The organism is Arthrobacter sp. CAN_A214, assembly GCF_015751955.1.
Classification (GTDB): Bacteria; Actinomycetota; Actinomycetes; order Actinomycetales; family Micrococcaceae; genus Arthrobacter_D.
The window spans coordinates 1-229110 of record NZ_JADOUU010000005.1 but is presented as its reverse complement, the minus strand read 5'-3'; the positions used below and the strand labels follow the sequence as shown (position 1 = coordinate 229110).

General features: G+C 66.1%; 201 protein-coding genes, 10 tRNA genes, 1 other RNA gene and 1 riboswitch (1 of these 213 only partly in view). Of the genes, 99 read left to right on the top strand and 113 right to left on the bottom strand.

Annotation, left to right across the window (positions count from 1 at the left end; genetic code table 11):
• On the bottom strand, window positions 1-273 hold the 5' portion of the coding sequence (locus tag IWX65_RS07275; protein ID WP_196881745.1) for a type 1 glutamine amidotransferase domain-containing protein. 504 nt of this gene lie to the left of the window's left edge; 273 of the gene's 777 nt are visible here — the first part of the coding sequence; the start codon lies at window positions 271-273; the stop codon falls past the left edge of the window.
• Between the two features lie 185 nt (window positions 274-458).
• Here IWX65_RS07275 and IWX65_RS07270 point away from each other — a divergent pair, with 185 nt between their 5' ends.
• Window positions 459-1172 carry a class I SAM-dependent methyltransferase gene (locus IWX65_RS07270; RefSeq protein ID WP_196881744.1) on the top strand — a complete coding sequence of 238 codons (714 nt, stop codon included), beginning with the start codon at window positions 459-461 and terminating at the stop codon, window positions 1170-1172.
• A gap of 226 nt (window positions 1173-1398) precedes the next feature.
• Entirely contained in the window at window positions 1399-2343 is a 945-nt protein-coding gene (locus IWX65_RS07265) for an EamA family transporter (RefSeq protein WP_196881743.1), read from the top strand.
• A 41-nt stretch (window positions 2344-2384) separates the two neighbouring features.
• Here the strand turns inward: IWX65_RS07265 and IWX65_RS07260 are convergent, their stop codons facing one another.
• The 8 genes from IWX65_RS07260 to IWX65_RS07225 all read right to left on the bottom strand — a co-directional run bounded on the left by IWX65_RS07260 (window position 2385) and on the right by IWX65_RS07225 (window position 13639).
• Window positions 2385-4055: a thiamine pyrophosphate-binding protein gene (locus IWX65_RS07260; RefSeq protein WP_334683716.1), complete on the bottom strand. Its 1671-nt coding sequence runs from the start codon at window positions 4053-4055 to the stop codon at window positions 2385-2387.
• Between the two features lie 148 nt (window positions 4056-4203).
• Window positions 4204-5022 carry an HpcH/HpaI aldolase family protein gene (locus IWX65_RS07255; RefSeq protein ID WP_196881741.1) on the bottom strand — a complete coding sequence of 273 codons (819 nt, stop codon included), beginning with the start codon at window positions 5020-5022 and terminating at the stop codon, window positions 4204-4206.
• On the bottom strand, window positions 5007-5792 hold the full coding sequence (hpaH, locus tag IWX65_RS07250) for a 2-oxo-hept-4-ene-1,7-dioate hydratase (RefSeq protein ID WP_196881740.1): 786 nt from the start codon (window positions 5790-5792) through the stop codon (window positions 5007-5009). Before hpaH ends, IWX65_RS07255 begins: the two co-directional genes overlap by 16 nt.
• A gap of 2 nt (window positions 5793-5794) precedes the next feature.
• On the bottom strand, window positions 5795-6880 hold the full coding sequence (gene hpaD, locus IWX65_RS07245; protein ID WP_196881739.1) for a 3,4-dihydroxyphenylacetate 2,3-dioxygenase: 1086 nt from the start codon (window positions 6878-6880) through the stop codon (window positions 5795-5797).
• A gap of 34 nt (window positions 6881-6914) precedes the next feature.
• Window positions 6915-8462, bottom strand: a complete 1548-nt coding sequence (hpaE, locus tag IWX65_RS07240; protein WP_442859172.1) for a 5-carboxymethyl-2-hydroxymuconate semialdehyde dehydrogenase — start codon at window positions 8460-8462, stop codon at window positions 6915-6917.
• 114 nt (window positions 8463-8576) lie between these two features.
• The gene (locus IWX65_RS07235) at window positions 8577-10049 is read right to left on the bottom strand and encodes a fumarylacetoacetate hydrolase family protein (protein WP_196881738.1); all 1473 of its coding nucleotides are present in this window, start codon (window positions 10047-10049) and stop codon (window positions 8577-8579) included.
• A 9-nt stretch (window positions 10050-10058) separates the two neighbouring features.
• A complete protein-coding gene (locus IWX65_RS07230; protein WP_196881737.1) occupies window positions 10059-12065 on the bottom strand; it encodes an FAD-binding monooxygenase in 2007 nt (668 codons plus the stop codon).
• A gap of 446 nt (window positions 12066-12511) precedes the next feature.
• Complete coding sequence (locus IWX65_RS07225; protein ID WP_334683715.1) at window positions 12512-13639, bottom strand: FUSC family protein; 1128 nt, start codon at window positions 13637-13639, stop codon at window positions 12512-12514.
• 206 nt (window positions 13640-13845) lie between these two features.
• On the opposite strand from IWX65_RS07225, the gene pstS reads away from it, so the two are divergent.
• The 4 genes from pstS (at window position 13846) to pstB (ending at window position 17932) form a co-directional block, all read left to right on the top strand.
• Complete coding sequence (pstS, locus tag IWX65_RS07220; protein ID WP_196881736.1) at window positions 13846-14964, top strand: phosphate ABC transporter substrate-binding protein PstS; 1119 nt, start codon at window positions 13846-13848, stop codon at window positions 14962-14964.
• A 120-nt stretch (window positions 14965-15084) separates the two neighbouring features.
• A complete protein-coding gene (gene pstC / locus IWX65_RS07215; RefSeq protein ID WP_196881735.1) occupies window positions 15085-16017 on the top strand; it encodes a phosphate ABC transporter permease subunit PstC in 933 nt (310 codons plus the stop codon).
• Between the two features lies 1 nt (window position 16018).
• Entirely contained in the window at window positions 16019-17122 is a 1104-nt protein-coding gene (gene pstA / locus IWX65_RS07210; RefSeq protein WP_196881734.1) for a phosphate ABC transporter permease PstA, read from the top strand.
• A 30-nt stretch (window positions 17123-17152) separates the two neighbouring features.
• Window positions 17153-17932, top strand: a complete 780-nt coding sequence (pstB, locus tag IWX65_RS07205) for a phosphate ABC transporter ATP-binding protein PstB (RefSeq protein ID WP_196881733.1) — start codon at window positions 17153-17155, stop codon at window positions 17930-17932.
• 4 nt (window positions 17933-17936) lie between these two features.
• On the opposite strand, the gene IWX65_RS07200 is transcribed toward pstB, so the two are convergent.
• From IWX65_RS07200 to IWX65_RS07190, 3 genes are all read right to left on the bottom strand, one after another.
• Complete coding sequence (locus IWX65_RS07200; protein ID WP_196881732.1) at window positions 17937-18947, bottom strand: inorganic phosphate transporter; 1011 nt, start codon at window positions 18945-18947, stop codon at window positions 17937-17939.
• Window positions 18948-19565: a DUF47 domain-containing protein gene (locus IWX65_RS07195; protein ID WP_196881731.1), complete on the bottom strand. Its 618-nt coding sequence runs from the start codon at window positions 19563-19565 to the stop codon at window positions 18948-18950. It lies immediately after the preceding gene.
• Between the two features lie 191 nt (window positions 19566-19756).
• Window positions 19757-20404 (bottom strand): hypothetical protein, encoded by a 648-nt coding sequence (locus IWX65_RS07190; protein WP_196881730.1) that lies wholly within the window; start codon window positions 20402-20404, stop codon window positions 19757-19759.
• 155 nt (window positions 20405-20559) lie between these two features.
• Between IWX65_RS07190 and IWX65_RS07185 the strand changes: the two genes are divergently transcribed.
• The 4 genes from IWX65_RS07185 (at window position 20560) to IWX65_RS07170 (ending at window position 23658) form a co-directional block, all read left to right on the top strand.
• A tRNA-Lys gene (locus IWX65_RS07185) sits at window positions 20560-20632 on the top strand.
• Window positions 20633-20815: 183 nt separating this feature from the next.
• Entirely contained in the window at window positions 20816-22075 is a 1260-nt protein-coding gene (locus IWX65_RS07180; protein ID WP_196881729.1) for an endonuclease/exonuclease/phosphatase family protein, read from the top strand.
• A 123-nt stretch (window positions 22076-22198) separates the two neighbouring features.
• Window positions 22199-22936, top strand: a complete 738-nt coding sequence (locus IWX65_RS07175) for a hypothetical protein (RefSeq protein ID WP_334683714.1) — start codon at window positions 22199-22201, stop codon at window positions 22934-22936.
• Window positions 22937-22941: 5 nt separating this feature from the next.
• Window positions 22942-23658, top strand: a complete 717-nt coding sequence (locus tag IWX65_RS07170) for a hypothetical protein (protein ID WP_196881728.1) — start codon at window positions 22942-22944, stop codon at window positions 23656-23658.
• A gap of 219 nt (window positions 23659-23877) precedes the next feature.
• Here IWX65_RS07170 and IWX65_RS07165 read toward each other — a convergent pair whose 3' ends face one another.
• From IWX65_RS07165 to IWX65_RS07150, 4 genes are read right to left on the bottom strand one after another with little or no spacing between them, the layout of a single operon-like run.
• On the bottom strand, window positions 23878-24156 hold the full coding sequence (locus IWX65_RS07165) for an HPr family phosphocarrier protein (RefSeq protein ID WP_196881727.1): 279 nt from the start codon (window positions 24154-24156) through the stop codon (window positions 23878-23880).
• 42 nt (window positions 24157-24198) lie between these two features.
• Window positions 24199-26277 carry a PTS fructose transporter subunit IIABC gene (locus IWX65_RS07160; protein ID WP_196881726.1) on the bottom strand — a complete coding sequence of 693 codons (2079 nt, stop codon included), beginning with the start codon at window positions 26275-26277 and terminating at the stop codon, window positions 24199-24201.
• Window positions 26277-27299, bottom strand: a complete 1023-nt coding sequence (locus tag IWX65_RS07155; RefSeq protein WP_196881725.1) for a 1-phosphofructokinase family hexose kinase — start codon at window positions 27297-27299, stop codon at window positions 26277-26279. Before IWX65_RS07155 ends, IWX65_RS07160 begins: the two co-directional genes overlap by 1 nt.
• Window positions 27296-28060 (bottom strand): DeoR/GlpR family DNA-binding transcription regulator, encoded by a 765-nt coding sequence (locus IWX65_RS07150; RefSeq protein ID WP_196881724.1) that lies wholly within the window; start codon window positions 28058-28060, stop codon window positions 27296-27298. The genes IWX65_RS07155 and IWX65_RS07150 overlap by 4 nt, the downstream gene beginning before the upstream one ends.
• 627 nt (window positions 28061-28687) lie before the next feature.
• Here IWX65_RS07150 and IWX65_RS07145 point away from each other — a divergent pair.
• Window positions 28688-28957 carry a GlsB/YeaQ/YmgE family stress response membrane protein gene (locus IWX65_RS07145; protein ID WP_442858971.1) on the top strand — a complete coding sequence of 90 codons (270 nt, stop codon included), beginning with the start codon at window positions 28688-28690 and terminating at the stop codon, window positions 28955-28957.
• A 206-nt stretch (window positions 28958-29163) separates the two neighbouring features.
• On the top strand, window positions 29164-29952 hold the full coding sequence (locus tag IWX65_RS07140; RefSeq protein ID WP_196881723.1) for a hypothetical protein: 789 nt from the start codon (window positions 29164-29166) through the stop codon (window positions 29950-29952).
• On the opposite strand, the gene IWX65_RS07135 is transcribed toward IWX65_RS07140, so the two are convergent.
• Window positions 29949-31154 carry a DUF445 domain-containing protein gene (locus IWX65_RS07135; protein WP_196881768.1) on the bottom strand — a complete coding sequence of 402 codons (1206 nt, stop codon included), beginning with the start codon at window positions 31152-31154 and terminating at the stop codon, window positions 29949-29951. The two genes, IWX65_RS07140 and IWX65_RS07135, sit on opposite strands and share 4 nt — an antisense overlap.
• A 170-nt stretch (window positions 31155-31324) precedes the next feature.
• On the opposite strand from IWX65_RS07135, the gene IWX65_RS07130 reads away from it, so the two are divergent.
• Window positions 31325-32191: a glycerophosphodiester phosphodiesterase gene (locus tag IWX65_RS07130; RefSeq protein WP_196881722.1), complete on the top strand. Its 867-nt coding sequence runs from the start codon at window positions 31325-31327 to the stop codon at window positions 32189-32191.
• A 40-nt stretch (window positions 32192-32231) separates the two neighbouring features.
• Window positions 32232-34031: a glycoside hydrolase family 15 protein gene (locus IWX65_RS07125; RefSeq protein WP_196881721.1), complete on the top strand. Its 1800-nt coding sequence runs from the start codon at window positions 32232-32234 to the stop codon at window positions 34029-34031.
• Window positions 34032-34053: 22 nt separating this feature from the next.
• Here IWX65_RS07125 and IWX65_RS07120 read toward each other — a convergent pair whose 3' ends face one another.
• Window positions 34054-35229, bottom strand: coding sequence for a zinc-dependent alcohol dehydrogenase (locus IWX65_RS07120; protein WP_196881720.1), 1176 nt, complete (start codon window positions 35227-35229; stop codon window positions 34054-34056).
• Between the two features lie 100 nt (window positions 35230-35329).
• Between IWX65_RS07120 and IWX65_RS07115 the strand changes: the two genes are divergently transcribed.
• Together IWX65_RS07115 and IWX65_RS07110 are read left to right on the top strand one after the other, a co-directional pair.
• Window positions 35330-36061, top strand: a complete 732-nt coding sequence (locus IWX65_RS07115; RefSeq protein ID WP_196881719.1) for an AzlC family ABC transporter permease — start codon at window positions 35330-35332, stop codon at window positions 36059-36061.
• The gene (locus tag IWX65_RS07110) at window positions 36058-36369 is read left to right on the top strand and encodes an AzlD domain-containing protein (protein WP_196881718.1); all 312 of its coding nucleotides are present in this window, start codon (window positions 36058-36060) and stop codon (window positions 36367-36369) included. The genes IWX65_RS07115 and IWX65_RS07110 overlap by 4 nt, the downstream gene beginning before the upstream one ends.
• A gap of 19 nt (window positions 36370-36388) precedes the next feature.
• On the opposite strand, the gene IWX65_RS07105 is transcribed toward IWX65_RS07110, so the two are convergent.
• From IWX65_RS07105 to IWX65_RS07085, 5 genes are read right to left on the bottom strand one after another with little or no spacing between them, the layout of a single operon-like run.
• Entirely contained in the window at window positions 36389-36730 is a 342-nt protein-coding gene (locus tag IWX65_RS07105; RefSeq protein ID WP_196881717.1) for a YnfA family protein, read from the bottom strand.
• A gap of 27 nt (window positions 36731-36757) precedes the next feature.
• Complete coding sequence (locus IWX65_RS07100) at window positions 36758-37879, bottom strand: acetate/propionate family kinase (RefSeq protein WP_196881716.1); 1122 nt, start codon at window positions 37877-37879, stop codon at window positions 36758-36760.
• A complete protein-coding gene (gene pta / locus IWX65_RS07095) occupies window positions 37876-39957 on the bottom strand; it encodes a phosphate acetyltransferase (protein ID WP_196881715.1) in 2082 nt (693 codons plus the stop codon). Before pta ends, IWX65_RS07100 begins: the two co-directional genes overlap by 4 nt.
• A gap of 50 nt (window positions 39958-40007) precedes the next feature.
• Entirely contained in the window at window positions 40008-41165 is a 1158-nt protein-coding gene (locus IWX65_RS07090) for a fatty acid desaturase family protein (protein ID WP_196822336.1), read from the bottom strand.
• Between the two features lie 54 nt (window positions 41166-41219).
• The gene (locus tag IWX65_RS07085) at window positions 41220-42308 is read right to left on the bottom strand and encodes a ferredoxin reductase (RefSeq protein ID WP_196881714.1); all 1089 of its coding nucleotides are present in this window, start codon (window positions 42306-42308) and stop codon (window positions 41220-41222) included.
• 100 nt (window positions 42309-42408) lie between these two features.
• Between IWX65_RS07085 and IWX65_RS07080 the strand changes: the two genes are divergently transcribed.
• Complete coding sequence (locus IWX65_RS07080) at window positions 42409-43611, top strand: PucR family transcriptional regulator (RefSeq protein ID WP_196881713.1); 1203 nt, start codon at window positions 42409-42411, stop codon at window positions 43609-43611.
• A 133-nt stretch (window positions 43612-43744) separates the two neighbouring features.
• Here IWX65_RS07080 and IWX65_RS07075 read toward each other — a convergent pair whose 3' ends face one another.
• Genes IWX65_RS07075 through IWX65_RS07050 form a run of 6 tightly spaced genes read right to left on the bottom strand, consistent with a single transcriptional unit; the run spans window position 43745 to window position 51469 of the window.
• Entirely contained in the window at window positions 43745-44797 is a 1053-nt protein-coding gene (locus tag IWX65_RS07075) for a phosphotransferase family protein (RefSeq protein WP_196881712.1), read from the bottom strand.
• A complete protein-coding gene (locus tag IWX65_RS07070) occupies window positions 44791-45999 on the bottom strand; it encodes an aminoglycoside phosphotransferase family protein (protein ID WP_196881711.1) in 1209 nt (402 codons plus the stop codon). Before IWX65_RS07070 ends, IWX65_RS07075 begins: the two co-directional genes overlap by 7 nt.
• A complete protein-coding gene (locus IWX65_RS07065; protein WP_196881710.1) occupies window positions 45996-47819 on the bottom strand; it encodes an ABC transporter ATP-binding protein in 1824 nt (607 codons plus the stop codon). Before IWX65_RS07065 ends, IWX65_RS07070 begins: the two co-directional genes overlap by 4 nt.
• Window positions 47816-48961, bottom strand: a complete 1146-nt coding sequence (locus IWX65_RS07060; RefSeq protein ID WP_196881709.1) for a glycosyltransferase family 4 protein — start codon at window positions 48959-48961, stop codon at window positions 47816-47818. The genes IWX65_RS07065 and IWX65_RS07060 overlap by 4 nt, the downstream gene beginning before the upstream one ends.
• Window positions 48958-50280: a glycosyltransferase family 4 protein gene (locus IWX65_RS07055; RefSeq protein WP_196881708.1), complete on the bottom strand. Its 1323-nt coding sequence runs from the start codon at window positions 50278-50280 to the stop codon at window positions 48958-48960. Before IWX65_RS07055 ends, IWX65_RS07060 begins: the two co-directional genes overlap by 4 nt.
• The gene (locus tag IWX65_RS07050; RefSeq protein ID WP_196881707.1) at window positions 50267-51469 is read right to left on the bottom strand and encodes a glycosyltransferase family protein; all 1203 of its coding nucleotides are present in this window, start codon (window positions 51467-51469) and stop codon (window positions 50267-50269) included. The genes IWX65_RS07055 and IWX65_RS07050 overlap by 14 nt, the downstream gene beginning before the upstream one ends.
• Before the next feature lie 193 nt (window positions 51470-51662).
• Between IWX65_RS07050 and IWX65_RS07045 the strand changes: the two genes are divergently transcribed.
• From IWX65_RS07045 to IWX65_RS07030, 4 genes are all read left to right on the top strand, one after another.
• Window positions 51663-52976, top strand: coding sequence for a UDP-glucose dehydrogenase family protein (locus IWX65_RS07045; RefSeq protein WP_196881767.1), 1314 nt, complete (start codon window positions 51663-51665; stop codon window positions 52974-52976).
• Window positions 52977-53020: 44 nt separating this feature from the next.
• On the top strand, window positions 53021-53362 hold the full coding sequence (locus IWX65_RS07040; protein ID WP_196881706.1) for a thiamine-binding protein: 342 nt from the start codon (window positions 53021-53023) through the stop codon (window positions 53360-53362).
• 107 nt (window positions 53363-53469) lie between these two features.
• Complete coding sequence (locus tag IWX65_RS07035) at window positions 53470-53883, top strand: GNAT family N-acetyltransferase (RefSeq protein ID WP_196881705.1); 414 nt, start codon at window positions 53470-53472, stop codon at window positions 53881-53883.
• Window positions 53884-53954: 71 nt separating this feature from the next.
• On the top strand, window positions 53955-54767 hold the full coding sequence (locus IWX65_RS07030; protein WP_196881704.1) for a spermidine synthase: 813 nt from the start codon (window positions 53955-53957) through the stop codon (window positions 54765-54767).
• Window positions 54768-54837: 70 nt separating this feature from the next.
• On the opposite strand, the gene IWX65_RS07025 is transcribed toward IWX65_RS07030, so the two are convergent.
• Complete coding sequence (locus tag IWX65_RS07025; RefSeq protein WP_334683713.1) at window positions 54838-55731, bottom strand: LysR family transcriptional regulator; 894 nt, start codon at window positions 55729-55731, stop codon at window positions 54838-54840.
• 99 nt (window positions 55732-55830) lie between these two features.
• Between IWX65_RS07025 and IWX65_RS07020 the strand changes: the two genes are divergently transcribed.
• A complete protein-coding gene (locus tag IWX65_RS07020) occupies window positions 55831-56607 on the top strand; it encodes a 3-hydroxybutyrate dehydrogenase (RefSeq protein ID WP_334683712.1) in 777 nt (258 codons plus the stop codon).
• A gap of 14 nt (window positions 56608-56621) precedes the next feature.
• Here the strand turns inward: IWX65_RS07020 and IWX65_RS07015 are convergent, their stop codons facing one another.
• Window positions 56622-58073: an NCS2 family permease gene (locus tag IWX65_RS07015; RefSeq protein WP_196881703.1), complete on the bottom strand. Its 1452-nt coding sequence runs from the start codon at window positions 58071-58073 to the stop codon at window positions 56622-56624.
• Between the two features lie 106 nt (window positions 58074-58179).
• Between IWX65_RS07015 and IWX65_RS07010 the strand changes: the two genes are divergently transcribed.
• Window positions 58180-58788, top strand: coding sequence for a copper resistance CopC family protein (locus IWX65_RS07010; protein ID WP_334683711.1), 609 nt, complete (start codon window positions 58180-58182; stop codon window positions 58786-58788).
• 53 nt (window positions 58789-58841) lie between these two features.
• Here IWX65_RS07010 and IWX65_RS07005 read toward each other — a convergent pair whose 3' ends face one another.
• On the bottom strand, window positions 58842-59498 hold the full coding sequence (locus tag IWX65_RS07005) for an FAD-dependent monooxygenase (protein ID WP_334683710.1): 657 nt from the start codon (window positions 59496-59498) through the stop codon (window positions 58842-58844).
• A gap of 316 nt (window positions 59499-59814) precedes the next feature.
• Between IWX65_RS07005 and IWX65_RS07000 the strand changes: the two genes are divergently transcribed.
• Window positions 59815-60783 (top strand): universal stress protein, encoded by a 969-nt coding sequence (locus tag IWX65_RS07000; RefSeq protein ID WP_442859171.1) that lies wholly within the window; start codon window positions 59815-59817, stop codon window positions 60781-60783.
• Between the two features lie 27 nt (window positions 60784-60810).
• Here the strand turns inward: IWX65_RS07000 and IWX65_RS06995 are convergent, their stop codons facing one another.
• Window positions 60811-61182 carry a metallopeptidase family protein gene (locus tag IWX65_RS06995; protein ID WP_196881700.1) on the bottom strand — a complete coding sequence of 124 codons (372 nt, stop codon included), beginning with the start codon at window positions 61180-61182 and terminating at the stop codon, window positions 60811-60813.
• A gap of 156 nt (window positions 61183-61338) precedes the next feature.
• Here IWX65_RS06995 and IWX65_RS06990 point away from each other — a divergent pair.
• The 9 genes from IWX65_RS06990 (at window position 61339) to IWX65_RS06950 (ending at window position 64712) form a co-directional block, all read left to right on the top strand.
• A tRNA-Glu gene (locus IWX65_RS06990) sits at window positions 61339-61411 on the top strand.
• Between the two features lie 88 nt (window positions 61412-61499).
• Window positions 61500-61573: transfer RNA gene (locus IWX65_RS06985), tRNA-Asp, on the top strand.
• 77 nt (window positions 61574-61650) lie between these two features.
• Window positions 61651-61726 (top strand) — tRNA-Phe (locus IWX65_RS06980).
• A 137-nt stretch (window positions 61727-61863) separates the two neighbouring features.
• A complete protein-coding gene (locus tag IWX65_RS06975; protein ID WP_196881699.1) occupies window positions 61864-62373 on the top strand; it encodes a hypothetical protein in 510 nt (169 codons plus the stop codon).
• A 115-nt stretch (window positions 62374-62488) separates the two neighbouring features.
• Complete coding sequence (locus tag IWX65_RS06970; protein ID WP_196881698.1) at window positions 62489-62959, top strand: Asp23/Gls24 family envelope stress response protein; 471 nt, start codon at window positions 62489-62491, stop codon at window positions 62957-62959.
• A 10-nt stretch (window positions 62960-62969) separates the two neighbouring features.
• Window positions 62970-63161, top strand: a complete 192-nt coding sequence (locus IWX65_RS06965; protein ID WP_196881697.1) for a DUF2273 domain-containing protein — start codon at window positions 62970-62972, stop codon at window positions 63159-63161.
• Window positions 63158-63505 carry a hypothetical protein gene (locus IWX65_RS06960; RefSeq protein WP_196881696.1) on the top strand — a complete coding sequence of 116 codons (348 nt, stop codon included), beginning with the start codon at window positions 63158-63160 and terminating at the stop codon, window positions 63503-63505. The genes IWX65_RS06965 and IWX65_RS06960 overlap by 4 nt, the downstream gene beginning before the upstream one ends.
• A 17-nt stretch (window positions 63506-63522) precedes the next feature.
• Window positions 63523-64089 carry a DUF6286 domain-containing protein gene (locus IWX65_RS06955; protein WP_334683709.1) on the top strand — a complete coding sequence of 189 codons (567 nt, stop codon included), beginning with the start codon at window positions 63523-63525 and terminating at the stop codon, window positions 64087-64089.
• Window positions 64086-64712: a hypothetical protein gene (locus IWX65_RS06950; protein ID WP_196881694.1), complete on the top strand. Its 627-nt coding sequence runs from the start codon at window positions 64086-64088 to the stop codon at window positions 64710-64712. Before IWX65_RS06955 ends, IWX65_RS06950 begins: the two co-directional genes overlap by 4 nt.
• Here IWX65_RS06950 and IWX65_RS06945 read toward each other — a convergent pair.
• Window positions 64705-66495 carry a glycoside hydrolase family 13 protein gene (locus IWX65_RS06945; protein WP_196881693.1) on the bottom strand — a complete coding sequence of 597 codons (1791 nt, stop codon included), beginning with the start codon at window positions 66493-66495 and terminating at the stop codon, window positions 64705-64707. The genes IWX65_RS06950 and IWX65_RS06945 overlap by 8 nt on opposite strands.
• A 236-nt stretch (window positions 66496-66731) precedes the next feature.
• Here IWX65_RS06945 and IWX65_RS06940 point away from each other — a divergent pair, with 236 nt between their 5' ends.
• The 4 genes from IWX65_RS06940 to IWX65_RS06925 all read left to right on the top strand — a co-directional run bounded on the left by IWX65_RS06940 (window position 66732) and on the right by IWX65_RS06925 (window position 71136).
• Window positions 66732-68087 carry an ABC transporter substrate-binding protein gene (locus IWX65_RS06940; RefSeq protein ID WP_196881692.1) on the top strand — a complete coding sequence of 452 codons (1356 nt, stop codon included), beginning with the start codon at window positions 66732-66734 and terminating at the stop codon, window positions 68085-68087.
• 105 nt (window positions 68088-68192) lie between these two features.
• The gene (locus tag IWX65_RS06935; RefSeq protein ID WP_196881691.1) at window positions 68193-69158 is read left to right on the top strand and encodes a carbohydrate ABC transporter permease; all 966 of its coding nucleotides are present in this window, start codon (window positions 68193-68195) and stop codon (window positions 69156-69158) included.
• Entirely contained in the window at window positions 69155-70117 is a 963-nt protein-coding gene (locus IWX65_RS06930; RefSeq protein ID WP_196881690.1) for a carbohydrate ABC transporter permease, read from the top strand. The genes IWX65_RS06935 and IWX65_RS06930 overlap by 4 nt, the downstream gene beginning before the upstream one ends.
• 2 nt (window positions 70118-70119) lie before the next feature.
• Complete coding sequence (locus IWX65_RS06925) at window positions 70120-71136, top strand: LacI family DNA-binding transcriptional regulator (protein WP_196881689.1); 1017 nt, start codon at window positions 70120-70122, stop codon at window positions 71134-71136.
• Window positions 71137-71167: 31 nt separating this feature from the next.
• Here IWX65_RS06925 and IWX65_RS06920 read toward each other — a convergent pair whose 3' ends face one another.
• The 14 genes from IWX65_RS06920 to IWX65_RS06855 are packed head-to-tail and all read right to left on the bottom strand — an operon-like array spanning window position 71168 to window position 84771.
• Window positions 71168-72022: a hypothetical protein gene (locus IWX65_RS06920; protein ID WP_196881688.1), complete on the bottom strand. Its 855-nt coding sequence runs from the start codon at window positions 72020-72022 to the stop codon at window positions 71168-71170.
• On the bottom strand, window positions 72019-72828 hold the full coding sequence (locus tag IWX65_RS06915) for an exodeoxyribonuclease III (RefSeq protein ID WP_196881687.1): 810 nt from the start codon (window positions 72826-72828) through the stop codon (window positions 72019-72021). Before IWX65_RS06915 ends, IWX65_RS06920 begins: the two co-directional genes overlap by 4 nt.
• 5 nt (window positions 72829-72833) lie before the next feature.
• A complete protein-coding gene (gene nadE, locus IWX65_RS06910; protein WP_196881686.1) occupies window positions 72834-73679 on the bottom strand; it encodes an ammonia-dependent NAD(+) synthetase in 846 nt (281 codons plus the stop codon).
• Window positions 73680-73689: 10 nt separating this feature from the next.
• Window positions 73690-74385 (bottom strand): hypothetical protein, encoded by a 696-nt coding sequence (locus IWX65_RS06905; protein WP_196881685.1) that lies wholly within the window; start codon window positions 74383-74385, stop codon window positions 73690-73692.
• The gene (locus IWX65_RS06900) at window positions 74303-74686 is read right to left on the bottom strand and encodes a hypothetical protein (RefSeq protein WP_196881684.1); all 384 of its coding nucleotides are present in this window, start codon (window positions 74684-74686) and stop codon (window positions 74303-74305) included. Before IWX65_RS06900 ends, IWX65_RS06905 begins: the two co-directional genes overlap by 83 nt.
• A gap of 57 nt (window positions 74687-74743) precedes the next feature.
• A complete protein-coding gene (locus IWX65_RS06895; RefSeq protein WP_196881683.1) occupies window positions 74744-75757 on the bottom strand; it encodes a sugar phosphate isomerase/epimerase family protein in 1014 nt (337 codons plus the stop codon).
• A 15-nt stretch (window positions 75758-75772) separates the two neighbouring features.
• A complete protein-coding gene (locus IWX65_RS06890) occupies window positions 75773-76909 on the bottom strand; it encodes a Gfo/Idh/MocA family protein (protein ID WP_196881682.1) in 1137 nt (378 codons plus the stop codon).
• Complete coding sequence (locus IWX65_RS06885) at window positions 76906-77649, bottom strand: sugar phosphate isomerase/epimerase family protein (RefSeq protein WP_196881681.1); 744 nt, start codon at window positions 77647-77649, stop codon at window positions 76906-76908. The genes IWX65_RS06890 and IWX65_RS06885 overlap by 4 nt, the downstream gene beginning before the upstream one ends.
• 34 nt (window positions 77650-77683) lie before the next feature.
• Entirely contained in the window at window positions 77684-78892 is a 1209-nt protein-coding gene (locus IWX65_RS06880) for a Gfo/Idh/MocA family protein (protein WP_196881680.1), read from the bottom strand.
• Window positions 78889-79767, bottom strand: coding sequence for a sugar phosphate isomerase/epimerase family protein (locus IWX65_RS06875; RefSeq protein WP_196881679.1), 879 nt, complete (start codon window positions 79765-79767; stop codon window positions 78889-78891). Before IWX65_RS06875 ends, IWX65_RS06880 begins: the two co-directional genes overlap by 4 nt.
• Window positions 79768-79819: 52 nt before the next feature.
• Window positions 79820-81049: a substrate-binding domain-containing protein gene (locus tag IWX65_RS06870; protein WP_196881678.1), complete on the bottom strand. Its 1230-nt coding sequence runs from the start codon at window positions 81047-81049 to the stop codon at window positions 79820-79822.
• Window positions 81050-81101: 52 nt separating this feature from the next.
• Window positions 81102-82196: an ABC transporter permease gene (locus IWX65_RS06865; RefSeq protein WP_196881677.1), complete on the bottom strand. Its 1095-nt coding sequence runs from the start codon at window positions 82194-82196 to the stop codon at window positions 81102-81104.
• Window positions 82193-83242: an ABC transporter permease gene (locus tag IWX65_RS06860; protein ID WP_442859173.1), complete on the bottom strand. Its 1050-nt coding sequence runs from the start codon at window positions 83240-83242 to the stop codon at window positions 82193-82195. Before IWX65_RS06860 ends, IWX65_RS06865 begins: the two co-directional genes overlap by 4 nt.
• A 5-nt stretch (window positions 83243-83247) precedes the next feature.
• Entirely contained in the window at window positions 83248-84771 is a 1524-nt protein-coding gene (locus IWX65_RS06855) for a sugar ABC transporter ATP-binding protein (RefSeq protein WP_196881675.1), read from the bottom strand.
• Window positions 84772-84846: 75 nt separating this feature from the next.
• On the opposite strand from IWX65_RS06855, the gene IWX65_RS06850 reads away from it, so the two are divergent.
• Genes IWX65_RS06850 through IWX65_RS06840 form a run of 3 tightly spaced genes read left to right on the top strand, consistent with a single transcriptional unit; the run spans window position 84847 to window position 87810 of the window.
• A complete protein-coding gene (locus IWX65_RS06850; protein WP_442859170.1) occupies window positions 84847-86130 on the top strand; it encodes an ROK family protein in 1284 nt (427 codons plus the stop codon).
• 51 nt (window positions 86131-86181) lie between these two features.
• Window positions 86182-86760, top strand: coding sequence for an orotate phosphoribosyltransferase (gene pyrE, locus IWX65_RS06845; RefSeq protein ID WP_196881674.1), 579 nt, complete (start codon window positions 86182-86184; stop codon window positions 86758-86760).
• Window positions 86761-86808: 48 nt separating this feature from the next.
• The gene (locus IWX65_RS06840; RefSeq protein ID WP_196881673.1) at window positions 86809-87810 is read left to right on the top strand and encodes an alpha/beta fold hydrolase; all 1002 of its coding nucleotides are present in this window, start codon (window positions 86809-86811) and stop codon (window positions 87808-87810) included.
• Window positions 87811-87917: 107 nt separating this feature from the next.
• Here IWX65_RS06840 and IWX65_RS06835 read toward each other — a convergent pair whose 3' ends face one another.
• Window positions 87918-88697, bottom strand: coding sequence for an HAD-IIA family hydrolase (locus tag IWX65_RS06835; protein WP_196881672.1), 780 nt, complete (start codon window positions 88695-88697; stop codon window positions 87918-87920).
• Between the two features lie 64 nt (window positions 88698-88761).
• Here IWX65_RS06835 and IWX65_RS06830 point away from each other — a divergent pair, with 64 nt between their 5' ends.
• The 4 genes from IWX65_RS06830 (at window position 88762) to IWX65_RS06815 (ending at window position 91410) form a co-directional block, all read left to right on the top strand.
• Window positions 88762-89421, top strand: coding sequence for a TrmH family RNA methyltransferase (locus tag IWX65_RS06830; RefSeq protein WP_196881671.1), 660 nt, complete (start codon window positions 88762-88764; stop codon window positions 89419-89421).
• A gap of 112 nt (window positions 89422-89533) precedes the next feature.
• A complete protein-coding gene (gene fbaA / locus IWX65_RS06825) occupies window positions 89534-90553 on the top strand; it encodes a class II fructose-bisphosphate aldolase (protein WP_196881670.1) in 1020 nt (339 codons plus the stop codon).
• A gap of 3 nt (window positions 90554-90556) precedes the next feature.
• The gene (locus IWX65_RS06820; RefSeq protein WP_196881669.1) at window positions 90557-90976 is read left to right on the top strand and encodes a DUF3151 domain-containing protein; all 420 of its coding nucleotides are present in this window, start codon (window positions 90557-90559) and stop codon (window positions 90974-90976) included.
• A 239-nt stretch (window positions 90977-91215) separates the two neighbouring features.
• Window positions 91216-91410, top strand: a complete 195-nt coding sequence (locus IWX65_RS06815; protein WP_196822379.1) for a helix-turn-helix domain-containing protein — start codon at window positions 91216-91218, stop codon at window positions 91408-91410.
• Window positions 91411-91426: 16 nt separating this feature from the next.
• Here the strand turns inward: IWX65_RS06815 and IWX65_RS06810 are convergent, their stop codons facing one another.
• Window positions 91427-92026 (bottom strand): hypothetical protein, encoded by a 600-nt coding sequence (locus tag IWX65_RS06810; RefSeq protein ID WP_196881668.1) that lies wholly within the window; start codon window positions 92024-92026, stop codon window positions 91427-91429.
• Between the two features lie 186 nt (window positions 92027-92212).
• On the opposite strand from IWX65_RS06810, the gene IWX65_RS06805 reads away from it, so the two are divergent.
• Window positions 92213-93502: an adenylosuccinate synthase gene (locus tag IWX65_RS06805; protein ID WP_196822381.1), complete on the top strand. Its 1290-nt coding sequence runs from the start codon at window positions 92213-92215 to the stop codon at window positions 93500-93502.
• 27 nt (window positions 93503-93529) lie between these two features.
• Here the strand turns inward: IWX65_RS06805 and IWX65_RS06800 are convergent, their stop codons facing one another.
• Entirely contained in the window at window positions 93530-94024 is a 495-nt protein-coding gene (locus IWX65_RS06800) for a DUF427 domain-containing protein (protein WP_196881667.1), read from the bottom strand.
• A gap of 89 nt (window positions 94025-94113) precedes the next feature.
• Here IWX65_RS06800 and IWX65_RS06795 point away from each other — a divergent pair, with 89 nt between their 5' ends.
• The gene (locus IWX65_RS06795) at window positions 94114-94920 is read left to right on the top strand and encodes a carbon-nitrogen hydrolase family protein (RefSeq protein WP_196881666.1); all 807 of its coding nucleotides are present in this window, start codon (window positions 94114-94116) and stop codon (window positions 94918-94920) included.
• Window positions 94921-95045: 125 nt separating this feature from the next.
• Here the strand turns inward: IWX65_RS06795 and IWX65_RS06790 are convergent, their stop codons facing one another.
• Genes IWX65_RS06790 through sfnG form a run of 3 tightly spaced genes read right to left on the bottom strand, consistent with a single transcriptional unit; the run spans window position 95046 to window position 98094 of the window.
• Window positions 95046-95558, bottom strand: a complete 513-nt coding sequence (locus tag IWX65_RS06790; protein ID WP_196881665.1) for a CoA-binding protein — start codon at window positions 95556-95558, stop codon at window positions 95046-95048.
• Complete coding sequence (locus tag IWX65_RS06785; RefSeq protein ID WP_334683708.1) at window positions 95555-96940, bottom strand: O-acetylhomoserine aminocarboxypropyltransferase/cysteine synthase family protein; 1386 nt, start codon at window positions 96938-96940, stop codon at window positions 95555-95557. The genes IWX65_RS06790 and IWX65_RS06785 overlap by 4 nt, the downstream gene beginning before the upstream one ends.
• The gene (gene sfnG, locus IWX65_RS06780; protein WP_334683707.1) at window positions 96940-98094 is read right to left on the bottom strand and encodes a dimethylsulfone monooxygenase SfnG; all 1155 of its coding nucleotides are present in this window, start codon (window positions 98092-98094) and stop codon (window positions 96940-96942) included. The genes IWX65_RS06785 and sfnG overlap by 1 nt, the downstream gene beginning before the upstream one ends.
• 5 nt (window positions 98095-98099) lie before the next feature.
• A riboswitch (SAM riboswitch) is annotated at window positions 98100-98205 on the bottom strand.
• Window positions 98206-98307: 102 nt separating this feature from the next.
• Here sfnG and IWX65_RS06775 point away from each other — a divergent pair.
• Entirely contained in the window at window positions 98308-98565 is a 258-nt protein-coding gene (locus IWX65_RS06775; protein WP_196881663.1) for a hypothetical protein, read from the top strand.
• Window positions 98566-98570: 5 nt separating this feature from the next.
• On the opposite strand, the gene acs is transcribed toward IWX65_RS06775, so the two are convergent.
• The 4 genes from acs to IWX65_RS06755 all read right to left on the bottom strand — a co-directional run bounded on the left by acs (window position 98571) and on the right by IWX65_RS06755 (window position 103296).
• Window positions 98571-100496, bottom strand: a complete 1926-nt coding sequence (gene acs / locus IWX65_RS06770; RefSeq protein WP_196881662.1) for an acetate--CoA ligase — start codon at window positions 100494-100496, stop codon at window positions 98571-98573.
• On the bottom strand, window positions 100487-101359 hold the full coding sequence (locus tag IWX65_RS06765; protein WP_196881661.1) for an ABC transporter permease: 873 nt from the start codon (window positions 101357-101359) through the stop codon (window positions 100487-100489). Before IWX65_RS06765 ends, acs begins: the two co-directional genes overlap by 10 nt.
• Window positions 101356-102399 carry an aliphatic sulfonate ABC transporter substrate-binding protein gene (locus tag IWX65_RS06760; RefSeq protein WP_196881660.1) on the bottom strand — a complete coding sequence of 348 codons (1044 nt, stop codon included), beginning with the start codon at window positions 102397-102399 and terminating at the stop codon, window positions 101356-101358. Before IWX65_RS06760 ends, IWX65_RS06765 begins: the two co-directional genes overlap by 4 nt.
• An 87-nt stretch (window positions 102400-102486) precedes the next feature.
• Window positions 102487-103296: an ABC transporter ATP-binding protein gene (locus IWX65_RS06755; protein WP_196881659.1), complete on the bottom strand. Its 810-nt coding sequence runs from the start codon at window positions 103294-103296 to the stop codon at window positions 102487-102489.
• A gap of 295 nt (window positions 103297-103591) precedes the next feature.
• On the opposite strand from IWX65_RS06755, the gene IWX65_RS06750 reads away from it, so the two are divergent.
• Window positions 103592-104008, top strand: a complete 417-nt coding sequence (locus IWX65_RS06750; RefSeq protein WP_196881658.1) for a CoA-binding protein — start codon at window positions 103592-103594, stop codon at window positions 104006-104008.
• A gap of 9 nt (window positions 104009-104017) precedes the next feature.
• Here IWX65_RS06750 and IWX65_RS06745 read toward each other — a convergent pair whose 3' ends face one another.
• The gene (locus IWX65_RS06745) at window positions 104018-104833 is read right to left on the bottom strand and encodes a DUF1206 domain-containing protein (protein WP_196881657.1); all 816 of its coding nucleotides are present in this window, start codon (window positions 104831-104833) and stop codon (window positions 104018-104020) included.
• A gap of 151 nt (window positions 104834-104984) precedes the next feature.
• Here IWX65_RS06745 and IWX65_RS06740 point away from each other — a divergent pair, with 151 nt between their 5' ends.
• Window positions 104985-105548 (top strand): DUF1990 family protein, encoded by a 564-nt coding sequence (locus IWX65_RS06740; protein WP_196881656.1) that lies wholly within the window; start codon window positions 104985-104987, stop codon window positions 105546-105548.
• Between the two features lie 5 nt (window positions 105549-105553).
• On the opposite strand, the gene purL is transcribed toward IWX65_RS06740, so the two are convergent.
• The 5 genes from purL to IWX65_RS06715 form a co-directional block, all read right to left on the bottom strand.
• Window positions 105554-107845 (bottom strand): phosphoribosylformylglycinamidine synthase subunit PurL, encoded by a 2292-nt coding sequence (gene purL / locus IWX65_RS06735; protein ID WP_196881655.1) that lies wholly within the window; start codon window positions 107843-107845, stop codon window positions 105554-105556.
• Window positions 107838-108635 (bottom strand): phosphoribosylformylglycinamidine synthase subunit PurQ, encoded by a 798-nt coding sequence (gene purQ, locus IWX65_RS06730; RefSeq protein WP_442859169.1) that lies wholly within the window; start codon window positions 108633-108635, stop codon window positions 107838-107840. Before purQ ends, purL begins: the two co-directional genes overlap by 8 nt.
• Window positions 108632-108892 carry a phosphoribosylformylglycinamidine synthase subunit PurS gene (gene purS, locus IWX65_RS06725; protein ID WP_196822394.1) on the bottom strand — a complete coding sequence of 87 codons (261 nt, stop codon included), beginning with the start codon at window positions 108890-108892 and terminating at the stop codon, window positions 108632-108634. Before purS ends, purQ begins: the two co-directional genes overlap by 4 nt.
• Before the next feature lie 159 nt (window positions 108893-109051).
• Complete coding sequence (locus tag IWX65_RS06720; RefSeq protein WP_196881654.1) at window positions 109052-109615, bottom strand: SSI family serine proteinase inhibitor; 564 nt, start codon at window positions 109613-109615, stop codon at window positions 109052-109054.
• Between the two features lie 23 nt (window positions 109616-109638).
• Window positions 109639-110544: a 3-methyladenine DNA glycosylase gene (locus IWX65_RS06715; protein ID WP_196881653.1), complete on the bottom strand. Its 906-nt coding sequence runs from the start codon at window positions 110542-110544 to the stop codon at window positions 109639-109641.
• A 212-nt stretch (window positions 110545-110756) separates the two neighbouring features.
• Between IWX65_RS06715 and IWX65_RS06710 the strand changes: the two genes are divergently transcribed.
• Both IWX65_RS06710 and IWX65_RS06705 read left to right on the top strand, forming a co-directional pair.
• Window positions 110757-113870, top strand: coding sequence for a S8 family serine peptidase (locus tag IWX65_RS06710; protein ID WP_196881652.1), 3114 nt, complete (start codon window positions 110757-110759; stop codon window positions 113868-113870).
• A 111-nt stretch (window positions 113871-113981) separates the two neighbouring features.
• Entirely contained in the window at window positions 113982-114224 is a 243-nt protein-coding gene (locus tag IWX65_RS06705; RefSeq protein WP_334683706.1) for a hypothetical protein, read from the top strand.
• Window positions 114225-114257: 33 nt separating this feature from the next.
• Here IWX65_RS06705 and IWX65_RS06700 read toward each other — a convergent pair whose 3' ends face one another.
• Complete coding sequence (locus tag IWX65_RS06700) at window positions 114258-115544, bottom strand: aspartate kinase (RefSeq protein ID WP_196881760.1); 1287 nt, start codon at window positions 115542-115544, stop codon at window positions 114258-114260.
• 120 nt (window positions 115545-115664) lie between these two features.
• On the opposite strand from IWX65_RS06700, the gene IWX65_RS06695 reads away from it, so the two are divergent.
• Window positions 115665-116117, top strand: coding sequence for a hypothetical protein (locus tag IWX65_RS06695; protein WP_196881651.1), 453 nt, complete (start codon window positions 115665-115667; stop codon window positions 116115-116117).
• A gap of 206 nt (window positions 116118-116323) precedes the next feature.
• Here IWX65_RS06695 and recR read toward each other — a convergent pair whose 3' ends face one another.
• The 4 genes from recR to ffs all read right to left on the bottom strand — a co-directional run bounded on the left by recR (window position 116324) and on the right by ffs (window position 121212).
• Complete coding sequence (recR, locus tag IWX65_RS06690) at window positions 116324-116920, bottom strand: recombination mediator RecR (protein ID WP_196822401.1); 597 nt, start codon at window positions 116918-116920, stop codon at window positions 116324-116326.
• A gap of 81 nt (window positions 116921-117001) precedes the next feature.
• Complete coding sequence (locus IWX65_RS06685; protein ID WP_196881650.1) at window positions 117002-120100, bottom strand: DNA polymerase III subunit gamma and tau; 3099 nt, start codon at window positions 120098-120100, stop codon at window positions 117002-117004.
• A gap of 9 nt (window positions 120101-120109) precedes the next feature.
• A complete protein-coding gene (gene gluQRS / locus IWX65_RS06680; RefSeq protein WP_196881649.1) occupies window positions 120110-121042 on the bottom strand; it encodes a tRNA glutamyl-Q(34) synthetase GluQRS in 933 nt (310 codons plus the stop codon).
• Window positions 121043-121116: 74 nt separating this feature from the next.
• Window positions 121117-121212, bottom strand: an RNA gene (gene ffs, locus IWX65_RS06675) — signal recognition particle sRNA small type.
• 196 nt (window positions 121213-121408) lie between these two features.
• On the opposite strand from ffs, the gene IWX65_RS06670 reads away from it, so the two are divergent.
• Window positions 121409-121493: transfer RNA gene (locus IWX65_RS06670), tRNA-Ser, on the top strand.
• Here IWX65_RS06670 and IWX65_RS06665 read toward each other — a convergent pair.
• A complete protein-coding gene (locus IWX65_RS06665; protein ID WP_196881648.1) occupies window positions 121459-122472 on the bottom strand; it encodes an oxygenase MpaB family protein in 1014 nt (337 codons plus the stop codon). The genes IWX65_RS06670 and IWX65_RS06665 overlap by 35 nt on opposite strands.
• A 23-nt stretch (window positions 122473-122495) precedes the next feature.
• Window positions 122496-123383 carry a hypothetical protein gene (locus tag IWX65_RS06660; RefSeq protein WP_196881647.1) on the bottom strand — a complete coding sequence of 296 codons (888 nt, stop codon included), beginning with the start codon at window positions 123381-123383 and terminating at the stop codon, window positions 122496-122498.
• Window positions 123384-124069: 686 nt separating this feature from the next.
• On the opposite strand from IWX65_RS06660, the gene IWX65_RS06655 reads away from it, so the two are divergent.
• The 5 genes from IWX65_RS06655 to IWX65_RS06635 all read left to right on the top strand — a co-directional run bounded on the left by IWX65_RS06655 (window position 124070) and on the right by IWX65_RS06635 (window position 128188).
• On the top strand, window positions 124070-124213 hold the full coding sequence (locus tag IWX65_RS06655; RefSeq protein ID WP_196881646.1) for a hypothetical protein: 144 nt from the start codon (window positions 124070-124072) through the stop codon (window positions 124211-124213).
• A 22-nt stretch (window positions 124214-124235) separates the two neighbouring features.
• The gene (locus IWX65_RS06650; RefSeq protein ID WP_196881645.1) at window positions 124236-125606 is read left to right on the top strand and encodes a Tat pathway signal protein; all 1371 of its coding nucleotides are present in this window, start codon (window positions 124236-124238) and stop codon (window positions 125604-125606) included.
• Window positions 125607-125631: 25 nt separating this feature from the next.
• The gene (locus IWX65_RS17735; protein WP_334683705.1) at window positions 125632-127092 is read left to right on the top strand and encodes a multicopper oxidase domain-containing protein; all 1461 of its coding nucleotides are present in this window, start codon (window positions 125632-125634) and stop codon (window positions 127090-127092) included.
• Between the two features lie 126 nt (window positions 127093-127218).
• Entirely contained in the window at window positions 127219-127518 is a 300-nt protein-coding gene (locus IWX65_RS06640) for a type II toxin-antitoxin system VapB family antitoxin (RefSeq protein WP_196822408.1), read from the top strand.
• Window positions 127511-128188 (top strand): LytR C-terminal domain-containing protein, encoded by a 678-nt coding sequence (locus IWX65_RS06635; RefSeq protein WP_196881644.1) that lies wholly within the window; start codon window positions 127511-127513, stop codon window positions 128186-128188. The genes IWX65_RS06640 and IWX65_RS06635 overlap by 8 nt, the downstream gene beginning before the upstream one ends.
• 46 nt (window positions 128189-128234) lie before the next feature.
• Here the strand turns inward: IWX65_RS06635 and IWX65_RS06630 are convergent, their stop codons facing one another.
• From IWX65_RS06630 to aceA, 3 genes are all read right to left on the bottom strand, one after another.
• Window positions 128235-128933 carry a DsbA family oxidoreductase gene (locus tag IWX65_RS06630; protein WP_196881643.1) on the bottom strand — a complete coding sequence of 233 codons (699 nt, stop codon included), beginning with the start codon at window positions 128931-128933 and terminating at the stop codon, window positions 128235-128237.
• A 104-nt stretch (window positions 128934-129037) separates the two neighbouring features.
• Window positions 129038-130666, bottom strand: coding sequence for a malate synthase A (gene aceB / locus IWX65_RS06625; RefSeq protein ID WP_196881642.1), 1629 nt, complete (start codon window positions 130664-130666; stop codon window positions 129038-129040).
• Window positions 130667-130704: 38 nt separating this feature from the next.
• The gene (aceA, locus tag IWX65_RS06620) at window positions 130705-132045 is read right to left on the bottom strand and encodes an isocitrate lyase (protein WP_334683704.1); all 1341 of its coding nucleotides are present in this window, start codon (window positions 132043-132045) and stop codon (window positions 130705-130707) included.
• Between the two features lie 99 nt (window positions 132046-132144).
• Between aceA and IWX65_RS06615 the strand changes: the two genes are divergently transcribed.
• A complete protein-coding gene (locus IWX65_RS06615) occupies window positions 132145-133662 on the top strand; it encodes a helix-turn-helix domain-containing protein (RefSeq protein ID WP_196881641.1) in 1518 nt (505 codons plus the stop codon).
• A 10-nt stretch (window positions 133663-133672) separates the two neighbouring features.
• Here the strand turns inward: IWX65_RS06615 and IWX65_RS06610 are convergent, their stop codons facing one another.
• The 7 genes from IWX65_RS06610 to IWX65_RS06580 all read right to left on the bottom strand — a co-directional run bounded on the left by IWX65_RS06610 (window position 133673) and on the right by IWX65_RS06580 (window position 140893).
• On the bottom strand, window positions 133673-134107 hold the full coding sequence (locus tag IWX65_RS06610) for a hypothetical protein (RefSeq protein WP_196881640.1): 435 nt from the start codon (window positions 134105-134107) through the stop codon (window positions 133673-133675).
• Window positions 134108-134278: 171 nt separating this feature from the next.
• Complete coding sequence (locus tag IWX65_RS06605) at window positions 134279-136249, bottom strand: L,D-transpeptidase family protein (RefSeq protein ID WP_196881639.1); 1971 nt, start codon at window positions 136247-136249, stop codon at window positions 134279-134281.
• 251 nt (window positions 136250-136500) lie between these two features.
• Entirely contained in the window at window positions 136501-136875 is a 375-nt protein-coding gene (locus tag IWX65_RS06600) for a hypothetical protein (RefSeq protein WP_196881638.1), read from the bottom strand.
• Between the two features lie 309 nt (window positions 136876-137184).
• The gene (tgt, locus tag IWX65_RS06595; protein WP_196881637.1) at window positions 137185-138468 is read right to left on the bottom strand and encodes a tRNA guanosine(34) transglycosylase Tgt; all 1284 of its coding nucleotides are present in this window, start codon (window positions 138466-138468) and stop codon (window positions 137185-137187) included.
• Between the two features lie 111 nt (window positions 138469-138579).
• Window positions 138580-139434, bottom strand: a complete 855-nt coding sequence (locus IWX65_RS06590; RefSeq protein WP_196881636.1) for a DUF6707 family protein — start codon at window positions 139432-139434, stop codon at window positions 138580-138582.
• 91 nt (window positions 139435-139525) lie between these two features.
• Window positions 139526-140065: an NUDIX hydrolase family protein gene (locus IWX65_RS06585; RefSeq protein WP_196881635.1), complete on the bottom strand. Its 540-nt coding sequence runs from the start codon at window positions 140063-140065 to the stop codon at window positions 139526-139528.
• Window positions 140066-140203: 138 nt separating this feature from the next.
• The gene (locus IWX65_RS06580) at window positions 140204-140893 is read right to left on the bottom strand and encodes a VOC family protein (RefSeq protein ID WP_196881634.1); all 690 of its coding nucleotides are present in this window, start codon (window positions 140891-140893) and stop codon (window positions 140204-140206) included.
• A gap of 69 nt (window positions 140894-140962) precedes the next feature.
• Between IWX65_RS06580 and IWX65_RS06575 the strand changes: the two genes are divergently transcribed.
• Entirely contained in the window at window positions 140963-141565 is a 603-nt protein-coding gene (locus IWX65_RS06575) for a YdeI/OmpD-associated family protein (RefSeq protein WP_196881633.1), read from the top strand.
• Here the strand turns inward: IWX65_RS06575 and IWX65_RS06570 are convergent.
• The 4 genes from IWX65_RS06570 to IWX65_RS06555 all read right to left on the bottom strand — a co-directional run bounded on the left by IWX65_RS06570 (window position 141549) and on the right by IWX65_RS06555 (window position 146614).
• Window positions 141549-142667, bottom strand: a complete 1119-nt coding sequence (locus IWX65_RS06570; RefSeq protein WP_196881632.1) for an ABC transporter ATP-binding protein — start codon at window positions 142665-142667, stop codon at window positions 141549-141551. The genes IWX65_RS06575 and IWX65_RS06570 overlap by 17 nt on opposite strands.
• A 16-nt stretch (window positions 142668-142683) precedes the next feature.
• Window positions 142684-144249, bottom strand: a complete 1566-nt coding sequence (locus IWX65_RS06565; protein WP_442859168.1) for an ABC transporter permease — start codon at window positions 144247-144249, stop codon at window positions 142684-142686.
• Between the two features lie 21 nt (window positions 144250-144270).
• A complete protein-coding gene (locus tag IWX65_RS06560; RefSeq protein ID WP_196881631.1) occupies window positions 144271-145344 on the bottom strand; it encodes an iron ABC transporter substrate-binding protein in 1074 nt (357 codons plus the stop codon).
• Window positions 145345-145486: 142 nt separating this feature from the next.
• A complete protein-coding gene (locus IWX65_RS06555; protein ID WP_196881630.1) occupies window positions 145487-146614 on the bottom strand; it encodes a glycoside hydrolase family 76 protein in 1128 nt (375 codons plus the stop codon).
• A 154-nt stretch (window positions 146615-146768) separates the two neighbouring features.
• Here IWX65_RS06555 and IWX65_RS06550 point away from each other — a divergent pair, with 154 nt between their 5' ends.
• The 3 genes from IWX65_RS06550 (at window position 146769) to IWX65_RS06540 (ending at window position 149900) form a co-directional block, all read left to right on the top strand.
• A complete protein-coding gene (locus tag IWX65_RS06550) occupies window positions 146769-147545 on the top strand; it encodes an SDR family NAD(P)-dependent oxidoreductase (protein ID WP_196881629.1) in 777 nt (258 codons plus the stop codon).
• On the top strand, window positions 147545-148735 hold the full coding sequence (locus IWX65_RS06545) for an acyl-CoA dehydrogenase family protein (RefSeq protein ID WP_196881756.1): 1191 nt from the start codon (window positions 147545-147547) through the stop codon (window positions 148733-148735). Before IWX65_RS06550 ends, IWX65_RS06545 begins: the two co-directional genes overlap by 1 nt.
• A 211-nt stretch (window positions 148736-148946) precedes the next feature.
• A complete protein-coding gene (locus IWX65_RS06540; RefSeq protein ID WP_196881628.1) occupies window positions 148947-149900 on the top strand; it encodes an NADP-dependent oxidoreductase in 954 nt (317 codons plus the stop codon).
• Window positions 149901-149959: 59 nt separating this feature from the next.
• Here the strand turns inward: IWX65_RS06540 and IWX65_RS06535 are convergent, their stop codons facing one another.
• From IWX65_RS06535 to IWX65_RS06505, 7 genes are all read right to left on the bottom strand, one after another.
• The gene (locus IWX65_RS06535) at window positions 149960-151297 is read right to left on the bottom strand and encodes a tryptophan-rich sensory protein (RefSeq protein ID WP_196881627.1); all 1338 of its coding nucleotides are present in this window, start codon (window positions 151295-151297) and stop codon (window positions 149960-149962) included.
• A complete protein-coding gene (locus IWX65_RS06530) occupies window positions 151269-151895 on the bottom strand; it encodes a DedA family protein (RefSeq protein WP_334683702.1) in 627 nt (208 codons plus the stop codon). Before IWX65_RS06530 ends, IWX65_RS06535 begins: the two co-directional genes overlap by 29 nt.
• Window positions 151896-151935: 40 nt before the next feature.
• On the bottom strand, window positions 151936-152856 hold the full coding sequence (locus tag IWX65_RS06525) for an RluA family pseudouridine synthase (RefSeq protein ID WP_196881754.1): 921 nt from the start codon (window positions 152854-152856) through the stop codon (window positions 151936-151938).
• 22 nt (window positions 152857-152878) lie between these two features.
• Window positions 152879-153676, bottom strand: a complete 798-nt coding sequence (locus tag IWX65_RS06520) for an Fpg/Nei family DNA glycosylase (protein WP_196881626.1) — start codon at window positions 153674-153676, stop codon at window positions 152879-152881.
• Window positions 153669-158537 carry an ATP-dependent helicase gene (locus IWX65_RS06515; protein WP_196881625.1) on the bottom strand — a complete coding sequence of 1623 codons (4869 nt, stop codon included), beginning with the start codon at window positions 158535-158537 and terminating at the stop codon, window positions 153669-153671. The genes IWX65_RS06520 and IWX65_RS06515 overlap by 8 nt, the downstream gene beginning before the upstream one ends.
• 94 nt (window positions 158538-158631) lie before the next feature.
• A complete protein-coding gene (locus tag IWX65_RS06510; RefSeq protein WP_196881624.1) occupies window positions 158632-159390 on the bottom strand; it encodes a DUF4232 domain-containing protein in 759 nt (252 codons plus the stop codon).
• 100 nt (window positions 159391-159490) lie between these two features.
• A complete protein-coding gene (locus IWX65_RS06505; RefSeq protein WP_196881623.1) occupies window positions 159491-159949 on the bottom strand; it encodes a 23S rRNA (pseudouridine(1915)-N(3))-methyltransferase RlmH in 459 nt (152 codons plus the stop codon).
• A gap of 217 nt (window positions 159950-160166) precedes the next feature.
• Between IWX65_RS06505 and IWX65_RS06500 the strand changes: the two genes are divergently transcribed.
• Genes IWX65_RS06500 through IWX65_RS06470 form a run of 7 tightly spaced genes read left to right on the top strand, consistent with a single transcriptional unit; the run spans window position 160167 to window position 168271 of the window.
• A complete protein-coding gene (locus tag IWX65_RS06500; protein ID WP_196881622.1) occupies window positions 160167-161624 on the top strand; it encodes an SDR family NAD(P)-dependent oxidoreductase in 1458 nt (485 codons plus the stop codon).
• Window positions 161621-163183, top strand: a complete 1563-nt coding sequence (locus IWX65_RS06495) for a class I SAM-dependent methyltransferase (RefSeq protein WP_196881621.1) — start codon at window positions 161621-161623, stop codon at window positions 163181-163183. The genes IWX65_RS06500 and IWX65_RS06495 overlap by 4 nt, the downstream gene beginning before the upstream one ends.
• Window positions 163180-163386: a DUF6752 domain-containing protein gene (locus IWX65_RS06490; protein ID WP_196881620.1), complete on the top strand. Its 207-nt coding sequence runs from the start codon at window positions 163180-163182 to the stop codon at window positions 163384-163386. Before IWX65_RS06495 ends, IWX65_RS06490 begins: the two co-directional genes overlap by 4 nt.
• A complete protein-coding gene (locus IWX65_RS06485; protein WP_196881619.1) occupies window positions 163373-164710 on the top strand; it encodes a family 1 glycosylhydrolase in 1338 nt (445 codons plus the stop codon). The genes IWX65_RS06490 and IWX65_RS06485 overlap by 14 nt, the downstream gene beginning before the upstream one ends.
• Window positions 164700-165833 (top strand): glycosyltransferase, encoded by a 1134-nt coding sequence (locus IWX65_RS06480; protein WP_196881618.1) that lies wholly within the window; start codon window positions 164700-164702, stop codon window positions 165831-165833. Before IWX65_RS06485 ends, IWX65_RS06480 begins: the two co-directional genes overlap by 11 nt.
• A 5-nt stretch (window positions 165834-165838) precedes the next feature.
• Window positions 165839-166747 carry a phosphodiesterase gene (locus tag IWX65_RS06475; RefSeq protein WP_196881617.1) on the top strand — a complete coding sequence of 303 codons (909 nt, stop codon included), beginning with the start codon at window positions 165839-165841 and terminating at the stop codon, window positions 166745-166747.
• Between the two features lie 45 nt (window positions 166748-166792).
• Window positions 166793-168271 carry a glycosyltransferase family 39 protein gene (locus IWX65_RS06470; protein WP_196881616.1) on the top strand — a complete coding sequence of 493 codons (1479 nt, stop codon included), beginning with the start codon at window positions 166793-166795 and terminating at the stop codon, window positions 168269-168271.
• Between the two features lie 243 nt (window positions 168272-168514).
• Here IWX65_RS06470 and IWX65_RS06465 read toward each other — a convergent pair whose 3' ends face one another.
• The 6 genes from IWX65_RS06465 to tadA all read right to left on the bottom strand — a co-directional run bounded on the left by IWX65_RS06465 (window position 168515) and on the right by tadA (window position 173288).
• Window positions 168515-169285: a hypothetical protein gene (locus IWX65_RS06465; protein WP_196881615.1), complete on the bottom strand. Its 771-nt coding sequence runs from the start codon at window positions 169283-169285 to the stop codon at window positions 168515-168517.
• A gap of 221 nt (window positions 169286-169506) precedes the next feature.
• Entirely contained in the window at window positions 169507-171027 is a 1521-nt protein-coding gene (locus IWX65_RS06460; RefSeq protein ID WP_196881614.1) for an MFS transporter, read from the bottom strand.
• A gap of 29 nt (window positions 171028-171056) precedes the next feature.
• The gene (locus IWX65_RS06455) at window positions 171057-171776 is read right to left on the bottom strand and encodes an LppX_LprAFG lipoprotein (RefSeq protein WP_196881613.1); all 720 of its coding nucleotides are present in this window, start codon (window positions 171774-171776) and stop codon (window positions 171057-171059) included.
• 315 nt (window positions 171777-172091) lie between these two features.
• Window positions 172092-172181 (bottom strand) — tRNA-Ser (locus tag IWX65_RS06450).
• Window positions 172182-172244: 63 nt separating this feature from the next.
• On the bottom strand, window positions 172245-172730 hold the full coding sequence (locus IWX65_RS06445; protein WP_196881612.1) for a pyridoxamine 5'-phosphate oxidase family protein: 486 nt from the start codon (window positions 172728-172730) through the stop codon (window positions 172245-172247).
• A 48-nt stretch (window positions 172731-172778) separates the two neighbouring features.
• Complete coding sequence (tadA, locus tag IWX65_RS06440; RefSeq protein WP_334683701.1) at window positions 172779-173288, bottom strand: tRNA adenosine(34) deaminase TadA; 510 nt, start codon at window positions 173286-173288, stop codon at window positions 172779-172781.
• Window positions 173289-173311: 23 nt separating this feature from the next.
• Here tadA and upp point away from each other — a divergent pair, with 23 nt between their 5' ends.
• The 3 genes from upp to IWX65_RS06425 all read left to right on the top strand — a co-directional run bounded on the left by upp (window position 173312) and on the right by IWX65_RS06425 (window position 175849).
• Complete coding sequence (upp, locus tag IWX65_RS06435; protein ID WP_196822437.1) at window positions 173312-173947, top strand: uracil phosphoribosyltransferase; 636 nt, start codon at window positions 173312-173314, stop codon at window positions 173945-173947.
• Window positions 173948-174414: 467 nt separating this feature from the next.
• Window positions 174415-175242 (top strand): winged helix-turn-helix domain-containing protein, encoded by an 828-nt coding sequence (locus IWX65_RS06430; RefSeq protein ID WP_196881611.1) that lies wholly within the window; start codon window positions 174415-174417, stop codon window positions 175240-175242.
• Window positions 175243-175309: 67 nt separating this feature from the next.
• Complete coding sequence (locus tag IWX65_RS06425) at window positions 175310-175849, top strand: SixA phosphatase family protein (protein ID WP_196881610.1); 540 nt, start codon at window positions 175310-175312, stop codon at window positions 175847-175849.
• Here IWX65_RS06425 and IWX65_RS06420 read toward each other — a convergent pair.
• Window positions 175846-177270: a dihydrolipoyl dehydrogenase family protein gene (locus IWX65_RS06420; RefSeq protein WP_196881609.1), complete on the bottom strand. Its 1425-nt coding sequence runs from the start codon at window positions 177268-177270 to the stop codon at window positions 175846-175848. The genes IWX65_RS06425 and IWX65_RS06420 overlap by 4 nt on opposite strands.
• 108 nt (window positions 177271-177378) lie before the next feature.
• Here IWX65_RS06420 and IWX65_RS06415 point away from each other — a divergent pair, with 108 nt between their 5' ends.
• Complete coding sequence (locus IWX65_RS06415) at window positions 177379-179064, top strand: glycosyl hydrolase family 18 protein (RefSeq protein ID WP_334683700.1); 1686 nt, start codon at window positions 177379-177381, stop codon at window positions 179062-179064.
• A gap of 85 nt (window positions 179065-179149) precedes the next feature.
• Here the strand turns inward: IWX65_RS06415 and IWX65_RS06410 are convergent.
• Window positions 179150-179225: transfer RNA gene (locus tag IWX65_RS06410), tRNA-Arg, on the bottom strand.
• 278 nt (window positions 179226-179503) lie between these two features.
• Here IWX65_RS06410 and IWX65_RS06405 point away from each other — a divergent pair.
• The gene (locus IWX65_RS06405) at window positions 179504-181396 is read left to right on the top strand and encodes a phosphoenolpyruvate carboxykinase (GTP) (RefSeq protein WP_196881608.1); all 1893 of its coding nucleotides are present in this window, start codon (window positions 179504-179506) and stop codon (window positions 181394-181396) included.
• Between the two features lie 110 nt (window positions 181397-181506).
• Here the strand turns inward: IWX65_RS06405 and IWX65_RS06400 are convergent, their stop codons facing one another.
• Window positions 181507-182949 carry a phosphomannomutase/phosphoglucomutase gene (locus IWX65_RS06400; RefSeq protein WP_196881607.1) on the bottom strand — a complete coding sequence of 481 codons (1443 nt, stop codon included), beginning with the start codon at window positions 182947-182949 and terminating at the stop codon, window positions 181507-181509.
• A 94-nt stretch (window positions 182950-183043) separates the two neighbouring features.
• Between IWX65_RS06400 and IWX65_RS06395 the strand changes: the two genes are divergently transcribed.
• On the top strand, window positions 183044-185158 hold the full coding sequence (locus tag IWX65_RS06395; protein WP_196881606.1) for a RecQ family ATP-dependent DNA helicase: 2115 nt from the start codon (window positions 183044-183046) through the stop codon (window positions 185156-185158).
• A gap of 78 nt (window positions 185159-185236) precedes the next feature.
• On the opposite strand, the gene IWX65_RS06390 is transcribed toward IWX65_RS06395, so the two are convergent.
• Together IWX65_RS06390 and IWX65_RS06385 are read right to left on the bottom strand one after the other, a co-directional pair.
• Window positions 185237-185324 (bottom strand) — tRNA-Ser (locus IWX65_RS06390).
• 72 nt (window positions 185325-185396) lie between these two features.
• Complete coding sequence (locus tag IWX65_RS06385) at window positions 185397-187487, bottom strand: prolyl oligopeptidase family serine peptidase (RefSeq protein ID WP_196881605.1); 2091 nt, start codon at window positions 187485-187487, stop codon at window positions 185397-185399.
• An 88-nt stretch (window positions 187488-187575) separates the two neighbouring features.
• Here IWX65_RS06385 and IWX65_RS06380 point away from each other — a divergent pair, with 88 nt between their 5' ends.
• The gene (locus tag IWX65_RS06380) at window positions 187576-189558 is read left to right on the top strand and encodes an FAD/NAD(P)-binding protein (RefSeq protein ID WP_196881604.1); all 1983 of its coding nucleotides are present in this window, start codon (window positions 187576-187578) and stop codon (window positions 189556-189558) included.
• Window positions 189559-189675: 117 nt separating this feature from the next.
• Here the strand turns inward: IWX65_RS06380 and IWX65_RS06375 are convergent, their stop codons facing one another.
• Together IWX65_RS06375 and IWX65_RS06370 are read right to left on the bottom strand one after the other, a co-directional pair.
• Window positions 189676-194196, bottom strand: coding sequence for an ExeM/NucH family extracellular endonuclease (locus tag IWX65_RS06375; protein WP_196881603.1), 4521 nt, complete (start codon window positions 194194-194196; stop codon window positions 189676-189678).
• A 340-nt stretch (window positions 194197-194536) separates the two neighbouring features.
• Window positions 194537-194624 (bottom strand) — tRNA-Ser (locus IWX65_RS06370).
• 63 nt (window positions 194625-194687) lie between these two features.
• Between IWX65_RS06370 and IWX65_RS06365 the strand changes: the two genes are divergently transcribed.
• From IWX65_RS06365 to IWX65_RS06330, 8 genes are all read left to right on the top strand, one after another.
• Complete coding sequence (locus tag IWX65_RS06365; protein WP_196881602.1) at window positions 194688-195668, top strand: NAD(P)H-quinone oxidoreductase; 981 nt, start codon at window positions 194688-194690, stop codon at window positions 195666-195668.
• A gap of 79 nt (window positions 195669-195747) precedes the next feature.
• Entirely contained in the window at window positions 195748-195948 is a 201-nt protein-coding gene (locus IWX65_RS06360; RefSeq protein ID WP_196881601.1) for a hypothetical protein, read from the top strand.
• A gap of 136 nt (window positions 195949-196084) precedes the next feature.
• Window positions 196085-198358, top strand: coding sequence for a carbon starvation CstA family protein (locus tag IWX65_RS06355; RefSeq protein ID WP_196881600.1), 2274 nt, complete (start codon window positions 196085-196087; stop codon window positions 198356-198358).
• Window positions 198358-198567: a YbdD/YjiX family protein gene (locus IWX65_RS06350; protein ID WP_196881599.1), complete on the top strand. Its 210-nt coding sequence runs from the start codon at window positions 198358-198360 to the stop codon at window positions 198565-198567. Before IWX65_RS06355 ends, IWX65_RS06350 begins: the two co-directional genes overlap by 1 nt.
• Before the next feature lie 119 nt (window positions 198568-198686).
• Complete coding sequence (locus tag IWX65_RS06345; protein ID WP_196881598.1) at window positions 198687-199214, top strand: bacterial proteasome activator family protein; 528 nt, start codon at window positions 198687-198689, stop codon at window positions 199212-199214.
• Window positions 199215-199220: 6 nt separating this feature from the next.
• Complete coding sequence (locus IWX65_RS06340; RefSeq protein ID WP_196881597.1) at window positions 199221-199670, top strand: hypothetical protein; 450 nt, start codon at window positions 199221-199223, stop codon at window positions 199668-199670.
• A gap of 86 nt (window positions 199671-199756) precedes the next feature.
• Window positions 199757-200596, top strand: coding sequence for an aldo/keto reductase (locus tag IWX65_RS06335; protein ID WP_334683717.1), 840 nt, complete (start codon window positions 199757-199759; stop codon window positions 200594-200596).
• Window positions 200597-200956: 360 nt separating this feature from the next.
• Window positions 200957-201199 carry a hypothetical protein gene (locus IWX65_RS06330; RefSeq protein WP_026548814.1) on the top strand — a complete coding sequence of 81 codons (243 nt, stop codon included), beginning with the start codon at window positions 200957-200959 and terminating at the stop codon, window positions 201197-201199.
• 170 nt (window positions 201200-201369) lie between these two features.
• On the opposite strand, the gene IWX65_RS06325 is transcribed toward IWX65_RS06330, so the two are convergent.
• The 4 genes from IWX65_RS06325 to tmk form a co-directional block, all read right to left on the bottom strand.
• Window positions 201370-201442: transfer RNA gene (locus tag IWX65_RS06325), tRNA-Thr, on the bottom strand.
• An 85-nt stretch (window positions 201443-201527) separates the two neighbouring features.
• Window positions 201528-203105, bottom strand: a complete 1578-nt coding sequence (locus IWX65_RS06320) for an alpha/beta hydrolase (protein WP_196881595.1) — start codon at window positions 203103-203105, stop codon at window positions 201528-201530.
• Window positions 203102-204265 (bottom strand): DNA polymerase III subunit delta', encoded by a 1164-nt coding sequence (locus IWX65_RS06315; RefSeq protein ID WP_196881594.1) that lies wholly within the window; start codon window positions 204263-204265, stop codon window positions 203102-203104. The genes IWX65_RS06320 and IWX65_RS06315 overlap by 4 nt, the downstream gene beginning before the upstream one ends.
• Window positions 204262-204909 (bottom strand): dTMP kinase, encoded by a 648-nt coding sequence (tmk, locus tag IWX65_RS06310; protein ID WP_334683699.1) that lies wholly within the window; start codon window positions 204907-204909, stop codon window positions 204262-204264. The genes IWX65_RS06315 and tmk overlap by 4 nt, the downstream gene beginning before the upstream one ends.
• Before the next feature lie 116 nt (window positions 204910-205025).
• On the opposite strand from tmk, the gene IWX65_RS06305 reads away from it, so the two are divergent.
• Both IWX65_RS06305 and IWX65_RS06300 read left to right on the top strand, forming a co-directional pair.
• Entirely contained in the window at window positions 205026-206195 is a 1170-nt protein-coding gene (locus IWX65_RS06305) for a trans-sulfuration enzyme family protein (protein WP_196881593.1), read from the top strand.
• 4 nt (window positions 206196-206199) lie between these two features.
• Window positions 206200-206538: a DUF2516 family protein gene (locus IWX65_RS06300; protein WP_196881592.1), complete on the top strand. Its 339-nt coding sequence runs from the start codon at window positions 206200-206202 to the stop codon at window positions 206536-206538.
• Between the two features lie 79 nt (window positions 206539-206617).
• Here IWX65_RS06300 and IWX65_RS06295 read toward each other — a convergent pair whose 3' ends face one another.
• On the bottom strand, window positions 206618-207427 hold the full coding sequence (locus IWX65_RS06295) for a class I SAM-dependent methyltransferase (protein ID WP_334683698.1): 810 nt from the start codon (window positions 207425-207427) through the stop codon (window positions 206618-206620).
• A gap of 69 nt (window positions 207428-207496) precedes the next feature.
• On the opposite strand from IWX65_RS06295, the gene IWX65_RS06290 reads away from it, so the two are divergent.
• Window positions 207497-208246: a phosphoglyceromutase gene (locus IWX65_RS06290; RefSeq protein ID WP_196881591.1), complete on the top strand. Its 750-nt coding sequence runs from the start codon at window positions 207497-207499 to the stop codon at window positions 208244-208246.
• Between the two features lie 89 nt (window positions 208247-208335).
• Here IWX65_RS06290 and phoU read toward each other — a convergent pair whose 3' ends face one another.
• Window positions 208336-208995, bottom strand: coding sequence for a phosphate signaling complex protein PhoU (gene phoU / locus IWX65_RS06285; RefSeq protein WP_196881590.1), 660 nt, complete (start codon window positions 208993-208995; stop codon window positions 208336-208338).
• 171 nt (window positions 208996-209166) lie between these two features.
• Here phoU and IWX65_RS06280 point away from each other — a divergent pair, with 171 nt between their 5' ends.
• Together IWX65_RS06280 and IWX65_RS06275 are read left to right on the top strand one after the other, a co-directional pair.
• Window positions 209167-210390 carry a sensor histidine kinase gene (locus IWX65_RS06280; protein ID WP_196881589.1) on the top strand — a complete coding sequence of 408 codons (1224 nt, stop codon included), beginning with the start codon at window positions 209167-209169 and terminating at the stop codon, window positions 210388-210390.
• Window positions 210387-211067, top strand: a complete 681-nt coding sequence (locus IWX65_RS06275; RefSeq protein WP_196881588.1) for a response regulator — start codon at window positions 210387-210389, stop codon at window positions 211065-211067. The genes IWX65_RS06280 and IWX65_RS06275 overlap by 4 nt, the downstream gene beginning before the upstream one ends.
• A gap of 34 nt (window positions 211068-211101) precedes the next feature.
• Here IWX65_RS06275 and IWX65_RS06270 read toward each other — a convergent pair whose 3' ends face one another.
• Complete coding sequence (locus IWX65_RS06270) at window positions 211102-211644, bottom strand: hypothetical protein (RefSeq protein ID WP_196881587.1); 543 nt, start codon at window positions 211642-211644, stop codon at window positions 211102-211104.
• Window positions 211645-211900: 256 nt separating this feature from the next.
• Between IWX65_RS06270 and IWX65_RS06265 the strand changes: the two genes are divergently transcribed.
• From IWX65_RS06265 to glgX, 6 genes are all read left to right on the top strand, one after another.
• A complete protein-coding gene (locus IWX65_RS06265) occupies window positions 211901-212383 on the top strand; it encodes a CarD family transcriptional regulator (protein WP_026532725.1) in 483 nt (160 codons plus the stop codon).
• A 64-nt stretch (window positions 212384-212447) separates the two neighbouring features.
• Window positions 212448-213242, top strand: coding sequence for a 2-C-methyl-D-erythritol 4-phosphate cytidylyltransferase (gene ispD / locus IWX65_RS06260; RefSeq protein WP_334683697.1), 795 nt, complete (start codon window positions 212448-212450; stop codon window positions 213240-213242).
• A complete protein-coding gene (ispF, locus tag IWX65_RS06255) occupies window positions 213223-213741 on the top strand; it encodes a 2-C-methyl-D-erythritol 2,4-cyclodiphosphate synthase (RefSeq protein WP_196881586.1) in 519 nt (172 codons plus the stop codon). Before ispD ends, ispF begins: the two co-directional genes overlap by 20 nt.
• A gap of 40 nt (window positions 213742-213781) precedes the next feature.
• Complete coding sequence (cysS, locus tag IWX65_RS06250; protein WP_196881585.1) at window positions 213782-215242, top strand: cysteine--tRNA ligase; 1461 nt, start codon at window positions 213782-213784, stop codon at window positions 215240-215242.
• 86 nt (window positions 215243-215328) lie between these two features.
• On the top strand, window positions 215329-216309 hold the full coding sequence (rlmB, locus tag IWX65_RS06245; protein ID WP_196881584.1) for a 23S rRNA (guanosine(2251)-2'-O)-methyltransferase RlmB: 981 nt from the start codon (window positions 215329-215331) through the stop codon (window positions 216307-216309).
• Window positions 216306-218414: a glycogen debranching protein GlgX gene (glgX, locus tag IWX65_RS06240; protein ID WP_334683696.1), complete on the top strand. Its 2109-nt coding sequence runs from the start codon at window positions 216306-216308 to the stop codon at window positions 218412-218414. The genes rlmB and glgX overlap by 4 nt, the downstream gene beginning before the upstream one ends.
• Window positions 218415-218453: 39 nt before the next feature.
• Here the strand turns inward: glgX and glgP are convergent, their stop codons facing one another.
• Window positions 218454-221066: an alpha-glucan family phosphorylase gene (gene glgP, locus IWX65_RS06235; protein WP_196881583.1), complete on the bottom strand. Its 2613-nt coding sequence runs from the start codon at window positions 221064-221066 to the stop codon at window positions 218454-218456.
• A gap of 135 nt (window positions 221067-221201) precedes the next feature.
• Between glgP and IWX65_RS06230 the strand changes: the two genes are divergently transcribed.
• From IWX65_RS06230 to glgB, 3 genes are read left to right on the top strand one after another with little or no spacing between them, the layout of a single operon-like run.
• A complete protein-coding gene (locus IWX65_RS06230; RefSeq protein WP_334683695.1) occupies window positions 221202-223241 on the top strand; it encodes an alpha-1,4-glucan--maltose-1-phosphate maltosyltransferase in 2040 nt (679 codons plus the stop codon).
• Entirely contained in the window at window positions 223241-225007 is a 1767-nt protein-coding gene (gene treS, locus IWX65_RS06225) for a maltose alpha-D-glucosyltransferase (protein WP_196881582.1), read from the top strand. Before IWX65_RS06230 ends, treS begins: the two co-directional genes overlap by 1 nt.
• Entirely contained in the window at window positions 225007-228747 is a 3741-nt protein-coding gene (gene glgB, locus IWX65_RS06220) for a 1,4-alpha-glucan branching protein GlgB (protein WP_196881581.1), read from the top strand. The genes treS and glgB overlap by 1 nt, the downstream gene beginning before the upstream one ends.
• Window positions 228748-229110: the final 363 nt, after the last annotated feature.

Below are 229110 nucleotides of genomic sequence, written 5' to 3'. Positions count from 1 at the left end.
GTACTGGTCGGGGTCAACGACGTCGACGCGGGCAGTGTTGTAGAGACCGGCGCGCGTGGTCTCGTCCTTCGTGAAGGCGACCTGGATGGGATCTTTCGAGTCCACCTCGTCACGCGGGGGCTGGCCGCCTTGAATGGATGCGAAATCGACGAAATGCCCGGAATCCTTGAAGACCTTCCAGGGATGTGCGGCTTCGGCTACGTTATAGCCCGTCTTCTCTCCAGTATCACCGATCTCGGAAACGCTGGTCAGTACCATGAGGATTTTCTTCATGAAGTGTTCCTTTCGTCTAGCTTCCACCCTACGCCCGGCCCCATTCGGGGCTTTCCTCACTGTTGCTGACAAGGCGGAGCGCTGCTTGTTCCGCGCCATCACTGCCTGTCGAGGAGATCGGCCACCGGGCATCGCGGTCTACGTACCTCGAGTGAGATTGTGGATTGCGATACGTAGAGTGAAGCATGACCGAAAAGCACTCATGCCGGCCCTCCTGGTTCCTCGATGAGCGCACGTCCCTTGGCCGAGAGAACACCGATGAGGAGCATGTAGCGCACTACGACGAGAAGGAAGACGCTGACGCAGCGGCCGAGGTCGAATGGTTGCGCGGACTCGTTCCGGGTCCGAACAGCACGGTGATCGACTTGGGGGCAGGGACCGGTCAGTTCTCGCTTCTCGCCGCTCGGCAGTGGGCCAACGTGATCGCTGTAGACCCATCTCCTGTCATGCTCCATGAGCTTCGCCGCAAGGTCGCGGCCGCCAACGCACGCGTAGCCGTAGTCGAGGGCGGGTACCTCACCTTCGACTGGCCAGCGGCGGACGCCGATCTGGTGTACTCCCGCTACGCGCTGCATCATCTTCCGGACTTCTGGAAGGCACTGGCGCTTGACCGAGTACGAACAATGTTGCGTCCGGGCGGCATCCTCCGGTTGTGGGACATTGTCTACAACTTCCCAGCCTCGGAGGCTGTTGATCGCATCGAACACTGGTGCTCGACTGGCTACTCTTCGGAAGAGGGTGGTTGGACCCGTGCAGACCTCGAAGAGCATGTGACGGACGAGCACTCGACATTCACCTGGCTGTTGGAACCCATGATGCTCCAGGCCGGCTTCACAATCGAGGAAGCTGTGCACAGCGACAATGGGATCTTCGCTAAGTACCTGCTTCGTGCGGTCTGAGCGCCGGGCCCTACTTCGCTAGGACCAGAACCGTCCACTGGAACCTGGATGAGGTCAGTCCGACAGGGGAACGCCTGAGACGATGTCTGCGATTCTCGCGTGGACCTGGACCGGGTCGACCTGGGCATCACGTTTGGTTTCGGTGGCGTCACCGCCTTCGAGGCCGGGAGTGCGTTCAGTCAGCAGTGTTGGTCCTTCAGGCTCGCACTAGGCCAGAATGAGGACCGTGAGTCTTCGCCATTCCCTTCTCGCCACCCTCGTCGCCGTCCTGTGGGGACTCAACTTCGTCGCCATTGATCTGGGCCTTCACGCCAACGGCCGCGAAGTTCCGCCATTGCTGTTCGTCGCGATGAGGTTTGCCCTGGTGGTATTCCCCTGGATCTTCTTCGTGCGGAAGCCCGACATCAGCTGGACGGCAATCCTCGGCGTCGGACTTTTCATGAGTGCCGGACAGTTCGGGCTGCTGTATCTGGCCCTGGCTCTGGGCATGCCGGCCGGCCTGGCCTCCCTCGTCCTGCAGGCACAGGTACTACTGACCGTTCTGCTCGCTGCCGCGTTCCTCGGCGAGCGCCCCAGCCGGCGCCAGATTCTCGGCGTCGTCCTGGGCGTTGCCGGTCTGGCCGTCGTGGCCCTGGGCCGCAGCTCCGTGGCGCCGCTGCTTCCGCTGATCATCGTGCTCGGAGCGGCCCTTTCCTGGGCTGCCGGCAACGTGATCGCACGCAGAGCCAAAGCGGCATCAGGGCTGGGGCTGGTGGTCTGGTCCGGCGCCGTCGTGCCACTGCCCCTGGCTGGACTCTCCCTCATCATCGACGGTCCGGAAGCTGTCGCAGCAACGCTCACCGATCTTCAGCCCGCCACTGTCGTCAGCGCCCTGTACACAGCCATTTTCGCGTCCCTGATCGGCTACGGCATCTGGAACCACCTCCTCGCGAGATACCCGTCATCTGCCGTGGTCCCCTTCACCCTGCTCGTTCCGGTTATCGGAATGAGTACGGCCTGGCTGGTTCTGCAGGAGAAGCCGACCGTCACGGAGATCGTCGGCGGGCTGCTTCTCCTGGGAGGAGTGGCCACAGCAGTGCTCACCGGCGGCCGTGACCGCACCCAACAGCCACAGCCCGTTCCGCAGCCTCCTCTGGTCACTCCACCGCCAGCGGGCAGTCGGAGGGCTTGAACGTCAGGCGGCTCGCAGTGCCCTATCGTGACGAACCGGCCTCAGGCGGTGGTCAGCTCCCGTGTTGCGGCCCGCGACTTGGCGCTCGCGGCAACGATCTCGGCCATGTACGGAGCGACGACGGCCGAGCTGACGCGGCAGTCCGCCAGGAACACGCCGTCCGCTCCGGAATGGAGCCAGGTACGGAGCTGGTCGAGGTCGCCCAGGGTGCGGATGGTCGCGCCGTCGGCCCCGAGGGAACGGGCCATCCCCGCGAAGTCGACGTCGGGAATTGCCATCGGCTGCTGGGTCACGCCCTGAATGCCGTACTGGTGGATCTCCGCACCGTAGGCAGCGTCGTTGAACACCACGATCACGCCCCTGCGGACGGTGCGCACTACTGACTCGAGGTCGGCCAGCGCCATCAGGAGCCCGCCATCGCCGGTCACCAGCACCGTTGTGGCGGCGGGCGCAGCTACTGCGGCTCCCACCGCGCTCGCGAGGCCGAGACCGATGCTCTGGTAAGCGGTACCGACCATCTGCAGCGCGTGTGGACCGGCCACGTCCCAATACATGGGGGCCCAGCCGATGAAGTGTCCGCCGTCCTGCACCACGATCCGGTCCCGGGGCAGGATGTCCTCGAGGGCAGCCGCGACGCTGCGCGGGTCCAACCGGCCATCGAGTGCCATTCCGTTGCCCAGTGGCCGTGGGGTGAGCGCAGCTACGCGCCGGGCGGAGGAGGCCCGCCAGTTATCGGCGGGGGGATGGTCGGGAAGCAGCCGGGACAGCGCTTCCATTGTTGCCAGCGCATCGCCCTGCAGGAAGCTGTCCACGCGCGGGTGGGTGGGTACTTCGGCGGTATCGATCTGGAGAACGGAGGCGGATTTCCCGAGGAGCTCTCCGAAGCGCATGGTGAACTGGGTCAGCCGGGCCCCGACCACCAGGACGACGTCGGCCTCCGCCATGAGCTCTGCGGCCTCCTCGATGCCGAATCCCCCGGCGATCCCCAGATCCGAATCCTGGGAGAACAGGCCGCGGGCCAGGGCCGTGCTGCAGGTCAGGGCACCGAGTTTGTCCGCCACCAACTGCAATTCGTCGCCGGCGCCGGAGAGGTGCACTCCGCGCCCGGCCAGGAGAAGGGGCCGTTTCGCTGCGGTCAGCAGTGACGCGGCGGCCGCCAAAGTTCGGGCACTGGGAAGTGCAGGTGCCGCGGGAGAAGGGTAAGGGAGGAGCTGTTCCTCCGGTGCCGGGGTAGTGGCGGCGTCGTAGGGAATGGCGAGGACGACGGCGGTGCGGTGCTGCAGGGCGTGGGCAACGGCCTGCCGGGTGATGGCGGCAGGATTCTCGGGAGTCACGGTGAAGGTGGGAGCGCCGACTGCGGCGGCGATGGCGGTCTGGTCGACATCCCAGGACCGTGCTCCGGCGGCCGGCGCGTCACCGGTGACCAGGACTACGGGAATCTGCGCCTGGACCGCTTCGGCCAGCCCGGTGATGGCGTTGGTGAATCCGGCTCCGTAGGTGGTGGTGGCTGCCGCCAGTCTTCCCGAGACACGGAAGTAGGCGTCGGCGGCCGGGACGGCACCGCCCTCATGACGGACCGCCGTGAACTTCATCCCGACGGCCTCCGCTGCGTCGAGGAAATAGGCATTGCCGTTCCCCATGACGCCGAAGATGTCGGACGTGTGGTCGGCGAGGATCTGGGCGACGCGGAAGGATACGGTGAAAGGGGCCACGGGAACTCCTGGAGATACAAATGGTCTGGTTGCCATATGTGTCTACGGAGTGCGTCCGATATTGCCCTTTTTGAGGGCACTGGTGGAATCCACCTGACGACCGAGGGTACGACAGCCGTGGCTTGGGTGACAAGTCGCCGGGGAGCGGTCAATAGCTGCCGTGGGCGCCGCCGTCGTTGGCGCGATCCTCCGGGGACGGAATGTATTCGGCGGCGAGTGCTTCGGAACCGCGCGCCAGCAGGGCTACATCGGCACCCACCAGCACGAAAGCGGCCCCGGCGGCCAGGTAATGGTGTGCGGTGGCGGGGTTGAAGGCGTTGACGCCTGCCGGTTTCCCGGCGCGCCGGGCTGCTGCGAGGCAGTGCTCGACGGCGGTGCGCACCTGCGGATGTTCCTGCTGGCCGAGCAGCCCCAGCGAAGCGGCGAGGTCCGAGGGCCCCAGGAAGATGGCGTCCACGCCCTCCACCGCGAGGATGTCCTCCACGGCGTCCACCGCCGTGCCTGATTCGATCTGGACGGTGACGCTGATGGTATCGCCGGCCCGGGCGAGGTACTCCGGAATCCGGTTCCACCGCGCAGCCCGCGCCAATGCTGAGCCTACGCCGCGCACACCAGAGGGCGGATACCGGGTGGCAGCGACGGCGGCTTCAGCGTCGGCTACCGAGTTCACCATGGGGACCAGCAGGTTCTGCACACCCAGGTCGAGGTACTGCTTGATGACCACGGGATCGTTCACCGGGGGCCGGACCAGCACCTGGATCGGGTAGCCGTGCACGGCCTGGAGCTGGGCGAGGATGGATTCGAGTCCGTTGGGGCTGTGCTCGGCGTCGATGAGCAGCCAGTCCAGGCCCGATCCGGCGCAGATTTCGGCGATCAGGGGGCTGCCGGAGCACACCCACATGCCCGCCAGCGGACGGTCGGCCGCAGCGAGGCCGGTGGCGAAGGTGGGGCTTAGTCGAACCGGCATGTGATGGCTCCCAATGGTCCGTAGTCGGCGTGAATGGTGTCGCCCCTGGAAACCCAGAGCGGGCGGGTGAAGGACCCGGCGAGGATGATGTCGCCGGCCTTCAGGCCGTCCCTGTGGGCGGCGATCTTGTTGGCGAGCCAGTGCACGCCGGCGGCCGGATGGTCGAGGACCCCGGCGGCCACCCCGGTCTCCTCCACCGTCTGGTTCTTGTAGAGGATGGCCGAGATCCAGCGGAGGTCGACGGCGTCCGGGCGGACGGGATTGCCGCCCACCACCATGGCGCCCATGGCTGCATTGTCCGCGATGGTGTCCACGAACGTCCTGTCCGCCATTTCGATGCGTGAGTCAAGGATCTCCAGGGCCGGAACCACGTAGTCCGTGGCGTTGAGGACGTCGAAGATGGTGCAGCCGGGGCCGGTCAGGTCCTTCTTGAGGACGAAGGCCAGTTCGACTTCGACCCGCGGATGGCTGTACTGGTCCCACGCCACGGAGCAGCCGGTCTCCAGCACCATGTCGTCGAAGATGGCGCCGTAGTCGGGTTCGGTGATGCCGGTGGCCTGTTGCATGGCCCTGGACGTGAGGCCGATCTTCCGGCCCACGAGTTTCCGGCCGGCGTCCTCGTTGCGGTGGCGCCAGAGCCGCTGGACGGCGTAGGAATCCTCCACCGTCATTTCCGGATAGCGGGCCGTCAAGCGTGGAATCGGAACCCGGCTGCGGCCGGCCTCCAGCAGTTCATCGGCGATGGCCTCGATCGTTGCGTCGTCCATCATGGCTACAGCTGCGCCCCGAGCTTGAAGCCGATCCGGTCCCCGTCGGGACTCTCGGCGTCCTTCCGGGTGTAGGAGAAGCCGTCGGCACCCACTGTGACTGCCATTTCGCTGTTCTCGGTGCGTTCGTGCACGGGCTGCGGATTCCCGTCGAGGTCCAGGACGAGCGAGGCCTCGGTGTACCAGGAGGGCACGACGGCGTTGCCCCACCAGTCGCGGCGCTGGTTGTCGTGCACGTCCCAGGTGACGGTGGGGTTGTCCGGGTCGCCGGTGTAGTAATCCTGCGTGTAGATCTCGATCCGGTGGTTGTCGGGGTCCAGGATGTAGAGGTAGAAGGCGTTGGACACACCGTGGCGTCCGGGGCCGCGTTCGATCCGGTCCGAGATGCGCAGGGCGCCCATCTTGTCGCAGATCTGGATGATGTTGTGCTTCTCGTGGGTGGCGAAGGCGACGTGGTGCATCCGGGGACCGTTGCCGCCGGTCAGGGCGGTATCGTGCACCGTCTGCTTGCGGTGCATCCACACGGCGTAGGAAACGCCGTCGGAATCCTGGATGTCCTCCGAGACGCGGAAGCCGAGGTCCTCGAGGTATGCCCGCCCCCGCGGGACGTCGGGGGTCACCTGGTTGAAGTGATCCAGGCGGACCAGTTCCCCGGCGGAGTAGAGGTCATAGCGCTGCGTGAGACGCTCCACATGCTCGACGTCGTAGAAGAACTCGTAGGGGAAGCCCAGGGGGTCCTCGACACGGACCGAATCGCCGATGCCTTTGGTGAAGCCATCCCTACGGCGCTGGGTGCGGCAGCCCAGTTCCCGATAGTAGGCCTCGGCGGCATCGACTTCGGCCGGTGACCTCACGCGGTAAGCGAAGGCTGCCACGGCTGCGATCGGTCCCTTGCGGAGCACCAGGTTGTGGTGGATGAACTCCTCGAAAGAGCGCAGGTAGATGGCGTTTTCATCTTCTTCCGTGACGTGCAGACCCAGGAGGTCGACGTAGAACGCGCGGGAGGCGGCGAGGTCGGTGACCACGATCTCCATGTAGGCGCAGCGAACGATGTCCGGCGCGGGAACGGAAGGTTTGGGGACGTTGCTCATGAGTTCTCTCTTCTTCGAGGCGGGGCGGGGGAAACTACCCCTCGAGCTGGGCTGCAGCTGAACCGTTGACACTTCCAAATCGAGGCGTATGGACGGAGCCGAGGCTGATGTGCACGGCTTGCTGGTCGGTGTAGAAGTCGATGGACCGGTAGCCGCCTTCGTGGCCCAGGCCCGAGGCCTTCACGCCGCCGAACGGGGTGCGGAGGTCGCGGACGTTGTGGCTGTTGAGCCACACCATGCCGGCTTCGACGTTCGAGGAGAACGTGTGCGCGCGGGTCAGGTTCTGCGTCCAGACGTAGGCGGCCAGCCCGTAGCGGGTGTTGTTGGCCAGGGCCAGCGCTTCGTCGTCGTTCTCGAAGGGGGTGATGGTCACGACGGGACCGAAAATCTCCTCCTGGAAGATCCGCGCATCCGGGGCGACGTCGGCGAACACCGTGGGGGCGATGTAGTTGCCTTCGGGCAGGTTCTCCGGACGTCCGCCGCCCGCCAGCAGGCGGCCCTCGGACTTGCCGATCTCCACGTACGAGGCCACCTTGGCGAAGTGCTCGGGGTGCACCAGTGCACCGACCTCGGTCCGAGGGTCGTGCGGATCACCGACGACGATGTTCCTGGCACGGGCGGCGTACTTCTCGCAGAACTCGTCGTAGATGGCGCGTTCCACGAGGATGCGGGAGCCGGCGGTGCAGCGTTCGCCGTTGAGCGAGAACACTCCGAACAGCGCGGAATCGATGGCCGCATCCAGATCGGCGTCGGCGAACACGACGCACGGTGACTTGCCGCCGAGCTCCATGGACAGCCCCTTGAGGTTCTCCGCGGCGTTCCGGAAAATGGTCTGGCCCGTGGTCGTCTCGCCGGTGAAGGAAATCAGCGGCACGTCGGGGTGCTTGACCAGTGCGTCGCCGGCCTCTTCACCCAGGCCGTTCACCATATTGAACACCCCGTCCGGCAACCCGGCTTCCGAAAAGATCTTCGCCCACAGAGATGCGGACAGGGGAGTGAATTCGGCGGGTTTGAGGACCACCGTATTGCCCGTCGCCAGAGCCGGGGCGAGCTTCCAGGACTCGAGCATGAATGGGGTGTTCCACGGGGTGATGAGCCCTGCGACGCCGATCGGCTTGCGGTTGACGTAGTTGATCTGCGAACCGGGGACCTTCATGGCGTCGTCGAACTGGGCCACGATCAGGTCCGCGAAGAACCGGAAGTTCTCCGCCGCGCGTCGGGCCTGGCCTTTCGCCTGGGTAATGGGCAGGCCGGTGTCGAAGCTCTCCAGTTCTGCGAGGCGCTCTTCCTGCGCTTCGACGGCGTCGGCGATCCGATTCAGGACCCGGGAACGCTCGCGGGGCTTCATCTTCGGCCACGGGCCGTTGAGGAACGCGTCGCGCGCAGCGGCCACCGCCAGGTCGACGTCTTCCTTCTGGCCGGCGGCGGCCGTGGCGTAGTTGGTGTTGGACACCGGGTCCAGGACATCGAACGTCTCTCCACCCACCGAATTCACGAATCCACCGTTGATGTAGTGCTGGATGTGCGTGGGCAGGTCTTCGGGCACGTACTGGGTTCCGGTCTTCTCTGCAGTGAACATCATCGGCTTTCCTTCGTGCTGTCGGATCGAACGGTCGATTGCGGCCTGGGCCGGGTAGGGGTCGAGGGTCGCGCGGCGGGGCGGGCCGGAGCTTCGAGCTCGTCCACCCCGGCTGCTTCACTCATCGGCCCTGCGCGCTTCCCATTCCTGGTACTTTCCCCGCCACTCGGTGTTCAACGGGTACAGGCCGTCCACGCTGTTGCCCTGTTCCACCATCTCCGTGATGAACGTTTCCTCGCGTTCCTGGGCGATGGACTCGTCCGCCACTTCCCCGGCCAGCGCGGGCGGGATCACCAGGATGCCGTCGGCGTCGGCCACGATGATGTCCCCGGGCTGCACGGTCGCGCCGCCGCACGCGATGGTGATGTCGGTATCCCAGGGGATGTGCCGGCGCCCCAGAACGGCGGGGTGCGGGTTGGCGTAGTAGGTGGGCAGCTCCATGGCCGCCACGGCGGAGAAGTCCCGGACACCGCCGTCGGTGATGATGGCGGACGCGCCACGGACCTGGGCACGCAGGGCGAGAATGTCGCCGATGGTTCCGGTGCCCTTCTCGCCGCGGGCTTCCATCACCAGGATCTCGCCTTCATTGACCGAATCGATGGCCCGCTTCTGCGCGTTGAAGCCTCCGCCGTGGGTCTTGAAGAGATCCTCCCGGTTGGGGACGAAGCGCAGGGTGCGGGCCAGGCCGACGACCCGCTTTTCCGGCCGGGTGGCGGTGAGGCCGTCGATGCTGACGTTGTTGAGGCCTCGTTTGCGCAGCTGGGAGGAAAGCGTTGCCGTACACACGCTTTCGAGCTTTGCCTTCAGCTCGGCGCTCAGCGCGGGAGGCTGTGCGGGAGGCATTTCTGGCAGGCCGGCGGCCTCGCGTGACCCGTAGGCCTCCTCCCGCTGCGCGTCGTCGGCCCGGGGTCGGGCACCGAAATCCGTGAACGGCGTCGACCCTTCCACCACCCTGGTGATCAGCCGCCCGGTGGTGAATTCGGCCCCGCTGACTTCCACCTCGATAACGTCGCCGGGTTGGGCGACCGACGCCCCGGCCGGCGTGCCGGTGAGGATGATGTCCCCCTTGTCGAGGGTGAGCAGCTGCGAAAGGTCAGCCACCAGGCGCGTGAAGGGGAAGAGCAGGTCTTCAGTGGTGTCGTCCTGGACCACCTCGCTGTTGTGCCGGGTGCGGATGCGCAGTCCGGCGGGGTCGACGGCATGTGCCGGGATGAGCGCCGGACCTACCGGGGTGAAGCCGTCCCCGCCCTTGGAGCGGAGGTTGGAGCCCTTGTCCGCATAACGGAGATCGTAGACTCCGAGGTCATTGCTCGCGGTGACCCATTCCACGCGGCTCCAGGCGTCCTCGATGCTGACGCGGCGGGTGCGCTCGCCGATGATGAGGGCGATCTCGCCCTCATAGCCGAGCAACTCGCAGCCGGCGGGCCGTTCCACGATGGACCCGCTCCGCGACAGTGAGGAGGAAGGTTTCAGGAAGTAGGAGGGCTGGGCCGGGGTGCGTCCACGCTGGGCGGCACGGCTGGGGTAGTTGATGTGGACGGCGATCACCTTGCGGGCTGCCGCCAGGGTGTCATCATTGACCTGCTTCAAAGCTTCTCCTTACGTCCGGTTGCTCACGAGATCCGGGTCTGCGGTGCGTGCATGAGGTAGCGCATCGGGCGGAACTTCCTCGGGCCGTCGGGCCGACAGGAGGGGCGCGAAGAATCCGGCGAGCTCCGCCGTCGCCGTCAGCGGCAGGACGTCGGCCACGTACTGGTCCGGCCTTACGACCACGACGACGCCGTCGCGGTCGATGCCGCGCAGGTCGAAGATGTCTGCTGCCGGGTCGACGGCGTAGACGTTCTCGAGGTAGGTGAGGTGGAATGGACCCACCTGCGGCTTGAACACAGCCGGTACGGCTCCGATGTCGATGTTCGCGTGGTCCTGTTGATAGATCACCTTGACGTCGAACCATGCGTTCCGGTCAGCGCCCGACGGCGTCGCGGCCAGGGGCGAGTCCGGCGAGTTCGCGATCCAGTCGGCGAAGTCCGCCACGGGTGACGGGTCACCTTGCTGTTCCGCTCCCTGCACCCCCGGTTCGGGCTGTGGTCTGCTTGGCAGCGCCGCGTCGGCGAAGACGTAGATGCGCCAGCGGCCGTCTGCCCTGGCCTGGTGGCCGAGGTGCACCGGATTGGTGTCGCAGACCCGCACCACGGGCGCGGACTTGAAGCGCTTGCCGAGGGCGAACCCGGTGGCCAGGTCCTGGTACTCCGGCGTCGCGACAAGGATGGAGGGCGCGTACTGGGTCCGGAAGCCGGCGGGGAACTCGGCAGTACGCACGTAGAAGTCCTCGAGTTCCGAGGGGTTCTCGAACTCCTCGGGCTTCTTCGCCATGAGTGTGGACCACTCCTTGTCGAAGTGGATGAGGTCCTCGGCGATGACCTGGCGCTCGGCCGAGTACGTGGACAGCAGGCTCTCCGGGCTGCGGCCCTCGAGCACGTGCCCGAGCTTCCACCCCAGGTTGAAGCCGTCCTGCATCGAGACGTTCATGCCCTGGCCGGCCTTGGCGCTGTGCGTGTGGCAGGCGTCGCCGGTGATGAACACGCGCGGCGTACGGGAGCCGAGTTCCTCCGGGAGGACGTCGTCGAACCGGTCGGTGAGCCGGTGGCCCACCTCGTACACGCTGTGCCAGGCGACGCTGCGGACGTCGAGTGTATAGGGGTGGAGGATGGCGTTGGCCTTGGCGATGATCTGCTCGATGGTCGTCCCGCGCACGGCCCCTTTGCCGTCCGGATCGACCTCTCCGAGGTCGACGTACATTCGGAAAAGATGACCGCCTTCGCGCGGGATCAGCAGGATACTGCCGCCCGTGCCGGACTGGATGGCACACTTCAGCCGGATGTCGGGGAAGTCCGTACTCGCCAGGACATCCATGACGCCCCAGGCATGGTTGGCCTGGTCGCCGGCGAGCGTGCAGCCGATCGAGTCCCGAACCTTGCTCCGTGCGCCGTCCGCGCCGACCACGTACTTGGCTCGAACAATGCGCTCCTTGGCTTCGCCCGGGTCGGCCGTGGAAAGGAGCCGCACGCTGACCGGGTAGGCGTCGTCGCCGGTGACGTCGAGGCTGACGAATTCGAAGCCGTAGTCGGGGGACATACGCGTGGGCGAGTTCGCCATGAACTCGGCGAAGTAGTCCAGTACGCGGGCCTGGTTGACGATGAGGTGCGGGAACTCGCTGATCCCCGTAGCGTCGTCGACGGCGCGGGCGGCGCGGACGATGCGCGAAGAATCTTTCGGGTCCGGCTTCCAGAACGCCATTTCGGTGATCCGGTAGGCCTCGGCGGTAATCCGCTCGGCGAAGCCGAAGGCCTGGAAGGTCTCCACGCTCCGGGCCTGGATGCCGTCGGCCTGGCCGATGGCCAGGCGCCCACTCCGACGCTCCACAATGCGCGTGGTGATACCGGGGAACTGGGACAGTTGCGCGGCTGCCAGCATGCCGGCGGGTCCGCTGCCGACGATGAGCACGTCGACCTCCTCGGGAAGCACCGCGGGCCGGTTGATGCCGACGCCGGCAGCCGGCTGGACACGCGGGTCCCCGGATACGTAACCGTGGTGATGGAACTGCACGGGCTTTCCTCACTTCGTCGTGTGGCTGGGCGTCGCTATCGATTGGTGTTCGATAAAAGGAAGCCGCGTTCGATAATCGAAACAGGAGGTCAGCTCAAAATTGTACGCCAGACCTTCCATGCGTGACAAGCACTTTTGAGGAGCGGAACCGGGCACAGGTCGGCCGTAGGCGTCGTATCGGTGAAGCTGCATTCTCGGGAGCCGGTCATCCGACATTCTCAGGTTCAGCAACCGGACCGGGCTGCTCGGGACCGGCGGATTCGCACAACGCACCGTTATGCCGCCTGTTCGGCCAGTCTCCGAGGGCAGCTGGCTCAGTACCACCCGGGTTCGAACCGGAAGATTACTCAACGACGCCGGGTCGAACGCACCCCTTGGCTGTCCGAGCGCGCTGGTGCGGAGGGTGCAGCCGCGGAGGATTGCGGAGCACGCCGTGCGTCAGGTCCCTAGAGCCGGGGCAGATAGACCGCCGCTTCCTCGTGCGAAAGCCCCGTCGCTTCGAGGAGGTCGACGATCAGGGGCCGGAAAAGTAGGATGAGTGCTTCCCCTTCGAGCCGCTGGACGTGCAGGGTTCGAGGATGGAGGTCCGTGGCGACGGCGGCGAGGTCATTGCGCGCCGAGCGAAGGTTGGCCCGGCGCTCGGCACCGTCCGCCGTCGATAGGGCACGGGCGAGCCTATCCACCGCATCGGCGGTGTCCTCGAGGATCTGGGTGAGCGAGGCAATCGCCTCGTCGGTCAGTGCGGCGTGGTTGATGACGGAGGTGAGGCGGCGCGAGAACACCCTGCTGTTGCGGATCGCGAGGTCTATCGAATCGATTGAACCGCCAAGGGATCCGAGTTCGCTGCGGTGGCGCCAGAACGCAGGGGAGATCCGAGCAATTTCCTTCGCTGCGCGCATGCTGCTCGTCAACCGGTCGAGTTCCGGCTGGGTGTTCCGGGCACGCACCAGCGCGTGCCACGCTGCGGTGGCGTCACTCGAGGTCAGCGCCGAAGCGTTGTCCCGCAGGACTCCCGCCAACTCATTGAGGAGCCCACGCACGTTGGTCTTGGGCTCACGGCGGGGATCACGCGGCAGGACGATCGTGATCACCAGCGCGAACAATCCGCCGACGATCGCGTCCACACTCCTCGTGAAGGGACCGCCGTCGGGCGCAGGCAGCAGCACCACGAGCAACGACTGCAGACCGAACTGGGTGGTGAAGATGGTGCCGCTGTCGAGGAACCGCGCTAGCAGGATCGACACGAAAAGCACGACGGCGGCCTGCCAGAGTCCCGTTCCGAACAGGGTCAGCAGCAGATCCCCCAGGGCGATCCCGAGCGTGCAGCCCACCCCCACCTCCAGCACCCTCCGCAGCCGGGGGTCGCGTGAGAAGCCGAGCGCAATCATCGAGGACGTGGCGGCGAACAGGGGCCCCTCATGTCCGAGCACCTGCTCGGCGAATGCATAGGCTCCCACCGCGCATATCGTCATCTGCAGGGCCGTCACCACCGAAGAGGAACTGCGCTTGAGCCCCACCCGTGTCCTGGAACGTAGGAAGGAGCGGAAGATCTTCAATCCCTTGCGCGGAGGCATGCCCCCAGTCTAGGAGCCTTCCCCAGCTGCAACCTCGAACTATGGGTGAACGTAATGGCCAAGGGCCGTTCACCTTCCGTTCACTTTTCTCCTGCAGTGTCGTTACCTGCGGCGCATAGCTTCGAGGATGTACAAAAACGCGTACCTCCCGATTCGGGTGCACTTGACGCACGACTAGACATAAACCCTGGAAGGGGCAACATTTCGTGAAGGCTCTTCGCTTTGGCCGCGCAGCGGCAGTAATTTCGGTAGCTGCGCTGGCACTGACGGCCTGTGGTTCTGACAATGCGACAAATCAACCCGAGCCGGAGGGTGGAGCAACATCCTCAGCGGCTGAAGTCACGGGAACGTTGACGGGCGCGGGCGCATCCTCCCAGAACGCGGCCATGACCGCTTGGCAGGCAGGGTTCCAGGCAATGCAGAGCGGCGCCAACATCCAGTATTCGCCTGATGGATCAGGAGCGGGCCGCGACGCCTTCCTCGCGGCCGGCGTTCAGTTCGCCGGGTCGGACGCCTACCTCGACGACGAAGAGTACGAGGCTTCGAAGGAAGTCTGCGGGCCCGACGGTGCGATCAACATCCCCGCCTATGTCTCACCGATCGCCGTCGCGTTCAATCTTCCCGGCATCGATTCGCTGAACCTCGACGCCCCCACGATCGCCTCGATCTTCCGCGGCGAGATTCCGAACTGGAACGATGACGCCATCGCCGCCCAGAACGAGGGCGTGGAACTGCCCGACACTCCGATCACGGTGGTCCACCGTGCCGATGAATCGGGCACCACGGAGAACTTCACCGAGTACCTCGCTGCTGCAGCTCCGGAGGTCTGGGCGGATGAGGCATCGGGCGATTGGCCGGCAGAAATCGTGGCCGAGAACGCCCAGGGCACCAACGGCGTGGTGTCGACCACCACGGCTACCGAGGGTGCCATCACCTACACCGATGCCTCCGCCGTCGGCGATCTCGGGCAGGCGCTCGTGAAGGTTGGCGAGGAATACGTCGAACTGAGCCCCGAAGCCGCCTCGCGGGCGGTCGAGGTTGCGACCCCCGTGGATGAGGGCCGTGCGGAAGGGGACATGTCCCTCGATCTGGAGCGCGACACCACGGAATCCGGGGCCTACCCCATCGTGCTGATCTCCTACCATATCTACTGCACCTCGTATGAGGATCAGGAGACGGTGGACCTCGTCAAGGCCTTCGGTTCCTATGCCATCAGCGAGCAGGGCCAGGAAGACGCCGCCAGCTCCGCGGGCAACGCACCCATCTCCGAGGCGCTGCGCGAACAGGCCCAGCAGGCTATCGATTCGATCGCCGTCGCTTCCTAGCTCCATCCGAGCTGCCCCGCCCGGGGAAACCTACCGGGCGGGGCAGCTCGGCTTGTAATGCCGCCGAAGACCGTGAAAACTTACCGAAGCAGCGCCACCATCCGTTCTGAAGGGTTCTCAGTGTCAACCAACAGTCTGACCAGCACGGGGCGAGCCGGCGATTCAGGAGACAAGATTTTCTCCGGAGCCACGCTCGCCGCCGGCGGCCTGATACTGGCGGTCCTCTTCAGCGTTGCGGTCTTCCTGCTCGTGCAGGCACTTCCGACGTTCAGCGCGGACCCCGCGGAGATCACCGGCGGTGCTGGATTCGGCTCGTATATCCTGCCGATCGTCGTCGGCACCGTGATCGCCGCGGCTATCGCTCTGCTGATTGCGACGCCGCTCGGAATCGGCGTCGCACTTTTCATCTCCCACTACGCGCCCCGGCGCCTCGCGCAGGTTTTCGGATACGTCATCGACCTGCTGGCAGCGATTCCCTCGGTGGTGTACGGCGCATGGGGTTACGCCGTCCTGGCGCCACAGCTCGCCATCGCCTACGCCTGGCTCGCCGAGTACCTGGGCTGGATCCCGATCTTCGAAGGCCCCGCCAGCCAGACCGGCCGGACCATGCTCACTGCGGGCATTGTGCTCTCCGTCATGGTGCTGCCGATCATCACGTCGCTGAGCCGCGAGATCTTCCTCCAGACACCCAACCTGCATGAAGAGGCAGCACTCGCCATGGGGGCAACGCGGTGGGAGATGATCCGCATGGCGGTCCTCCCGTTCGCCCGACCTGGCATTGTCAGCGCGGCGATGTTGGGCCTCGGCAGGGCTCTGGGTGAAACCATGGCCGTTGCCCTGGTGCTGTCCGGAGGCGCACTTCAGGCGAGCCTGATCCAGTCCGGCAACCAGACCATCGCGGCCGAAATCGCGCTCAACTTCCCGGAGGCCTTCGGCCTGCGGCTGAGCGAGCTGATCGCGGCAGGACTGGTCCTGTTCGTCATCACCCTGGCCGTCAACATCATTGCGCGCTGGATCATCAGCCGCCACAAGGAATTCTCGGGGGCCAACTGACATGACCAGCGCAACTTTGAGCCGTCGCCAGTCCCAGCTGACCAAGGGAAGGCTGCCGCGCTATGCGGTGTGGGTGGTCCTTGGCGCGGCCGTCGTCCTCGCCGCGGCCGTCTCGGCCCTCGTGGGCTTCAGCATCGTCTCCTGGGCGGTGTTCGCGGCAATCTTCTTCGTCGTCGGCGCGACCATCGTCACGGCAACGGTGGAGGGCGGGCGCAAGGCAACTGACTCCCTGGCCACCTATCTTGTCTACGGGTGTTTCCTCCTGGCGCTGCTCCCGCTCCTTTCGGTGATCTGGACCGTCCTCGAGCGGGGGGTGCCCGGTATCTCCTATGACTTCCTGTTCACCTCCATGAACGGGGTGACAGGGGCGGTCGACAACAGCGCCGCCGAAAACGGGACGCCAGTGCTAGGCGGCGCCTACCATGCCGTGATCGGCACCCTGCAGATCACCCTGTGGGCCACACTGATTTCGGTTCCGGTCGGGCTGCTGGCAGCCATCTACCTCATCGAGTACGGTACCGGCGGACCGCTGACGCGGGCCATCACCTTTTTCGTCGACGTCATGACCGGCATTCCATCGATCGTTGCCGGCCTGTTCGCCGCGGCGCTCTTCGGACTCCTGTTCGGGCCGGGCACGCGCACGGGTTTCGTTGCCGCCGTCGCACTCTCCGTCCTGATGATTCCCGTGGTGGTCCGTTCCACCGAGGAGATGCTGAAGATCGTTCCCAACGAACTGCGCGAGGCGTCCTACGCACTCGGCGTCCGGAAATGGCGGACCATCATGAAGGTCGTCATTCCCACTGCGATCTCGGGAATCGCTTCCGGCGTAACCCTGGCGATTGCACGGGTGATCGGCGAGACTGCACCTATTCTGGTAACGGCGGGGTTCGCCGACGCCATCAACTGGAACGTCTTCAGCGGATGGATGAGCACCCTTCCGACGTTCATCTACTACCAGATCCTCACGCCGACCTCGCCGACGAACATCGATGCAAGCACGCAGCGCGCGTGGGCGGCGGCCCTCCTGTTGATCCTCATGGTGATGCTCCTGAACCTGGTGGCCCGTATCGTCGCCCGCATGTTCGCACCCAAGACCAGCCGCTGACAACCCGCGGCAACAACCGATAAGGATTACATGTCCAAGCGAATCGACGTCAAGGACCTCAATGTCTACTACAGCAAGTTCCTTGCCGTGGAGGACGTCAACATCAACATCGAAGCACGTTCCGTCACCGCTTTCATCGGCCCGTCGGGCTGCGGCAAGTCCACGTTCCTGCGCACGCTCAACCGGATGCACGAGGTCATTCCCGGGGCGCGCGTAGAGGGCGAGGTATTGCTCGACGGCGACAACCTCTATGACGCAGCGGTGGATCCCGTCACGGTCCGCAGCCAGATCGGCATGGTGTTCCAGCGCCCCAACCCCTTTCCCACCATGTCAATCCGTGACAACGTGTTGGCCGGGGTGAAACTGAACAATCGGCGGATCAGCAAGTCCGACGCCGACGCCCTGGTGGAGAAGTCGCTGCAGGGAGCGAACCTCTGGAACGAGGTGAAGGACCGCCTCGGACGTCCGGGATCGGGGCTTTCGGGTGGCCAGCAGCAGCGCCTCTGCATCGCGCGGGCCATCGCGGTTTCCCCTCAGGTGATCCTCATGGATGAACCGTGCTCGGCGCTCGACCCCATCTCCACCCTCGCCATCGAGGACCTCATCAACGAGCTGAAGAACGAGTACACAGTGGTGATCGTGACCCACAATATGCAGCAGGCAGCGCGCGTCTCGGACAGAACGGCGTTCTTCAACATTGCGGGCACGGGTAAGCCGGGCAAGCTGATCGAATACGGCGAAACCGCTACCATCTTCAGCAAGCCCGCCGAGAAGGCCACCGAGGATTACGTGTCCGGGCGGTTCGGCTAGGACGCTACAGCAGCGGGCTGAGTGCCAGGAAGAAAATTCCTCCGAGGAGTGCCGTCACCGGGGCGGTGCCCAGCCATACGGCAAGAATCCGGGCCAGTTCCGGCCGGTGCACCGTGGAGAATCGCTGATTGGCCCCGGCGCCGACGATCGCGGAGGTCATCGTGTGCGTGCTGGAGAGCGGCATCTGGAGCGAGATCGCCCCGACGAAGAGCATCGCCGAGCTGACACCCTGCGCCGTCATTCCCCGCAGCGGATCGATGTGCACCAGTCGGTGCGCGAGGGTGTGGGTGATGCGCCACCCCCCGAACAGGGACCCGGTGGCGAGGAGGACGGCGGCGAAAACCTGGACCCACAAGGGCATCTGCGACCCGTTCGAGTATCCGGTCCCCACGAGGGCCAGGAGAATGACCGCCATGGTCCGCTGGCCATCCTGCAGACCGTGGCCCAGGGCGAAAGCGCCGGCAAGGACTGACTGCGCCATACGATTGCCCCCGTTCACCTTGCCGGGAGCACTGTGCCGGAGCAGCCAGGTCGCTGGGAAGACCATCGCGTAGGCCAGCACGTACGCCACCACGGGGGAGAGCAGGAGCGGCAGTGCGATCTGCAGGAGCAACGCCTGGGCCGCCCCGCCCATGGCCTGGCCGTCCGTGAGCTGCGACGCGGCCCCGGCGCCGGCCAGCCCGCCAAGCAGGGCGTGGGTGGACGACGACGGTTTGCCTCGGCGCCACGTGAACAACCCCCAGCAACCCGCGGCCAGCAGCCCGGCGATAAGGATGCCCAGTCCGGCCTGGCCGGATGGCAGGCCGATTGCCGCTTCGGTGAAGAACAGGGCGAGGGAAGTGCTGAGCAGCGCACCCGTGAGGTTGAAAACTGCCACCAGGAGGACGGCGATGGTCGGCGTCAGGGCACGGGTACGGACGGCGGTGGCTACCGAGTTCGAGACGTCGTGGAAGCCGTTGAGGAAGGCGAAACCACCCGCGAGGCACACTACTGCTCCGAGGAGGAGGGGTTCCACCTAGGATTCCTTGACCAGGATGCTGCCCACCTGGATGGCTACCCTGCGGATATCCTTCGTCACGTCGACAAGCTGGTTCGCAACATCCCGGTGGCGGGCGTAGACCAGCGGTTTGTGGTCCCGCAGGAGTTCAGCGCACCAGCTGCGGTGTGTCCTCTCAGCACGCCTGGCCAGGCGGAGGATCTCGATCCAGTATTCCTCGAGTTCATCCATCGAATTGAGCCGCTGCATCGCCGCAGCCGTCAACTCGGCCTGGCGATTGATCACTTCCAGCTGGTCGGCGGCGCGCTGGCTCAGTTTGCTCAACCGGTAGAGGGCGATGAGTTCAGCGGCCCCGTCCAGCTTCTCGATGGCCTCATTGAGCAGCCGGGAGAGGGAGTAGAGGTCTTCGCGCGGAAGCGGATTGATGAAGGATGTCCGCATGGAGGTCAGGAGCGCGAAGTGCAGATCAGTTGACGCGGCCTCGTGCTGATGCAGCTCCTCAGCCAGGCGGTCGTACTCCTCCGTTGTCGCTCCGAGGATCGCTGACATCGTCCCTACGCCGAGAACCAGTTGCCGTGCCATCCTGGACAGGAGTTCAAGCCCTGCGTTCTCCTGCGGAAATAGGCGTAGCTTCACGAAATCTTCCTGGCAAGTTGCGCCCGAGGCTGTCCCTGGAGGCAGAGTAATGGCGTCGAACCGGGAGCGCCTCTCGGCGGAAGGCCGCTCGAAGCGGCTGAGTGTTGAAGCCCGGGGGTTCCACGGTCCGACGCCACTTTTAGTGTTCTCCTCTGCGGCGCCCGTGTCAAGATCAGCAGGGCGCCGGCGGATCAGTCGAGTTCCCCGCGGCGCCAGGACGCTGCAGCATGCTCCAGGTCCTCGGCAGTCTTGATGAGCTGGTGGGAGTTCTTCGTCAAACGGGAGGCATGGGCGCCGTTGCCGGTCTCCGCGGCTTCGGCATGGTTCGTCTGACCGAGGGCAACCACCCGGCAGAAGGCGGCAAAGCGCTCAAGCGCGACGTCGAAATCGCCTTCGAATGCACCGGAGAGGATGGTGTCGGCCATGTCGGTCATTTCGGAGGCACCAGGGGGTTCCGCCACGCCGGCCACCACCTTGGACACCTGCGCCACCTCTTTCCCGGAGGCGAAGTAGGCGGCGATCCGGTCAGGATCACGCTGGGTCGCGGCGCGCAGCGCGTACAGGCGCCACAGCGCGCCCGGCAATGAGCGCGCCGGGCTTTCCGCCCACATCTCGGCGATGGCTTCGAGGCCCTGCTGATCCGCGAGCTCCACGAGGCGGCGGGTTATCTCAGGGTCATCACTTCCCCTGCCGTGATGCACGAGTGCGTGCGCCGACATGTGCGCAGCCTCGGAAACACGTGAGGGATCCACCCCGCCCGCGAAAACCTCGAAATCCACGGGCGCAAACTGCTTGGGCTTGTGGGGCCGTGGGCTCTTGTTCGTATATTCGCCATCCATGCAATGAGAATACTCCTGTGCACTGCCGGCCTGTAGGTTCCACCCTGGCGCAGTGCGGTTGGAGAACGGCTTCCAGCGGACGTGCATCGGGCCTGCGGTGTTTGCGATAAAGTTAGGTGGTCGTTCCGGCTGGTGAGCACCAGCGGGTTCGAGTTGGGCCTTTAGCTCAGATGGTAGAGCATCGGACTTTTAATCCGTGGGTCGAGGGTTCGAGCCCCTCAGGGCCCACTTCCTTCCGGGAAGTGGAAACCCCCGCCGGCCTCAAGGCCGGTGGGGGTTCGCCTTTTAAAGCGTTCGGCACTCCACGGCGCCCGAGTTCGAATCGTTATTTCCCTACCCGTTCCACCGACCCGATTATCGGTAGGATTTAAGTTTCGGCAGGAAACTACTTCGGGGGTCGGGTTGGGGGCGATGGGAAGATGGACCGTTGCGGCTGTTGCAGCCGCAGCCTTGGCCGTCGGCACACTCTCACCCGCCCAGGCCGGTCCTGCCCGAGGGTTGTCCTCCCTGGTGATCGCCCCCGAGGATCAGGGCGCGGACCAGAAGGGGATCCGGTTCGCCACCTACAACGCCAGTCTGAACCGCGCGAACCAAGGAGACCTCATCCGAGACCTCGCCGGGCCCTCCAATGCGCAGGCAAAGGCGGTAGCGCAGGTCATCCAGGCCAACCAGCCCGACGTCCTCCTCCTCAATGAATTCGACTACGACGCCGGGCATGAGGCGGCCGAGTTGTTCCGCACCCATTACCTGGGCGTGAGCCAGCAGGGAAAGGCCCCCGCCGATTATCCCTATTTCTATACCGCGCCCTCCAACACCGGTGTGCCGAGCGGTTTCGACCTGAATAACGATGGCTCGGTCGGAGGCCCGGATGACGCCTACGGATACGGAACCTTCGAGGGCCAGTACGGCATGGTGGTCTATTCGAAGTACCCGATCGACGAAGAGGAAGTGCGGACTTTCCAGAACTTCCGATGGAGCGACATGCCGGACGCCCGGCTGCCGGTCGATCCGGTGGTACGGGATTCCGGGTGGTTCTCGGCCGACGAGTTGTCCGGGGTTCGACTCTCCAGCAAGTCGCACTGGGACGTCCCGGTCACGGTGGGAAGAAGCACCGTGCACGTCCTGGTGAGCCATCCGACGCCGCCGGCCTTCGACGGCAGCGAGGACCGCAACGGCAAGCGGAACTCCGACGAGATCCGCCTGTGGGCCGACTACGTCCAGGGAGGAGAAACGGCCCGCTACATCTACGACGACGACGGCGGGTTCGGCGGCCTTGCGCGCGGCGAGCGGTTCGTCATTCTGGGTGACCAGAACAGCGATCCTCGGGACGGGGACTCACTGCGCGGCTCGATCGACCAGTTGCTGGAGAACGAGCTGGTTCAGGATCCCCGGCCGACCGCCGACGGAGCGGCTGAAGCCTCGGCTCTCCAGGGCGCAGCGAACGCCGGGCACCGGGGCGATCCACGTCATGACACAGCGGATTTCGAGGACCAGGGCGTGGGTAACCTCCGCGCCGACTACGTCCTGCCATCGAAAACGCTGAAGGTGCTGGGATCAGGGATCTACTGGCCGAAGGTCGGCACCCCTGGTTCGGAGCTCACCGGCATCTTCCCATTTCCGACGAGCGACCACAGGCTCGTCTCCGTGGACGTGTCGCTCAGGAATCGGTAGGGCGGCCGCGCCAACCTTAAATTGAAACTGGCTCCGCGTTCTGCGTATGGGGGAATCGCAGAATGGGGAGCCAGTGAATTCAGTATACTTCCATAGAGGCACGATAAGTCCAATCGGAAGGGAATGATGGCGGTCACAGCCAAGGCATTCCAGCTGTGGCGCTCCCGGATCGCCCCGAATGACACCGTTTCCGAGGTCTGCCGGACGGCCGGGATCAAGCGGTCCACCCTTGCGCAGCAATTGGTCCGGGGGAAAGTGTCAGTGGGCACGATTATCGCCATCGCCCGGGGATACTCGAGAGATCCTGTGCAGGCACTGGCCGAGTTCGACGGCTACCAGGATCTGGGGTCCGGCCTCCGCCCTCCGACGGACGCCGAGCTGGTGAGTCAGGTGTCCTCCATCGACATCCTGCGGATACTGGTTGCGCGCAGTGAGGACAGGGAGCGCGCCGGTGGAACCGTAGAGCTGGAGCTGGCACCTTTTCCCCACCGGCACTCGGTGCGGGCCTGGGTCGAAGCAGTTGATCCCGGGGATCTGCGGCAGAGCCTCGCTGCCCGGACCGGCGTTGCGCGCCAGAATGTCTCGGCGCAGCTCACTGCCGGCAGGTTGAGCCCGGAGCTCGCTGTCGAGGCTGCTCGTATCGCAGGGGTATCGCTGACGAGCGGCCTCGTGGTGACCGGGCTCCTGACTCCCGCGGAGGGTGGGTGGCCCGGGAACGGACGGGAGCGCGCACTGTGGGCCCTGACCGATCTCGAGCTGGTGCAGCTTGGCCGGGACCGGCTGGAAATTCTTGGAAAGCAGTTGCGGAAGGCTGAGCTCGACGACGGCCAGGATCAAGCGATATGGGAGAACCTGGGATGAGCGTAGTGGCAATTCAATGGGTGGCGCTGGCAGCGTGCCTCCTGGGAGCTGCAATCCGGATTCCCGATGTGGTGCGCGGACGCGGCAGGGTGGTGTTCGCCGCCCTGGTGCTGCTGTCGGTGGCGGTGGGCCTGTCCCTCGAGCCCATCTACCTGGCGGTGGATCAGCTGTTGGGCGGCGTCAACCTGGCCAACCTGATGATCCGCCTGTGCCTCTACGCGGTTTTCGTCCTTCTCGGCGTACGGATGGTGGCTGCCTTCAAGGCGCCGCGGGCACGGAAGTTCGTCGTCGGCCCGCTGGGTATAGCAGTCCTGGCAGTGACGGTAGGAGCCACCGTGTACTTCTTCGTCCAGAGCGACCTTCCCTACAGCGATACGGGCCTGACAGCCTTCGCGGACCAGGAAGCGGTGGAGCGTTACAGCGAGGCGGGACGGCTCTATCCGGGATATGTGGCCGCATGCCTCGTCGGCCCGGCCCTTGCTTCAGCGGTCAACAGGCATACCCGATCCCTTCATCGCCTGGCCGGTGCGTTTCTTGCGCTTGGTTTCGGGATGGTAACGGTGTTCGCGGCGCTGCAGCTCTTCAACGTCGATCTGGGGGCGGGGGCCATCGTCCTGCCCTTCAGCGCCATCCTCTGTGTGGTGCTCGGGCTTTGCTTGATCTGGTTCAGCAAACGGCGCGCGGCCAGGAGCGGTGGGCGCTCGAACCTGCTGGCACAGTAGGACCGCGGGAACAAGCTGCGGACACTTCAACGTGCCGATCCGGTCAATAGTGACCGAATTGTGTCCAAGGACTATTCACGTTTTCATCATCGTATGCAAAAATTATGAATATGTAACTGCCGATGACCGTGGGGGGTCAGCGGATCGTTATTAAACCAGCAGGTGCGTCCATTAGAACGGGTGGACGCACCTGCTTTTTTAGTGGGGACGTGCTGTCGGCTACTCGGCGTCGTGATCCGTCTCGATGATCTTCGCCAGCGTCTCAAGCGCGTCCTCGGCGCCGTCACCCTCCGCGCGGAGTACCACGACGTCCCCGTGCGACGCACCGAGGCTCATGAGCGACAGGATGCTCGACGCGTCCATCGCCTCCTCGGCGGGCTCGCCCTCCATCGCGATGGTGACCTCCAGGGGAAGCTCCCCCGCAGCCTCGGCGAAAATTGAAGCGGGGCGGGCATGCAGGCCTACGCGGCTTGCAACTGCTGCTTTGCGTTCTGCCATGGTGTATTCCTTTGTGGTTGATGGAGCTACTACTGGTGGCGCTTAGGCCGCTACCGCTTCTGCGGGAACCGCGTTCTTCCGGCGTGCCGCATGGCGCTTGAGGGCGACGACGACGAGGGCCGAGATGATCGTGCCGACGAGAATGGACACTATAAACATAACCACGTTCCCGATCGCGAAGAAGACGAAGATCCCGCCGTGCGGTGCCTGGGAAGTTACCCCTGTTCCCATGACCATCGCCCCGGTCACCGCGGCGCCGATCATCGACGATGGAATCACTCGCAGGGGATCCGCGGCCGCGAAGGGAATCGCCCCCTCCGAGATGAATGCCGCTCCCAGCAGCCAGGCTGCTTTTCCGTTCTCCCTTTCCGCTACGGTGAACCGGTTGCGGTCGATTGTCGTCGCGAGGGCCATCGCCAGCGGTGGGACCATTCCCGCTGCCATTACAGCAGCCATGATCTGCCAGGGAGCCTGATTGTCGATTGCGCCTGCACCGAGGCCTGCCACCGCGAAGGAGTAGGCCACCTTGTTCACGGGACCGCCGAGGTCGATGGCCATCATCAGGCCGAGGATGACGCCCAGGCCGAGGGCAGCCGTTCCGGTGAGACCGGACAACCAGTTGTTCAATCCGACGGTCAGGGCGGCGATGGGTCCGCCGAGCACGAGGAACATGAGGCCCGAGGCCACGATGGATGCCACGAGGGGGATGATCACCACGGGCATGAGGCTGCGTAGCCAACGGGGGACCGAGAGCCGGCCGATCATCAGTGCCACGTAGCCTGCGAGCAGGCCACCGACGATCCCGCCGAGGAAGCCTGCACCCATGAAGCCCGCCACAGCACCGGCGACGAAGCCGGGGGCGATGCCGGGGCGGTCGGCGAGGGCGTAGGCGATGTAACCCGCGAGCGCAGGCACCAGGAACCCGAGGGACAATTGGCCGATCTTGAAGGCCACCGCCCCGAGGTACTGGCCGAGACCGCCTTCGGGCAGGTTCAGGAAACTGTTCTCCAGGACGACGGCGTCCGCCGTCTCCGTGATGAGGTAACCGCCGAGCAGGAAACCGAGGGCGATCAGGAGTCCGCCGCCGGCAACGAAAGGAATCATGTAGCTGACACCGGTCAGGAGCGCGCGCTTGAGCGTGCTGCCGATGCTGTCCCTGCCTTCGTCGTCATCGGCCTGCTCGCCGCCTGCCGTCCCTGCCACGCGCCGGGCGTTCGGATTCCTCGCTGCCGCCACGGCTTCCTCGACCATGACGCCGGGCTCGTCGATTCCGCGCTTGACCGGTGACGTGATGACGGGAAGGCCCGCGAAGCGTGCCTTGTCGCGAACGTCGACGTCGACGGCGAAGATCACTGCATCGGCCGCGGCGATGACCGAGGGGTCCAGCGGCGTTGCTCCCGAGGAGCCCTGCGTTTCCACCTGGAGGTCGATGCCGCGCTCTTTTGCCGCGGCCACGAGGGAATCCGCGGCCATGTAGGTGTGGGCGATGCCGGTGGGGCATGCGGTCACCGCAACGAGGCGGCGGACCGCACCCTTGGCCTCCCCCCGGGTATCCGGCGCATCCTGCGCGGTGGGCGTAGCGTGCCCGACGGCGGAGGCGCCGGCGACGGTCGCGCCCGCCGGACCGCCGTTCGAGGTGTTTGCTGGGTCCTGCGGGGCAGCCTCCACCCCTATGCCCAGCGCTCCCTCGACGAGCCGCACGATGTCCTCCTTGGTCTCGGCGGCCCGAAGGGAGGCGGTGAAGTCCTTCCGGATGAGCGACCGCGCGAGCTTCGAGAGCAGCTTCAGGTGTTCCTGGTCCGCGCCATCGGGTGCCGCGATGAAGAACACCAGGTCGGCGGGGCCGTCCTTGGCACCGAAGTCGACTGCCGGGGACAGGCGCGCCATGGCGAGCGTCGGAACGAGCACGGCTTTGGACCGGCAGTGGGGGATCGCAATGCCGCCCGGAACTCCCGTAGCCGTTTTTTCCTCCCTGGCCAGCGCATCGGCATAGAGGCCGTCCACTTCGCTGGAGCGGCCCTGCCCGGCAACCTGTTCAGCGAGGTAGCGGATCACCGAGGACCTCTCGGTTCCCAGGTTCGAATCCAGAGTGACAAGCTCCGGGGTGATGAGATCGGACATTAGACTTCCTCCTGTGCAAGGGGTGTTGCGTGGGGCGCGACTGCGCTGGGATGGATCACCGGAAAGGTGGTCAGAAGTTTCGTGACCGAGACTGCGGCCGGCGTGGTCTGGATCAGGGAAGGCACTGCGGAGCCCGGCAGGGATGCTGCTGCTGAGCCGTGAGCCACTGCCTGGCGCAGGCAGTTCTCAGGCAGCTCACCCGCAACCTGGGCCAGCAGGTACCCCGCAAGTGCTGAATCGCCGGCACCCACCGTCGAGCGTGCGACGACGGGAGGGTGCTGGGCGTGCCAGGCTCCCCGCGGGGTGACGAGCAGGGCGCCGCGCGATCCGAGAGTAGCGAGGACCGCGCCGGTTCCCGCGCTGATGAGGACACCGCAGGCGCGGGCAGCCAGCTCGAAGTCCTCCTCGAGCCCGCTCCCATCGCCGATCCCCGTCAATTCAGCAAGTTCCTCGGCGTTCGGCTTGAGAAGGTCCGGTGGGTTCGGTCCACCGGCAGCCTCCGCGAGGGGCACCCCCGAGGAATCGACGGCCATCAACGGAGCCGCAGCGCCGTACCGCTCCCGTACTTCAGCGATGACCGTGGTGTAGAAGTCGGTCGGAACGCCCGGCGGCAGGGATCCTGCAAGGACAAGCCACTGCGCGCCTTCGGATTCCTTCACGACCAGTGCGAGGAGGGCCTCGACCTGGTCCGCGTTCAGCGGGGGCCCTGGTTCATTGATCTTCGTGGTGGTGCCGTCAGGTTCGGTGAAGGCCGTATTGGTCCGAAGCGGCGCGCCGATGGCCAGGTTGCGGTAGGGCACTCCTGCTTCCCGCAGCCCGGCGAGAACGGGGTCGCGGTCGTCGCCCGGCAACAGGGCCAGGGACGGCACAGCTGACGCGGTGAGCGCCCGGCTGACATTGACGCCCTTTCCTCCGGCCTCCTGCGCGGCACCGAAGGCGCGCTGCACGGCCCCTCGGGCGAGGGGCAGGGTGAGTTCCACCGTGCGGTCGATGCTCGGATTGGCGGTAAGCGTGAGAATCACGCGATCACCACCTCGACGTCGGCATCGGCGAAAGCTGCGGCGAGGGCGCCGGTCGGCGCCGAATCGGTGATGAGTGCATCGATGTCCTCCAGGGAAGCGAAACTGACGAGGGTCTCTTCGTTGAACTTTGAGCTGTCGGCCAGCAGGACCACCCTGCGGGCGGAACGGACGATTGCCGCCTTCACTGCCGCTTCGTCGGCGTCGGGCGTGCTGAGGCCGAATCCGGCTGAGATGCCGTTGGCACCCACGAACGCGACATCGGCGCGCAGCCTGCCGAAGCGGGCCACGGTGCCGCTTCCGACGGCAGCGCTGGTGGGAGCCCGCACGCGCCCGCCCACCAGTTCCACCTGCAGGCCCGAGTTGACTGCGGAGTTCGCGACTGGAACGGCGTGGGTGATGACGGTCAGACCCGGCCGGTCCGCGGGAAGAAGCCAGGCAAGGGCTCCGGTGGTGGTGCCGGCATCAAGCACGATGGCGCCCGTTGCCGGGACCATGTCGAGGGCGGCCTGGGCGATGCGCAGCTTCCGCGACGTATGCGTGGCTTCACGGCTGGTCAGGCTCGGCTCGTTCGTCGTCGCCGAGTTCTCGGCAATCGCACCTCCGTGAACTCGTCGGAGCACGCCGTCCCGCTCGAGCAGGGCCAGATCGCGCCGCACCGTTTCCTTCGTAATGGCGAAGCGTGAGGACAGTCCTGCAACAGTGACCCTACCGTCGGCAGAGACGAGGTTGCTGATCTGTCGGTAACGTTCTTCGGCGAACATCCGGAGCTCCTGTGCTGGCAGCGGGAATCTTTGGTTATGTGAGAGTAGCCCCGATTATCTGGCATGGTCAAGGCTTTTGGGGAAAAACCAAGCACGAACACAGAAAACCGGAGGAGTGGTGCTCCCCGACCGCTGCAAACGGCAGGCTTGCCAGGGGTGGTCCGGTGGCTGGCCCGTGTCGCGGAAGCCGAAGTAGAGAATGGGATTGCACGCAGCGCAATAAGCAAAATCCCCGGTTCGTTTACATTGTTTTTACCTCCCCGCAATCTCGATACAATCCCGGTGGAATTCGGATCGATGGAGATCACAATTGGTTCGTGGACGGTGATATTCAAAAGTTCGTCGGGCGAAGGGAGCGGATGGGAGCCGCACCCCCCCGGGGTGACCTCCGCTTGCTCCTGTCCCCGCTAACCGCGCCATTGCTGGTGATCGTACTTCTTCGAGGACTGCGCCGCGCCGGACTCCCGGGCCGAACCGGGCCTTGATCGCCGGCGTTGTGTGAGTGCTAGGATCGAACCCTAAGCATGCTGATGAAGTAGGGTAGAAAAAAGTTGCACTCCGGTGCATCAGCCTTATCCGCAACCGTCGACCCTCGTGGTTCGGCACATATCACTCAAGGAGCACCTCATGTTGCACTTCCTCGCATTTCTCATTCTCGGCCTTATCGCCGGCGCCATCGCCAAGCTGATCCTGCCCGGCAAGCAGGGAGGCGGCTGGCTGATCACCATGATCCTCGGCGTCGTCGGCGCACTGCTGGGCGGATTCATCGCCAATGCGGTCTTCAACGTCAATACGTCCTCGACGTTCTCCCTTCCGTCGATCCTGTTCGCCGTCCTCGGCGCACTCATCGTCCTCGTCATCTACGGTGCCGTCACCAAGCGCGGTTCACGCGTCTAAGCGACACGGTTGCAGTAAAACCCACCTGGTCCTTGGGGGAACAGCCTGGGAACAGGAAAGGCGCCGCCGGACATCCGGCGGCGCCTTTCCTGTAGGAAAGGTTCCGGTGGCTGCCGCAGATTCCCTGGGGGAGGGACCGTCCGGTCGGCGAACCTAGACTTGAAGCGCGTGCCGTCTGCCGGTCCTGCCGGCAAGGAAAGGAAACAATGCTTAAGAACCCGTTCAGTCGGAATCGGCCCCATCCCGCGGCCAGGGCCGCCAACAATGCGCTGTTCGACAAGGACGGCAACCCCAAGCCCTCCATCGCCCGGGCCATCGAGCGCGCCCTCGACGTCCAGCGCCCACTCGTGCTGGCCAACCTGCGCCGGGTCCGCCGCAGCAACCCCAAGGCTTCACCGGCCGAACTGGCCATCCTGCTGGAGCGGGATTACCTTCGGGCAACCACGATCACCGGGGCCGCTGTCGGCGCAACCGCCGCAGTGCCTGCCGTGGGGACGATCGCTTCGCTGGGACTGTCAGCCGCCGCCACCGTCGGCTTCCTCGAGACGACGGCCCTGTACGCGGAATCGATCGCGGAACTCCACGGAATCCGCACCGACAACCCTGAGCGCTCCCGCGCCATGGTCATGGCGATTCTGATGGGAGAGGAAGGCTCGGCCCTCATCACCTCGACGCTGGGGGCATCGGCCGGTTCCGGGGCAACCCAGCACTGGGGCAACCTGATGGGAAAGGCGGCTCCCGCCTCGATGGTCGGGGGGCTCGCCAGCACCATCCGGCGGCAGTTCCTGCGCCGTATGCTCGCAAGGCAGGGAGGCATGATGCTGGGCAGGGCGCTTCCCTTCGGCGTCGGTGCGGTCGTCGGCGGGACGGGTAACCACGTGATGGGCAAGGCGGTCATCAAGGCCACGCGGCTGGCGTTCGGTCCGCTGCCGCAGACCATCCCCGGCGAACTCGCGAACACCCTCGATCTCCCGGAAGGCCGGGCGCGGAACTAGCCGAAAACCGCGTGGGCCGCTGAGAAGATCGTGAGCCCGGCAAGCGCACCGACCACCGTGCCGTTGATGCGGATGAACTGCAGGTCCTTGCCGATCTGCAGTTCGATCTTGCGCGAGGTCTCCTTCGCATCCCACCGTTCCACGGTCTCGGAAATGACTCCCGCGATCTCGCTGCGGTAGGTGCGGACGGCGTAGGCTGCGCCGTCGGAGATCCAGCGGTTCACCTTGCCGGCGAGCTCGGGATCCTGCGACAACCGGGAACCGAAGTCCCGGACCGCCGCCTTGAAATTCGCGGTGAGTTCGCTGTCCGGGTCATTGACGGCCTCGAGCAGCGCCGTCTTGACGGTCGACCAGGTTCGTGCCGTGAGGTCCCTCACGCGGGGATCGTCAAGAAGCTGGGCCTTGATCTCCTCGGCCTTGGCAATGGTGTCCGGGCGGTGCTGCAGGTCGTCGGCGAGGTCCTTCAGGTACTTGTCGAGCGCGATCCGGACCTCGTGGCGCGGATCGTCCTGGACCGCCCGGATGAACTTGGAAACCTCCGCATACACGCGGTCGCCCACCACGCCGTCCACGAGCCGGGGCACCCAGGTGGGGGAGCGCTGGGCCACGACGCGCGTGACCACGGCGTAGTTCGCATCCACCCAGTCAGCGGTACGGTCCACGAGAAGATCGACAAGGCGGTGGTGATGACCCTCATCGAAGATACGCTCCGCCATACGGCCTACTGGAGGCCCCCACGGAGGCTCCACCACATGCTTACGCACCAGGGATTCGATGACGCCCTGCACGGCGTCGTCGTTGAGTACCGTGAACATGCCGCGGATCAGTGCGGCGCCCTCCGCAGCGACGCGGTCCGCGCTCTCGGGCCGTTCCAGCCAGGCTCCCGCCTTCTCTGCGATACGGGCTGTGTCCAGCTTCGAACGGACCACCGATTCCGAGAGGAAGTTCTCCTCGACGAACTGGCCGAGGGAAAGGCCGATCTGGTCCTTCTTCCGTGGAATGATCGCGGTATGCGGGACCTTCAGGCCCATCGGGTGCTTGAAGAGCGCGGTCACCGCGAACCAGTCAGCGATCGCCCCCACCATCCCGCCTTCAGCCGCTGCCCGGACGTACTGGAGCCAGGGGTACTGCTCCTGAAAGGCAAACGCCCCGAGGAAGATGATCGCCATCACCACGAGCATGCTGGTCGCGAAGGTTTTCATGCGCCGCAGTCCTGCGGCACGCTGGTCGTCGGTGCCGATTGTTTCTCCATCCACAGGTGTCAGTCTAGCCACGGCGGGAACCGGAACCCGTGCCGCAGGGCACCGGGAATGGCTGTCTCGCGTAGCGTGGTAGCGAAACGTCCGGGAAGAGCCAAGGGAAGGTGCAGCGCGTGCGTCAAGTGATTTTTGCCCACCGGGGAGCGAGCGGGGAGTTCGCCGAGCACACTCGCGCCGCGTACCTCCAGGCGCTGGTCGAAGGCGCCGACGGCATGGAGTGCGACGTCCACCTGACGAGGGACGAGCAGCTCGTCTGCATCCATGACTCCACGCTGGACCGGACGTCGAACGGCTCGGGAGACGTAGCCGATGCCACGCTGGACGAGCTCCGGCAGCTCGACTTCTCCTCGTGGAAGGGCGCCCGGATTCCTTCCGAATTCGGTGGACCCGCGAATCAGTTGCTGACCCTCAAGGAACTCCTCGACCTGCTTCGGCTCGCTGGGCGGCCTCTTGCCCTGGCGATCGAACTCAAGCATCCGAGTCCCTTCGGCCTGCGCCTGGAGGAAGAACTGATCGCCTTCCTGATGGATGAGGGCTGGGACCCCGAAAACTCGAAGCTGGGGGCCATCGACATCAGTTTTATGAGCTTCAATCCGGACTCGATGCGGCAGCTGGCCGAATCTGCGCCTCCCCATGCGCTCTGCCAGTTGGTCGCGGACGTCGAGCCGGGCGAAGTGCGGGACGCCCTCAGTATCGGTTCGATCGCGGAGGGTGCAGTGATCAACCTGATGAGCCGGGCGATGAGGGAGGGCGAAAAACTCCTGGACGGGCATGTCGTCGGTACGGCCGGACCAGGCATCGCCTATGTCCGGGACCACCCCGACCGTGTGCGGCGCTGGGTGGAGGAGGGCCTGCGGGTTCGGGTCTGGACCGTCAACACCCCTGAGCAGTTCGAACTGGCCACCTCGCTCGGCGTGCAGGAAGTCACCACCGACTACCCCGCTTTGATGATGGAGCTGCGCGGCGAGCCCGCGCACTGAAACCCGACGGCACTACTTCCGGGTGTGATTGAGTTGAGCCATGCAATCCCCCATCGAGGACTACGCCCTTCTGTCCGACCTGCACACGGGAGCCCTCATCTCCCGGAGCGGAAGTGTCGACTGGCTCTGCTTCCCGCGCTTCGACTCGCCGTCGGTCTTCGCGGCAATGCTCGGCTCGGAGGACCACGGCCGGTGGCTGGTGGCGCCGTCGTCCGCCAGCGCGGAAGTGGTGGGACGCAGCTACATCGATTCGACGTTCGTCCTGCAGACCCACTGGCGCACCGACACCGGGGAGGTGCTCGTGACGGACTTCATGCCCACTGGCGACCGCCGCGCCTCGATCGTCCGGCGCATCCAGGGCATCCGCGGCACGGTGGCCATGGGGCAGGAGTTGGAGATCCGCTTCGGTTACGGCACGATCCTGCCGTGGGTGAGCCAGGAGGGCGACGACGACGGCCCGATGCTGCTCGGTATCGCCGGACCCGATGCCCTGATGCTTCGCAGCCCCCGCCTGACGGCGGCCGACCACCGCCACCTGGGCGCCTTTCCGGTGGAAGCGGGCCAGGTGGTCGATCTCGAGTTGGTCTGGTACCCCTCGCACCGGCCGTCGCCCAGCGCCCTCGACGTCGACGAGGCGCTCGACGAAACCATCACCTACTGGAAGTCGTGGGCCGCGAGCTACGACGACGGCGGCACGTACGGCCCCGCCGTACTGCGGTCACTGCTGGTCCTGCGTGCACTCACGCACGAGGACACAGGCGGCATCGTTGCTGCCCCCACCACCTCCCTGCCCGAGGAATTCGGCGGCGCACGCAACTGGGACTACCGGTTCTGCTGGCTGCGCGATGCAGCCCTGACGCTCGAGGCGATGATGACGCACGGCCTTCAGGAGGAAGCGCTCGAGTGGCGTAACTGGCTGCTGCGGGCCGTCGCAGGGGACCCGGAGGACCTTCAGATCATGTACGGGGTTGCAGGCGAGCGCGACCTGCCCGAGAAGGTCCTCGATCACCTGCCCGGCTACGCCGAATCCACGCCGGTCCGGATCGGAAACGGCGCTGTGACCCAGTACCAGGCCGACGTGGTGGGCGAGGTCATGGTGGCGCTGGAGAAGCTGCGCTGCCACGGGGAGCAGGAGGACCACTTCTCCTGGCCGCTACAGAAAGCCCTGCTGACCTTCGCCGAGAACCATCTCAACGACCGCGACCACGGGATCTGGGAGATGCGGGGAGAGAAGATGCACTTCACCCATTCGAGGGTCATGATGTGGGCCGCCTTCGACTGCGGGGTCCGCGCAGTCCGCGACCACGGCCTTACCGGTCCCGCCGATCACTGGCAGGCGTTGCGCGACGGACTGCACGCCGAGATCATGGAGCACGGCTTCAACACTGGAAGAAACGCCTTCACGCAGACCTACGGCGGCACAGAGATGGATGCTTCCCTGCTGCAGTTGCCGCAAGTCGGATTCGTCGACTACGACGACCCCCTGATGCTGGGCACAGTGGCGGCACTCGAGGCGGACCTGCTCAACGCGGACGGGCTACTGGCGCGTTACCGCACCGAATCCGTGGCCGACGGCCTGGCGGCAGGAGAGCATCCCTTCCTTGCCTGCTCCTTCTGGCTCGTGGAGCAGTACGCCCACAGCGGCCGCGAGGAGGAGGCGGCAGCGCTCATGGGCCAGCTGGTCGGCTATTGCAACGAGCTGGGCCTGCTTTCGGAAGAGTACGACGCCGGGCAGAGCCGAATGGCGGGGAACTTCCCCCAGGCCTTCTCCCACCTTGCCCTGGTGCGCGCCGCCGACGCCCTCCAGGAGGCGCACACCAGGGTACAACTGGTCGGTTGACCTTCCTGTCCGAACGAAGGCGTTACGGCTTGAGGATCACCTTGATGCAGCCGTCCTGCTTCTTCTGGAAGGTCTTGTAGGCGATCGGCGCTTCGTCGATCGATACCTCGTGGGTGACGAGGTCGGTTACGCCGAGGGGATCGGACGGGTCCTCGACGAGTGGCAGCAGTTCGTCGGTCCAGCTGCGAACGTTGCACTGGCCCATGCGGAACTGGATCTGCTTGTCGAACATCGTCTTGAGGGGCATGGGGCTCGCCGTTCCGCCGTAGACACCGCTCAGTGAGATCGTTCCACCCCTGCGGACCGCGTCCACGGCGGAGTGCAGCGCCGAGAGGCGATCCACTCCGGCAACGTCCATCGCTTTCTGGGCCAGTGCGTCCGGCAGGAGACCGACGGCGTTCTGGGCGAAAGCGCCCACCGGCGAGTTGTGCGCCTCTAGTCCGACGGCGTCGACGATCGAATCCGGGCCGCGCCCGCCGGTCATGCTCCGCAGTTCCTCACCGAGGTCCTTGGTGAAGTCGATGGTCTCCACTCCATGGCGTTGGGCCATCGCCCGCCGCTCCGGTACGGGTTCGATGCCGATCACGCGATACCCGAGGTGTTTGCCGATCCGTGCAGCGAACTGGCCCACGGGGCCGAGGCCGTAGACGGCGAGGGTCCCGCCGTCGGGCACGTCGGCGTACTTGACCCCCTGCCAGGCGGTGGGAAGGATATCGGAAAGGTAGAGGTAGCGCTCATCCGGGAGGTCGTGCCCTACCTTGACCGGGCCGTAATTCGCATGCGGGACGCGCAGGAACTCGGCCTGGCCGCCCGGGACCGAGCCGTACAGCTCCGAGAAACCGAACAGGCTCGCGCCCGTCGACTGTTCGTGGACCTGCGTGGTCTCGCACTGGGACTGCAGGCCACGCGAGCACATGAAGCAGTGTCCGCAGGAGATGTTGAAGGGGATGACTACGCGGTCACCCGGTTTGATGTTGGTCACCTCGCTGCCGACCTCCTCGACGATGCCCATCGGCTCATGCCCGAGGATGTCACCGCGGTCCATGTAGGGACTCAACACCTCGTAGAGGTGCAGATCGGAGCCGCAGATGGCGGTCGAGGTGATGCGCACGATCGCATCCGTCGGTTCCTGAAGCTGCGGATCGGGCACGTTGTCCACGCTGATGTTGCGTCGTCCCTGCCATGTCACTGCTTTCATCGTGCTCTCCTCAGGATTAGTAAGTAGGCTGTCGATTCCTACTATTCCCTTCATCGACACAAATGGAAAGTTTCCTTCCTGCCCGGCATAGCCTAGGGCAGTGATACTTTCCGAATCGCCCGCCGTGAAGGTGGGCCTTTCCATTGCGGTGGCGACGGGCCTCTACGGGCTCTCCTTCGGTGCGTTGTCCGTCTCGGCCGGCCTCGATCTGTGGCAGACGATGGCGTTGAGCCTGCTGCTGTTCAGCGGCGGCTCCCAGTTCGCGTTCATCGGTGTGATCGCGGGGGGCGGCAGCGGGCTTTCAGCGTTGTCGGCCTCGGCGCTCCTGGGTATCCGGAACGGGGTCTACGGCATGCAGCTCAACCTCCTGCTTCGGCCTGCGGGCTGGCGGAAGCTGCTGGCCGCCCAGGTCACGATCGACGAATCGGTGGCCACCGCGACCGGCCAGACCGACCCTGCCGAGCAGCGGCGGGGGTTCTGGGCCGCAGGCATCGGGGTATTCGTGCTGTGGAATATCTTCACCGGACTGGGCGCCCTGCTGGGAGCGGCCATCGGTGACCCGGCGCAGTGGGGACTCGACGGCGCGGCCGCCGCAGCGTTCCTGGGACTCCTCTGGCCGTGGATCCAGGCGAAGGAGCCCGCTGCGATCGCCGTGGTGTGTGCCGTCGTGACCGTCCTTGCGGTTCCCTTCGTCCCGCCGGGAGTTCCGATCCTCATTGCCGCAGTGGTGGCCGCGGCCCTGGGCCTCTCCGGTCTCGGTCCGGCCACCGAGGGTCTGAAACCCGACGTCGACCCCTATCCTTCCGTTGTCGACTCGGAGAAACCGGCATGACTCTCTGGGGTTGGATCCTCATTGCCTGCCTGGTCTCGATGGCCACGAAACTCGCCGGTTACCTGGTGCCCACGAAGCTGCTCGATAACCCGCGCATGCTCCGGGTCGCCGGGTCGGTGACGATCGGCCTGCTGGCGGCGTTGACCGCCGTCAACACGGTGGCTGCCGGGACCCAGGTCGTCGCGGATGCCAGGTTGGCGGCACTCGCGGCGGCAGCGATCGCGCTCTGGTTTCGTGCGCCGTTCCTCGGAGTGGTCGCTGCAGGCGCAGCGGCTGCTGCGCTCGCCAGACTGCTCGGGGCAGCCTGACGAATTGCGGCGACCACATTCAGGAGGCCGGTAACCGCGGCGCGAACATGATCACGGCAACCCCGGCCAGGCAGATGGCGGAACCGGCGAGATCCCATCGATCGGGGCGGAACCCGTCGAAGACCATTCCCCAGGCGAGCGAGCCGGCCACGAAGACGCCGCCGTATGCGGCGAGGATGCGCCCGAACGAGGCATCGGGCTGCAGAGTCGCGATGAAGCCGTAGACACCCAGCGCCAGAACGCCCAACCCTGCCCACCACCACGGACGGCCTTCGCGCACTGCCTGCCAGATGAGCCAGGCGCCGCCGATTTCCGCACAGGCGGCGAAGATGAACAGTACGACTGATTTGGTGATCGTCATACGCCAAGTGTGCCCGAGCGGGCGCTGTCAGCCCGAGGTGACGACCGCGGTCGTCGCCTCGGCGATCGCCGCTTCCTCGTCCGTGGGCACCACCAGCACGGGAAAGGCTGATCCGGCGGTGCTGATGACGCGGGCTTCCGCGCCGCGGGCCGCGTTCTCGGCGTCGTCGAGCACCAGGCCCAACGCGGTCAGGCGCTCCACGGTTGCGGCCCGGAAGCCCGCTGCATTCTCACCGATTCCGGCGGTGAACACGAGCGCCTGCGCGCCACCCACCGCCACGTGGTACGCACCGATGTATTTCGCGAGACGGTACGCCGCCACCTCCAGGGCGACCTGTGCGCGATGGTCCCCTGAGGCAGCCGCCTCGTCCACCGAGCGCATGTCATTGGTCCCGGTCAATCCCCGGAGGCCGGATTCCCGGTTCAGGAGCGCATCGAGGTCGTCGGCAGAGTAGCCCTCGCGCATCAGGAACAGCAGGATCGAGGGGTCGATGTCGCCTGACCTCGTGCCCATCACGAGGCCTTCGAGCGGGGTGAAACCCATTGACGTGTCAATGCTCTTCCCATCCTGCACGGCGGTTACCGATGCTCCGTTGCCGAGGTGCGCGATCACGCCGCTGAAATTCCCCGGCTCGACGCCCAGCAGGGCAGCGGCTCCGCGGGAGACGTACTCGTGGCTGGTGCCGTGGAAACCGTAGCGGCGGATGCCGTACTTCCGGTAGAGCTCGTCGGGAACCGCATACCGCCACGCCCGCTCGGGCAGTGTGCGGTGGAACGCGGTGTCGAAAACCGCCACCTGGCTCATGTCCGGCCACTTCCGGGTGATGGCGCGGATCCCCTGCACCGCAGCAGGATTATGCAATGGTGCCAGGGGGTTCAGGCGTTCGATCGCCCGCGTGATCTCATTGTCGATCAGCACTGGCTCGCTGAACCGCTCGCCGCCGTGGACCACACGATGGCCGACGGCGTCGATCGTGCGGCCGCCGAGGGTGTCCGTCAACTGCCGGTCGACGAGGTCGAGGGCTGCCGTGTGGTCGGGCACTTCGGCCTCGCCGATCCTCTCGATCAGACCCCCGGCGAGGACGCTCCCGCCTTCCCGGACCTGGTACTTGAGCGATGACGACCCGGAATTGATGACGAGGACGATCATGGGAGCCTTTCCTGCTGGGCCTGCACTGCGGTGATGGCTACGGTATTGACGATGTCCTCGACGGTGCACCCGCGGGACAGGTCGTTGACCGGTTTGCGCAGCCCCTGCAGGACGGGACCGACGGCGACGGCACCGGCCGATTGCTGCACCGCCTTGTAGGTGTTGTTGCCGGTATTGAGGTCCGGGAAGATGAAGACCGTCGCCTGGCCGGCGACCGAGGAACCCGGCAGCTTGGAGGCGGCCACCGAAGCGTCCACGGCGGCGTCGTACTGGATGGGCCCCTCGACGGCGAGTCCGGGCTGCCGTTTCCGGACCAGTTCAGTGGCGCGGCGCACCTCGTCCACCGCGCCGCCCGAGCCCGATTCGCCCGTCGAATAGGAGAGCATCGCCACGAATGGCTCCACGCCGAACTGCGCCGCGGTCTCGGCGGAGGCGATGGCGATATCGGCCAGCTGTTCCTCATCGGGATCAGGATTGACGGCGCAGTCCCCGTAGACCAGCACACGGTCCTGCAGGAGCATGAGGAACACCGAGGAGACGATCCGGACGCCGTCCTTGGTCTTCACGAATTCGAGCGCGGGGCGGATGGTGTTCGCCGTGGTGTGGGCGGCTCCTGACACCATGCCGTGCACGGTGCCGAGCTGGACCATCATGGTACCGAAGTATGCACCCTCGAGCATACGCTCGCGCGCCTGCTCGATCGATACGTTCTTGTGCGCACGCAGGCGCACATACTCGGCGGCGAACTCCTCCCGCAGCTCCGACGTCTCAGGATCGATCAGGGTCAGCCCGGTGAGGTCGATGCCCTGGCCGGAGGCGAGCTCGCGGATGCGGGCCTCCGGACCGAGGATCGTCAGGTCGCAGACATCACGCCTGCGGAGGATCTCGGCTGCCTTGAGTACGCGGACATCGGTGCCCTCGGGAAGCACGATGGAGCGGCGCTCGGACCTTGCCCGCTGGATGAGTTCGTGGAGGAATCGCAGCGGCGTCATGCGGACGGCCCGGGGAAGTTCGAGGCGCTCGAGCAGCTCGGTCTCATCGACGTGCCGGGACCAGGCGCCGAGTGCCGCGGCGGCCTTGCGGCGCAACCCGCTCGCGATCTCGCCCCGCACCTCGCTGACGCGCCGCGCGGCGGTGTAGGTGTCGTCGTCGAGCGTGAACACGGGAAACGGCGCCTGTGCCAGCAGGGCGAGGATGTTGGGATCCGGCGCGAGCCCCCCGGTGAGGATCATTCCCGAGGGCACGGGGAACTCGGGGGAGAACGACGACGCCAGCGTGGCCACGAGGACGTCGGCGCGGTCGCCGGGAACGATCACGAGCGCACCGTCGGTCAGGAGGTGGAGGAAATTTCCCACGTTCATGGCGGCGACCCGCACCGAGGTGACATCGCGCTCAAGGTTGGAACTGCCGGCGATCTGGCGGGCTCCGAGTTCCGCCGAGACTTCGGAAACGGTGGGCTGCGAGAGCTCGGCGAGCTCCGGAATCACGTACACGGGGCGGCCGGAGCGGCCGGGCCGCACGTGTGAGGCGATCTCCGCGACGGCGTCGTCGGACGCCCGGTTCACCATCATGGCCAGCAGCGACACCTTGGCCGCGTCGAGTTCGCGGCGTGCGACGTCGACGGTGTCAGCCGCCTCCGCGACCGACATCCCCTTCGCGCTGACCACGGCGAGCACCATGGCGCCGAGGTTGTTCGCGAGGCGCGCGTTGAGGTCGAACTCGACGGCGGCGTCGTTTCCGCTGAGGTCCGTGCCCTCCACGATCACGACGTCGCACTCGGCCGCAATCTCCCCGTAGATGGCGACGCACCGCGCGTCGATCTCCGCGCGGTCCCCGGAGACGAGGAGCGCCCGCGCCTCGGCCCTCGTCAGGCCTCCGCGCGAGCGCTCCGGGGACAGGTTGAAGCCGCGCTGCAGGAGCCGCACCATCGGATCCGCCGCGGGATCATCCCCTTCCACGATGGGCCGGAAGAAGCCCACGCGGTCGGCGTGCCGGTGCAGCATGTCGGCAAGCCCCAGGGAGATCAGGGACTTGCCGGAGCCGGGGGTCATGGCGCTCACATAAATTCCGCGGGTCATTGCCCCATCCTGACAGGCTCGTTCACCGCTGGCCATCTGCGGACCAGGTGTTATGCGGTTGCGGGCGTCCCCTCTTTGCCTGAGCCCTTGCCGGGGAGGGCGAGCTTGAACACCTTGGCCCAGGTGGACGCCACCTGCTTGGGCAGCGGACCCGTGGTGTAGGGCAGGCCGTAGCGGTTGCAGATCTCGCGGACGCGGACCGCCACCTCGGCGTACCGGTTCGACGGCAGGTCGGGGAAGCAGTGGTGCTCGACCTGGTGGGAGAGGTTGCCGGTCATCAGGTGCATCAGCTTGGACCCGGAGATGTTCGCGGAACCGATCATCTGCCGCACGTACCAGTCACCGCGCGTTTCACCCTCGACCATTTCCTCGGTGAAGGTGTCGGTGCCCTCGGGGAAGTGTCCGCAGAAGATGACGGCGTGGGCCCAGACGTTGCGCACCGCGTTGGCGACGAGGGTGCCGTAGAGCGCCTGCTTGCCGGATCCCGTCAGCATGGCGACGGCAGGGGTTGCCGCGTAGTCCTTGGTGAACTGCTTGGCAGCCTTGATGCCGACTGCCTTGAGGTCCCGCTTCATGTCGGCCTTGGACTTCAGGCCTTCCTGGTATTCCGGAAGCTCAAGGTCATAGAGCGCGATTCCCCATTCGAAAACGGGGGCCAGGATGGCGTTGTACAGCGGATTGCCCAGGTTGAAAGGCTTCCACGGCTGGTCGGCATCCATGCGGAGGAGGTTGTATCCGACATCGCGGTCCTTGCCCACCACATTGGTCCAGCGGTGGTGGAGGTCGTTGTGGGTGTGCTGCCAGGACCTGGCGGGCGTCACGAAGTCCCATTCCCAGGTGGTGGAGTGGATGTCGGGGTCCCGCATCCAGTCCCACTGGCCGTGCAGCACATTGTGGCCGATTTCCATGTTCTCGAGGATCTTGGCGAAGCTCAGCATCGTGGTGCCGGCAACCCACGCGGCTTTGTTGCGCCCGAACAGGAGGGCGCCGCGGCCTGCGAATTCGAGACCGCGCTGGACCTTGATGACGCGGCGGATGTATGCGGCGTCGGTGGCTCCGCGCTTCGCGAGGATGTCGTCACGGATCGCGTCGAGCTCGACGCCCAGCTCGGCCACCTGCTCGTCGGTGAGGTGGCGTGCCGCGTGCGGGCGGACGAGCGGGTGGCCGGAGGCTGCCAGGGCTCCTGGCCGGGTCAGGGTAGTCGTCATGGGTTGTGCTCCTTAGGAATCGGATGAGAAATCGGTGGTTGCAAGTACTTCGGTCTAGTGGTCGAGATTGACGGGTCCGGCGGCTGCCGAAACACACGTCTGGATGAGTTGGCCCGGATCGCCGTGCACTTCCCCGGTCCGGAGGTCGCGGACCTGCCCGGCCCGCAGTGGCAGCAGGCAGCTGTGGCAGATTCCCATGCGGCACCCGCTGGGCATGAGGATGCCTGCGTCCTCACCGACGTCGAGCAGCGGCGTTTCCCCGTCCGCCTCGATCTCGCGGTCGGAGGTCTCGAAGGTGACCAGGCCGCCGTCGTGCCCCGCCCCGCCCGCGAGGCTGGTGCTGAACCGTTCGATCGTCAGGCTTCCCGGATCCGCATGGCCGGGTTCCGGATCGGTGCGGGGAAGGGCCGACTCCGCTGCCCAGAAGAGCTCGGCGTCGTCGAGGAAGCCTTCCGGCCCACAGGCATAGGCGGCACGGGAGCGCCAGTCCGGGCACAGTCCGTCGAAGGTGCCCGCTGTGAAATCGAGCCGGCCGCGCTCCTCGGTGAACCAGTGGGTCACCCGCAGGTTGGGGAACTGGTCCGCGAGCTCATTGAGTTCCTCGCGGAAAAGGCTCACCTCGGGGGTGCGGTCCGAGTGGAGCAGTACGACGTCGGCGTCCGGGCGACGCGGGACGAGGGTGCGGATCATCGACATGACGGGGGTGATGCCGCTTCCGGCTGTCAGCATGAGGAGCGCACGGGGATGTTCCGGAAGAACGAAATCGCCCTGCGGCGGTGCGAGGAAGAGGACGTTCCCCGGGCGTGTGTTCCGCACCAGGACGTTCGAGACCGCACCGGCATCGGTCACGGTGATGGCAGGGTCCTGGCCGGCCGCTGCGCTCAGCGAATAGGACCTCCAGTGCCGCACGCCGTCGAGCTCGACGCCGATGCGGGCCCACTGGCCGGCGCGGTGGGCATGCCAGCCGGGCCCCGGACGGAAGTAGATGGTTGCCGAGTTTTCGGTCTCCCGCTCCACGCGGGTGACGACGCCACGCAGCTGCCGAGCCGAGAAAACCGGGTTGAACAGGGCGAGGAAGTCTTCCGGTGTGAGCGGAGTGATGAGAGCAGACGCGGCGCGTGCCAGTCTGGGGAGCCGGATCATATACTCAAGCTTAGAACGGTTTGCGTTCCGATTCTTCTATCCGGGCATACGATTAGGGTCGGCTAACTAGCTCGCCGAAACAAAAGGTCTGGTGTATAAGATGTCCGCAGATCGCCTTCCGGCACCTGCCCTCGACCCTCCCTGGCTTGGACTCCCACGCGAAGTCAGTGACATGCTGAGGCCGTTGGTGAGCGGAATAGTCGAAGCCATCATCGAGGCCGTACCGCAGTTGGTGCCGGCCTACGCGCGCCCCATGGAGGGGCGGTTCGGCAGCGGTCTGCGCGGCGGGGTCGCCGTCGCACTCGACCGGTTCCTGCAGCTCCCCGGAACACGGCTGCCCGCCCTCTCCGAGGAAAGCCGGCAGTTGGTGGCAGGCCTCGGCAGGGGTGAATTCCGGCAGGGCAGGAGCATGGACGCCCTGCTGAGTGCGTACCGTACGGGTGCGCGCGTCACCTTCCGCGAGATGTCCAAAGTGTCGGTGGAGAACAATCTGGGCCTCGGCGTGGTGGTCAACCTCGGTGAATCCATCCTTGCGTATATCGATGAACTCTCGGCGGTGAGTGCTGAAGCATATGCGTTCGAACAGTCGGAGCGCGCAGGAGCTGTGGACCGGCGTCGGGCCGAACTGCTCGAATTGCTGTTGATGGGTCAGTCGGATGAGACGGCCCTCCGCCAGGCAGCGTCCATGGCGGACTGGGCGCTCCCGGCACGGCTCGCCGTGGTGAACCTGCCGCTCGAGCGGGCGGAGGGCCTTCGGATGCGGCTCGGTCCCGGTTCGCTGGTGATCGAACGCGAGACCGACGCCGTCGCCCTTGTTCCTGAGCGGCCGGCTCCTGCGGCACGGACGGAACTCGCCAGGACCCTGCGGGGCCGCGGAGCCTCGGTGGGTCCGGCGGGAGGCCTGGAGCAGGTCCCCGATTCGCTGCGGCTGGCCATCCTCGCTGCCTCGATGCTGCCTCCGAGGGAAGGCCCCGAGGACCCGCCCATCTGGGCGGACGAGCACCTGACGCAGGTCATCCTGGGTGCTGAGCCCACTGCGATCACCGAGCTGGCGCAGCGGAGGCTGGCCCCACTGACTGACCTGCCTCCGGCGCAGCGGGACAAGCTGGCTGAGACACTGCTGTCCTGGTTGAGGCACTGGGGGCAGCGCAGCCTCGTCGCGGCCGAGCTGGGGATCCATGCGCAGACGGTGGGCTACCGGGTGGTGCAGCTGCGGGAGCTTTTCGGTGATGAGTTGAAGGACCCGCAGGGCCGGTTCGAACTGGAAATGGCGTTGCGAAGCGGGTGGCTCACTCCCCGTTGATGCAGGCCGCCCTAACCGGCATCCGGCCTGGGCGCCGGCCGCAAGTCCTCAACGAGCGGGGGTGGGGCGGGACGCACCTCGGAGTGGAGCCACCGTATCCGTGTGGGTGGCGTGGATACCGGCGTCGGGGATGTCAGCTGTCGAGGACCCGTCTCGCCCAGTCCTCCGCCAATGACCGGTAGGGCGGCCGGAAGGAGTAGACGCAGGCCAGCCGAAGCCGCGTCGAGGCGGCGTAGGCCAGGAGCCGGTCCGACGACACCGCCATGGCCGACGCAGTGCTGTGAATGGCGTCGCTTGCGAACTGCTCCGCGGCAGTGGAGAGTATTCCCTGCTCGCGCCGGAACTCAAGATGCACCAGGAGGTTGGCCAGGTCGAGTGCCGGTTCGGCAAGGGCCAGGGTGTCGCAGTCGATCAAACCGATCGTTCCCTCCGCGGCGCTGAACAGCATCTGCTTGTCGTGCAGGTCCCGGTGGGCGAGGACCGGGAGCTGCGGCGCCCCCGACAGCAGGCGGCGCTCCACCTCCAGGGCCGCCTGCTCCAACTTTTCCGGGCGGATGTCGAGCTGCCCGGATTCCACGCACCGCTCGACCCATTGCCGAAGCGTGGCACCTTCATCTCCGGGGGAGTGGGTTGCAGGGGCTGTGCCGGGAGGGTTCGCTGCCAGCAGGGGCCATTTCCGCGACCAGAGTTCCCACCCCTGCGTCCATCCGTTCGGCAGGCACGGTTTCCCGAGGGCTGCCCTTCCCAGTTCATGGAAGCTCGTTCCACGCACCAGGGACAGGGTGAGACCGCCCGGGAGGGTGGAGACGACGTCGGGCGTTTCGACACCGGCGGGCACCGCCAGGGTCCGCATGCGGCGGTGGGCGGCGGCCACGGTTTCTGCCTTGCCCGGAGGGAGGATCTTCCGGTACCCGTCACCGACCCTGAGAACCGCACGTTTCCTGTAGCGGTGGACCACCAGATCACCGTTCCCCAGTGCGCCGGCCAGGTCGCCAAGGACCGGATCCTTCCCGTAGGGGACCAGGGTGGCCTTCCCGAGGGAATCGACGACGCCGGCGCGGATGAGACCGCCGTCGTTCTCCCGGGCCTCGAACGTCAGCCCGCCGTCGCTGCGGGGCCAGGCGCGGTGGACGGTGGCCGCCCTGCCGGCGGAGTCCGTGACCGCCCCGGGAATAAGGCTCAGCACAGGAGGTCCTCCATCAGGTCCAGCCTGGCTTCCATCTCCTCGGACCAGTTCGGTGAACACGAGCGGAAGGGGTCACCAAGGCGGCTCAGGAGGTGGAAGACCACCCAGGGAAGGACCTCCTCGCGGCTGACGTCCCGGAGGCCCGCACTGTAGCCCTCGAGCATCGTGCCGGTCAGCGGAAGCCCGAAGACATCCGGGACCTGTGCGGGTACAGGCATTTGAAGGAGCTCGACGGCCGCGAAACTTCCCAGGTCGGCTGCCGCCGCGCCATAGGTGCAGCGGTCGAGGTCGATCAACCGGATGTCGGAGCCGTCAACGAGCACCTGGTCGGCCGAGAAGTCGCCATGGATCAAGGCGGCGTGCCCCGGTCTGCGCAGGAGGGGTTCGAGGGCGCCGGAAAGGTTCTCCAGCCGTTCCGCCAGCGGCGGGACGAGGGAGGAATTCCGGGCCACGTGGTGCGCCAGAGCTGCGGCCGGAGCGTGCGAGCCCGGGGTCAGGGAGGCCGGTGGCTGGGCGTGCAGCAGCGCGAGCGCCTGCCCTGCCGCGAAGGCGGGGGCGTCGGTGCCGGCAGTACCAGGGCCGCTCACCGGACGCATACTGAGGTCGCCGCTACCGAACCAGGGGAAGTAGCGCAGCCCTCCGAGGTCAGGCAGCCCTGCGGGGTTGGCCTGGGTCAGTACCGGCACTCCGCCCGCGACAAGACGTTCGAGCAGGTCCGCATCGGCCCGATGTGCGGAGCCTGTCTTGCAGACTGTCCGGGTGTGCCCCTGCCCGACGGCGAAGACCACCCTCCGGTGCGGGTTGTAGTTGAGGACGGACCATTCCTCGAGGATGCCGGAGCTTCGAAAGGGCCGCAGGGTCTTGTACAACCGCGGATCGAGTTCGATCGGCCCTGACACCAGAAACTGGCCGGGTGCGTCGGGAAGCGGAATGGTTTCAAGGGCAACACCGGTTTCCGCGGCTCGGCGGAGGGTTTTCTCGACCTTGGCACCCTTCCCCGGCGCGTACGCCGTCAGCCAGCGGATGCCGCCGTTGTCCTCGCGCAGGCGTGCCACCACTGACACGCCGGGCTTGTGGCGGAGGCGGTTCGCCCGCACCGGACGTCCGAGCAGCGCGCTCAGCCTCGGCGGGTCGAACAGTACGCCGAGCGCGGGCAGGGCGGGGTCGACGGCGGCCGGGGAACGGGTCTTCAGGGCGGTCATTCGGCGCCTCCCGTAGAAGATCCGGTGGACCGGACCTCCCCGGCGGTTTCCCGCTGTGCCCAGGCTGCGAACATCGGGTCCTTTCTCAGGTCGTCGGGGGTTCCTTGAAGCAGGACGCGCCCGTCCTGCAGCCAGATGATGCAGTCGGCATCGAGGGCCACGGACGGCTCATGCGTGATGGTGATGGTGGTGCGGTCCCGTGTCAGGGTTTCGAGGCCGAGGAGCACCTCCGACCGCGAGTCCTGGTCCAGTCCCGTGGTCACCTCGTCGAGGATCACGACGGGAGCGTTGCGCAGCAGCGCCCGGGCGATGGCGATGCGCTGGCGCTGGCCGCCGGAAAGGGTGCCGCCGCGCTCCCCGACGACGGTGTCGTACCCGTCCGCGAAGGCCGATACGAATCCGTGGACGGAGGCGGTCCGGGCGGCGGATTCCACCTCGGCATCGGTGGCATCGATCCGCCCGTACCGGATGTTCTCGCGGATGGTCCCGGTGAACAGGACCGAATCCTGGAGGACGAGGCTCACGTTGGCGCGCAGGGAAGCGAGGGTGATGGCGCGCAGGTCCCTGCCGTCGAGATGCACCGATCCGGACACGGGGTCCATCATCCGAACCAGCAGTGAAACGAGCGTGGACTTTCCTGATCCGGAGGGCCCGACCACGGCGGTCCTCCGGCCACCCAGGAATGTCAGCGTGACGTCCTTCAGTACAGGAGCGGCGGCGGCATAGCCCGCTGTGACGTTCCGCAGTTCCACGTCACCCCACACCTTCCCCAGGGGCGCGGCGTCCTCGGCGTCCCGGATATCGACCTGCTCATCGAGGAGATCAGCGACCCGCTCCCCAGACGCAGTGGCGCGGGCGATCCGGCCCGTGTATTTCGCGAGGTCCCGCAGCGGTTTCATGGAGGTCTTGAGGTACATGAGGAAGAGGACGAGGTCCCCGGGGGTCATGGCACCCTGGACCACGCGCCAGCCGCCGCCGGCGAGGACGACGGCGGTGGCGAACCCGACGATCACGTCGGTGCGCCTCTCCAGCGCCGCCGCAAGCCTTCGCGACTGCACGCCGTCCCGGAGGGTCTTCTCGTTGCTGGCGCCGAAGCGGTCGGCGAGGGTCTCCTCGAGGCCGTACGTCTGTACCACCTTGATGGCGCCGAGGCTTTCCTGCGCGGTGTTGGCCAGCGCACCCTCGCCCTTGCGGGTGCGCCGTGCCGCCACGGTGATCTTCCCCGTGCTGAGGCGGGAGAGCAGGAGGAACGATGCGCAGGCGAGGGCGACCACGAGCGCCAGCAGCGGATCCAGCCAGAACATGACGCCGGCCATCGCGACGAGCGTAATGCAGTTGGCGAGCAGGGGCAGGCCCGCGCTGACACCCACTTCCTGGAGCCGCCCGACGTCGCCCACCAGTCTCTGCACCGTGTCACCAGTGCGCGCCGAGGAGTGATAGCGGGCGGACAGCGCCTGGACGTGGCTGAACACCCGGCCGCGCAATTCGGTCGCCACCCGTGACCCGGTCAGGGCGAAGGCCACCGTGGCCAGGAAGTTGCAGAGCGCACGGAGCCCGGTGAGCAGTACCAGGGCGGCACCGCAGGCAAGGAGGAAGGCCGGCGTGGCAACCGGTCCCGTGCCGGCGAACTCCGCTCCCAGGCTCCGAGTGATCGCGTCCACCACGTATTTCACGGGCCAGGGCTCGAGCACCCGGAAAGCCACTTCGAAGAGGAGCGCGAGGACGCCCCCACCCATGAGGGCCTTGTGGCGTCCAAGATGGGGCCGGATGATGCCAAGCGTCCGGCGAAGCGGTTGCTGCTGCACGCCCTGGTTACTCATGGTGTCCCTTCCAGCGGGATTCCTGCAGTGATGCGCTGCAGCACGCCGTCCCAGTTGTGGCCGGCAGTGGCCATCCTGCGGGCGGCAGCCGACATCGCAGCACGGGCCAGCGGTGCTCCGGCCAGGTCGTCGATCGCCGCAGCAAGTGCGTCCGGCCGGGACGGCTCGACGAGGATGCCCGTGACGCCGTGGTCGAGAATGGACGGGACCTGCCCCACCTTGGAGGCGATCACCGGCAATCCGGCCGCACAGTATTCGTAGATCTTCAGCGGCGAAAAGTACTGGTCCTCGGCACTGGCCGACGCCGGATACGGTGCGCTGGCAATGGCGCATCCGGCCAGGGCTGCGGGCACTTCCGCTGGGGAAAGAGCTCCGACGAACTCCACTGCCACATCCCGGTCCGCGGCCAGTTTGCGGAGCGCCGGCCCCTCGGGGCCGTCTCCGATGATTCTCAGGGCCCACCCGCCTGCGGACACAGCCTTCGCTTCGATCAGGGAGTCCACTCCGTGCCAGGGCTTCAGGGTCCCGACGAACACCACCACGGGCATGCCTCCGGACTCTGGGGTGGGGCGGATGCGTTCTCCGTTCACACCGTTGGGCACCACCTGCACCTTCTCCCTGTGCTCGGGCAGGACGCGGTCCTGGACCCAGCGGGCCACCGGGGCCGAGACACACGCAACCCGAGTGGCTCCCGCGACCTGGGAACGTAGGGAGTGCCGGGCCGCAGGCTCATCGTGCAGGGCCCGGTGGGTCCGCTGTTCATCGATCAGCGGTGCGTTCACCTCGAGGAGACCGGGGATTCCGCGTGCCGCCGTGACCCGAGCCAGGGCATCGCTGAAGAGCGAGTACCGTTCATACACCACGGTGGTTCCGGCTGTGATGGCCTGCTGCGCAAGGGCGGCTGCGGCGTCCGCCTGGAAGCGCTCGCGGTCGGCGCCGTTGCCCTTGGGGATGCGGTGTAGCACCACCGGAACAGCCGCGAGGTCCGCGGGGACGTCGTCGCCCGTGCGCGTGCAGTACAGCGTGACCTCCGCGCCGAGTGCCCGCCAGCTCCGGAGGATTTCCTGCACATGCACCGACGCACCCTTGGATCCGAAGACGGGCACACCGGGGTCGATGCAGAAATATGCCACCCGGATCATGACGCCCTGACCGGCACGCCGCCGAAGCTGCCCGCCATCCCGGCGGGAGAAACTGGCACGGCGGCTGTCCTGGACGGCACGACGGCGGTGCGGGCGGCACCCGACGCCAGTTCCCGCAACCGCTCCGACTGCACCCGCGAGTCGAAGCACCGCTCGATCAGCTCGCGTGCCGCACCCGCGGTTCCCTCGCGGTCGAAGGAGTCCGACGCCGAGAAACGGAGTGCGTCCACGAGTTCGGCCGTTCCGCCGGAGCGGATCAGCACGCCGGTCCTGCGTCCCGCGGCGTCCGTCATCACTTCCGGAATTCCCGTGATATCGCTCGCGATGCAGGGTACACCAGTGGCCATGGCCTCGAGCAGTACGGTGGGCAGCCCGTCCATATTGCCGTCCTCACCGACCACGCAGGGAGCAACGAAGACGTCCGCCCAGCGGAGCAGGTCGACCACCTCCTGCTGTGTCCGCGGCCCCAGTAGGGTGACGGTGTCCGAAAGCCCGAGGCGGTGGATCTGTTGCTCGAGATCCTCCTGCAGCAGTCCACCGCCGGCGATCCTCACCTCAACGGCCGTTCCGCTGCCGATCAGTTCCGCGGCGGCGTCGAGGAGCAGATGGAAGCCCTTCTTCTCGACGAGCCTGCCCACGGCGACGATCCGGAAGGGATTCCGGGGCGGGGACGGAGGAGAGTAGGCGAAGCGGTCGAGCTCCAGCCCGTTGTACACGCGGTGGATGGCGGGCGCCTGATCCGGGGCCAGGTCGCGGAGGTAGGCGAGGTTGAAATCGCTGACCGTGACCACGTGGTGCGCGTGCCCGATCAGGCTGATCAGGGTGGGCTGGTCCACTTCCTCGTGGAAGATGTCCTTGGCATGCGCGGTGAAGGAGAAGGGGATGCCGGTCAGGGCCGACGCGATACGGGCCGTGCGCGCCGCGACGGAGCCGAAGTGCGCATGGGCGTGGGTGATGCCGCGGCTGCTGAAGAGCGTGGCCAGCTCGATCCCCTGATGAACGTCGAGGGGGTCCATGTTCACCAGGCTGGGCAGGATGTCGGCGAAGCGCTCCCCGAAACCTGGCATCTCCTGGTGGGCGGCCGCCATCATGGTCCACCCGTCGCTGAGCTTCGCGGGTTTCGTCACGTAGGTGACCGGTGCCTGGACCCGCGCAAGTTCGGGGTGGAACCGCGGGTCCACGGGTGCCCGGAGCGAGAAGATCTCGAGTTCCTCCCCGGCCGCTTCCCGGGCAAGGATTTCTGTCACGATGAAGGTTTCCGAGAAACGCGGGTAGATCTTCAGCACGTAGGCGGTGCGGGAAGGGTTAGACGGCTTCACTGGAGGTCCGATCTTCGAGAGGGTGGGTGTCCAGCAGATCGGCCGCCAGTCCGGCCACCGCTTCAAGGCCGGCAAGATCCACTGTCGAGCGATCGACGTCGGAACCTGCCACCGAGGTGAACCATCGGCTCAGTTCCGCGGAGGTGAATTCCTCCGGGTGGCAGACGTCGAGGAGGTCATGCCGGGCCAGGGACTCCGCGCGGATCAGCTGCTCGCGCCTCGGGCTGATGCGGGGGACGATCAGCGCGGGGGTGCTCGTGCTCATGATCTCGCAGACCGAGTTGTACCCACCCATGGAGACGATGGCCGAGGCTTCCTTGATCTCCGCCAGTGCGTCCCGCACCGAGCCCAGCACCCGCGTGCCGGGTTCCGCCGCCTGTTCGACCTGGGTTCGGTGTTCCCTGGGCAGTTGTGGTCCGGTGATGATGAGGTGCTCGTACTTCTCGGGAAGGGTGGCCCGGGCCGCGGTGAGCAGGACGTCGAGGCCGTCCGACCCCCCTCCGGCCATGGTGAGGAGGTACGGCCTCCGCGCGCCACTGGTACGGCGCCGCGACACCCGTCCGGCGGAGAGGTATCCGGTGTAGCGGACCAGCGGGCTGAGCCGCGGAGGGATCTCGCCTGTCCGCACAGGGTCATGGAAACCCGGATCACCGTAAACCCAGAGCGCATCGAAGGTGTCCGCGAGGTGGTCGAGGTCACCGAGGTTCTTCCACTCCCGTTTCGCAACGCTCGGGCTGTCAAGGACTTCCCGGAGCCCCAGCACTATCCGGCAGGCGGGCCGTGCCTCGCGGAGCGCCACCAGCGCCTGTCGGAGCTCGCCGTCGACGCCGAAGGCGTGGCGGTCCACGATCACGAGGTGGGGCTTGAACTGGGCCAGCACGGCGTCGGTCATGGAGGAGCGCAGGCGAACGAGTTTCTTCTGGCCGATCGCCAGGTGGCGGGGGGTGTACCCTTCAGCGCCCTTGCGAATGCCCGGCAGCACCACCCAGTCCCACCCCTCGGGGCTGTCGAATCGCGTCGCAGAGGATTCTCCGGTCACGAGCAGGCCGGTGACCTGGCGGCCGGTGAGCCCGGGGAGCGTGGCAGCCAGCGCATGGGCGATTGCGAGATTGCGTCGGGTATGCCCCAGTCCCTGTGAATCGTGGGAGTAGAGGACGACCCGGAGTTCCTTCTTCAACTTGTGTGACATTGTGCGCCTTCATTGAGCCGTCTCCTGTTGGTGTGCTTCTGGTTCCCCATTCAGTCAGGCCCGGATGAGACCTTGGTGAACGCTTGATGAGAGAGCTCTCATGAGATTGTTCTCATCCGTCTCTAACAGGTGTCTCATCTTGGAATTCCTAGAATCGGACATGAAAGCTATCCCAGCACCAGGACCGACCCCCATGCGCATTTCCGTGATCGGCTGCGGTTATCTCGGGGCAGTGCACGCAGCCTGCATGGCGAAGCTCGGCCACGAAGTGGTGGGCGTCGACGTCGATGAACGCAGGATTGCCGAGCTGCAGGAGGGGCGTGCGCCCTTCTTCGAACCGGGGCTGCCCGAGCTGTTGGAGGAAGTCCTCGTCTCGGGGCGGTTGAAGTTCAGCTCGAATCCGTCCGATATCAAGGGGGCGCAGGTCCACTTCCTGTGCGTGGGTACTCCGCAGCGGAAAGGCGAGTATGCCGCTGACCTGCGCCACCTCGATGCTGCCTTCTCCGGGCTGCTCGACTCGGTGGAGCCCGGGAACGTGATCGTGGGCAAATCCACGGTGCCCGTCGGCACCGCCGCCCGGCTGGCCGACCGTCTCCAGGGGCGTCACCCGGACGCGGTACTCGCCTGGAATCCCGAGTTCCTGCGCGAGGGGTTCGCCGTCAAGGACACGCTCCATCCTGACCGCTTCGTGTACGGCGTACCGTCGGGTGACGCCGGGGCCCGGGCCGCCGCCATGCTCGACGGCGTTTACGCTGCAGCGCTGGCGGAAGGCACACAGCGTTTCACCACGGACTATGCCACTGCCGAACTGGTGAAGGCCGCAGCCAACTCGTTCCTGGCCACCAAGATCTCCTTCATCAACGCCATGGCCGAGGTGTGCGACGCCGCGGGAGCGGACGTCACCCTGCTTGCCGACGCCATCGGTGCGGACGAGCGCATCGGAAGGAAGTTCCTCAACGCCGGCATCGGCTTCGGCGGCGGCTGTCTTCCGAAGGACATCCGCGCCTTCATGGCCCGCGCCGGGGAACTCGGGGCCGACCAGGCGCTTACTTTCCTGCGCGAGGTCGACGACATCAACGTACGCCGTCGGATCCGCGTCGTGGAGTTGACCCGCACGCTGGTGGGCGGTGCCCTTCTGGGTAAGCGCATCACCGTCCTCGGTGCCGCCTTCAAACCCGACAGTGACGACGTCCGCGACTCCCCGGCGCTGAGCATCGCCGCCCAATTGCAGTTGCAGGGAGCGGATGTGACCGTGACCGATCCCCAGGCGCTCAGCAATGCCCGGGTCCGTTTTCCCGAACTGACTTTCGAGCCCCAACTCGACGTAGCCCTGGAAAAGGCCGACGCCCTGCTGCTGCTCACCGAATGGGACCAATATCGGGAGCTGTCGCCCGCTGCCGCCGGAGCCGTCGTGCGGCACCGGAACATCCTCGACGGCCGCAACGTGCTGGATGCCGGCCGGTGGCGGAGCGCCGGCTGGAACTATCAGGGCATCGGGCGGCCATAGCCAATACATAGCCCAGGACGCCTGCCGCATGCCAGACTGGGCACATGCTCGTAGCCTTCTCGATTGCCCCGTCCGGCTCCTCCGACCTGTCCCGTGAGAACCCCGAGGGGTCGGTGCATGACGCCGTGGCGGCCGCCGTCGCCGTCGTGCGGGAATCGGGCCTTCCCAATTCCACGGATTCGATGTTCACCACCATCGAAGGTGAGTGGGACGAGGTGATGGCGGTGGTGAAGCACGCCACCGAGGCGGTAGGCCGCTACGGCAGCCGCGTCTCGCTGGTGCTGAAGGCCGACATCCGGCCCGGTTACTCCGGGGAACTGACCGGGAAGGTCGAGCGGATGGAAGCGGCCATCGCGGAGCAGGAACAGTACGAGGGGCACTCCTGACGCAGCACCTCACACAGCAGTGCCTCATTCGGGCAGCGAGCGTCGACGACGCCGAAATCTACGCCCGCACCCACGTCGCGGCGCTGCACGAGACGTATGCGCACATCATGCCGCGCGAGTTCCATGAGCATTACGACGCCGAACTGCCCACTCTGATCGAGCGGCGCCGCGGATTGCTCGAGGACGCCGCAGGAACGCCGGGAGGAGCGCGGAGCTGGCTCGCGTTCGACGCCGACGGCGTTCCGGTGGCGATCGCGACGTCGGGGCCGGGCCGGGATGCCGACCGCCCGGACTTCGAGCTGCACCATATCTATACGTTGAACCGGACGCACGGGTCCGGGCTGGGTCAGCGCCTGATCACCACCGCCATCGGTGAGAAACCGGCGTACCTCTGGATCCTCGAGGGCAACCCGCGGGCCGAGCGTTTCTACGCACGCAACGGTTTCATCCCCGACGGCACGACGATGCTGTGCGGTCCCACCTGGCACTTGCGGCCGATGTTCCGGATGCACCGCCAGTAGCATTACGGCATGCCCCCGTTAACTCCCCGGTCCGTCGTTGTTGCCTTCCATGGAATCCGGAGGAGTCACTGATGGCCCGCGCCGCTGCGCCGCAGCCGGTGTACGGGGAGTTTCCGATCGACACCGGAACCTGCGAGCTGGAGCCGGATCCCTACAACTCCAACGGGTGGGTGCTGCGGATCAATGGCGTGCCGAGCTCGCATATCGACCTCACCGATCCGCTCCGCCTCGACTTCGAGTACATGCGCTGGACCGCCTCACTGGTCGATGCCCGCTGGGAAGCGCAGGCAAAGCTCAGGGTCCTCCACCTCGGCGGGGGAGCCTGCACCCTTGCGCGTTACTTCGCCACTGCGCATCCTCATGCACGCCAGGTGGTGGTCGAACTCGACGGCAGGCTCGCCGAACTGGTACGCGAATGGTTCGATCTCCCCCGGGCGCCGCTGGTGCGCATCCGCGTGGGAGAGGCGCGCGAGGTCACGCAATCGCTGAGCGCATCGAGCCGCGACCTGGTGATCCGGGACGTCTTCGCGGGAAGCCTTACTCCTCAGGCCCTCACCACGGTCGAGTTCACCCGGGAGGCCAAGGACGTGCTGGCGCCCGACGGCGTGTATCTGGTCAATTGCGGTGATCGCCCCGATCTCAAGATGGCGCGGCGGGAGGCGGCGACGATCGGTTCATTGTTCCAACACCTGGTCATCATTGCTGACCCTGCGATGCTGAAGGGCCGCAGGCACGGCAACGTCATCATCGCGGGAAGCGACGCTCCGCTGGGCGACAGCCCCTCCCTCGCGCGGGAGCTGCTCGGCGGCGGCGTACCGGCGCACCTGTGGCAGGACGCGCAGGTGCGGAAGTTCGCGGCCGGTGCGCAGGTGCTGAGGGACTGACCCGCCGTGCCGGTTGCGTTCAATTCCGGCCTGCCCGGCAGGTCCACCCTTCAGCCGGTTCCAACTGTAGCTAGCCCCGCCCCAGCAGCTCGGGCTCGAACTCCGCCGTCGCCTGCCGCAGGGCCCGCACGACGGCGGCCACAGCAGGCTGGCGCAGCGAGTCCGGCCGTGCGACGAGCCAGTAGTCCAGCTTTTCCGCAATGTCCTCCGGCAGGAGCCGCACCAGGTCCGGGTGCAGGTCCGCCATGAAGCAGGGCAGGAGGCCCAGGCCCGCGCCGGCGCGTGTTGCCTCCACGTGCACGAAGACGTTGGTGGAGCTGAGCGAGTCCCGCATCGACGGCAGGAGCCGCCGCGGAGCGTCGAGGCTGTCCACCTGAAGCATGGAGTCGATGAAGTACACCAGCGGATGTGCCAGCACTTCATCGACCGACGTCGGCCGTCCGTGCTCCTCCAGGTAGGACCGCGCTCCGTAGAGCCCCAGCACGTAGGCACCCAGGCGCACTGCTTCGGCCCGGTGCACCTGCGGTTCTCCCACCACCACCTCGAGGTCGAGTCCGCTCCGCGTCTGGGAGGCACGACGCGTCGCGGCGACGATCTCGATGCTCAACCCGGGGTTCGCCGCGCGCAGCCGGGCAAAGGCCGGAGCCGCGATGTAGGCACTGAAACCGTCGGTCGCGCTCATCCGCACGACGCCGGTGAGGGCGCCGCCGTCGTCGTCCGCCAACTGGGCGACGGCCTCGGCGACACCCTCGGCCGCACGGACGGCCCGTCGGCCGCGGTCGGTCAGCTCCCAGCCTCCACTCGAGCGCAGCAGCACGTGCCCGCCCAGGGACTTCTCGAGGGCGGCAATGCGCCGGGACACCGTGGTGTGGTTCAGGCCGAGTGAATCGGCTGCGGAGGTGAACCGTCCGGAGTTGGAGACGGCAAGCAGGATCAGGAGATCCTGCGGATCGGGGAGTGGCACTTCTGCAGTATTGCAGACCGCTCCTGCTGATCTGGTTATTGCCGGCCACCGGAACCTGCACGAATACTCGATAGGTCAGCGTCGACCGAGGAGACTCCCATGAGCATCATGCCCAACCCGCCCCAGCACGGAAAGTCCCTCGAGGGCCGGCGCGCGATCGTGACCGGGGGTGCCAGCGGCATCGGCGCCGCGTGCGTGCGCGCCCTCGCAGCCCGCGGCGCCGTCGTGGTCGTGGCCGACCGCGATGCCGACGGTGCGGAGGCGCTCGCCGCGGAGGTGAACGGCGAAGCGTGGGCTGTGGACCTCCTGGACACGCGGTCGCTTGAGACCCTCAGCCTGGACGCCGACATCCTGGTCAACAACGCCGGCATCCAGACCATCAGCCCCATCGAGGAGTTCGATCCCGCGGCTTTCCGGCGCATCCTCGCCCTGATGCTCGAAGCGCCGTTCCTCCTGATCCGTGCCTGCCTGCCGGCCATGTACGCGAAGGATTTCGGCCGCATCATCAACGTGTCATCGGTCCATGGGCTGCGGGCCTCTCCCTACAAATCGGCCTATGTGGCAGCGAAGCACGGGCTGGAGGGGCTGTCGAAGGTCGCCGCGCTGGAGGGCGGTGCCCATGGCGTCACCAGCAACTGCGTGAACCCGGGCTACGTGCGCACCCCGCTCGTGGAGAACCAGCTCGCCGACCAGGCGCGGCTGCACGGCATCACCGAGGACGAGGTGCTGTCCAAGATTCTGCTCACGGAGTCGGCCATCAAGCGGCTCGTCGAGCCGGCCGAAGTGGCCTCGCTCGTTTCGTGGCTCGCTGACGACGACGCCGGCATGGTCACCGGCTCCTCCTACGTCATGGACGGCGGCTGGTCCGCGCGGTAGGGCTGTTCGTCCAGCTAGATTCCGAGCATCTGCTCGATCGGACCGATACCGAAGAACACCACGAACGCTCCGGCGACGACCCACATGAGCGGGTGCACCTCGCGCCCGCGCCCCTGGATGGCACGGATCAGCACGAAGGCGATGAAACCCGCCCCCAGTCCGTTCGCGATCGAGTAGGTGAACGGCATCAGCGTGAACGTCAGGAATGCCGGAATGGCGATGCCCCAGTCGTCGAAATTGATGCGGCCCACCTGGGCCACCATCATGAACCCGACGACGACGAGCGCGGGCGCCACCGCTTCGAACGGCACCAGGCTGATCAATGGCGTGATGAACGTCGCGAGCAGGAACAGGACACCGGTCACCACGTTGGCCAGGCCGGTTCGCGCGCCTTCGCCGATGCCCGCGCCCGATTCCACGTAGATCTGGTTCGATGAAACAGAACCCGCGCCACCGGCAACAGCGCCGAGGGCGTCGACGATCAGCACGCGGTCCACTCCGGGGATGTTGCCCTTCTTATCCACGAGCTTCGCTTCGTTCGCGAGGCCTACCATCGTGCCCATCGCGTCGAAGAAGATGCTCAGCAGAATGGTGAAGGTGAGGAGCATCGCGGCGGTGGCGCCGAGGCGGCCGAAGGCGCCGAACAGGCTCACGTTCCCGATCAGGCTGAGGTCCGGAAGACTCACCCATGCTCCGGTGGGCAGTTCCGGCACCACGAGCGACCAGCCCTGGGGGTTCGGATCCTCGCCCGGGATGAAGCTGGGGCCCACGTTGGCCACGGCCTCGATGACGACGGCGAGGATGGTGGCGGCGAGCACTCCGATGAGGATGGCCCCGCGGACACGACGCACCACGAGTGCGATGGTGAGGATCAGGCCGACGACGAAGACGAGCGTCGGCCACCCGATGAGGACGCCCCCGAAACCGAGGCCCACCGGAACGGTGGTCTGCGCGACGTCGGGGATGCGGCGCACGAAGCCGGCATTCACGAGGCCGATCAGGGCGATGAAGAGTCCGATGCCAACCACGATCGCGGTCTTCAGGCTTTCGGGCACTGCGTTGAAGACCGCAGTCCGGAATCCGGTCAGCACCAGCACCAGCATGGTGAGGCCCGCGAGCATGACAAGGCCCATGATGTCCGGCCAGGTGAGCCCCGGGTTCGTGGCGACGGTGATGGCCACGAACGCGTTCACGCCCAGGCCGGTTGCCAGGGCGAAGGGGTACTTGGCCCAGGCTCCCATGACGATGGTCAGGATGCCCGCCACGAGGGCTGTGACGGCGGCAACGCGTTCGAATCCGAGCTCCGCGCCCGAGGAGTCGGCTCCCGCAAGGATCAGTGGGTTCAGCACCACGATGTAGCTCATGGCGAAGAACGTGGCCACCCCTCCGCGGATCTCCCGTGAAGAGGTGGATCCCCGTTCGGTGATCTCGAAGTAGCGATCCAGCACGGAGCCTTGCTTGAGCATGATGGGTCCTTCGGAAGAGGTGGGGCGCTTGCTCGAAATCCTATCGCGGCGTGGTTACCGGCTTGTTACCCAGCTCCATGCCGGTTCCGCCCGATAGGCTTGAACGATGCCCCTCATGTCCTTCCCGCCCGTCGCCCGTTCAATCCGTCCCGCGCCCGCCCTGCGGAATGCCGCACTGGTCCTCTCTGCAATGGTCGCGATGCTGCTGTCGCTGCTCACCGCCGCGCCTGCGCTGGCCCACGACGAACTTTCCAGCAGCAACCCGCCGGCAGGCGGCGCCGTGGACGTTCTGCCCGCCACGGTGGAGCTGATGTTCTCCCAGGTGCCGTCGGGCATCGGCGCAGAGGTGCAGATCCTCGACGACTCCGGTACGGACTGGGCGGAAGGCGCACCGCGGATCGTGAACGCGTCGGCGCAGCAGGCAGTGCGTCAGGGGGCGCCGGGGGGCGAGTACACAGTCAACTGGCGGGTGGTGTCCTCCGACTCGCACCCGATCGAGGGATCCTTCACCTTCACTGCCGCCTCAGGAGCGGCGGCAGCAGTGCCCGATGCGGCAACCACCGGTGTTCCCCTCGAGACGGCTGAAGCGGACTCACCGGACACGGAGGTCGCGGGCGTGAGCGATTTCCCCTGGAGCATCATCGTCATGATCGCGGTACTTCTGGCCCTCGCCGTCGGGCTGGGTATCACGGCGCGCCGGCGCCTGAGCCGCTGAGGAACCACCGCGCTCCAGCTCCGCGCGGACGAAAGGGTGGCGGTGGTGCTGCGTCAGGCGCGTAGCGGGGAAACCGCGGGAAGCGGTGGCGGAAACTGGGCGAGGGCCCGGGAGCCCGCCACGATGGCATCACTGACGAGCTTCGCCTGCCGCACGATCTCGCGGGTCGTGGGGGTCAGCAATTCCCCCACCCCCACCAGGTGAAGCCCGATCGCCCGGAGTGCTGCTTTGAAGTCGCTGCCGATGGCGATGCCCATGGAGCGAAGTAGCCGCCGCAGCTGGTTCTGCGGGTACTTGGTGAGCACCACGTGGTCGGCAAGCAGTACGCCGTCGGCCGTCTGCACTGCCCACTTCTTCGAAACGGGCACGCGGTCCTCCGGAAGGATCTTCGAATGGCCGATGATGCTCAGGTGTTCCGCGATCGTGGAGTGCCGGACATCGAGCCGATGACTCGAGGCATAGCCCCGAAGCAGGCGCATCAGTTCGGAGCGTTCCGAGAGTGACACGGAATCGGTCATCACGGTACGGCAGGCCCCGGAATCGAGGCACTCGAGGCTCTCGACAACGATGGAGTCGATTCCCCGGCGGCTCAGCTCACTCGCTACCGCAAGGCCGGAAAGGCCCGCGCCGATAACCACGGTGGTGGTCAGTTCCGCGTAGGCACATGCGCTGGACGCTGCGCGGACCGATTCAAGCGGCAGAGAAGTCACTATTGATACCTCCGGTAAGAAGGATAGTTCCGTACGGTCCGGCGCCTCTTCCGGACCGTACGGACTCCTGGCTGCGAACGGGTCAACCAGGAGCATTGCGTGCGAAGCCGGCCCCCCTTTCGGGTGGCTCCGCTCCACGACAATTGCTCGAAGCCTATATAACTTTCTGCACCGTGGATAGACCGCGGATTCTGAGTAGGCTACAACTAGAACACCCGTGACCGCGACCCGGTCAGGGACGCGGAACCAGAGGAGGTCTGCCGTGGGCAATTCACACGTAGGGGATTCGTTTCAAGCCCCTGGAAGGCATGGCATCGTGGTGGGGGTCGATGGCTCCGACCAAAGCATATGCGCACTGCTGTGGGCCGCACGCGAGGCCGAGCGGCGTAATGCGCCGCTTCATGTGGTCACCGCCTACACCATCCCGGTCTTCGCGGCTTCCAGCATGGACGCCGGATACGCGACGGTCGACGACGCCGTGATCCGCGAAGGTGCGCGCAGCGTCCTCGACGAGTCGCTGACCCACCTCGAGGATTTTCGCGTCGAAGTTGTTCCGCGGATCGAGACCGGGGATGCGGCAGGGGTTCTCCTCGATCTTTCTGAAGAGGCCGAGCTCGTGGTGGTCGGTTCGCGGGGGCGTGGAGGATTTGTCGGCCGGTTGCTGGGATCGGTCAGCAGTGCACTGCCGGCCCACGCGAGATGTCCCACGGTCATCGTCCCGCTCTGCAGCTCTCCCCGCCTGGGCCGTCCGGAACTTGCCGAGAAACACCGCAAGAGCGGAACCGTGCCGTCGAAGGAGGGTGTGGAGCCCGTCGTCGTCGTGGGTGTCGACGGCTCCGAGCATGCGCGCACGGCGTCGCTCGCGGCCGCCGAGGAGGCGCAGTCACGCGGGCTGGCACTTCGCGTGGTCTGTTCGCTGGCACCTTTCAACGGTTCGCTTGCCTGGGTACCCGCACCGCTGGATCGTGAAGCGTTGCACGCGGACATCACCGTCCAGCTCAACGCCGGCAGGGACTGGCTCCAGAGCCACTTCCCGGCTCTGCCGATCACCGTGGAGTTGAGGGACGGCCCGCCGGCAGAAGTCCTGATCAAGGCTTCGGCGACCTCGGAACTCCTGGTCCTGGGCACACGGGGGCGGGGCGGCTTCACGGGGATGCTGATGGGCTCCACCAGCCAGGCGGTGCTGCACCATGCCAAGGGCCCGGTGCTGGTGGTGCCCGATCGCGACGATCCGCGCCTGCAGGACCGCGAATCCTTCGGACCGATGATTCCCCCCGTGGGATAGGCGGTTGCGGGCGGGCTGAACCGCGGTTCAGCCCCACCCCAGTTCATGCAGGCGGTCGTCGTCGATGCCGAAGTGGTGCGCCACCTCGTGGATCACGGTCACGAGGATCTCCTCAACCAGTTCCTCGCGCGTTGAACACGCCCGCTGGAGGGGCTGTCGGAAGATGCTGATCCGGTCCGGAAGGGAGCCGGCATCCCACCAGGAGTCCCGCTCGGTCAGGGGGGTGCCCTCGTACAGCCCCAGCAGTTCGGTGTCGGGTTCCTCACCGGGCCCAGGCTGGTACTCCTCCACCACGAAGATTGCCACGTTGTTCATGGCCCGGGCGAGGTCATCGGGAATCTCGTCAATGGCGTCGTCGACGGCGGCCTCGAACTCCGCGAGGCTGATGTCTATCGGCATGCTCGGATTCTAGTGTGCCGGGCTGGACCAGGTGTTCGAGCAGCTATTTTGTGTAATCGAGATCGAGGCCCTATAGTTTTAGACGTCCACAGCAGGGAAGAATTCCCCGGAGATACAGTATTTTCCGGGGGTAGCTCGAACCCCGGTGTGATCCAGGCCCCCATCGTCTAGCGGCCTAGGACACCGCCCTTTCACGGCGGCGGCACGGGTTCGAATCCCGTTGGGGGTACGCAGGACAGGCCGTATTCGCGGTCAATCCGCCGCAGAGATGCTGGTAGGATAAAGATCTTGTAAAAATGCAAGTGCAAGAAAAGCTAGGCCCTGTAGCGCAGTTGGTTAGCGCGCCGCCCTGTCACGGCGGAGGTCGCGGGTTCAAGTCCCGTCAGGGTCGCTCAGGCGGCTTAGGTAGTACCGGTTCGACGTACGAATAAGCCCGGCTGGAAACAGTCATCGTCAAGATGGTTGCAAGGCTCTGTAGCTCAGTTGGTAGAGCGTTCGACTGAAAATCGAAAGGTCACCGGATCGACGCCGGTCGGAGCCACCACTGAACACCCCGCTGATCCCCAGGGAGCACGGGGTTTCTTTGTTTAAGATGGGACCGGAGATCACCCGTTCTCCCGGTGCAGGACGACGGCGGGAGAGTACTGCACTGCCCGTGCGTTGGAACCCGGGGAGCACATCATGGAAAGGCCTGCATTGAGACTGCCTTCGACTGCCGTCTGCGCAGCAGCCGTAGTACTGCTTGCCACCGGTTGCGGTGGTGGTACGGTCAGCGATTCCGCCCGGGCAATCAATATGCCGCCCCCTCCCACAGTCCTCGACTCTCTCCAGCCCGATGGTGCGGGAACCGGCGCACCGGAAACGGTGGATGCGGACCCCGGGTCGGCGTCGGTCCCTGATCCTGCAGACTCCTGTGTGATGGTGGCCGGAGGGGTGTCCTCCATCCTGCTCGCGCCGATGAGTCTCCGCTCGCACTCCGATCCCACAGCACTGGCCGCACTGCGGAACCAGATCCTTGACTTGCGCGGGAAGGTTCCAGGGGAGCTGCACGGGAATTTCACGGTGCTCGCGGCAGCAGTGGAGGTGCCGCCCCGAGGTTCGGGAGAGTTCGACGAACCGGGTTTCCGCGAGGCGCTGAAGCCGGTGCAGGACTGGCTGGGCGCCCGCTGCGCAGAGCAGGCGTCCAAATAGGCCGGGCGGGCCCTTTGCCTCCTTTACCCCGACGTGTCGAAGCGCAGGGACATCAATGCGCGGGTGCGGCCCGTGCCGGGGCTTAGGCTGGGCACACGAGAAAGGGGCGCACCCGATGGATGAACGAAACGGCGGAAGTCCGGTCCGGCAGTCAGTGGATGGGGTGGCAGGACGCACGGTCATCGGCGACCCGGCTGCGGTGAAGATCGCTGCGATCGCAGCGCGGTCGGTGCCGGGGGTCCATGCGCTCGGAGCAGGAACCGGCCGTGCGCTCGGTGCCATCCGGGACGCCGTCGGCGGCAGTGATCTGGGCCAGGGCGTCCGGGTAGAGGTCGGACAGAGTCAGGTGGCAGTGGATATCAGTCTGGTGGCTGACTACGGTTACCCGCTGAACAGGCTGGCGGATTCAGTACGTACCGCGGTCTGCCAGGCAGTCGAGGAGCTGGTCGGTCTTGACGTGATCGAGGTCAACGTGGAAATTGCTGACGTCCACATTCCCGGCCTCAATGACACCCGCAGCAACGAAATCCGCGGTGCGGACAAGGGCCGCTCGCCCGGCGCTTCCGCGCGCACTCCCATCGAGTAAGGAAACATCCATGACACCCACCCAGGCTGGAATGGCAGTAGGGGCAGTACTGGCCTTCGCCGCCCTTACCTTCGGTTTCTGGGGGTTCCTCCTGACCGCGCTGCTGATGGCATGCGGAGCGATCAGCGGGCGGATCCTCGAAGGCAAGCTGGATCTCCGGAGCGTCCGAGATGCCCTCGCCGGACGCCGCTCATCCTCATGATCGCAGGACATACCCGGATCACCACGCAGGCGCTGACCAGTACGGCACGGGCCGTGGCTGCTGAAACACTGGGAATTTCCGCGGGGGATGTGAGGGCCTCCTTCGACGATGAAGCCGGCCTGCTGGCCCTCCACCTTGCGTTGCCGCTTTCCATTCCTCCACTGGCCGCAGTAGTGGCCGACCCCTCACTGGTCGAAGCCTTCGGCGGTTCGCTGACCCGCCGTGCGCAGGACGCGCAGGCAGTGATCCGGATGCGGGTTCAGCATCTGACCGGAGCCAGGCTCAGCCGGGTGGACATGCGGGTCACCGGCATGTCGGTGGCACGCGAACGGCGGGTGAAGTGAGCGATCGGATAACGACGGTGACTCCGCGCATCCTGCGGCGTGAACTGCACGCCTCCCGTGCCGTTCCCGCCGTCCTCACCGCCGCCCTAGTCGTGCTCGGAAGTGCCCTGCTGTTCCTGGAAGCCGTTCTGAAAGCAGTCGGTGATCCGCCCTTCCTCCTGGACTTCGAGCGCGCTGCGGCCTGGCTGGGGAGTCTTCCCCCGGGGGTCCCGCCCGCGGTTCTGGGGACAGGCTCGTTCCTGCTGTTCGTCGTCGGGCTTGTCCTTTTCCTCCTTGCCGTGCTGCCCGGCAGGCGTGTCCGCTACGTGGTGCCGAGTGAGCGGGCGGGCGTGGTGGTCGACGCCGAGGTGCTCGCCTCCGCGCTGGCGCGGAGGGCCCGGCTGGCGGCAGGCGTCGCGCCGGAGCAGGTGATGGTGACGGTCGGGCGGAGAACCGCCGATGTGCAGGTCCGCCCCACCTCCGGGATCCCTGTCGACGCCGCGGCCGTGCAGGCCGCGGTCGAGGATGACCTGCGATACGCGTCGGTGGAGCCGCAACCGGTGGTGCGGGTGAGGATCGCGCCGTCGGGAGTGATCGGACAGTGAACAGCACGCCCCGGGCGCTCAACCGGATTCTTCTCGGGCTCTGCGGCCTGGTGCTGATACTTGCGGGAGCCTGCGGTGCCGCACTGGCATACGTCCCCGGTTTCGCTGGGCCGTGGCAGGCATTCACCCTGCAGGCAGGGCTCCAGATCGACCGGATCCGACAGGGGGCCACCCTGGACGGACAGAAGGACTCCTGGCTGTGGATCGTGCTGGCAGCGGCGCTCTTGCTCGTGGCGGTCTTGGGGATTGCGTGGATCGCGGCACAGGGAAGGGGCCGGACCGGCGTCTTCGCCTACGCACCTGGACCTACAGGCCGCGATGCGGCGGGCGCCGCAGGCTCCGTCACGCTCACCGCCGGCGCTGTCGAACAGGCGTTGAGGGCTGCCCTGCTGGAGGGTAATGACCTGGTCAACGCCGTGGTCACCACGTGGGACTTCCACGGAGGACCGGTGCTGAGACTGCGGCTCTTCCCCCGTAAGGGAGTGTCGCCCTACGCCATCGCTGCGGTGACGACCGAGCTCATCGAGGCGCTGGACCTCGTGGCGGGCCAGCGTACCCCGGTGCTGATCAGCATCAGCTCCGGGGCACGCTCGCGCTTCACGCGGACCGAACGGGTCAGCTAGCGTCCTTCCGATCGGCCATGAGCCAGAGAGAGGCATCCGGAGCGAGGACGCCGCCGTCCGGAACGGCATCGGAAGTGCTGGCCACCAGCACGCCGTGACCGGCAGGCAGTTTCACCGGAGCCTTCCCCAGATTGGCAACGACAAGTACATCACCATTGCGGAAGGACAGCACACCCCGCGCTGGGTCGTTCAGCTCGGAGAACTCGACTGCTCCCGATCCGAGACGGTGCAACCGCCGCAGCTCCAGTGCCGTGCGGTACAGCTCGAACGTCGATCCTTCGACACCCACCTGGCGGTCGGCCGCATAGGCGGCGAATGCCTCGGGCTGGGGAAGCCAGGGGCGGGCGCCGACGTCGTTCGGTCCGCCGTGCCCCGCCGGGTAGGTTCCGAAGCCAAATCCCGGGGACACCGCCGTCCACGGGAGTGGAACGCGGCAACCGTCGCGGCCGCGCTCCACCCCGCCCGTACGGAAGAACGCAGGGTCTTCACGGACGGAGTGCGGCAGCGTGGTGTGTTCGGGGAGGCCCAGCTCGTCGCCCTGGTAGAGGTAGGCGGAACCCGGCAGCGCGAGCATCACCAGTGCGGCGGCCCTGCCCCGGGCCAACCCGAGGGCTTCATCCGGCTGTTCGTCGTCGGCGCTGAGGCCTTTCGGGAAGGTTGTCGGATCGCTCAGGCCGAAGCGGCTCGTGTGCCGGACGGTGTCATGGTTGGACAGCACCCAGGTGCTGGGAGCGCCCACTTTTCCGGCTTCCAACAGCGACTCCTCGATGCTCGCCTGGAGGCGGCCCGCATCCCAACCCGCCAGCAGGAAGCCGAAGTTGAAAGCCTGCTGCATCTCGTCCTTCCGGACGTAGTGGAACAACCGCTCGGCGGGTTCAACCCACGCCTCGGCCACCAGCATGCGGTTCCCCTCGTATTCCGAGAGGACGCTGTTCCACTCCCGGTAGATGGCGTGGACACCGGGCTGGTCGAAGTACGGCGGCGTGGGCTCCGTCTCGAGTCCTGTGGCAGCGTCGTCGTCGGCCCCTGTGTCCTCGGCCCCTGTGGGGTGCTCCCGGCCCTCGACCATACTGGTGCGCTCGGACCAGTCGGGGAGGCCTTCGGCCTTCACCAGGCCGTGGGCCACGTCGATGCGGAAGCCGTCGACGCCGCGATCGAGCCAGAATCGGAGGACCGATACCATTTCCTCGCGGACCTCGGGGTTCTCCCAGTTCAGGTCGGGCTGCTTGGTGTCGAAGAGGTGCAGGTACCACTGGCCGTCCTCCACGCGCGTCCAGGCGTTGCCGCCGAAGATGGACTGCCAGTTGTTCGGCGGCAGCGAGCCGTCGGGCCCTGATCCCTCGCGGAACATATAGCGCTCGCGCTCGGCGGAGTGCGGCTTCGCGGGGAGGGCTGCCTGGAACCATTCATGCTCATCGGAGGTGTGGTTGGGAACGAGGTCGACGATCACCTTGAGGTCCAGGGAATGCGCTTCAGCCAGCATTGCATCGAAATCGGCCAGTGTGCCGAACAGCGGGTCCACCGCCCGGTAGTCGGCGACGTCGTAGCCCGCATCGGCCTGCGGCGACACATAGAACGGCGACAGCCAGACGGCGTTGACGCCGAGTTCCGCCAGGTATGGCAGCCGAGAGCGGATCCCGGGGAGATCGCCCATGCCGTCGCCGTTGCCGTCGGCGAAGGAACGGGGGTAGATCTGGTAGATCACGGCGTCGGCCCACCATGGGCGCTGGTGGGCTGCGGTGCCATCGGAAGTCGCTGTTCCAGCCGGGGTGGTACTCGTCATGGGGTCTCCTTGCGGGATTTCGTCGTGCAGGGCCGCATGCTGCGGAAGGTGGACGGCTATGGCGTAAATCACAATTCGGTATCAACCGGGGGTCCGGATCCCGTTCCGGTTGTCGGGACCTACGTAAGCGCTTACTCTCAGGATATCAATCTGGTGAGGCGGCGGCATGGTTTGATCCCTTTCTTTCGAGGCCGGGGGAGACCGGGTGCGTGCCGTCAGACGAAGGAGTCTATTCAATGGCGATTATCCGCTCGAAGAAAGCAGTGCTGCCGGTAGCGGCGCTGAGCGTTCTCACACTTGCACTTTCCGCCTGTGGTTCCGGCGGATCCGGAGAAGCCGGTGGATCCGGTGACGCGGACTGTGCCGCCTACGAGTCCTATGGACAGCACGAGGGCACCGAAGTCAGCGTCTACGCGTCGATCGTGGATGTCGAGGCCGAGAGCCTCGAGAACTCATGGCTCGATTTCGCCGATTGCACCGGGATCGAGGTCGTGTACGAGGGTTCGAAGGAATTCGAAACCCAGGTGGGCGTCCGCGCGCAGGGCGGTACCGCCCCCGACCTTGCCATCTTCCCGCAGCCCGGCCTGCTCGCAACCCAGGCTGAGGCCGGTTACCTGAAGCCGGCTCCCCAGGAAGTATCCGACCTCGTCGATGAGGGCTGGTCGGCGGACTGGAAGAAGTACGGCACCGTGGACGGCACCTTCTACGCCGCGCCGATGCTCGCGAACATCAAGGGGTACGTCTGGTACGCACCGGCCACCTTCGAGGAGAAGGGCTGGGAGGTTCCGACCACCTGGGACGAGATGATGGAGCTGACCGAGACGATCGCTTCCGAAGAGGAAGAGATGAAGCCCTGGTGTGCGGGTTTCGAGTCCGGTGAAGCTACCGGCTGGCCCGGTACCGACTGGGTGGAGGACGCCGTCCTCCGCGACCACGGCCCCGAGGTCTACGACCAGTGGGTTGCCCATGAGATTCCTTTCAACGACCCCCAGATCGTGGAATCCTTCGACAAGGTGGGCGATATCCTCAAGAACGACGACTACGTCAACGGTGGTTTCGGAGACTCCCGCTCCATCCTGTCCACGGCGTTCGCCGAAGCCGGACAGCCCGTGATCGACGGAAGCTGTGCCATGCACCACCAGGCGTCATTCCAGGCCGCGAACTGGGCCGAGGGAACGAACGTTGCCGAGGACGGTGACGTCTGGGCGTTCATGACCCCTCCCGTTGACGCTGCCGACGGCACCGCCATCACCGGTGGCGGCGAGATGATCGGTGCCTATGCCGACCGTCCCGAGGTCCAGGCCCTCCAGGCCTACCTGGCAACCGCCGACTTCGCCAACGCCCGCGTCGAGCAGGGTGGGGCCATCAGTGCCAACAAGGGACTGGACCCCGAGCTGGCGACGTCGGACCTCGACCGCCAGTCGATCGAACTGCTCCAGGACCCCGAGACGGTCTTCCGCTTCGATGCGTCGGACCTGATGCCGGGTGCAGTCGGTTCCAACTCCTTCTGGAGCGGCATCGTCAACTGGATCAACGGCTCCTCCACCGAGGAAGTCACCGACGCCGTAGAGGACAGCTGGCCCAGCTCCTAGCCAACACAGCGGGAACGCCGCCGGCTGCTTCCTACAACGGAAGCAGCCGGCGGCGTTCCTGCCCGTCAACGTTCCTTCTCTACTGCGCACCAAGGAGGCTGGGCTGTGGAAGATTTAGCAGAAAAAGGTTTACAGGTGGTGGTGGGCCTGGCGGTCTTCGCCGCCATCATCGGGCTGGTCATGCTTGTGGTGGATCGAGCGCCGAAATCGTCGCGGGAGAAGTTCCAGATCGCCGGGTTCCTGGCCCCGGCACTGATCCTCCTGGCCGTGGGTCTGGTGCTCCCGGCGCTGCAGACCTCGTATCTCTCCTTCACGGACCGAACCGGTGCGTTCGTCGGCCTCGACAACTACGTCTGGATGTTCACGCAGCCGGAAGCGCTGATCACGCTGCGCAATACCGTCATCTGGGTGGTGCTGGTGCCGTCGCTGGCATCGGCCATCGGCCTTGCCTACGCGGTGTTCATCGACAAGGCACGGGGTGAGAAGGCGCTCAAGGCCCTGGTCTTCATGCCGATGGCCATCTCCTTCGTGGGAGCCGGCGTCATCTGGCGGTTCGTCTATGCATACAAGGGGGCCGAGCAGGACCAGATCGGCCTGTTCAACCAGATCCTCGTGTGGTTGGGGCAGGAGCCGAAGCAGTTCCTCCTCGACGCACCGGAGAACACGTTCTTCCTCATCGCCGTCATGATCTGGATCCAGACCGGTTTCGCGATGGTGGTCCTCTCGGCTGCCATCAAGGGAATACCGACGGAGATCGTGGAAGCCGCGCGCCTCGACGGTGCCAGCGCCTGGCAGCAGTTCCGCAACGTCACCATCCCCACCATCCGCGGATCCCTGATCGTGGTGGTCACCACCATCACCATCGGAACGCTGAAGGTCTTCGACATCGTCCGTACCATGACAGCCGGCCAGTACGAAACCTCGGTGGTGGCCAATGAGATGTACACCCAGGCGTTCCGTGCGGGTGAACCCGGCAGGGGCGCCGCACTCGCCCTGATCCTGTTCCTGATGGTGCTGCCCATCGTTGTCTACAACGCCCGGCTGCTCCGCAAGCAGAAGGAAATCCGATGAGCGCCATTCCGGCAGAGAACACGAAGGACGTCTTCCCCGAACTGAAGGAGAAGTCCGACGACCAGCCGCCGATCCAGCGACGTGTCAAGCAGCGCCTGACCTCGCGCGGAGCGACGATCGCCGCCGTCCTCATCGCAGTCATCTGGACCATTCCCACCTTCGGGTTGTTCATCTCGTCCTTCCGCCCCGAAGCGAACATCAAGGGCAACGGCTGGTGGAACGTCTTCACCGACTTCGAGTTCACCCTCGCCAACTATGAGGATGTCCTCAGCCCCGGCGGCAGCCAGTCGCCCAACCTGCTGTCCTACTTCGTCAACTCACTCGCAATCGTGATCCCGGGAACCATCTTCACCCTGGTTCTCGGAGCCATGGCCGCCTACATGTTCGCATGGGGAAGGTTCAAGGGTAAGGACAGCCTGTTCATCTTCGTCTTCGCCCTCCAGATCGTGCCCCTGCAGATGGCGCTCATCCCGCTCCTTCAGCTGTTCAACCAGGTACTCGCGATTGGGGAGTTCCAGCTCCTGCCGAGCGGCACCTACGCGCAACTGTGGGTGGCCCACACCATCTTCGGGCTGCCGCTGGCGATCTTCCTGCTGCACAACTTCATTGCAGAGATCCCGGGCGAAGTGATCGAGGCCGCGCGCGTCGACGGCGCGGGACACAGCACCATCTTCTGGCGCATCATCGTGCCGCTCGCGACGCCGGCACTTGCCTCATTCGGTATCTTCCAGTTCTTGTGGCTGTGGAACGACCTCCTGGTGGCCCTGGTGTTCTCGGGAGGAGGGGCCGACGTCGCGCCTATCACCCAGCGCCTCGCCGAGCTCCAGGGCTCACGCGGAGGCGAGTGGCAGCGGCTCACCGCCGGCGCCTTCGTCTCGATCATCGTGCCGCTCGCGGTGTTCTTCGGCCTGCAGCGGTACTTCGTCCGGGGACTGCTGGCGGGCGGCCTCAAGGGCTGACGGTGACAAGCATCGACGACGTCGCCCGGTCGGTGGGTGTTTCCACGGCCACGGTGTCGCGCGCGCTACGCGGACTGCCCGGCGTTTCCCCGGGCACCCGTGCCCGGGTGGAACGCACGGCGAACCGGCTGGGCTACGTGCCGTCGTCGGCCGCTTCTGGCCTCGCCTCCGGCCGGACCATGGCCATGGGAGTGCTGCTCCCGCTGGTCGACCGCTGGTACTTCTCGGCCATGCTCGACGGCGTGGACCGCAGGCTCAGGGCTGCAGGCTACGACCTCATCGTCTTCAGCCTCGGGGGCACCGGCGTGAACCGCGAGCGGGTCTTCCACCGCTCCATCCTGCGCAAGCGTATCGACGCCCTGCTGGTCATGTGCATGGCGCTGACCCCCGAGGAGCGCCGTGCACTGCAGGATCTTGATTCCCCGAGCGTGGTGGTCGGCGGATCGGTGCAGGGAATGCGTGATGTCAGCATCGACGACGACGCCGCGATGACCGAGGCCGTGGAGTACCTCCTGGGCCTCGGCCATACGCGTATCGCACATCTGAGGGGAGGGGATTCGTACGGTATCGAGTTCGAGGTTCCCCGCATCCGCGAGCAAGCGTTCGACCGCACCATGCGCAGGCACGGGATGGCCGTCCGCCCGCAGTGGGACGCCCAGGGGAACTTCCGGTTCCTCGACGGCAAGGCCGCCGCCGCAACGCTGCTCGACAACGCCCTCGACCGCCCCACCGCAATTCTCTGCTCCTCGGACGAAATGGCTTTCGGCGCGCTCATGGCCGCGCAGGAGCGCGGGATCTCCGTCCCGGGTGAACTCTCGGTCATGGGCATCGACGACCACGAATTCGCCGAACCGATGGGGCTCACCACAATCGCGCAGCGGCCCGAGGACCAGGGCGCCTACGCGGCCGGCCTGCTGCTCGACGAACTCGCGGGAGAACCGGCGGTGGAGACCCCGATGGTCCAGCCCCACCTGCTCGTTGCGCGAAGGTCGACCGAGCCGCCGCGGCCCGGGCTGTAACCTGCCGCGGCCTCCCGTCAGGAAGCTTCCTTCAGGAGGCCCTGGCGAGCTGGCGGATGGGGATCCACCGCGAGGCGAGACGCCGGTAGGACGCCGCAGCGCCCGTCATGTCGGCCTCGGCAAGGCTCTCGATACCCAGCCGCACGTCCAGGGGGGATTCATCCGGGAAGACGCGATCGGCTACCGGCCCGTAGTCCACCTCCACCACGGCGTCCCGCCGGAAGATCTCGAGCCACTCGAGAATCTCCGTCAGTTCATCGAGGAGGTCGAGCTCGGGAGCGCCGACGGCCAGATGCGCCACCGCCCTGCGACCGCGGTCGATGCACTCGTTGATCCGCACCGAGACGCGCACGGTGCTGACCTTGCCGCCGTCCTCGATGACCTCGGTGAGGTCGTCCTCGTGGATGAGCACGAACCACGCGAACGGTACGCCCCACGTGGCGGACCTGGTGTGCAGCTTGGCCGCAGAATCAGCAAAAGTGTCGGGATCGAGGCGCGCCTGCTGGGCTTCGCGTGCGGCTTCCGGCACCAGCACGTCAACGAGCGGTCCGCGGAGGCTGTGGTCAAGTGATTCGGCAGCCAGAGTGGTGCGGACGGCGAGCTGGTTGGGGCAGTAGTAGGGCGCCGTGGTCCCGCTCACCATGGGGTAGTGGAGGACCCGCACGAGGTCGGCCTCATGGTGCGGGAAGGGGTCCGAAACCGTGCGCAGCATCCGCCGGAGCGATTGCTCCCGATCGAGTTCCTCGGTGATGCGCCGTTCCCGCGACCGCTGCCCGAGGATGCTGAGCTGCTGCGCATCGCTGAAGGCGTCCAGCGGCTCGTAGATCCGGAGGAAGGAGACATAGGGAAAGGGCATCAGGGTCCCCGCCGATTTCGGCTGCGTCATGAATCCCCGAGCTCCACGATCACCGGTGCATGGTCCGATGCTCCCTTGCCCTTGCGCTCCTCGCGGTCCACCGATGCACCCGTCACGCGTGCCGCGAGGGCCGGGGAACCGAGCACGAAGTCGATCCTCATGCCCTCCTTCTTCGGGAACCGCAGCTGGGTGTAGTCCCAGTAGGTGTAAAGGCCCGGCCCGGGGGTGAAGGGACGGGCAAGGTCACTGAAACCGGCATCGAGGAATCCCTGGAACGCAGCACGCTCCGGCGGGCTGACGTGGGTGTAGCCGCCGTTGACGAAGAGGTCGATGTCCCACACGTCCTCGTCCTGCGGAGCGATGTTCCAGTCACCCATCAGGGCAAGCTGCACCTCGGGATCGGCAGCAAGCCATTCCTGCGCGTGCCCGCGGAGCGTGTCGAGCCAGGAGATCTTGTAGGGCATGTGCGGATCATCGAGAGCACGTCCGTTGGGGATGTAGAGGCTCCAGACGCGCACCCCGTTGCAGGTCGCGGCGATGGCACGGGCTTCCTGCACGGGCTCGACGCCGGGTTTCCCGAAGGTGGGCTGGTCTTCGAAGGTGCGCTGGACGTCGTCGAGCCCCACTCGCGAGGCGATCGCGACGCCGTTCCACTGGCTCAGCCCGAAGTGCGCCACCTCGAAGCCGGCATTCTCGAACATCTCCCACGGAAAGTTCTCGTCCTTGCACTTCGTTTCCTGGATGGCGAGGACATCGACGTCGGAGCGCTTCAGCCAGGCCTCTACGCGGTCGGTGCGGGCACGAAGGGAATTGACGTTCCAGGTGGCAATCTTCACGGGTCCTACGTTACCAATGCAGGCCCCGGGGACTTCCACCAGGAATCAAGGAGAGTCACCGGTACCGTCCGCTTGTGGCGTGTGATCCAATACCTGCGCTCGATCGCGTCTACCGCCGGCTTCCCGACGTCCCGGCCTTCGAGGTAGTCGTCGATCTGGTCGTAGGTGAGCCCCAGCTCGGATTCGTCCGCCCGGCCGGGCAGCTCGTCGAGGAGGTCGGCCGTGGGCACCTTGTCGTAGAGATCGGGGCCTGCGCCGAGCTCGCGGAGCAGGGCCCGGTTCTGCCGTTTGTTCAGCCCGAACAGGGGAAGGATATCCGCTCCGCCGTCACCGAACTTCGTGAAGAACCCGGTGACCGACTCGGCGCCGTGATCGGTGCCGAGAACCAGCAGGTTGTGCTGCCCGGCGACGGCGTACTGGGCCACCATGCGGGCCCGGGCCTTCGTGTTGCCCTTGGTGAAGTCGGCGATGGTTTCGCCGGTCGCCCGCGCGAACTCCGCCTGGAAACCGTCGACCGCCGGAGCGACGTTGTAGGTCAGGGAGGTACGCGGCCGAATGAATGCGAGCGCCTTCTGGGCGTCGTCCTCGTCCTGCTGCACGCGATAGGGCAGGCGCATGGCAAGGAGATCGGCGTCGGAACCCTCGGACCGCAGTTCGTCGACGGCGAGCTGGGCGAGCCTGCCGGTGAGGGTGGAATCCAGCCCCCCACTCACGCCGAGCACAAAACCGCGGGTGCCGGTGGCCCGGGTGTAGTCCTTGAGGAAACCGACGCGTTTCCGGATCTCGGCGGCGGGTTCGATGGTGGGCAGGACGCCCAGTTCCGCGATGATGATCGCCTGAAGTTTCCGCATGTTTCCTAGGCTACCCGGCGGAGGTTTCACGGGCGTTACGGGCGTCGCCGGGGCGCGGGGCCCCGCCCGATCTCCCCTTGCCGGAGGGCCACAGCCGGGGCGGCCGGCGCGCAGCGACGTCTTCGGCCCAGCCGACCGCCAGGATCACCAGTCCGAGCATCAACCAGACGGCAGCGAACTGGAGCGCCTCGCTTTTCAGCAGCCAGGAGAACGACGTCTCGAGGAACGGGATGTTCCACAGCTGATCGATCAGGGGAACCGTCGCTATCAGCAGCACTATATGCCAGAGGTAGATGGTGATCGCGCGGTTGTTGATCAGGGTGATCGTTCCGTCGAAGATCCGCAGCGGACGGGGCAGCGTCGACCAGGAAGGGGAGATGCGCAGGAGCAGGACGCAGAACCCGAAGGACCAGAGCGCCTGCGCGAGGGGGATCGCTCCGAGATCCCAACCCGTGTCACCGAGGTGACCTGCTGCCCACCAAAAGCCGGCAGCCATGAGGAGCATCGCCACCAGCGGAGTAGCGACCCGGGGGAGCGCCTGCAGGAACCCCCGCTGATACGCAAAACCCAGCACCCAACAGGACCCGTAGGTAGCGAACCCGTCGACCACAGAAGCAACCGGATCAGGAAGGCCCACCGTACCTGTCGCGAGAAGGACCGTGAGGGCGAGCGGGGAGAACAGTGTCACCCAGGGCAGGCCGCTCAAGCGACCGCGCCATGAGCGCTCCCGCAAGGGCGAACATGACTCCCAGGGAGGGGAAGACGACGGTGAGCCACACGGCATTGAAGAAGGTATGCAGCGCCACGATGCGCACGAGTGCTATGGCCCGGAGCAGGTCGAGGTAGCGGTCACGCCCGGGGACAAGGGTCCCCGCCCGGTCGCCGGACGCCGGCCCGGCAGGCTTCGCCTGGATGCTTGTCAAGTCGAACCATTTCTCGACGATCACGCAGCGGAGTGCCCGAATGGCCTGCCGCTTCCCGGACCATCGGGCACGGGTGAGGACCATGTTAGGCAGGTGTCGCGGGCGCGTCACGCGTAGCGGACACTCGAAAAGCCGTTGCTCCTACTGGCCGGGTGCAGCCTGGGTGAAAGCGGTGTCGAATGAGGTGTCCGATGGAGCGAAGTCGAACTGCTTGAGGAAGGCCAGCGCTTCGGGTGCCCCCTGCAGGCGGTCCATTCCGGCGTCCTCCCATTCAACGGAAATCGGGCCGTCATAGCCGATCGCGGTGAGTGCGCGGAAGCTGTCCTCCCATGGCACGTCGCCCCGGCCGGTCGAGACGAAATCCCAGCCGCGGCGCTGGTCCCCCCAGGGTAAATGCGAGGAGAGGATGCCATTGCGGCCGCCACCCATGCGCATCTTGGTGTCCTTGCAGTCCACGTGGTAGATGCGGTCGGCGAAGTCCGAGATGAACGCCACCGGATCGATCTGCTGCCAGAGGAAGTGGCTGGGATCCCAGTTCAGGCCGAACGCCGGACGGTGTCCCACCGCTTCGAGGGCGCGCTGGGTGGACCAGTAGTCATAGGCGATCTCCGAGGGGTGGACTTCGTGGGCGAAGCGGACCCCGCACTCGTCGAACACGTCGAGGATGGGGTTCCAGCGGTCGGCGAAGTCCTGGTAGCCGGCGTCGATCATCGATGCCGGGACGGGCGGGAACATGGCGACATACTGCCAGATAGAGGATCCAGTGAAGCCGACCACTGTCTTCACGCCCAGCTTCTGTGCAAGGCGCGCTGTGAGCTTCAGCTCCTCCGCGGCCCGCCCGCGGACGCCCTCCGGATTCCCGTCACCCCAGACGCGCGGCCCCACGATGGCCTCATGCCGGAAATCGATGGGGTCATCACACACCGCCTGGCCCTTGAGGTGGTTCGAGATGGCCCACACCTTCAGATTGTTTCGCTCCAGGATGTCGAGGCGGTCTTGGATGTAGGCGTCGTCGTCCCACCGCCATGCGTCGAGATGGTCCCCGGAAACGGCGATTTCGAGGCCGTCGTAACCCCAGCGACCGGCAAGCTCGGCGACTTTCTCGAACGGGAGGTCGGCCCACTGGCCGGTGAACAGGGTGTAGTTGCGTCCCATGATTTTCCTTAGTCGTTAGGAGAGCGTGGATGCTGTCGGGTCCCAGTCCTCGTCCAGCGGCGGGGCGGCTTCCGCTGTGCTGGCCACGTCGACGAAGGTTGCGGTGTCGATCGACGTCGAAATGGCGACCATGGCGTCGAGCACATGAAAGGCGGTGAGGCCCTGGGCGCGGTGGGCCGAACCGGTCCGGATGGCACGTGCCATTTCAAGGACTCCGACACCCCTGCCCCAGGTCGAGCCGACGGATACCACCGTCTCCTCCTCCGAACCCACACGCCTCAACCGGATGTCACCGTCGAATCGATTGGGATCCGGGAGGGAAATGGTGGCCTCGGTGCCGGTGATCTCGAGGAAGCTCTGGCGGACCAGCGGGGATTCGAAGCTGAAGACGCTCTGGCCCGATGCTCCTTCCCGGAATGTCAGGAGAGCTCCCACATGGGTGGGAACCGTCACGTCGAACTCCTCGCCGGCCCTCGGCCCGGAACCGATCACGCGGGTCGATCTGGCCTTCGAGCCGACCGCTGCCACCGAGGAGATCGGTCCGAAGGCCTGGATGAGCGCCGTGAGGTAGTAGGGCCCCATATCGAACAGCGGACCGGCTCCCTCCTGAAAAAGGAAGGCGGGGTTGGGGTGCCAGGCTTCCGGGCCTGGGCTCTGCATCAGCGTAAGCGCAGTGAGCGGCGTGCCGATGTCCCCGCGGCAGATCATTCGGAGCCCGGTCTGCAGGCCGGCGCCGAGGAAGGTGTCAGGTGCGCACCCGAGCCGCAACCCGGCGTCATCGGCTGCCCGCAGCAGGTTCCGGCCGCTGTCGAGATCCAGCGAGAAGGGCTTCTCGGACCACACATGCTTCCCGGCTGCTACTGCCGCGAGGCCTATCTCCACGTGGGCGGCCGGCGGAGTCAGATTGACGATGATCTCCACGTCGGGGTGGTTCAGCGCGGCGTCGATCCCCCCGGACGCCGCGATACCGTACTGAGCGGCCCGGGCCTTCGCGGTTTCCGCGAAAAGGTCAGCCATCACATGCACTGCCACATCGGGGAAGGCGGCGAAGCTCGCCAGGTACTGCTCACTGATGACGCCGGCTCCGATGATGCCGATGCCCACGGGGCCACCTGCGCGTGCTGCCGTGCCCTGCCTTCTGTCCTGCTTCACGCTTCGTCCCTGGTGAGGTAGGTGAAGCTGTCCCCGAGCGCGGTGAAAAGGTCTCCGGAGCTGTCGTCGAGTTCCACGACGAAGGTCTCCACCGCCGAGGCGGCGGCCAGCACGGCCGGGATGTCCATCCTCCCGGACCCCACCGCGACCTGCGCCTTGTTGTTCCGGGAGATATCACCGTCCTTGACGTGAATGAACTTCACGCGGTCGCCGAGCTTCCCCAGAAGGCCGGCCGGCGATTGCCCGCCGACGGTGACCCAGTAGATGTCGACCTCGAGGACCACCTCCGGTGAGAGATGGGCGCTGAGCACTTCGAGCCCGGTTCTGCCGCCGAAGTCGGTTTCCACCTCGAACCAATGGTTGTGATAGCCCACGCGGAGGTCGTAGGAGGCTGCGGCGTCGGCTGCGGCGTTCAGCGCTTCAGCCGTGGCCTTGATGCCGTCCTCGGAAAGCCAGCGGGAAGGATCAACGAAGGGGTCGATCACCGTGGTCATACCGAGGGCACGCGCTGCCTCGAAGATCGGAGCCTGCTCCGAGGACAGCAGTGGAGCGTGCCCGGAGGGCGCGGTGAGACCGTTGCGGCGAAGTGCGGCAGCAAGGTCGGCGGTCCGGGAGGTGAAGCCGTACGGTTCCACCTGACGGAAGCCGATGGTGGCGATGCGGTCGATCGCGGCGTCGAGGTCGGCGTCGATGGCGTCCCGGACGGTGTACAGCTGGACGGACAACGTGCTGGGGGGCACTGGGTCTCCTTGTTGTTCTCGGGTCCGGGCGGGTTCAGATGGATTGATCGAGCTCGACGACGGCGCTTCCCGTCCGCGCGCTGTCCTCCAGGGCGGAAAGAACCCGCTGCACGTCCAGGGCGTCTTCGAATGACGGCTGGGGGGCTGTTCCGGACGCTATCGCGGTGAGGAAGTCCGCGGCCTGGGTCGTGAAGGTATGGTCCCACCCGAGCGTGTGGCCGGTGGGCCACCAGGCGTGGAGGTAGGGGTGCGTCTCCTCGGTCACCAGGATCCGGCTCGAGCCCTGCAGTTCGGCCGGTGCGGTGGCGTCGAAGTATTGAAGTTCATTCAACCGCTCGAGGTCGAACTGGAGGGAGCCGAGGGATCCGTAGACCTCGATCTGCAGTGCATTCCTTCGTCCGGTGGCGAACCGGGATACCTCGAGGCTGGCGACCGCGCCGGAAGCGAGATGCAGGGTCGCCCAGGCGGCGTCGTCGACGGTGACGGCTTCCAGTCCTGCGGCTCCCGTCCGTTCAGGAACGAACGTGTTCACCGTCCCGGAAATGGACTTGACCGTAGTGCCGAGGAGGAACTGGATCTGGTCCACGGCGTGGGACGCCAGGTCCCCCAGGGCGCCGGATCCGGCGGTTTCCCGACGCAGGCGCCAGCTCATGGGTGCGTTCTCGTCCGCGAGCCAGTCCTGTAGGTAGCTCACGCGGACCTGGCGCACCTCACCCACCCGGCCTGCGGCCAGGAGGTCCCGCGCCAGTGCCAGCGATGGCAGCCGCCGGTAGTTGAAGCCCACCATGGATTGGATGCCCCGGGCGCGGGCCGCCATGGCCGCCGCCACCATGGTTTCGGCCTCCGCCACGGAGTTCGCCAGGGGCTTCTCGACGAGGACATGCTTGCCCGCCTCAAGTGCTGCTACTGCGATTTCGGCGTGGAGATGCCCGGGCGTGCAGATATCCACGATGTCGATATCGTCGCGTTCCAGCACCGTCCGCCAGTCCGTCGCGGTTCCTGCCCAGCCGAGCCGCTGCGCCGCCGGGACCAACTGGTGCTCATCGCGCCCCACCAGGAGCCGCTGCTCGACGCGGGGCGACTCATAGAAGGCGTTGACGTTCCGCCAGGCATTCGAATGCGCGCGGCCCATGAAGGAGTAGCCGATGACGGCAACACCAAGGGTTCGCGAAGGGGCGTGAGGCGGGGAGGGAACCGGGGCAGGGCTGGGGGCCGCTGCGGGCCCCGGGGGAGTGGTGTTCATGGGGAATGTCCTTTATCAGGGCTTGCCGACGCACTGCGCAGGAACGCGAGCCCGTCCTCGGCCAGCCGGTCCTGGGTTACCGCCAGCGGACGCCAGATCGACGCCGCCGTGGCGATGCTTGCGTTGGTCGAGGTGAAGCTTTCGATGTTCAGTGCGCCGGTGTATCCCACGTCGTCGAGCGCCTCGAAGATTCCCTGCCAGTCGGTCTGGTCCCCGCCGGGCGCGCCGCGGTCGTTCCCGCACACCTGCACGTGGACCAGGTGTGCGGCCGCCTGCCGGATGGCGTTGGCCGAGGACCGCTCCTCGATATTCAGGTGATAGGTATCGAGCGCGAGCCCCACGCCGCTTTCGAGGAGCGGGCCCACAGCTTCGAGCGCCTGCCCCACCGTGTTCAGCAGGGAGGTTTCATAACGGTTGAGGGGTTCGATTCCCAGCACGACGCCGCTCTCCAGTGCCTGCGCTGCCAACGGCTCGAGGTTTTCCCGGAGTTCCGAGTACGCGCGCTCGCGCTCGCCGTCGTCCATGCGCCACAGGCGGCCGGTAGCCGAGTAGAACGGACCGCAGACCGCGGGAGCACCGACGTCGGAGGCTAGCTGGATGCACGCTCCGAGATACTCCTGGGTGGACCGGATGATTCCGGCGTCGGCCGCGACGAGGTCGCGTTCGGGGGCCATGGCACCCACGATATAGGGGGTGAGGCCGGTTGCCGCAAGTGCGTCCTGGACGGCGGAGGATGAGAGGTTCCCGGCGTTTTCGAGGGGCAGTTCCACGGCGTCGAAGCCCATGCCCGCGATTCTGGTGAGGAGCGGAAGCAGGCCGGTGTCGGTGAGGGGTGATTCCCACACCCACGTGTTGACGCCGATTGCTCGTTGCACGGCCCGCTTCCCTCCTCTCATCTCGTTGGTACCTGTCTCAAAAGCCGAAGCCCTAGGGGATCTGGCGTTCCTGCCACACCGTCGGGTAGCCCGGCAGGTCCTCACCGCCGAACTTGGCATAATGGCCGTCCGGCATGCCGTCGTTCGCCTCGAGGAACTCACCGCGGTCCTCCTCGGTGATGGGCGACTGGGGCAGAACCCACTCAGCGGGCACTTCCTCGCCCCCGAAAATCTTCTCGAGAGCCAGAAGCGGGGTGCGCCACTGGAAGTTCGAGTAGACCGGCGCAAGGGCGTCGATGCCCGTTTCCTCCCACTTCCGCAGGAAGCTCAGCTCATCCTCGCCCGTCATGACGGGCAGATCGGCCCCGGCGTCCTCGAAGGCCTCGATGGCTGCCACGGCACCGTCGCCGGCATCCATCCATACTCCCTGCACGTCCCCGGTAGCCAGTTCGTCAGCGATGATCTTCTTGATCTCGGTGGGATCGGCGCCGGTGAAGTAGTCGACTGCTTCGATGCCGTTCTCCTCGAAGATCCGCTCCGCAGCGGCCCACCGCTGCTCGAGGACATCTACCCCAGGCAGGATGCGGAGGGCCACCACCTTGTCGCCTTCCTGCAGCTTGCCGGAAAGGAACTCGGCGGTGTCGATGCCCCAGGCGAATCCACCGATGGGATGGATGAAGGTGGTGGCGCAGTCGGTCTCCACGCCGCGATCGAAGACGACGACGGGCTTGCCTGTTTCACACGCGCGTTCGACGGCCGGAGTCAGGGCGGCCGTCGAGTTCGGGGAGATGATGAAGGCGCCGCAGTTCCCTTCGCTGATGAAGTAGTCGATATCGGAAGTCTGGGTGTTGTCGTCGTCCTGGGCGTCGCGGGTTTCCATCTCGGAAATCACTCCCGAGTCCTGCAGCGCCTTGAGCTGCTCGTTCATGGTGATCCAGCCGGTCTGCCGCCACGGGTTGGAGATCGAGGCGTTGGCGAAGCACACCTTCTGCGGGCCCTCGGCGGCGAAGGCCGCGGTGTCGGTCATCGCGCCGTCGATATATTGCAGGTACGGCTGTGCCGTGTCCCCCTCGAAGGTGGCCGAACGCTGCTCGTCCTGGGTGTCGTAGACCGCCTGGTCGAACCACTCATCGCTGCTTTCCGTGGGGGCGGCTTCGGTGGCGGCCGGGGCCGCTTCCGCCGACGGCGGGTCTTCGATCGATGAATCGGTGGTGCAGGCTGTCAGTGCCAACAGCGACGTTGCCGCGACCACTGTGATCCGGGTTCGTACTTTCCTGTGCATGGTGTCCCTTCCTTCTGGTGCCCCTGTGGGCCTGGTCCGTGCTGGTGGTGCCTCAAGCGGTAGTGCCGGGTTGGGTTGGTGGTTCCTGGAGCGCCGGCGGCGAAGCGCCACGCCACTTGCGCTGCCAGGTCTGGGCCGCCACTGCCACGGCTCCGATGATGATCAGGCCCTGCACGGTGTCGCGCCACGTCGACTCCACGCCGAGGAAGTTCAGCAGTGTGAAGAGCAGTTCGAGGGAGAATGCGCCGGCCGCCGCGGAGAGCACCCAGCCGCGCCCCCCGCCGAGCACCACCCCGCCCAGTACGACGGCGGTGATTGCCGTGAACTCGTAGCCGCGCCCCACGGAAGGGTGGACGCCCGCGTATCCGACCAGGATGATGCCGGCCACTGTCGCTGCCAGTGAGGACAGCATGAACGCCCGGGTCTTGATCCACCACACCCTGGTCCCGGCAAGGGCCGCAGCCCTCGGATTGTCACCTGCAGCGAGGAGTGTGCGGCCGAAGGGCCGGCGCATCAGCCAGGCGGCGGTGCCCGCGATTCCCACCAGGATGAGCAGGGGGTAGGGAATGACCTCGACCAGCGGAACATCCCGGATGCCGCCACGTCCGATCTGCCGGAAGCTGTCGGCCGGGTTGCCGGTGGCGGCGCCGCCGGTCCAGTACATCACCAGGCCCAGCAGCGCGAGCATCGTTCCGAGCGTCACGATGAAGCTCGGAACCTGGAGCAGGGTGGTGATGCACCCGTTGACGAATCCCACGAAGGCGCCGAAGACCAGCATCAGCAGCAGGACGGGAACGGCCCGGCTCTCATCCTGGCCGATCAGGTTCCCGGCGATGATCACCTGCGCGGTGACGACCGATCCCATGGACAGGTCGAACTCGCCGGAGGCGATCACGAAGTACTGACCGATCGCGGCGATGGCGATGGGTGCGGTGCGGCCGATGAAGCGGATGAGCGAGCCCGGTTCCCCGAAGGACGGGTTTGCCGCGATGACGGCGGCCAGTAGGGCGAGGAGCAGCACGAAGACCGCGCCTCCGGGAGTGCGAAGGAACCTCAGGAGGCGTTCACCCCTGGAGGACCGGTTCTGGGCGAGGGTGACCTGCCGGGTGCTTCCGGATTCCGCCCGGCTCGTCTGGCCGGCGCTCATGCGCTCACTCCACGGTCCTCATGGCTGGGCCGCGGTCCCTGTCGGCTGTCGTTCGGCCCGGCCCCACTGGAATCGGCGCCGGAGTACCTCGCGGGGCGGCCCACCCTCCTGCGCCGCGCATAGACGGCAACAGCGACCACGATGACGACGCCGCGCACCACGTCCTTGAGGAAGGGATTGATCTGCAGGACGCTCATGATGTTGTCCATCATCGCGAAGATCAGCACTCCGCCCAGCGTCCCGATGAGTGAGCCTTTCCCACCCGCGAGCAGGGTTCCGCCAAGGACCACCGCCGCGATCGACAGCAGGTCATAGCCTCCCTGCGTCCCGATCGTGGGGCTGCCCACCCCGAGGCGGGCAGCGAGGAGGAGGCCGGCCAGACCTGCCATCACGGAACACAGGATGTGGGCGGCGATCACCGGACCGCGTGTCCGGATGCCCGACATCCTCGCGACGTCGAGGTTGCCCCCGACGGCGAACATGTGGTGCCCCAGCCGCGACCGGTTCAACACCAGCAGGACCATCCCGGCGCAGGCAAGCATGATCAGGGTGGAAACCGGAACCGGACCGATTCCGGTGGCGCCGATGAGCCGGAAGGCCAGCGGGGTCTGCCCGGCGCTTCCCTTGTAGTTGGAGGCGAGGTAGCCGCTGATGATCAGACCCATGCCGAGGGTGGCGATGAAACCATGTACTTTCAGGCCGGAAACCACCAGGCCGTTGACGAGCCCGACGGCGGCGGCCAGTGCGAGGGCCGCCAGTACGCCCGCAAGGACGTTACCCGCCTGGTTCGCCATGACCGTGGCCGCGACGAGGCTCGAGAGACTGATGACATAGGGAACCGAGAGGTCGAGGCTCCCCACCAGGATGACCACGGTCTGGCCGATCGCGATGAACCCCAGGACGCTCGTGCCGGTGAGGATGTCGGAGATATTGCCGGTGCTGAAGAAATTCCTGCCGGTACTGCCCACCAGCACCGCACCCACGGCAATGGTCACCAGCACCACTGCATACACAAGGTGGGTCGACGTCAGGGCCGGCATCCTCATCGAACTCATTTCGGGGCTTCCTGATCGGTTCGGACGCCGGCGGCCAGCGCCAGCACTTCTTCCTCCGTCGACCCTGGTGCGGCCGAGCCGGCTATGCGGCCATCGCGCATCACCAGGATCCGGTCAGCCATTCCGAGGACTTCGGGGAGTTCACTGGACACCAGGAGGATTGCGGTGCCCTGCGCGGCAAGGAAGCGGATGAGCTGGTACACCGCGAGCTTGGCGCCGACGTCGATCCCGCGGGTGGGTTCGTCAAGCAGCACCACGCGCGGGTTCACGGCGAGCCACTTGGCGAGGACCACCTTCTGCTGGTTGCCGCCGGAAAGGTACTGGACCTCCTGGTCCAGATCCCGTGCGGCTACCTCGAGCGAGGAGAAGACTCCCGGAATGCCCGCCCTTGCCTTGCGGTTCCGGGACGGGAAGACCGACCGGACCACGCTGAGGGCATTGTCGAGGATCGACTGGTTCAGGCTGAGCCCCTGGGACTTCCGGTCCTCCGTGATCAGGGCGATGCCGCGCCTCACGGCCTCGCGCGGCGAGCGGCCCGTGTACCGTGCGCCCTCGAGCTCCATGGTGCCGCGGGTGAAGGGCGCGGCACCGAAAAGGGCTTCGAGCAGCTCGGTGCGGCCGGACCCCTGAAGGCCCGCAACGCCGACGATCTCGCCGGACCGCAGCGACAGGTCGATCGAGTCGAGCTGGTCGTTGCCGCATCCGTCGACCTGCAGCGCAATTTTCCCCACTTCGGTGCCGGGTTCGGGGTCCGGGAAGTAGGCGGAGATGGGTCGGCCCACCATGAGCCGGACGAGCGCGGCGTCGTCGAGCTCCGACGCCGGGTGGCAACCGACCACCCGGCCGTCCTTCAGTACCGTGATGGTGTCGCACAGGTCGAAGATCTCCTTCAGCCGGTGGGACACATAGAGCACTGCGACGCCGCGCCCGGTAAGCCGCCGGATGATTCCGTACAGCAATTCCACCTCGGGTCCGGCGAGTGCTGCCGTGGGCTCATCCATGGAGATGATCCGGGCGTCATAGCTGATGGCCTTCGCGATCTCGACGATCTGTTGCTGCGCCACGGACAACGAGTTCACCAGGCTGCCCGGCCGGATGCTCGAGACCCCGAGTTCCCCGAGGAGCTCCGAGGTGCGGGTCTGCATGGACTTCGTGTCCACCAGGATCCCGCGGCGCGGCTCCCTGCCGAGGAAGATGTTCTCCGCCACCGAGCGTTCCGGCAGGAGGTTGAACTCCTGGAACACCGTGGACAACCCTGCGGAGTGCGCCTGTGTGGGATGGGAGAAGTCCACCGGCCGGCCCGAGATCTCGATGATCCCGGAATCGCGCTGATAGACCCCGGCGAGCAGCTTCATGAGTGTCGATTTGCCTGCACCGTTCTCGCCGACGAGCCCGTGGACCTGGCCGGGAACCAGCGAGAGGGAGGCATCGCTCAGCACCGGCACGCCGAAAAAGCTCTTCGACAGCCCCCTTGCCTGCAGCACAGGTCCGGGAGCGGAGGAATCGACGTCGTTAGCCACGCGCCCACTGTGACACAGCTAATCGACTTTTGTCGATAGAGCGATGAAAGCTGTTGACCAAAGTAATTTAGATAGGTGCCGAGCGATTCGAAGTCGTGGTTTACTTCAAGGATGCTGACCACCACGCGTAAGCAATCGGTAGGAGAAAAAGCGGGAGAACCGGCGGCGACGCAGGCACTGCGCGTTTCCCCTCCTGCCCCCGGGGCGAGCGAAATCTTCCAGTTGCTGCGGGACGGCCAGCCCCGCACGCGTGCGGAACTCGCGCAGCTCACCGGGCTCGCCCGGTCGACCGTCGCGTCCCGGGTGGACACCCTCATGGAGCTCGGGTTCGTCGCTCCCTACGGAGGCGCCGTCTCCACGGGAGGCCGGCCGCCGTCGCTGTTCGCCCTCAACCCGGCCGCACGCGTGGTGATCGGTGCCGACCTCGGTGCGACCCATGCGCTGGTCGTCCTCTCGGATCTGGCGGGCTCCGAGCTCGGCTCCGAGCGGGCAGTACTCGACATCTCCGAGGGCCCGGACGTGGTCCTCGGCTGGCTGGTGGAAGCGATCTCGCGCCTCCTCGCCGCCGGAGAGCGCAGTCATGGGGATCTCGCCGCCATCGGCATCGGCCTGCCCGGCCCCGTCGAGCACGACACCGGACGGCCCATCAACCCGCCGATCATGCCCGGGTGGGACCGTTTCGACGTTCCTGGGCTGGTACAGCAGGCCTATCCCGTGCCGGTGCTCGTGGACAACGACGTCAACATCATGGCTTTGGGAGAGCAGAACGCGCACTGGCGCGATACGGGTGACCTCATGTTCATCAAGGTGGCGACCGGCATCGGTGCGGGAATCATCTCGGGCGGCACCCTGCAGCGCGGAGCCCAGGGCACGGCGGGAGACCTGGGTCACGTGAGGATCCTGCGCGGGGGTGAGCTGCCGTGCAGGTGCGGAAACACCGGGTGCCTCGAAGCAGTGGCCGGAGGTCCGGCGCTCGCGGCTGCACTCAGCGCCGTCACCGGCAACCGGCTCTCCTCCGGCGGCGAGGTGATCTCCCTGGTGCGGGCCGGGGACGCCGCGGCCATCCAGGTCATCCGCCAGGCGGGCCGTGACATCGGGGACGTCCTTGCCACCTGTGTGAACCTCATCAACCCCTCGGTCATCGTGGTGGGTGGGATCATGGCGTCGGCGGGAGAGCACCTGCTGGCGGGCATCCGCGAGGTGGTCTACCGGCGATCTCTTCCCCTGGCGACCGAGCACCTGCGGATCGTGCCCTCGGTCTCGGGCGAACGGGCCGGAGTGTCAGGCGCCGCAGCCATGGCCATTGCGCATGTCCTCTCACCGGAGTCCATCGAGGCCGCGACGCTGTCCGGTCCCTGACGACACGGCGCCCGGGCGAACCGCACTGCCGGCTCTCGATAGACTTGCCGCATGACCGCAGATACCTTCGCCGAGCACTCGTCCGACCGCGCCCGGCTCCTCGAGCTGATTCGGGAGCTCGCCGTCGTCCGGAAAAAGGTGACCCTCTCCAGCGGCGTCGAGGCCGATTACTACATCGACCTGCGCCGTATCACGCTCCACTCCGAGGCGTCGGCCCTGGTGGGCCGGGTGATGCTCGCTCTGCTCGACGACGCCGGCATCGACTTCCAGAGCGCAGGAGGCCTCACCATGGGTGCGGACCCGGTGGGTACCGCCGTGATGCATGCCGCCTCCCGGGAGGGCCGGAGCATCGACGCGTTCGTGGTGCGCAAGGCGCAGAAGACCTACGGCATGGCGCGGCAGGTGGAGGGGCCCGACGTCGCGGGCCGTCCGGTTGTCGTACTCGAGGACACCTCCACCACGGGCGGATCGGCGCTCACCGCAGTCGAGGGAGTGCGGAAGGCAGGCGGTAAGGTGCAGGCCGTCGCCGTCATCGTCGACCGCAGCACCGGCTCGAAGGAGCGGATCGAAACCGAAGCTGGAGTCCCCTACCTCTTCGCCTTCGGCAAGGACGAGCTCGGTCTCGCCTAGCGGCAGCGGCCCGCCCGAGGGACGAATGAACAGGCGGGAAGGGTGGGCATGACGGATGACGCCGAGCGGCTCCTTTCCTACTCCAGCGACCTCGCCGGCTTTTCCCGAAGGGCCTTCCTGGCCGGTTCGGGACTGGGGCTGACGCTTGTCGCCGATCTCGCAGTGACCAGGCGCATCCAGCGGCAGCGCGAGGAACTGCGCATCCTCCCCCTCGATGACGACTCCGCCAGAACCAGTTTTCCCGCTGCCTCCTGGGTACTCTTTCCGGGCTACAAGACCAGCTGGGAGGAGGGCCTCTGGATCCTGAACTCCCTCCGGCCAGCTCTGTCCCGGCGGGGCCGGATGGCGGTGGTGGGCTACTCGAACCGGGGCCTGGACATCAACAACATCGTGGCGGCGATGAACCGCTACGTGCGCAACTTCCAGCTCGAGAAGCTGTATTTCTACGGTCACAGCTTCGGTGGCATGGTGGCCGTAGAAGTGGCGGCACGCCTCGCGGAGCGGGGCATCCCGGTGGAGCTGATCCTGCTCGACTCGAGCCCGCACAGCAGGGCTGACGTGCTGGACCAGCGTATGTTCGAGGGCGTGGTCTTCCTGTACGAGGCGGGGTACCGCGTGCCCATCGTGGTGCGCGGCGGATACGAACTGGGGGAGCGCATCGTCCACAAGAATGAGCGCACGTGGCGCCAGATCCTGGATCAGACCCTCGAACAGCTTTCCCCACTCGCCCCCAGCAGCGTCCTCATCCAGTCCCAGGCGTCCTACATCTACCGCTTCAATATCGGGCGCTTCCAGGGTGCGCTGGGGGAAACCCGCATGGCGTTCGTCGGCAACCCGAACGACGCCGTCGTCGACTATGCGCTCGCCCGGACGGGGTGGGCGTCCGCGTTCCCCGACAACCTGGTCTCCGCCGACTCCGTCACCACCGGTGCGCTTCCAGCCCACGCGAGTCCCCAGTGGAACCCACTGATCTACCGGACCCTCGTCCGGACCATCCAGGACAACCTCCTCCCGCTGCCTACGGGCGGCGGGAGGAAAACGGCGTTCTAGCGGAACCGCACCCGGTCGATTCACACCCGACAGTTCACGCCCGGCGATTCACAGGCGGTCTATTCACGCCCGGCGATTCACACCTGGTCGATTCACACCTGGTCGATTCACACCTGGTCGATGAGGTCGGCCACTGAATCGACGATCTGATCCGGCCGGAAGGGGTACGCATCGATGTCGTCGGGCTGGGTGATGCCGCTCAGGACGAGGACGGTGTGGAGCCCGGCCTCCATACCCGCGATGATGTCTGTATCCATCCGGTCGCCGATCATCGCCGTCGTCTCCGAGTGCGCATCGATCTGGTTCATCGCGGAGCGGAACATCATGGGATTGGGCTTCCCGACGATGTAGGGGGCCCGGTTGGTCGCCGCGGTGATCATCGCCGCGATCGCTCCGGTCGCCGGGAGGGGGCCCTCCTTCGAGGGGCCCGTGACATCGGGGTTCGTGGCGATGAAGCGGGCGCCGTCGAGGATCAGCCGAACCGCCTTGGTGATCGCCTCGAAGGAGTAGGTGCGGGTTTCGCCGAGCACCACATAGTCGGGGTTGGAGTCGGTGAGGACGAAGCCGGCTTCGTGCAGTGCCGTCGTCAGCCCGGCCTCCCCGATCACGTAGGCCCGGCCGCCGGGAAGCTGGCCCTTGAGGAACTGTGCCGTGGCAAGGGCCGAGGTCCACAGGTTCTCCTCGGGAATCTCGAGCCCCGAAGCTTTCAGCCGCGCGGCAAGGTCCCTCGGGGTGTAGATGGAGTTGTTGGTCAGCACGAGGAAACGCTTCGACGTGGCCACCCAGCGGTCAATGAGCTCTGCTGCCCCGGGAATGGGGTGGTTCTCATGGACAAGCACGCCGTCCATATCGGTGAGCCAGCATTCGATGTGTTCGTTCTCCCGCATGGGCTTCCTTCGCTTGTGGACGCTTCCGAAGATCAGGTTCAGTCTTTCACCTTAGGCTGAAGGGGTGAAAGAGAGTACAGATACGGCAACGGATCCGACGCCGCCCGACCCCCTGACCGCCGTCGGCGTGGGCCCGTGGCAGGGTGAATGGCCGGAGGGCGGGCAGTGGGACGAGGAGCTTCTTGCGGCGGGAGACACGCGCAACGTGGTGGATGCCTACCGGTACTGGAAGCATGACGCCATCGTGGCTGACCTCGACACCCGACGGCACCCCTTCCACGTCGCCATCGAGAACTGGCAGCACGACCTCAATATCGGTTCAGTGGTCCGCACCGCCAACGCCTTCCTCGCGAAGGAAGTCCACATCATCGGACGACGCCGGTGGAACCGGCGCGGCGCGATGGTCACCGACCGCTACCAGCATGTACGGCACCACCCCACCGTCGAGGATTTCGTCGCCTGGGCGCAGGGCGAGGAACTGCGCATCGTGGGGATCGACAACTTCCCCGATTCCGTGCCCCTCGAGACCTATGAGCTTCCGGAGAAGTGCGTCCTCGTGTTCGGGCAGGAGGGGCCCGGCCTGACGGCCGAGGTTCATGCTGCGGCCGATGCAACCCTGTCCATCGCCCAGTTCGGTTCAACCCGGTCCATGAACGCCTCCGCGGCTGCGGCCATCGCCATGCACGGCTGGGTTCGCCGGCATGTGTTCGGGCAGGGCATCTAGGGCCCGTCCGCTGCCGGTTCGTCCTGGGGTCGCCGGCTGCGCAGCCCTGCGCAGGCACCTCCTGATCGCTAGGATGAAGCAAGCAGTTCCCATCCATGAAGGAGTCAGCAGCATGCCAATTGCCACACCTGAGGTCTACGCCGACATGATCGACCGCGCGAAGGCGGGCGGATTCGCCTACCCGGCCGTGAACGTCACCTCTTCCCAGACCCTGAACGCCGCGATGCGCGGATTCGCCGAGGCCGGATCCGACGGCATCGTCCAGGTTTCCACCGGCGGAGCGGCCTACTGGTCCGGGGCGAGCGTCAAGGACATGGTGGCCGGTTCACTGGGTTTCGCGGCTTTTGCCCATGAGGTTGCCAAGAAGTATGACGTGAACATCGCGCTCCATACCGACCACTGCCCGAAGGACAAGCTGGACGGCTTCGTACTGCCGCTGCTCGCGGCGTCGGAGGAGGCGGTGAAGAACGGCGGCAACCCGATCTTCCAGTCGCACATGTGGGACGGCTCGGCGGAGACGCTCGAAGAGAACCTGCGCATCGCCCGGGAGATTCTTCCCCGTGCTGCCGCCGCGAAGATCATCCTCGAGGTGGAGATCGGCACCGTCGGCGGCGAGGAGGACGGTGTGGAGAACGCCATCAACGACAAGCTGTACACCACGGTCGAGGATGCCCTCGCCACGATCGACGCCCTCGGTGCGGGTGAGCACGGGCGGTACCTGACAGCGCTCACCTTCGGCAACGTGCACGGCGTCTACAAGCCCGGCGGCGTGAAGCTGCGCCCCGAGATCCTCAAGGACATCCAGCAGCAGGTGGGCACCAAGCTCGGCAAGGACAAGCCTTTCGACCTCGTGTTCCATGGCGGTTCAGGGTCCAGCGAGCAGGAAATCGCCGACGCCGTGTCCTATGGGGTCATCAAGATGAACATCGACACCGACACCCAGTACGCCTTCACCCGCCCGGTGGCCGATCATATGCTGCGCAACTACGACGGCGTCCTGAAGGTCGACGGCGAAGTCGGCAACAAGAAGGTCTATGACCCCCGCGTATGGGGTGCGTCCGCCGAGGCCGGACTCGCTGCGCGGGTGGTCGAGGCCGCCGCGTCCCTCGGTTCCGCCGGAAAGAAGCTCTAGGACATGTCCGACGAATTCCGCAGGAACCTGATGGGCCCCGAGCCCACCTACCTCCCCGAAGAGCCTGACGTCATCCAGCGGCTGGCGGCCGGGGATGAAGCAGTGGACCTCGCAGCCCGGCACCCGACGTCGTCCCTGGTGTGGGCCGTCCTCGCTGACGAGGCGTACGCCGAGGGCCGCACGATCGAGTCCTACGCCTATGCGCGCACCGGCTATCACCGCGGACTCGATGCACTGCGGCGCAGCGGGTGGCGTGGAACCGGTCCCGTGCCGTATTCGCACGAGCCCAATCGCGGGTTCCTCCGGGCGCTGTACGCGCTTGGGCGGGCAGCGGCGTCCATCGGCGAAATCGAGGAAGCTGAACGGATTGCCGTGCTGCTGCGGGATTCCGACCCGGAGGCGAGTGCGCAGCTGGGGGCATAGCTTCCGGCGCACAACCTATAACAGATAGCACATTGGACCTCGATAAGGGAGCCACCATTCCGGTGGCTCCCTTATTGTCGTCAAAGTCCCGTAGGAAAAGGAAGGAGCCCGTAGCTCTACGTAAAATTACTTGGTTCGGGAGAGGAGAAACAGGTAGTAGCAACGGTTGTGCAACCTTCAAGCGTGAGTCCACAGTTAAAGAAGTCAGCCAACGTGTTTCACGAGACGAAAGGTACACAATGTCCCTCGCTGGAGTTGTTACGGGAGAGCTCTATACCGTGTCGGAGGTAGCCGCCCTGATGCGGGTATCGAAGATGACGGTTTACCGCATGGTCCAGTCGGGCGCCATCAACAGCATCCGCTTCGGGCGCTCCTACCGGGTGCCCGAGGATGCGGTCCGGAAGTACCTGGAACTGATGAACCCCGGCCACTAGGCAGGACGCCCCGGCGTTATCCCGGATGAACGATCGTCGTCACCACCGCCACGAGGGCCGGGGTCGGCGGCGCTGAACTGAAGCCGAACCGCACGGGCGGACTCACGGGGGCGAGTGTCCCCAGATCTTTTCCGCGCCAGGACGTGGAAGCGCCGGCGATGGAGCGGACCGAAAGAACGCCATAGTATTCGCGGCGGCCGTTGCCCGCCGATCCCGCTGTCCGGACGCCTCTTATCAGGACACGTGCGGCCGGATTGAGCAACGTGAGCCAGCGCGGGCTGGTGGCAAGGCGCTTCGGAACGAGTCCCAGCAGCCGTCCGAGGGCCGTCGTCCCGCCGATGTCGGCTGCAAGCTTCAGCTCCCCGGCGTCGAGCGAGAGGTTCCGGGCGGTGAGCGTCCAGGCCACGGGCGTGATGACGACGTCGTCGAACGTATAGGTAGCCCCGACATACTCGGCAATCGCCCGCTCCGGCGCCAGCAGCGTCCGACGGCCTGCGGAGTCCTCGATCATGATGTCGGCGAACCGTCCGAAGCGGGACGAGTCCCAAAGGCCGACCACCAGCCGGGTTCCCGACGCGGTGCCGATGCCGACGATGTGTCCAACGAAACGGTCCATGAACCCATTCTCCCGGTAGCGCCGGATCGCTTTCGACGCCCGCTTGCCCGCTCGGCTAAACTCGGGGAGTAAGAGCCCCAGAGTCCGCGGCGGGTACGCGAAGGATTCTTGGGGCGTTCTCATGCACGGCTCCAGGCGGGTCCCGGAACGGGGACGCGGGATCCGTGACTAATGGGGGAGGATCCCATGCCAGCAATCGTGATTGTCGGAGCCCAGTGGGGCGACGAGGGTAAGGGCAAGGCAACCGACCTGCTCGGCGGGCGTGTCGACTACGTCGTGAAGCCCAACGGCGGCAACAACGCCGGCCACACGGTGGTGGTGGGAGGCGAGAAGTATGAACTGAAGCTTCTTCCCGCCGGCATCCTCAGCCCGAATGCCGTTCCGATCATCGGCAACGGCTGCGTCATCAACCTCGAGGCCCTCTTCGAGGAGATCGACGGCCTTCAGGCGCGTGGAGCTGACACCTCGAAGCTGCGGGTCTCGGCCAATGCCCACCTCGTGGCCCCCTACCACCAGGTCCTCGACAAGGTCACCGAGCGCTTCCTCGGAAAGCGCGCCATCGGCACCACAGGCCGCGGGATCGGCCCCGCCTACATGGACAAGGTGGCGCGGCTGGGTCTGCGTGTCCAGGACGTTTTCGACGAATCGATCCTTCGCCAGAAAGTCGAGGGGTCGCTGAAGCAGAAGAACGAATTGCTGGTCAAGGTCTACAACCGCCGCGACGTCGAGGTGGAGGAGGTGGTGGAGTACTTCCTGTCCTTCGCCGATCGCCTGCGCCCGCTCGTCATCGACTCGACGTTCGTCCTCAACCAGGCGCTCGACGCCGGCAAGGTGGTCCTCATGGAGGGCGGCCAGGCCACGTTCCTCGACGTGGACCACGGCACCTACCCGTTCGTGACGTCGTCGAACCCCACCGCAGGCGGCGCGTCGGTGGGCTCGGGCATCGGCCCCACCCGGATCAACCGTGCGGTGGGCATCATCAAGGCCTACACCACGCGCGTCGGGGCGGGCCCGTTCCCCACCGAGCTGTTCGATGACATGGGAATGTACCTGCAGAAGAAGGGCGGCGAGTTCGGCGTGAACACCGGCCGGCCGCGGCGCTGCGGCTGGTACGACGCCGTGCTGGCGCGCCACGCCTCGCGCGTCAACGGCTTCACCGACTACTTCGTCACCAAGCTCGACGTCCTCACCGGCATCGAGCGGATCCCGGTGTGCGTCGCCTACGACGTCGACGGCGTCCGGCACGACGAGATGCCGATGACGCAGACCGAATTCCACCACGCGAAGCCCATCTTCGAATACTTCGACGGCTGGACCGAGGACATCACGACCGCCCGCACCATCGAGGACCTTCCGGAGAACGCGCAGGCCTACGTACGTGCCCTGGAGAAGATTTCCGGCACGAGGTTCTCGGCGATCGGCGTCGGCCCCGACCGGGACCAGACGATCGTGGTCAACGACCTCATCGCGGGCTGACCGGGAGCTCGACCACCGGCAGCTTCGCTACCAGCCCCGGGTGCCGGGGGCTCCCTTGAAGGGGCCCACGATCCCCTCGGTGATCCAGCCCCCGTAGAAATCGCCGTCCTGCGCCTGCACGATCTCGCCGTCGACCTCACAGCTGTCCATCCTGCTGGGGTAGATGGCCGCCCGCGTGGACAGGTCCTCGTAGCCGCGCACCGGCCGGGGGTAGGTCCAGGCTCCGCGCGGAACACGGGATCCGCCTGCTCCGACGTCGAAATAGGCAGCCTCTCCCTTGAATTCGCAGAAGGTGGTGCCTGCCGACGGAACCAGCACGCCGGGCGCGAAGTCAGCGAGCGGGAGGTAGTAGACCGGAGGGTGGCTCGTCTCGAGCACCCGCACGGCGTTGGTCGTCTCGACGATGAGAGCTCCTCCGAAACGTACCTCGACCTTCCCGGACACCTGCTCGACCCGTGGTGGCCGGGGGTAGTCCCACACGCTTTCCTGACCGGGCCCCGGAGTGATCCGCGATTTCTTCATGACCCAACCGTAACAACGCGGCCCGGGGAAAGGGGTGGCAACTCTGTAGGCTTGGAGGAAACGTCATCGACGGGATTAGGGCGGCACGGATGTTAGTCAGCGTAGGGCAGTTTCGACCGGGCGGGGACACCGCAACCAATCTCGAGGTCATGCGCGGGCTCGCCGCGGAAGCGAGCGCAGCGGGATCGGACCTCATCGTGTTTCCCGAAGAGTCGATGTTCTCCATCGGGAAGGTCGAAGGGTCGCTGCAGGTCGCAGTCGACGCCAACTGGACCGGATTCGTGCAGCAGCTGTCCTTCCTCGCAGCGGAGCACGATATCGCCGTCGTGGCCGGCGGGTACGAGTCCAGCGGCGAGGAGCGTCCGTTCAACACGCTCGTCCTCATCGACAGGACGGGCCGGATCGCGGACACCTACCGGAAACTGCACCTGTACGACGCCTTCAGCTACCAGGAGTCCAGTCGGATCAAACCTGGCGACGGCGGTATCAAAGTGGTGCCGGTGGGTGACATGTCGGTTGGCCTCATGACCTGCTACGACATCCGGTTCCCCGAACAGGCACGGGCGCTCGCCGATGCCGGCGCCGACCTCATCTGTGTTCCGGCAGCCTGGTTCAAGGGCGAGCACAAGGTGGAACACTGGGAAACCCTGCTCCGGGCACGGGCCATCGAGAACACGGTGTGGGTGGCCGCAGCCGGAACCTCGAGCGAGCACACGATCGGCCACTCGGCCATCCTCGATCCGATGGGTGTTGCACACGTGTACCTCGAGGATGAGGAACGCGGGGTGGTCACCACCGAGGTGACCCGGCGCAGGATCGACGATGTCCGCGAGTTCCTGCCGGTCCTGAACAACCGCCGTTTCGCCCGCAACAGTGAAATCCTCGAGCCGAACTGACTCGCCGTCCTCGGCTGAACGGCTTCATCGCCCGCTGCAGTAGGCTTGGACAGAAGTGCCGCGCCGGGACCGACCCCCAACAGGTCCCGGCGCGGCCTTTTTCATAGTCTGTGTCCAGCCGCCCGTCAGGTGGTGATCTGCCGCTTCGAGGAAATCACTCCCGTGTTGAATCCGGCGAGGTTCAACCCGCCATGGAACCTCGCATGCTCGATCTTGATGCAGCGGTCCATCACCACGGTCATGCCCGCGTCCTCGGCGTCCCGCGCCACGCCCTCATGCCAGGAACCGAGCTGCAGCCAAAGAGTTCTAGCACCCACATCCCGCGCCTCCGCAAGCACCGAGGGCAGGTCGTCGTGCTTGCGGAACACATCGACGACGTCGGGCACCTCCGGCAGGTCGGCGAGCGACGCGTAGGCGGGCTGGCCGAGAATCTCCTTCGCCACCGGATTCACGAAATACAGGCGGTAGGGCGAGGACGACTGCAGGTAGGTGGCCACGAAGTACGAGGCCCGCGACGGTTTGTCCGAGGCTCCCACGATCGCGATCGACCTCGCCTGGCGCAGCAGGTTGAGGCGCTCGGGGGCCGATGGGCCTTCCCATGTCCGGGCCGGCGTCGTCTGGTCTGTATCTGTGCTCATGCTCCAACTCCTACCGCACTGGTGCGGGACTGGTCCTGCTCGTTGCCGTCTGCCGGCACCTGCGGAAGCTCGGCGTCGTCGGTCGGGTCCTCGGCGGACCCGACGGCCAGGTTAAGGGCCTGGTCGAGGTCCCACAGGATGTCCTCGAGGTCCTCGAGGCCCACGGAGATGCGGACGAGGTCCTCGGGGATGCCGGCTGCCACCAGTTGATCCGCGGAGAGCTGCTGATGGGTGGTGGATCCGGGATGGATCACGAGTGTCCGGGAATCACCGACGTTCGCCAGGTGTGAGGCCAGCTGCAGCGATTCGATGAATTTCTGTCCCGCTGCACGTCCGCCCTTGACGCCGAAGCTGAAAACGGAACCGGGGCCATTCGGAAAGTACTTCCGCGCGCGGGCGGAATGCTGATGCGTCGGAAGTCCCGCATAGTTCACGTACTCGATCCGCGGGTCGGACTGCAGCCATTCGGCGACGGCCTGGGCATTCTTCAGATGCTCGTCAAGGCGCTGGGCGAGGGTTTCGACGCCCTGCAGCAGCTGGAAGGCCGACATCGGCGACAACGACGGCCCGATGTCGCGCAGCTGCTCCGTGCGGAGCTTCGTGAGGAAACCGTATTCGCCGAAATTGGCCCACCACTGGATGTTGCCGTAGGAGGGCACGGGTTCGGTCATCATGGGGAACTTGCCGTTGCCCCAGTCGAAGCGGCCGCTCTCCACGATCACGCCGCCAAGCGTGGTTCCGTGGCCGCCGATGAACTTGGTGGCGGAGTGGATCACGATGTCGGCACCGTGTTCGATCGGCCGGATGAGGTACGGCGTGCTGAGCGTGGAATCGACGATGAAGGGCACTCCGGCGTCGGATGCGACTTTCGCGAGTCCCTCGAGGTCGGCGATCTCACCGGAAGGGTTGGCGATGACCTCGGCGTAGACGGCCTTGGTGTTGTCCTGGATGGCCGCCGCGTAGTCCGCGGGGTCCGTGCCGGGGACGAAGGTGGTCTCGATTCCGAAGCGGCGCAGCGTGACGTCGAGCTGCGTCACCGTTCCGCCATACAGCTGGGACGCCGCGACGATGTGGTCGCCGGCCTGGCAGAGGGCGGCGAAGGTGATGAACTCGGCGCTCATGCCCGATGCCGTGGCCACCGCTCCGATGCCGCCCTCCAGGGAGGCGATGCGTTCCTCGAACGCGGCGACGGTGGGGTTGCCGATGCGGGAGTAGATATTGCCGTACTTCTGCAGTGCGAAGAGGTTTGCGGCGTCATTGGTGTCCTTGAACACGAACGACGTCGTCTGGTAGATGGGCACTGCGCGTGCGCCGTGCGTTGCATCGGGTGTACCGCCGGCGTGGAGTGCGCGGGTACGGAAACCGAAGGTCTTCTCTGCCATCAGACGCCTGCCTTGCTGGTAACGGGTGTGTCCAGGTGGAAGTCGACGCCCGCCTTCACCGCGGCGTCCGCCTCGAGTTCGCGGACGATCGGCATCACGTCCCTGCCGAAGGCTTCGACTTCCTCCTGGAAGTGGAGGTAGCACGTGAGGAGGAGGTTCACCCCGATTTTCTTGTACTCGACGATCCGCTCGGCGATCTGCTCGGGGGTGCCGATGAGCTGGGTCTTGAAGCCGTCGTTGTACTGGATGAGGTCCTCGAACGAGGAATCCGCCCACATGCCCTTTCCGTCGACGGTGGAGGCGCCGGCTTCCTGGACGGCGTCGCGGAAGCCCTCGACGGCCGGACGGTGCGCCTTCGCGACAATCTCGCGGAGTGTCTCCCGGGCCTCCTTTTCGGTGTCGCGGGCAATGACGAAGCCGTTGAGCCCGAACTTCGGGGACCGTCCTACCTGCCCGGCTGACGCCTGGACCCCCGCAATGTTCTCCCGAAAGCCCTCGAGGTCCTTGCCGTTCGAGAAGTACCAGTCGGCCACGCGCCCGGCGGTGGCCTGGGCCGCCGTCGAATTCCCTCCGAAGAAGATCTCGGGGTGCGCACGCCCGGGAACGTCCACGGGCGGCGGGTTCAGCGTGAAATCGGTGATGTTGTAGTACTTGCCCTCCTGCGAGAAGTTCGTCTCGGTCCAGAGGCCGCGCAGGATCCGGATGAATTCCTCGGTGCGCACGTACCGCTCATCGTGCTCCAGCCAGGGCAGGCCGAAACCGGTGAACTCGTTCTTCAGCCAGCCGGACACGATGTTGACGGCGGCCCGCCCGTTGGAGATGTGGTCGGCGGTGATGATGAACTTCGCCAACACACCGGGTTGCCACATGCCGGGGTGGACGGCGGCGATCACCTTCAGTTTCTCGGTGGCCGCGAGCAGGGCGAGGGAGAACGACGTCGCCTCGTGCTGCTTGTCGGCACCGTACGATGCCGCGTAGCGGGTCTGGGACAGTGCATATTCGAAGCCGGCATCCTCGGCGATCCGGGCCAGCTTCTTGTTGTAGTCGAAGTCCCAGCTGGTGCGCTGCTCGATGGTCGAGACCACGAGCCCACCGCTGACGTTCGGGACCCAGTAGGCGAACTTGAGTGGTTGGGAAAGATCGGGAGTGCTCATGAAATCCTCCATCGGCCCTGGCGGTAGCACCCTATCGCCGAGCGCTTGGAGCACGGGCCAGGGTTGCTGCGGCGTCAGTGAGCCAGATCTCTCGGCCGCTCGGGATGGTCACCTTCGAGTCTGACAGGGGGCAGGGGGCGGCACAAAGAATATGTCGTCCGGAGAACGTCACATTGGGGCGGGCAACTCCGTGGCGTCCCGTAACCTTGATCGATGGAATCCTGGCGGTCAGCGGAACGTACCAGCGAGCCGGCATTGTGGCGGACCGTGTTCTGGGCGGCTGCCGTGGTGGCTGCCACCCTCCTTCTCAGCATCGTCCTGGTGCTTCGTGACCCGGGCCCTTCCGTCAGTGGATGGTTCTATGTCCAGCAGGCAGGGATGCTGGTCCCCTGCTCAGCGTTCGCCCTGCTGGCCCTCGGAAAGTGGCGCCGGGCCCGCAAGGCAGTCGGGCAGCGGCAGGCCGCCCGCTAGCGCCGCTACCGCCCGGCCAGCACCGCCGCAATGCCCGGAATGCAGCCCTCGTTCTGCAGCGACGTGGTATCCCCGAGCGTGCCGCCCTCGTACAGCTGGGTCAGCAGCCGGCGCATGATCTTGCCGGAGCGCGTCTTCGGAACATCGTCCACCACCACGACGGCGGCAGGCCGTGCGACCGGCCCGATCACCTTCGTGACGTGGGCCCGCAGCGCCGAACCGATGTCCTGCGAGCGGTCCGCACCGGGGGCCAGCACCACGAAGGCCGCAATCGCATGCCCTGTCAACGGGTCCGCCACCGGGCACACTCCGGCCTCCGTGACGAAGGGGTGCGCCACGAGCGCCGACTCGATCTCGATCGTCGACAGCCGGTGCCCCGACACGTTGATGACGTCGTCCACCCGGCCCAGGATCCAGGTGTCGCCGTCGTCGTCGTACTTGGCCCCGTCACCAGCGAGGAACCAGCCCTGCGCCGCGAACTTCCGCCAGTAGGAGTCGAGGTAGCGCTGCGGATCGCCCCACACGGTCCGGGCCATGGCGGGACCGTGCCGGTCCACCACGATGAGCCCCTGGACGCCCGGCGGTACGGGATCTCCGGCGTCGTCGACAATGCGGGTGCTGACCCCTGGTAGCGCGCGCGAGGCGCAGCCCGGCTTGAAGGACTCGTCCGATTGACTGGGGGAGAGCACCGTGGCGCCTGTCTCGGACTGCCACCAGGTATCCACGACGGGTACGGTTCCCCGGCCGAGGTTGGCCCGGAACCAGCGCCAGGCCTCGGGGTTGACGGCCTCTCCGACGGTTCCGAGGACGCGGATGCTCGAGAGGTCGTACCCGGCGGGAACGCCGTCGGGGAACCAGCCCATGAGCGAGCGCACCAGCGTGGGGGCGGTGTAGTAGCTGGTGACGCCGTAGCGCTCGATGACCTCGAAGTGGCGGCCGGTGTGCGGGGTGTTGGGCGTTCCCTCGAAGATCACCTGCGTGGCGCCGTTGGAGAGCGGGCCGTAGATCTCATAGGTGTGGGCGGTGACCCAGGCGAGGTCGGCCGTGCACCAGTGGACATCCGTGGAGCGCAGCGCCGGGTCGGGGTTGCTGAACAGGTGCTCGAAGCTCCACGAGGCCTGCGTGAGATAACCGCCCGAGGTGTGCACCAGGCCCTTCGGTTTCCCCGTGGTGCCCGAGGTGTACATGATGAACAGCGGCGTTTCGGCGTCGAACGCCTCCGCTTCGTGGAACGGCGACGCAATGTCGACGGCCTCATGCCACCAGACGTCTCGTCCCGGTGTCCAGCCGATCTCCGAGCCGGTGCGACGGATCACGAGGACATGCTCGATGGAATCCACACCGGCGACGGCGGCGTCGGCGTTGCCCTTGACGGGTACCGCCTTCCCCCGGCGGTACTGTCCGTCAGTGGTGACGAGCAGTTTCGCCCCGGTGTCCTCGACCCGGAAGCGCAGTGCCTCGGCTGAGAAGCCACCGAAGACGAGCGAGTGGACGGCTCCGATCCGGGCGCAGGCCAGCGTCACCACCACCGTTTCGACGAGGACGGGAAGGTAGATGACCACGCGGTCGCCCTTCCCGACGCCGAGGGCAGATAGCGCGTTCGCTGCGCGGGCCACATCCTCCTCCAGCTCGGAGTAGGTGACCGCGCGGCGGTCGCCCGGCTCGCCTTCGAAGAACAGCGCGGTCCTGCCGCCGTTGCCCGCAGCGACGTGCCGGTCCACACAGTTCTCGGCGACGTTGAGTTTTCCGCCCGCGAACCATTCGATCACCGGGACGGACAGGTCGCCGTCCGGCGCCGGCCGTGCCGGCTCGAAGGTGTGGGCCGTGTGCCATTCCTCGGCCCAGTCGAGCCGGCGGGCCTGCTCTTCCCAGAACGCGATGCGCCCGGTTTCGGTCCGGAGGGAGTCCTGCTCGCCAATCCTCACACCCATCGCCGGACAGCCCACCTTTCAGCCAGGCCCAGCAGGGCATCCGTGGTCTTGCCGATCACTGCGAGCAGGATGATCGCCAGGAGGATGCGGTCAACCCGGCCGTTGTTCTGCGAATCGATGAGCAGGAATCCGAGGCCCATCGAGGACGCGATGAGTTCGGCTGCCACCAGGAACAGCCAGGACTGCGCCAGAGCGAGCCTCAGCCCGGAAAAGAGTGCGGGAACGACGGCGGGCAACTGCACGGTGGTGAGGAGCCGGACGCCGCTCAGCCCGAAGGCCCGCGCTGCCTCCACCAGGTTGCGGTCCACGTGGCGCAGCCCGAGGTAGAGCGTGGTGAAGACGGGAAAGAAAGCTCCGATCATAATGAGTGTGACCTTCGAGTCCTCGTTGATGCCGATCCACAGGATGAGCAGCGGAACCCACGCGAGGGAGGGCACAGCGCGGATTGCCCCCACCGTGGGGGTGAGCAGCAGATCGGCGATGCGGGACAGGCCGAGCAGTGCACCGAAGACGGTGCCGAGGGCCGCGCCGGCGAGGAACCCGATGAGCACGCGCTGTGTCGAGATGAGGATGTGGTTGATGAGCTCGCCGCGGTTGAACAGTTCGACGGCAGCAGTTCCCACGGCACGTGGTGACTGCAGCTCGGCGGGACTGAAGTAGCCGGTTTCCGTGCTGATGTGCCACGCAACGAGGAGTGCCGCCGGAAAGATCAGGCCGATCAGGGCGGCAGCGACGCGATTGCGGGCGCGGCTACCGGCCAGGCGAGACGGAGCCTCCGCCTCGACGGGTCCGACCGGGACGCCCGAAGCCTTGAGTCCACCCCTACTGACGGGCGTACCGCCGGCACCGGTCGTCTCTGTCATGAGGATGCCGCAATCGCTGCCGGATCAGCCCTTTTCACCAGCGAGTCGTCGAAGAGGGTGTCCAGCGCTTCGTCGATCTGCGCCTGGGTGGCGACGTCGCCGGTTTCCACGAAGACCGGGCCGATCTTCTCGAGCACCGTGCGCTGTGCGTCACCGGGTGCCGGTTCGACGTCGAGGTTGGTGCGGTCGATGATCACGGCACTTGCAACCGCCGGATCGATTCCTGCCACGTCGGCGAGGATCGCGGCGGTCTCCTCAGGATTGGCCTTGGCCCACTCGCGCGCCTTCTCGTACGCGTTGACGACGGTCTGGGCGACGTCGGGCTTCTCCTCCAGGAAGCTCTCCGTGGCGTTGAGGAACCCGTACGTGTTGAAATCGATGTTGCGGAAGAACAGTTCGGCGCCGTCCTGCTCGGCCGAGGCCATGATGGGGTCGAGACCGGACCACGCATCCACGGCGCCGCTCGCAAGCGCGGCGCGCCCGTCAGCATGCTGGAGGTTCTGGACCTCCACCTCGGACTGGTCGATACCGGCGGATTCAAGGGCCTGCAGCAGGAAGAAGTAGGGATCGGTGCCTTTGGTAGCGGCGACCGACTTGCCGCGGAGGTCCTCGACGCTCTCGATCCCCGAGCCCGGTAGGGCCACGAGGGCGGCCCATTCCGGCTGTGAGTAGATGTCGATGGCTTTGATCGGGGAGCCGTTGGAGCGGGCGAGCAGGGCAGCCGATCCGGCGGTGGAGCCGACGTCGATGGCACCGGCACGCAGGGCCTCGTTGGCCTTGTTGGAGCCGGCTGACTGCACCCAGTTCACGGTGATGTCCTGCTTGCCCAATTCATCCTCGAGCCAGCCCTGTTCCTTGATGACGAGGCTGAGGGGATTGTAGGTGGCGAAGTCGATGTTCAGGGTGCCGCCTTCGGTGGCTCCGTCTGTTGCCACCGTGTCGGCCGACGTCGAGGCGTTTTCACCCGCGAGGCACCCGGTCAGGCCGATGGAAAGGGCAGTTGCGAGGGCGGCGGTCCGGAAGAGAGAGCGGGGTTTCATGGGAATCCTTCGGAGAATCGATCGTCGGCAGGCAGGAAAGTGGTCCAGAAAGACCAGGGACAGGAGAATTCGGGGCTTGCGCGCGGGTCAGTGCCCTGAAACGCCCAGCATTCGAAGGAGAGAGCTGCGCAGGGCGCCGAGTTCGGCGGAGTTGCGGTCGCGGGGACGCTCTCCGGGAACGGGAACGAGCTCCGAGATGGTGGAGCCGGGGTCGTCGTCGTTGCGTCCCAGCACGAGGACGCGGTCGGCGAGCTGGAGGGCTTCGTCGACGTCGTGGGTCACCAGCAGCACCGTTGCGGGTTGCGACTGGTGGATTTCCAGGAGGAGGTCCTGCATCTTGATCCGGGTGAGTGCGTCAAGGGCGCCGAACGGCTCGTCGAGCAGGAGCACGCCCGGATTGCGTGCCAGTGCCCGGGCCAGCGACGTCCGCTGGGCCATACCACCGGAGATTTCGCGCGGGCGGTGCTTGGCGAAGCGGTCGAGGCCCACCAGTTTCAGGAGCTCGAGGACTTTCGCCTTGCCGGCACTGGCACTCGAGCTTCTCGGCAGGCCGATAGCCACATTCGCCTGCAGGGTATGCCAGGGAAGCAACCGCGGTTCCTGGAAGGCCACGGCGCAGCGTTCGTCGATTCCGTTGACCGGCGTTCCGTCGATCAGGACGGTCCCGGTGTCGGGTACGTCGAGGCCGGCCGCGGCACGGAGGAGGGTGGACTTGCCGCAGCCGCTGGTGCCGAGGATGGCGAGGATCTCGCCTGCCCTGACGTCCACGGTGATGTCGCGCAGCACGACCTGCCGGTTCCCGGCGGAGCCGAAGCTGCGGCCGAGCTGTGAGAACCGGACGTCGAGCGCCTGCTTGCGGCGCGGTTCGGTGGTGGTGCGGGATGCCAAAACGGTCATGGTTACTCCATCGGTCCTGGCGGTAGCACCCTACGGAACAAGCCTTACCGGTGCCCTTCAGCGGCCGGCGCCCTTGGCTTGCTCCTTGTTATTGCCGGTATCAGGGGATACGGACAACCAGGGTTGCTGCGGCGTCACTGATCCAAGTCTCTCAGCCGCTCGGGATGGTCACTTCCCATGAAACGCCCGGACGCCCCTTCCCCACAAGTCGACGCCGTAACAAACCGACACCCGGGACCGGCCGCCTGCCGACCGGAACGCCTAGGCTGGACGGAAGCCCGAGGAAAGGTACGCCATGGACCACCGGAACGACCCCGCCGTTCTCCGCCGGCTGTTGACGGTTCACGGCCGCTGGGCAGTGGTCGGTCTGTCCAGCAACCCTCGACGTGCGGCCGTCGGGGTCTCACGCTTCCTCCTGGACCGGCTCGGGATGGAGATCGTCCCGGTGAGCCTGAAGGGGGACGACGTCCACGGGCAGGCCGGGTATCGAACGCTTGCGGAGATCCCGGGGTCGATCGACGTCGTCGACTGCTTCGTGAACTCGACGCGGGTGGGCGCCGTGGTGGACCAGGCGATTGCCGTGGGCGCCAAAGCTGTGTGGCTGCAGTTGGGTGTCATCGACGAATCCGCGGCGGAGCGGGCGAAGGCGGCCGGGCTCGACGTCGTCATGAATGCCTGTCCCGTCATCGAGGCACCGCAGTTCGGCCTGTAGCTCCGGCGTTCACATGCGTTGGTAGCGTGAGCGCACCACCATGAAGATGCCGTAGCAGATGAGTCCGACGGCCACCGAACCGAGGAGCCAGATGCCGAAGGGTGCCTCCTGGAGGGACTTCAGTGCGCCATCGATCCCCGTCGACTCTTCGGGGTCGTTCTGAACCGTGGCAAGAACCAGCAGTACGCCGAGCACGCCGAGGGCGGCTCCCTTCGCCACGTACCCCACCGATCCGAGGACAGTCACCGCCTTGCCCGCACGGCCGCCTGGAAGAGCCTTCAGATTCCTGCGGAACCGCTGGGTTGCCCCGCTGTAGATGAAGTACCCACCGGTGACCACCACTCCGACGCCGATCGCGATGAGGAACGCCGATCCTGCAGGGTTGGACATCAATGAGGCACTGACCGACTGGGCGGAACCGCTGCTGCTCGTCGACCCGCCGAGAGCGTAGATGCCGAAGGTGGCGCCGATAGCTCCGTAGACGATTGCCTGGCCGGCGAACTTGAGCTGGCGCCCGAGTTTGTCCTTGCCGCCAGCTCCTTTCGTCGCAAGGAATGCCTCGCTGAGCAGAAACAGGGCGAGAGCGCAGCAGCCGAGGAAGCAGGCCCAGAGCAGGATGCTGCCGCCCGGGCTCGCCGCCAACTGGGCAATGGCTCCGCTTTGGTCGGCGCTGCCCGAACCACCGTTGGCAATGCGCAGGGCAATGGCTCCGATCAGAAGATGGAGTAGCCCGGCGGCGATATAGCCCGCTCGGGCCGCGAGGATGAAGCCCCTGGAATCGGTGGCATCAGCCGCCTTGGTGACTTGCCGTTCAACCTGGCCCATGGGTCCTCCTGCTGAGATGTCCCCTCATCCTGCCACTTCGGGGGAGCGTGAGTGCGTCTTCCCGGCGATATTCTGGAGTTCCCCGGTGCCCCGGTTCCCGGGAATCCCCTCGGGAGGTTCCGTAGGCGCGGGAAGTGACAGGTGGAGCAGCATGAGGCAGTTCACGTATCCAGACGTCGGCGCGACGGACCGGCCGTATCCGGAGCGCCTCGACGGCGGCTGGCCGGAGGGCTACCGGCGCATGGTCGAGTCGCACGGAATCGAAGCTGCTGATCCCGCAGCTGCTTTTCTCGCACTGGTCGACGGCATCCTGTCCTGGGAACTCCATCGCGGCGCAGGCCTCACCATGGCGCCGGATGCGCCCCGAGCCGCACCGGGTGGTGAAGTGGTCTCCGGATTCGGGATCGGCAGGGCAAGAATTCCCGCGCCCTGTCGCGTGGTCTGGGCGAGGGAGGCCCTGCTCGACGGCGGAGGGCGCGCTGTCCCCGGGCAGCGCGCCGGTTTCGGGTACGGCACGCTGAAGGGCCACCCCGTGCGGGGGGAAGAGGGTTTCCATGCTGAACTGACCGCTGGAGGAAAGCTGATCTTCACCTGCAGTGCTTACAGCGTTCCCGCGAACCTGCTCTACGCGATCGGCTCCCCCGTCACCCGGCTCACCCAGCGGTATGTCCTCTCCCGCTATGGAGAAGCGGCACGGAAACTCGCAGCGCGGTGAAGCCCTTACCCGAAGTGCCTCGGAAGCGTTCCCTCGTGTGCTTCCCGGAGCTTCTCGAGCGGCAGGTTGAAATACCCCTGGACATCGAGCGCGTGATTCTCGGCATCCACCACGCCGATGCGGATCGCGGGGAAGTTCCGCGCGGTGCACATGTCGTTGAAGCGCACCTCTTCGGAGCGGGGAACACTGACGACGGCGCGGGCCTGGCTCTCGCTGAACAGCGCAGTGAAGGCGTCGACGCCGTCGCGCTCGCACAGTTCGTCGAGGCCGATGCGCGCCCCGACGTCGAAGCGCAGTGCCATTTCGCACAGCACGGCGGCGAGACCGCCCTCCGAGAGGTCGTGCGCGCCGTCCACCATGCCGTCGCGTGAGCAGTTCACGAGGATGGCTGCGAGTGTCTTCTCCGCGGTGAGATCCACAGCGGGAGGCCGGCCGCCGAGATGTCCACGGAGGTTGGCCCATTCGGAGCCGTCCAACTCATCCTTTGTGGTGCCGATCAGGTAGATGGCCTGCCCGTCCTCACGCCAGCCCGACGGCGTGCGGCGTGCGACGTCGTCGAACACGCCCAGCACGCCGACCACCGGGGTGGGGTGGATGGCCACGCCGCCGGTCTGGTTGTAGAGCGAGACGTTGCCGCCGGTCACTGGGACGCCGAGCTCCTGGCACGCGTCGGCGAGCCCGCGTACGGTCTCGGCGAATTGCCACATCACCTCGGGGTCCTCGGGTGAACCGAAGTTGAGGCAATCGGTGACGGCGAGCGGCTGCGCGCCCGCCGTCGCAACGTTGCGGTACGCCTCGGCAAGCGCCAGGCGCGCACCCTCGTAGGGGTTGAGGTAGGAGTAGCGGCCATTCGCGTCCGTAGAGATGGCAACGCCGAGGCCGGTTTCCTCGTCGACGCGGATCACTCCGGCGTCGTCGGGCATCGCCAACGCCGTGTTGCCCTGCACGTAGCGGTCGAACTGGTTGGTGATCCAGTCCTTCGAGCACATATTGGGGGAGGCCATGAGCTCCAGCACGGCGGCCCGCAGGTCCGCGGGCTGCTCACCGGAGAATGCGTCTGCCTGCACCCCGTCGAGCCACTCCGGCCGGGAGTAGGGGCGTTCGTAGACCGGGCCGTCGTGGGCCACGGTGCGGGGATCGACGTCCACGATCTTCTCGCCGTCCCACTCGATGATGAGCCTGCCGGTGTCGGTGACCTCGCCGAGCCAGGAGTATTCGACAGCCCACTTCGCCATGATGGCCTCGAACGCTTCGGCGTTCTCCGGCGTGACGACGGCCATCATGCGTTCCTGCGATTCCGACATGAGGATCTCGCCGGGCGTGAGGCTCGGGTCCCGCAGCAGAACTTTGGTCAGCTCCACGTGCATGCCGCCATCGCCGTTCGAGGCGAGTTCCGAGGTGGCACAGGAGATTCCGGCGGCACCGAGGTCCTGGATACCCTCCACCACCGAGGCCTTGAACAGTTCGAGGCAGCACTCGATGAGCACCTTCTCGGCGAACGGGTCGCCCACCTGGACGGCAGGGCGCTTCGATGGTTTCGCGTCATCGAACGATTCAGAGGCGAGGACCGAGGCGCCACCTATGCCGTCGCCGCCCGTCCGCGCTCCGAAGAGGACCACCCGGTTTCCGACACCGGACGCGTTGGCGAGCCGGATGTCCTCGTGGCGCAGCACGCCGATCGCGAGGGCGTTCACCAGCGGGTTCCCCTGGTACACCGAATCGAAGACCACTTCGCCGCCGATGTTCGGCAGGCCGAGGGAGTTGCCGTAGCCACCGATGCCCGCCACGATCCCGTGGACGAGGCGCGGGGTGTCGGGGTGGTCGATGGCGCCGAAGCGCAGCGGATCCATCACGGCGACGGGGCGGGCACCCATGGAGATGATGTCGCGGACAATGCCGCCGACGCCGGTTGCTGCGCCCTGGTACGGCTCCACGAAGGAGGGGTGGTTGTGGGATTCGACCTTGAAGGTCACGGCCCAACCGTCCCCGATATCGACTACGCCCGCGTTCTCGCCGATCCCGACGAGCAGGTGTTCCTTCATGGCGTCGGTGACCTTGTCGCCAAACTGCCGAAGGTGCACCTTGGAGGACTTGTAGGAGCAGTGCTCGCTCCACATCACCGAATACATCGCGAGTTCCGCCCCGGTGGGGCGGCGCCCGAGAATCTCCTCGACGCGCTGGTACTCGTTCTCCTTCAGGCCGAGCTCCGCCCACGGCAGGCCCTGGCCCGGTGTGGCTTCGGCGTTGGCGACGGAGTCGATATTGAACTTCTTGGACGTTTTCGTCAACTTAGCCAACCAACTTCTTGAGTACCGAGGTGAAAATGCCGAGCCCGTCCATGCCGCCGCGGACGCCGACCGGGCCCTTCGCTGACGAATCAGGCCCGAAGCCTGCCTCGACGGCGTGCTCAGGGTGGGGCATCAGCCCCACGACGTTCCCGGCCTTGTTCGAGATGCCGGCGATGTCGCGGCGCGAACCGTTGGGGTTCCCGTCGACGTAGCGGAACGCTACGCGGCCTTCCCCCTCGAGTACGTCGAGGGTGTAATCGTCCGCCACGAACTGGCCGTCCTGGTTCTTCAGCGGGATCACGAGTTCCTCGCCCTGCGCATACTCGGAGGTCCAGAAGGTGTCGGCGTTCTCGACGCGCAAGCGCTGGTCCCGGCAGAGGAAGTGCAGGGAATTGTTCTTGATCATCGAGCCCGGCAGCAGGTGGGCTTCGGTGAGGACCTGGAAGCCGTTGCAGATACCGAGCACCGGTAGGGCGCTGGCATTTCCGCCATCGCCGCCGGCTGCCGCAGCGATCTGCTCCATGAGCGGAGCGAAGCGGGAGATGGCTCCTGCCCGCAGGTAGTCGCCGTAGGAGAAACCACCGGGAATGATGACGGCATCGACGCCCTGCAGGTCGTGGTCGCCGTGCCACAGGTGGATCGCTGATCCGCCCGCGAGGCGGATGGCACGCACTGCGTCGCGGTCATCGAGCGAGCCGGGGAAAGTGACGACGCCCACCCTCACGCCGTTGAGCGGGCTGTCAGCATTGTTCGAAGCCACCGGCTGTGGTCCGCCGATCAGCGGAGTGTCAACGCTCACTGCGCGTCCTCCTCCAGAACCTCCACGCGCGTCACGTCCTCGATCACGGGGTTCGAGAGGAGTGTCGATGCGGCCTGGCGGGCCTGCTCAAGCACCTCGGCCGTGACCTCGCCCTCGACAGTGAGCTCGAAGCGCTTCCCCTGGCGGACGCCGGCAAAACCGTTGAGGCCGAGCCGGGGAAGTGCTCCCGCAATGGCTTTGCCCTGCGGGTCAAGGATTTCGGGTTTGGGCATGACATCGACAACGATCCGGGGCATCCGGCAACTCCTGTGGGGCGGCGAAGGCTGGGAGTACCAGCATTGTATGCAGTCGCCCGGAAGTGCCGTCTCACGCTGGTGGCCAGCGCTCCGCGAGCTTGCCCTCCAAGTCTATTGCACATCCTCTTCACACTTCACCTTGGAAGCCACCGGAACCGGCTAGGCTGCGCCGCCTCCACCGAGGATGCCGCGGACGGCGTTCCAGCGCGAGATTTCGCAGCCGTCCGTCAGCGTGAACCGCGCGCGGACCTGCGTGCCGTTCACCGTCCCGCTGATCGAGGCCGTCTGTGGTCCGCCGTACTGCTGAGTGCAGGCAACGTTCGGGTTGGGCAGTGCATTGAAGAAATCCGCTCCAAGGCTTTGCACAGTGGCACAGGCTTCGTCGGCGTTGGGAAGCGTGGTGTTCGGACCTGATGCACCGCCGGAGCACTCGAGGACGTACTCGACGGGCTCAGCGGTCTCGGACTGTCGGATCTCGACGGTGAGGAGCGTGGTTGCCTCGGTGCTGGGAGCGGACGACGGTGGCACGGGGGAGGGCATATGGGACTCCTGGCTGGGAGGGGCTGGTGCTGGCGGCCGCATGGCCGACTTCTGGTTGGTAGGGGTCGGTTCGGCGGGAGTGGTGCCTGGGGTGCCACCGCAGGACACGAGGGCGAGAGCGAGGACGGCGAGCGCCAGTCCGGGCCGTCCGATGCGTGCTGGCCGGCGGTGAACGCGATCCATGGGCCTCCTCGTGGCAGCTTCGTTCAGCGTAGCGGCAGTGCCGCCCGGCAGGGCTCGACGGCCCGCTGGAGTTCATCGAGGAACCGGCGCCGTAGCTCCTGCGACTCCGCCGAGAAGGCACGCTGCTTCCGGACGTACTCTGACTTGCCTTCCGGTGTCTCGATCCGGATGGGTGGAAAGCCCCACTCCGAGAGGTCGTAGGGTGAAGCACGCATATCCATGGCGCGGATGCGCCATGACAGTTCGAAGCAGTCCATGACAATGCCGCTCGAGAGCAGCGGAGTCAGCTTGTACGCCCATTTGTAGAGGTCCATGTTCGCGTGGAGGCACCCGGGTTGTTCAAGGGTCCGCTGGTTCTCACGCGTGGGCTTGAGCTCGTTGCGGGGCACCGCTTCGGGTGTGTAGAAGCGGAAGGCGTCGAAGTGGGTGCAGCGGATTTTCTCGGCCTCTACGACGCCGTCCGTTCCCTCAGCGCCGAGCCTCAGCTCCAGATACTCGTGGCGCACGCCGTTGAGCCGGGATTTGTAGGCCATTGCCCACTCATGGAGACCGAAGCAGCCGAACTGTGCGGGACGGGCTGCCGTCCCGGAGAGAATCGTGAGGGTGAAGTCGACGGTAGCCGCGCGGTCGCGGAGGAAGGCGGCACCATCGACGCCCACGCCGTCGTCGTTCTGTGTGTAGTACTTCCATCCTGTCCGCTCCAGGGCCGCCGCCCCGGCAAGCGCCACTCCGGCTCCGGGGTGCCACCTCAGGAGCTGCCCCGGTTTCTGGTTGTAGTACGTGAAGAGGAAGTCTTCAACGGGGTGCTTCGCGCCGGTGGAGCGGCGGAGAAGGTACGGTGCAGTGAACCTTCGGACACGTGACTGGTGGAGCTCCTCGAGCACGAGCCACTCCCTTTCGGAGAGGAGCGTGGCGGATCGCGAAGACATTGTTCCATTATCACCTCGCTCCAATTCCGTACATAGTCGGCAAAGAATTTCGGCAGCGTGCCCGCTTTGCTATGGATGAATGGTGTTGCCTGGGGTAAGTTTGTGACCGCTGTGACGCTTGTGACTGCTGTCACAAGGGGAGTCTCATCCAGGGTCCCAGCATGAGGGGATCGGCGATGCCGCGCCCGCACTGACGAAAGGCGCTTTTTCCTATGACACGACAAGGCCAAGCCGTGCCGCGGAGCTCCAGGTTCCGCACAGCCACGGCCATCGCTTTGGGGATGCCGTTGCTCATGGCATCAGCCTCGCTGGCACCGGCCGCATTCGCGGCGCCGGCGCCCCTGCAGACTGCCCCCCAGATCCAAGGCGCCGGCAGCTTCGAGGACGGCTCCTACATCGTGATGCTGCAGGAGCATCCTCTCGCCTCCTATGACGGAGGAACGGAAGGAATTCCGGCAACAAAACCAGGCAAGGGCGAAAAGCTGAAGCTGGATTCACCGAACGCGCGGGCCTATGAAGCGCGTCTGAAGAAGAAGCAGCAGGACGTCGCGGCCGTCGTCGACATCGAGGTCGACTCCTCCTACACCGTCGCCCTGAACGGCTTCGCCGCAGAATTGACGGCGGGCCAGGCAGCGCAACTGGCGAAGAACCCCGACGTCTATGCAGTGGCGCCGAATGTACAGAACAGTCCCGACTACTCGAGCACCGAATTCCTTGGTCTCCCGGGTGAGGACGGCGCGTGGGCCACCCAGTTCGGTGGAGTCGAGAACGCGGGCAAGGGCACTGTCGTGGGTGTCATCGATACGGGTTACCGGCCGGAAAGTGCCTTCCTGACCGGAGCCCCCGTCCAGCCCCTCATTGGAGCGCCCGTGGTCGGCGAGCCGTACCTGACGCCCGAGGGCGAAATCGCGATGCTGAAGGCCGATGGCACCACCTTCCTGGGGGATTGCGAAGTCGGCGAGGAGTTCGACGGCAGCGCGTGCAACTCGAAGGTCCTCAGCGCCCGCTACTACGCTGACGATTTCCTTCAGTTCGCCACCCCATCGGAGAACGAAGTTCTTTCGCCGCTGGACATCGATTCCCATGGCACCCATACCGCTTCGACTGCCGCAGGGAATGCGGATGTGCAGGTGTCGGTCGACGGACGCGACTTCGGCAAGGGCGCCGGCGTTGCTCCCGCCGCAGCAGTAGCGGTCTACAAGGTCTGCTGGGAGAACGCCCAGGCAACGGGCGGTTGCTACAGCTCCGCCTCGGTAGCGGCAATCGAACAGTCCATCATCGACGGCGTGGACGTCCTCAACTATTCGATCTCGGGAAACAACAACTCAACCACCGACCCCGTCGCCATGGCGTTCCTTTCCGCGGCATCGGCCGGGATCTTCGTTTCGGCCTCGGCCGGCAACTCGGGCCCCACCGCGAGCACTGTGAACCACAGCTCGCCCTGGCTGACCACGGTGGCCGCAAGCACCTTCTCGCACGAGCTCCAGGGCACCGTCGAGCTTTCGGACGGCACCAAGTACCGCGGTGCCTCGGTGATGAACCGGGACGTTCCCCAGACCGCAGTCGTGCTCGCGGCCGACGCGGGCCGCGACGGAGCGGCCGCCTCCGCGGTCGCCCTGTGCACCCCCGGCACGCTTGATCCCGCGAAGGTCGCCGGAAAGATCGTGGTCTGCGACCGCGGCGTCATTGATCGTGTACTCAAGAGTGCTGCCGTCTCGGAAGCTGACGGGGTAGGCATGGTCCTTGTCAACGTGACTCCGGGATCGCTTGACCTCGACCTGCATGCAGTACCGACGGTGCATGTCGACGGCACTGCCATCAAGGAAAAGCTCGCAGCGAATCCTACGCTCACCGCCGCGTTGGTCGATGAGGACACTACCGGCCTTCCCACCTCACCTGACCCGCAGGTTGCGGCGTTCTCCTCACGCGGGCCGTCGCTCGCGGCGAATTCCGACCTGCTGAAGCCCGATGTGGCAGCCCCGGGAGTCAACGTACTCGCAGGCATCTCGCCGGTGAAGACAGGCGAGAACTTCGGATTCCTCTCGGGAACCTCCATGGCCGCACCCCAGGTTGCCGGCCTTGGAGCCCTCGTTCTGGCGAAGAACCCGGCCTGGTCACCGGCAGCTGTGAAGTCTTCCCTCATGACCACCGCGGGGAACCTCGTCAATGAGGACGGCAGCACCAATGAAGACCTCTTTGCTACCGGAGCGGGCCATGTGAATCCGGCAGGCCTGCTCAGTCCCGGCCTCGTGTACGACGCCGACGCCGATCACTGGAACAGTTTCCTTCAGGGCCTCGGAGCGGAACTGGGCCTGAAGAAGAAGCAGGTGGTGGAAGCACGGAATGTCAACGTCCCGTCCTTCGCCGTGGGTAATCTCACCGGCAAGGTCACCGTCACCCGTACAGTCACCGCAACCGCACCCGGCAGCTACACAGCGAGCGTTGATCTCCCCGGAATCGACGCATCGGTCTCTCCCGCCAGGCTGGATTTCACGGCAGCAGGCGAGTCGAAGTCGTTCGAGGTCACTTTCGAGAACAGGACGGCCGCACTTGACGCATTTGCCATGGGCCATCTCACCTGGACCGAGAGCGCAGGCACCACTGTCACATCACCCGTCACGGTGCGTCCGGTGACGGCCACCGCTCCCGAATCCGTTGCCTTCAAGTCCGCCAAGGGCTCCGGATCCGGGAGGTTCGACATCGTATCCGGACTCAACGGCACCGTTGACGTTGCTGTGCAGGGTCTTGGCAAGGCCAACCGCAGCGAGATCGAACTGCTGCCGGGCGGAGCTGCCAACGTCGTCTCCGATGCCAGCAACAACGTCAGCGAGGTCATGGTCCCCGAGGGCACCTCGCTCGCGAAGTTCGCAGTGAACGCTGCGGACGCGGCGGATGACTTCGACCTCTTCATCCAGACGCCGAACGGACGCGTTCTCCAGGCGGCTACGGCCTCCGCGAGTGAGGCGCTTGTACTGAACAATCCTGTACCGGGGACCTACCGGGTCATCGCCAATCTGTTCAGCACGGCGGACAACGGTGCCGGAGCGGGCACCGTCGAGTCGACTGTCCTGGGTGGGGACGAAGGAAACCTGACTGTCGACCCCAACCCGCTGCAGCTCGTCAACGGCCAGGAAGCCAGGGTCACCGTCTCCTGGAACGGCCTTGAGGCAGGCAGCTATGTCGGTCTCGTCCAGTTCGGAACAGGACCTGTAACTACTGTCAACCTCACGGTAGGCAGCGGCAAGAAAGCGGCCGGCGCTCCTCCAGCGGCTCCGGTCGTAGTGGATGGTGGGGCTCCCGCCGTCGGAGGTTCACTCCTTCGCTAGGAGCTTGTTCAACTGAGGGGACCGGCAGCTGTGGCTGCCGGTCCCTTCTGCTGTCCTGCAGCTGCCGGTGGCCTAAACTGAAAGGGCTCTCTGCGGAAAGGCGCTGGTTCCATGGACAAGACTCCGGTTGAAAAAGAAGAAGAGCCGGCAAGGCCCGGCATGGTCGAGCGGTTCATGAAGGTCACCGGCAAGGCGCGGGTCTTCTTCGGTCCGGCGCAGTCGAGCTCCCTCGACCATCCGATGACCGCGGAGAACGAAGCGCTGCTCCGGCAACAGCGTTCCGAGGCAGACCAGTGGGAAACCGTGACGCGTGCCGATGGAAGCACATACATTGTTCCGCGCAGGGTTCAGTAACTCCGTGCTGTCGCTGCAATCCGAAGCGAGGTGCTAGCGGCCCGACCCCGCGTACACGGTGGCAGGGGCTTCGCCGTCGAGCTCGAAAGCCGCGTGGACCGCGCGTACCGCGGTGTCCAGGAGGTCGGCGTTCGTCACTACGGAGATACGGATTTCCGAGGTGGAGATCATGTCGATGTTGACGCCCGCATCGGACAGGGCCCGGAAGAAGCGATATGACACCCCGGGGTTGGACCGCATTCCGGCTCCGATCAGCGACAGCTTACCGATCTTCTCGTTGTAGTCGACTGCTTCATAGCCCACCCGGGCCTGCGCCTCTCCGAGCGCGGCGAGGGCTGCGGCTCCGTCCACGATGGGGAGGGTGAACGAGATATCGGTGCGGCCCGATCCGTGCGTGGAAACGTTCTGGACGATCATGTCGATGTTCGTGTGCGCCCCGGCCACGATTCCGAAGATCTCGGCGGCTTTGCCGGGGATGTCGGGCACTCCCACCACCGTGACCTTTGCTTCCGAGCGGTCGTGCGCTACACCCGAGATGATTGGCTGTTCCAAGGGTTCTCCCTCTTGAATCGTGATCTTGTCGTCGGGGCTGGGCAGTACCCAGGTTCCCTCGTGGTGGCTGAAGGAGGAGCGCACGTGAAGGGGTACCCCGAACCGGCGGGCATACTCCACGCAGCGCAAATGCAGGATCCTGGCGCCGGAGGCTGCCATCTCGAGCATTTCCTGGCTCGAAATGGTGTCGATCTTCTGCGCGGACGGCACGACGCGCGGGTCGGCGGTGTAGACGCCGTCGACGTCGGTATAGATCTCACAGACATCCGCATCCAGGGCTGCAGCGAGGGCGACGGCGGTGGTGTCGGATCCCCCGCGGCCCAGCGTCGTGATGTCATTGCTGTCGCGGCTCATTCCCTGGAAGCCCGCGACGATGGCGACGTCGCCCTTTTCGATCGCGGTGCGGATCCGGTGGGGAGATACATCGATGATGCGGGCCTTGCCGTGGATTGCGTCGGTGATCATGCCGGCCTGGCTCCCCGTGAAGGAGTGCGCGGACGCCCCGAGACCGTTGATGGCCATTGCGAGGAGAGCCATGGAAATCCGCTCGCCGGCACTGAGCAGCATGTCCATCTCGCGGGCGTGCGGGGCACTCGACACCTGTGATGCCAGATCAAGAAGCTCATCAGTGCTGTCACCCATCGCGGAGACCACCACGACCACCTGGTTGCCGGCGGCTTGCGTCTCGACCACCCTGCGAGCTACGCGTCTGATGCCCTCGGCATCGGCAACCGAGGACCCGCCAAACTTTTGAACTATGAAGCTCATGCGCTCACTCACCGATCCTTGACATGGAGTTGACGTTGCCGGACCAGAGCGCTTCGGCGCTCTGCAATCCGACCAGCACGGCGACCCTGGCGACTGGTGCGGCCGTCCGAGGCATGCCGGATGCGGACGGGACACCGTGCAAGTGTAGCGGCGAGACCGGAAGTCCTCGAACTTTGTGTCGGGTTCCGGGGTTCAGGAGGGGCCCTGGCGCTGGGTGGTGTGCCCGCCGGTGAGGCGTTCGTTTCCCTTGGGATGCTTTCCCTGGAACTGGGACTCATCTCCGCTGTAGGGGCGGGTGTCTCCGCTCTCGCCACTCGGCTCCTCTTCTCCATCGTCATCACGTACATGCTCGTTGCGATGCTGACTGTCGCCACGCTCATCGTCTTCGGCCTGGCCATGCCGCTGGTGTCCGAAAGGACGACCGTGACCAGGTCCTACCAGTCCTACAACAGTTCCGCACTGCTCGACGAGACAAGCATCCCTGATCCGGCTGATCCTCGAATGCGTCACGGAAACTTCTGTGCAGGATGTCAGGACGCTGCAGGCAGGCCCCGACACCAATGTGACCTGTGACGAGATTGGCGTAGCTGCCGACCTCGGGGGACAGCCGCCTATCTGGCCGTTGGGGGTGGCCCTGCAGGGCCTCCTGGCGGGCGGGCTGCTCCTGCTGGGACGAAAGAAGCTGACGACGCCGGCCGTCCGTCTGGCGCGCGGGACAAGGATCGCATGACGAGCGCGAGCCACGCCGCTGTACCCTGTTGCCGACTCTGACCGCCCACCTACGACATGGCGCGGCGCCCTTCGAAGGCGCGCCCGAGCGTGACTTCATCGGCGTATTCGAGGTCGCCGCCCACCGGCAACCCCGAAGCCAGCCTGGTGACCGGGATACCGATGGTCTTGAGCATGCGCACCAGATAGGTGGCAGTCGCTTCGCCCTCCAGGTTGGGGTCGGTGGCGATGATAATTTCCTGGATCTGCTCATCGGACAGCCTGCTGAGAAGCTCGCGGATGCGTAACTGCTCAGGTCCGACGCCTGCGATCGGGTTGATGGCACCGCCCAGGACGTGATACCGGCCTCGGAAAGAGCGCGTCCGCTCCACGGCGATTACATCCTTCGATTCCTCGACAACGCAGATCATGGTCGGGTCCCGGCGCGGGTCACGGCAGATCCCACATGTTTCCTGTTCAGCGACATTCCCGCAGATCGCGCAGAACTTCACGCGTTCCTTCACCGTGGTGATCGCGGTGACCAGCCGTTGCATGTCTTCGCTGTCCGCTTCAAGGATGTGGAAAGCGAGGCGTTGCGCGGATTTCGGGCCCACTCCCGGGAGGCGTCCCAGCTCGTCGATGAGCTCTTGGACTGCGCCTTCGTACACGTAACCTTCTCTGTTCGGCTGATGATCATTGGATGCTGTTCCCAACCACGATTACGGCAGGCAACACGTACAGTGCGGACTCTACTGCGGTTCGACGCTTCGCTCTTCCACCAGGCGCCCATTGAGTATGCGTTCAATAGCGGTTCGGCCCACCAGGCCGGACTCCTCGAGCGTTTCGTCATCGGCACTGGGAACATCTTCGACGTACCTCAAGTCTACGGCGCTGTTGCTCGTGGCAGCCGACTCCACCCGCTTGCGCTCGGCCTCGTCGAGCAACCGCTGGTACCGGCTGACCGGCCGGTTCCCGGCATCAGGGGTAGCGGCGGGGACGGCGTCAGCGGCTCGGGAGTCATTCGTTCGGCCGTCGTTCGGTCGGCCGTCGTCACTGGTCGACGGAGGGCCCCCTGATGCCGGCGTCGAGTTCCCTGCCGGATTTCCTACTGGCGCTGCTGGCGCCGGAGGTGTCCGGGTTGCGGGGGCTGCAGTTGTCGCCGCTTCCGGAGCCGCGTAGGTTGTCCCGGTTGTCCCGGGACGCGCTGAATCGGGTGCATCCGCGTGTCGCTGCCCAGTTGGAACCGGCCTTCGTGTGGAGGCTGCGGGACCAGCGCCCTGCTCGTTGAAACGGGGGCCGCCGGGCTCCGGTGTTACTTCTGGGCGGGGCGGGTTCGAGGAGGCCGCTGGCGCGCCTGCTTCGTCCTTCGGCGGGCGGGAGCTCGCAGCCACTGGCGTGCCTTGCCATCCCGGCCCGGGATCGAAGGAATCCTCGGGCGGCTCCACCATCGCCCAGGAATCGTCCGAGTCACGGGGGCTCCAACCAGCAGTGGTTTCCTGCGAAGGATTCGTGCGGGTACCGGAGCCCGTGCCGGCCCCCGTCTTCCGCCTGGCGGTGACATCGGAATCCGACGCCGGCCCGACGCCGCTGCCGGGTCCGGCATCGGTGCTGTATGTTTTTTCCGCGTCTGCAGCAACGCCGGATGTCGTTCGGATGCTTCCGCCGGGCGCGGTAGACATTTGGGTGCTTCCGCCGGGTACGGAAGGCGTTCCGGTGCTTTCGCCGGGCGAGGAAGCAGTTTCCGGACTTTCGCGGGGCGCGGGAGCCGTTTCGGTGCTTTCGCCGGGCGAGGAAGCAGTTTCAGTGTTCCCCCGGGGTGCGGAGGCGGATGCGACGCCCGCCGCAGCGCCGGAGGTCGTTCCGGTGGATCCCCGAACGCCGGTAGGCCTTTCGGTTTCGGCGACGACCGCAGGTGCAGTTTCCCCGACTTCCCTATTCGCGGCCGGCCGGCCGGCCGGTACTTTTGGGCCCGCCCCACCTGCCGCCGCGCCGTCGTGCAGTGCCTCTATCTCACAGGAGAGCCCGAGGACCGTGTGTATTGCCTGTTTGAGGTTGTCGGCGTGGGGGCCGCGTTGGAAGGCGATGGCATTACCGGGCGTGGTGAAAGCAAGCACCAGGAGGTTGCCCTCCAGCGAGCGGGGCTTGGCAGCCACATTGACGTTCAGCCAGGTGATGCGCTTGATCTTGGCCAGCTCATCCATGATCTCAGGCCATGCGCGCCGCACCATCTCGATCTGCCCTGCACCGCCGACACCCGAAGCCGGAGCGGTATGAGCCGAACCGGAACCGGAACCGGCACCTCGGAGGGGAGCTGTTCCGGGGCCTTGAGCCGGCGGGGTATCTGGAGTATGCGTCGGAACTCGCGCAGCATCCGAGGTCCGGTTCGGAAGGCGACTGGAGGGAGCGGCCGGAGTGGCGCCCGGTTGCTCCGTGCCCGAGTCCTGCACCTCATCGGATGCTGCGGCATCGGCCGGCAGCGTCCGTGGCGTGGAATTGGACGGAACAGCGGAGCCCGATCCCGCGTTGACTGGTTCTGGTGGAGCCAGCCCGCTGTCTGAATCGGCTGCAGCTTCCCTTCCCGTGCGTAATACGGCACCGGGTCGAGGTGAGATGTCGGGCGCGAATTCACCCCGGCTGTCCGCAGCGGGCTGACCGGCGTCGTCGTGCTGGGGAATGCCGCCGGCTGCGTACTCGAGCCGGCGCTCGATGCGGTCGACCCTCGCAAGGGTTCCTCGGACGGACTGGTCGGCAGCCGGAAGGAGCAACCGCGCACACAGAAGTTCAAGGTGGAGGCGGGGAGATGTTGCGCCCGTCATCTCGGTGAGGGCGGTGTTCGTGACATCCGCGGACCGCGACAGCTCGCCGCCACCCAGCTGGTTCGCCTGCGCCCGCATGCGGTTCAGCTGGTCGTCCGGAATGCCGCGCAGGATCGATGCTGCCCCTTCCGGAACGGCATTGATGACGATGAGGTCGCGGAAGCGCTCCAGCAGATCCTCGACGAACCGCCGTGGGTCGTGGCCTGTCTGGATGACGCGGTCGACCGCGTTGAAAACCGTGCCGGCGTCGCCCGCCGCCACGGCGTCGACGACGTCGTCCAGGAGCGTCGCATGGGTATACCCCAGCAACGAGACGGCGAGCTCGTAGTCGAGTCCCGTCTCTCCCGCGCCTGCCATGAGCTGGTCGAGTACAGAGAGCGAGTCCCGTACCGATCCCCCGCCGGCCCGCACCACGAGTGAGAGGACGCCCGGGGCCACCGGCACGTTCTCCTGGCGGCACAGCACTTCCAGATAAGCCATGAGCGGTTCCGGCGGCACCAGTCGGAAAGGGTAGTGATGGGTACGTGAACGGATGGTGCCGATGACCTTGTCGGGCTCGGTGGTCGCAAAGATGAAGAGGATGTGTTCGGGCGGTTCCTCGACGATCTTGAGCAGCGCGTTGAAGCCCGCCGAGGTGACCATGTGGGCTTCGTCGATGATAAAGATCTTGTACCGGTCCCGCACAGGAGCAAAGGTAGCGCGTTCCCGAAGGTCGCGCGCGTCGTCGACGCCTCCGTGACTCGCGGCATCGATCTCGATGACGTCGATGCTGCCGGAGCCGTTGCGCGCCAGTTCCACGCAGCTGTCGCAGACGCCGCACGGCGTCGAGGTAGGACCGCTCGCACAGTTGAGGCACCGGGCGAGGATCCGCGCCGACGTCGTCTTCCCACAGCCGCGCGGGCCGGAGAAAAGATACGCGTGGTTGACGCGGTTCTTGTCGATCGCGGCCATAAGCGGATCGGTAACGTGCTCCTGACCTATGACATCCGCAAAGGTTTCCGGGCGGTATCGGCGGTAAAGGGCTGTACTCACAAAGAAACCTTATCGGTTGGGGGTGACAGAAGGCGTGCCGGTCGGGGAGAGGTGGGCGGGAGCGACGATCCAGGGCTCACGGGGGAGCTTCGAGGGGTTGAAGGCCCGCAGCGCGTCTGCGAGGGAAGCGGTAGGCAATCCAAGTGATTCGAGGATGATTCCCCGCACCCGCGCGGAGTCGAGACCTTCGGCCGCCAGATCCTCGAGTGTCACGGCTCCGTCACGTTTTGCCAGCCGCCGGCCGTGCGCGTTCAGGGCCAGTGGCACGTGCACATAGCGCGGAGCGGGCAGGCCCAACAGTTGACCGAGGTAGGCCTGGCGTGGGGAGGAGCTCAGCAGGTCGTCCCCCCGCACCACCTGGTCGATGCCCTGTGCCGCGTCATCCAGGACCACGGCGAGATTATAGGAAGGCACGCCATCGTTCCGCCGGATCACGAGGTCGTCCACGGGACCGGTATGTTTCCCGGAAAGCTCGTCAGTGATGGTCCAGGTTTCGACGTTGGTCTTCAGGCGTAGTGCCGGCGGCCTCACGAGGCGAAGGCGCGTGCGTTCCGCGGTCCCGAGCCGGCGGCAGGTGCCAGGGTAGATTCCAGGGATGGTGTGCGGTGCGGACGACGCCTCCGCGATATCACGACGCGTGCAGAAGCACTCATAAAGCAGGCCGCCCCGGTTCAGGTTCTCAATGGCGGCTGCGTAGCGGTGGCCGGAATCGCTCTGCCGGGTCACCGGCCCGTCCCACGACAACCCGGACACCAGGAGCTCGCGGATCTGGGCGTTCTCAGCCCCCGCCCGGACACGGTCGAGGTCCTCGATCCGGAGCAGGAATCGGCGGTCTGTGCTGCGCGCAAAGAGCCAGGCCAGGATGGCTGTGCGGAGGTTTCCAAGGTGCAGTTCTCCCGTCGGGCTGGGAGCGAAGCGCCCTGCGCCCGTACTTTCCCGCACTGGCCGGCCCCTCGCCCTTCCGCATAGAGAGTTCCTGGCACCTGGCGCATCCCTGCGTCCATCGGCCGGGTTAAAGTGAAGACCCCTCATGCACCTGCCAGAGCCCGCTTACCCTTGCTACCTTCCGGTCCTGGGGGAGTTCACAGGATGACACCACATGAGGGGCCGGGAAATAGTCTACACAAAAACACCTGCCGCCATTCGGGCTACGGCCGATTCCAGGGCCGGCCGTGGGTAATGACGATCGTTGTTGCAGCCCCGGAACAGGGGCACGTCCCATGTGTCGCTGCGAGACGACACCGCTGGAAGTCGTCCCGATTCGGCACATCAACCATGTACGGGTAGTCTGGTGTCTGCTCCAAATCAGGAGGATTCGCCTAGCGGCCTATGGCGCACGCCTGGAACGCGTGTTGGGTTCACGCCCTCGGGGGTTCAAATCCCCCATCCTCCGCAGAGTAACGAGTACCACGAAAGCCCCCGTCATGACGGGGGCTTTCGTGTTTGCTGAATCGCTGATCTGTGGAATCGGTTGTTCCGTCCACTGCTGTAACCCGCGCGATGCGCCGCTTCGCGGCTGCCTCACTCGGGCCTTCGGATCCCAGACCGAGCCGGACCAGACCCATCACGAGACGCGTCGCACTCTTGATCGGCAGCGGAACGGGCCCGAGCTTTGGGGCACGGAGTCCCAGCAGCTCCCTGTGGCGCGGCTCGAGCGTGGCAACTGCTGCCGCGAACAGGACGCCGTATCCGGCCCGTTGTGATCGCGGCAGTGGAGGCCGTTTGATGTATTTGAGTGCTTCCTGGACCTGACGGCTATTGGTCAGCTCGGGGTCGAACGTGGCAAGTTGCGCCGCGAGGTCGGCCTCGGACCGAGGTGGGTCATCGACTCCCATCAGCTCACCCGCCCGAGCCCATTCAGCGACATACTGGTCGGGCCCTCCCGGGATCGGCCCGCCGTAAGCTTTATGCGCTGCAAGGAATGCATCAGTGAAGGCCAGATGCACCCAACGCACGAGGGAGGGGTCTCCCGCGGTATACCGCTGTTCAACTCCATTACTGTCGACGTATGCGCCTGTCACGCGAGTATGGAGCCGCTGGACGAAGGCCGATCCTTCTTTCGCGGCAGTCGTCGACCCGTAGGTGACAGTGAAAATCCACCGGATGGTGTTGGCCAGCCGGCCGAGCGGGTCCTCGCGGAACGATGAATGGTCGTGGACCCCCGCCATCGCGCCCGGGTGGAGGGTCTGCAGCAACAGCGCGCGGATTCCTGCCACCAGGGGAGTCATCGAACTGTGGATTGCCCACGCCGCCGACTCCGGCGGGAAGTAGCCGACGTCGTCTCCGGAGTCGAGCTCCTCGGCCCATGTCGGAGGTTCGTCGCTATTTGCGGTGAACGTCTTTCGAAGCTGGGTGCGCCATCGGGAAATCATGCCTGCCACCCCGTCATTATGGCTTACGGAACTGGGCGTTCGAGCGCGGGCCCCGGAATCGAAGCCACGCAGCGCGCAAGAAAAGCGGCTCCTGCTGCTTCGTTGGTCAGGCCGTGTTCCGTCAGCACCGGGTAGGGAGTTGGGGGAACGCCGTCGGCCGGCCGGACGTCCACGTGCGCGACGTCGTACCCGTGCTCGTGGAGGTAGTCGGCCATCGCGTAGTCGGTGCGTGAATCACCGACGGTCCGCCACTGCACGGGAATCTCCGTGAGCGGGGCGAGCAGCTTCAGCGCGCGTTCAGCGCCGAGGTCTTTGCCGACCCGCACGGACTCGATATCCGTTGAGATGATCGTCGGATCGATCCGGTACTCGATGTTGCCGCTGCTGTCCGGCTCCACGCGGGCAATCCGGCGTGCGCCCATGTCGTGACTGTGCAGGATCTCGAGGGCATCGGCATCGAAAGCTGCCTGGCCCAGAAGGTAATCCGCGCTCGAAGCGTCGAGGGACTGCTCCACCGACACCATCGCGCGCTTGGTTTCGTCGAAGAACATCAGATGGGAGTACTTCTCCTCCACGATGTCCCGGATGTCATCGCCGAAACTCATCGGCAACGCCAGATCCAGATCCACCAGCACTTCGCCCGCTCCTTCATTTCCGAAGCTGAACCAGGCTGCGCCTTTCTCGCAGATAGCGAAGAACCGCACACCGTCGGGGATGCCCGCGGCAAGCATTGGCGCCAGAACCTGTTTCCGAATGAACTCGTCCGACCTTCCCGTGTTGAAGACGACCGGCCACCCGGCGGCGGCAAGGGTCAGGAGGTCCCGGATGATCGCCGGCGGAACCGTGCGGGTTACGGGACTGGCGATGGGGCCATCCACGTCGAGAAGGAGGCCAAGGCGCGAAGAAGGCATCTTCCATTATGTTCCGGAACAGACGTTCACCCGTCATCGGACGGAGCTACGCCGTGCATAACGGTATCCGTGAGCGCCGAAACGTCAGAAACCTAGAACCCATGGTTAACCCAAGGTGTGCCGTGAATCATTTACTGCATCAGATTCCACATTGATTCAGAAAGGTGGGCCATCGCATGGGGGACTCAGTTCAGACAACCGCACTCCGACATCGCAGCCCAATTCAGCAGAGCGGCGAAATATCTCTCACTCGACGGGTCTTCGGAGCCCTCACAGGTACAGCAATAGCGCTAACGGCCGGAGGGACGATTGCTGCCGGCATGGCTTCCGGTGGATCGATGTTCGGCAGCACTGGAGTGCGGACCTCCTTCGGAACAGTTCAGATCACGTCAGCCGAAAGGCAATCCAGACTGCAGACCAGGCCTGGCGGAAGCGGCTCTGCCGACCCGACAGGATCGTCCCACACCACCCACGGTGGGTCTAGCAACCGGAGCCTGCAGCAACCGGCGAACCACACCTGGGGCAGCCACCTCCTGGTCGAGCTCACAGCTTTCAATGACACGCCGGCTCCGATACTCCTCCCACCCGGACAGCTCCGTATGAAGGTGGGGGTCGACGGGCCCACGATCACCAACCGGGGATCCAGCGGTGTGCCTGCATCACTTGGTGCAGGTGAGACAGCGCGGATGTTGATCAGCTTCCTGATTCCCTCCGACGCCTTCCAGTTCTCGGCCGAGTTCATCGACCCCTGGGACCATTCAACTCCACTTGACCTGCCCGTACCCAGGATCGACGCCCGACCGGGCTGGTTGGAGGCCCATCATGGGTGACGTTCTGCCAAAGGGAAACATCGTGACCACGCAAGCAGATAACCTCGGTAGCCGCGATTTGAAGAGGGCGAACCTCCTCAAATACGGAGCGGCAGCAGGCCTCGGCCTTGCCGTCCTGTCGCCGGCACGCCCGGCCGTAGCAGCTCAGCCCCGAGCCGCACAGGTTCGGGCTCCGATGGCTGTGCCCGCAACTCTGGGCGTACTCGATCTGTACATCAACGAGGGCTACCTCAAGATGGTCGACGATTCGCTGGTTTATCACCGTGGCTTCGGCACTAGCCCGACGCACCTGAAGGATGCGAATCCGAACCTTGCCCTGTCCCCGGTGGTGTTCACTGCTGCCGGGACGGTGGTCGAAAGCCGCAGCTATCCGTTGGGCGCCCAGTTGCCGCCCGCAGGGGTCCCTCAGCCCGCCTCGGCTGATGGGGCGAACCCCGGTCAATTCATGATCCGGAGAAACTACTGGGCAAGCTACTTTCCGAAGCGGACCATCATTGCAGAGGTCGGCAGCACCCTGCGCTTCCGAATCCATAACCGCCTCGCGAAAGAGCACCGCTTCACGATCCACGGTGCCGGACCGGGAGGATCGGACGTTGGAACCGGGGCCATTGCGCCGTCGGCGACAGCTGAATTGGAACTGGCCTGCCCGCCACCCGGGTCATATATCTTCAGCGACCCGTCCAACGCACCGGTGGAACGTGTCCTGGGTCTGTTCGGGGCGATTGTCGTCATCCATCCCAACCACCAATGGGATGTAGCGCCGGGACTGGCGGCCTTCGAACGCCAGTGGATCTGGATCTGTCACGACATCGATCCCGTTTGGGCAGAAATGGAGGCGACCGGAAAGACAGTCAATCCCCAGCAGACCAAGGCGGTTCCCCGCTACTTCACGTTGAACGGCCGCAGCGGATACGAATCGCTTGCGATCACCAAGGACACCGCACTGAACCTCGCGAGCGAGGAAGAGACGCTCATCGCCGGTTTTCCCCGGCAGGTCGATGTCCGCCAGTTCGGCGAGGGGACCACCTTGGGCACGTTGCGCGGCGGACAACTCGTGCGGTTGATCAATCCGGGGATCGTCCACCACCAGATGCACTTCCACGGCAACCACATCTGGCTGGCGAGATGGAACAACCGGGAACTGTCCAGGGACGATGGTTTCGTCGACCCGGATGGACACGTCGTGATGCAGCAGTGGGAAGACGTGGCGGAACTCTCGCCCATGCATGTAAAAGACTGCATCCTCCCGATGAAGCGGCCACCGGACGCTGTGGACCAGGTCTGGCTGGCCAGGACCACTGACTGGGTTTACCCGATGCACTGTCACGCCGAACCGTCCCAGACCGCCGCCGGGGAATGTACCCGGGAGGACTGGTGGCCCACTGGACCTTGAAAGCACCTAGCAGCGGAGCGTCATCATGAGCATCATCAATCCGTCGACGAGCCGGCGCGATACTGAAAGAGCGCGCCGGGAGGCATTGGAAAGGGAACGGCGAGAGGCCAGAAGGACGCCCACACCGAAACCCACGACGACGAAGGCTCCGACGCCGACCCGGACGTCGACGACGAAGGCACCGACACCGACGACGACCGCGGCGCCGTCGGAGACCGCGACGGAGACCGCGGCGCCGTCGGAGACCGCGACGACGACCGCGACTCCGTCGGAGACCGCGTCGGAGACCGCGGCGCCGTCGGAGACCGCGACGGAGACCGCGACGCCGTCGGAGACCGCGACGCCGTCGGAAACCGCTACTCCGACTACTCCGGCTCCTCCCCCCGCTCACGGTGGCCACACGTTCGAGAGCCAGGTCGACTTCAGTTCAGAGCAGGTGGACGAGGACAATCCAGTCACCGAGTTCCTCCAGACAGCCCAGACCTCGTACGAGATCGGGGTCTTCGGCCGAGAGATGAGATTCGACGACGGCGCTGAGTTCGAGATGTGGAGCTTCGAGACGGAGGAGTCTGAGAGGGGCTTCCCCGGACCCAACCTCCGGGTCAAGGAGGGGGACATCTTCCACGCGACGGTTGAGCCCAGCATGGGTCCGCACACCATGCACTGGCACGGCATGGAACCGGACCCCCGAAACGACGGTGTGGGACATACGTCGTTCGAGATCGGCGGTACCTACACCTACCAGTGGCAGCCGGAGCCGGGCCGGCCGGGAGATCCGAACTACGGAGCGGCAGGAACGTATTTCTATCACTGCCACGTCAATACGGTGCTGCACGCACAGATGGGCATGTTGGGACCACTGATTGTGGACCCGAGGGTAGATCCGGCTTATCCAGTCACGCCCGGAGCGCGGCGCGCATTCGTCGACGGCCCGGAGTACGACATCGAGACCGAAGCGCTGCTCATGACCTATTCCGTGGATCCGCGGTGGCATGAGATGGGACACGCGGAGGGGCTGTCCGGTGAGGATGTGGGGCTCAACCGTTTCGAGCCGAAGCATTTCTATATGATCGGGGGCGAGCTTGCCAGCCGTCGCTATGGAGACGAAGTCGTCTGGGGAATGACATCCCTCCGGGCGAACGTCAAGGGTGGTGCCAAGAAACCGACGTTGCTGAGGGTGCTCAATGGCAATTACATGCCGACCTACATCGACTTCACCGATACTGCGGGGAACTCACTGAGAATGGCGCAAGTCATTTCCCACGACGGTCGACCCTACCGCGACACCTCCGTCACGCCGTCTCCTCCCTGCGCCGCGGCTGGCTATCCGCTGACCACCGACTGTCTGTCCTTCGGAGCCGCGGAGCGTTACGACCTCATACTCGACCCTCCCGGACCCGGAACTTATCTGCTGAAAGCGCAGTGGCGTGACTGGATCACCAGCGAGGTCCTGGCCGAAAGGATCGTGCCCATCATCGCTGAGTGACGCACGTTCGATGAAGGGCTGCGAGCGAACGTGCGCGCAGCCCTTCATCGATGCTTCCCGCCTCGGAAGTCATGCCCGGCGGGACGTCGCTTTCCATTGTGTGGCTGTTTTCCCTAGTCTGTATCAGTGATCTTCAAAGCGGTGAGTGATGGCCGGCCCTATCCGGACCATGGACACGTAACTCCGAGGGACTGGGCGGTGGTGCCTCCTCGGCAGGTGCGGCTCGACGAGCTGGTGACGACAAAAACAACCCTTGACCTGGAGGCGCTCCTGGCAGAGGACTCCACCTTTTTCGGTGATCTCTTTCCGCACGTTGTGCAGTGGAACGGCACGCTGTACCTCGAGGACGGCTTGCACCGCGCCGTTCGTACAGCGCTTCACCAGAGGACCATCCTGCACGCGCGCGTGTTGGTCATCGATGCCTGAGCTGTCACCGCGCTCCGAGCGGGCCAAGGCCAAGAAGGACCCTACCGAGTGGCACGGCCACCGGATCGTCACCGAGGCAGACCTGGGGGCGGTCTTCACCGACGAGGTCGAAAGCACCCGTCGCCCCCACTCGAACCTCAAGCCGATTCTCCACGGCCTGGTCCTCGTGACGCTCATCGGTCTGTTGATTGCCGCGGTTCTCGTGGCTCTGGCCATCCAGCGTGGGGAAGTCGACTTCGGAGCGGCTGAGCCCACTTCCGGACCGACGGCGCCGTCGTGCCCTTCCGGACCGTTCGATTATCAGGACCCCAGCGCGATCACTGTGAACGTCTACAACAGCACCACCATCAATGGCCTTGCGGATACAGCGGCGGCCCAGTTGCGTGAACGCGCGTTCGTGGTGGTCGACATCGGCAATCGGGACGTAAGCAGGACCGGGATGACGGCCCTCATCGTGTCAGGACCCGACGGCGCCGCAAACGCCTTCACTGTGCAGCGCACCATTCCGGGGTCGCTTTATCTCAATGACAACCGCGAGGACCGTACTGTCGATGTCGTCCTGGGCTCCGGGTACAGCGGAATCGTGCCGCCTGAAGCGGTGGACATCACGCCCGCCGGGTTGACCTGCCTTCCCGAGGCAACCGATGAAGCTGCTCCTGCCGGTTCCTGACGCCGGGCGGCAGCGAAGCCCGCAAGCCCGCAACCCTTTGGGCTTTTCAGCTGCACCCGTCCGGGCCGCACGCTTCAGCATCGGACGACGCCGCCACCATGGTGAGCGGATTCGATTCCTTCCAGTAGCTCGCCAGGGCATCGGCGAATGCCTCGGTGGGCTGTGCCCCTGAAATTCCATACTTCCGGTCGATCACGAAGAACGGGACGCCGCTGACTCCCAGGCTGCGGGCTTCCTCGATGTCCTGCCGGACGTCGTCGGCGAATCGATCACTGCCGATCGTGCTGCGGATCTCGTCTTCGGCGAGGCCGATCGACGTGCCCAGCGAGACCAGGATGTCGACGTCGCTGGTGTCCTTCCCGTGTTCGAAGTGGGCGGACAGGACGGCCTCCTTGGCCTCGGCGCCGAGCCCGTGCGCCTTCGCGAGGTGCAGGAACCGGTGCGCGGTGAAGGAGTTGCCGACGACGACGTCGTCGAACCGGAAATCGAGGCCCTCACCGGCGGCCTGCGTGACAAGGTTGTCCCACATCTGGCGAACCTGCTCGGCGGGTATGCCCTTGCGCTCTGCAAGGTACTGCTGCTCGGTGCCCTCGTAGTGGTCGGGAAGGGAGGGATCCAGCTGGAAGCTCCGCCACGTCACGTTCACCTGGTCCCGGTGCGGAAATGCCGCGAGGGCCTTCTCGAACCGTCGCTTGCCGACGAAGCACCACGGGCATTTCACGTCAGAAAAAATCTCGATTTCCATACTTCCTGCAACCTGTGTGGTGGCACCTCCTATTCCCGCTGATTAAGCACCTATGGCTGCTCTCCGAGATGGGAGGCAGCCATAGGTGCTTAATCAGCGGGAGGTCAGGCCGCTGAGTACTCCCGGCTGTCCTGCAGGTAGCGGTCGTAGGCCGGCGTCGTCAGGAACGCAGGGAACTCCGCGCCGAGGGCTACTTCCTCGAAGATCTCCCGCGCGTCGTCGAACCGGTCGCCGTCGAAGCGCCCCAGGGCCGAGAATTCCTCGTCGAGGAGGTCCTCGACCCAGTCGCGGGTGACAATTTCGCCGTCGTCCGTCACCGCGTTCGAGTAGATCCACTGCCAGATCTGCGAGCGGGAGATCTCCGCCGTCGCGACATCCTCCATGAGGTTGTTGATCGCAGCCGCACCGTTGCCCCGGAGCCAGGACTCCAGATAGCGGACCCCGACCTCGAGATTGCTGCGGATTCCCTGCTCGGTGATCGAACCGACGGTGGCTGCGATATTCAGCAGGGCCGCGCCATCGGGGGCGACGTCGTCCCGGAGCCGCTCCAGCTGGTTGGGCCGATCACCCAGCCGGGCATCGAAGACCTCCCGGGCCACGGGCACGAGATCCGGGTGAGCCACCCAGGACCCGTCGAAACCGTCGTCGGCTTCCCGCGTCTTGTCGGCGCGGACCCTGTCGAAGGCTGCGGCATTGGCTTTCTCGTCCCGACGGTTCGGGATGAACGCAGCCATCCCGCCGATGGCATGGGCCCCCCGCTTGTGGCAGGTCCGCACGAGCTGTTCGGTGTAGGACCGCAGGAAGGGCGCCGTCATGGTCACCGACTCCCGGTCCGGAAGGACGAAGCGCGGCCCCCGGGTTCGGAAATTCTTGATGACCGAGAAGATGTAGTCCCAGCGGCCCGCGTTCAGGCCCGACGAGTGGTTCCGCAGCTCGTAGAGGATTTCCTCCATCTCGAAAGCCGCGGGAATCGTCTCGATCAGCACGGTGGCCCGAATGGTTCCCTGTGGGATGCCGAGCAGCTGCTGCGCCTGGATGAAAATGTCGTTCCATAACCGTGCCTCGAGGTGATTCTCGAGCTTCGGGAGATAGAAATAGGGCCCGCGCCCCTGCTCGATCAGCGTGCGGGCATTATGGAAGAAGTAGAGGCCGAAATCCAGGAGGGCGCCCGCAACCGGGACGTTGGAGATCAGTACGTGCTTCTCGACCAGGTGCCAGCCGCGGGGGCGCACCACGATGGTGGGACGGTCTTCGGCCTCGCCGTCGAGCCGATATTCCTTCCCCTCGGGGGAAGTGAAATCAATCCTGTTTCGGAGCGCATCCTTCAGGTTCAACTGCCCATTGATGACGTTGGACCACGACGGCGTCGAGGAGTCCTCCATATCGGCCAACCAGACCTTCGCCCCCGAGTTCAGCGCGTTGACCGTCATTTTCCGGTCCACCGGTCCGGTGATCTCCACGCGGCGGTCCTCGAGCCCCGGTGCTACCCGAGCCACCTGCCAGGACGGGTCGTCCCGCAGGTGGCGCGTCTCCGGCAGGAAGCAGGGATCAGCGCCGTCGGCAATCCGTTGGCACTGCTGCCGGCGGAACTGCAGCAGCTCCGTCCGCCGTGCAGAAGTGGCCTTGTGGAGTTCCTTGACGAAATCCAGTGCCTCGCGCGTGAGGATCTCGCCCTGCCGCTTCACGCTCGGCGCGGTCAGGGTGATGCCGTTGAGGGTATAGGTGTCGTTCATGATGGCTCCTGAATGCTGCCTGATGAAGCGGGGACGTCCTAGTGGAACTGTTGGGTCTCGGTGGAACCGGCCAGGGCAAGGGTGCTGCCGGTGGGGTTCAGTGCGGTGGCCACCTGGTCGAAGTAGCCGGTTCCCACTTCGCGCTGGTGCCTGGTTGCGGTGTACCCGCGGTCCTCGGCGGCGAACTCACGCTCCTGGAGGTCCACGTACGCGCTCATGCCGTCGCGGGCGTAGCCGTGGGCGAGGTCGAACATCGAGTAGTTCAACGCGTGGAATCCGGCGAGGGTGATGAACTGGAACGTGAAGCCCATGGCGCCGAGCTCGCGCTGGAACTTCGCGATCGTGGCGTCGTCGAGGTGCTTGCGCCAGTTGAACGACGGCGAGCAGTTGTAGGACAGCATCTGATCAGGGAACTCCGACTTGATGCCCTCGGCGAACTTCTTCGCGAGCGCCAGGTCCGGGGTGCCGGTCTCCATCCACAGCAGGTCCGCATACGGAGCGTAGGCGCGTCCCCGGGCGATGCAGGCCTCCAGGCCGTTCCGCACATGGTAAAAACCCTCCGCGGTGCGCTCGCCGGTGACGAAAGGCTGGTCACGCTCGTCGACGTCGGAGGTGATGAGCGTCGCGGCTTCAGCGTCGGTGCGTGCGATCACCACGGATGGCGTACCGGCGACGTCGGCTGCGAGGCGCGCGGCATTGAGGGTGCGCACATGCTGCTGCGTGGGGATCAGCACCTTGCCACCGAGGTGGCCGCACTTCTTCTCCGACGCGAGCTGGTCCTCCCAGTGGATGCCCGCGGCTCCCGCCTGGATCATGGACTTCATCAGTTCGTAGGCGTTGAGTGGGCCGCCGAAGCCGGCTTCGGCGTCGGCGATGATGGGGACCATCCAATCCTCGACGCTCGACACGCCCTCGGCCCACTCGATCTGGTCCGCACGCAGCAGGGCGTTGTTGATCCGGCGCACCACGGTGGGGACGGAGTTCGCCGGGTACAGCGACTGGTCGGGGTAGGTGTGGCCCGAGTTGTTGGCATCCGCTGCAACCTGCCAGCCCGACAGGTAGATCGCCCGCAGGCCCGCCTTGACCTGCTGGACAGCCTGGTTCCCGGTCAGGGCGCCGAGCGCGTTGGTGTAGCCGCCGGTTCCCGCCTCGGTGGTCAGCTGATCCCACAACTTCTCGGCGCCGCGGCGCGCGAGGGTGTGTTCTTCCTGGACGCTGCCTCGCAACCGCACGACGTCGGCTGCCGAGTAGTCGCGTGTCACGCCTTCCCAGCGCGAATCGGCGGACCACTCGAGCTCGAGTTCCTCCGCTGCGGTGTCCAGGGCCGGCTGGCGGTCAACGACTGGATTGCTGTCCGGCCGGGGTGAGTCCTGCGTCATGGCGATCTCCTTCGGAAGGGGTCGAGGCTTTCCCGACCGCTGTAAAGACAACAATTCGCTACATTCGGTACCATTCCTAGGCAGGAACTCCGGCAAGAAATGCAATTCTTCGCGTATCGTCAAGAAATGACGACTTCCCCGTGGTCCCGCACCGATGCGTCCTCCCTTCCCGGTGCCGCCGGCACTTCGGATACCCTCGACCTCATCAGCCTGGGCCGGCGCGTCCGGCATCTCCGCAAAGCCGGAGGAATGACGCTTGACGACCTCGGCCGGAAGGTGGGAACCGTCGGCTCACAGCTGTCATTGATCGAGAACGGAAAGCGTGAGCCGAAGCTGGGGATGCTGCAGGGACTCGCCGGCGCCCTCGGCGTCAGTATCGACGAGCTGCTCGGGGCGGAGCCGCCCACCCGCCGGGCAGCCCTGGAAATTGAACTCGAGCGGGCGCAGCGCGGGCCGCTGTACGAATCCCTCGGTCTGCCTCGCGTCCGTATTTCCTCCCGCCTGCCGATGGAAGTGCTTGAATCGCTCGTCGGCCTCCAAGCTGAACTGGAGCGTCGCCTCAACGAACAGGTTGCAACGCCGGAGGAGGCCCGGCGGGCCAATGCCGAACTGCGCGGCGTCATGCGGCGGAAGAACAACTACTTCCCGGAGATCGAAGCGGAGGCGCAGAAACTGCTCGACGCCGTCGGCTATTCAGCGGGGCCCATGTCGGAGCACCTGATCGCCGATATCGCCAAGCACCTCGGCTTCTCGCTGCACCATGTGAGTGATCTGCCGCATTCGACGCGGTCGGTCACGGACCTCAAGAACTCCCGGATCTACCTCACGCAGTCGCAGCACACCGACCACGATCCGCGGTCGGTGCTCCTGCAAGCCCTCGGCCACTACGTGCTGGAGCACCGGACGCCGGAGAACTACGGTGAATTCCTCCGCCAGCGGGTCGCCACCAATTATTTCGCTGCGGCCCTTCTGCTGCCCGAGAAACCGGCCGTGGAGTACCTACGGCGCGCGAAGGCGTCGAAGGAGATTGCCGTGGAGGACATCCGCGACACCTTCGCCGTGTCCTATGAGACGGCAGCGCACCGCTTCACCAACCTCGCGACGGAGCATCTGGAGATCCTCACGCACTTCCAGAAAACCCATAAGAGCGGCATCATCTACAAGGCCTATGAGAACGACGGCGTGACCTTCCCCCAGGACCACACGGGCGCAATCGAGGGCCAGCCCTCGTGCAGGCGGTGGACCTCGCGGGTCGTCTTCGACGTCCAGGACAAGTTCCGCGCCTACAACCAGTACACCGACACCCCCAGCGGGACCTACTGGTGCACAGCGAGGACGGAGAGGGGACCGAACGGGGAGTTCTCCCTCAGTGTCGGAGTGCCGTATGCCCAGGTGAAATGGTTCCGTGGCAGGGACACCGACATTCGGGAGAAGTCGTTCTGCCCCGACGAATCCTGCTGCCGGCGCCCGCCGTCGTCGTTGGCGAAGGAGTGGGCGGGCAACGCCTGGCCCAGCGCGCGGGCGCACTCGCACCTTCTCGCGGCCATGCCGCCGGGAGCCTTCCCAGGGGTGGACGAGACGGAGGTCTACTCGTTCCTCGCCGCTCATTCCGGATAGGAGTTTCTCCTCAGGCCTCCGCCTCCTGAATCCTCGCCATTCTCCAGACGCTTGCCCTCCCGGCGGCGGCGGCCACCCCGATCGCGAAGGCAATGGGCAGGTTCTGGGCCGTCCCGGCGAGGGTGACGAGGGCGATCCCGGCGAATCCGGCCCCCGTGAAGACCCCGAAGAATGCCAGCACGTGCTGCCACTGGTTCGGTACCCGGCGCAGCGCGAGGCTGAGGACCACCCCGAGCGGAAAACCGGTGACGAGCCCGATCGGCAACCCGTAGACGAGTGCCAGGGCGAAAGTGCGGAAAAAATCGCTCCCCGAGAGGGCCCAGCTCAGTCCCATGGCGACGGCGAGGAGGACAGCGCCGACGGCGAACCCGGCCAGGAGAGCACCGAATCCGAGGATCACGCGGGGTCCCGGCCGGCGCTGCTCCGGGATCCCGGTCTCATCCACTGCCGCACACCGGAGTTGCGCCCATGATGCTCCTTCGAACCGAGTCAACTCATCGTAGTGCGGAGTTCTCCCGCCTGCCGGGAACAGGGGTGGCGGTTGACGGAACGAAAGAACCCCCGGCGGTTTCCCGTCGGGGGTTCTTCTTCGAAGCACTGGAAGCAGGATCGGCTGCTACCTGAACAGATCGGAGGCGACACCCATGATGATGCGGTCTCCCGGAGTGGACTTCCTCAGGTAATCCTCCACGGCCCAGTCGTCGAGCGCGATGCACCCCGCTGTCGGCACCTTGTTCTGGTGCAGGAAGATCGCGAAGCCTGCGTCCTGCACGATCGGCGAATCCGGCGGGCGGTTGTAGTTGAGCACAGCGCCCTGCCGGTAGTCGTGCGTGGGGCGGGTGGCGAAATACCACATGTCCTCGTCGTAACCCACCCAGGTGGAGGACTCGAAGTACTTGTTGTAGGTGTCCGTCCAGGGGTTGCCACCCCAGCGCGAGCGCGGGTTGAGCGTCCGGTACGGCAGCGCCGTCCCGGGATTGCCCAGTCCGAAGGCCTCTGTCACCGAGTATGAGCCGGTGGGGGAGAAGTTGAAGCGCGTGGGCCCGGACGGGACGCCCGGTCCCTTGAATCCGCTGGCTCCCACCGTGGCGTCGGTCTTCCAGTCGGTGACATAGGTGCCTGCCACCTTCTGGCAGTACACCGCGCTGGCGGAACTCTGGCCGTAGCCACCGGCAATCGTGAGGAGGACCCGCTTCGCCCCGCCCGTGGAATAGACGGAGCGCCCGTCGTTCAGGGTGGTGCACTCGGTGTGCCGGTGGTCCCTGTTGCCGGCCGCGTTCCAGGTGATGTAACCGCCCTGGAACGGCTGGACACACTCGCCGCCCTCGCAGCGCTCCGGCGTCTGGGGGTAGCCGAGGTAGCTCTGGTGCATGGCCATCGACTCGTATTTGGCCTTCACGCCGCCGCGGACGGGTTGGGATCCGGTGGCAGGCGACCAGAAGATCAGGCCGCCCTGGAACCACTGGTAGCAACCACCGTTCCGCTGACCGCACACTTCAGCTGTCAGCGGGTAGCCCAGGTAGCTGTTGTGGGCGCCCAGTCCTTCGTAGCGGCCCTTGATGTCACCGTTCACCGACTGTCCGCCTGTTGCCGGTGACCAATAGACCGAACCTCCCTGGAACTTCTGGATGCAACCTCCATCCCGCTGGCCGCACACCTCGTTCTCCAGGGGGTAACCGAGCACGCCGTCGTGGGCGCCGCGGGCTGCCCAAGCATCCCGCATGCCGCCGCGGACGATCTGGGCGCCCGTGGCCGGCGACCAGGAGATGACCCCGCGCTGGTAGGTCTGCTGGCAGCCTGACGACCGCAGTCCGCACGTTTCACGAGAGGTGGGATAACCGAGCCAGCCGGCTTCCGCTCCGGTCCGGGCGTAGGCGCCGCCAATGGCACCCGGAGCCCACACGCCGTGAGCACCCGACGACGCCGACCACACGATCCGAAGTCCGCCGAATTCCTGGACGCAGCCGTTGTTCGCTTTGCCGCAGACCTCAGCAGTCGACGGGTAGCCGACGCCCGCGTAGCCGCCGTACACGCCGTACAGGGCGCCGCCGATTGCTCCCCGCGTCCATACCTGCCGGTGCCCGCCCGTCGTGCTCCAGGTGAGGTCGATGCCGCTCGAGAAACGCTGCGAGCAGCCCGCTGCCGTGCACTGCTCGTCAGTGATGGGGTACCCGAAGGCGCCCAGGGCGCCTGTGGCTGCCCAGCGCGGCCCGGTGTTGCCCGAGGTGAACAGGACTGCGTGTGCCCCCGTCGAAGGGGTGTAGTGGATCTCCCCGCCGACGAACGTCTCCACGCACCGGCCCGAAGCATCACAGGACTCGTTCGACGTCGGCTCGCCCAGCGGGCCCGCGGCTCCTCCGAGCTCCTTCCACTTGGCGGCAATGCCGCCGATGGGAGTGAATGCTGCGGCAGCAGCGGCACCGGTTTCGGGTGCGGACGTTTCGACTGCGGATGTCTCTTCCGGAGCGGGAGCCGGATCCGGAGCCGGAGCCGTCTCCTGTGTGTCGGGAGCAGCAGGAGTAACCCCTGCCGATGGGACGTCAGCCGGTGCAGCCTCCGTTGGAGCGGGGGACTCGTTCACCTGCACGTCGGGGATCTGCGATTCAGGGGCAGGTGCCCCAGTGGTCGGCGGAGCCGTGGTCGGCGGAGCCGTCGTCGTGGCTGGGACTGGAGTTGTGGTTACCGGTGCAGGTGCGGGAGCGGTTGCCGGAGCCGCCGGTTCCGTGACCGGAGGGGAAGTGGTTGGCGCAGCAACCGCGCCGGGGGCAAGTCCTGAAAGAAGGAGCGCGGCCAACGAAATCGCGGCCAGCGTGCGCCCCGGAAGGAAGGATGGATGGTTCACCGTGAGACAACCGCCTGACATGTAGATGATGCTGGGGCGCCATCGGCGAAGGCGTCCGCGCGGACTTCAGCCGTGCCGCCGGCTGGTACTTCCTGTTGGATGGTCGCGTGTCCGGCCACGCTGCTGGTGCTGCCGACTGCCACTGCAACTGAGAAGGTTGCCGCGGTATCCCCGGTGTTCGTCAGTGTTCCTGAGAATGACCAGACTCCCGCCGCATCCGCAGTGCACACCACATTGCTCAGGGCCTCATTGGCGCTGGCATTGGGGTCTGCAGGAACTGACTCCCTGCTGATTTCCAGGGTGGCCTCGACGCTTGGTCCCGGATCGGGCGGCACCGTTGCAGGGACATCCGTTCCTGTTGGTGCGGGCACCAACGTCTCCGGTCCTGGGTCCTGGGATTCCGGCGCTGTGCTTGCTCCACCGGAAACAACCGTCTCCGCTCCTGATACTGCTGGTGTGTCCGGCGCATCGGCAGGTGGTGACGTGCAGGCGGACAGGGCAATGACGCCCACTGCCGCCCAAAAAAAGAGCGGTCTGAGACTCCGCATTTTTCCCCTATTTTTCTGCTTATGAGCATCCCGCTCGGGAATTAGGGCTGTTGACCGGGAAGATTGTACAGACGGACAGTATCAGCGATTTCCGCACTTCCGAACAGTTCTTCGATAACGGTTCCACATACTTCATTGGTTCCTGAGGTTTATGCCCGCATAGTAACGGCCCAGTACCTCGGCTTTCAGATTGTCGAACGATCCATTCTCGATGGCTGCGCGGGCGTCGTCGACCATGCGGACCACAAATCTCTCATTGTGGATCGATAGGAGGGTGGCGGACACCATCTCCTTCGCCTTGAACAAATGGTGGATGTAGGCACGCGAGTAGTTCCCGCAGGTGTAGCAATCGCACTCGTCCATCAGTGGACCGAAGTCCCTTTTGAACCGTGCGTTCGAGAGATTCCACCGGCCGTCGGGCGTATAGAACGCAGAGTTGCGGGCCACACGGGTGGGTGAGACGCAGTCGAAGGTATCGGCGCCGTTCTCGATTCCCGTGAAGAGATCGTCGGGTTCCGAAATACCGAGGAGATGCCGGGGCTTGTTCTCGGGCAATTCCTCGCTGCACCACCCGAGAATTGTTCCGAGGTTTTCCTTTTCGAGCGCTCCGCCAATTCCGAAACCGTCAAAGTCGAGAGCGCCGAGGTCGCGGGAGGCTTTCCGCCGCAGATCCTCGTACTGCGCGCCCTGGATAACCCCAAACAATGCCTGGTACGGCTTGTTGCTGCGCTCCCTCGAGAGCCGCTCGTGCTCCGTGATGCAACGAAGCGCCCATAACCGTGTCCGCTCGAGGGATTCCTCCTGATAGGCGCGTGAATTCATGAGCGTGGTGAGCTCGTCGAAAGCGAACATGATGTCCGCACCGAGTTGGTGCTGCACCTGCATGGAGATTTCGGGGGTGAACCGGTGGCGGTCGCCGTTGAGGTGGGACTTGAACCAGACGCCGTCGTCGTCGATGTGCGCAAGGCGTTCCTTGCCCACCGCCACCCGGTCATCGGCTCCGGCGGTTCCGGAATCGACCGGGACGTCCATGGTGATGACTTTCTTGAAACCGGAACCGAGGCTCATCACCTGGAACCCGCCCGAATCGGTGAAGGTGGGTCCTTGCCAATTCATGAATGCTCCCAGACCGCCGGCTGCGTCAAGCACGTCGGGTCCGGGCTGGAGATAAAGGTGATAGGCGTTCGCCAGGAGCGCCTGCGCCCCGAGATCCGACATCGACTCGGGCAGCACGGCCTTGACGGTCGCCTTGGTGCCGACCGCGATGAATGCCGGCGTTCGGATGGTCCCGTGCGGCGTCGTGATGGTGCCTGTGCGCCCATGCCGCGGGCCGGTGGCATCGGAGGGGGCCGCGCGTTCCTCGAGCCGGGTGCCGACGGTGAAAGAAAAGGATGACTGCTGGGACTGTGGATACACCAACCCATATTGCCAGAACCGGGACGCACGGACGTCCCGCCGGTACCGGTGCGGTCAGCGGTCAGCGGTCAGCCGTCAGGGAACAGGGAAGGGAAAGGCAGGGAAGGGGAGCTAGGGCGATTCGAGTGCCTTGTTCAGACCCGAGAGTGCGGCCAACTCGGATTCGATGCGCCGCTCCAGCACGCCGCGGGTCAGCGTCTCGGAACCCCCGTGAGCCCGCAGGTGAAGGAGGACCCCCAGACGCAGGACGCGCCAATCCTTCTCGGCCGACTTGTTGCCGGACACGGTGGCACGGACGATCTCCGGGTCGTACACGTTCGGATCATTGAGTTGGCGTTGGCGGACGGTTGCCGCGAGCTTCGCGCGCAAGGGATCGGTTTCGGCGTCATCGGCGGAGCGCAGGGCTGCCGAGTATGCCGACGACCGGGCGTCGTCGTGCCGTGAAAGGTAGGCGGCCATGGCCAGGGCGCCCTCGATCCACTTCCAGCGGCCGAAGTTCCCGTCAAAGGGCAGCACGGTGAGGAGGTCGGCGACAGTAAGAGCGTTTCCGGTGTCAGCGTGGTCCACGAGGAGGGTGACAGCGAGGTGGTGCAGGTCCTGCAGGTTGCTGCCCGACTTCAGGTTGATCCCGCGGAGCAGCCTGCTCGAGGTCTCCTGCACCACGGTGCTCGCCGGGTAGGCCTCGGCAAGCTGCGCCACCACTGCCTCGGGTGAGCCGTGGTCCGCGGCGACGGCTGAAACCCCTGCGGCACCCGTGGCCTCCACATACACGATCGAGCCGGTGGCCATGGTGACGGTGTCCCCGTTGGAGAGCTCGGCGACAATAAGTGCCGGCGCGCCGAAGTCATCGTTACGGGTCGAAGTGTCCTTCACCTCGACTGCCGCACCGCCGCCCGGCAGAACCAGCGATTCGCCCGCCCGGACTGCCTCAGCGGGCACCGGCCGGAGATCCTGGTTCTTGTCCACCTGGTTTTCTTTCACCTCGGCTCCGTCCTCCCGACTGCGATGCTGTATCCGCCCACGAACCGGGGCCTCCTAACACGATAGGGTAAGGCGCTCAACGGCCCCAGCCCGCATGCGCGAGTGCCTGGCGCAGGAGGTCCGCCCTGCCGCCGGAAAATTCCTCCTGGATCGACGGGCTGAGGGCCTCCGAGGGCGTGAGCCAGGACAGCTCGAGGGCATCCTGCCGGGGATCGCACTGGCCCGCAACGGGAATGAGGTAGGCCAGTGCGACCGCGTGCTGGCGGTCATCGGTCAGCCCGGTTTCCGACGGCGATGGGAAGTACTCGGCGATCGTGAAAGGAACGGGCGACGGCGGCAGCTGTGGAAGCGCGAACGGCCCCAGGTCCTTCTCCAGATGGCGCAGGAGGGCGGCGCGGATGGTTTCCCGATACATCACGCGGCCGGACACGAAGGTGCGCACCATCTCGCCCCGCTCATTGGCCTGCAGCAGCAGCCCCACCTCATTGACATACCCGAGGGAATCGCACCGCACGGGGATCGCCTCGACATAGACCATCGGCAGGCGGCGGCGGGCCTCGTAAAGATCGTCTTCGGAGAGCCAGCCCGGATTGGGGTCGGGGGTGCGAACGTTCATACCTTCAGTTTTATAGCAGACCATGCGGGCGACGGGGGCGGCGCGCTGTTCTTCGGCCGCTGGCTGAATCGCAGCGGAGCCCTTGTATCAGTACGGAACGCCGAATTGTGCTGTTCCGTCAGTCGTGCGGCGGGGCCCCTACCGCCTTTCGTCGATGACGAGCGGGGCGTGGCCCGGAATCGGGATCCTCAGCGATCGGCCCTGGTTCCGTTCGGAAACCGAATATCCGATGCCTGCGGCCTTCAAGCTTCCGGTGAGTCCACGCACGTCGCTGTCGTACTCGAAGCCCAGCGTCACCGACGTTTCCGCAGCAGGATGCACGGCGATGAGCCCGCCGTTCTTCGCCGTGAAATCCTGCCTGGTGCCGTCCGGTGAGGCGGGGCGAGGCCGTGCTCCGATTCCGAGGAGCACCTTGGCCGCAGCCTCCGAATCCGCTGTGTGCCAAAGCGCCACGACGCTCAGCGGACCACCGGGGGACGGCGTGGTGCGGGGACCGGGAACGGCGAGGAAAGGAGCGCCATCCGGGGCTGAAACGAGGGCTGCACGGCCGAGACCTTGCCCGACGACGTCCACCGCTGTGCCCTCCTGCCGTGTCCGCCGCGCGAACTCATCGAGATCACCGGTCGAATCTCCCACCTCGAACCCCAGTTCGACGGAGTTCACCCCAGCACTTCCTGGTTGCGGAGAGTGCAGCACGATCCGGCCACTGCCGGCGTCGTACACCCTGCAATCGCCGGCTTCGGTGGCGACGCGGAGCCCCAGCGCCGAAAGCAGGTGACCGTAGCGGATGGGGTTCGAGGTGGACACGATCGGTCGGACGCGGAGCATCGGCATTCCTTCGGGTTGGTGCGGAGAACCAGACTGGTTCTTACGGATTCGGTGGCCTACCGTGGCTCCATGAAAACCGATGTTCCCGAGCTGCTGCTGCAGGACGCGGCCGAATGGCGGAACTGGCTCGACCAGCACCACGGCACGTCCGCCGGAGCCTGGCTCGTTCTCTCCAGGAAGGGCGGCTCGTCGACCACGCTGACGTACGCGCAGGCGCTCGACGAGGCCCTGTGCTACGGGTGGATCGATGGCCAGAAGCGCAGCAGGGACACGATGAGCTTCGGGCAACGCTTCACCCCGCGGAGGGCTGGGAGTATCTGGTCGGTTCGCAACCGCGAGCATGTGGAGCGGCTGGAGGATGAGGGGCGCATGCAGCCCGCCGGCCGGGCGGCGATCCAGGCCGCGCTGGACGACGGCCGCTGGGAGCGGGCCTACGCCGGCTCCGCCACGGCCGAGGTGCCGGCGGACCTCCTTGCCGCCGTCGCCGCCAGTCCGGACGCGCAGGCGATGTTGAACGTGCTTTCCGCACAGAACAGGTATGCCCTGGTGTTCCGGCTGGGCCAGCTGAAGACCGAGGCCGCACGGACGCGGAACATTGCCGCGTTCACCAGCATGCTGGAGCGTGGGGAGACGCTGTATCCGCAGCGCCGCAGGCCTAACGCGAAGGATTAGCGACGCCGGGGAAAGCAACGCCTTCCCCCACGACGCTGAGTCTCAACCGGGTGCCGATCCGCGCCATCGCCGCGTTCCAGTGCCGGATGGTGATGATCTCCCCTCCGGTTCCGGCGGCACCGGTAGTTCCGGCAGTGCCGGTGCCCTCGAGCCGGATGGTCACCGTCACCTCCGGGCCGAAGAAGTCGGTCTCAAGGACGGTTCCGGCGATACTGCCGTCTTCGGTGATGCGGATCTGCTCGGGGCGAAGCATCAGTTGCACGGTGCCCTGGCAGGTGGGCCGACGCACGGGGATCGCGCCGAGCGCGCAGTAGGCGAGGGAACCCTGAAGATCGGCCTCGAGGATGACTGCGTCGCCGAGGAATTCAGCGGTCTGCCGGTCAACCGGCCGCGTATAGACGACGAAGGGATTCCCGACCTGCGCCAGGACTCCTCCCCGCAGCACTGCAACCTGGTCGGAGAAGGACAACGCCTCCGACTGGTCGTGGGTCACCAGGATGGTGGTGACTCCCGTTTCTGCGAGCGTTGCTGCCACGGCCTTGCGGGTGGCCACGCGAAGGCCGGTGTCCAGCGCCGAGAACGGCTCGTCGAGCAGCATGAGTGACGGACCGCGGGCGAGTGCCCTGGCCAGGGCAACCCGCTGCTGCTGGCCTCCGGAGAGCTCATCCGGTCGGCGGTCGGCGTAGGCGGCGGCGAGGGACACCATCCCCAGCAGCTCACCCACCCGTGCCCGGGCGGATCGACGTGGGTAAGCCCGGCGGTCAAGGCCGAAAGCGACGTTCTCCCCAACGGACAGATGGGGGAACAGTGCGCCGTCCTGGGCCACGTAGCCGATGTTGCGCCGATGGGCAGGTACGAGCACGCCTGGACCGGCGACGACGTTCCCCTGCAGCGAGACGGTTCCCGAGTCCGGGGAATCGAAGCCCGCGATGATCCTCAGGAGGGTTGTCTTCCCTGAGCCGGACGGCCCGACGATAGCCGTGGTGATGCCGGCCTGCACCGAGAGCGTGAGCCCCTTCAGGACTTCCACACCTCCGAAGGACCGGGTCAGTCCAACGAGGTCGAGATGGTTCACGGCCGGGCCTGCAGGGTGCGTCGTCATGGGAATCCTCCGGAAGCTACTGGCCGACGGCTTTTCGCGATTGCCGGTACAGGAGGTACGTCATGGGCAGGGACAAGAGAATCAGCAGCAGCGCGTAGGGCGCGGCCCCGGCATAGTCTATTTCAGAACTCAGCGACCAGAAGCGCGTGGCGAGGGTGGACACGCCCGACGGCGCCAGCACGAGGGTTGCAGTGAGCTCGTTCGAGATGCCAAGGAAAACCAGGGCGGCACCGCCCGCTGCTGCCGGGGCGCTCAGGCGGAGCGTCACCCGAAGGAAGGAGGCAAGGGGTGGCTTGCCGAGTGCCCTCGCTGCCTCTTCGAGTTCCCGGGGCGCCTGGGCAATGCCTGCGCGAAGGCTGACGAGCGCGCGAGGCAGAAAAAGCAGGGCGTAGGCGGTGATGACCACGGGGGCCGTCTGGTAGAAGGGATACGCGATGTTGATGGTCACCGTCACGAAGGCGAGCGCCACCACGATCCCGGGCATCGAGCTCGTGATGTAGTTGCTGCTTTCCAGCAGCCGAGTGAGCCTTCCGTTGTGGCGGACGGCAAGCCAGGCGATGGGAAATGCGGCCACCACGGTGACAGCGGCACCGATGAGGCCGTAGCTCAGCGTCTGGAGGAGGGCCGTCGACAGCTCAGCTGCTTCCCACACCTCCCTGCCGCCGGCGACGAGCCAGCGCGTCACGTTCCAGAGCGGCACTCCGAGCGCGAGGCCGATCAGGGCCAGGACGGCGGTCAGCCCCACCGGCGCCCAGCTTCCCAGGGGGTGGATTCGCGGCGAGGACGCAACACCGGAGCCGAGCCGGGCATAGCGGGCCCGGCCCCGTGTCGAGGTTTCGGCCAGCAGGAGCAGCAGGCAGAGAAAGACGAGCACACTGGCAAGCATGTTCGCCGCCGCGCTGTTGAAGGTGGACTGGAACTGCTGCAGGATCGCCGTCGTGAAGGTGTCGAAACGGATCATGGAGAACGCGCCGAATTCAGCGAGCAGATGGAGGCCCACCAGGAGCGCTCCTCCGCCGATGGCGAGGCGGAGCTGCGGAAGCACCACGCGGAAAAAGGTCCGCCAGCGACCGAGGCCCAGGGACGCAGCCGATTGCTCAAGGCTGGGATCGAGGCGCCGGAGCATCGCTGCCGCGGGAATGTAGACCAGCGGGTAATAGCTCAGAACTGAGATCAGGATGCCGCCCCGGATCCCGGAAAGGGAGGGTATGGTGCTGGCCCAGGCGTAACTGTTGACGAAGGCGGGTACGGCGAGGGGCGCCGCGAGGAGGAAGGACAGCGGGCGGGCAGCCGGAAGGTCGGTGCGCTCCACCAGCCAGGCGGCACCCACCCCGAGGATGACGCACAGGGGAATGGTGAGGATCAGCAGGGCGACAGTATTGAAGAGCAGCTCGCCGACACGGGGGCGGAAGATCAGTTCGGCTGCTGCCTCCCATCCCGTTGCGATGGTCATCGAGACGACGAAGCCGAGGGGCACCAGGGTGCCGAGGGTGACGAGCACGACTGCCCCCACGACGCCGACAGGCGGGCGGGAACCGGAGTTCCCGCCCGCCGTCGTACGGAGCTTCAGTGCCCTGGTCACGGGCTGTATTGTGCTTCCGGCCTAGAGGAGCCCGGCCGATGTCATCAGTTCTACGACTTTCTCACCGTTCAGGTCGGCTGGATCGATTGCCGGCGCTTCCAGTTCCTCGAGCGGTACAAGACCTTCACGTGGCGTCACGTCGGCGCTCACGGGGTATTCGTAGTCACTGCCCGAGCCCAGGGTCTCCTGGCCCTCCTTGCTGGTGATGAATTCAAGGAAGGCGTTCGCAGCCGCCTGGTTGTCGGAGGATTCGAGCACCCCTGCTCCCGAGATGGAGACGAATGCGCCCGCGTCCTCACCCTTGAAGTAGTAGGGCGACACGTTGTTGCTGTTCTCGCCGGTGCCGGCCTGATCGGCGGTGTAGTAGTAGTGGTAGATCACCGCAGCATCCACCTCGCCGGAGTTCACGGCCTTCATGGCGGCACCGTTCTTGGGGTAGATCTTCGCGCCGTCCTTCATTGCGCTGAGCCATGCTGCAGTGGCTTCCTCGCCCTCGACGTCGAGCATCGCCGAGACGATCGCCTGGAAGTCGGCACCCCCTGCCGCGGCGCCCCACCTGCCCGACCACTCCGGGTCTGCCAGGTCCATGATCGACTCTGGAAGTTCCGCCTCGGGCACCTTCTCCGGGTTGTACACGAAGAGCGTGGACCGTGCGGCGACGCCGGCCCACTTGTTGGTCGAGGGGCGGTATTCCTCGGGAACGTTCTGCTGCGTCTCCTCCGTCAGGTCGGAAAAGAGGCCGGCGTTCTCCACCTGGGTCATCGCCGGGGAGTTCTCCGTGATGAACACGTCGGCGGGCGAGCGTTCGCCCTCCTGGAGGATCTGGTTGCTCATCTCGGTGTCGCTGCCCTGGCGGAGTGTCACCTCGACACCGGTCTGCTCGGTGAACTCGTCGACCCACGCCTGGGTCATCGATTCGTGCTGGGCGTTGTACACAGTGATCTCGCCGCTGATCTCGGCCGCTTCCGCTGACGCGGGGCCGGTTGACGGAGCGGTCTCGGCGGCAGGCTCGGAGGTGTTCGCGCCGCAGGCAGTGACAGTAAGGAGGACGGCTGCGGCCAGCGCGGCGGAGCGGGCCGTGGATCGAAGCTTCATGGGGGGCCTTTCAAACGACATTGCCGGGCAGGTGGGGCCTGACGGCGGAACGGGTGCTGGTGCCCGGGGACGGGGCGCCAAGTAAGCCTTGCCTAAGTAGTTCTCGGCAATACGGAAAGTGTCGCACGTCCCTGGAAATTAGTCACATTCCTGTGTCGTTATTATTCGCGGTTCCCGCAGGGCCCGCCGTTTGGACCCGTGCGGCGGCCTCGAAGACCATCCAGGCCTGGAGCTGGGTCGAGAGGCTGACGGGCTTGGAACCCTGTCCATTGCTCCCTGGCGGGAACACCAGGGAATCCGGGACGCTCCCGGGAGAGCGCCGTGTCCAGAGTGCATCGGCTGTTGCGTGGAGGAGTCCGACGGCGGTCCGGGCGGCGTCCTCGGGCAAGCCCGGGGTGCGTGCGGCCAGTGCGAGATAGCGTGCCAGAATGCCGGTGAAAAGTCCGGAATCGCCGCCGGAATCGACCTTCAACACTCCCTCGGCATTCGCCAGCTCGGAAGCGATGGCGCCGACCAGGTGTGCGGCTTCAGCAAGTGACTCCGGGCCGACCTGGGTCACGAGCGCGCCGAGGACCGTTCCCTGGTTGTAGGTGTGGATAGTGCGGACCACCTCGTTGTGACTCGGTTCGGGGCCTGTCCCCAGTCGGACGCCGTCGAAATACAGCCCCGTGTCGCCGTCCCGGAGGTTCTCCCTCAACCAGGTCATCAGATCGGCGGACCGCGCCGGTTCGCCGGAACGCGCGAAGTACAGCGCGGCGGGCGCCGTCGTTGCCGTGTTCTTGTAGTCCCGTGTCGTATTCCAGAAGACCCCGCCGCCGAGTTCGGCGGTGTGCGCCGAGCGAAGCGCGTCTTCGAGGGTTGCGACACCGGTGCCACGCCGTCGTCGTCCGGCTGATGCGGATGCTGCCGCGAGACGCTGGAGCGCGAGGGCGAGCCAGGCCATGTCGTCGTAGTAGGAGTTGGTCCAGCGGAGGCCGTTCCGGACCCAGATCCCGCGCGCGAGGCGAGACGCGCGCCGCAGGGCTCCGGCGGCCTCGCCTGGGTCGCTTTCCGCCAGGCGTTCGTACTGATCGATCAGGCAGTCCAGATAGTGTGCCTGCCACCAGTAATGCCAGTGGCCCCGCAGGCCGACGGGGTGTGGGAAGGCAACCGCTGCGAGCCGCGTTCCCGGCAGTCCCAGGGAACGCCCGCCGAAGATCGCCTCCACGCTTGCGGCGGCCATGTGCGCCCTCGATGCGGGATCGGGTGGGGCAGTAGGCGCAGTGAGCATAAAACCACCCTAGCGAACGGCAACCAGGGCCTCGCTGAGCAGATTGCTCAGCCGGGCCGTCGCCGGATGCGCTATGCCGTACGTCACAGTACTCTGGCCTTGGCATCCGGAATTCCCGGAGCACCCGAAACATTCGCGAAAAGGACGGGCTCCCATGGATATCGCAGGCTCAGTGGCACTGGTGACCGGAGGCGCTTCGGGTCTTGGGCGTGCGACGGCGGAGAGACTGCTGGACGATGGCGCCTCCGTGGTCCTGGTGGACCTGCCGCAGTCCGAGGGCGCCGACCTCGCGGCACAGCTCGGCGCGAAGGCCCGTTTCGTCGGGGCCGATGTAACTGATGAAGCTCAGGTCCAGGCTGCGGTCCGTGCCGCGGGTGAGCTCGGGCCGCTGCGGGTATTGGTGAATTGTGCCGGGATCGCCACTCCGGGCAAGATCCTCGGGCGCGACGGCGTCCTGCCACTCGCCGATTTCGCACGCGTACTCAACGTCAACCTGATCGGAACCTTCAACGTCCTCCGCCTCGCCGGCGAGGCCATGGCCGCGGTCGAACCCGTGCGGTCCGCCGGTGGTTCCGATGAGCGCGGCGTCATCATCAACACGGCTTCCGTAGCGGCCTTCGACGGGCAGGTCGGCCAGCCCGCCTACGCGGCATCGAAGGGTGGCGTCGCCGCGATGACGCTGCCGATTGCACGGGAGCTTGCGAGGTACCTGATCCGGGTGGTGACCATTGCTCCGGGCATCTTCGAAACCCCCATGATGGCGGGGCTGCCCCAGGAGGCGCAGGATTCCCTCGGCCGGCAGGTGCCCCATCCTTCACGCCTCGGGAAGCCGGCGGAGTACGCGGCGCTGGTTGCGCACATCGTCCAGAACCAGATGCTCAACGGCGAGACCATCCGCCTCGACGGCGCCATTCGCATGGCGCCGAAATGATGGACCAGCTTCCCTCAGCGGATTTCCTGGGTTTTGAATCGCTCCTCAGCAACGCCGAACGCGAAAAGCTGCAGGATGTCCGTGACTTCCTCGCCAAGGAGGTCACGCCGCGGGCCGTCGAATGGTGGAACCGGGCCGAGTTCCCGCACGACATGCTCCCGAAGCTCGCCCTGCTGAACCTCAGCACCCCGGTCCAGCAGGGCTACAGCCACCTCTTCAGCGGCATGGTGATCGCGGAGATGACGCGGGCAGACACCTCGCTTGCCACCTTCTTCATGGTCCATCACGATCTCTTCGTCGAGGCCCTCCACGAGTTCGGCTCCGAGAACCAGAAGGCCCGCCTCCTGCAGGACGCGATGGACCTCCGCATCACCGGCGCCTTCGCCCTCACGGAACCGCAGCACGGGTCCGACATCGCCGGTGGCATGGCTACCACCGCCACCCGGAGGGGAGACGAGTGGATCATCAACGGGGCCAAGCGCTGGATCGGCAACGGCACCTTCTGCGACTACATGCTCCTGTGGGCGCGGGACACCGAGACGCAGTGCATCCGGGGGTTCATCCTCGACGCCACCCTTCCCGGGGTGACACGCACGAGCATCGACAACAAGATCGCGCTGCGGACGGTCCAGAATGCCGACATCACGCTCGAGAACGTGCGGGTCACCGAGGCCGACAGGTTCGCCGGGATCTCAAGTTTCTCCGACACCCGGCACCTGCTGCGGGGCTCCCGTATCCTCGTGGGCTGGCAAGCGGTCGGACAACAACTCGCAGCGTTCGACATTGCCCGCCGGTACGCGGTGGAACGCCATCAGTTCGGGCGTCCCATCGCGGGTTTCCAGTTGGTGCAGGACCAGATGGTCACCATGATCGGCAACACCACGGCCAGCCTGGCCATGATGGCGCGGATCGCCCAACTGCAGGAGGACCAGCGGTTGGGGACTGCCGAGGTGCCGCTTTCCGGGGCCGACATGCCGCAGGCCGCGCTCGCGAAGTCCTACACCACGGCACGCATGCGTGAGACGGTGGCGCTGGGCCGCAACATCCTCGGGGGCAACGGCATTGTGACCGACTACGGCATGGCGAAGGTCTTTGCGGACGCCGAGGCCGTCTACACCTACGAGGGCTCCTACGAAATCAACTCACTGATCGTAGGCCGGGCCATCACCGGAGTTTCAGCCATCGCCTGAGCCCGATACCTTAGTCCGATCTCCTACCTGCCGGTCGAGCTGCTCCACCGGCTCTCCGCGCAGTCCGACGACGGCGGGAACGCTGTCGCCTCGTCCGGCGTACAGTTGCAGCGCCCTGCTGACCATCAATGGCGTGGCCGAGGGAATGCGCGATACCGGCTGAGGGTTACACCCGTCGGTTCCACAAGCGCTACAGCGAAGGAAAATACTTATGAAAGCCGTCTTCTACACTGCCTATGGTGACCCCGATGTACTGCAGTACGGCGAGCAGCCCGAGCCCCGTTTGGGGCCGGATTCTGTGCTCGTCGACGTCCGGGCTTCTTCGGTAAATCCTGTCGATTGGAAGATCACCGCGGGGTACCTCGACGCCGCACTTCCCACCTACTTTCCTGTGATTCCGGGGTGGGACCTCGCCGGCGTCGTCGTCCAGCCCGGACCTGCCGCGCCTGAGTTCGCGGCCGGTGACGAAGTGATCGGCTATGCGCGGATGGACACCGTTGGACTCGGGACCTTCGCCGAGCGTGTGGCGGCCCCTGTCCGCTCGCTCGCACGTAAACCCCGCAACACCACGTGGGCCGAGGCCGCAACGATGCCGCTTGCCGGACTGACGGCGTATCAGAGCCTTGCGGCGCTGGAGGTGGGGGAGGGCGATGTCGTCCTCATCCACAACGGAGCCGGGGGCGTCGGCACCTATGCCATCCAGATCGCCCGCGCCCGGGGCGCCCGGGTGCTGGCTACCACCTCCGAGAAGAACTTCGACTTCCTCCGCTCCCTCGGTGCAGAACCGGTGGCGTACGGCGAGGGCGTCGAGGATCGGGTGCGCACGACGGCGCCCGACGGCGTCACCGCGATTCTCGACTTCGTGGGGGGAGACGATTGGAGCGCGACGCTGGAGAACCTCCGGACGCCGGGCCGGGTGGCGTCAGTGGTGGATCAGTCCGTCACCGGACACGGCGGCCGCTACATCTTCGTGCGGCCGGACGCTGCGGACCTCTCCGCACTCACGGAACTGGTCGAAGCCGGCAAGGTCCGGCCGATCGTGGCGGAGACCTTTCCGTTGGACCGCGCGGCCGATGCCTTCCGCAGCAGTATCGACGGTCCCCGGGGAAAGATCGCCATCGTGATGGGATCGGGCGAGGGGTCCGGGAAGTCTGTCGCGGCCTGAGCAGGGCCTGAGCAGGGCCGGGGCTGACCGGTAGGCGGGGCCCGATGGCTCGGTGCCGCCTACCGGTCCGCGTCGTCGGGGTCCCCGGTTGCCAGGAGGTCGAGGGGTTCCCGCGTGGCGTCCTGCTGGGCGCGGGTCCAGCGCCGGTAGTTGTGGTCCACGGAATGCCGGCGCGAACCTGCCGAGACCAGGACCAGGAAGACGGCGAAGATCGCCGCGAACGCCACCAAGGGAGCGCTCGGTTCCCCCAGGAACCGCTCAACGGCTATCCACACCAGTCCCCAGCAGGCGGCGAATGCGACGGAGAGCCGGCCCCGGTCCGTCATGCACACTGTAATGGTCCCGAGGGCGACTGCCGCCAGGCCCACCAGTGCCCAGACCAGCCCGCCCCAGCCGAAGAGGTCACTCCGTTCGGCTGTAGCAACCGAAGCGATGTTGGCTGCTGCCGCCACGATGACCCACCCCAGGTACAGACCGAGAGGCACGTCCACGAGTGTGCCTTCCCACCGCGAGCGCGGCCGTGTGCGGTTCAGGATCCGCAAGGCATACAGGAGCACACCGAGGAGGAGCAGGATCACGCCCAGGCTGAGGGGGAGCATCGATGCCTGCACGCTCAGGATCCACGCGAGGTTGAGCAGCATCGAGGACGCCACCACCCAGCCGAGCCGTCGTTGCCGCTTGCTGGTTCGCTGGGAGGGAAGCCACTGGTAGAGCGTGTAGAGGATCAGCCCGGCGTAAATGGCGCTCCAGATGGCGAAAGCCCTGGCGGCGGGTGCCAGCAGGGTGGCATCCGGTGCCAGAACGCCTCCGGCGGCGTCGCTGATCGACGGACCACCGAAAGCGCCGACGCCGGCCGCGGATCCGAGGACGCAGGCGAGGGCCGCCAGGGTCACCACGACCGAACGGAACACGTCGCGATTCCAGGAGCGGACGTTCGTCGTCGTGGCGGATGCACCCCGGCGGACGAGGCGCCGCGACGTGCTCCCCGCGGTCCGGAGCATTCGCGAGGTCGCCACAGCGCGGGCGGTTGCGGCACGGGTTGCAGCGGCCCGTGCTGCCGCCGCCCGGGCGGTCGCCGTCGGGCTGGTTGCCTCCTCTGCCGGGGCGACACCGGGCATCTTGCCGCCCGCGTCATAGCGCACGTTCCCGCCCGCGTCATCACGCACGTTCCCGGCGCCGTCGTCCGCCCTGCCCGCAGGGATCGTCGCTCCGATGTCGGTGGGAGCCGCTGCACCGGGCTGCGCCGCCTTGAGCCGCTCCAGGACGCTGGGCCGGCCGGCGGAACCCTTTCCGGCCTCATCGGAAGGAACGGTTTCAGAAGTTGCAGGGGGTGCGCCCGCGGGCGGGGACGACGGCGTGTGCGGCGGCCTACGTCCCTGGTTCTGCGGGATGCTCATTGGTTCTTTTGACCTTCCGATGTTGTTTGACCGCGAGGACAGCAGCGGTCACCGCCCCCACCAGCGTACCGACCAGCATCCCGAGGAGGGCACTCATCCATAAAGGCAACCCCGTCGTCGCCCCGGTGACGTAGCCCAGACCCAGCAGCCAGCCGGCCCACAGCACGGCCCCGATGGCCGTGGCGACCAGAAAAGGCTTGAGGGATACCTCAGCGATCCCTGCAGCCGCGACGCTCGCAGTCCGCCCGCCGGGAAGGAACCGGACGGCGACCAGGCCGGCGTAGGTGGGCGACTTGCCGGCCTTTTCCACGGCGCTCCGCAACCCGCGGTGCACCGAACGTCCCCAGCGGAAACGATCCAGCCAGTGGGTGAGGCGACGACGGAAGAGCAGGAACAGTGCAAGGTCCCCCAGCCAGCTTCCGGCCATCGCAACAAGAACAGCTCCCGGCAGGAACAGGTCGCCGTGGGAGGCCATGGTGCCGGCCGCGATCACCATGAGTTCCGAGGGCACAAGCGGGAACACTACGTCCACGAAGATGACGGCGAACATGATGAGGAGGTAGAGGAGTGTTGGAATGTCGGCACCGGGCAGTTCCACGCTTCCAATGTACCGTCCGCGTACCGGCAGGGCCGAGACTTCAGGCGAAGCCGGAAAGCTGCAGGGACGACTCGAAATAGGACTCGGCGCCGCTCAAGGGATCAGTGAAGGCAATACTCTTCGCGAGAAGCTGGAGGGGTTTGTCGTAGCTGTCCGGTTGCTGGGGGTGAAGTACCGGATAGAACGGGTCATTCACTATTCCGAGGCCGAGGCCCGCCATGTGCAGCCGCAACTGGTGGGTCTTCCCTGTATGGGGCTGCAGCCGGTAACGTCCCGCCAGCCCCTGCGGAGTCGTGCGTTGTTCGAGCAGGCTGATGGTCGTTTCGGTGTTTGCCTCGCCCTCCACTTCCTGGGCCAGCAGGTAGGTGCGGGATTTGATGATCCTGCTGCGCACGGTCAGCGGTTCGTTCCCGAGGTTCAACTCCGGGCGCACCGGGGCAACCGCCTCGTATTCCTTGGTGATCCGCCGATTCTCGAAGAGCAGCTGGTAATTGCCCCGGGTTTCCGGGTTGACGGAGAACAGAAGGATGCCGGCCGTCATCCGGTCGAGCCGGTGCATGGGGATGAGGTCGGGAATTCCCAGCTGAACGCGCAGGCGCACGAGCGCGGACTCCGCAACGTACATGCCGCCCGGAGTGGTCGGCAGGAAATGCGGTTTGTCCACGACGAGGAGGTTCTCGTCCTGGTGGAGGATGGTGATTTCGACGGGAAGCCGCTGCTCGACGGGCAGTTCACGGTAGTACCAGACGAAGGTGTGGTCGGTCAGCGGCGTTTCACGCGTCAGGACGGTCCCGCCGAGTCCAACCACCTCCCCGCGGTCGAAGCGCTCGCCGATTCCCTGCGGATTCACGTGGTCGAAACGGTCGAGGATGTACTCGAGGGCCGTGTCCCAGGGTCCCTCGTCCGGCAGGCGTAGGCGGGTGGCATTGACCCCGTTTCGCACGGGCAGCGGGGATTTCATCACCCTGCAAGCCTACGGGCCTTCAGGCGTCAGCCGGCTCCGGCTGGCAGTGGGGACAGTAGTAGAGGTCGCGGAGTTCAAGGTCGTTGTCCCCGAGCTGTTCGAGGGTCACAGGTGTGCCGCAGCGCAGACAGCCGCGGTGGGAGCGACCGTAGACCCACAGGTTATTGCCCCTCAGCTGACCCGTGGTTGCCCTTGTGCTGCGGAGTTTGTTCGCCTCGAGCAGTTTCCTGGCAAGCTCCACCATCCGCGGCAGGTTGGGAACCATGGATACGGGCGTCAGCGGATGGACACCGGCCAGGAAACACAGTTCGCAACGGTACACGTTGCCGATGCCGGCGAGGTTCCGCTGGTCGAGCAGGGCGAGCCCGATGGGCCGGTCCGGTTGGGCGGAGAGGCGGCGCAACGCTTCCGCCGGATCCCAGTCGGGCCCCAGTAGGTCCGGGCCGAGATACCCGACGGCGTCCTCCTCCTCCGCGCGGGTGATCACGCGCAGGAAACCGAGTTCGAAACCCACGACCACCGACTCGCTGGTCTCCAGGATGCAGCGCGCCTTGAAAGCCGGCCGCCGCCATTTCTCCCCGCGCGCATAGACGTGCCAGAGGCCCTCCATCTTGAGGTGGGAATGGATGTCCCACCCATCGTCGCCGCCGCGGATGAGGAGATGCTTTCCGCGTGCCACCGCCTCCTGCACGGTGTCGCCCGTGAAATCGACCGTGGCGAATCGAGGAACCCGGATGTCGCAGCGCGTCAGTTCCCTGCCGGCAAGGGCCTTGTTGAGCTCGCGTGCCGCGCGCCAGACTGTGTCACCCTCAGGCACGGATCCTCAGCCCCCTCGGAGTCGTATAGAAACCTGCTTCAGCCAGGGCCCGGCCCACTTCGGTGTCAAGGATTTCCCCGCCGTTCACTTTCTCGAGCGCCATTTTTTCGGCAGCACCCCGCCGGATGATCGAGACGAGTGCCGCCGCTGCTGATTCGAGCGCTGCTGGGTCCTCGGTGAACGCCAGCAGGGTCTTCCCGCCGCGTTCGACGTACAGCGAGAGAGCTCCGTCCACCAGGACCACGAGGGCGCCCGCCTTTCGCCCGGCACGGTGCCCGCCATCCGCCGAGGGCCAGGGAAGTGCGGCGCCGTAGGGGTTGGCCGGGTCGGTAGCGGCCAGCGCAACGGCCTGCAATGGGGCACTGGGTGCTCCGAGGACGTCAGCCGGGGCGGCCGGCTGGTTGTCGGCACTGAAGGAACGCAACCGGTCCACCGTCGCAGGAACGGCGAACTGTGCCGCGCCGAGGTGCTCGATGAAGTAGCCCCGGCGGCATCGCCCCATCTCCTCGAGACGGGCGAGCACCTTGTACATCAGGCCGAAACCACCCGGGATGCCCTCGCTACCTACGGCGCCGCGCGTCACCACGCCGTACCGGTCGAGCAGCAGTTCAGCCGTCGCATGGGCGTGCAGTGTCGTTTCCCCTTCAAACGGCGGTAGTAGATTCCACCGGCCCGCAGCAAGCGGGGGCGTGGTGCGCTGGAAGCCGCGGCCGTCGGCCCCGGACTGGAGGCGCATCGAAGCGCCGGTGAGGGATTTCCCGGGAGCTCGGCCGAGCCGCCCCGGACGGGATGACCGGGCACGCGGCGGGGCCGGCCGCTGCTTGTGAGCCGTCTTTCCATTGGCCAGCAACGCACGCACGGGCGTGAAGGTGTCATTGCTGATCCGCCCCGCCCACACCAGGTCCCAGAGGGCTGTCACCACCTCGGGTTCCGAGGGCGCATCCTGGACGGGGAGGAGGTTCGCCAGCTGGCGCAGGAAGAAACCGCCGCCTCCCTCAAGGAGTTCGAGCAGCGAGGTGTGCAGTGCGGTGGGCTCGAAGGCGGGGTCGGGATGGAGCGTCAGCGGTGCGTTTTCTGCGAGATGCAATGCGATCCAGCCGTCATTGCCCGCGAGTGAACCGGCACCCGACCACACGACTTCGCCCGTCGCGGTGAGTTCGTCGAGCATTGCCGGCGAGTAGTTGGCCACTCGCTGCCCAAGCACGAGGGGTTCCCACGCCGAGGCGGGGATGGGCACCCCGGAGAGCTGGTCCACCACCGTGGCCACGCCGTCGAGCCCCCGCAGTCCTGAGCCGACGTGCTGCCAGGCGGGCAGGAACCGGCCGTATGCAGCAGGGTCCACCGGTTCGACGTCCTGCCGGAGCGCGGCAAGCGAACGGCGCCGGAGCCGCCGCAGCACCTCGGTGTCGCACCATTCGCTCGGCGCGGCCGGATGCACGGTGGTAGTCGTCCCCGGTTCGGGAGCGGGCACGGACTCGGCTGGGCGGAACTCGCCCTCCACTGTCCGTCCGTTCCCCGCCAGCCGTTGGAGTGCACCGGCGACGACGGCGACCCCCAGCCCCAGCCGGGAAGCCGCTTCAGCGGCCGTGAAGGGACCGTGGGTGCGGGCGTAACGCCCGACGAGGTCGCCCAGCGGATCGGCGACGGGCTCGATGAACGCGAGGGGTATGCCCATGGGCAGCGGCACGCCGAGGGCGTCGCGGAGACGTGCTGCGTCCTCGACCGCGGCAACCTGTTCCACCCCGGCGATGTTGACCACGAGGGCGCGGTTCACCCGGACCAGCGCGGCGACATGGCTGCTCACCGTTTCGGGGGATGCGCGCGGGTTGTTGGGAACAGGGGCATCGGAGAACGGATCACCGTCCTCTGCCACCGCGCCCGCAGGGGCGGGGACCGGTTCCTCGAGCCGCTCGGCAATTTCCTCATTAGTCAGCGGACCCAGCAGACGCAGCAGGTCGGCGACGCCCTCGAGTCCGCGTGCCAGCCGGTCCGGGTGAAGGCGCTGCAGTTCGCGCTCCGTTTCCGCGATGACGCCGGCGTCGAGCAGCTCGCGCAGCTCGGCGCGGCCCAGCAGCTCGTTGAGCAGCGTCGGGTCGAGTGAGAGCGCAGCGGCCCGGCGTTCGGCAAGCGGGGAGTCCCCCTCGTACAGGAAGGACGCCACGTACCCGAACAGCATCGAGCGGGCGAAGGGGGAGGGCTGCTGCGTGGTCACTTCCATCATCCGCAGTTCACGTCGCTCGAGGGCCGAGGCGAGCTCCTTCAGCGCCGGGAGGTCATAGACATCCTGCAGGCACTCGCGGACGGTCTCAAGGACGATCGGGAACGTCGGGTACTTCTTGGCGACGTCGAGCAGCTGCGCCGAGCGTTGGCGCTGCTGCCACAGCGGCGTCCGCTTGCTCGGATTCTGCCGTGGCAGAAGCAGCGCCCGCGCGGCGCACTCCCGGAAGCGCGACGCGAACAGTGCCGACCCGCCGACCTCCGCCGTCACGATGCCGTCGAGTTCCTCGGCGTCGAAAAGGAACAGGTCGGCTCCCGGGGGTTCGTCCTCCATGAGCGGCACCCGCAGCACGATGCCGTCGTCGGACGCCATGGCGGATCCGTCCATGCCGTAGCGCTGCTGGAGGCGCGCACCCACCGCCAGCGCCCACGGCGCATGGACCGGCATGCCGAAGGGACTATGCAGGACGACGCGCCAATCACCCAGCTCGTCGTGGAAACGCTCGACCACCAGGGTGCGGTCATTGGGCACCACCTCGGTGGCTTCCCGCTGCTCGGTGAGGTAGGTGATGAGGTTGCCGGAGGCCCAGTCGTCGAGCCCGATCCGGCTGCACCTCTCCCGGGCCTTTTCCGGAGTGGCCCCGGACATCTCACGGACGAAGGCGCCGAGCGCGCGCCCCAGTTCCACCGGCCGGCCCAGCGAATCGCCCTTCCAGAACGGAAGCTTGCCCGGTTGCCCGAAGGCCGGGGACACCAGCACGCGGTCGTGCGTGATCTCCTCGATGCGCCAGCTCGTTGCACCGAGCGCGAAGATGTCGCCCACCCGTGATTCGTACACCATCTCCTCGTCGAGCTCGCCCACCCGCCGGCCGCCCGCCTTCGGCCCCTCACTCGCGGAACCGACAAGGAACACCCCGAACAGGCCGCGGTCTGGGATGGTTCCTCCCGAGGTGACGGCAAGGCGCTGGGCGCCGGGACGCCCCGTGATGCTGCCTTCCACCCGGTCCCAGATGATGCGGGGACGCAGTTCCGCGAACTCGTCGGACGGGTAGCGGCCCGCCAGGAGGTCAAGTGTGGCGTCGAACGCGGAACGGGGAAGCGTGGCAAATGGCGCGGACCGCCGGACGATGTCGAACCACTCCTCGACGTCGATGGTTCCCAGGGCCGCTGCCGCAACGGTCTGCTGGGCGAGGATGTCGAGGGGATTGGTGGGGATGTAGAGCGGCTCGATGCGGCCGGCCAGCATGCGCTCCACGGTCACCGTGGTGTTCACCAGGTCCCCCCGGTGCTTGGGGAAGAGGACGCCCTGCGACACCTCGCCCACCTGGTGCCCGGCACGGCCCACGCGCTGCAGGCCGCTGGCCACCGAGTGCGGGGATTCGACCTGCACCACGAGGTCCACGGCACCCATGTCGATGCCGAGCTCGAGGGAACTGGTGGCGACGACGCACCGCAGCCGCCCCGACTTCAGGTCATCCTCGATCAGGGCGCGCTGGTCCTTCGACACCGAACCGTGGTGGGCGCGTGCCAGGAGCGCTTCGCCGCCCTTGGTCTGGCCGGCCTGCGCCATCACCTCGGCGGGAGGACGGGACGGTTGCGCCGCCGGTTGCTCCACAGGCGATCCTTCCGCTGGCGGCGGACCCGCCCAGACGGCATTGCGTTCCCGGCGCTCCTCGGAAATTTCGTTGAGCCGTGCCGTCAGCCGTTCCGCGAGCCGCCGGGAGTTGGCGAACACGATCGTGGAGCGGTTGGCCTCGATGAGGTCGACGATCTTCTCTTCGACGTGCGGCCAGATGCTCGCCTGGGGCGCGGCGTCGCCGTCGTCGTCAGTGGAGGCAGCACCGCCGAGCTCCGTCATGTCCTCGACCGGCACCGTGACGGTCAGGTCCCACTGCTTCTTCGACGGAGGGGCGACGATCTCGACGGGTGCGTTGCCTGAGAGGAAGCGGGCGACCGTCTCCTGCGGCTCCACCGTTGCCGAGAGGCCGATGCGCTGCACCGGCCTGTCGAGGAGGGCGTCGAGCCGGGCCAGTGACACGGCAAGGTGGGCGCCACGTTTGGTTCCGGCCACCGCGTGCACCTCGTCGAGAATGACGGTGTCCACCTCCAGCAGCGATTCCCGCGCCTTGGACGTCAGCATCAGGAAGAGCGATTCGGGGGTGGTGATCAGGATGTCAGGGGGCCGGGTGAGCATGGAGCGGCGTTCTGCCTGCGGGGTGTCGCCGGAGCGTACCCCCACGGTGATGGCCGGCGCGGGAAGGCCGAGCCGCTTGGCTGTCTGGGTGATGCCGATCAGGGGTGCGCGGAGGTTCCGTTCGACGTCGACGCCGAGGGCCTTGAGCGGGGAGATGTAGAGGACGCGGGTGGTCCGCTTCGGCTTCCTGCCGGCTTGGGAGTCACCGGCCTTCGGGCTGCCGGTTGATGCAGCGGCCGCGGGAACCGGGTCCTCGGTCGCCATCAGCCGGTCGAGCGCCCACAGGAATGCCGCCAGCGTTTTTCCGGAGCCGGTCGGAGCGACGACGAGGGCGTTGGACCCGGCGGAAATGGCATTCCAGGCACCCTCCTGAGCCGGGGTGGGCGCCGCGAAGGCACCCGCGAACCACTTCCGGGTAGCGGGGGTGAATTTGTCCAGCACCTCAGTCACCCGACCATCATCCCCCGGTGCACTGACATTCCGGGATCATCGGGCTGTTCCAGGGAAGCCGTGCGATCGTTCCGGCGCTGGGAGGGCCTGCGGATTACTGCGCGGGCTGCAGGGTTCCCACGGTCATCAGGATGATCGATGTCGCCGAGCATGCTTCACCGTGCTGCTCCAGCACGAGGTAATCAGTGGCGCCGGGCGGGTAGACGCGGAGTCCTGCTACCGGCGTCGTTCCGCAGTCGGCACCATGGTTCTGCCAGCTGCCCTGCTTGAGGGTTGCAGCGGCGGAGTCGCCCGGGGCGAGGGTGAGAACGGTCAGCGAGGAGTCATCGCGGTCCGCCGGGAGACCGATCTGGTTGCCCTCGGCAGTCACGGCGGAAACCCCCGGGAAACCTGCGGTCGTGCAGGGTGCGGTGGACGCGTTGGTCAGCACGATCGAGCGGTAGACGCTTCCCATGCCGCCTGCTCCGGCAGGAGTATCGATCCTGCCGGTCAGCATTGCGGCGGTACAGGTGCCGGCGGACGCCGGTTCGACAGGAGCGGGAGCGGCGTCCGACGACGGCGAAGGAGTTGCGGCTTCCGGTGGCCCCTGGGTCGCGGCACCGGGTGGTTCCGTCGGAGCTGCAGCAGTCGGCTCCGTGCTGGGAGCGGCGCTTGCTTCACCTGAGTCCTCGTTCGACGGCACGGCGGAGGGTGGCGCCACAGTGCTGGGTTCACCGCTTGAGGCCACGGTCGGTGCGGCCACTCCTGCAGGCTCGTCCTCGCCGCCCAGTATTCCGCAACCACTGAGAAGGACGACGGCGCCGAGTGCTGTTCCAGCCAGGATGCGGCGCGGGATGACCACCAGATTGTTCATAGCATCACCTTAGGGTCGGCTGTGCCCCCGTCCAGACGGCAAGGTGTCCAGCTCGGCATTTGATAGAGCAATTGTTACAAAAGTGACGGATGTGATTTCGCTATAGGTGGTGGTACGAGCGGCCGCCGGCGATCTCCTGTGCCCGATACACCTGTTCCACCAGGATGAGCCGGACCAGTTGATGAGGGAAAACCAGCGGGGACAGCGACCAGACGAAGTCCGCGCGGGCATGCACGCCGGCGTCGACGCCGTACGCTCCGCCGATGATCAGGGTGACGCCGCGCGAACGGTCCAGGGAATGCAGCAGCGTGCGGGAGAGGGCCGGGGAATCGATCGCCTTGCCGCGCTCATCGAGCAGCACCACGAAGTCATCGCCGGAAAGCTTGGGAATCAGGCGCTCGGACTCTTCCTTTCGTGCCGGTTCGCCCTCCCGGGACGAGTGCGGAAGGAACTGCCACGTGAGATCGAAGGGCTTCTTGAGGCGTTTCTCGTAGCGTGTAATCCCCTCAAGGACCCAGCTTTCATGTTTTCGGCCGACGGCCAGCACCCGGATCGCCATGCTCCACAGGCTACCCCGGCAGAAAGCCCCTGCCGATCCGTCGGTCGTTCCTTGCGGCGCCACGGGACGTCGAGGCAGACCGGGAGGTCGCACGGTGAACAAAGCGCGAACTTCAAGTAAAAAATGACCGAACCTGCGGCGAAATCCTTCTGGTGTACTACTGTCATCATCAGTACGCTTACTAAATTCGAGGACCAATTGGAGATGGGGTGGGATCATGGTGGATTTCGATGAAACTTCCTCCGGGGACGTGCCGGACCGGACGTCAGGCCGGGCGAGGACGGTAGGAGTAATTCTCGCGGGCGGAATCGGGACGCGGATGGGGCTTGATATCCCCAAACAGTTGGTTCCGATCGCAGGCAAGACGAGCCTCGAGCACACTGCGGGGATCTTTCAGGACTGCGGTTTCATCGACGAGGTGCTCGTGATGATGGATCCGGGATCCATCCCGCGAGCCCAGGAACTGCTGACGCAGGCGCACTACCCCAAGATCACCGGAATCCTCGCGGGCGGCCGGGACCGGAACGAGACATCCTTCCTTGCACTGCGGGAGATCGCCGACCCCTCCGCGAAAGTCGTCTTCCACGACGCCGTCCGTCCGCTGATCGATGCCGGCATCATCAAGGCCTGCATCGATGCACTGGACACCTACGCCGCTGTGGACACCGCGATTCCCTCCGCTGACACCATCATCGAGGTGGACGAGCACGACGTCATTCGGGCAATTCCACCCCGGGCATCGCTGAGGCGGGGCCAGACACCGCAGGCCTTCCGGTGGGAGACCCTGATGCGCGCCTACGTCCTCGCGCGCAAGGACCCCGCATTCGCGGCGACGGATGACTGCAGTGTGGTCCTCAAGTACCAGCCGGATGTCCCGATCATCGTTGTTCCCGGGCATGAGGCGAACATCAAGATCACACACCCCATCGATATCCACCTCGCCGACAAGCTCTTCCAGCTCAAGCACCAGAGCACGGGGCCGGTCCCCCTGCCCACCTCGAGCCTTCGCGGCGCCGCCGTCGTGGTGCTCGGTGGAAGCTCAGGGATCGGTGCCGAGCTTGCACAGCAGCTGGAGGAGGAGGGTGCCGACGTCGTCTGCCACAGCCGCGGGGGCAGTGGGACCTTCGTCGAGGACCGGGTCTCGGTGCAAGCTGCGCTCGCTTCCGCAGCAGCACGTTTCGGGAAGATCGACCACGTGGTGCTCACTGCCGGAGTGCTGACGGTGGGGGAGCTCGTGACGCTCACTGACGAGCAACTGCAGCACGACGTCGGTGTGAACCTGATGGCTGCCTTCGTGGTGGCACAGGAGGCGCATTCCTACCTCAGCGAGTCACAGGGCTCGCTCCTGCTCTACTCGTCGAGTTCCTATACACGGGGACGCGCCAGGTACACCGTCTATTCCGCCACCAAGGCCGCCCTGGTGAACCTGACGCAAGCGCTGGCGGATGAGTGGAGCGCTGACCGGATCCGGGTCAACTGCATCAGTCCCAGCCGCACTGCGACGCCGATGCGCGAAAAGGCTTTTGGTGTGGAGGAAAAGAACACCCTGGTGCAGGCAGCCACCGTGGCGCGCTCGAGCCTCCAGGTGCTGGCCTCCGATTCCACGGGCCAGGTCTTCGATGTCCGTCTGCCGCAGACCGATCCCCTGCTGACGGAACTGGAACCTGTCCGTTGAGCGGGTCACTCACAGCGGATGCGCTGCGGTTGACCATCTCGGATGTGACGGTTTCGGAGGGGGAACCCCTGTCACTCCTGCTGGGTGGTCGGCGCATCTGGACGTTCAGGGCACCGAGCGAAGCGGCCGAACAGCGCAGATGGTCGGTGGAGTGGCCGCCCGCGCTCGCCGAACGCCTGACCGGGCAGGCCGCCCTCGCCGTCGAACGCGACGGTATGCCCCTGGTGGGTGAGCGGCTCGTGGCCTTCGACGACGGGACCAGCGAGCTGCACCTGACCGAACCGGGGACGGGAATGCCCCAGGTGGTCAACAAGTGGGGCCGCGTGGCGCGCTCCTTCGAGGGTAGGGACGCCGGACTGGTGGAGGATGTCCTCGACGAAGCGGAGCACCTGATCGCACTGCTGCACAACGCCTTGAGTATCGACCTCTTCGTCACCGGCGGCACGCTGCTGGGGCCCGTGCGCAACGGCAGGATTTTGGCGAACGACGACGACGCCGATCTCGCCTATCTCAGCGTCCACGACAACCCCTCCGACGTCGCACTCGAAAGCTTCGAAGTGGAACGCACCCTGCGAGCACGCGGGTATGAGGTGGTGCGCCACTCCAGCGGGCACCTGCAGCTGATGTTCCCGGGCGGATCCATGACTGACAGTTTCTACCTCGATATCTTCAGCTACTTCGTCTGCTCGGGCTGGTTCTACGGTACTTTCCACGCAAGGGAACGTGCTGAACGGGTGAACATCCTTCCCCTGAAAAGGCTTCCCGTGAACGGCCGCATGCTTCCCGGTCCGGCCCAGCCCGAACAACTGCTCGAGGCGATCTACGGTCCGAGATGGGAGACGCCTGACCCCACGTTCACTTTCATCACACCGCCGGCCGCGTTCCGCCGGTTCTACTGGTGGCTGAACCACTTCGACGTCGATCGGGAGAACTGGGAGGATCACCATCGGGCCGAGATCGCAGCAGGTCCGGCGGAATCGGAATCGGAGCTCGCCCGGAAAGCCCTCAAGGTCTTCGGGACGGGGTCGAGCATTCTTGATCTCGGATGCGGGCTGGGGGCTGATGCACGCTTCCTCGCCCGATCGGCACGTAACGTCCTCGCGGTCGATTACAGCCGCCCGGCCATCCAGTACGCCGGCTCGCAACGGGAGACATCAACGGGGTTCCTCCAGTTCGAGGCCGTCAACCTGAACATGGCACGCTCTGCGCTCCACCTTCGGAAGCAGTGCGCCGCGCTCGACGGCGCCGTGAACGTCTACGGCAATCGCCTGTTCGACGCCCTGAGTCCGCTTGGCTGGGACACCACCCTGATGCTGGTCAAGCATCTCCTGCACAGCAGCGGCAGCCGCGGGATGTTCGAGGTGGCAACGGACGGCCCGGGTGAATCGGTCCGCTGGAACGGGTGCCAGCTGGTCGGCTGGGACCGCTTCCAGGAGCAGCTCCGGCGCTACGGGCTGGTCATCGAGGACGAGGAAACAGTTGTATCGGACGAGCCGCAGGACGCGGCAGGGGCGGGATCGACGCGAAAGCGCGTCGTTGTGCGGAAGGAGAAAAGGTGAGAAGAATTCGGAACGGAACAGGGGAACCACCCCAGGACCTTCCAGGTGAGATGGCCGAACTTCGACAGGAGTTGCAGGCCCTGAAGGCCGAAGTGGCCCGCCTCGACGCTGACCTCGACGAGTCCCGCAGGCTCAACCTGCGTGCGGCGGAGCTGCTCGACGTCGTCTACGAGGAATTGGGGGACCGTCATGTCCGGGGTTGACGGAAATCCGCCCATCGAGCTGATCGGCGGGTTCGAGAGCACGTTCCTTCCGGCCCACGACCGGGACATCTTCGAAACCACGGAACATGACATCCGGTGGCGGGAGGATCTCGAGCTGCTCAGCAGATCGGGCATTCGGCGCTTGCGGTATCCCGTCCGGTGGCACCGCATCGAGGAAACCGAGGGTACGTACGACTGGTCGTCCACCGACGAGGTCCTGGGCTACCTCTCCGACAACGGCTTCCGCCCCATCGTGGACCTCGTCCACCACACGAGCTATCCCCGCTGGCTTTCGGACGGGTTCGCGGATGCGCGCTTCGGCGACGCCTACCTCCGCTACGCTGAGGCCTTCGCGCGGCGCTACCCGTGGATCGAGGAATACACGCTCTTCAACGAGCCGTTCTCCACGCTGTTCCTGAGCGGTCACGAGGCGATCTGGCCCCCCTACCACTCGGGGCTGAAGGGCTTCGTCGACCTCATCGTGAACGTGCTGCCCGCGGTGGCCGAGGCGAGCCGCCTCTACCGGACCCTGCTGCCCGCCGCACGCCACGTCTGGGTGGACACGTGCGAATTCCACACGGGGGCCGACCCCTCGGGCCGGTCCTACGCCGACATGGCCAACGAGCGCCGTTTCCTGGTGCTCGACGCCTTCCTGGGCAGGGACTACGACGACGCCGGTCAGCTGGCGAGGGATCTTGCACCCGTGGGCGGCGAACGGCTCAAGGGACTGAAGCCCGGCTTCGTCGACGTCCTCGGCCTGGACTACTACGCCCACTGCCAGTGGAACTTCTCGATCGACGGAGGCTCCACGCCTACCCCTTCACCGCTGCCCCTGGCCGACCAGATCGGGCAGTACTGGGAGCGCTACGGACTTCCCTGCATGATTACCGAGACGAATGTCCGCGGACATACCTCGGACCGCGCCACCTGGTTCAAATACGTCCTCGAGCAGTGCGAGACGGCGCAGGAGCGGGGAATCCTTCTCGACGGCCTGTGCTGGTTCCCGGTCATCGACTCCACCGACTGGGATTCTCTGCTGTTCCGCTGTGATGGCCATATCGACCCCGTGGGAGTCTACTGGCTCGACGAGAACCTTGAGCGCCGGGGCTCGGTCATGGCGACGTCGTATGCGCTGGCCGCGGGCGGTGCCCGTGCCGCAGACCTGCCCGCTTACCGGTTGGAAGAACCGGTGAGCACTTGGCTCAAGGGGTATTCCCCGCAGATGTCGCACTGGGACTGGCTTGAGCCGCCCTCCACCGACATCGGATCAAGCCTTCCCCGAACAACCACTCGAATGGAATTGAGGATCGTCGATGCAAAGTGAACTCATCGTCCTGTCGCACCTACGGTGGGACTGGGTATGGCAACGGCCACAGCAGCTGGTATCCCGGCTCGGCAAGGCGCCCGCCCGTAAGACCTGGTTCGTCGAGGAGCCGCTGACCCCCCTGGGTGGGGCCACCGAGAACCGGCTCAACAGCACGGAGGTCGACGGCCTGACCCGCGTGTGGCTGGAGATCCCTGAGCAGGGCAGGCACGTCGGCTTCTTCGACGAGGTGATGCCCGACTACGTCGAGCAGCTTCCACAGCTGATCGGTGAACCCGAGGGCGAGCGCGTGGTGTGGATCTATACGCCGCTAGCACTCGAAGCGGCACTCGCCCTGAATCCCACCACGCTCGTCTATGACGTCATGGACGATCTCGCGGCTTTCAAGAACGCAGCTCCGGAGCTTCTGGTCCGCCAGCGGCAGGCGCTGAGGAAGGCCGACGTCGTCTTTGCAGGGGGGAAGTCGCTTCACCGGTCCGTCGTCAAACAGGGGAGGGAGGACGCCCACCTGATACCCAGCGGAGTATCCACCGAGCACTATGCTGCGGCCGCCCGGGCCGCCGATCCGGACCGCAGCAAACCCACGGCGGGCTACGTGGGAGTGCTTGACGAGCGGCTCGACCTGGACCTTGTGGCCGACCTCGCCGCGGAGTTGCCCGACTGGGAGATCCGGATGATCGGCCCGGTCTGCAAGATCGATGCCACAGATCTCCCGCAGGCGGCGAACATCACCTATCTGGGTCAGCAGGCGTATGAGGACCTTCCGCACCTGATGGCCGAATTCGATGTAGCGCTGATGCCGTTCGCCCTCAATGAGTCGACGAAATCGATCAGCCCCACGAAGACGCTCGAATACCTCGCGAGCGGTCTCCCCGTGGTGTCGACGCGGGTGCCCGACGTCGTCGCGGATTTCGGGGGAGTGGTCGACTTGCGGGACGACGCCGGCGGATTCGCGGCGGCGTGCCGTCAGCTTCGGGGGCGGGCCGGCAAGCCGGCTTCCGCGGAGCTGAACCGCCTGATGAGAAGACATCACTGGGACCGTATCGCGGCGCTCATGGAGAAGCTGGCGTTCACGCCCGAGGGTGCCCGATTGGAGTCCGCAGCTGCCGAGGCAACTGCCTAGCTGCCATGTCTACTTCTGAACTGCGCGCGGATGCTCACATTTCCGCTGAGCATCCGCCGCACCAGCACCTCCTCCTGCATCTGAGTGACACCCACCTCGTGGGGCGGCCGGAGCCGCTCTACGGGGCGGTCGACAGCGAAGCCCGCCTCAAGCAGTTGCTCGGTGACATTCAAGCCTCCGGGATCAGGCCCGATGCCCTGATCTTCACGGGAGACCTGACCGACAAGGGCGAGCCGGAGGCCTACCGGAAGCTTCGGAACGCCGTCGAGCCGGTGGCCCGTGAGCTCGGTGCGCCGCTCATCTGGCTGATGGGCAACCATGACCGGCGTGAGAACCTTCGTGAGTGCCTCCTCGATGAAGCGCCCGAGGCAGCGCCGCTGTACCGCAGTTACCGGATCGGGGGCCTCCGGATTCTCACCCTCGACACCTCGGTGCCGGGCCACCATTACGGCGAACTGGACGAGGAGCAGCTGGTCTGGCTCACGGCAGAACTTGCGACGGCCGCACCGGAGGGGACCATCCTTGCAATGCACCACCCTCCCATTCCGATGATCCAGAACCTCGCGGTGCTGACCGAGCTGCGGAACCAGGACCGCCTGCGCGGCGTGATCGAGGGATCGGACGTGCGGCTCATCCTCGGCGGGCACCTGCACTTCTCGTCGTCGTCGATGTTCGCCGGAATCCCGGTGTCCGTGGCGTCGGCAACCTGCTACACGCAGGATCTCCACGTGCCCGACGGCGGCGTCCGCGGGCGCGATGGGGGCCAGGGCCACAACCTCGTGCACGTGTATCCGGATAGCATCGTCAACTCGGTGGCGCCGCTCGGGTCGTTCCGCACTGTGGGAAGGCACCTGTCGGCCGAAGAGGTCGAGGAACGGGTCCGGGATGCCGGCCGATCGGGGGCCAAGACCTAGCAGCCGCATCGAGGAAGGCGATGCCCAGCGTGTTTTAATGAGTTCGTGAAAAGGACCACGAGACCCGCGGTCCTCGTTGCAGCGCTCACCCTGACCTATTCCGGTATCGGCATATCGATACCGAGCTTCTGGGTGGACGAGGCAGCGACCATCAGCGCCGTCGACCGCAGTTTCGCCGAGATGATGCGCATGATCCAGAGTATCGACGCAGTCCACGCGTTCTATTACGTCCTCATCAATGCCTGGACCGCGGTGTTCGGACTCTCGGAGACCGCGCTCCGCTTCCCGAGCCTGCTGGCGGTCTCAGCGACCGCGGGGCTCCTCGTGGCGATTGGACGTCGTTTGGCTGGTACTACCTACGGCCTCGTCGCTGCCCTGCTGTTCGTAGTGCTGCCGCGTACCCAATATGTGGCGACCGATGCCCGGTCATACGCCCTTGCATTGCTGTTCGCGGTGCTCGCCACATACTTCCTGGTGCGGATCCGCGAGCGTCCCTCCGGCCGGCTCTGGGCGGGGTATGCCGCAGCGGCGATGGTGGCCACATTGCTGTCCTTGTACGCCGGACTGGTTTTCGTCGCCCATGTCCTGACAGTGCTCCTCGATCCCGTGCTGCGTCGCCGCTGGAAAGCGGTGCTTGCCGTCAGCCCGGCCTGGCTGATTCCCACGACAGCCCTGGCGATCATCGGCGCGAGCCAGCAGTTCCAGATCTCCTGGATCCGACCGATCGACGGCAGCGTGTTCTCCGAGGTGGCCTTCCTCCAGTTCTTCACCGACGCCTACATGCTGCTCGACGGGAAACCGGTTCCTCAGCACACACCGTTTGAGAGCCTGTCCATGTACGGGCTCGCCCCGGTGATGTGGGCCCTTGCTGCTGCCGGCGCCGTCCGATTCCGGCGACATTTCCTCGTGAAGCTCGCGCTTCCCCTCCTTGTGCTTCCCCTGGTTGCGGTGATCGGCGGCTCGCTTGTTCTCGGCTCGCCGTACTATTTGCCCCGCTACCTGTCATTCCTTCTTCCTACGCTTCCACTCCTTGCGGCTGCGCTGGTTCTGCGCCCGTCCGATGGCCGGGGGCCGGGAACGACGTCGCGGCAGCGCGCCGTCGTACTGCTGGCCGTGGTGGTGCTGGCGCTTCCGTCCTATGTAGGCCAACGGACGGAGTCCGGCCGGAGCCCGCTCCACGATTTCAGGTACGTTGCCCAGACACTGAGCGACCGCGCGCGGCCCGGTGATGCGGTGGCCCTGCTGGGCGACGCGGACCTGGCGCAAACCGCCTACCCGGACTCATTCGCCGGTTTGGTGGATACGACAGTGGGTATCAGTGCAGCCGATTGGGGCAGGATCTACAACCAGCGGTTCGGCCTCGAAGCGTCGGAGGACAGAATCCTGCAGCACGACACGGTGTGGCTGGTCCATCCGGCGGAGGATGATGCTGACGAGGAGATTCTCGTCTCCTTCGGCTACGAAGCCGAGGCGCGGTTCGAGGGCACGGGCAGCGCCGTGGTGCAATTCGTCCGTAGCGGGTAGCGGAAAGGCCCCTGCTTCCCTGCCGCAGCAGGGGAGCAGGGGCCTTCTCTGTGGCGGTGACGGTAGGATTCGAACCCATATGGACGCCCACCTGGTGATGCGGCAAGCCCCCACGATCGTTGTCATTCCACCGAAGTTGCTCCTGCCGAGTCACACGGTGTCCCACCTGATTGCGGGCATTCCGTTACCGCTGCGTTACTGCTAACCCTAGCCCTAGCCCTAGCCCTGACCGGCCAGCGGTGTCTAGCCGACTGATTCTGCGGTGCGGCGACGGACAACGTAAGCGCCGCCGGTCAGAGCGATGAGGGCCAGCCCGCCTCCGATGGCGAATGTGCCGATGCCGGTTCCGGTTTCCTGGGCGACGCCGGTGTCAGCGCCACCAACGGGCATCTCCACCTGTCCAGCCGCCAGGGTGCCGCACAGCGCCGGTGAGGTTGCTGCCAGGGGCAGTTCGGGGGCGAGGTCGGACTTGGCTGCCGCGCCGGCCGGACTGAGGGTCGCCGGGTCGAGGCCATGGACGACGACGACGGCAGTGCCGGCTTCGAGGGCTGCCTTGGTCTCAGCATTCAGTTCGAACGTCCGGTCAATCGTGTAAGCGGCCCCCTTACCGGCGAGGTTGATGTCAGCGGCAGCCGCGGGGCTGGTGTCACCGCTGGTGGAGAGGGTGGTGAGGACTCCGCCGTAGAACGGAGCCCCTTCGGTGGTGGAGATGACCTGGTCGCCGTCCTTGTCAGCAGAGGGATCCGGACAGGTACCCTGCGCCCCGCCGTGGATGTGCTGGACGTGCGGGTAGGGCATATCCATGAATGTCGCGGGCATATCCGAAACGTTCAGCAGTACCTGAGCCTCATTGCCCGTGACGTGAACTTCTATGGTGGCCGAGCCGGAGCTGCCGTTGAGCTGGCCCAGGGTGGCCTGGTAGGACTCGTCAGCGGCCATGGCCGGCGATCCAGAAAGGGCAAGTGCGCCCATAGCGAGGGTGGGTACTGCCATAAAGCGGAGTGTCTTGTTCATTGGAGAATCCTCCTCATACGCACGCGGGTGATGGTGACTCCAAGGAAGGGGACACCAGTACTTCCAAGCACACCACCCCAAGAATGGATGAGGAGGGCCCCATACCACAGTGTAGGAGCCTAAGGCAAAAACACAACCCCGGAAGCTATCTATTCTTGGGCCATCTTCGGGGAAGTTGCTGCCGTCATAGTGTGGATGGGTGTCTGACACAGGCCTGCTCGTTACTGCGGGTCCCCCGAAGTGGCTCGCTCCGGCTCCTCGGCATACTCATTGCGCGCGCTGATCAGCAGACCCAGCGCCGCGCCTACCACACACACAATCGAGGTGATCGAGAATATTTCTCCGTACTGCAGGACGTACGCCCCGCGGATCCGCCCGGCCTCGGCCAACAACCGTTCCTCGAGTGTGCCGACCGTGCTGGCGGGCAGCCTGGTCAGATGCTGGTTGAACCGGTAGAGGCCCCATGCGCTCAGTGCCGCGATGCCGAGCAGCATGCCGATCATGCGGGCGACCACGATCGCGGCCGATCCGATCCCGTGTTGGGCGGCGGGAACCACGCGAAGCGTGGCGGACGTCAGCGGACCGATTACCAGGCCGAGACCCAGGCCGGCAATCGCGAGGTCGGTGTCCAGGGTCGGCAGGGTGAATAGTCCGAGATCGTGTCGTGCCGTCAGCACATCGACGGACCATTTCGAGATCAGCAGATAGCCCACTGCGGCGAGGAGCAGGCCGCTGAAGGCTACGATCCGGTCGCCGATACGTGTGGCCAGCCATCCGCCGAGTAGCGCCCCGATCGGGAGCGCGACGAGGAAGCGCAGCAGCAGGAGAGCGGCCTGGTTCTGGTCTTGACCCAGGACGCCCTGACCGAACAGCTCGACGTTGACCAGCGTCACCATGAGTGCTGCGCCGGCGGTCATCGACGCGCCAAGTGCCGCCAGGAACGGCCTGACGTGCACTCCTGCCGGTTCGAGCAGGCGGATGCGGGCGAACCTCTCCCAGACGAAGAATGCGATGGTCGCCACGGCGGCCGCGATCAGCACCGGCATTCCCCAGCTGGGCAACACCAGCTTGCCGTCGGGCTTGGGGTTGTAGAGCCCGATCACGATCAGGCCCAGGGCGATGGCCAGCAGCAGACCGCCGACCACGTCAACCTTCTGGGGGTCATCGGTCTGCTGCCGGTCCGGCAGGCTGAAGTGGATCATCACCATCGCGATCACCGCAAGCGGCACGTTGATCCAGAAAACGGTCTGCCAATGCTGGAACAGCCCGACCAAAGCGATGCCGTACAGCGGGCCGAGCACGCTGCCCAGTTCCTGTACGGCGCCGACGCCACCCAGCACGGTTGCGCGGTTGCGTGCAACCCACAGTTCTGCGGCCAAGGCCATCGTCACCGGCAGCAGGGCGCCGCTGGCGGCACCCTGGAGAGTACGGCCGAGGACCAACACGGTGAGATCCGTCGACAGTGCCGTGACTACCGATCCGAGCGCGAAACCGGCCAAACTGACCTGGATGAGCATCTTCCGTCCGAACCGGTCCGACGCCCGACCCAGGAGCGGCATCGCCACGATGTAGCCGAGAAGGTAGCCGGTGATGATGGGAGTGACCCGCTGGAGCTGATTCACTCCGATGCCGACGTCGCGCATGATGTCAGTCATGATCGTGACAACGACGTAGGTGTCGAGCGCGCCCAGCGCCACTGCGAGACTGGCCGCGCTGATCGCGATGCGGCGATTGGCCGGCACCCGCCCGGCTGCCGGGGGTCGGCCCTGAATCACCCTGCCGGATTCGCGACGGTGACCGGTTCGCCCCACTCGGACAGGATCATGGTGACACTGTTACCGGGGCTGGGCTCCAACCGGACCTGCATCAGCTCACGGTTGCTGCCCTCGGAGATCCACACCGTGCCAGGCACAGGATCTGTTGCCCCGATCTGCGGGGAGATGTTGTTGACCGCGTCCGCGGCGACGTTGCCGGTGATGCGTGCAGTGTCCACGCCTTCGACGGTCTCCTGTCCGTCGATATTGGGATCGGAGAAGCTGGCGAGCACGTTGGCCAGCCCCACGTCAGGGTCCAGGATCCTCGCGACGTCGTAGACGTTGGATGCCGGCCCGAAGTTGGTCAGGCTGCCTCCCGACGTGATGGCGGCCCACAGGTTGCCGTCGGAGACCACGAACTCAACCCCTTTGAGCTGCTGGTCAAGATATGTCATGTCGAGTGTGCCCTCGGCAGCGACCGCGGGAGTCTGTGTGAGATCACCCTCGATGAACTCGACCGGCAGTCCCGCGATTTCGCCCTCGACCGAGAGCTCGAGATGCGTGCTGGTCTGGGCTTTGGTGGTCTCGCTCGACTCATTCAACAGGGCGGCGGGGTCGGGGGGATCCTCCGACGATGTGCCGGGACCGGGGCCGGTGCACCCTGCAACGAGGGCGATGCCGGCGATGAGGAGCGCGAAGATCACTACAAAGCGGAACTGCAGGGCTGCACTGTACATGGCCGAATTGTACACGCCTGCATCATGCGCCTGGTTCGCTGTTCTCGTTTCCGAGCGGCCGGAATTCCAAGCCTTTGAGGGAAGTTCTACCTCTGCCCGGTGAAACCGCCACGTTTATTCCGGGAGGACCGTCGCGTACTCGATGGACGCGCGGATGCAATACTTTCTGGCCGTCACCGCGCTGGAGAACGCGGTGCGGGCACATCGTTCATCAGGGACCGTCGTCCATTCAGATCGTGGTCTCAGAACCATTTCGAAGAAAGCGAAAGGCCCTGCTTCCCCTCTGTTTACAGAGGGGAAGCAGGGCCTTCTCGATGGCGGTGACGGTGGGATTTGAACCCACGTTGGCTTTTACACCAAACAACATTTCGAGTGTTGCACCTTCGGCCGCTCGGACACGTCACCAACGCCGCTACTTTACCGGGTTTCGTGCGTTCTGCCCAAAACGGCGGGCAACGGCCGCGGAAATCAGAGCTCGACGACGTCGTTCTTGCCCGTGTCGGGCTTCGACCCGGTGACAAGGCCCTTGACCATCTTCACGGCCGAGACGACGCGGGGAGCCTCCATGAACCAGTATTCGGCGGTGTCGGCGTCGACCCTGATGAGGGCGACGGTGGGATCGTCCCGGCCGTTCTCGAACCAGGCGGAAACGGAGGGGCCCCATAGTTCGTCGATCTTCGCCTGGTCCTTGGTCAGGGTCGCCGTCCCCGCGATGGAGAGGTAGCCCTTGCCGGAGCTCACTGACACGTTGACCTGCGAGTTCGCCCGGATCTCGTCGGCTTTGGGCGACGGGTCCTCCGTGAAGAACCAGAGGTCGCCGTCGAAGTCCTTGCCGTGCAGGGCGAGGGGGCGGCTGACAAGCCGACCCTCACGGCTCACCGTCGTGAGGATCGCGATGTCCGCATTGTCGAGTATCTTGTGTACTTCCTTCATGCCGTCCTGCTGGGTATCCACTATGTACTCCTTGGAAGTTCGGTTATCCGGAGATACTAAGCCTACGCACTATTGTCCGGCGTCGGAATTCGAGCGTTGCCCGACGAAGAAATCCCTCAACAGCGCAGCGGACTCCTCCTCGCGGACGCCGGGGAACACCTCGGTCCAGTGATTGAGCCGCCGCTCGCGCAGGACGTCGAAGACCGAGCCCGACGCTCCTGCCTTGGCGTCCCAGGCACCGAACACCACGCGCGGAATCCTCGCGAGCACCGAGGCCCCCGCGCACATCGCGCAGGGCTCGAGCGTGACGACGAGCGTGCACCCCTCGAGCCGCCAGCTTCCCAGGGCCGCCGCTGCTGCGCGGATCGCCACTACTTCCGCGTGCGCCGTCGGATCACCCAGTTCCTCGCGCTGGTTCCAGCCGGCGCCCAGCACGGCGCCGCTTGGGCCCATGACGACGGCGCCGATCGGGACATCTGCGCTGGCGGCGGTTCTCCGGGCCGCCTGCAGGGCGTAGCCCATCCACTGCTCATGGAGGGCGCTGCCGCTGACGGCGGGGCTGGTCAGGTCTGGGGGCATGTGCTCAATGGTACTTTTGAGCTATGCGAGTACTGGTAGTCGACCACCCCCTGGTAGCCCACAAACTCACGGTTCTCCGGGACAAGGACACCTCATCGCCGGTGTTCCGCCTCCTCACCGAAGAGCTCGTCACGCTGCTGGCCTATGAGGCCACCCGCGACGTCCGGGTGGAGCCGGTGCGCATCGAAACTCCTGTTACATCGACCGACGGAACCGGGCTGGTCAAGCCGACGCCGCTCGTGGTGCCCATCCTGCGTGCCGGCCTCGGCATGCTCGAGGGAATGACACGCCTCGTCCCGACGGCGGAGGTCGGTTTCCTGGGAATGGCACGCAACGAGGAGACATTCGAGGCCATCACCTACGCCGAGCGCCTCCCCGACGACCTCACGGGACGCCAGGTATTCGTTCTCGACCCGATGCTCGCCACCGGGGGAACCCTCCGCGAGGCGATCAAGTTCCTGTTCGCCCGGGGAGCCGCTGACATCACCTGCATCTGCCTCCTGGCAGCTCCCGAGGGACTCGCAGCGCTCCGGGAGGAACTCGAAGGCAAGAACGTCACCATCGTCCTCGCCTCGATCGACGAGAAGCTGGATGAGAAGTCCTACATCGTTCCGGGCCTCGGCGACGCCGGTGACCGGCTGTATGGCGTGGTGGGCTAGCAGACCTTCGTCTGCTGTCGGTAGCCGAATCGCGGCGATTGCGGTATGAGTGCTGATCCCAAAAGACTGAACGTCATTCCCCGGGGATCTCCGAAGAAAAACTGTCGCGGGAAGGATCCTGGTGGATCGCTGTCGGGTGCTTTCGTCCAGCGGTGCCCGCTCCTCCCACAGGCGCCTTCCCCCGGCTGCGTGGACAACCGGCACCTTTGTTACTTGCGGGTACTGGATTGTTACGTGCAATAATTTGGAGGGTGAACACCAACTCGACAGCATCTGCAGCCGCAGTTCCTTCCGTGGGCCTTCTGCCCGTCGCGGAAACTCGCTGTCTCCGAATGCGCGCGTAACGGCTCCACCCCGGCCTTTTCCGCACTCCAAGCCCAACGGCGGGCGCCACTGAAGCATCATCCCGACCGGGCACATCCAAGCATTCGCGCCGGAATGACGGCACACACTCTGAGGTTGTTTTCATGTCAGTTTCTTCGGGCTACGTCCATATCTCCCTCCGCACCGCCCAGAACCGGGCCGGTGGACTTCAGCAGCGCAGCTCGGGACACCCCGGCTACGGCCAGGCGCAGACCTATCCGGCGCCGTCGTACCGCCCGCCGCTCGCCCCGGTGGCTGGTCCTGCCGCATCCACCGACACGGCCCCCGTTCCCGTCGTCGTGCCGAGCGGAGTGCCGGGACCGCAGGCCGTCTCCGGAGACACCACTGCCCGGGGCTTCGTCCTGTACGTGGCCATCGATGAGGGCACGGCGGCCGATCACGGCACCACGCTGTCCCGGCTCGCCTCGGATGCACGCGCCTATGTCCAATCACTCATCGGTGCTGTCGAGACCCACGCAGCAGTTGCGCTCGCGCCGGCCGATGCCCCAGGAAGCGACATCGACGTGGTCCGGGCGGCCCTCGGGGACCCCACGGTTGAACGCCGGCCACGCGAAACGCAGCACAATGCCCCGCCCGCCACGCCACGGCCCACCGGCGTGCTGATCGATCTCGCCCGCCGGGAGGTGCACCTCGACGGCGAGACGCTCAACCTCACGTTCAAGGAATTCGAACTACTGAACTACCTTGTCGAGAACGCCGCAAGGACCGTCGGCCGCGAGGAGCTGCTGAGCGGACTCTGGCGCAACGCCGACGAGGTGCCCAACGAGCGGACCATCGATGTTCACATCCGACGTCTCCGCTCGAAGCTGGGCCGGCTGGCCAACACGGTCCGCACCGTGCGCGGGCAGGGCTACCGTTTCTACGACCACCCTGAAGTCGTGGTGTGGGCGGCACCTGAATACTCGATCTAGCCGAACGCCGGCGTGCGCGCCGTGACCGTTAGCCGTGGCCGTTGCCGTGCCCGCTAGACTTTCGCGCATGGCCTCCTCCCATCTGAAACGCCTCATGCTGCTGCGTCATGCAAAGGCGGAGTGGAGCGAGGGTGTTCCGGATCATGAGCGCTCACTGAGCTCGCGCGGGCACCTCGATGCACCGTTGATCGGCCGGTGGATGGCCGACCACGCCCTTCCCGACCTGATCCTGTGCTCCTCGGCACTGCGCGCCCGACAGACCTGCACCTGGGTCTGCAAGGAGCTCGGCGACAAGGCGCCCACGCCAAAGCTCGAGGACGGGTTGTATGCGGCACGTCCCGGGGAGATCCTCGCGCTGATCAACCAGGTGCCACCCACTGTCACCAGCCTCCTGGTGATCGCGCACCTTCCGGGGGTCCAGGAGCTCGCCATGCGGCTGGCCTCGGTCGAATCGAACGAGGAGGCCGTGATGGACCTCGCGACGGATTATCCGACGGCGGGACTCACCGTGCTGCAGCACCCGCATGAATGGGCGGAGCTCGACGGTCGCGACGCCACCGTCACCGACTTCGTGGTCCGGCGGGCGTCCGCTTCCAGACAGGGCTAGAGCCCGTACTTCTCGAGCAGCCGCAACCAGACCTCGCTGATCGTCGGGTAGGAGGGGACAGCATGCCAGAGGCGCTCCAGCGGTACCTCGCCCACGATGGCGATGGTCGCCGCATGCAGCAACTCCGCGACGTCGGGTCCTGCAAATGTCATGCCAACCAGTACCTTGCGGTCCTCGTCCACCACCATCTGTGCCCAGCCCTCGTAGCCGTCCGAGTGGAGGGCCGACCCGCCCACCTCAATGGCGAGAGAGGTTTCCGAGGCGTTGATGCCGGCCTTGCGCGCCTGCTCCAGCGTGCGGCCCACCATGGCGATTTCAGGATCGGTGAAGACCACCTGGGGAACGGCATAGCTGTTGGCTGTGGAGGTGTACTTGGTCCAGTCCCCGGCGGCATCGCCCAGTTTCCCGGCAGCGCGCGCCACGATGGCGTCACCGGTGGCCCGCGCCTCGTATTTGCCCTGATGCGTGAGCAGCACTTTGCCTGCTGCGTCCCCCACTGCATACAGCCAGCCTCCCGCGCCGATCACCCGTCCCGTGTCGTCGGACTCCAGGGCCTTGGGGTCGAGCCCCAGTTCCTCGAGGCCGAGCCCGGAGGTGTTGGGGTGCCGGCCGGTGGAGACCAGGAGCTTTTCGGAGGTGACCGTCCGGCCGTCGCCCAGCGTCAGGGTGAAGTGCCCGGACCCGTTCTGGGAAACCGCGGCGGTTTCGGTGTTGGTGAGGAGTGTGATGCCCTCTTTCTCGAGTCCCTTGCTGACCAGTCGGGAAGCTTCCTCCGGGTAGCTCCCGAGGACCCCGCTGCGGGCCACGACGGTGACCTCGGCCCCCAGCCGCGAGAACGCCTGTGCCAGTTCCACTCCGGCAACCCCGCCGCCCAGCACGGTGAGGCTTGCCGGCACCTCCCTGGCCGACGTCGCCTCGCGGGTACCCCAGAAGGGCAGGTCCTCCAGCCCGTCGATGGCGGGTTCGATGGGTGTTGAGCCGGTGGCGAGCACGACGGCGTGGCGCGCTCGCACGGTCGTGGCGTCGTCGTCGCCGTTGGAGGTTATCTCCACCTCGCGCTCGCCGGTGATCCGCGCCCGGCCGCGCATCAGCGTGATGCCGGCGTTCTTTGCCCAGTCAGCCTGGGAGGAATCGTCCCAGTTGGACGTGAACTCGGTGCGGCGGTCCAGGACCTGCTGCGCATCCAGGGACCCCGTCGCGGCCTCGCGGGCGCCCGGAAGCGAGCGCGCCGCGACGAGTGCGGCCGGCGGTCGGAGGAGCGCCTTCGACGGCATGCAGGCCCAGTAGGAACACTCACCGCCTACCAGGTCGGACTCGATCAGCACCGCGGAAAGTCCGGCCTGCACCATCCGCCCCGCCGCATTCTCGCCAACGGCGCCGGCTCCGATCACAATGACGTCAGTAATCTCGGAATTGCTCATGGGCCGAGCCTTCCATCCGCTCCCTGCGGAGGCAAGCTTCATACCGTAGCCTGAAGGAGCCGCTGCCTGCCGGTGCTGGTCTCACATCCGGAGGAAAGAATGAAACGAGTGCGCCCACGCCGACTGCACCGGATCGGCGCCCTGGCCGTCGTGGCCCTGCTGGGAAGCGGGCTCATCGTCTCCTGCTCGGAGCAGTTCTCCTCGTCCGAGACCGGTTCCGAGGAGTCCGCCAAGACCCCGGCCCGCATCAACGGGTACCGGAGCGTCGGCTACTTCCCCCAGTGGGGCGTCTATGGGCGTTCCTTTCCCATGAAGGCTCTCCAGGACTCGGGCGCCGCTGGAAACCTCAGCCATATCAATTACGCCTTCGGCAACATCCACCACGAGACGCTCACCTGCTTCGAGGCGAATAAGGCGCAGGAAAGCGGGCCGGACGGTTCCGACGGCGCCTCCGACGCCTGGGCCGACTACGGCATGGCCTACGACGCCGCCGGGTCGATCGCAGGGATCGGGGACACCGCCGAGCAGCCGCTGGCCGGATCGTTCAACCAGCTCCGGCAGCTCAAGGCGGCCAACCCCGGGCTGCGCGCCGTGATCTCCCTCGGCGGGTGGACCTGGTCCAAGAACTTCTCGCGTGCCGCGGCCACCGACGAATCGCGCAAGGCGCTCGTCGCCTCCTGCATCGACCTGTACATCAAGGGGAACCTTCCGGTGATCGAGGGCAGAGGAGGGAGCGGGGCTGCGGACGGCATCTTCGACGGCATCGACATCGACTGGGAGTGGCCGGGCAGCAACAACGGGCTTGAGGGAAACGGGGTGGACCGCGACAACGATGCCGAGAACTTCCGGCTGCTGGTGAAGGAATTCCGGAAGCAGCTCGACGCCCATGGTGAGAAGACAGGGCGCTCCTACTCCCTGAGCGCTTTCCTTCCCGCGAACCCGGCGGATATCGAGGCCGGTGGGTGGAACGACCCCGAATTGTTCGACTACCTCGACTTCGGGAACATCCAGGGCTACGACCTGTGGGGAACGTGGGAGCCCGGGATGACCGGTCACCAGGGGAACCTTTTCGACGACCCGGAGGATCCTCGCCCCGAAGGCGAGCGTTTTTCGGTGGACCAGGCAGTGAGCGCATACCTCGATGCCGGAATCGACCCGGCCCAGCTCGGGCTCGGCCTTGCCGCGTTCGGCAGGGGCTGGGCGGGCGTCGGCACCGAAGAGCCCTGGGGCACCGCCACCGGCCCTGCGCCGGCAAGCGAGGAACCGGGTCTTGAGGACTACGACAGGCTGCGCGGGGTCGGCGAGGAGTTCACCGACCCGACGCTCGGGGCGGCCTGGCGGTTCGACGGCGACAAGTGGTGGAGCTACGACAACCCCGAAACCCTGCGCCTCAAGAGCGGCTATATCCAGGACAAGGGGCTCGGTGGCGCTATGTGGTGGGACCTCGCCGGCAACCGCGACGGTTCACTGATGGCCGTGCTGTCCGACCAGCTGCGCGAAGCCTCGCGCGGGCCGGCCCTCGACAGGGTCCTGCCCGAAACCGTTGTCCAGCCGTCGAGTGCGGGAACCGCGTCTCCGGGTGGTCCCGCGCAGGCTCCGGCGACGGCACCGTCGCCGTCGTTGTCTGCCCAGGAAGCTGCTGCCGCCGAGCCCGTGGAATGGAACGAGGGCGAGGTGTACACCGAGGGCCGGCGCGTGATCTTCGGGGGCGAGGTGTACCGGACGCAATGGTGGACCCGCGGCGATGTTCCCGGCGTCGAGGAATGGGGCCCGTGGAGGCCCGCGGGCGACTGACCGCGGCGAGCAGGCACGGAGAAGCGCGTGAAATGGGAAAGGCCCCGGTCGAGAACCGGGGCCTTTCGCATTTCTTCGATAAACCTGGTGCGCGCGAAGGGATTCGAACCCCCAACCTTCTGATCCGTAGTCAGATGCTCTATCCGTTGAGCTACGCACGCAAGCGGTGGGCGATAAACCGTTCCACCAGCCAGCCGTTTGGCCGTAGACAACTTTACAGCCAAATATCAGGAGTGCCTAATCAGCCGGATCATCGCAGGATGACTATACCGGTCTATGTGACCTTTGTCACAGCGGGGCTGGTTCGGACTCCATCCCGGCTTGATTCGCCGCGGTTATTGGCCTTCGGAAGGAGTTTTCCGGGTTCCATTGCGCCGACCATCGAAATAGCGTCCACTTAGCATCAATACACACCAGCCACCCAACGAAGGGAAGAGTAATGGGCGATCCCGTACGCCAGCAGGTTGAAGAAAGTCAGACTACCGCCGACCGGAGCGAGGCGAATGCTTCCGTATCTGCTGCGGGTAGCTATGCCGCGCCGACCACCCACCCAGGGCTGCTTGCCTGGGTCCGTGAAGTCGCCGAAATGACGCAACCCGCCAGGGTGTACTGGGTGAACGGTTCCGAGGAGGAGAACAACAGGCTCACCGACGAACTCGTTGTGGGAGGGACTTTCGTCCGGCTGAATCCCGAGACCTTCCCGAACTCCTTCGCCGCGTTCTCCGATCCCGCCGACGTCGCGCGGGTCGAGGAGCAGACCTTCATCTGCTCGAAGGATGAACGTGAGGCGGGGTTCACGAACAACTGGATGGATCCCGAGCAGATGAAGGAGAAGCTACGGGGACTCTTCTCCGGATGCATGCAGGGCCGCACGCTGTACGTGATTCCGTTCGTCATGGGCCATCTGGATGCCGAGGATCCGAAGTTCGGCGTCGAAATCACCGACAGTGCCTACGTGGTCACGTCCATGCGCATCATGGCCACCATCGGCACCCCCGTCCTCGATCGGATGACCGAGCTCGATGCCGGTTTCGTGCCCGCCCTCCACTCCCTCGGTGCACCCCTGGCGGAGGGCCAGGCCGATGTCCCGTGGCCGTGCAACAGCGACAAGTGGATCGTGCATTTCCCCGAGGAGCGTTCCATCTGGTCCTTCGGTTCCGGCTACGGCGGCAACGCCCTGCTCGGCAAGAAGTGCTACGCGCTTCGCATCGCCTCGGTCATGGCACGCGATGAGGGCTGGCTGGCTGAGCACATGCTGATCCTCAAGCTCACTTCACCGCAGGAGAAGACCTACTACCTGTCGGCCGCCTTCCCGTCGGCCTGCGGCAAGACCAACCTCGCGCTGCTCGACCCCACGATCGACGGGTGGAAGGTCGAAACGCTGGGTGACGACATCACCTGGATGCGCTTCGGCAAGGAAGGCGAGCTGCGCGCAGTGAATCCGGAGGCGGGTCTTTTCGGCGTCGCTCCGGGCACCGGCTGGCATACGAACCCGAACGCGATGCGCGCCATCGCCAAGGGCAACTCCATCTTCACCAATGTGGCACTGACCGACGACGGCGGTGTGTGGTGGGAGGGCATGACGAAGGAAGTGCCGGAGCACCTGACCGACTGGCAGGGGAACGACTGGACGCCCGAGTCAGGACACACGGCAGCTCATCCGAATGCCCGATTCTGCACCCCGATCGACCAGATCGACATGCTGGCGGAGGAATTCAACCGGCCCGAGGGCGTTGAGCTGTCAGCCATCCTCTTCGGTGGGCGGCGGAAGACCACGGTCCCGCTCGTGACGCAGTCTCGGAGCTGGGCCAACGGAATCTTCATGGGTTCCACCCTGTCCTCGGAGACGACGGCCGCAGCAGCGGGCGAGGTGGGTCGGGTGCGGCGGGATCCGATGGCGATGCTTCCCTTCATCGGATACGACGCCGGCGACTACCTGCGGCACTGGATCGACCTGAGCGCAAAGGCCGACCAGGAGCGCCTGCCCAAGATCTTCCTGGTCAACTGGTTCCGGCGGACGGCCGACGGCGGGTTCGCCTGGCCCGGCTTCGGTGATAATTCCCGCGTACTCAAGTGGGTCATCGAGCGCCTGGAGGGAACCGCCGATGCCGTCGAGACGCCCATCGGCTTTGTTCCGACCGGCGATGCCCTCGATCTGACGGGGCTCGACATGACCCCGGCCGAAGTAGAGGCAGCCGTGCACGTGGACTCCGCGGAGTGGGCCGCCGAACTGGAGGGTATCGAGGAGTGGTACGGCCGGTTCGGGAACTCGTTGCCGGAGCAACTGACGGATCAGCTCAACGAGCTGAAGGAACGGTTCAGCGCGGTCTGACGGTTTCGGCAGAAAAACGGCCTCGCTACTTCCTGACCTGGAAGCAGTGAGGCCGTTTTACTTCGGAGGGCCACGGGTTCCGCCGGACCGGACCTATTGCGGAACTGGAATTACTGCCGGACCAGGGCGAGGACCCGGTCCACGACCTGCTGAAGCGTTGCCGGGTCCACCGCCTCGGCGTTCAGCCTCAGGTAGGGCTCCGTGTTGGAGGCGCGCAGGTTGAACCACCACTTCCCGTGCTCCGGCGTGAACGTCACGCCGTCGAGTTCGTCGACCACCACGCCGTCGGTCTCGAACTCTGCCCGGGCACGCCCGATTGCGGCAGGCAGATCCTCGACCCTTGAGTTGACCTCGCCCGAGGAGAAGTAGGGTTCGTACTCGCGGCCGAGTTCGGACAGCGGGCCGTCCTGTGCGCCGAGCTCGGCAAGGACGTGCATGGCGGCGAGCATTCCGGTGTCGGCGTTCCAGAAGTCACGGAAGTAGTAGTGGGCGGAGTGCTCACCTCCGAAGACGGCTCCCTCTTCCGCCATCACTGCCTTGATGAAGGAGTGCCCCACGCGGGTGCGCACCGGTCGTCCTCCCTCGCGTGCAACGAGTTCGGGCACGGCGCGGGACGTGATGAGGTTGTGGATGATCACAGGGGTTTCCTCGCCGCCTGCCTGGGCACGGGTGATTTCCCGGCGGGCGATCATGGCGGTGACGGCACTGGGGGAGACCGGTGCCCCCTTTTCATCGATGATGAAGCAGCGGTCGGCGTCGCCGTCGAACGCGATGCCGATGTCGGCGCCGTGCCGCACGACGGCCGCCTGCAGATCGAGGAGGTTCTCCGGTTCGAGTGGGTTGGCCGGGTGGTTGGGGAACGTGCCGTCCAGCTCGAAATACAGCGGGACGATCTCCAGCGGCAACGCCGGCAGGAGGCGGTCGCCGAGGACTGCGGGCGTGGTCAGGCCGGCCATTCCGTTGCCGGCGTCGACCACTACCTTGAGCGGGCGCAGGGAGGAGAGGTCCACCTGCGAGCGCAGGAAGCGGGAGTATCCCGGCAGGACGTCGCGCACGCTGATGGAGCCGGGCTTGGTGACCTCGGGAATGGCTCCTTCGTCGAGGTATCGCTCGGCGAGGGTCTGGATCTCCTTGAGCCCGGTCTCGGAGGACAGGGGGACGGCGCCGGGACGGGTCATTTTCATGCCGTTGTACTGGGCCGGGTTGTGGCTCGCGGTGAAAGTGACGCCAGCGGCGTTGAGGGTCCCGCTGGCGTAGTAGAGCTCATCGGTCGAGATGAGATCGAGCAGCACCACATCGGCTCCGCGCCGGGTGGCACCTTTCGCGAAGGCGCTGGAGAACTCCGGCGACGACGGACGCATGTCCCCGCCGACCAGGATCGACTCGCCCGCCAGGTCGAGGGAATCGACGAAGGCCGCACCCACCGCAGTCACGGTTTCCACCGTGATGGTTTCGCCGACGATACCCCGTACGTCATAGGCCTTGAATGAAGCAGAAAGATCGAAGGTTTTGTTCACGGTTTGAAGTCTAACTGTTGGTGGATCGCTCCCCATGGGCCATTCGGCTGACCTGTGCCGTCCGTCGGCTTGCCCACATACCCCTGCCCCGCCGCGTGGAATGGCAGTAGCGGCTGGAATACTTGGCGGCATGCCACAAACAGCACTTCTCCGGGACCAGGCCACCAGCATGCTGCAATCGCTGGTCGGCAACGCGGACGCAGGTTTTCACGAAGGCCAGTTCGAAGCGATCGAGGCGCTCGTCGAAGGAGGCCGGCGGGCACTGGTCGTCCAGCGCACAGGGTGGGGCAAGTCCGCCGTCTACTTCGTGGCGAGCCTGCTGCTGAGGAACCGCGGCGCGGGCCCCACCCTGATCGTGTCCCCCCTGCTGGCGCTCATGCGGGACCAGGTAGCCGCCGCAGCCCGGGCCGGAGTGCGCGCGGAGGCCATCAATTCCGCCAACCAGACGGACTGGGACGACATCACCGCGAAGCTCGACGCCAACGAGGTGGACGTTCTCCTGGTGTCGCCGGAGCGGCTGAACAACCCGGCATTCCGGGAACGCCACCTGCCCGAACTGATGCGCCGCACCGGGCTGCTGGTGATCGATGAGGCACACTGCATCTCCGATTGGGGCCACGACTTCCGCCCTGACTACCGCAGGCTGCGCGAGCTCATTGCGGCGCTCCCCGAGGGCGTGCCGGTGCTTGCCACCACGGCCACTGCCAACTCCCGGGTGGTGAAGGACGTCGAGGAGCAGCTGGGCACCGGCGGCACCGATGTCTTCACGCTGCGGGGGAAGCTTGCGCGGGAATCACTGCGGCTGGGCGTCCTGCGCCTGCCGAGCCCCCGATCACGGCTTGCCTGGCTCCTGACCCACCTGGATTCCCTTCCGGGGAGCGGAATCATCTACGCCCTCACGGTGTCGGCGGCAGAGGACACCGCACGGCTCCTTCGTGAGAACGGCCACGCGGTACGGGCATACACCGGGCGGACTGACCCGGTGGACCGGGAGGCGGCCGAGGCTGCGCTGAAGCAGAACGAGGTCAAGGCACTGATCGCCACGAGTGCGCTGGGAATGGGATTCGACAAGCCCGACCTCGGTTTCGTGGTTCACCTCGGTGCGCCCTCCTCACCGGTGGCGTACTACCAGCAGGTGGGCCGGGCCGGTCGCGGTACGCCCAATGCCGATGTGCTGCTGCTGCCCGGTGCGGAGGACCGGGACATCTGGGAGTACTTCGCCACCTCCTCAATGCCCTCCGAGGATTCTGCACAGCAGGTCCTCGGGGCGCTGGAGCCCGGGACCGTTCTCTCGACGCCTGCCCTGGAGGTGCGGGTCAACCTCAAGAGGTCACCTTTGGAGCTGCTGCTCAAGGTGCTCGACGTCGATGGCGCCGTCCGAAAGGTATCGGGAGGTTGGGAGGCCACCGGCCGCGCTTGGGTCTACGACGCCGAAAGGTACCGACGGATCAGTGAGGCGAGGATCGCCGAGCAGCGCGCGATGCTCGACTACGAAACCACCTCAGCATGCCGGATGGAATTCCTCGCGCGCTCCCTCGACGATCCGACGGCGTCACCCTGCGGCCGCTGCGACAACTGCGCCGGGCCGTGGTACTCCGACGATATCGGGCACGACGCATCCGACAACGCGGGTCAGGCGCTGAGCCGGGTGGGCGTGGAGCTCGAGCCACGCGGGCAGTGGCCCAGCGGCATGGACAAACTGGGAGTGCAGGTCAAGGGCAAGCTCAAGCCCGGTGAGCTGGCGGGGACCGGGCGGGCGCTTGCCCGCATGACCGACCTCGGGTGGGGGAACCGGCTGCGGGAGCTTCTGGCCGACGCGAGCCCTGATGCCCCGTTGGACCCGGCCGTGATCAACGCCTGCATCCGGGTCCTATCCCAGTGGAACTGGGATGCCCGGCCCGTTGCGGTGGTCGCGATGCCCTCACATCGGCGCCCCCAGCTTATCGGGTCCCTCGCGCAGGCGCTCGCCGGAGTGGGGAAGATACCTTTTCTCGGTGTACTCGGCACTCCGGAGGGCTGGCCCGCCGGGGAGCCGGGCGGCAACAGCGCCTTCCGGCTCGCCTCGGTGTGGGACCGGTTCAGTGTTCCGGCCGAGGGCCAGGCCTGGTTCGCAGCCAACCCGGGACCGGTGTTGCTGGTCGACGATCTCGCGGACAGCCGCTGGACCATCACCGTGGCAGGGCGCGCGTTGAGAATGGCAGGCGCGGAGTCGGTGCTGCCGTTCGCCCTTGCCCTGCGGGCCTGACCTGCCGGCCTGACCCGCGGGGAGCCCGCGCATCGAAACCCATGCAAAAGGGCCCCCTATTCCTAGGGGGCCCTGGCGCGGAGACGGGGAGATTTGAACTCCCGGTGGACTTTTGGCCCACACTTCATTAGCAGTGAAGCCCATTCGGCCGCTCTGGCACGTCTCCAATTGCTATTGCTAGCTTCCCAAGGTTACCCAGAAGGGGCACACAAGAGCAAAACCGCCGGATCGGTCCTGGCTACGCGTGGCGCGTCAACGCCTGCCACAGGAACTCGTAGGTCATCACATGCATCCTCGCGGCCTGCCGGTTGTCGGAGGCACCGGCATGGCCGCCCTCCAACGCTTCGTGGAACCACACGTTTCCCACCCCCATGTCCTTCATCCGGGCGGCCAGCTTGCGGGCCTGGACGGGCCCCACGCGGTCATCGCTCGTCGCGGTCCAAATCAGTGTCTCGGGATAAGCGGTGCCGGGGCGCACCAGGTGATACGGCGAGAAGGTCCGCACGTACTCCCATTCCTCCGGCTTGTCAGGGTCGCCGTATTCGGCAATCCACGAGAAACCGGCCGACAGTTTGGTGTACCGGCGCATGTCCAGCAGCGGAACGCCGCAGGAGATGGCTCCGAAGAGATCGGGGTAGGTGGCGAGCATGTTGCCCACCAGCAGGCCGCCATTGCTGCGCCCGGTACAACCCAGCAGTGCAGGCGTGCAGACGTTGCGCCGTACCAGGTCCCTGGCGATCGCCGCGAAGTCCTCATACGCCCGGTGCCGATTGGAGTGCAGGGCCGCCTGGTGCCACTGCGGCCCGTACTCACCGCCGCCGCGGATGTTCGCGAGAACGTAGACCCCCCGTCGTCCGTCGTCCGTTCTCCGCTCCAGCCAGCCCCGACCCACCACGCCGCTGTAGGCAGGGGTCATCGAATGCTCGAAGCCGCCATATCCGGACAGCAGGGTGGGGTTGCCGCCGTCGAGCACCAGGTCCTTCGCTGCCACCTGGAAGTAGGGCACCCGGGTGCCGTCCTCCGACACCGCGAAATGCTGCTCGACCTGGAACGCGCCCTCGTCGAAGAAGGACGGCGTGGCCTTGACCTGCCGGTGACTGCCGCCGATCTCCCCCCGGTACAGCGCCGAGGGCGTGAGGAAACCTGTGGCCACGAGCCAGTAGTCGTTGCCCGCTTCCGGGTCCTCGTCATCCACGGCGAACGCGTCCACGGCGTGGAGGGGAGGGCACGCGTCGAGGAGGCTCGCAGCCCAGCTCCTGGCCGGGTCGAGAATGCGGATTTCGGATGATACGTCCCGCAGCAGGTTGAGCAGGAGGTAGTCGCGGGTCCAGCTCCACGACTGCAGCGAAGTGGCGGCGTCCGGCGTGAACACGCAGGTGAACGAGCGGTCGCCGGCAAGGAAATCGTCCAGCCCGATGACCAGCAGCGAGCCGGCAGCGTGGTTCTTGCCCCCACAGGCCCAGTCGGTCCGGGGACGGCAGATGAGCCACTGCCGGTGTAAGGAGACGTTCACGTCCTCGGGCACATCCAGGTGCACCCATTCGCCGTCGATCCTCACGTGCGTGCGGCTCGAATAGAAGTCGATGGTGTCCACTGCGACGTCGCGCTCGAAACCCGGTGTCTGGTCGCGGATCACCAAGGCCATCATGTGGTGTCCCGGAATCTCGAAATACAGTCCGGCGTCCTCCAGTGCCTGGCCACGCTGAAGCCTGCGTACGGTGCGGGGATAGGAGCTGGAGGTGAGGGTGCCGGGGCCGAAGTCCGTTGCCACATTGAGGGTGTCCGGCCCCGCCCAGCTGATCCGGCTCTTGGCTGTCGGAATGTCGAAACCGCCGTCCACGAAGGAGCGGTCTTCGATGTCATATTCCCGGTAGCGGGTGGCGTCCCCGCCGTCGGGGGACAGCGCCACGAGCACGCGGCGGTAATCCTCGCCGGATGCCGGCCGGAGGAAAAGCGCTCCGCCCCAGACCCACTCCTCGCCCTCGCCTGCACTGAGCGCATCGACGTCGACCAGCACCTCCCACTCCGGCGCGGCGGTGGTGTATTTTTCCCACGTAGTGCGGCGCCACAGCCCCTTGGGGTGCCCCGCATCGCGCCAGAAGTTGTAGTAGTACGCTCCCCGTTTGGTGGCCATGGGGATGCGGTCGGTGGAATCGAGAACCTCGAGGACCTTTGCTTCCATGTCCAGGAAGCCCGGGGTAATGAGCTTCTCCTCGGTGAGCGCATTCTCCGCCCGGACCCACTCCAGCGGCCGGTCGCCGTAGATGTCCTCAAGCCAGAGGAACTCATCAATGGATGCGGGTGGGCGCTGTTCTGTGGAATGCGTCATCCAGCAATCCTAGACAGAATCGGAATCATCCCGGCACGGCAGTCCGGCGGCGGCTTATCGGGGAATACGCATTGGATAGGGTGGAGTCATGATCAACCGGGGGAGAGCAGAGGTGGCCGTGATCGGCGGCGGCCCCCGCGGAACGTCGGTGGTCGAGCGCCTGATCGCCCACCTGGGCCAGGTCGACGCCGCTGGAGTGCAGCTCGTTCTCCACGTCATCGACCCCTTCGAACCCGGGCCCGGCCATGTCTGGCGCACCGACCAGTCGAGGCTCTTCCTCATGAACACGCCGTCGCGGTATCCCACCGTGGTGCCGGTAGGTGAGGCGGCGCAGGCGCTGCCGGCTTCCTCAGTGCACCTCAGTTTCGACCAGTGGCGCGCATTCGCGGCCTCCGGTGCCCTTGCTGAGCTACCTGCCGAAGACGCTGCGGAGGCGCGACGCCTTGGCGCGGAGGACTTCCCGAGCCGGAGGTTGTACGGCCGGTACCTGGCCTGGGTGTTCCAGCAGCTGGTGGAGTACGCAGGCGAGGCCGTCGTCGTCGTTCACCATGCGGCGGAGGTGCTGGGTGCGCGCCGGGAGGGCGACGAATGGCTGCTCGAGCTCGACGACGGCGCCTGCCTGGCGGTCGACGCCGTGGTCCTCGCGGCAGGACATCTGCCCGCGAAGCTGATGCCCGAGCAGGAGAAGCTGCAGGACGCCGCCGCACGCTATGGCCTGCAGTACTGGCCGCCGGCAGTACCCGCCGACGTCGATTGGAAACGCCTGCCCGCCGGGAAACCCGTGCTGGTCAGGGGCCTGGGGTTGAACTTCTTCGACGCCATGATCCAGCTGACGGAGGGCCGCGGCGGCAGGTTCACCGAGGACAGCGAGGGCCGGCTGGTCTATGCGGCGTCGGGCAGGGAACCCCGGATCATCGCCGCGTCGCGCAGGGGGGCACCCTACCGGGCACGGGCTGCAGCACGCGGCCCCGGCCTCTCCATCGAGCATGAAGAGCGCTCTTCTCCTTTGGCGCCCTACTGCACCCCGGAGTCGCTGGCGGCGTTCGCCCTGTCGGGCATCCAGCCCGGCTTCGACCACGACTTCTGGCCGTTGCTTCACCGCGACGTGCTGTGGGCGTACTACGGCTCGCTGGCGCGGGTGAATCCCCGGGCGCTGCTCAGGCCTCCGGCGGAGGTCCTTGCCGCGGTGCGCCGGGCCCTTGATCGCCCGGGGACGGAGTGGCACCATGCCCTGGGCGAGGTGCTGGATCGGCTGGTGCCCGCCGTTCTCCAGCTCGACGTCGAAGCACTGGGGCACCCCTTCGCCGGGCGACACTTCGAGGGCGGCGGATCCTTCGACGACGCCGTCCTGGAGTTTCTCGATGCCGACGCCGCAGGTTCCGCTCCCGGCGTCGATGATCCGCTGAAAGCGGCCATTCGAGCACTGGCCGCCGGCCGGTCGATGATCAAACAGGCTGCGGCCGACGGCGGGCTGACCGACGCCGCCTGGACGGCTGAACTGCGCGGTTGGTTCGAACCGTTGGTCGAGGGACTTGTGAGCGGGCCCCCGTTGCAGCGGATCCTCCAGCTGGCAGCGCTCGTGCGGGCCGGACTCGTGCATTTCGTGGGACCGAACCCGAAGTTCGGCGTCGATACGGAGGAAGGGTTGTTCCGGGCCGTATCACCGTGGGTGGGTACCGAATTCACCGCCCGCTACCTGGTGGAGGCGATGATGCCGGCGAACCGGGTGTCCACGAGCGTTTCAGTGCTTCTGCGCCAGTTGATCGCTGACGGTGTGGCGAGGCCGCATCTCTTTCTGGCGGATGACGGCGTGCCGGTGGCGTCGGGCGGCCTCGACGTGACAGCGCCCCCCTACCGTGCACTCAACGCCGCCGGCGGGATCCAGGAGGACTTTTTCGTGATCGGGCTGCAGCTTGCCTCGGTGCAGTGGGGGACAGCCATCGCGGCCGAGGCCGGCGCTTCCCTCGAGGCCGGCGCCCGGACCCTGCGCGACGCCGACGACATCGCGAAGTCCATTGTCACCAGTCTTACCGCGTCCGCAGCACGGGAAGTGCCCCAGCACCAGAGCTGAGCCGGTCCCGGCGGGAAGCAAGGGAAACGCCGGAGGGCGGTTCGACGGAGGGCGGTTAAAGGGCAGGACCCCCACGAACTACCGCGGGGGTCCTGCCGATTCTCGGTCGGGCGCCAGTTAGCCCCTTGCCTTTCCGGGAGGCGTGCACTTCTTGCCCTGCTTCTCGTGCTCGGCCTTTTCAGACGCGTCCGTGCCCTTTTCGGGCTCGGCTCCCCTGCCGGGCTTGTCCTTGCCGCAGATCGGCAGGGCCGGTTCCACCGGCACCTCGGGGACCATCGCTTCAACCGTCACAGGCAGGGTGACGGTGGTCTGCGATTCACCTGCCACCAGGACGATGCTGCCCGCACCGCTCGCGCTCGCCGGAACCGTAACGGCCACCGCAGCGGCACCGCCGCTGACCGGGAACGATCCCAGGTCGGTCGACGAGCCGTCCGCCGCGACGTACTTCGCCGTGAGCGAGGTGTTGACCGGGCTCCCCAAGGAAGTGAGATCCAGCTTCGAGACGTTGAAGGACACGGCATCCCCGGCCCGGACTGCGGACGGGGCGCCCTGGACAACCATTCCGCGCCGGTCGAACGACGGCGAGAGCGGGCTGTTGGCCTTGATGTAGTCGATCCAGGCGTTCCGGTCCACGAGGCCCGATTCACGGGTGTCGGTACCCTGACGGAAAACCGTGAAGTTGTCGCCACCCTGCGCCAGGAAGCTGAAGGTGCCCACACGGTAGGCGCGTGCAGGGTCGAGGGGCGAACCATCGACGGTCACCGACGTGATGCGGGACCCACGCTCGAGAGCGGGATCGTAGGTGTAGCTGACGTTGTCGGACAGGCCGAGCGCCAGGAAGCCGCGCGAGTTGCCGTCCGGCTGCCACTGCTGCTCCAGGACCTCCTTGAACTGCGCACCGGTCAGGGTGGTGGTCCAGAGGTCGTTCACGAAGGGCAGGACGGCGTTGGCTTCGGCGAAGGTCACCACACCGTCCGGGGAATGGTAGAGCTCGTTGCGGAGCCCACCCGGATTGACCACGCCGATCTCTGCTGCACCGCGTTCCGCCGAGCCGAGGCTCGAGCGGAGGGAGTCGGCCACGAGGTTTCCGAGGGTCGACTCCGATCCGCGGTCGTCGCGGCCGGTTCCCGTGAACGCCGTCGTGATGTCAGCGGTGACCGAACCGACCGGCTGGTTGCCGATGACTGCGGCCTGGGCGAGTGCGCTGTCCACGATGCGCTTGACCTCGGCGACGCGGGGGAAAGTGGAGGTGAGCGACGCGTCGGTGTCAGTGGTCCGTGCAACGTTCTGCGCGGTGTACGCCTGGACATCCCCGGTGGCGTCGTCGACGGTCAGGGTGATCTGACCGACGAACTCGCCGTAGGAACCCGTCTGCAGGATGGGGCGGGTCTTGCCCTCGACACCCGGAACCGGGCCGTCCCACGCGTACTGCTTGTGGGTGTGGCCGGTGAAGATGGCATCGACCAGGGGCGAGGTCTCCGTGGCAATCCTGGCGAAGGATCCGCCTGCCGCGATTTCCTGCTCGATGGTGGCTCCCTCGACCACGCCGTCTCCGGCGCCGTCGTGGTACTCGGCGACGATCACATCGGCGAGGTCCTGTGCCTCGATCTCCTTGGCGACGCGGTTGACCGCCTCCACGGGATCGCCGAAGTCGATACCGGAGATACCGCCCGGGCTCACCAGCGACGCCGTGGCTTCCGTCACGACACCGATCACTGCGACGTCGATTCCGCTGACGTTGATGATGGAGTATTCCTCGAGCGCCGGATCGACCGTTCCCTTGGCGTAGACGTTGGCGCCGAGGTACGGGAAGTCCGCGAGGTCGGCCACGCGGCCCGACAGATCCTCCGTGCCCGCATCGAACTCGTGGTTCCCCACAGCCGAAGCGCGCAGCTCAAGGGCATTCAGAACCTCGAGCGTCGGCTTGTCCTGCTGCAGCGAGGAGGGGAAGAGGGAGGCACCGATGTTGTCACCGGCTGACAGGAAGGCTGAGTCACCCTCGGCGAAGCCCGCTTTCAGTTTTTCGACAGTGCCGGCGAACCTCACCGTGTTGGCGTCGATACGGCCATGGAAATCGTTGATGTTGAGGAGGTTCAGTTCACTCGTGGTGTCAGCGGGTGCAGCGTCCACTCCTACGATCACCGGATCGTGGTCGCTTGCGCGGTACGGGTCAGGCGCGTAGTAGTCGGTGATGTTGGTGTTGTACCGGCTGTATTCGAGGGCCACCGACTCTCCCGAGTTGATGTTCCAGGTGTCCACCCCTGCAACAGTCGCATCGGCAGCGGGTGAGGCGAGTACGTGGTCGAGTGAGCCGCTGAGGCCGGAGAAGACGTAGGAGTGCTTGTCCGTCTTTGCGCCCTGGTTGAGGTAGCCGGCTCCATAGAAAACCTGCATCGGATCCTCGGCCGAGTAGGAGTTGAAGTCGCCGGTAAGGAACACCTTGTCGGTTCCCGCCTCGGTCTTCATCCGGTCGGCGAAACCGACCAGCGCCGTCGCCTGCTGGACACGGGCAGCGTTCCAGCCGCCCTGGCCATCGCCGTTGTCGGAGTTGGGGCCGGAGCTCGCGGGTGATCCCTTCGACTTGAAGTGGTTGACGATCGCGAGGAACGTAGTGTCCGCGCCGCCGCCGACCGGCCGAAAGGCCTGTGCGAGGGGCTTGCGGGCATTCGAGAACGCGACGTCGTCGTCGAGGATGACCGATTCGTCGACCGGCTCCGCGACAGCCTTCCTGTAGATGAGGGCCGTTCGGATCACGTCCTCGTTCTCCAGTGCGGGAACCGCTTCCGGTGAACGGACGTAGTCCCAGACGCCGGGCGCGCGCTCGTTCAGCGCAGCAGTGAGGGTGGCGAGGGCGCTGTCGCGGTCCTTGCCGAACTTGGCCGAGTTCTCGATTTCCATGAGGGTGACGACGTCGGCGTCGAGCTCGCTGATCGCGGCGACGATCTTCGCTTCCTGGCGCTCGAAACTCGCCGTCGTGGCTGCGCCGCGGGCGTCACAGCCGCCACGGACGGTCAGCGGGTTGCCCTGACGGTCGTTGTAGTACGAGCATCCAGTCAGCTGGTCGCCCGTTGTCGAGAAGTAGTTGAGCACGTTGAACGAGGCAATCTTCAGGTCGCCCCCGACATTCTCGGGAGAGGCCGGCCTGCTGCCCGAGAACGTGACCGGCTGGACGGCTGCCGCATTTGAGGCGTTCAGCTCAGTCACCGGCTGGAACTTCCAGGCGCTGTTCCGGTAATCGAGAACCACCGGCGCCGTGAATCCAGCGGTGTACCCCACGCGCACCGGCTGGGTCTGCGTCAGATACGGCAGCGCCCGGTCCTGGTTCGCTGAGGAGAGGAAATTGGTGGAGGCGCCGTCGTCGAGCTTGATGCCACGGGCCGCGTTGTCGGCCACCACGGCGGCGTTCTCCGCAGTGCCCGGGCGCGCAACCTCGGTAGGTTGCAGCAACGGCGCGGATCCGGACGCAAGACCGATCTCGCCGTACTGGTTCAGGCTGTAGTTGTCCGCAACCGTGAAAGCATCGGTCGGCTGGAGGAGCATGCCCTCAACTGCTTCGCGTGCTACCTCGCTGGCCGGCAGCGCGATACCCGACGCCTTGACCTCTTCGGCCGCTTCGGCGATCTTCGTGGTACCGCCTGCAGCGACGGTCAGCTGGGTCATCCCAAAGGTTTCACCCACCGTGCCGGTGACCTCGACGTAGTCGCCGATGGCGACGGTACCGACCGTGGGAGGCGAATAGACGAAGATCGCGTCGGAAGCATTCTGGTCCGCGGTGGCACCTGTTCCGGGGGTCTGGAGGAAGTACCCGTCGAACCCACCGGTGGGATACGCGGCCGTGACCTTGCCGCGCGTCGTGGCCACCTGGCCGGCCAGCGGAGAGGTTGCGTTTTTTCCCTGGATGTCGCGGATCGGCACCACGGCTCCCGGGACGGGCGGCGTCTCGGGCTCGGGCGGAGGGGGCAGCTCACCCGCAGTGCCCGAGGCATTCGTCGGCGTGACGGTGGCTGAGAGTGAGAAGTCCGCCGCGTTGTTGTCCGTGTCGACAAAGCCTGTGCGGTTGATCGACTTCGGGTTCGTCGTACCGCCCGGCCCGGCGGCCTTTGCGGTTTCGAAGCTGGTGGAGTCATAGCCGAGGAGGTCAACGACACCCGGGTGGCCCGCGGTGGGACCGGCGGGCAGAACGCCCACGTTCGCGCTCTGGTCCGAGAGGACCAGTACTCCGCCGCCGGCGGCCCAGGAGGTTCCCATGGACGCGTCCGGAGTCGGCACGGGCTGGGCGGTGGACGTGGAAACGTTCGAGGTTCCCTGGATGAGGTAGTAGCCCTTGGCGGCGATGCTCCCGCTGAGTCGGACCATGCCGGTTGGGCTTGTTCCACTGGCGGAGCGGTACTGCAGCGACCACCCCTCCAGGCTCACTGCGGCATCCGTGGGGTTGTACAGCTCCACGAACTTGTTCTTGAAGGGAGCGCCGGCGCTTCCTCCGTTGACATAGGCCTCGTTGATGATGACGCCGGAGGCGGCAACTGCCGTCGTGCCGGGTAGTTCCCCTGCAATTGCCGGGAGTGCTGTTGCCGGTGCGGCCAGCAGGCCCACCGACAGCGCCGCACAAAGCGCGCCCTTCACTGACGAATTGATCATCCGCTGTTTTCTCCTTGGACCTGGCTCGTTCCAGCCGCGAGTGGTGCTTGATCAGTTACGAGATATCCGGTGTTTCGAACTTGGGGCACACCGTATGTGACGCATGTGACATTTGTTCCCCCGGGCAGAAGCAAACCAGAGAAGAATGAACGGCGGGTTATCGACACGGCGGCAATGTGAAATCCGGGTTGATTCCGGATTGGGAGAGAGTCGACCGGCCTCTGCGGTGTGGTGTCAGGCGGGCATCGGCCGGGTGTCCGTCCCACGAGACGAGTAAGGCCGGTCGGAGCAATCCCTCGATTGCCTCAACCGGCCCTGAACCGCAGACTCTGCGCTCTCGCGGAAGGTAAGAGATTCGAACTCTTGGTACGGGGTTACCGCACACTGGTTTTCAAGACCAGCTCCATCGGCCGCTCGGACAACCTTCCCGGGGATAGTGTTTCACGGGTGAACGTGTTGGGCCAAAATCTCGAACCGTGAAGGAATCCCCCATGTTGGCGGTTGTTCTCAGCTCATCCGGCGGACCAGAGGTCCTTCGTCCCACCGATGTACCCGCGCCGGTCCTGAAGGAGGGGGAGGTGCTGATCGACGTCGTCGCTGCCGGGTTGAACCGGGCGGACGTGCAGCAGCGGCTCGGCGTCTATCCGCCACCGGCCGGGGCCTCGGAATATCCCGGGCTCGAGGTTTCCGGCCGTATTGCCGACTCGAACGGGTCCCGCTTTGCCACCGGCGCTGCGGTGGTGGCGCTTCTGGCGGGGGGAGGCTATGCCGAGCAGGTTGCGGTTCCGGCAGGCCAGGTTCTCGAGGCGCCGACGGGGGTGGACCTCCTGGAGGCGGCGGCCCTGCCCGAGACCGCCGCTACCGTGTACTCCAACCTTTTCCTGTCCGCCGACCTCACGGCAGGCGAAACGGTCCTCATCCATGGTGCTTCCGGCGGTATCGGGACCATGGCGATCCAGCTCGCGCTCGCCTTCGGCGCCGTCCCGCTGGTCACGGCAGGCTCGAACGAAAAACTGCGGTTCGCAGAATCCCTCGGCGCACGCACCCTGATCAACTACCGCGAGCAGGATTTCGTCGAGGAGGTGAGGCGGGCCACCGATGGTGCAGGTGTCGACGTGATCCTCGACGTCGTCGGCGCGAAATACCTTGGGCGGAATGTCGATGCCCTGGCCGTGAACGGGCGCCTCGTCGTCATCGGGCTGCAGGGCGGGGCGAAGGCCGAGCTGAACCTCGGGGCCCTCATGGCGAAGCGCGCAAGCGTTACCGGCACCACGCTGCGGTCACGCCCGTCCGTGGAGAAGGCAGCCATTATGGCTGCAGTTGGCCGTGAGGTGTGGCCCCTCGTTGCCGCGGGGCAAGTACGGACCGCGGTCAACCGCACGTTCCCGCTCAGCGAGGCGGCGGAGGCGCACGCCTATTTCGATTCCGGCCGGCATACGGGCAAGATTCTCCTCACGACGGGCCGCATCTGAGGCGCAGCCGGGCTTCCGGTCGTCAAATTGTTGTGGAATCGTTGAAGGATCAGCGCAACGCCCACCCAGGAGGTATGTCATGACGGTTCACCACGACGGCGAGAAGGAAGCAGGCCTGAGCAAGGCCGCGGAAAGTTTCACCGACAACCTTGCCGACCAGGTTCCCGACGGTGTGGACAGCGGCCCGCAGGATACCGCCAACGAGGGCGAGGACCCCCGCACCTCCACGCATGCGAGCCTGAGCGAAGGGTCCAACGCGAAGGACGACGACGGCCGCTGACGTACTATCGGCGCCGCCCGGCGCAGTGCTTCTACCGTTGGGCGATTCGCTCGCTTGCATGCGCCGATCATGTGACGTAGGCCTCAACGGATTGCTATCTTCGTGTGGTTAACCCCCTTCGTTCCCGAGGAGCATCATGAGTCATTCCAACGGGTCCTACCGGCACGACGACGTGCTGGTCTCCGACCCGGATTTGCCGCCCACCGCCGTCGATCCGCAGGTGGCGGAAGAAGAAGAGCGTCGCTGGACGCCAACGAAGATCGCGATCTGGGTAGGAATCGCACTGCTGGGTGGTTTCTCCTGGACCATGCTGGCCCTGGTGCGTGGCGAAACCGTCAATGCCATCTGGTTCGTCTTCGCCGCCGTCTGCACCTACCTCATCGCCTACCGCTTCTACTCCAAGCTGATCGAGCGCAAGCTCCTGAAGCCGGATGACCGCCGGGCCACCCCGGCCGAGTACAAGGCCGACGGCAAGGATTACGCGGCTACTGACCGACGCGTCCTGTACGGGCACCACTTCGCCGCCATCGCCGGCGCCGGTCCGCTCGTCGGACCCGTGCTGGCCGCCCAGATGGGTTACCTTCCCGGCACGCTCTGGATCATCATCGGCGTGATCCTCGCCGGCGCGGTGCAGGACTACCTGGTGATGTTCTTCTCGATGCGGCGGGGAGGGCGTTCCCTGGGGCAGATGGCCCGTGAAGAGCTCGGCCTGATCGGCGGCACCGCCGCCCTGATCGCCACCCTCACCATCATGATCATCATCGTCGCGATCCTCGCGCTCGTCGTGGTCAACGCCCTGGGTGAAAGCCCGTGGGGTGTCTTCTCCGTCTCCATGACCATCCCCATCGCGCTCTTCATGGGCGTCTACCTGCGCTACCTGCGCCCGGGCAAGGTCACCGAGGTCTCGGCCATCGGGTTCGTCCTGCTGATGCTCGCCATCATCGCCGGCGGCTGGATCTCCGAAACCACCTGGGGCGTCGAGATCTTCACGCTCGACCGCATCACCATCGCTTGGGGCATCATCATCTACGGCTTCATTGCCGCAGTGCTTCCCGTCTGGCTGCTCCTGGCCCCCCGCGACTATCTTTCGACCTTCATGAAAATCGGCACCATCGTCATGCTGGCCGTCGCCATCGTCATCACCAGGCCCGAGATCACCTCGCCTGCAGTGACCGAATATGCGACGACGGGAGCCGGACCGGTAGTGCCGGGGACACTCTTCCCCTTCCTCTTCGTCACTATCGCCTGCGGCGCGCTGTCCGGGTTCCATGCCCTGATAGCCTCGGGCACCACACCCAAGATGATCCAGAAGGAACGCCAGACCCGGTTCATCGGCTACGGCGGCATGCTCATGGAGTCCTTCGTCGCGATCATGGCCCTCGTCGCGGCCCTGTCGATCGACCGCGGCATCTACTTCGCCATGAACTCCTCCGCGGCCGCCACCGGCGGAACCATCGAGGGTGCGGTCGCTTTCGTCAACGGCCTCGGTCTCGCCGGAGTGAACCTCGCTCCCGAAGCGCTGAGCCAGCTGGCCGCGAACGTCGGCGAGGAGTCGGTGGTGTCGCGCACGGGCGGTGCCCCCACCCTGGCTGTCGGCATTGCACAGATCATGCAGGGCCTGATCGGCGGGCCGGGGATGATGGCGTTCTGGTACCACTTCGCCATCATGTTCGAAGCGCTGTTCATCCTCACTGCAGTCGATGCAGGAACCCGTGTTGCACGGTTCATGCTGCAGGACAGCATCGGCAACTTCGCCCCCCGTTTCCGCGACACCTCGTGGCGGACCGGAGCCTGGATCTGCACGGCGATCATGGTGGCCGGCTGGGGAGCGATCCTGATCATGGGCGTCACCGACCCGCTCGGCGGCATCAACACCCTGTTCCCGCTGTTCGGTATCGCCAACCAGCTCCTCGCGGCTATCGCGCTCGCGGTCTGCATGGCGATCTGCGCCAAGAAGGGTGTCGTCAATTACCTGTGGATTCCCGCGCTGCCGCTGGCGTTCGCTTCCGTGGTGACCATCTCGGCGTCGTTCCTGAAGATCTTCTCGCCCGTTCCCAACATCGGCTACTGGGCCCAGCACAATGCCTTCAAGGGTGCGCTGGCTGCCGGAGAGGAAAGCTTCGGCACTGCCCAGAGCGTCGCGGCAATGGAGGCAGTGGTCCGCAACACCTTCATCCAGGGCACGCTGTCGATCGTCTTCGTGGTGCTGTCGATCATCGTGATTGCCACCGCGATCATCGCCACCATCAAGGCGATCCGGCAGGGCGGCGGAACCGATACCGAGGATACTCAGGTTGCCTCGCGGTCCTACGCCCCGTCGGGATTCCTGGCCACACCGGCTGAGAAGGAGCTCGAAGCACAGTGGACTGCGCTCGAGCCCGGCAAGCGTCCGGCAAGAACGGGCCACTGATGAGTATCAACCTTGCCCTTGGAAGGGCACGGAAGGCTGCCCGCGGTGTCGCGTGGCTGTTCAAGGGAGTGATGGGCGAGAACGCCTACCAGGCGTACCTCGACCATCACGCGAAGACGCACGTAGCGGAGCCTCCGATGACGGAGCGGGAGTTCTGGCGGGACAAGACGGACCGCCAGGACGTGAACCCCGAAGGGCGCTGCTGCTAGCAGTCTTCGAAACGATGCCCGGTCGGGCTGCTTTTTCCAGGGCAGCCGGGCCGGGCATCGTCGTCGGACCGACGTCGTCGTAACCGGTATGGGTTCTCCAATCGTGAGAATATAGGCCCATGACTGAACAGCAGCCCAACGACGACGGCAAGGCCGCGCCCCTCGCCGAGCTTGTCGACAAGCCTGCCAAGGTCATGCGGATCGGGACCATGCTAAAGCAGTTGCTCGAGGAGGTCCGATCGTCGCCGCTGGACGACGCCGGGCGTGTCCGCCTTGCCTCCATCCACGAACGCTCGATGAAGGAGCTCGAGGATGGACTCGCCCCCGAACTCGTCCAGGAACTGCACCGCATCCACCTGCCTTTCAATGACGACTCCGCCCCCACCGACGCCGAGTTGAGGGTGGCGCAGGCGCAGTTGGTCGGTTGGCTCGAAGGGCTCTTCCACGGCATCCAGACCGCCCTCGCCGCCCAGCACATGGCGAACCAGCAGCTCGCCGCACGCTTGCAGCTGCGCCAGCTGCCGCCGGGTACCCAGATTGCGCCAGGCGTGGTGATCGGGGAGGACGGCGAACCCAAGCGCGTCCAGGGTGTGCCGAACGTGTCCCTCACGCCCGAGGATCCGCACGGCCCCGGCCAGTACCTCTAGCAACCGGTGGCTTTTTTCGCTGCGGCCCGGCAGGGGCGCAAGGACGACGTCGAGCTGGGCAGTGGCGTCTGGAGGCGGGCGCATGACCGCTTCCGCCGCGGGCTGGACCGCTACCACCAGATTCTTGAGGGCACCGAGGACGACGACGTCTACAGCGAGCTCGTCGAGATCGCCAACCAGCTGGGGGAGATGCTTCCGAGGGTCCGAAGCGTCTGCGTGGAAGCGCAGCGGCGTTCGCCCAGCAGCGGACTCGACATCCCCGGGGCAATGGTGCAGGTCCACCGGGCGCTTTCCAAGGCAGGCAATACGCTGGCGACGACGGCGGAAGCCGCCGCGATGACCCGGCTCGACGGCGAACGCTGGGGAGTGGCTTCCGTCGGGCTCGGGAACGTTCGCCGACGGGCCGAGCTGGTGGCGGAGGACGTGGCGGAAGCGGAGCGCCAGCTCCAGGGTTGACACGCAACCTGGAGGTTTCCGCGATTTCCCGAAATAATTCCGGCACCACGCCGGTTGCCGCCTATATGACTACTTCACCCAATGTTCTGACCGCATCCCCGAATCTGACGTTCAACGACGGCCACACCATTCCCCAGCTCGGGTACGGCGTGTGGCAGGTCGAGGACAAGGTTGCCGAGGACGTCGTCGGCACGGCGTTCACTGTGGGTTACCGCCACATCGACACCGCCAGGATCTACGGCAACGAGGCAGGTGTGGGCCGCGCCATCGCGTCGTCCGGCCTGGCACGGGATGACATGTTCATCACCACCAAGGTGTGGAACGCCGACCAGGGGTATGAAAGCACCCTGAAGGCCTTCGAGGAGTCGATGGAACGCCTCGGCCTGGAAACCCTGGACCTGTACCTGATCCACTGGCTGCAGCCGAAGCAGGGCAAGTACGTGGACACCTGGAAGGCCCTCGTCGAGCTCCAGAAGCAGGGCCGGGTCAAGAGCATCGGCGTCTCCAACTTCACCGTCGAGGCGCTCCAGGAGATCATCGACGCCACGGGCGTGGTGCCCGTCATCAACCAGGTGGAAACCCACCCCTACCTGAACCAGGCCGAGCTTCGGGCGTTCGAGGAGAGCAAGGGCATCCTCCACGAGGCGTGGTCACCCCTCGGCTCCGGGAAGGGTCTGCTCGATGACCCGACACTGCAGGAGATCGCTGCCAAGCGGAACGCCACCCCTGCACAGGTGGTCCTCGCCTGGCACCTCGCACTCGGCAGCGTGGTCATCCCCAAGTCCGTGACCGAGTCCCGCATCCGTGAGAACTTCGAGTCCTTGAAGGTCACGCTCGAGGACGGCGACATCGAAGCGATCAACGCACTCGACAAGGGCGCGGAAGGCCGCATCGGCGCTGATCCTGCGACGGCGGACTTCGCCTGAGCAACAGGTTTCCTGAACGACAGTTCCGCTGATCAACCACCTGTGGCGGCCACCCGACTCGGGTGGCCGCCACAGGTGCTTGATCAGCGGGATCGTTCCCTTCCGGGGGCGGGGTGCCTGCGAACGGCGGCCGCTCAAACCGCCCGTATCAGCTCCGCCCGGAGGGGCCAGGCTGCGCCGTCGCCGCCGGTTCCGCTGCGGTGGGAGCGCCGTCGTCGACTCCGATGGAATATAGCAGCGCTTAACAGCAATCAGGGCGGTTTGGCGAGTGCCTGCCGCTGATTTTTCTTTTTATTGCCTCGGCTTTCGGGCGCGCCATAGCCTGACACCACCTGTTCATTTCGACTATGGAGGTGCCACATGGCTACAGGAGAAACAGGGTTCGACGACGTCTCGTTCGACCTCATCTCGCTGCAGTACCACTCGCTGAAAGCGGGCCACGACTACGGGCAGTACGTACGTGATGCCCGTAACGCCGGCCGCGACGACATCGCTGACTTCTTCGAGCAGGTCATGGCGCAGGACTCCGAGCGGGCCGCCAAGTGCCATGCCTTCCTCGGGGAGCTGACGGGGTCGGCGGAATCCGGGCCGGCGCTGAGCTGACCCGGCGCGCCGTCCCACCCTCGATCCCCGCTGATCAAGCACGTATGGTGGCCATTCGCGCAGCGAAGCCGCCACAACCGCTTGATCAGCGGGGGTGTGGGGAACGCCGGGAACGGCAATCTCGCGCACAGGAAAACCCCCGGCCGCATGCGGTCCGGGGGTTTTGCGTGAGCCTCCTGCCAGAGTCGAACTGGCGACCTTCTCATTACGAGTGAGACGCTCTACCGACTGAGCTAAGGAGGCATGTTTCATGATTCGGAAGTTTCCGGGAGGTCAATCCACAAGCAATAACTGTATAAGAGCGGAAGCCCGCTGGTCAAAGCGGCGCTCAGCAGCGCACACCGTCCTCCGGCACCGTTCCGTCCACGAAGTAGGAATCCACGACGTCGCCGATGCAGTCATTCGAGCGCCCGTAGGCCGTGTGGCCCTCGCCTTCCCACGTGACATGCACTGCCGATTCCAACTGGTCGGCAAGGGCAAGCGACCACTCATAGGGGGTTGCCGGATCTCCGGTTGTGCCGATCACGAGCATCGGCCCGGCTCCGGCAGCACTGACGGGCACCGGTTCGAGCACCGGGCCGTAGGCCCAGGGCGCGCACGTCACTCCTCCGTAGGCGAGGAGCGCCCCGAACGTGGGGGACGCAGCCACGAGCTCTTCCCTGTCCTTGGCCATCTGCGCCGGATCCGACGTCATCGGGTAGTCCAGGCAGTTGATGGCCAAAAAGGCCTCGGTGGCATTCGTGGCGTACGTTCCGTCCGGGCTGCGCTCCGCGGCGAGGTCCGCGAGGTACAGCATGTCGCTGACGTCACCGTTCAGTGCGCTCTCGACGGCGGTGGTCAGGGTGGGCCAGTTGGCGTTGTCGTAGAGCGGGAGGATGAAACCCTGCACGAAGGTGCCCACGGTGACCAGCCGCCCGTCCTTCGCGCGTTGCGGCTCCTCCTCGATCGAGGCGAACAGGGCCTGCACCGCGGCGACGCCCTCGTCGACGGTCCCCGGTAGCGGACATTCGTCGCCCGACTGGCAGTCGGCGATGTACGCGCGGAGTGCCTCCTCGAAAGCCGCAGCCTGCCCCAGCGTCACCTGCTCGCTGGAGAGCGACGGGTCGATGGCGCCGTCGAGCACCATGCGGCCCACCCGGTCAGGGAAGAGTTCCGCGTAGGTGGCGCCCAGTTGGGTCCCGTAGGAGAACCCGAGGAAGTTCAGTCGAGGGTCATTCACAATGGCCCGCAGGATGTCCATGTCCCGCGCGGCGCTCTCGGTGTCGACGTAGCCCAGTAGTTCCCCGGTGCGTTCGGCGCACAGGTCGGCGAAGATCCGGGCTTCCTCGGTCAGGAGGGCCAGTGCTTCCTCGTCGGAAGCGCCGGCGGGGATGAACTGCTCGCGCGCCACGTCCTTCTCGGCGTCGGTGCGGCACTCCACTGCGCTGGAGCGGTTGACGCCGCGGGGATCGAAGCCGACGACGTCGTAGGTTTCCCGCAGCCTGTCACTCGTGACGAACTCCACCGCGTTCTTCACGATGTTGTAGCCCGATCCACCGGGCCCGCCCGGGTTGACGAGGATGGTGCCCTGGGCCTCGCCGTCGGCGTCGGACCGGATCGCCGCGATCTCGATGGTGTCCCGCCCCGGGTCGTCGTAATCCAGGGGCACCTCCACAGTGGCGCACGCGAACTCCTCCTCGCACGGCTCCCACACCACCTGCTGGCTGTAGAACGGGTCCAGCTCTCCGGGCACCTCGCCCACCACGGTGGGGTCGGCGCTGGCGGCTCCCGTCTCGGGCGCGTCGCCGTCCTGGCCGGGGAACAGCGAGCATCCCGACAGGGCAAGCGCGAGCACGGAACCGGCGGCGAGCGCACCCCACCGACGACGGCGGGGCGGGGCGGGACTGCCGTCCGGTGCGGATTTCATCGCGCAAGGTCCTTTCGGGACAGAAGGCTCACGGCCATGGCTTCGATGGCGAGGAGCGGAGACACATTGGTGGTCACGAGCCGCGTCCGCACCTCGTTGATGGCCTCGATATGGAGGAGCGTATCCTCGGCGCTGCCGTTGCCGGCGAACGCCTCGAGGTCGGGACGGAGCGGCTCGTTGACGAGCTCCCGCGGGCTGGACAGCTGGAGCATGAGGACGTCCCGGTAGAACGAGATGAGGTCCGTCAGTGCCCGGTCGAAGTAGTCGTTCTTCGACCGCTTCGCCCGCCGCGTCTGGTCCTCCTCCAGGCGCTTGACCTGGGCCCGCATCGACGGCGGGAGCGTGCCCGTCTCGGGGGCGCCGAGGGCGGTCAGCAGCGCCGCACGCTCCTGCGCATCCCGTTGCTCGAAGGAGCTCTGCGCTTCCGCTTCGGCGAGCTTCACGAGGTCGGCAGCCGCCTTCATGGCCCCGGATACCGAGTGCAGCGTGAGCGGGAGCCGGACGATCTGGTTGCGGCGCTCGCGGGCGCCGTCGTCGGTGGCCAGTCTCCGGGCCACGCCGATGTGGCTCTGCGCGGCACGCGCCGCAGCTTCCGCCGTCGCCGGGTCGATGCCGTCGCGGGCCACCAGCAGTTCGGCGACATCACGGACCGGTGGGAGCCGCAGGCTCACCGAGCGGCAGCGCGAGCGGATGGTGACCAGCACGTCACCCGGACTCGGCGCGCACAGTAGCCATATCGTTCGGGGCGGGGGCTCCTCGATGGCCTTGAGAAGCACATTGGTGCTGCGCTCCTGCATGCGGTCGGCGTCCTCGACCACAATCACCCGCCAGCGCCCGGTGGAGGGTTTGTCCTGCGCCTTGCGGACCAGCTCGCGGGCTTCGTCGATGGTGATCGTCACCTTTTCGGTGGTGACGTTGGTGAGGTCGGCGTGCGATCCTGCCAGTACCGTCCGGCAGGCCTTGCAGGTCCCGCAACCGCGTTCATCGAGCGCTTCGCGGTCGCAGAGCAGGGCGGCGGCGAAGGCCCTCGCCGCATTGGAGCGCCCTGAACCGGGCGGGCCGGTGAAGAGCCACGCGTGGGTGGGGGTGCCGGACTGCGACGCACGCTTGAGCTGCTCGACGACGGATTCCTGCCCCCGGAGCTCCGACCAGACGCTCATGCGAGCCGTTCAAGGACGGCGTCGAGGATCTTCCGGCCGAGTTGGTCTTTCACGCCGTCGGCGGGCAGCACCAGATAGCGGTCCGGGCTCTTCCCGGCGAGCGCGAGGAACTGCGCCCGGATGCGCTCGTGGAAGGGATCAGGTTCGGATTCCAGGCGGTCCTCCAAAGCGTCCTGCGCCGTCCGCCGGCTGCGTCCCTCGGCGGGCTCCACATCGAGCAGGACCGTCAGGTCGGGGCGCAACCCATCCACGGCCCATCGGTTCACGTCGAGGACGGCCTGCGCCCCGAGCTCGCGCCCCGCACCCTGGTATGCGACCGAGGAATCAACATAGCGGTCACAGGCGACGACGTCGCCGCGCGCCAGTGCGGGCAGGATCACCTGCGCCACGTGGGCGGCCCGTGAGGCCGCGAAGAGAAGCGCCTCGGTGCGTGCGTCGATCTCACCCTGGCCGTGTTCAAGGACGAGGCTGCGGAGCTTTTCGCCCACCGGGGTCCCACCCGGCTCGCGGGTACGCAGTACCGGAATGCCCGCGGCCCCCAGTGCTTCGCACAGGAGGGAGGCCTGGGTGGATTTTCCGGCGCCGTCGCCGCCCTCGAAGGCAACGAAGAGCCCGGGCAGGCCGTGGGGTTTCTCGGAAGTCACCCTTCAAGCCTACCGAGTGCTGCGCACAGTGCCCGCCTGACGGATGCGCGAGGCTCGCTTCCCTCGGTGGGCGTCGTAATTCCCGGACACGAGCCCCCGCCAACTACCCTGATCCAATGAGCCATTCCGCTGAGGACATGCACCTGGCCCCGGACACCCTCGTGGTTGCCGCAGGCCGCCCCCTCCGGGAACACGATGCACCAGTGAACCCGTCGATCGTCCTCTCCTCCACCTTTCTCGGCACCCGCGCCCCGGAACCGGGCGACCGCGTGTACGGACGCATGTCGAACCCCGCCTGGGACCCCTTCGAGGAGGCGCTCGGCCGGCTCGAAGGAGCCGATCACCCCGCGCTGGTCTTCAGCTCCGGGCTCGGGGCAGCCGCCGCAGCCCTGTCCCTGGTCCCTACGGGCGGCGTCGTCATCATGCCGAAGCATGCCTATGCCGGTTCCCTCAGCCTCGCCCACGCCGAAGCGCAGCTCGGACGCTTCGCCCTGCGGACCGTGGACATCGCCGACACCGCAGCCGTCCTCGCCGAAATCGAGGACCTCAAGGGCGAGCAGCTGATGCTGTGGCTCGAGAGCCCGACCAACCCGATGCTCGAAGTCGCCGAAACGGCAGTCCTTACTAGGGCTGCCCACGCCGCCGGCGCGCTCGTCGTCGCCGACAACACCTTCAATACGCCGATCATCAGCCGACCGCTCGAGGACGGCGTGGACGTGGTGCTGCATTCGGTCACCAAGTGGCTCGCGGGACACTCCGACGTCGTCCTCGGTGCGCTCGTCACCTCCGATGCCGCCCTCCGCGCCACGCTGCTGGCCCACCGGACCCTCCGCGGCGCCATCGCCGGTCCGTTCGAGGTGTGGCTCGCGCTTCGCGGCATGCGGACCCTCGCGCTCCGCATGGAACGCAGTCAGTCCAACGCCGCGATCCTCGCCGAGCGCCTCGCAGGGCACCCCGCCGTCTCCCGCGTCCGATACCCAGGGCTTCCGCAGGATCCCGGACACCAGCGTGCCAGGGAACAGCTGAACGGCTTCGGGGGCATCGTCAGCATCGAGCTGACCGGCGGCCTTCCCGCCGCCGACGCCCTGATCGATGCTGTGCGCCTCTGGCTTCCGGCAACGTCCCTGGGTGGGGTCGAGTCACTCATCGAACGACGACGCCGCCAGCCGGCCGAGCCGGTCACCGTTCCCGCAGACCTGGTGCGGCTGTCGGTGGGCATCGAGAACGTCGAGGACCTCTGGCGGGACCTCGATGGTGCCCTCACGGCAGCCGGACAGCTAAGCTGATTCCGTGCTGATTGTCTATTCCATCCAAAGTTACCTCTACCTCGTGCTGGGCTTCGTCGCCCTGGCGATCGAGGTCTGGGCCTTTACCGACTGTGCCCGCCGCAAATCGGCGTCGTTCGAAGCCGCATCCAAGCGCACCAAGGGCTTCTGGCTGGCGCTGACCGGCGGCGCGCTCCTGGTGGGTCTTCTATCGGCGCTCGGCGGCCTGGGTGGTGGCGGCGGCTTCAACCTGTTCCAACTGGTCGCCGTCGTCGCGGCAAGCGTGTACCTCGCGGACGTCAAGCCCGCCGTCAGCGAGACGGCCGGCCGCGGGGGCAACTACGGCCCGTACGGCCCCTGGTAACGACGTCCCGGTATAAAGCCGCCCAGATAAAGTGCCGCGGTAGGAAGCGCCCTGTTGAAGGCGCCCTGGCAAGAACGAGCTAGGCGGAATGGCCGGGCCGCACCGCGTCCCAGCCCACCGTGACCTCGCCGAGCCTCCAGCGCGACGGCGAATCGAGCAGCGGCCACCCGGCGTCCTTCAGGGCGGCACACATCGCACTCCAACGCTGCCGGTTCCCGAACGGGGACAGGGGCGCGGCGTCGAGCCAGGCCCTGTCCATCGCCGCCAGAAATCCGTGCACCCTCTCGCCCGGAATATTACGGTGGATCAGGGCCTTGGGAAGGCGTTCCGCCACGTCCGACGGCAGCGCAAAGGCGCCGAAGCGCATCGAGATGCTGAAGGACACCGGCCCGGACGGATCCAGCGCGACCCAGGTCGCCCGCCGCCCGATCTCGTCGCACGTGCCGTCGATGAACAGTCCCTCCGGCGCGAGCGCACCCTGCACCTGTTCCCAATGAGCTTCATACTCGTCCTCACCGTATTGCCGCAGCACATTGAAGGCCCTCACGAAGACGGGCCGCCGGCCGGCCAGTGGCAGCTCGAATCCGCCCTGCCGGAAGCTCAAACGGTCCCGCGAGAGCGGAAGGGCGGCCTGCACCCGCAGGGGGTCTATTTCGATGCCGATGAGCTCGATGTCCTCCCGCACGCGGGAAAGCCGTTCGAAGAGCTCGACGGCGGTGACAGGCGCCGCTCCGTAGCCCAGGTCCACCACGAGGGGATCGTGCGCAGCCCGGAGACGCCGGGCCTGCGGACCGGCGAGCCAGCGGTCCACGCGCCGCAGCCGGTTGGGGTTGGTGGTTCCACGCGTGATGCTGCCCACCGACTGGGGACTGCGTCTGACCTGCGGCACCGTCCAAGGTTACTGGTAACAGTGCGTTCACAGATGCCTGGGAAGCACCGATGCGGCAGACTGGGAACCATGACTTCCTACAAATTGATTCTGCTGCGCCACGGGCAAAGTGAGTGGAACGAAAAGAACCTCTTCACCGGCTGGGTGGACGTGGCCCTGACAGCCAAGGGAAGGGAGGAAGCCACCCGCGGCGGGCACCTGCTGGTGGAGGCCGGGATCCTCCCCGACATCGTCTACACCTCGCGCCAGAAGCGGGCCACCATCACGGCCAACCTGGCCCTTGAGGCTGCGGACCGGACCTGGATCGACGTCAAGCGCAGCTGGCGCCTGAACGAGCGCCACTACGGAGCGCTGCAGGGCAAGGACAAGGCGCAGACGCTGGCCGAGTTCGGCGAGGAACAGTTCATGGAATGGCGCAGGTCCTACGACACCCCGCCGCCGCCCCTTGATGATTCGAGCGAATACTCGCAGGCGAATGATCCCCGCTACGCCGACCTCGCCGATGCCCTGCCCCGCACCGAGTGCCTCAAGGACGTCCTCGACCGTTTCCTGCCGTACTGGGAATCGGACATCACCGAGGACATCAGGGCCGGCAGGACGGTGATGATCGCCGCACACGGCAACTCGCTGCGCGCCCTCGTGAAGCACCTCGACGGCATCAGCGACGCCGACATCGCCGCACTGAACATCCCCACCGGCATCCCGCTGGTGTACGAACTGGACGAGAACCTGGTGCCGGTCAAGGCCGGCGGCACCTACCTCGACGCCGAGGCCGCCGCAGCATCCATCGAAGCAGTCGCGAACCAGGGCAAGCACTAGCAGTAGACGGGCACTAGCAGGAAACACAGGGCACACACGACGACGGCGGCCCCGCAAGGCCGCCGTCGTCGTCGTTCGGGAAGAAGCCGCTACGTCAGCGGAGCACTCGGGTGCCATTCGCCGGTCACGAGGTAGGTGACCTTGCGGGATACCGACACGCCATGGTCGGCGAAGCGTTCGAAGTACCGGCTCGCGAGGGTGATATCGACGGCAGTGGGGGCGGATTCGTTCCAGTCCTCCGAGGCGATGGCCCGGAAGACGCTCGCGTGCAGCTCATTGACGCGGGCGTTCGCGGCGTTGATCTCGCTGTTCAGTTCGAGGTTGCGGGTCTCGAGGAGTTCGGTGACCTTCGTCGCGATCTGGAAGTCGAGGTCTGCGAGTTCGTCGAAGATGGGGCGGATGCGCTCCGGGACCACGTTGGCAGGGAAACGAAGCCGGGCCAGCTGGGCGATGTGTCGTGCGAGGTCCCCCATGCGCTCGAGGGAAGCGCTCATCCGGAGCGCCCCGACGATCATCCGCAGGTCACTCGCCACCGGGCCCTGCAGGGCCAGGACGTCGATCGCGCGTTCATCGAGGGCGTTCTGCAGGAAATCGATGCGCGCGTCCGCGGCGATCACTTCCTGCGCCAGCTCCGTGTCGGCGCCCCGGAAAGCACTGTCGGCTTTCTGGATTGCCTCCGACACCAGCTGCGAGATCTCGATCAGTTCCTCGCCGATCTGGTGGAGTTCGGCCTGAAAAACCTTACGCACGTGGGCGTCCTTTCCGTTGAAGTGATAGTTCAACTGCCTGCACAGTTCCGTCCACGAGACTCTCAGGCGAGCATGAACTATTGCACAGCTTCTAGTGAACGTTAGTTGAACCCCTCGCCTATTGCCACCGGATCAGGTCCGGGCGGGAATGCCAGCGCATAAGCTGGGAGCGTGGATTTCGTATTCCTTAGCCTGACCGCCGGGCTCGTTGGCCTAGCGCTCGGTGTCTTCGGCATGCTGGCGTACCGCACCAGTGAAACCCAGCGGAGCCAGCTCCTCTATGAGGACGAGCCGGTGCTGCCCGACGGCGCCGCGGAGGTTCTCTCGATCATCGGCCGGGCCTACGTGATCGTGGACGCGATCGACGGCGTGGTCCGTGCCAGCCCGGCGGCCTACGCGTTCGGCCTGGTGCGCGGGCATACCGTGGTCCACGCGGAACTCCTCGCCCTGACCTCGCGCGTGAGGCGCGACGGCGTGATCGAGCAGAAGCAGCTTGAACTGCCGCGCGGACCCCTCGGGCAGGGCAGCATCGTGATCCAGGTGCGGGTGGCGGCCCTCGGAACCGAATACATCCTGATCCTCGCCGACGACCGCACCGAGATCACGCGCACCGAGGAGATCCGGAACGATTTCGTCGCCAACGTGTCCCACGAGCTGAAGACACCAGTGGGTGCCATCTCGCTGCTCGCTGAAACCATCCACGAAGCTGCGGAGGATGAGGTGGCGGTGCGGCGGTTCGCCCAGCGCATGCACAAGGAGTCCGCGCGGCTCTCGGCCCTCGTCCAGGACATCATCGAGCTGTCCCGCCTGCAGGGGGCCGACGTGGTGCGCCGGGGCAAGCCCGTCAACATCAATACGGTGATCGCGGAGGCCGTGGACCGCAACAAACTGCCCGCGGAGAGCAAGCGGATCGACATCGTGGTCGGCGGGTCGGTGGCGCTGCCGGTGTTCGGAGACCCGGACCTGTTGATGACGGCGTTCCGCAACCTCATCGACAATGCCATCCGCTATTCGCCGGAGGGCACCAGGGTGGGAGTGGGGCTGCGTTCCCGCGACGGTCTGGTGCAGGTCTCCGTCACCGACCAGGGCGCGGGGATCACTCCGGAGGAGCAGGAGAGGATTTTCGAGCGGTTCTACCGCATCGACGCGGCCCGGTCCCGGCAGACGGGCGGGACCGGGCTCGGCCTCAGCATCGTCAAGCACGTCGTCTCCAACCACGGCGGCGAGGTGACAGTGTGGTCGCAGGCGGGACAGGGCAGCACCTTCACCGTGCGGCTGCCCGAGATGGAAGCCGGCGATGACGCCGCTCCGCCACCGGCCCGCCCGGCGGCGGCAGTATCCAAACCAATCAAAAAGGGCGGAAGCAGCGCCCAGGAACAGGGAGTCCGCGCTTGACCCGCATTCTGATTGTCGAAGACGAGGAATCCTTCAGCGACCCGCTGTCCTACCTGCTCGGCAAGGAGGGTTTCGAGGTTGCGGTGGTGGACAACGGAATCGACGCCGTCGCCGAGTTCGACCGCGCAGGAGCGGACCTCGTCCTGCTCGACCTCCAGCTTCCCGGGCTGTCCGGAACCGAGGTCTGCAGGCAGCTGAGGCAGCGCTCCAGCGTCCCCGTCATCATGCTGACCGCCAAGGATTCCGAGATCGACAAGGTGGTGGGCCTCGAACTGGGCGCCGACGACTACGTGACGAAGCCCTACTCCTCCCGGGAGCTCGTAGCCCGCGTCCGCGCAGTGCTGCGGCGGCAGGGGGAACCCGAGGAGCTCGTCCCGAACACCGTCGAGGCCGGGCCGGTGCGGATGGACATCGAGCGCCATGTGGTCAGCGTCAGCGGGGTGCAGGTCGCCCTGCCGCTCAAGGAGTTCGAACTGCTGGAGATGCTCCTGCGGAACTCGGGGCGGGTCCTGACACGCGGCCAGCTGATCGACCGCGTGTGGGGTTCGGACTACGTGGGGGACACCAAGACGCTCGACGTGCACGTCAAACGGCTACGGACGAAAATCGAGCCGGATCCGTCGAACCCGCGCTACCTGGTGACGGTGCGCGGGCTCGGCTACAAGTACGAGGCCTGAGCCGCGGCGGGCTTCTGAAGCAGGCCCGAAAGCATCAGTGTTCCTCTCCCTCTCCCTCTCCCTCTTCCTCGGTGACCGCAGGTTCCGGAGGTTCAGGGGTGAACCCCCCGGGAACGTACTCGCGGTATTCCTCGAGGGTTCCATCAAGGACCGGAACGTTGAACTCCGCCGTCTCGGACTCGACGGTGAAGGTCAGGTCCAGCAGGGAGCCGGGGATTTCGGCGATGCCCGCGAGGGTCCCGTCGTCGTCGACCTCGTCCTCGAAGACCCACTTCTCGTCGGCCTCGATAGAGATCTCCGCGGTTTCGTTCTCCGCCTCGATGGTGAGCTGCACAGGAGAGTCGCTGGTGTTGATCGCCGTGCCGAGGAGCCTGCCGGGCTCGCCGTCCTCGGACGAGATGACGAGGATGTTGCGCAGCTCGACGGGGCCGACGTCCTTCACGATGCCGTCCGACGCTGCGTACTGGATGGTGGTGGCCTGGAGATTGTTGGCGGTGCAGCCTGTGACCCCCAGTACGGCCAGTACGGCGCCGGCAGCAGCAGCCTGCTGCACTCGGTTTTTCGGTGCACTCTTCACAGCACAAACTCCTGGGGTTCTTCTGTCGGGACAGGTTGACGAATCCGGTGAGGACCTCTGGGAACAGACTATCGGCAAAGCTTGCGATCGCGTGGGTCGATTCGTTCGCCGGTGAACCCCTGAATCAGGTAATACCGCTTTCGTCAAGAGGAGAATCATAGCTAATCGGCTGGTTTGCCCTTGCTGACCTGCGAAAACGCGGGTTCGGCGTGTCGTTGCCGTGATAAACTGATCTGCGGGAAAGGGGAAAGTCCACATGGTTTTTGAGGTCGGCGAAACAGTTGTTTATCCTCACCACGGCGCAGCGAAAATCGAAGAGATCAAGATGCGCGTCATCAAGGGCGAAGAGAAGATGTATCTCAAGCTCAAGGTGGCACAGGGTGACCTGACAATAGAAGTACCAGCAGAAAACGTTGACCTCGTTGGGGTTCGGGACGTAGTGGGCAAGGAAGGCCTCGAGCACGTGTTCGATGTCCTCCGGGCCGAGTTCACTGAAGAGCCCACCAACTGGTCGCGCCGTTACAAGGCCAACCTGGAGAAGCTTGCGTCAGGTGACGTCATCAAGGTGGCCGAGGTCGTACGTGACCTCTGGCGCCGCGACCACGACCGCGGCCTGTCCGCCGGGGAGAAGAGGATGCTCGCGAAAGCGCGGCAGATCCTGATCTCCGAACTTGCACTGGCCGAGAAGACCGACGAAGAAAAGGCTGCAGTAGTTCTCGACGAGGTACTGGCTTCCTGAACGTTCTCGAGGGGCCCCCGAAAGGGGCCCCTCTTTTTCGTTTAACCTGCCGTAGGGTGAAGCCGTGCCAACTCATCAGCCCGAGGAAACCCCTGCCGACACTGCTTCTTCAGCAATGCCTGGAAGCGGAACCCGGACCGGAGTGATCCTCGTGGCTGCCGGCTCGGGGCAGCGGCTGGGTTTCGGCATCCCGAAGGCCCGCGTGCTCTGCGGAGGGGTGACCCTTCTTGAACACGCCCTGATGAATGTCCTCGCCTCGGGTGTGGCACACGAAATCGTGGTGGTCATCCCCGGCGACGACATCGCCCTCGCGAGTGTGGCGCAGGCTGCCTCCGGGGGAGTCCGCGTCACGACGGTGCCCGGCGGTCCGAGCCGGGCGGCATCGGTTCGGGCCGGGCTCACCGGACTCAGTGACGAGGTGGGTCGGGTGCTGGTGCACGACGCCGCGCGGGCGCTCACCCCGGGTTACGTGTTCCAGCGCGTCGAATCGCGCCTGACCGAGGGCGCCACCGCCGTCATTCCCGTGCTTCCCGTGGTCGACACCGTGAAGATCGTGCGTAGCGGGCAGGTGGCGGGGACACCGGACCGCGCCGAACTCCGGATCGTCCAGACGCCCCAGGGCTTTGAAGCGGGAGTCCTGCGCAGCGCCCATGACCGGGCGGATGCGGCAGATCCGGCCATTACCGATGACTCCATGCTCGTTGAGCTCCAGGGCGTTCCCGTGGTGGTGGTGGACGGCGATCCACTGGCTTTCAAGGTCACCACGCCTCTCGACCTGGCACTCGCCGAGACCCTGGTCGCGGGAAAGATTCCCTCCCTCCTCCCGGAAAGGCCGCACCATGTACCTGAGCGACCATGAGCACCTTCCCCGCACCGGCATCGGCGTCGACGTCCACGCCTACGCGCGTGACGGCGACCCGGCGCCGCTGTGGCTCGCCGGCCTGCTGTGGGACGGGGAGCGGGGACTCTCCGGGCACTCCGACGGCGACGCCGCTGCACACGCCGCAGCGGACGCACTGTTCTCCGCGGCGGGAGTGGGAGATCTCGGAACGCACTTCGGCACCGACCGTCCCGAATTCGCCGGTGCCTCGGGCGCCCTCCTCCTGAAGCGGGCGGCCGCGATCGTGCGCGAGGCAGGGTTCGACATCGGGAACATCGCCGTCCAGATCATAGGAAACCGCCCCAAATTCGCGCCCCGCCGGGCTGAGGCCGAGGCGACCCTGTCCGACGCCGCTCAGGCTCCCGTCAGTATCTCCGCGACCACGACCGACGGCCTCGGCCTCACCGGCCGAGGGGAGGGCATCGCGGCCGTCGCGACCGCCGTCGTCGTTCGGTCCAGGCCGCGCCCGGGCAGCTGACCGGCGACCCGGGCCGACCGCCGCCGGGTAATCTGGAGCGGTGAGCCTGCGATTCTATGACACCGCCCAAGCCGAGGTGCGCGACTTCGCACCCCTGATCCCGGGCCGGGCAAGCCTCTATTACTGCGGCGCCACAGTGCAGGGCATGCCGCACGTCGGGCACATCCGTTCCGCGATCGCCTTCGACCAGATCACGCGCTGGCTCGAAGCGAGGGGGCACCGCGTGACGGTCGTCCGGAACGTGACCGACATCGACGACAAGATCCTCGCCAAGTCCCTCGCCTCATATGTTGCAGGTGCTGCCGACGCGGACCCGGCGACGGTACCGGACGAGCCGTGGTGGGCCCTCGCGTACCGGTACGAGCTTGAGTTCACGAAGGCCTACGACGCACTCGGGGTACGCCGCCCGACCTATGAGCCGCGCGCTACGGGGCATGTTCCCGAGATGCACGCCCTGATCGGGCAGCTGATCGAGCGCGGGCACGCCTACCCGGCCCTCGATGATTCCGGTGACGTCTACTTCGACGTCCGGTCCTGGACGGCCTACGGATCCCTCACGCGCCAGAACATCGACGACATGCAGGGCGCGCCCGACGCCGGTCCGCGCGGCAAGCGGGACCCGCGGGACTTCGCGCTGTGGAAGGGCTCGAAGGACACCGACCCCGCCTCGGCGTCCTGGCCCAGCCCGTGGGGATCCGGCCGGCCGGGCTGGCACCTCGAATGCTCGGCAATGGTCACCAAATACCTCGGACCCGAATTCGACATCCACGGCGGCGGGCTGGATCTGCGGTTCCCGCACCACGAGAACGAGATGGCACAATCGCAGGCCGCGGGCCATCCTTTCGCCCGGTTCTGGATGCACAACGGCATGGTGACCTACCAGGGTGAGAAGATGTCTAAATCCGTCGGCAACACAGTGAGCCCCGAGGAGATGCTCGCCGTCGCGGGCCCCCGCGTGGTGCGCTACTACCTCGGACAGGCCCACTACCGCTCGGTGCTCGACTACAGCCCCACCTCCCTCGAGGAGGCCGCGGCAGCAGTGGGGCGCATCGACGGCTTTCTTGCGAAGGCATCCGCGAGGGTGGGGGAGGCCGAGGGAGCAACCGACCCAGCGGCCCACCTGCCCGAGGAGTTCGGCAGGGCCATGGATGACGACCTCAACGTCCCGCAGGCGCTCGCCGTGCTCCACGGAACCGTCCGCGCGGGCAATACCGCGCTGGCGGACGGGAACGACGACGACGCCGGCGCTGCCCTGGCCGCGGTCCTTGCCATGACGAGGGTCCTCGGGCTCGATGACGCTCAGCAGGCTACCGGCTCCGGGAAGTCAGCCGCCCGCACCGCGCTCGACTCCCTGGTCCGTTCCCAGCTCGCGCAGCGGGATGAGGCGCGTGCCGCAAGGGACTGGTCCCGAGCCGACGCCATCCGGGATGCCCTGGCCGCAGCCGGGGTCACCGTGGAGGACTCGGCTGCCGGAGCGACGTGGCGATTGGAGACGCCCTGACCGGCTGCGGAGCGGCGCGTATCCGGCGCCGCCGCGCTTCCGCGTAAACTGGGGAAGATTCTTCTTCTATTTAAAGGTGTTTTTCCATGGCCAGTCACGGACGTCCAGGCGCAGTGCGCAAGTTGAAAAAGGGGCCCACCATCGGCACCGGCGGCCATGGACGCAAGTCGCTCGAAGGTAAGGGCCCGACGCCGAAGGCGGAGGACCGCCCCTATCACCAGGCGTACAAGAACAAGGAGCTGGCCGACCGATCAGCGGCGAAGCGCGGTGGAAAGAACGCCGGCACCGGGCGGACCAAGGGCAAGGCAGCCGAGGAGATCGTCACCGGCCGCAACTCGGTGGTCGAGGCCCTGCGCGCGGGCATTCCCGCCAAGACCCTCCACGTGGCGATCCGCATCGAGATGGACGACCGCGTACGGGAGTCGCTCAAAATGGCGACCGAGCGGGGCATCCCGGTGATGGAAACCGGGAAGCCGGAACTCGACCGGATGACCGATGGTGCCGTGCACCAGGGACTCATGCTCCAGATTCCACCCTACGAGTACGCCGACGCCCTCGACCTCGCCGACGACACCCTGGACAAGTTCAAGCGCGGCCACATCTCCAATGCGCCGCTCTTCATCGCCCTCGACGGCATCACCGACCCGAGGAACCTCGGTGCGATCATCCGCTCCGCCTCCGCGTTCAGCGCGCACGGCGTCATCGTTCCCGAGCGCCGGTCGGTGGGCGTGACGGCGTCCGCCTGGAAAACGAGCGCCGGGGCAGCCGTCCGCGTGCCGGTAGCACGCGTCGGCAACCTGAACTCCGCCCTGAAAACCTTCAAGCAGAAGGGTATCTTCGTTCTCGGGCTCGACGGCGACGGCGACGTCTCACTGCCGGACCTGACCCTGTCCAGTGATCCGATCTGCATCGTCGTGGGCTCGGAGGGCAAGGGACTCTCACGCCTGGTACGCGAGAACTGCGACCAGATCGTCTCCATTCCGATCGACTCCGCCATGGAGTCCCTCAATGCGTCGATGGCGGTGGGAATCACGCTGTACGAGGTGTCCCGCCAGCGTTCCGTTTGAGTGCCGGAACGGTGCAACCCATCAGCAGGCAGGGACAGGCAGCCCATTCCTCGAGTGAGTTCCCCCTCGGCCTTCACCGGTTGAGGGGTCGATGGGCCGATGACTCCCACGCGAACGCCGCAGTGTGGGCACCTTCGATACCGTCGATCGACGTCCACTACCAGAGCCCCACCGGCGGCTGGACGTCCGAGACACTTCCGGGCCTCGACGGAGGGGTGCACCACGGGGTGATCGGACCCATTGCGCAGGGCGCCTCCTACGCGTTCTGGCCCACCGGCGAGGCCCTTCCAGGAGCTCCGGGGACGGCGCAACTCCTTCTCGATCCCTATGGGCGCGCAATCGACGTCGATGACGCCGCATCGAGCCCCGCGTATTTCTCGGTGTTCGTCGAGCACTCCTTCGACTGGGGCGCCTCCGAGCGTCCACGGACGCCCTGGCGGGACACAGTGGTGTATGAGGCGCACGTGAAGGGACTGACGCAGCTGCACCCCGAGGTACCCGAGAACCTGCGCGGAACCTATGCGGGCCTCGCCCACCCAGCCATGGTCGGATATCTGAAGGAACTCGGCATCACGGCCGTGGAACTGCTGCCGGTCCACTTCCACATCGACGAGCCCCACCTCGAACCGCTCGGCCTCACCAATTACTGGGGCTACAACACGTTGGGCTTCTTCGCAGCCCACTCCGCCTATGCCACGAAGCAGGCCCGGGCCGACGGCCCGGAAGCCGTCATTGCGGAGTTCAAGGGCATGGTGAAGCAGCTCCACGAGGCGGGCCTCGAAGTGATCCTGGACGTGGTGTACAACCACACCGCCGAAGGCCCGCAGGGCCGCCCCGCGCTGTGCTGGCGGGGACTGGGGGATCGGGACTACTACCGGCACGACGACGCCGGCCGGTACGTCGACACCACGGGCTGCGGCAACTCCCTCGACTTCTCGAAGACCAAGGTGGTCGAATTCGCCCTCGACTCGCTCCGCTACTGGGCGGAGGAGTTCCAGATCGACGGCTTCCGGTTCGACCTCGCCGTCACCCTGTGCCGCGACGAATCGAACACCTTCACCCCGCGCCACCCCTTCCTCGTGGCGGCGGGGGCCTCACGGGCACTGCGCGGCGTGAAACTCATCGCCGAGCCCTGGGATATCGGCATGTGTGGCTGGCAGACCGGGAACTTCCCGCACGGCTGGGCGGACTGGAACGACGGCTTCCGCGACACCGTGAAGGACTTCTGGTTGCGGGATCATGCAGCGCTCCGTGCGGGAGGGCGGGCGTCCTCGCCCGGGCAGTTGGCGGGACGCCTCGCCGGCTCAACCGATACCTTTGCGCGCTCCGGCCGGAGTCCCCTGGCCTCCCTCAACTTCGTGACGGCACACGACGGCTTCACGCTGGCCGACCTCACCATGTACGACCGCAAACACAACGAGGACAATGGCGAAGGCAACCGCGACGGGCACAGCGATAACCGCAGCTACAACCACGGAGTGGAAGGGCGCTCGGAGGACGAGGGCATCATCGCCGCGCGCGAGCAGACCGCCCGCAACCTGATGGCCTCCCTGCTGATCTCACTGGGTGTCCCGATGATCACCGCGGGGGACGAGTTCGGCCGGACCCAGCGCGGCAACAACAACGCCTACTGCCAGGACAACGAGCTTGCCTGGGTGCACTGGCCGCAGGACGCGGCAGCAAGACGGATGCTCGAGGCCACCCGGACGCTGCTGACCATCCGGCGCGACTTCCTCGCCGGGCTCCCGGCAAGCTTCCCGGCCCGCAGCGACAGCTCCACGCTCCTGTGGTTCAGCGCGGCCGGACTGCCCATGACTCCGGCGGAGTGGGACAACCCGGCCACCCGCACCGTGCAGTTCCTGCTGGGGTCACACGGCGGAACGATGAACGGGCTGGTAGTGATGAACGGATCCCTCAAGGAGCAGCGGATCCATCTGCCAGCCGCATGGATCCTCCAGAACCAGGGAATCGGCGACGCCCAGCCCCGGTGGTTCGAGCGCACCTTCGACTCCGCCGATCCGGCGATGAAACGCAATGGAGCCCGCCTGCTCTCGGGCGAGGCGGACTCCATTGCAGCCAACTCGGTCAGCATCTACCGCTGCTGACCGGGTGGGCCGGGCGGCCGGATTGCTCCGGAGGCCCGGTCAGGCGTTGACGACGAGGCCGAGCTCCGCCTTCGATACCAGAGTCGAGTGCCTGGGCAGCACCCGCACGGTGTAGCCGAAGGAGCCGGAGTGGTCGATCGTGATTCCGCCCGTGAACAGGTAGCGGCCGCTTCCGAGGTTCTCGGCGACACCCAGGTCCTCCAGCGCCACGTGATCGAGTTCGTCGTTGTCCGACGCCCGTCCGAACGCGACCTCGACGGCGACGTCGTCGGGGTCCAGGTTGCCGAGCGCCACGTAGGCGTTGACGGTCAGCGAGTCACCGATCTGGGGATCTTCCGTAACGCCTACTGAATCGACGTGCTCCACCTGCACTGCCGACCAGCCACCCTGGATCCGTGAACGCCAGGCGGCAGTGCGCTTCGCCAGGGCGTAGGAGTCGGCGACGGCGTCCCGTCCGGCCCGCCACGCCGGCTGGTAGAGCTGTCCCACGTAGTCCTGCAGCATGCGCTCGGCCGAAACAGCGGGCCCGAGGGTGGCCATGGTGTGCTTGATCATGGCGATCCACTGGTGCGGGATGCGGTCGGAAGACGGCTCCGAAGGCCCTGCGGCGCCGGCTCCCATGGCGGGGACCGATCCGTAGAACCTGGGGCCGACCTGCGTTTCGAGGAGGTCGTAGAGGGCTGCGGCCTCGATGTCGTCGCGCTCGTCCGCCGACGCGCCGTTGTCGGCAGTGGGAATGGCCCACCCGTTGTCGCCGTCGTACATCTCGTCCCACCAGCCATCGAGCACCGAGAGGTTGAGGCCGCCGTTGATGGCCGACTTCATGCCCGAGGTTCCGCAGGCCTCGAGGGGACGGAGCGGATTGTTGAGCCACACGTCACAGCCCGGGAAGAGCGTGCGGGCCATCGCGATGTCGTAGTTCGGCAGGAACACGATGCGGTGGCGCACGGCCGGGTCATCGGTGAAACGGACCAGGTCCTGGATCATCCGCTTGCCCTGCTCGTCAGCGGGATGCGACTTTCCGGCGATCACCAGCTGGATCGGGTGCTCGGCATGGAGCAGCAGTGCCTTCAGGCGCGCGGGGTCACGGAGCATGAGGGTGAGGCGCTTGTAGGTGGGCACGCGGCGAGCGAAACCGATGGTCAGGACATCCGGGTCGAGCACGGAATCGGTCCACGCGAGCTCGGCATCGGCCGCGCCACGCGTTTTCCAGGATGCACGCAGGCGGCGCCGGACGTCGGCCACGAGGTTCGAGCGGAGGCTTCGGCGCAGCGCCCAGATCTCGGGGTCGGCGACGTCATACACGCGGGACCATTTCGGGTCGAGGATCGACTCGGCGCCGAAGTTCTTCCGTGCGAAATCGACGATCTGCGGATCGACCCAGGTGGGAACATGGACGCCGTTGGTCACCGAGGTGATCGGCACCTCGCGCGTGTCGAATCCCGGCCAGAGACCCGAGAACATGCCGCGGGACACCTCGCCGTGCAGCTTCGCCACGCCGTTGGCGCGCTGGGCCAGGCGGAGGCCCATCACCGCCATATTGAACTTTGCCGGATCCCCGTCGGCATAGTTCTCTGCACCGAGCGCGAGAACCTTGTCCGTGGGGACCGAATGGGCGAGGCCAGCATTGAAGAAGTGCTCGATCTGCGTGCGGTCGAAGCGGTCGATTCCCGCGGGGACCGGGGTGTGCGTGGTGAAGACGGTGGAAGCCCTTCCCGCCGTCAGAGCTTCCTCCCAGCTCATGGGGGATTCGTTGGAAGGATCCATCAGTTCACGGATCCGTTCGATGCCCAGGAAGCCCGCGTGGCCCTCGTTGGTGTGGAACACCTCGGGAGCGGGGGTTCCGGTGAGCCGCTCGAAGATCCGGAGCGCCTTGACGCCGCCCATGCCGAGCAGCAGTTCCTGCTGCAGGCGCTGGTCCCCGCCCCCGCCGTACAAACGGTCGGTGACGTTGCGTGCTGCTTCGTCGTTGCCTGCCACGTTCGAGTCGAGCAGGAGCAGCGGTACGCGGCCGACGTCGGCGCGCCAGATGTGGGCGGACAGCTGCCTGCCGTTGGGGAGCGGAAGGACGACCTTCGCTGCACTGCCGTCCTCCTCGCGGAGCAGGGTCAGCGGCAGGCCGTCGGGATCGAGGACTGGGTAGGTCTCCTGCTGCCAGGCGTCACGGGACAGCGACTGCTTGAAGTAGCCCGCCTGGTAGAGCAGGCCGACGCCGATGAGCGGCACTCCCAGGTCGGAGGCCGATTTCAGGTGGTCGCCGGCAAGGATGCCGAGGCCACCGGAGTACTGCGGCAGTACAGCGCTGATCCCGTACTCGGGGGAGAAGTAGGCGATCGAGCGGGGTGCATCGTCGCCGAGTGACTGGTACCAGCGGGGCTGGCTGAGGTAGCTGTCGAGATCGGCCCCCAGGTCCTGGATCCGCTGGACGAGCTGCTTGTCTGCCGCCAGCTGACGCAGCTGTTCACGCGTCACCGAGCCGAGGAACGACACCGGGTCATGGCCGCTCGCTGCCCATGCGGCGGGGTCGATGTCCTCGAAGAGGCGCGAGGTCGGCAAGTGCCACGACCATCGCAGGTTGCCCGCGAGCTTGCCCAGGGGGGCGATGCTCTCAGGGAGGACGGTACGGACTGTAAATCTGCGGATTGCCTTCACGGGATTTACGCTAGCGCAGTTATTCCGGTTCTTGGGAAGGCCAACGCAACCGCTTGCGTAAACCGCCCAGTTAATCCCTATGTTACGGAAAGCCCCCCTTAGCAATTCCGCTGAATACTCGCTAACGTCAGGTGCGTGACGATTTCGAGTGAGCAGCCCCGCAATGTCCTATACCCCGAGGGGCTGCGCTTCGGCCGCATCCCCATTACCGCCGTAGCCCCCGTGATCGAGGACGGCAGGTTCCCCTCAAAGGCGATCCCGGACTCCGACATCACTGTAGGTGCGACGGTGTTCCGCGAGGGCCATGACCAGCTCGGTGTCTCTGCCGTCCTGTATGACCCGCGCGGCAAGGAAGTCCAGCGCATCCGGCTCACCGCCGTCGGCGCCGGGCTGGATCGGTGGGAAGGCCGGCTCCGCCCGGCAGCGCGCGGACTCCACACCTTCACCATCGAGGGCTGGTCGGATCTCTACGGAACGTGGGAGCACGACGCGTCGATCAAGATCGCCGCAGGAGTGGATGTCGACCTCATGCTCGCTGAGGGCGTCGCCCTTTTCACGAGAGCAGCTGAGGAGCGCACAGCGAAGGACGCAGCACTGTTCCGCCGCACGGCGGCGGAACTCGCCGACACTTCGCGCAGCGTCGAGGACCGACTGGCTGCCGGTGGCACGCTTCAGGTGCTGGAGGCCATCCGACGGAAGCCCATACGCTCCATGGTCACTGCATCGCCTGCCTACCCCATCCTGGTGGAGCGCGAGCTCGCCGGGCGCGGAGCCTGGTACGAGTTCTTTCCACGTTCAGAAGGCGCCGTTTACAACCCCGAAGCCGGGGAATGGACCTCGGGCAACTTCCGGACTGCGGCGAAGCGCCTGGACGCCGTCGCCGCCATGGGGTTCGACGTCGTCTATCTGCCTCCGATCCACCCGATCGGCCGTACCCACCGCAAGGGTCCCAACAACACGCTGACCGCGGGTCCCGGGGATCCAGGATCTCCCTGGGCGATCGGATCCGAGGCAGGAGGCCACGATGCCATCCACCCCGACCTCGGCACCTTCGAGGACTTCGACGCTTTCGTCGCACGGGCCGCCGAGCTGAACCTCGAGGTGGCGCTCGACTTCGCGCTCCAGGCAGCTCCGGACCACCCGTGGGTCACCTCGCATCCCGAGTGGTTCACCACTCGGGTGGACGGCTCGATCGCCTACGCGGAGAATCCTCCCAAGAAGTACCAGGACATCTATCCCATCAACTTCGACAACGACCCGAAGGGCATCTCGAAGGAGATCCTACGGATCGTGCTGATGTGGATCGAGCACGGCGTGAAGGTCTTCCGCGTGGACAACCCGCACACCAAGCCGGTGCAGTTCTGGGAATGGCTGATCGCCAAGGTCAACAAGAAGCACCCCGACGTCATCTTCCTCGCCGAGGCGTTCACGCGTCCTCCGATGATGCATGCGTTGGGCCGCGCCGGCTTCCAGCAGTCCTATACCTACTTCACCTGGCGCAATACGAAGACGGAGATCGAGGAGTACTTCACCGAGATCAGCCATGTCTCACCCGCCTACTTCCGTCCGAACTTCTTCGTCAACACTCCGGACATCCTCACCGAATACCTCCAGTACGGCGGACCTGCCGCCTTCAAGATCCGGGCAGTGCTCGCCTCGATGGCCAGCCCGATGTGGGGGGTGTACTCGGGCTACGAGCTGTTCGAGCACGTGGCGCGGCCCGGTGCCGAAGAGTACATCGACAACGAGAAGTTCCAGTACCGGCCCCGCGACTACGCGGCGGCCGAGGCCGAAGGCCGGTCGCTGGCTCCCTACATCAGCCGCCTCAACGCCATACGGCGCTCGCATCCCGCACTCGGTGACCTCGAGAACCTGATCCTCCACCCGAGCAGCGATTCCGCAACCGTCGCGTTCTCGAAGCACAAGGAAACCGCCGAGGGCAAGGACACCATCATCGTCGTCGTGAACCTGGATCCCCACAGCACAAGGGAAAGTACCGTCTTCCTCGATCTGGGCGCGCTTTCGATCGATGCTGCGGACCGCAACGAGGACGGCACGTTCTGGGTGGACGACCTCGTGAGCGGCCAGAGCTTCGCCTGGGGCGAGAATAATTACGTTCGGCTGGACGCCCATGTGGAACCAGCTCACATCCTTTCTGTCAGGAGGCAGCGCTAGTGCCCAATCCCTTCCAGCTGAACGCACCCGGGCTTGCCCACGACCCGCACTGGTACCGAAAGGCCGTTTTCTATGAGGTGCTGGTCCGTGGGTTCGCGGACGCCAATGGTGACGGCTCCGGAGACTTCTCGGGCCTCATCGAACGGATGGACTACCTGCAGTGGCTCGGCGTGGACTGCCTGTGGCTGCCGCCGTTCTTCAAGTCACCGCTGCGTGACGGCGGCTATGACATCGCCGACTACTACGACGTCCTCGACGAGTTCGGGTCGCTGAGCGACTTCAAGCGGCTCGTCGCCGAGGCCCACGCCCGCGGTGTCCGGGTCATCATCGACCTCCCGGTGAACCACACCTCCGACCAGCACCACTGGTTCCAGGAATCCCGGAGCGACCCCGAAGGTCCATACGGTGATTTCTATGTGTGGAGCGACACGGACGAGAAGTATGAGGACGCCCGCATCATCTTCGTCGACACCGAGGAGTCCAACTGGACCTTCGACCCGGTGCGGCGGCAATTCTTCTGGCACCGCTTCTTCGGCCACCAACCGGACCTCAACTTCGAGAACCCCAAGGTCCAGGAAGCAATCTTCGACGTCGTGAAGTTCTGGCTGGACCAGGGCATCGATGGGTTCCGCGCCGACGCAATCCCCTACCTCTTCGAGGAGGAGGGAACGAACTGCGAGAACCTGCCGAAGACGCACGAGTTCCTCAAGCGGCTGCGTGCCATGGTGGATGAGAACTACCCCGGCCGTGTCATCATCGCCGAGGCCAACCAGATGCCCGAGGAGGTTGTCGAGTACTTCGGTGACGAGGAGGGCCCCGAATGCCACATGTCATTCCACTTCCCCATCATGCCCCGCCTGTTCTACGCGCTGCGTGACCAGAAGGCCGGCCCGATCATCCAGACGATGAAGGACACTCCTGCCATCCCGGCGGGAGCCCAGTGGGGGACGTTCCTTCGGAACCACGACGAACTGACCCTCGAGATGGTGACCAACGAGGAACGCGAAGCGATGCTCGGCTGGTACGCACCGGATTCGAGGATGCGTGCCAACGTGGGTATCCGGCGCCGGCTCTCGCCGCTGCTCGACAACTCCCGCGCCGAGGTCGAGCTCATCCACGCGTTGCTGTTGTCCCTGCCCGGCAGTCCCTTCCTGTACTACGGCGACGAGATCGGCATGGGAGACAACATCTGGCTCGAGGACCGTGATGCCTCAAGGACACCGATGCAGTGGAACCCCGATCGCAACGCCGGGTTCTCCACCGCCGATCCGGGCAAGCTGTACCTGCCCGTGGTGCAGTCGCTGGTCTACAACTACAGCCACGTCAACGTCGAGGCCCAGCTCGCGACCTCGAGTTCGCTCCTGCACTGGGTCCGCCAAATGCTCGCCGTGCGGCGCGCTCACCCCGCATTCGGTCTGGGAGAGTATCGCAACGTCCCCACCGAGTCGGACGCAGTGCTTGCGTTCCTGCGCGAAGTCAAGGACGGAAATGCCGAGCACGAGCAACCTGAGGTAGTGCTGTGCATCTTCAACCTCTCCCAGCACCCGGTAGCCGCCAAGATGCACCTGCCCGAGTTCGCGGGCCGCGGGCTCCGGGACCTTTTCGGCGGGGCGATCTTCCCGGCGTTCGGCCTGGAGGGCGACCTCACCCTGACACTGGGCAGCCACGACTTCTTCTGGCTCCGACTGCGGTCGGCTTCCTCGAATACCTCATCTCCCCACACCGAAGCACTTCCCGTCATCCCGATCTCGGAGGCCATCAGATAATGGCGACCCATACACCCTTCATTCCCGAAATCCTCAGTGAATGGCTGCCCTCGCAGCGCTGGTTCCCGGCCCGCGGACGGGACGTCACCCTGACCGTCGTCGGCGGCACCGTCCTGGACGACCCGAACGGGGAGGCCGGACTGGAGGTCCACTTCCTCGCCGTGGAATCCGGGCACCGCACCGACGTCGTCAGTGTTCCCCTGAGCTATCGCGAAGAGCCGCTGGAAGTTGCTGCTGCGGGCCTCATCGGCCAGGTGGACCATCCGCAGTTAGGGACGCGCTGGGTGTATGACGCCACCCATGATCCGGATTTCGTCACGGCCTGGGTGAACTTCATTCGTTCGAAGAAGGCCACTTCCGACGGTCGCCTCGTGCCGACCGCGCTGAAGGGCATGCCTCCGCGCAGCCGGGCGAAAGCACCGAAGGTCAAGGTCCTCCAGGGCGAGCAGTCGAACACTTCGGTAGTGGTCGGCACAGGGAAGAACTCGCTGATCGTGAAGTTCTTCCGGATTCTCGCGACCGGGGAAAGCCCTGATGTGCAGGTCAGCGCGCAGCTGACGGCGGCCGGGTCCACCGACGTTCCGCCAACCTACGGTTGGGTTACCGGTACCTGGCAGCAGCCCCACGCCGAACCCGGCCAGCACGTGATGGGCCACGTCAGTGTCCTCAGGGATTACGTCGAGAGCAGTATCGACGCCTGGCGCATCGCCGCCCTTGCAGCATCCTCGGGCACCGACTTCAGGGAGGAGTCGCACGAGCTCGGGCGAGCCATTGCCCGTATCCACGTGCAGCTCAGCGGGGCTTTCGGCAACGGCTCCGCTTCCGAGGCCGAGGAGACGGAATTCAAGGATGCCCTTGCGGGCCGCATCGAGTGGGCATGGCGGGAGGCACGCGACGCCGTCGGGCCCCTCGACGCCGAAGTGGACCAGGTGCTCAAGGACGTAGCCGCCCTGACCGACCTTCCGGCGCTGCAACGCATCCACGCCGACCTCCACCTGGGACAGGTCCTCCGGGCTCCTGACGAATCCTGGCTCGTCATCGACTTCGAGGGTGAGCCGCTGCGCCCCACCGCCGAGCGGAGTCTCCCCGACGTGCCGCTGCGCGACGTCGTCGGGATGGTGCGTTCGCTCGAGTACGCAGCCGCCTCCCGCGGGCCCGCCGCCGAAGGAACGGATGCCGCCCGGGAGACGGAGCAGTGGGCGGCATCGGCCCGCAGCGCGTTCCTGGCCGGGTACGCCGAGGAAAGCGGCACCGATATCGATCCCGAGGCGCCGTTGTTCAAGGCCCTCTGGCTGGACAAGGCGCTGTACGAGGTGGTGTACGAGCTGCGCAACCGCCCCGACTGGGTCGAGTGGCCGGTGCGTGACGTACGCCGCGCGCTCGGCGCCGGAGCTGAACGAACGGCGCCGGTCGGTGCTGAAGCGCCGGTGGAACCCAGCGCCGGCAGTTCGACCGGTAGCGGCCCTGATTCCGACCCGACGGCGGACGCCAGGCCCGAGGCAACCGGCGCCGTCGGAACGGCGCAGGAGACTCCAACCACCCCGGCCGGGGCCTCGGGCGACCCGGTTCCGGTCGCCGAAAACATCCTCCAGCGTGTTTCCGAGGGCTCGTACCACCAACCGCATGCGGTTCTTGGAGCGCACGTGGATGCAAGCGGCCTGGTCACGATCCGCACGCTGCGACCCCTCGCTTCGTCGGTCACCGTGGTGACGGGCGATGCACGGGTGGAGCTCGCACATGAGCACAACGGCATCTGGGTAGGAACCCTTGCCGCCGAAGTGCCGGGACACACACCCGATTACCGGCTCGAGGTCACTTACGGCGGCGAACCGGAGGTGGTGGACGACCCCTACCGGTTCCTGCCGACTCTTGGTGAGGTCGACCTGCACCTCATCGGCGAGGGCCGCCACGAAACGCTGTGGACCGCGCTTGGTGCGCACGTCCGCCACTACTCGTCGGTGTTGGGCGACATCAACGGAGTGTCCTTCGCCGTCTGGGCGCCGAGCGCCCAGGCGATCCGGGTCAAGGCCGACTTCAACGGCTGGGATGGCACCGTCAACGCGATGCGCGCCCTCGGGAGCTCAGGCATCTGGGAGCTTTTCGTGCCCGGCGCCGGCGCCGGGGCGTGCTATAAGTTCGAGATCCTCGGTAGCGACGGCCAATGGCGTGAGAAGGCCGACCCGATGGCGCGGGGTACCGAGGTACCTCCCCTGACAGGCTCCCGTGTCGTGGAATCCCGCTACCAGTTCGAGGACTCCGCCTGGATGGAAACCCGTGCGGCGACGGACCCGCACAACGGACCCATGAGCGTCTACGAGGTTCACCTCGGATCGTGGCGTGTGGGTCTCGGGTACCGGGAGCTTGCTGAGCAGCTCGTCGAGTACGTCTCGTGGCAGGGATTCACGCATATCGAGCTCATGCCCGTGGCGGAGCACCCGTTCGGAGGGTCCTGGGGCTACCAGGTCACTTCCTATTTCGCACCGACGTCGCGCTTCGGCAGTCCGGATGACTTCAAGTATCTGATCGACAAGCTGCACCAGGCCGGCATCGGCGTCATCATGGACTGGGTACCCGCCCACTTCCCGAAGGATGAGTGGGCACTCGCCAAGTTCGACGGCGGAACACTCTACGAGCACGGCGACCCCTTCCTCGGCGAGCATCAGGATTGGGGAACGCTGATCTTCGACTTCGGCCGTCGTGAGGTGCGCAACTTCCTCGTAGCGAATGCCCTGTACTGGCTCGAAGAGTTCCACATCGACGGACTGCGGGTGGATGCCGTCGCGTCGATGCTGTATCTCGACTACTCGCGCGAGGAAGGCCAGTGGAGGCCCAACAAGTTCGGCGGGCGCGAGAACCTGGAGGCGATCTCCTTCCTGCAGGAAGTGAACGCCACTGCCTACAAGCGGGCGCCCGGCATCGTGATGATCGCCGAGGAGTCCACGGCGTTCGACGGCGTCACCCGGCCCACGAGCTCCGGCGGGCTCGGCTTCGGCATCAAGTGGAACATGGGCTGGATGCACGACTCGCTCGAGTACGCCGCCGAGGAGCCGATCAACCGTGTGCACCACCATGGCAAGGCGACCTTCTCGATGGTGTATGCCTACACCGAGAATTTCCTCCTTCCCATCAGCCACGACGAGGTCGTGCACGGCAAGGGATCACTGTTGCGCAAGATGCCCGGTGACCGCTGGCAGCAGCTGGCCAACGTCCGCGCCTACCTTGCTTTCCAGTGGGCACACCCGGGTAAGCAGCTCATTTTCATGGGCTCCGAGTTCGCGCAGGAGTCCGAATGGGCCGAACAGCACGGACTCGACTGGTGGCTCTGCGACACCCCGTCTCACAAGGGCGTCCAGGAGCTGGTGCGCTCGCTGAACGGCGTGTACCGGGAAACGCCTGCCCTTTATGCGCGGGACAACGAGCCTGCCGGCTTCCAGTGGATCGACGAGAACGACGGCGAGCACAACACGCTGTCCTTCGTCCGATGGGATCACCAGGGGAACCCGCTGGTATGCATCGCGAACTTCGCCGGCGGACCGCACGAAGGATTCCGGGTCGGTCTGCCCTGGGCAGGGGAATGGACCGAAGCCCTCAACACGGATTCCGAGCAGTACGGCGGATCCGGAGTGGGTAACCAGGGTGTCGTGACTGCAGTGGAAGGAGCCCACAACGGGCAGCCCGCCTATGGTGATGTTCGGGTTCCCCCGCTCGGCGTGCTCTACCTGGTACCCAAGACCAACTGATTCCACGCTTCGACCTTCGGCCGCCGGCCTCCCTCCCGGGAAGGGCCGGCGGCCGTTTTACATTCAGGCTTGAGCGGTGCTAGAGTTGACTTCCGCGCTGATCGAGTCTTCGATCGGGTGACAATCACAGACATTATGTTCCATCATTCGCTATGTCGGATGGGAACGGTGAGAATCGGCCGATTTGCAGAGTCGGATCGGGGCGGGTAGGCTTGAAAAGTTGCTTCGGAGCGATGACATGACGGTTTGGTTGTGTTTGGTGCCGATAGTGTCTGTTGTTTGAGAACTCAATAGTGTGCCAAGTTTGTTGATACCGATTGTTTTTTGATTGGTTGAATTGGCTGGTTGCCTGCTTTGTGGTGG

What these genes read in the sequence shown, in the direction of transcription:
- IWX65_RS07255 (WP_196881741.1), bottom strand. Translation starts at nt 5,022, where the DNA reads ATGCCGGTTCGACTAAGCCCCACCTTCGCCACCGGCCTCGCTGCGGCC.
- acs (WP_196881662.1), bottom strand. Translation starts at nt 100,496, where the DNA reads ATGGGTGTGAGGATTGGCGAGCAGGACTCCCTCCGGACCGAAACCGGG.
- IWX65_RS06750 (WP_196881658.1), top strand. Translation starts at nt 103,592, where the DNA reads ATGGACCACCGGAACGACCCCGCCGTTCTCCGCCGGCTGTTGACGGTT.
- IWX65_RS06480 (WP_196881618.1), top strand. Translation starts at nt 164,700, where the DNA reads ATGCAAAGTGAACTCATCGTCCTGTCGCACCTACGGTGGGACTGGGTA.
- IWX65_RS06385 (WP_196881605.1), bottom strand. Translation starts at nt 187,487, where the DNA reads ATGACGCATTCCACAGAACAGCGCCCACCCGCATCCATTGATGAGTTC.
- IWX65_RS07180 (WP_196881729.1), top strand. Translation starts at nt 20,816, where the DNA reads ATGGGAAGATGGACCGTTGCGGCTGTTGCAGCCGCAGCCTTGGCCGTC.
- IWX65_RS06615 (WP_196881641.1), top strand. Translation starts at nt 132,145, where the DNA reads ATGCAATTCTTCGCGTATCGTCAAGAAATGACGACTTCCCCGTGGTCC.
- IWX65_RS06940 (WP_196881692.1), top strand. Translation starts at nt 66,732, where the DNA reads ATGGCGATTATCCGCTCGAAGAAAGCAGTGCTGCCGGTAGCGGCGCTG.
- IWX65_RS07105 (WP_196881717.1), bottom strand. Translation starts at nt 36,730, where the DNA reads ATGACGATCACCAAATCAGTCGTACTGTTCATCTTCGCCGCCTGTGCG.
- purS (WP_196822394.1), bottom strand. Translation starts at nt 108,892, where the DNA reads ATGCCCCGGATCGTTGTCGATGTCATGCCCAAACCCGAAATCCTTGAC.
- IWX65_RS06545 (WP_196881756.1), top strand. Translation starts at nt 147,545, where the DNA reads ATGGACCAGCTTCCCTCAGCGGATTTCCTGGGTTTTGAATCGCTCCTC.
- IWX65_RS06570 (WP_196881632.1), bottom strand. Translation starts at nt 142,667, where the DNA reads ATGACGACGCACCCTGCAGGCCCGGCCGTGAACCATCTCGACCTCGTT.
- IWX65_RS06660 (WP_196881647.1), bottom strand. Translation starts at nt 123,383, where the DNA reads ATGCCTTCTTCGCGCCTTGGCCTCCTTCTCGACGTGGATGGCCCCATC.
- IWX65_RS07135 (WP_196881768.1), bottom strand. Translation starts at nt 31,154, where the DNA reads ATGAAAACCTTCGCGACCAGCATGCTCGTGGTGATGGCGATCATCTTC.
- IWX65_RS06920 (WP_196881688.1), bottom strand. Translation starts at nt 72,022, where the DNA reads ATGACGCAGCCGAAATCGGCGGGGACCCTGATGCCCTTTCCCTATGTC.
- IWX65_RS06775 (WP_196881663.1), top strand. Translation starts at nt 98,308, where the DNA reads ATGGAATCCTGGCGGTCAGCGGAACGTACCAGCGAGCCGGCATTGTGG.
- IWX65_RS06345 (WP_196881598.1), top strand. Translation starts at nt 198,687, where the DNA reads ATGACTGAACAGCAGCCCAACGACGACGGCAAGGCCGCGCCCCTCGCC.
- IWX65_RS07270 (WP_196881744.1), top strand. Translation starts at nt 459, where the DNA reads ATGACCGAAAAGCACTCATGCCGGCCCTCCTGGTTCCTCGATGAGCGC.
- hpaH (WP_196881740.1), bottom strand. Translation starts at nt 5,792, where the DNA reads ATGATGGACGACGCAACGATCGAGGCCATCGCCGATGAACTGCTGGAG.
- IWX65_RS06455 (WP_196881613.1), bottom strand. Translation starts at nt 171,776, where the DNA reads ATGTACAGTGCAGCCCTGCAGTTCCGCTTTGTAGTGATCTTCGCGCTC.
- IWX65_RS06425 (WP_196881610.1), top strand. Translation starts at nt 175,310, where the DNA reads ATGGCCTCCTCCCATCTGAAACGCCTCATGCTGCTGCGTCATGCAAAG.
- IWX65_RS07060 (WP_196881709.1), bottom strand. Translation starts at nt 48,961, where the DNA reads ATGATCCGGGTGGCATATTTCTGCATCGACCCCGGTGTGCCCGTCTTC.
- IWX65_RS06525 (WP_196881754.1), bottom strand. Translation starts at nt 152,856, where the DNA reads ATGAAATCCCCGCTGCCCGTGCGAAACGGGGTCAATGCCACCCGCCTA.
- IWX65_RS07045 (WP_196881767.1), top strand. Translation starts at nt 51,663, where the DNA reads ATGCGCATTTCCGTGATCGGCTGCGGTTATCTCGGGGCAGTGCACGCA.
- IWX65_RS06535 (WP_196881627.1), bottom strand. Translation starts at nt 151,297, where the DNA reads ATGAGCATCCCGCAGAACCAGGGACGTAGGCCGCCGCACACGCCGTCG.
- IWX65_RS07035 (WP_196881705.1), top strand. Translation starts at nt 53,470, where the DNA reads ATGCCGCGCGAGTTCCATGAGCATTACGACGCCGAACTGCCCACTCTG.
- IWX65_RS06510 (WP_196881624.1), bottom strand. Translation starts at nt 159,390, where the DNA reads ATGAACAATCTGGTGGTCATCCCGCGCCGCATCCTGGCTGGAACAGCA.
- IWX65_RS06360 (WP_196881601.1), top strand. Translation starts at nt 195,748, where the DNA reads ATGACGGTTCACCACGACGGCGAGAAGGAAGCAGGCCTGAGCAAGGCC.
- pstB (WP_196881733.1), top strand. Translation starts at nt 17,153, where the DNA reads ATGTCCAAGCGAATCGACGTCAAGGACCTCAATGTCTACTACAGCAAG.
- IWX65_RS06355 (WP_196881600.1), top strand. Translation starts at nt 196,085, where the DNA reads ATGAGTCATTCCAACGGGTCCTACCGGCACGACGACGTGCTGGTCTCC.
- IWX65_RS06795 (WP_196881666.1), top strand. Translation starts at nt 94,114, where the DNA reads ATGTTAGTCAGCGTAGGGCAGTTTCGACCGGGCGGGGACACCGCAACC.
- IWX65_RS06715 (WP_196881653.1), bottom strand. Translation starts at nt 110,544, where the DNA reads ATGTCTTCGCGATCCGCCACGCTCCTCTCCGAAAGGGAGTGGCTCGTG.
- IWX65_RS06745 (WP_196881657.1), bottom strand. Translation starts at nt 104,833, where the DNA reads ATGGGCCAGGTTGAACGGCAAGTCACCAAGGCGGCTGATGCCACCGAT.
- IWX65_RS07050 (WP_196881707.1), bottom strand. Translation starts at nt 51,469, where the DNA reads ATGTCACACAAGTTGAAGAAGGAACTCCGGGTCGTCCTCTACTCCCAC.
- IWX65_RS06900 (WP_196881684.1), bottom strand. Translation starts at nt 74,686, where the DNA reads ATGGTCCTCACCCGTGCCCGATGGTCCGGGAAGCGGCAGGCCATTCGG.
- IWX65_RS06420 (WP_196881609.1), bottom strand. Translation starts at nt 177,270, where the DNA reads ATGAGCAATTCCGAGATTACTGACGTCATTGTGATCGGAGCCGGCGCC.
- IWX65_RS06895 (WP_196881683.1), bottom strand. Translation starts at nt 75,757, where the DNA reads ATGGGACGCAACTACACCCTGTTCACCGGCCAGTGGGCCGACCTCCCG.
- IWX65_RS06315 (WP_196881594.1), bottom strand. Translation starts at nt 204,265, where the DNA reads ATGAGCGTCTGGTCGGAGCTCCGGGGGCAGGAATCCGTCGTCGAGCAG.
- IWX65_RS06860 (WP_442859173.1), bottom strand. Translation starts at nt 83,242, where the DNA reads ATGAGGATGCCGGCCCTGACGTCGACCCACCTTGTGTATGCAGTGGTG.
- IWX65_RS06365 (WP_196881602.1), top strand. Translation starts at nt 194,688, where the DNA reads ATGTTGGCGGTTGTTCTCAGCTCATCCGGCGGACCAGAGGTCCTTCGT.
- IWX65_RS06575 (WP_196881633.1), top strand. Translation starts at nt 140,963, where the DNA reads ATGAAAACCGATGTTCCCGAGCTGCTGCTGCAGGACGCGGCCGAATGG.
- glgB (WP_196881581.1), top strand. Translation starts at nt 225,007, where the DNA reads ATGGCGACCCATACACCCTTCATTCCCGAAATCCTCAGTGAATGGCTG.
- IWX65_RS06880 (WP_196881680.1), bottom strand. Translation starts at nt 78,892, where the DNA reads ATGAACACCACTCCCCCGGGGCCCGCAGCGGCCCCCAGCCCTGCCCCG.
- sfnG (WP_334683707.1), bottom strand. Translation starts at nt 98,094, where the DNA reads ATGAGCACTCCCGATCTTTCCCAACCACTCAAGTTCGCCTACTGGGTC.
- IWX65_RS06810 (WP_196881668.1), bottom strand. Translation starts at nt 92,026, where the DNA reads ATGGACCGTTTCGTTGGACACATCGTCGGCATCGGCACCGCGTCGGGA.
- IWX65_RS06710 (WP_196881652.1), top strand. Translation starts at nt 110,757, where the DNA reads ATGACACGACAAGGCCAAGCCGTGCCGCGGAGCTCCAGGTTCCGCACA.
- IWX65_RS07175 (WP_334683714.1), top strand. Translation starts at nt 22,199, where the DNA reads ATGATGGCGGTCACAGCCAAGGCATTCCAGCTGTGGCGCTCCCGGATC.
- IWX65_RS06995 (WP_196881700.1), bottom strand. Translation starts at nt 61,182, where the DNA reads ATGCCGATAGACATCAGCCTCGCGGAGTTCGAGGCCGCCGTCGACGAC.
- IWX65_RS06755 (WP_196881659.1), bottom strand. Translation starts at nt 103,296, where the DNA reads ATGACCGTTTTGGCATCCCGCACCACCACCGAACCGCGCCGCAAGCAG.
- IWX65_RS06960 (WP_196881696.1), top strand. Translation starts at nt 63,158, where the DNA reads ATGATCGCAGGACATACCCGGATCACCACGCAGGCGCTGACCAGTACG.
- IWX65_RS06700 (WP_196881760.1), bottom strand. Translation starts at nt 115,544, where the DNA reads ATGAGCTTCATAGTTCAAAAGTTTGGCGGGTCCTCGGTTGCCGATGCC.
- IWX65_RS07110 (WP_196881718.1), top strand. Translation starts at nt 36,058, where the DNA reads ATGACTCTCTGGGGTTGGATCCTCATTGCCTGCCTGGTCTCGATGGCC.
- IWX65_RS06375 (WP_196881603.1), bottom strand. Translation starts at nt 194,196, where the DNA reads ATGATCAATTCGTCAGTGAAGGGCGCGCTTTGTGCGGCGCTGTCGGTG.
- IWX65_RS06320 (WP_196881595.1), bottom strand. Translation starts at nt 203,105, where the DNA reads ATGAAATCCGCACCGGACGGCAGTCCCGCCCCGCCCCGCCGTCGTCGG.
- IWX65_RS06500 (WP_196881622.1), top strand. Translation starts at nt 160,167, where the DNA reads ATGGTGGATTTCGATGAAACTTCCTCCGGGGACGTGCCGGACCGGACG.
- IWX65_RS06290 (WP_196881591.1), top strand. Translation starts at nt 207,497, where the DNA reads ATGACTTCCTACAAATTGATTCTGCTGCGCCACGGGCAAAGTGAGTGG.
- tadA (WP_334683701.1), bottom strand. Translation starts at nt 173,288, where the DNA reads ATGCCCCCAGACCTGACCAGCCCCGCCGTCAGCGGCAGCGCCCTCCAT.
- IWX65_RS06790 (WP_196881665.1), bottom strand. Translation starts at nt 95,558, where the DNA reads ATGAGCACAGATACAGACCAGACGACGCCGGCCCGGACATGGGAAGGC.
- IWX65_RS07190 (WP_196881730.1), bottom strand. Translation starts at nt 20,404, where the DNA reads ATGGATGGCGAATATACGAACAAGAGCCCACGGCCCCACAAGCCCAAG.
- IWX65_RS07225 (WP_334683715.1), bottom strand. Translation starts at nt 13,639, where the DNA reads ATGCCTCCGCGCAAGGGATTGAAGATCTTCCGCTCCTTCCTACGTTCC.
- IWX65_RS07090 (WP_196822336.1), bottom strand. Translation starts at nt 41,165, where the DNA reads ATGACGACTACCCTGACCCGGCCAGGAGCCCTGGCAGCCTCCGGCCAC.
- IWX65_RS06765 (WP_196881661.1), bottom strand. Translation starts at nt 101,359, where the DNA reads ATGACAGAGACGACCGGTGCCGGCGGTACGCCCGTCAGTAGGGGTGGA.
- IWX65_RS06865 (WP_196881677.1), bottom strand. Translation starts at nt 82,196, where the DNA reads ATGAGCGCCGGCCAGACGAGCCGGGCGGAATCCGGAAGCACCCGGCAG.
- upp (WP_196822437.1), top strand. Translation starts at nt 173,312, where the DNA reads ATGCGAGTACTGGTAGTCGACCACCCCCTGGTAGCCCACAAACTCACG.
- IWX65_RS07080 (WP_196881713.1), top strand. Translation starts at nt 42,409, where the DNA reads ATGTCCGCAGATCGCCTTCCGGCACCTGCCCTCGACCCTCCCTGGCTT.
- IWX65_RS06560 (WP_196881631.1), bottom strand. Translation starts at nt 145,344, where the DNA reads ATGAAGCTTCGATCCACGGCCCGCTCCGCCGCGCTGGCCGCAGCCGTC.
- IWX65_RS07030 (WP_196881704.1), top strand. Translation starts at nt 53,955, where the DNA reads ATGGCCCGCGCCGCTGCGCCGCAGCCGGTGTACGGGGAGTTTCCGATC.
- IWX65_RS06430 (WP_196881611.1), top strand. Translation starts at nt 174,415, where the DNA reads ATGTCAGTTTCTTCGGGCTACGTCCATATCTCCCTCCGCACCGCCCAG.
- IWX65_RS17735 (WP_334683705.1), top strand. Translation starts at nt 125,632, where the DNA reads ATGAGCATCATCAATCCGTCGACGAGCCGGCGCGATACTGAAAGAGCG.
- IWX65_RS06975 (WP_196881699.1), top strand. Translation starts at nt 61,864, where the DNA reads ATGGAAAGGCCTGCATTGAGACTGCCTTCGACTGCCGTCTGCGCAGCA.
- IWX65_RS06970 (WP_196881698.1), top strand. Translation starts at nt 62,489, where the DNA reads ATGGATGAACGAAACGGCGGAAGTCCGGTCCGGCAGTCAGTGGATGGG.
- IWX65_RS07020 (WP_334683712.1), top strand. Translation starts at nt 55,831, where the DNA reads ATGAGCATCATGCCCAACCCGCCCCAGCACGGAAAGTCCCTCGAGGGC.
- IWX65_RS06785 (WP_334683708.1), bottom strand. Translation starts at nt 96,940, where the DNA reads ATGGCAGAGAAGACCTTCGGTTTCCGTACCCGCGCACTCCACGCCGGC.
- IWX65_RS06945 (WP_196881693.1), bottom strand. Translation starts at nt 66,495, where the DNA reads ATGACGAGTACCACCCCGGCTGGAACAGCGACTTCCGATGGCACCGCA.
- IWX65_RS07010 (WP_334683711.1), top strand. Translation starts at nt 58,180, where the DNA reads ATGCCCCTCATGTCCTTCCCGCCCGTCGCCCGTTCAATCCGTCCCGCG.
- IWX65_RS07015 (WP_196881703.1), bottom strand. Translation starts at nt 58,073, where the DNA reads ATGCTCAAGCAAGGCTCCGTGCTGGATCGCTACTTCGAGATCACCGAA.
- IWX65_RS06930 (WP_196881690.1), top strand. Translation starts at nt 69,155, where the DNA reads ATGAGCGCCATTCCGGCAGAGAACACGAAGGACGTCTTCCCCGAACTG.
- pyrE (WP_196881674.1), top strand. Translation starts at nt 86,182, where the DNA reads ATGACCGCAGATACCTTCGCCGAGCACTCGTCCGACCGCGCCCGGCTC.
- pta (WP_196881715.1), bottom strand. Translation starts at nt 39,957, where the DNA reads ATGACCCGCGGAATTTATGTGAGCGCCATGACCCCCGGCTCCGGCAAG.
- IWX65_RS07140 (WP_196881723.1), top strand. Translation starts at nt 29,164, where the DNA reads ATGCTTAAGAACCCGTTCAGTCGGAATCGGCCCCATCCCGCGGCCAGG.
- IWX65_RS07150 (WP_196881724.1), bottom strand. Translation starts at nt 28,060, where the DNA reads ATGTTCGCCGAAGAACGTTACCGACAGATCAGCAACCTCGTCTCTGCC.
- IWX65_RS06555 (WP_196881630.1), bottom strand. Translation starts at nt 146,614, where the DNA reads ATGCTCACTGCGCCTACTGCCCCACCCGATCCCGCATCGAGGGCGCAC.
- IWX65_RS06395 (WP_196881606.1), top strand. Translation starts at nt 183,044, where the DNA reads ATGCCACAAACAGCACTTCTCCGGGACCAGGCCACCAGCATGCTGCAA.
- IWX65_RS06835 (WP_196881672.1), bottom strand. Translation starts at nt 88,697, where the DNA reads ATGCGGGAGAACGAACACATCGAATGCTGGCTCACCGATATGGACGGC.
- IWX65_RS06635 (WP_196881644.1), top strand. Translation starts at nt 127,511, where the DNA reads ATGCCTGAGCTGTCACCGCGCTCCGAGCGGGCCAAGGCCAAGAAGGAC.
- IWX65_RS07160 (WP_196881726.1), bottom strand. Translation starts at nt 26,277, where the DNA reads ATGTCCGATCTCATCACCCCGGAGCTTGTCACTCTGGATTCGAACCTG.
- IWX65_RS06760 (WP_196881660.1), bottom strand. Translation starts at nt 102,399, where the DNA reads ATGAAACCCCGCTCTCTCTTCCGGACCGCCGCCCTCGCAACTGCCCTT.
- aceB (WP_196881642.1), bottom strand. Translation starts at nt 130,666, where the DNA reads ATGAACGACACCTATACCCTCAACGGCATCACCCTGACCGCGCCGAGC.
- IWX65_RS06800 (WP_196881667.1), bottom strand. Translation starts at nt 94,024, where the DNA reads ATGAAGAAATCGCGGATCACTCCGGGGCCCGGTCAGGAAAGCGTGTGG.
- hpaE (WP_442859172.1), bottom strand. Translation starts at nt 8,462, where the DNA reads ATGATGTTCACTGCAGAGAAGACCGGAACCCAGTACGTGCCCGAAGAC.
- IWX65_RS07070 (WP_196881711.1), bottom strand. Translation starts at nt 45,999, where the DNA reads ATGACCGCCCTGAAGACCCGTTCCCCGGCCGCCGTCGACCCCGCCCTG.
- IWX65_RS06405 (WP_196881608.1), top strand. Translation starts at nt 179,504, where the DNA reads ATGGGCGATCCCGTACGCCAGCAGGTTGAAGAAAGTCAGACTACCGCC.
- IWX65_RS07145 (WP_442858971.1), top strand. Translation starts at nt 28,688, where the DNA reads ATGTTGCACTTCCTCGCATTTCTCATTCTCGGCCTTATCGCCGGCGCC.
- IWX65_RS06965 (WP_196881697.1), top strand. Translation starts at nt 62,970, where the DNA reads ATGACACCCACCCAGGCTGGAATGGCAGTAGGGGCAGTACTGGCCTTC.
- rlmB (WP_196881584.1), top strand. Translation starts at nt 215,329, where the DNA reads ATGGCCAGTCACGGACGTCCAGGCGCAGTGCGCAAGTTGAAAAAGGGG.
- IWX65_RS06265 (WP_026532725.1), top strand. Translation starts at nt 211,901, where the DNA reads ATGGTTTTTGAGGTCGGCGAAACAGTTGTTTATCCTCACCACGGCGCA.
- IWX65_RS06630 (WP_196881643.1), bottom strand. Translation starts at nt 128,933, where the DNA reads ATGGAAATCGAGATTTTTTCTGACGTGAAATGCCCGTGGTGCTTCGTC.
- IWX65_RS06815 (WP_196822379.1), top strand. Translation starts at nt 91,216, where the DNA reads ATGTCCCTCGCTGGAGTTGTTACGGGAGAGCTCTATACCGTGTCGGAG.
- ispF (WP_196881586.1), top strand. Translation starts at nt 213,223, where the DNA reads ATGTACCTGAGCGACCATGAGCACCTTCCCCGCACCGGCATCGGCGTC.
- IWX65_RS07040 (WP_196881706.1), top strand. Translation starts at nt 53,021, where the DNA reads ATGCTCGTAGCCTTCTCGATTGCCCCGTCCGGCTCCTCCGACCTGTCC.
- IWX65_RS06665 (WP_196881648.1), bottom strand. Translation starts at nt 122,472, where the DNA reads ATGATTTCCCGATGGCGCACCCAGCTTCGAAAGACGTTCACCGCAAAT.
- IWX65_RS06740 (WP_196881656.1), top strand. Translation starts at nt 104,985, where the DNA reads ATGAGGCAGTTCACGTATCCAGACGTCGGCGCGACGGACCGGCCGTAT.
- IWX65_RS06505 (WP_196881623.1), bottom strand. Translation starts at nt 159,949, where the DNA reads ATGGCGATCCGGGTGCTGGCCGTCGGCCGAAAACATGAAAGCTGGGTC.
- IWX65_RS06465 (WP_196881615.1), bottom strand. Translation starts at nt 169,285, where the DNA reads ATGAACAAGACACTCCGCTTTATGGCAGTACCCACCCTCGCTATGGGC.
- nadE (WP_196881686.1), bottom strand. Translation starts at nt 73,679, where the DNA reads ATGCGGAAACTTCAGGCGATCATCATCGCGGAACTGGGCGTCCTGCCC.
- IWX65_RS06540 (WP_196881628.1), top strand. Translation starts at nt 148,947, where the DNA reads ATGAAAGCCGTCTTCTACACTGCCTATGGTGACCCCGATGTACTGCAG.
- hpaD (WP_196881739.1), bottom strand. Translation starts at nt 6,880, where the DNA reads ATGAGCAACGTCCCCAAACCTTCCGTTCCCGCGCCGGACATCGTTCGC.
- IWX65_RS06400 (WP_196881607.1), bottom strand. Translation starts at nt 182,949, where the DNA reads ATGGGGAGCGATCCACCAACAGTTAGACTTCAAACCGTGAACAAAACC.
- IWX65_RS06705 (WP_334683706.1), top strand. Translation starts at nt 113,982, where the DNA reads ATGGACAAGACTCCGGTTGAAAAAGAAGAAGAGCCGGCAAGGCCCGGC.
- IWX65_RS06305 (WP_196881593.1), top strand. Translation starts at nt 205,026, where the DNA reads ATGAGCCATTCCGCTGAGGACATGCACCTGGCCCCGGACACCCTCGTG.
- aceA (WP_334683704.1), bottom strand. Translation starts at nt 132,045, where the DNA reads ATGACGCAGGACTCACCCCGGCCGGACAGCAATCCAGTCGTTGACCGC.
- IWX65_RS06580 (WP_196881634.1), bottom strand. Translation starts at nt 140,893, where the DNA reads ATGCTCCGCGTCCGACCGATCGTGTCCACCTCGAACCCCATCCGCTAC.
- IWX65_RS06870 (WP_196881678.1), bottom strand. Translation starts at nt 81,049, where the DNA reads ATGCACAGGAAAGTACGAACCCGGATCACAGTGGTCGCGGCAACGTCG.
- IWX65_RS06585 (WP_196881635.1), bottom strand. Translation starts at nt 140,065, where the DNA reads ATGAACGTTCGCACCCCCGACCCCAATCCGGGCTGGCTCTCCGAAGAC.
- IWX65_RS06805 (WP_196822381.1), top strand. Translation starts at nt 92,213, where the DNA reads ATGCCAGCAATCGTGATTGTCGGAGCCCAGTGGGGCGACGAGGGTAAG.
- IWX65_RS06550 (WP_196881629.1), top strand. Translation starts at nt 146,769, where the DNA reads ATGGATATCGCAGGCTCAGTGGCACTGGTGACCGGAGGCGCTTCGGGT.
- IWX65_RS07085 (WP_196881714.1), bottom strand. Translation starts at nt 42,308, where the DNA reads ATGATCCGGCTCCCCAGACTGGCACGCGCCGCGTCTGCTCTCATCACT.
- IWX65_RS06695 (WP_196881651.1), top strand. Translation starts at nt 115,665, where the DNA reads ATGCGGACGGGACACCGTGCAAGTGTAGCGGCGAGACCGGAAGTCCTC.
- IWX65_RS06820 (WP_196881669.1), top strand. Translation starts at nt 90,557, where the DNA reads ATGTCCGACGAATTCCGCAGGAACCTGATGGGCCCCGAGCCCACCTAC.
- IWX65_RS06720 (WP_196881654.1), bottom strand. Translation starts at nt 109,615, where the DNA reads ATGGATCGCGTTCACCGCCGGCCAGCACGCATCGGACGGCCCGGACTG.
- IWX65_RS07120 (WP_196881720.1), bottom strand. Translation starts at nt 35,229, where the DNA reads ATGAAAGCAGTGACATGGCAGGGACGACGCAACATCAGCGTGGACAAC.
- IWX65_RS07065 (WP_196881710.1), bottom strand. Translation starts at nt 47,819, where the DNA reads ATGAGTAACCAGGGCGTGCAGCAGCAACCGCTTCGCCGGACGCTTGGC.
- IWX65_RS07100 (WP_196881716.1), bottom strand. Translation starts at nt 37,879, where the DNA reads ATGATCGTCCTCGTCATCAATTCCGGGTCGTCATCGCTCAAGTACCAG.
- fbaA (WP_196881670.1), top strand. Translation starts at nt 89,534, where the DNA reads ATGCCAATTGCCACACCTGAGGTCTACGCCGACATGATCGACCGCGCG.
- IWX65_RS06475 (WP_196881617.1), top strand. Translation starts at nt 165,839, where the DNA reads ATGTCTACTTCTGAACTGCGCGCGGATGCTCACATTTCCGCTGAGCAT.
- IWX65_RS06840 (WP_196881673.1), top strand. Translation starts at nt 86,809, where the DNA reads ATGACGGATGACGCCGAGCGGCTCCTTTCCTACTCCAGCGACCTCGCC.
- pstA (WP_196881734.1), top strand. Translation starts at nt 16,019, where the DNA reads ATGACCAGCGCAACTTTGAGCCGTCGCCAGTCCCAGCTGACCAAGGGA.
- IWX65_RS07125 (WP_196881721.1), top strand. Translation starts at nt 32,232, where the DNA reads ATGCAATCCCCCATCGAGGACTACGCCCTTCTGTCCGACCTGCACACG.
- IWX65_RS06655 (WP_196881646.1), top strand. Translation starts at nt 124,070, where the DNA reads ATGTTGATCAGCTTCCTGATTCCCTCCGACGCCTTCCAGTTCTCGGCC.
- IWX65_RS06330 (WP_026548814.1), top strand. Translation starts at nt 200,957, where the DNA reads ATGGCTACAGGAGAAACAGGGTTCGACGACGTCTCGTTCGACCTCATC.
- IWX65_RS06380 (WP_196881604.1), top strand. Translation starts at nt 187,576, where the DNA reads ATGATCAACCGGGGGAGAGCAGAGGTGGCCGTGATCGGCGGCGGCCCC.
- IWX65_RS06485 (WP_196881619.1), top strand. Translation starts at nt 163,373, where the DNA reads ATGTCCGGGGTTGACGGAAATCCGCCCATCGAGCTGATCGGCGGGTTC.
- IWX65_RS07165 (WP_196881727.1), bottom strand. Translation starts at nt 24,156, where the DNA reads ATGGCAGAACGCAAAGCAGCAGTTGCAAGCCGCGTAGGCCTGCATGCC.
- IWX65_RS06350 (WP_196881599.1), top strand. Translation starts at nt 198,358, where the DNA reads ATGAGTATCAACCTTGCCCTTGGAAGGGCACGGAAGGCTGCCCGCGGT.